General features: G+C 70.8%; 220 protein-coding genes and 2 pseudogenes (2 of these 222 running past the window's edge). 158 read left to right on the top strand and 64 right to left on the bottom strand.

Annotated features, from left to right (window positions below; translation table 11 throughout):
* Both BLT36_RS01930 and BLT36_RS01925 read left to right on the top strand, forming a co-directional pair.
* A protein-coding gene (locus tag BLT36_RS01930; protein WP_092091452.1) for a phytoene desaturase family protein crosses the window boundary here: on the top strand, positions 1-1140 show its 3' portion. The gene continues 306 nt to the left of window position 1, outside the view; 1140 of the gene's 1446 nt are visible here — the last part of the coding sequence; its start codon lies off the left edge, out of view; it ends in the stop codon at positions 1138-1140.
* A gap of 2 nt (positions 1141-1142) precedes the next feature.
* The gene (locus BLT36_RS01925; protein ID WP_092091450.1) at positions 1143-1586 is read left to right on the top strand and encodes an SRPBCC family protein; all 444 of its coding nucleotides are present in this window, start codon (positions 1143-1145) and stop codon (positions 1584-1586) included.
* A 153-nt stretch (positions 1587-1739) separates the two neighbouring features.
* On the opposite strand, the gene BLT36_RS01920 is transcribed toward BLT36_RS01925, so the two are convergent.
* On the bottom strand, positions 1740-2558 hold the full coding sequence (locus BLT36_RS01920) for a shikimate 5-dehydrogenase (RefSeq protein WP_092091449.1): 819 nt from the start codon (positions 2556-2558) through the stop codon (positions 1740-1742).
* 134 nt (positions 2559-2692) lie between these two features.
* Here BLT36_RS01920 and BLT36_RS01915 point away from each other — a divergent pair, with 134 nt between their 5' ends.
* Positions 2693-2887, top strand: coding sequence for a PspC domain-containing protein (locus BLT36_RS01915; protein ID WP_092091447.1), 195 nt, complete (start codon positions 2693-2695; stop codon positions 2885-2887).
* A gap of 79 nt (positions 2888-2966) precedes the next feature.
* Positions 2967-4358, top strand: coding sequence for an L-serine ammonia-lyase (locus tag BLT36_RS01910; protein ID WP_092091445.1), 1392 nt, complete (start codon positions 2967-2969; stop codon positions 4356-4358).
* 73 nt (positions 4359-4431) lie between these two features.
* Here BLT36_RS01910 and BLT36_RS01905 read toward each other — a convergent pair whose 3' ends face one another.
* The 5 genes from BLT36_RS01905 to BLT36_RS01885 are packed head-to-tail and all read right to left on the bottom strand — an operon-like array spanning position 4432 to position 9278.
* Positions 4432-5268: a class II fructose-bisphosphate aldolase gene (locus tag BLT36_RS01905; RefSeq protein WP_092091443.1), complete on the bottom strand. Its 837-nt coding sequence runs from the start codon at positions 5266-5268 to the stop codon at positions 4432-4434.
* Complete coding sequence (locus BLT36_RS01900; protein WP_254787278.1) at positions 5265-6305, bottom strand: 1-phosphofructokinase family hexose kinase; 1041 nt, start codon at positions 6303-6305, stop codon at positions 5265-5267. The genes BLT36_RS01905 and BLT36_RS01900 overlap by 4 nt, the downstream gene beginning before the upstream one ends.
* Positions 6306-6313: 8 nt before the next feature.
* Positions 6314-7468, bottom strand: coding sequence for an N-acetylglucosamine-6-phosphate deacetylase (gene nagA / locus BLT36_RS01895; protein ID WP_092091439.1), 1155 nt, complete (start codon positions 7466-7468; stop codon positions 6314-6316).
* A complete protein-coding gene (locus BLT36_RS01890) occupies positions 7465-8400 on the bottom strand; it encodes an ROK family protein (RefSeq protein ID WP_092091437.1) in 936 nt (311 codons plus the stop codon). The genes nagA and BLT36_RS01890 overlap by 4 nt, the downstream gene beginning before the upstream one ends.
* Positions 8400-9278 carry an SIS domain-containing protein gene (locus tag BLT36_RS01885; protein WP_092091435.1) on the bottom strand — a complete coding sequence of 293 codons (879 nt, stop codon included), beginning with the start codon at positions 9276-9278 and terminating at the stop codon, positions 8400-8402. Before BLT36_RS01885 ends, BLT36_RS01890 begins: the two co-directional genes overlap by 1 nt.
* Positions 9279-9409: 131 nt before the next feature.
* Here BLT36_RS01885 and BLT36_RS01880 point away from each other — a divergent pair, with 131 nt between their 5' ends.
* The 14 genes and pseudogenes from BLT36_RS01880 (at position 9410) to BLT36_RS01815 (ending at position 24307) form a co-directional block, all read left to right on the top strand.
* On the top strand, positions 9410-10198 hold the full coding sequence (locus BLT36_RS01880; RefSeq protein WP_175529438.1) for a DeoR/GlpR family DNA-binding transcription regulator: 789 nt from the start codon (positions 9410-9412) through the stop codon (positions 10196-10198).
* A gap of 175 nt (positions 10199-10373) precedes the next feature.
* Positions 10374-11588: a Gfo/Idh/MocA family protein gene (locus tag BLT36_RS01875; RefSeq protein ID WP_092091431.1), complete on the top strand. Its 1215-nt coding sequence runs from the start codon at positions 10374-10376 to the stop codon at positions 11586-11588.
* Positions 11589-11610: 22 nt separating this feature from the next.
* The gene (locus tag BLT36_RS01870) at positions 11611-12936 is read left to right on the top strand and encodes an ABC transporter substrate-binding protein (RefSeq protein WP_092091429.1); all 1326 of its coding nucleotides are present in this window, start codon (positions 11611-11613) and stop codon (positions 12934-12936) included.
* Between the two features lie 25 nt (positions 12937-12961).
* Entirely contained in the window at positions 12962-13951 is a 990-nt protein-coding gene (locus BLT36_RS01865) for a carbohydrate ABC transporter permease (RefSeq protein ID WP_092091427.1), read from the top strand.
* Positions 13948-14808, top strand: coding sequence for a carbohydrate ABC transporter permease (locus tag BLT36_RS01860; RefSeq protein WP_254787276.1), 861 nt, complete (start codon positions 13948-13950; stop codon positions 14806-14808). The genes BLT36_RS01865 and BLT36_RS01860 overlap by 4 nt, the downstream gene beginning before the upstream one ends.
* Positions 14808-15653: a hypothetical protein gene (locus tag BLT36_RS01855; RefSeq protein ID WP_092091425.1), complete on the top strand. Its 846-nt coding sequence runs from the start codon at positions 14808-14810 to the stop codon at positions 15651-15653. Before BLT36_RS01860 ends, BLT36_RS01855 begins: the two co-directional genes overlap by 1 nt.
* Before the next feature lie 10 nt (positions 15654-15663).
* Positions 15664-15975 (top strand): hypothetical protein, encoded by a 312-nt coding sequence (locus tag BLT36_RS18550; protein WP_175529437.1) that lies wholly within the window; start codon positions 15664-15666, stop codon positions 15973-15975.
* A gap of 91 nt (positions 15976-16066) precedes the next feature.
* Positions 16067-16213: pseudogene (locus tag BLT36_RS01845) on the top strand (YegP family protein); the annotation flags it as partial.
* Positions 16214-16271: 58 nt separating this feature from the next.
* On the top strand, positions 16272-17957 hold the full coding sequence (locus tag BLT36_RS01840; protein ID WP_092091421.1) for a bifunctional 3'-5' exonuclease/DNA polymerase: 1686 nt from the start codon (positions 16272-16274) through the stop codon (positions 17955-17957).
* A gap of 118 nt (positions 17958-18075) precedes the next feature.
* On the top strand, positions 18076-18882 hold the full coding sequence (locus BLT36_RS01835) for a phosphatase PAP2 family protein (protein ID WP_092091419.1): 807 nt from the start codon (positions 18076-18078) through the stop codon (positions 18880-18882).
* A 10-nt stretch (positions 18883-18892) separates the two neighbouring features.
* Positions 18893-20521, top strand: a complete 1629-nt coding sequence (locus tag BLT36_RS01830; protein WP_092091417.1) for a serine/threonine-protein kinase — start codon at positions 18893-18895, stop codon at positions 20519-20521.
* 55 nt (positions 20522-20576) lie between these two features.
* Positions 20577-23777, top strand: a complete 3201-nt coding sequence (locus BLT36_RS01825; RefSeq protein WP_254787274.1) for a GH92 family glycosyl hydrolase — start codon at positions 20577-20579, stop codon at positions 23775-23777.
* Between the two features lie 34 nt (positions 23778-23811).
* Positions 23812-24042, top strand: a complete 231-nt coding sequence (locus tag BLT36_RS01820; RefSeq protein ID WP_092091413.1) for a hypothetical protein — start codon at positions 23812-23814, stop codon at positions 24040-24042.
* 64 nt (positions 24043-24106) lie between these two features.
* Complete coding sequence (locus BLT36_RS01815) at positions 24107-24307, top strand: hypothetical protein (RefSeq protein WP_139166315.1); 201 nt, start codon at positions 24107-24109, stop codon at positions 24305-24307.
* 135 nt (positions 24308-24442) lie between these two features.
* Here BLT36_RS01815 and BLT36_RS01810 read toward each other — a convergent pair whose 3' ends face one another.
* From BLT36_RS01810 to BLT36_RS01800, 4 genes are all read right to left on the bottom strand, one after another.
* Positions 24443-25381 (bottom strand): aldo/keto reductase, encoded by a 939-nt coding sequence (locus BLT36_RS01810; protein ID WP_092094218.1) that lies wholly within the window; start codon positions 25379-25381, stop codon positions 24443-24445.
* A 73-nt stretch (positions 25382-25454) separates the two neighbouring features.
* Positions 25455-26078: a CG0192-related protein gene (locus BLT36_RS01805; protein ID WP_092091410.1), complete on the bottom strand. Its 624-nt coding sequence runs from the start codon at positions 26076-26078 to the stop codon at positions 25455-25457.
* An 18-nt stretch (positions 26079-26096) separates the two neighbouring features.
* Positions 26097-26357, bottom strand: coding sequence for an SDR family oxidoreductase (locus tag BLT36_RS18950; protein WP_254787486.1), 261 nt, complete (start codon positions 26355-26357; stop codon positions 26097-26099).
* Complete coding sequence (locus tag BLT36_RS01800; RefSeq protein ID WP_254787272.1) at positions 26273-26911, bottom strand: SDR family NAD(P)-dependent oxidoreductase; 639 nt, start codon at positions 26909-26911, stop codon at positions 26273-26275. Before BLT36_RS01800 ends, BLT36_RS18950 begins: the two co-directional genes overlap by 85 nt.
* 35 nt (positions 26912-26946) lie before the next feature.
* Here BLT36_RS01800 and BLT36_RS01795 point away from each other — a divergent pair, with 35 nt between their 5' ends.
* Together BLT36_RS01795 and BLT36_RS01790 are read left to right on the top strand one after the other, a co-directional pair.
* On the top strand, positions 26947-27756 hold the full coding sequence (locus BLT36_RS01795; RefSeq protein WP_092091408.1) for a putative RNA methyltransferase: 810 nt from the start codon (positions 26947-26949) through the stop codon (positions 27754-27756).
* 25 nt (positions 27757-27781) lie between these two features.
* Positions 27782-28225: a hypothetical protein gene (locus tag BLT36_RS01790; protein WP_092091407.1), complete on the top strand. Its 444-nt coding sequence runs from the start codon at positions 27782-27784 to the stop codon at positions 28223-28225.
* 106 nt (positions 28226-28331) lie between these two features.
* On the opposite strand, the gene BLT36_RS01785 is transcribed toward BLT36_RS01790, so the two are convergent.
* Positions 28332-28748: a VOC family protein gene (locus BLT36_RS01785; protein WP_092091405.1), complete on the bottom strand. Its 417-nt coding sequence runs from the start codon at positions 28746-28748 to the stop codon at positions 28332-28334.
* Between the two features lie 61 nt (positions 28749-28809).
* Here BLT36_RS01785 and BLT36_RS01780 point away from each other — a divergent pair, with 61 nt between their 5' ends.
* From BLT36_RS01780 to BLT36_RS01750, 7 genes are all read left to right on the top strand, one after another.
* Complete coding sequence (locus BLT36_RS01780) at positions 28810-29754, top strand: helix-turn-helix transcriptional regulator (RefSeq protein WP_092091403.1); 945 nt, start codon at positions 28810-28812, stop codon at positions 29752-29754.
* 228 nt (positions 29755-29982) lie between these two features.
* Positions 29983-30072, top strand: coding sequence for a potassium-transporting ATPase subunit F (locus BLT36_RS01775; protein ID WP_017887940.1), 90 nt, complete (start codon positions 29983-29985; stop codon positions 30070-30072).
* Positions 30072-31754: a potassium-transporting ATPase subunit KdpA gene (kdpA, locus tag BLT36_RS01770; protein ID WP_092091401.1), complete on the top strand. Its 1683-nt coding sequence runs from the start codon at positions 30072-30074 to the stop codon at positions 31752-31754. The genes BLT36_RS01775 and kdpA overlap by 1 nt, the downstream gene beginning before the upstream one ends.
* Complete coding sequence (kdpB, locus tag BLT36_RS01765; RefSeq protein ID WP_092091400.1) at positions 31751-33847, top strand: potassium-transporting ATPase subunit KdpB; 2097 nt, start codon at positions 31751-31753, stop codon at positions 33845-33847. The genes kdpA and kdpB overlap by 4 nt, the downstream gene beginning before the upstream one ends.
* A 2-nt stretch (positions 33848-33849) precedes the next feature.
* Positions 33850-34449 carry a potassium-transporting ATPase subunit KdpC gene (gene kdpC / locus BLT36_RS01760; protein WP_092091398.1) on the top strand — a complete coding sequence of 200 codons (600 nt, stop codon included), beginning with the start codon at positions 33850-33852 and terminating at the stop codon, positions 34447-34449.
* A gap of 145 nt (positions 34450-34594) precedes the next feature.
* Positions 34595-37087, top strand: coding sequence for an ATP-binding protein (locus tag BLT36_RS01755; RefSeq protein ID WP_092091396.1), 2493 nt, complete (start codon positions 34595-34597; stop codon positions 37085-37087).
* The gene (locus BLT36_RS01750) at positions 37084-37782 is read left to right on the top strand and encodes a response regulator (RefSeq protein ID WP_092091395.1); all 699 of its coding nucleotides are present in this window, start codon (positions 37084-37086) and stop codon (positions 37780-37782) included. Before BLT36_RS01755 ends, BLT36_RS01750 begins: the two co-directional genes overlap by 4 nt.
* Here BLT36_RS01750 and BLT36_RS01745 read toward each other — a convergent pair.
* Positions 37766-38629, bottom strand: coding sequence for a helix-turn-helix transcriptional regulator (locus tag BLT36_RS01745; RefSeq protein ID WP_254787270.1), 864 nt, complete (start codon positions 38627-38629; stop codon positions 37766-37768). The two genes, BLT36_RS01750 and BLT36_RS01745, sit on opposite strands and share 17 nt — an antisense overlap.
* Positions 38630-38738: 109 nt before the next feature.
* Here BLT36_RS01745 and hxlB point away from each other — a divergent pair, with 109 nt between their 5' ends.
* From hxlB to BLT36_RS01725, 4 genes are all read left to right on the top strand, one after another.
* Complete coding sequence (hxlB, locus tag BLT36_RS01740) at positions 38739-39299, top strand: 6-phospho-3-hexuloisomerase (protein WP_092091390.1); 561 nt, start codon at positions 38739-38741, stop codon at positions 39297-39299.
* An 11-nt stretch (positions 39300-39310) separates the two neighbouring features.
* Complete coding sequence (gene hxlA, locus BLT36_RS01735; protein WP_092091388.1) at positions 39311-39949, top strand: 3-hexulose-6-phosphate synthase; 639 nt, start codon at positions 39311-39313, stop codon at positions 39947-39949.
* 140 nt (positions 39950-40089) lie between these two features.
* Positions 40090-41202 carry a bifunctional GNAT family N-acetyltransferase/class I SAM-dependent methyltransferase gene (locus BLT36_RS01730; RefSeq protein ID WP_092091386.1) on the top strand — a complete coding sequence of 371 codons (1113 nt, stop codon included), beginning with the start codon at positions 40090-40092 and terminating at the stop codon, positions 41200-41202.
* Positions 41199-41921 carry an alpha/beta hydrolase gene (locus BLT36_RS01725; RefSeq protein ID WP_092091385.1) on the top strand — a complete coding sequence of 241 codons (723 nt, stop codon included), beginning with the start codon at positions 41199-41201 and terminating at the stop codon, positions 41919-41921. The genes BLT36_RS01730 and BLT36_RS01725 overlap by 4 nt, the downstream gene beginning before the upstream one ends.
* Positions 41922-41966: 45 nt before the next feature.
* Here the strand turns inward: BLT36_RS01725 and BLT36_RS01720 are convergent, their stop codons facing one another.
* The 3 genes from BLT36_RS01720 to BLT36_RS01710 form a co-directional block, all read right to left on the bottom strand.
* Positions 41967-43325 (bottom strand): APC family permease, encoded by a 1359-nt coding sequence (locus BLT36_RS01720; protein ID WP_092091383.1) that lies wholly within the window; start codon positions 43323-43325, stop codon positions 41967-41969.
* Positions 43326-43443: 118 nt separating this feature from the next.
* Positions 43444-44118, bottom strand: a complete 675-nt coding sequence (locus BLT36_RS01715; RefSeq protein WP_092091381.1) for an Ig-like domain-containing protein — start codon at positions 44116-44118, stop codon at positions 43444-43446.
* A gap of 36 nt (positions 44119-44154) precedes the next feature.
* Positions 44155-44754 (bottom strand): hypothetical protein, encoded by a 600-nt coding sequence (locus BLT36_RS01710; protein WP_139166314.1) that lies wholly within the window; start codon positions 44752-44754, stop codon positions 44155-44157.
* Between the two features lie 203 nt (positions 44755-44957).
* Between BLT36_RS01710 and BLT36_RS01705 the strand changes: the two genes are divergently transcribed.
* The 3 genes from BLT36_RS01705 (at position 44958) to BLT36_RS01695 (ending at position 49644) form a co-directional block, all read left to right on the top strand.
* Positions 44958-45725 carry an HAD family hydrolase gene (locus BLT36_RS01705; protein WP_092091377.1) on the top strand — a complete coding sequence of 256 codons (768 nt, stop codon included), beginning with the start codon at positions 44958-44960 and terminating at the stop codon, positions 45723-45725.
* Positions 45726-45805: 80 nt separating this feature from the next.
* Positions 45806-48316 (top strand): glycoside hydrolase family 65 protein, encoded by a 2511-nt coding sequence (locus BLT36_RS01700; RefSeq protein ID WP_092091374.1) that lies wholly within the window; start codon positions 45806-45808, stop codon positions 48314-48316.
* A gap of 560 nt (positions 48317-48876) precedes the next feature.
* Positions 48877-49644, top strand: coding sequence for a meso-2,3-butanediol dehydrogenase (locus BLT36_RS01695; RefSeq protein ID WP_092091372.1), 768 nt, complete (start codon positions 48877-48879; stop codon positions 49642-49644).
* A gap of 33 nt (positions 49645-49677) precedes the next feature.
* On the opposite strand, the pseudogene BLT36_RS01690 reads toward BLT36_RS01695, so the two are convergent.
* The 4 genes and pseudogenes from BLT36_RS01690 to BLT36_RS18245 all read right to left on the bottom strand — a co-directional run.
* Positions 49678-49935 (bottom strand): annotated as a pseudogene (locus tag BLT36_RS01690) (glyoxalase); the annotation flags it as partial.
* 125 nt (positions 49936-50060) lie between these two features.
* Positions 50061-50576, bottom strand: a complete 516-nt coding sequence (locus BLT36_RS01685; protein ID WP_092091370.1) for a DUF1697 domain-containing protein — start codon at positions 50574-50576, stop codon at positions 50061-50063.
* A 65-nt stretch (positions 50577-50641) separates the two neighbouring features.
* The gene (locus tag BLT36_RS01680) at positions 50642-51814 is read right to left on the bottom strand and encodes a globin domain-containing protein (protein WP_092091368.1); all 1173 of its coding nucleotides are present in this window, start codon (positions 51812-51814) and stop codon (positions 50642-50644) included.
* A gap of 142 nt (positions 51815-51956) precedes the next feature.
* Positions 51957-52250, bottom strand: coding sequence for a hypothetical protein (locus tag BLT36_RS18245; protein WP_175529436.1), 294 nt, complete (start codon positions 52248-52250; stop codon positions 51957-51959).
* 240 nt (positions 52251-52490) lie between these two features.
* Between BLT36_RS18245 and BLT36_RS01670 the strand changes: the two genes are divergently transcribed.
* Positions 52491-52961 (top strand): hypothetical protein, encoded by a 471-nt coding sequence (locus BLT36_RS01670; protein ID WP_092091364.1) that lies wholly within the window; start codon positions 52491-52493, stop codon positions 52959-52961.
* Between the two features lie 8 nt (positions 52962-52969).
* Here the strand turns inward: BLT36_RS01670 and BLT36_RS01665 are convergent, their stop codons facing one another.
* Positions 52970-54442 carry an NCS2 family permease gene (locus tag BLT36_RS01665; protein WP_092091362.1) on the bottom strand — a complete coding sequence of 491 codons (1473 nt, stop codon included), beginning with the start codon at positions 54440-54442 and terminating at the stop codon, positions 52970-52972.
* Positions 54443-54584: 142 nt separating this feature from the next.
* Between BLT36_RS01665 and folE the strand changes: the two genes are divergently transcribed.
* The 5 genes from folE (at position 54585) to BLT36_RS01640 (ending at position 58309) form a co-directional block, all read left to right on the top strand.
* Positions 54585-55265 carry a GTP cyclohydrolase I gene (gene folE / locus BLT36_RS01660; RefSeq protein WP_368086361.1) on the top strand — a complete coding sequence of 227 codons (681 nt, stop codon included), beginning with the start codon at positions 54585-54587 and terminating at the stop codon, positions 55263-55265.
* Positions 55262-56197: a dihydropteroate synthase gene (gene folP / locus BLT36_RS01655; RefSeq protein ID WP_092091360.1), complete on the top strand. Its 936-nt coding sequence runs from the start codon at positions 55262-55264 to the stop codon at positions 56195-56197. Before folE ends, folP begins: the two co-directional genes overlap by 4 nt.
* Positions 56194-56943, top strand: a complete 750-nt coding sequence (locus BLT36_RS01650; RefSeq protein WP_254787268.1) for a pyrimidine reductase family protein — start codon at positions 56194-56196, stop codon at positions 56941-56943. The genes folP and BLT36_RS01650 overlap by 4 nt, the downstream gene beginning before the upstream one ends.
* A 30-nt stretch (positions 56944-56973) precedes the next feature.
* Positions 56974-57627 carry an HAD-IA family hydrolase gene (locus BLT36_RS01645; protein WP_092091358.1) on the top strand — a complete coding sequence of 218 codons (654 nt, stop codon included), beginning with the start codon at positions 56974-56976 and terminating at the stop codon, positions 57625-57627.
* 139 nt (positions 57628-57766) lie between these two features.
* The gene (locus tag BLT36_RS01640; RefSeq protein ID WP_092091356.1) at positions 57767-58309 is read left to right on the top strand and encodes a type 1 glutamine amidotransferase domain-containing protein; all 543 of its coding nucleotides are present in this window, start codon (positions 57767-57769) and stop codon (positions 58307-58309) included.
* Positions 58310-58328: 19 nt separating this feature from the next.
* Here BLT36_RS01640 and BLT36_RS01635 read toward each other — a convergent pair whose 3' ends face one another.
* Positions 58329-58916, bottom strand: coding sequence for an MOSC domain-containing protein (locus tag BLT36_RS01635; protein ID WP_092091354.1), 588 nt, complete (start codon positions 58914-58916; stop codon positions 58329-58331).
* 89 nt (positions 58917-59005) lie between these two features.
* Here BLT36_RS01635 and BLT36_RS01630 point away from each other — a divergent pair, with 89 nt between their 5' ends.
* The 5 genes from BLT36_RS01630 (at position 59006) to BLT36_RS01610 (ending at position 64648) form a co-directional block, all read left to right on the top strand.
* Positions 59006-60556, top strand: coding sequence for a DNA-3-methyladenine glycosylase 2 family protein (locus BLT36_RS01630; protein WP_092091352.1), 1551 nt, complete (start codon positions 59006-59008; stop codon positions 60554-60556).
* Positions 60553-61065 (top strand): methylated-DNA--[protein]-cysteine S-methyltransferase, encoded by a 513-nt coding sequence (locus BLT36_RS01625; RefSeq protein WP_092091350.1) that lies wholly within the window; start codon positions 60553-60555, stop codon positions 61063-61065. Before BLT36_RS01630 ends, BLT36_RS01625 begins: the two co-directional genes overlap by 4 nt.
* Before the next feature lie 209 nt (positions 61066-61274).
* The gene (locus tag BLT36_RS01620; RefSeq protein WP_092091348.1) at positions 61275-62093 is read left to right on the top strand and encodes an alpha/beta fold hydrolase; all 819 of its coding nucleotides are present in this window, start codon (positions 61275-61277) and stop codon (positions 62091-62093) included.
* Positions 62094-62166: 73 nt separating this feature from the next.
* Positions 62167-63039, top strand: a complete 873-nt coding sequence (locus BLT36_RS01615; protein WP_092094214.1) for a hypothetical protein — start codon at positions 62167-62169, stop codon at positions 63037-63039.
* 133 nt (positions 63040-63172) lie between these two features.
* Positions 63173-64648: an APC family permease gene (locus tag BLT36_RS01610; protein WP_092091346.1), complete on the top strand. Its 1476-nt coding sequence runs from the start codon at positions 63173-63175 to the stop codon at positions 64646-64648.
* Positions 64649-64883: 235 nt separating this feature from the next.
* On the opposite strand, the gene BLT36_RS01605 is transcribed toward BLT36_RS01610, so the two are convergent.
* On the bottom strand, positions 64884-65678 hold the full coding sequence (locus BLT36_RS01605) for a LysE/ArgO family amino acid transporter (protein ID WP_254787267.1): 795 nt from the start codon (positions 65676-65678) through the stop codon (positions 64884-64886).
* A gap of 69 nt (positions 65679-65747) precedes the next feature.
* Here BLT36_RS01605 and BLT36_RS01600 point away from each other — a divergent pair, with 69 nt between their 5' ends.
* Entirely contained in the window at positions 65748-66680 is a 933-nt protein-coding gene (locus BLT36_RS01600; RefSeq protein ID WP_092091342.1) for a LysR family transcriptional regulator ArgP, read from the top strand.
* Here the strand turns inward: BLT36_RS01600 and BLT36_RS01595 are convergent.
* Positions 66662-67207, bottom strand: a complete 546-nt coding sequence (locus tag BLT36_RS01595) for a TetR/AcrR family transcriptional regulator (RefSeq protein ID WP_092091340.1) — start codon at positions 67205-67207, stop codon at positions 66662-66664. The genes BLT36_RS01600 and BLT36_RS01595 overlap by 19 nt on opposite strands.
* A 136-nt stretch (positions 67208-67343) precedes the next feature.
* Between BLT36_RS01595 and BLT36_RS01590 the strand changes: the two genes are divergently transcribed.
* Positions 67344-68378 carry an aldo/keto reductase gene (locus BLT36_RS01590; protein ID WP_092091338.1) on the top strand — a complete coding sequence of 345 codons (1035 nt, stop codon included), beginning with the start codon at positions 67344-67346 and terminating at the stop codon, positions 68376-68378.
* Between the two features lie 72 nt (positions 68379-68450).
* Entirely contained in the window at positions 68451-68948 is a 498-nt protein-coding gene (locus BLT36_RS01585) for a hypothetical protein (protein WP_092091336.1), read from the top strand.
* Between the two features lie 9 nt (positions 68949-68957).
* Here the strand turns inward: BLT36_RS01585 and BLT36_RS01580 are convergent, their stop codons facing one another.
* The 4 genes from BLT36_RS01580 to BLT36_RS01565 form a co-directional block, all read right to left on the bottom strand.
* Positions 68958-69737, bottom strand: coding sequence for an Fpg/Nei family DNA glycosylase (locus BLT36_RS01580; protein WP_092091334.1), 780 nt, complete (start codon positions 69735-69737; stop codon positions 68958-68960).
* A gap of 50 nt (positions 69738-69787) precedes the next feature.
* Complete coding sequence (locus BLT36_RS01575) at positions 69788-74506, bottom strand: ATP-dependent helicase (RefSeq protein WP_092094212.1); 4719 nt, start codon at positions 74504-74506, stop codon at positions 69788-69790.
* A gap of 122 nt (positions 74507-74628) precedes the next feature.
* Positions 74629-75060, bottom strand: coding sequence for a hypothetical protein (locus tag BLT36_RS01570; protein ID WP_092091332.1), 432 nt, complete (start codon positions 75058-75060; stop codon positions 74629-74631).
* 26 nt (positions 75061-75086) lie between these two features.
* Positions 75087-75758: a hypothetical protein gene (locus BLT36_RS01565; protein ID WP_092091320.1), complete on the bottom strand. Its 672-nt coding sequence runs from the start codon at positions 75756-75758 to the stop codon at positions 75087-75089.
* Between the two features lie 198 nt (positions 75759-75956).
* On the opposite strand from BLT36_RS01565, the gene BLT36_RS01560 reads away from it, so the two are divergent.
* Positions 75957-76640: a PadR family transcriptional regulator gene (locus tag BLT36_RS01560; RefSeq protein WP_092091319.1), complete on the top strand. Its 684-nt coding sequence runs from the start codon at positions 75957-75959 to the stop codon at positions 76638-76640.
* Positions 76641-76734: 94 nt separating this feature from the next.
* On the opposite strand, the gene BLT36_RS01555 is transcribed toward BLT36_RS01560, so the two are convergent.
* Positions 76735-77352 (bottom strand): alpha/beta hydrolase, encoded by a 618-nt coding sequence (locus tag BLT36_RS01555; RefSeq protein WP_092091317.1) that lies wholly within the window; start codon positions 77350-77352, stop codon positions 76735-76737.
* 73 nt (positions 77353-77425) lie between these two features.
* Here BLT36_RS01555 and BLT36_RS01550 point away from each other — a divergent pair, with 73 nt between their 5' ends.
* A complete protein-coding gene (locus BLT36_RS01550) occupies positions 77426-77968 on the top strand; it encodes an NUDIX hydrolase family protein (RefSeq protein ID WP_092091315.1) in 543 nt (180 codons plus the stop codon).
* Between the two features lie 86 nt (positions 77969-78054).
* On the opposite strand, the gene BLT36_RS01545 is transcribed toward BLT36_RS01550, so the two are convergent.
* Complete coding sequence (locus BLT36_RS01545) at positions 78055-78258, bottom strand: CsbD family protein (RefSeq protein WP_092091313.1); 204 nt, start codon at positions 78256-78258, stop codon at positions 78055-78057.
* A gap of 249 nt (positions 78259-78507) precedes the next feature.
* Positions 78508-80118, bottom strand: a complete 1611-nt coding sequence (locus tag BLT36_RS01540) for a DEAD/DEAH box helicase (protein ID WP_092091311.1) — start codon at positions 80116-80118, stop codon at positions 78508-78510.
* 270 nt (positions 80119-80388) lie between these two features.
* On the opposite strand from BLT36_RS01540, the gene BLT36_RS01535 reads away from it, so the two are divergent.
* Positions 80389-81225 (top strand): endo alpha-1,4 polygalactosaminidase, encoded by an 837-nt coding sequence (locus BLT36_RS01535; protein WP_092091309.1) that lies wholly within the window; start codon positions 80389-80391, stop codon positions 81223-81225.
* A gap of 28 nt (positions 81226-81253) precedes the next feature.
* On the opposite strand, the gene BLT36_RS01530 is transcribed toward BLT36_RS01535, so the two are convergent.
* From BLT36_RS01530 to BLT36_RS01515, 4 genes are all read right to left on the bottom strand, one after another.
* On the bottom strand, positions 81254-81619 hold the full coding sequence (locus BLT36_RS01530; RefSeq protein ID WP_092094210.1) for a GntR family transcriptional regulator: 366 nt from the start codon (positions 81617-81619) through the stop codon (positions 81254-81256).
* A 10-nt stretch (positions 81620-81629) separates the two neighbouring features.
* On the bottom strand, positions 81630-82199 hold the full coding sequence (locus tag BLT36_RS01525) for a DUF1684 domain-containing protein (RefSeq protein ID WP_092094208.1): 570 nt from the start codon (positions 82197-82199) through the stop codon (positions 81630-81632).
* 200 nt (positions 82200-82399) lie between these two features.
* Complete coding sequence (locus BLT36_RS01520; RefSeq protein WP_092091307.1) at positions 82400-82891, bottom strand: hypothetical protein; 492 nt, start codon at positions 82889-82891, stop codon at positions 82400-82402.
* Positions 82892-82935: 44 nt separating this feature from the next.
* A complete protein-coding gene (locus BLT36_RS01515; protein WP_092091305.1) occupies positions 82936-83568 on the bottom strand; it encodes a GNAT family N-acetyltransferase in 633 nt (210 codons plus the stop codon).
* 96 nt (positions 83569-83664) lie between these two features.
* Between BLT36_RS01515 and BLT36_RS01510 the strand changes: the two genes are divergently transcribed.
* Both BLT36_RS01510 and BLT36_RS01505 read left to right on the top strand, forming a co-directional pair.
* Complete coding sequence (locus BLT36_RS01510) at positions 83665-84273, top strand: 2-phosphosulfolactate phosphatase (RefSeq protein WP_092091303.1); 609 nt, start codon at positions 83665-83667, stop codon at positions 84271-84273.
* A 40-nt stretch (positions 84274-84313) separates the two neighbouring features.
* Positions 84314-84616, top strand: coding sequence for a DUF427 domain-containing protein (locus BLT36_RS01505; RefSeq protein ID WP_070417652.1), 303 nt, complete (start codon positions 84314-84316; stop codon positions 84614-84616).
* Between the two features lie 60 nt (positions 84617-84676).
* Here BLT36_RS01505 and BLT36_RS01500 read toward each other — a convergent pair whose 3' ends face one another.
* From BLT36_RS01500 to BLT36_RS01475, 6 genes are all read right to left on the bottom strand, one after another.
* The gene (locus tag BLT36_RS01500) at positions 84677-85927 is read right to left on the bottom strand and encodes an Nramp family divalent metal transporter (protein ID WP_092091301.1); all 1251 of its coding nucleotides are present in this window, start codon (positions 85925-85927) and stop codon (positions 84677-84679) included.
* Positions 85928-86028: 101 nt separating this feature from the next.
* The gene (locus BLT36_RS01495; protein WP_092091299.1) at positions 86029-86724 is read right to left on the bottom strand and encodes a CGNR zinc finger domain-containing protein; all 696 of its coding nucleotides are present in this window, start codon (positions 86722-86724) and stop codon (positions 86029-86031) included.
* A 17-nt stretch (positions 86725-86741) separates the two neighbouring features.
* Positions 86742-87248, bottom strand: coding sequence for a SprT-like domain-containing protein (locus BLT36_RS01490; RefSeq protein WP_092091297.1), 507 nt, complete (start codon positions 87246-87248; stop codon positions 86742-86744).
* Positions 87245-88087 (bottom strand): hypothetical protein, encoded by an 843-nt coding sequence (locus tag BLT36_RS01485; protein WP_092091295.1) that lies wholly within the window; start codon positions 88085-88087, stop codon positions 87245-87247. Before BLT36_RS01485 ends, BLT36_RS01490 begins: the two co-directional genes overlap by 4 nt.
* 123 nt (positions 88088-88210) lie before the next feature.
* On the bottom strand, positions 88211-89011 hold the full coding sequence (locus BLT36_RS01480; RefSeq protein WP_092091293.1) for a DUF4064 domain-containing protein: 801 nt from the start codon (positions 89009-89011) through the stop codon (positions 88211-88213).
* Between the two features lie 628 nt (positions 89012-89639).
* Entirely contained in the window at positions 89640-90482 is an 843-nt protein-coding gene (locus BLT36_RS01475; RefSeq protein WP_092091291.1) for a spermidine synthase, read from the bottom strand.
* Positions 90483-90626: 144 nt separating this feature from the next.
* Here BLT36_RS01475 and BLT36_RS01470 point away from each other — a divergent pair, with 144 nt between their 5' ends.
* The 6 genes from BLT36_RS01470 (at position 90627) to rpoC (ending at position 101847) form a co-directional block, all read left to right on the top strand.
* Positions 90627-91136: a hypothetical protein gene (locus BLT36_RS01470; protein ID WP_092091289.1), complete on the top strand. Its 510-nt coding sequence runs from the start codon at positions 90627-90629 to the stop codon at positions 91134-91136.
* Entirely contained in the window at positions 91133-92383 is a 1251-nt protein-coding gene (locus tag BLT36_RS01465) for a histidine kinase (RefSeq protein ID WP_092091287.1), read from the top strand. Before BLT36_RS01470 ends, BLT36_RS01465 begins: the two co-directional genes overlap by 4 nt.
* On the top strand, positions 92380-93030 hold the full coding sequence (locus BLT36_RS01460; RefSeq protein WP_092091285.1) for a response regulator transcription factor: 651 nt from the start codon (positions 92380-92382) through the stop codon (positions 93028-93030). Before BLT36_RS01465 ends, BLT36_RS01460 begins: the two co-directional genes overlap by 4 nt.
* 380 nt (positions 93031-93410) lie before the next feature.
* Entirely contained in the window at positions 93411-93947 is a 537-nt protein-coding gene (locus tag BLT36_RS01455) for a hypothetical protein (protein ID WP_092091283.1), read from the top strand.
* A 487-nt stretch (positions 93948-94434) separates the two neighbouring features.
* Positions 94435-97923, top strand: coding sequence for a DNA-directed RNA polymerase subunit beta (rpoB, locus tag BLT36_RS01450; RefSeq protein WP_092091281.1), 3489 nt, complete (start codon positions 94435-94437; stop codon positions 97921-97923).
* A gap of 42 nt (positions 97924-97965) precedes the next feature.
* Positions 97966-101847 (top strand): DNA-directed RNA polymerase subunit beta', encoded by a 3882-nt coding sequence (gene rpoC / locus BLT36_RS01445; protein WP_092091279.1) that lies wholly within the window; start codon positions 97966-97968, stop codon positions 101845-101847.
* Positions 101848-102213: 366 nt separating this feature from the next.
* Here rpoC and BLT36_RS18545 read toward each other — a convergent pair whose 3' ends face one another.
* Positions 102214-102552: a hypothetical protein gene (locus BLT36_RS18545; RefSeq protein WP_092091277.1), complete on the bottom strand. Its 339-nt coding sequence runs from the start codon at positions 102550-102552 to the stop codon at positions 102214-102216.
* A 47-nt stretch (positions 102553-102599) separates the two neighbouring features.
* Between BLT36_RS18545 and BLT36_RS01435 the strand changes: the two genes are divergently transcribed.
* Genes BLT36_RS01435 through BLT36_RS01425 form a run of 3 tightly spaced genes read left to right on the top strand, consistent with a single transcriptional unit; the run spans position 102600 to position 104478 of the window.
* Positions 102600-102854: a hypothetical protein gene (locus BLT36_RS01435; protein ID WP_139166310.1), complete on the top strand. Its 255-nt coding sequence runs from the start codon at positions 102600-102602 to the stop codon at positions 102852-102854.
* Complete coding sequence (locus BLT36_RS01430; RefSeq protein ID WP_092091273.1) at positions 102851-103744, top strand: ABC transporter ATP-binding protein; 894 nt, start codon at positions 102851-102853, stop codon at positions 103742-103744. Before BLT36_RS01435 ends, BLT36_RS01430 begins: the two co-directional genes overlap by 4 nt.
* On the top strand, positions 103741-104478 hold the full coding sequence (locus tag BLT36_RS01425; RefSeq protein WP_092091271.1) for a hypothetical protein: 738 nt from the start codon (positions 103741-103743) through the stop codon (positions 104476-104478). The genes BLT36_RS01430 and BLT36_RS01425 overlap by 4 nt, the downstream gene beginning before the upstream one ends.
* A 3-nt stretch (positions 104479-104481) precedes the next feature.
* Here BLT36_RS01425 and BLT36_RS01420 read toward each other — a convergent pair whose 3' ends face one another.
* Entirely contained in the window at positions 104482-104877 is a 396-nt protein-coding gene (locus BLT36_RS01420) for a VOC family protein (protein WP_092091269.1), read from the bottom strand.
* Between the two features lie 128 nt (positions 104878-105005).
* On the opposite strand from BLT36_RS01420, the gene BLT36_RS01415 reads away from it, so the two are divergent.
* The 46 genes from BLT36_RS01415 to map all read left to right on the top strand — a co-directional run bounded on the left by BLT36_RS01415 (position 105006) and on the right by map (position 150669).
* Positions 105006-106031 carry a GNAT family N-acetyltransferase gene (locus BLT36_RS01415; RefSeq protein WP_139166309.1) on the top strand — a complete coding sequence of 342 codons (1026 nt, stop codon included), beginning with the start codon at positions 105006-105008 and terminating at the stop codon, positions 106029-106031.
* A gap of 184 nt (positions 106032-106215) precedes the next feature.
* A complete protein-coding gene (locus BLT36_RS01410; protein WP_092091265.1) occupies positions 106216-107886 on the top strand; it encodes a GspE/PulE family protein in 1671 nt (556 codons plus the stop codon).
* 16 nt (positions 107887-107902) lie between these two features.
* Positions 107903-109585, top strand: coding sequence for a type IV pilus twitching motility protein PilT (locus BLT36_RS01405; RefSeq protein WP_092091263.1), 1683 nt, complete (start codon positions 107903-107905; stop codon positions 109583-109585).
* Complete coding sequence (locus BLT36_RS01400; protein WP_092091261.1) at positions 109585-110808, top strand: type II secretion system F family protein; 1224 nt, start codon at positions 109585-109587, stop codon at positions 110806-110808. Before BLT36_RS01405 ends, BLT36_RS01400 begins: the two co-directional genes overlap by 1 nt.
* Before the next feature lie 192 nt (positions 110809-111000).
* Positions 111001-111459 carry a type II secretion system protein gene (locus BLT36_RS19095; protein WP_092091259.1) on the top strand — a complete coding sequence of 153 codons (459 nt, stop codon included), beginning with the start codon at positions 111001-111003 and terminating at the stop codon, positions 111457-111459.
* 88 nt (positions 111460-111547) lie between these two features.
* A complete protein-coding gene (locus BLT36_RS01390) occupies positions 111548-112924 on the top strand; it encodes a type IV pilus modification PilV family protein (protein WP_092091257.1) in 1377 nt (458 codons plus the stop codon).
* Complete coding sequence (locus BLT36_RS01385; RefSeq protein WP_092091255.1) at positions 112921-113625, top strand: PulJ/GspJ family protein; 705 nt, start codon at positions 112921-112923, stop codon at positions 113623-113625. The genes BLT36_RS01390 and BLT36_RS01385 overlap by 4 nt, the downstream gene beginning before the upstream one ends.
* Positions 113625-115493, top strand: a complete 1869-nt coding sequence (locus tag BLT36_RS01380; protein WP_092091253.1) for a hypothetical protein — start codon at positions 113625-113627, stop codon at positions 115491-115493. The genes BLT36_RS01385 and BLT36_RS01380 overlap by 1 nt, the downstream gene beginning before the upstream one ends.
* Positions 115490-116329 (top strand): prepilin peptidase, encoded by an 840-nt coding sequence (locus BLT36_RS01375; RefSeq protein ID WP_092091251.1) that lies wholly within the window; start codon positions 115490-115492, stop codon positions 116327-116329. Before BLT36_RS01380 ends, BLT36_RS01375 begins: the two co-directional genes overlap by 4 nt.
* A gap of 50 nt (positions 116330-116379) precedes the next feature.
* Positions 116380-117432: a type IV pilus assembly protein PilM gene (gene pilM / locus BLT36_RS01370; protein ID WP_092091249.1), complete on the top strand. Its 1053-nt coding sequence runs from the start codon at positions 116380-116382 to the stop codon at positions 117430-117432.
* Positions 117429-118187, top strand: coding sequence for a hypothetical protein (locus BLT36_RS01365; protein ID WP_092091247.1), 759 nt, complete (start codon positions 117429-117431; stop codon positions 118185-118187). Before pilM ends, BLT36_RS01365 begins: the two co-directional genes overlap by 4 nt.
* 1 nt (position 118188) lies before the next feature.
* The gene (gene pilO, locus BLT36_RS01360) at positions 118189-118920 is read left to right on the top strand and encodes a type 4a pilus biogenesis protein PilO (protein ID WP_092091245.1); all 732 of its coding nucleotides are present in this window, start codon (positions 118189-118191) and stop codon (positions 118918-118920) included.
* A gap of 200 nt (positions 118921-119120) precedes the next feature.
* On the top strand, positions 119121-119675 hold the full coding sequence (locus tag BLT36_RS01355) for a CBU_0592 family membrane protein (RefSeq protein ID WP_092091243.1): 555 nt from the start codon (positions 119121-119123) through the stop codon (positions 119673-119675).
* A 24-nt stretch (positions 119676-119699) separates the two neighbouring features.
* The gene (locus BLT36_RS01350) at positions 119700-120188 is read left to right on the top strand and encodes a DUF6121 family protein (RefSeq protein WP_092091241.1); all 489 of its coding nucleotides are present in this window, start codon (positions 119700-119702) and stop codon (positions 120186-120188) included.
* Positions 120189-120233: 45 nt separating this feature from the next.
* Positions 120234-121394: a hypothetical protein gene (locus tag BLT36_RS01345; RefSeq protein WP_092091239.1), complete on the top strand. Its 1161-nt coding sequence runs from the start codon at positions 120234-120236 to the stop codon at positions 121392-121394.
* 381 nt (positions 121395-121775) lie between these two features.
* Positions 121776-122144 (top strand): 30S ribosomal protein S12, encoded by a 369-nt coding sequence (gene rpsL / locus BLT36_RS01340; protein ID WP_071292552.1) that lies wholly within the window; start codon positions 121776-121778, stop codon positions 122142-122144.
* A 4-nt stretch (positions 122145-122148) separates the two neighbouring features.
* A complete protein-coding gene (gene rpsG, locus BLT36_RS01335) occupies positions 122149-122619 on the top strand; it encodes a 30S ribosomal protein S7 (RefSeq protein WP_058728452.1) in 471 nt (156 codons plus the stop codon).
* A 100-nt stretch (positions 122620-122719) separates the two neighbouring features.
* Positions 122720-124837, top strand: a complete 2118-nt coding sequence (gene fusA, locus BLT36_RS01330; RefSeq protein ID WP_092091237.1) for an elongation factor G — start codon at positions 122720-122722, stop codon at positions 124835-124837.
* A 146-nt stretch (positions 124838-124983) separates the two neighbouring features.
* Positions 124984-126171 (top strand): elongation factor Tu, encoded by a 1188-nt coding sequence (gene tuf, locus BLT36_RS01325; RefSeq protein ID WP_092091235.1) that lies wholly within the window; start codon positions 124984-124986, stop codon positions 126169-126171.
* Between the two features lie 228 nt (positions 126172-126399).
* On the top strand, positions 126400-126666 hold the full coding sequence (locus BLT36_RS01320) for a hypothetical protein (RefSeq protein ID WP_092091233.1): 267 nt from the start codon (positions 126400-126402) through the stop codon (positions 126664-126666).
* 428 nt (positions 126667-127094) lie between these two features.
* A complete protein-coding gene (locus tag BLT36_RS01315) occupies positions 127095-135659 on the top strand; it encodes an isopeptide-forming domain-containing fimbrial protein (RefSeq protein WP_175529435.1) in 8565 nt (2854 codons plus the stop codon).
* Positions 135660-135754: 95 nt separating this feature from the next.
* Positions 135755-136732 carry a DNA topoisomerase IB gene (locus BLT36_RS01310; protein ID WP_092091229.1) on the top strand — a complete coding sequence of 326 codons (978 nt, stop codon included), beginning with the start codon at positions 135755-135757 and terminating at the stop codon, positions 136730-136732.
* A gap of 81 nt (positions 136733-136813) precedes the next feature.
* A complete protein-coding gene (locus tag BLT36_RS01305) occupies positions 136814-137623 on the top strand; it encodes a DarT ssDNA thymidine ADP-ribosyltransferase family protein (RefSeq protein WP_092091227.1) in 810 nt (269 codons plus the stop codon).
* 520 nt (positions 137624-138143) lie between these two features.
* Positions 138144-138452, top strand: coding sequence for a 30S ribosomal protein S10 (gene rpsJ / locus BLT36_RS01300; RefSeq protein ID WP_022903286.1), 309 nt, complete (start codon positions 138144-138146; stop codon positions 138450-138452).
* Positions 138453-138465: 13 nt separating this feature from the next.
* Positions 138466-139119: a 50S ribosomal protein L3 gene (gene rplC, locus BLT36_RS01295; RefSeq protein ID WP_092091225.1), complete on the top strand. Its 654-nt coding sequence runs from the start codon at positions 138466-138468 to the stop codon at positions 139117-139119.
* Positions 139120-139121: 2 nt separating this feature from the next.
* Positions 139122-139781, top strand: a complete 660-nt coding sequence (gene rplD, locus BLT36_RS01290) for a 50S ribosomal protein L4 (protein WP_092091223.1) — start codon at positions 139122-139124, stop codon at positions 139779-139781.
* On the top strand, positions 139778-140077 hold the full coding sequence (gene rplW, locus BLT36_RS01285; RefSeq protein ID WP_022903283.1) for a 50S ribosomal protein L23: 300 nt from the start codon (positions 139778-139780) through the stop codon (positions 140075-140077). Before rplD ends, rplW begins: the two co-directional genes overlap by 4 nt.
* Before the next feature lie 18 nt (positions 140078-140095).
* Positions 140096-140935, top strand: coding sequence for a 50S ribosomal protein L2 (rplB, locus tag BLT36_RS01280; protein ID WP_092091221.1), 840 nt, complete (start codon positions 140096-140098; stop codon positions 140933-140935).
* Positions 140936-140946: 11 nt separating this feature from the next.
* The gene (gene rpsS, locus BLT36_RS01275; protein ID WP_022906343.1) at positions 140947-141228 is read left to right on the top strand and encodes a 30S ribosomal protein S19; all 282 of its coding nucleotides are present in this window, start codon (positions 140947-140949) and stop codon (positions 141226-141228) included.
* Positions 141229-141253: 25 nt separating this feature from the next.
* The gene (rplV, locus tag BLT36_RS01270; RefSeq protein WP_022906344.1) at positions 141254-141646 is read left to right on the top strand and encodes a 50S ribosomal protein L22; all 393 of its coding nucleotides are present in this window, start codon (positions 141254-141256) and stop codon (positions 141644-141646) included.
* Positions 141646-142446, top strand: coding sequence for a 30S ribosomal protein S3 (rpsC, locus tag BLT36_RS01265; RefSeq protein ID WP_071292543.1), 801 nt, complete (start codon positions 141646-141648; stop codon positions 142444-142446). Before rplV ends, rpsC begins: the two co-directional genes overlap by 1 nt.
* Before the next feature lie 2 nt (positions 142447-142448).
* Positions 142449-142868 carry a 50S ribosomal protein L16 gene (gene rplP / locus BLT36_RS01260; RefSeq protein ID WP_065960031.1) on the top strand — a complete coding sequence of 140 codons (420 nt, stop codon included), beginning with the start codon at positions 142449-142451 and terminating at the stop codon, positions 142866-142868.
* A complete protein-coding gene (rpmC, locus tag BLT36_RS19090) occupies positions 142868-143188 on the top strand; it encodes a 50S ribosomal protein L29 (RefSeq protein WP_022906347.1) in 321 nt (106 codons plus the stop codon). Before rplP ends, rpmC begins: the two co-directional genes overlap by 1 nt.
* Positions 143188-143472 carry a 30S ribosomal protein S17 gene (gene rpsQ / locus BLT36_RS01250; RefSeq protein WP_092091219.1) on the top strand — a complete coding sequence of 95 codons (285 nt, stop codon included), beginning with the start codon at positions 143188-143190 and terminating at the stop codon, positions 143470-143472. Before rpmC ends, rpsQ begins: the two co-directional genes overlap by 1 nt.
* A 31-nt stretch (positions 143473-143503) precedes the next feature.
* A complete protein-coding gene (gene rplN, locus BLT36_RS01245; protein ID WP_017885523.1) occupies positions 143504-143872 on the top strand; it encodes a 50S ribosomal protein L14 in 369 nt (122 codons plus the stop codon).
* Between the two features lie 3 nt (positions 143873-143875).
* Positions 143876-144235, top strand: coding sequence for a 50S ribosomal protein L24 (gene rplX, locus BLT36_RS01240; protein ID WP_092091217.1), 360 nt, complete (start codon positions 143876-143878; stop codon positions 144233-144235).
* The gene (gene rplE / locus BLT36_RS01235) at positions 144235-144825 is read left to right on the top strand and encodes a 50S ribosomal protein L5 (RefSeq protein WP_092091215.1); all 591 of its coding nucleotides are present in this window, start codon (positions 144235-144237) and stop codon (positions 144823-144825) included. The genes rplX and rplE overlap by 1 nt, the downstream gene beginning before the upstream one ends.
* Positions 144826-144978: 153 nt before the next feature.
* Positions 144979-145377 carry a 30S ribosomal protein S8 gene (gene rpsH, locus BLT36_RS01230; protein ID WP_058725384.1) on the top strand — a complete coding sequence of 133 codons (399 nt, stop codon included), beginning with the start codon at positions 144979-144981 and terminating at the stop codon, positions 145375-145377.
* Between the two features lie 6 nt (positions 145378-145383).
* Positions 145384-145920, top strand: a complete 537-nt coding sequence (gene rplF / locus BLT36_RS01225; RefSeq protein WP_092091213.1) for a 50S ribosomal protein L6 — start codon at positions 145384-145386, stop codon at positions 145918-145920.
* Between the two features lie 2 nt (positions 145921-145922).
* The gene (gene rplR, locus BLT36_RS01220) at positions 145923-146294 is read left to right on the top strand and encodes a 50S ribosomal protein L18 (RefSeq protein WP_092094206.1); all 372 of its coding nucleotides are present in this window, start codon (positions 145923-145925) and stop codon (positions 146292-146294) included.
* A 146-nt stretch (positions 146295-146440) separates the two neighbouring features.
* A complete protein-coding gene (gene rpsE, locus BLT36_RS01215) occupies positions 146441-147127 on the top strand; it encodes a 30S ribosomal protein S5 (protein WP_092094204.1) in 687 nt (228 codons plus the stop codon).
* Complete coding sequence (rpmD, locus tag BLT36_RS01210) at positions 147127-147312, top strand: 50S ribosomal protein L30 (protein ID WP_022906355.1); 186 nt, start codon at positions 147127-147129, stop codon at positions 147310-147312. The genes rpsE and rpmD overlap by 1 nt, the downstream gene beginning before the upstream one ends.
* Entirely contained in the window at positions 147309-147773 is a 465-nt protein-coding gene (gene rplO, locus BLT36_RS01205) for a 50S ribosomal protein L15 (RefSeq protein WP_022906356.1), read from the top strand. The genes rpmD and rplO overlap by 4 nt, the downstream gene beginning before the upstream one ends.
* Positions 147774-147920: 147 nt before the next feature.
* Positions 147921-149243, top strand: a complete 1323-nt coding sequence (secY, locus tag BLT36_RS01200) for a preprotein translocase subunit SecY (protein ID WP_071292533.1) — start codon at positions 147921-147923, stop codon at positions 149241-149243.
* Positions 149240-149830, top strand: coding sequence for an adenylate kinase (locus BLT36_RS01195; protein ID WP_092091211.1), 591 nt, complete (start codon positions 149240-149242; stop codon positions 149828-149830). Before secY ends, BLT36_RS01195 begins: the two co-directional genes overlap by 4 nt.
* 5 nt (positions 149831-149835) lie before the next feature.
* Positions 149836-150669 (top strand): type I methionyl aminopeptidase, encoded by an 834-nt coding sequence (gene map / locus BLT36_RS01190; protein WP_092091209.1) that lies wholly within the window; start codon positions 149836-149838, stop codon positions 150667-150669.
* A gap of 201 nt (positions 150670-150870) precedes the next feature.
* On the opposite strand, the gene BLT36_RS01185 is transcribed toward map, so the two are convergent.
* On the bottom strand, positions 150871-152172 hold the full coding sequence (locus BLT36_RS01185) for an LCP family protein (protein WP_092091207.1): 1302 nt from the start codon (positions 152170-152172) through the stop codon (positions 150871-150873).
* Between the two features lie 290 nt (positions 152173-152462).
* On the opposite strand from BLT36_RS01185, the gene infA reads away from it, so the two are divergent.
* The 8 genes from infA to BLT36_RS18540 all read left to right on the top strand — a co-directional run bounded on the left by infA (position 152463) and on the right by BLT36_RS18540 (position 160451).
* A complete protein-coding gene (infA, locus tag BLT36_RS01180; protein WP_017885509.1) occupies positions 152463-152684 on the top strand; it encodes a translation initiation factor IF-1 in 222 nt (73 codons plus the stop codon).
* A gap of 70 nt (positions 152685-152754) precedes the next feature.
* The gene (rpmJ, locus tag BLT36_RS01175; RefSeq protein ID WP_022903266.1) at positions 152755-152871 is read left to right on the top strand and encodes a 50S ribosomal protein L36; all 117 of its coding nucleotides are present in this window, start codon (positions 152755-152757) and stop codon (positions 152869-152871) included.
* 206 nt (positions 152872-153077) lie between these two features.
* Positions 153078-153452, top strand: coding sequence for a 30S ribosomal protein S13 (rpsM, locus tag BLT36_RS01170; protein WP_058728274.1), 375 nt, complete (start codon positions 153078-153080; stop codon positions 153450-153452).
* Positions 153453-153461: 9 nt separating this feature from the next.
* Positions 153462-153860: a 30S ribosomal protein S11 gene (rpsK, locus tag BLT36_RS01165; protein ID WP_017885507.1), complete on the top strand. Its 399-nt coding sequence runs from the start codon at positions 153462-153464 to the stop codon at positions 153858-153860.
* A 223-nt stretch (positions 153861-154083) separates the two neighbouring features.
* On the top strand, positions 154084-155079 hold the full coding sequence (locus tag BLT36_RS01160; protein WP_079237370.1) for a DNA-directed RNA polymerase subunit alpha: 996 nt from the start codon (positions 154084-154086) through the stop codon (positions 155077-155079).
* A 66-nt stretch (positions 155080-155145) separates the two neighbouring features.
* On the top strand, positions 155146-155730 hold the full coding sequence (rplQ, locus tag BLT36_RS01155) for a 50S ribosomal protein L17 (RefSeq protein ID WP_092091205.1): 585 nt from the start codon (positions 155146-155148) through the stop codon (positions 155728-155730).
* A 211-nt stretch (positions 155731-155941) separates the two neighbouring features.
* The gene (locus BLT36_RS01150) at positions 155942-157060 is read left to right on the top strand and encodes an FUSC family protein (RefSeq protein ID WP_092091203.1); all 1119 of its coding nucleotides are present in this window, start codon (positions 155942-155944) and stop codon (positions 157058-157060) included.
* Between the two features lie 109 nt (positions 157061-157169).
* Positions 157170-160451, top strand: a complete 3282-nt coding sequence (locus BLT36_RS18540; protein ID WP_092091201.1) for an AfsR/SARP family transcriptional regulator — start codon at positions 157170-157172, stop codon at positions 160449-160451.
* Here the strand turns inward: BLT36_RS18540 and BLT36_RS01140 are convergent.
* Both BLT36_RS01140 and BLT36_RS01135 read right to left on the bottom strand, forming a co-directional pair.
* Entirely contained in the window at positions 160420-161253 is an 834-nt protein-coding gene (locus tag BLT36_RS01140) for an ABC transporter permease (protein WP_092091198.1), read from the bottom strand. The genes BLT36_RS18540 and BLT36_RS01140 overlap by 32 nt on opposite strands.
* Complete coding sequence (locus BLT36_RS01135) at positions 161250-162236, bottom strand: ATP-binding cassette domain-containing protein (protein WP_092091196.1); 987 nt, start codon at positions 162234-162236, stop codon at positions 161250-161252. Before BLT36_RS01135 ends, BLT36_RS01140 begins: the two co-directional genes overlap by 4 nt.
* Before the next feature lie 172 nt (positions 162237-162408).
* Here BLT36_RS01135 and truA point away from each other — a divergent pair, with 172 nt between their 5' ends.
* The 6 genes from truA (at position 162409) to glmM (ending at position 169495) form a co-directional block, all read left to right on the top strand.
* Positions 162409-163314, top strand: a complete 906-nt coding sequence (truA, locus tag BLT36_RS01130) for a tRNA pseudouridine(38-40) synthase TruA (RefSeq protein ID WP_254787265.1) — start codon at positions 162409-162411, stop codon at positions 163312-163314.
* Entirely contained in the window at positions 163311-164057 is a 747-nt protein-coding gene (locus tag BLT36_RS01125) for an MBL fold metallo-hydrolase (RefSeq protein WP_092091194.1), read from the top strand. Before truA ends, BLT36_RS01125 begins: the two co-directional genes overlap by 4 nt.
* 121 nt (positions 164058-164178) lie before the next feature.
* The gene (locus BLT36_RS01120) at positions 164179-166884 is read left to right on the top strand and encodes an ExeM/NucH family extracellular endonuclease (RefSeq protein ID WP_092091192.1); all 2706 of its coding nucleotides are present in this window, start codon (positions 164179-164181) and stop codon (positions 166882-166884) included.
* Between the two features lie 244 nt (positions 166885-167128).
* Positions 167129-167575, top strand: a complete 447-nt coding sequence (gene rplM, locus BLT36_RS01115; protein WP_071292521.1) for a 50S ribosomal protein L13 — start codon at positions 167129-167131, stop codon at positions 167573-167575.
* A gap of 38 nt (positions 167576-167613) precedes the next feature.
* Positions 167614-168099: a 30S ribosomal protein S9 gene (gene rpsI, locus BLT36_RS01110; protein WP_092091190.1), complete on the top strand. Its 486-nt coding sequence runs from the start codon at positions 167614-167616 to the stop codon at positions 168097-168099.
* 22 nt (positions 168100-168121) lie between these two features.
* Positions 168122-169495 (top strand): phosphoglucosamine mutase, encoded by a 1374-nt coding sequence (gene glmM, locus BLT36_RS01105; RefSeq protein ID WP_092091188.1) that lies wholly within the window; start codon positions 168122-168124, stop codon positions 169493-169495.
* Positions 169496-169639: 144 nt separating this feature from the next.
* On the opposite strand, the gene coaA is transcribed toward glmM, so the two are convergent.
* Both coaA and BLT36_RS01095 read right to left on the bottom strand, forming a co-directional pair.
* Positions 169640-170584 carry a type I pantothenate kinase gene (coaA, locus tag BLT36_RS01100; RefSeq protein WP_092091187.1) on the bottom strand — a complete coding sequence of 315 codons (945 nt, stop codon included), beginning with the start codon at positions 170582-170584 and terminating at the stop codon, positions 169640-169642.
* Positions 170585-170710: 126 nt separating this feature from the next.
* Entirely contained in the window at positions 170711-171196 is a 486-nt protein-coding gene (locus BLT36_RS01095; RefSeq protein ID WP_092091185.1) for a glutathione peroxidase, read from the bottom strand.
* A 70-nt stretch (positions 171197-171266) separates the two neighbouring features.
* Between BLT36_RS01095 and glmS the strand changes: the two genes are divergently transcribed.
* The 5 genes from glmS to tsaE are packed head-to-tail and all read left to right on the top strand — an operon-like array spanning position 171267 to position 176264.
* Positions 171267-173114, top strand: a complete 1848-nt coding sequence (glmS, locus tag BLT36_RS01090) for a glutamine--fructose-6-phosphate transaminase (isomerizing) (RefSeq protein ID WP_092091183.1) — start codon at positions 171267-171269, stop codon at positions 173112-173114.
* Positions 173115-173120: 6 nt separating this feature from the next.
* On the top strand, positions 173121-173495 hold the full coding sequence (locus BLT36_RS01085) for a holo-ACP synthase (protein WP_092091180.1): 375 nt from the start codon (positions 173121-173123) through the stop codon (positions 173493-173495).
* Positions 173492-174595 (top strand): alanine racemase, encoded by a 1104-nt coding sequence (gene alr, locus BLT36_RS01080; protein ID WP_092091178.1) that lies wholly within the window; start codon positions 173492-173494, stop codon positions 174593-174595. Before BLT36_RS01085 ends, alr (BLT36_RS01080) begins: the two co-directional genes overlap by 4 nt.
* Positions 174592-175755 carry an alanine racemase gene (gene alr, locus BLT36_RS01075; protein ID WP_175529434.1) on the top strand — a complete coding sequence of 388 codons (1164 nt, stop codon included), beginning with the start codon at positions 174592-174594 and terminating at the stop codon, positions 175753-175755. The genes alr (BLT36_RS01080) and alr (BLT36_RS01075) overlap by 4 nt, the downstream gene beginning before the upstream one ends.
* Before the next feature lie 50 nt (positions 175756-175805).
* The gene (gene tsaE / locus BLT36_RS01070; protein WP_092094200.1) at positions 175806-176264 is read left to right on the top strand and encodes a tRNA (adenosine(37)-N6)-threonylcarbamoyltransferase complex ATPase subunit type 1 TsaE; all 459 of its coding nucleotides are present in this window, start codon (positions 175806-175808) and stop codon (positions 176262-176264) included.
* Positions 176265-176396: 132 nt separating this feature from the next.
* On the opposite strand, the gene BLT36_RS01060 is transcribed toward tsaE, so the two are convergent.
* Positions 176397-178304: a glycoside hydrolase family 43 protein gene (locus BLT36_RS01060; protein ID WP_139166307.1), complete on the bottom strand. Its 1908-nt coding sequence runs from the start codon at positions 178302-178304 to the stop codon at positions 176397-176399.
* A gap of 188 nt (positions 178305-178492) precedes the next feature.
* Between BLT36_RS01060 and tsaB the strand changes: the two genes are divergently transcribed.
* From tsaB to BLT36_RS01040, 4 genes are all read left to right on the top strand, one after another.
* Complete coding sequence (gene tsaB, locus BLT36_RS01055) at positions 178493-179119, top strand: tRNA (adenosine(37)-N6)-threonylcarbamoyltransferase complex dimerization subunit type 1 TsaB (protein WP_092091171.1); 627 nt, start codon at positions 178493-178495, stop codon at positions 179117-179119.
* Positions 179116-179652 carry a ribosomal protein S18-alanine N-acetyltransferase gene (gene rimI, locus BLT36_RS01050; protein WP_254787263.1) on the top strand — a complete coding sequence of 179 codons (537 nt, stop codon included), beginning with the start codon at positions 179116-179118 and terminating at the stop codon, positions 179650-179652. The genes tsaB and rimI overlap by 4 nt, the downstream gene beginning before the upstream one ends.
* A complete protein-coding gene (gene tsaD / locus BLT36_RS01045; protein ID WP_092091169.1) occupies positions 179639-180694 on the top strand; it encodes a tRNA (adenosine(37)-N6)-threonylcarbamoyltransferase complex transferase subunit TsaD in 1056 nt (351 codons plus the stop codon). Before rimI ends, tsaD begins: the two co-directional genes overlap by 14 nt.
* 96 nt (positions 180695-180790) lie before the next feature.
* Complete coding sequence (locus tag BLT36_RS01040; protein ID WP_175529433.1) at positions 180791-181591, top strand: DUF4190 domain-containing protein; 801 nt, start codon at positions 180791-180793, stop codon at positions 181589-181591.
* A gap of 75 nt (positions 181592-181666) precedes the next feature.
* Here BLT36_RS01040 and BLT36_RS01035 read toward each other — a convergent pair whose 3' ends face one another.
* Entirely contained in the window at positions 181667-182869 is a 1203-nt protein-coding gene (locus BLT36_RS01035; RefSeq protein ID WP_092091166.1) for a class I SAM-dependent methyltransferase, read from the bottom strand.
* Between the two features lie 160 nt (positions 182870-183029).
* Here BLT36_RS01035 and groES point away from each other — a divergent pair, with 160 nt between their 5' ends.
* Both groES and rarD read left to right on the top strand, forming a co-directional pair.
* On the top strand, positions 183030-183326 hold the full coding sequence (gene groES / locus BLT36_RS01030) for a co-chaperone GroES (protein ID WP_022906996.1): 297 nt from the start codon (positions 183030-183032) through the stop codon (positions 183324-183326).
* 172 nt (positions 183327-183498) lie between these two features.
* Complete coding sequence (gene rarD / locus BLT36_RS01025) at positions 183499-184461, top strand: EamA family transporter RarD (protein WP_092091164.1); 963 nt, start codon at positions 183499-183501, stop codon at positions 184459-184461.
* Positions 184462-184644: 183 nt separating this feature from the next.
* On the opposite strand, the gene BLT36_RS01020 is transcribed toward rarD, so the two are convergent.
* Positions 184645-185979, bottom strand: a complete 1335-nt coding sequence (locus tag BLT36_RS01020) for an ABC transporter substrate-binding protein (protein WP_092091162.1) — start codon at positions 185977-185979, stop codon at positions 184645-184647.
* A gap of 195 nt (positions 185980-186174) precedes the next feature.
* Here BLT36_RS01020 and BLT36_RS01015 point away from each other — a divergent pair, with 195 nt between their 5' ends.
* Positions 186175-186975 carry an SDR family oxidoreductase gene (locus BLT36_RS01015; RefSeq protein WP_092091160.1) on the top strand — a complete coding sequence of 267 codons (801 nt, stop codon included), beginning with the start codon at positions 186175-186177 and terminating at the stop codon, positions 186973-186975.
* 56 nt (positions 186976-187031) lie between these two features.
* Here BLT36_RS01015 and guaB read toward each other — a convergent pair whose 3' ends face one another.
* Complete coding sequence (gene guaB / locus BLT36_RS01010) at positions 187032-188534, bottom strand: IMP dehydrogenase (RefSeq protein WP_092091158.1); 1503 nt, start codon at positions 188532-188534, stop codon at positions 187032-187034.
* Between the two features lie 345 nt (positions 188535-188879).
* On the opposite strand from guaB, the gene BLT36_RS01005 reads away from it, so the two are divergent.
* The 7 genes from BLT36_RS01005 to BLT36_RS00975 all read left to right on the top strand — a co-directional run bounded on the left by BLT36_RS01005 (position 188880) and on the right by BLT36_RS00975 (position 196429).
* On the top strand, positions 188880-190220 hold the full coding sequence (locus BLT36_RS01005; protein WP_368086360.1) for a branched-chain amino acid ABC transporter permease: 1341 nt from the start codon (positions 188880-188882) through the stop codon (positions 190218-190220).
* A gap of 11 nt (positions 190221-190231) precedes the next feature.
* Positions 190232-191218, top strand: a complete 987-nt coding sequence (locus BLT36_RS01000) for a branched-chain amino acid ABC transporter permease (protein WP_092091156.1) — start codon at positions 190232-190234, stop codon at positions 191216-191218.
* Positions 191211-192098: an ABC transporter ATP-binding protein gene (locus tag BLT36_RS00995; protein ID WP_092091154.1), complete on the top strand. Its 888-nt coding sequence runs from the start codon at positions 191211-191213 to the stop codon at positions 192096-192098. The genes BLT36_RS01000 and BLT36_RS00995 overlap by 8 nt, the downstream gene beginning before the upstream one ends.
* Positions 192095-192946 (top strand): ABC transporter ATP-binding protein, encoded by an 852-nt coding sequence (locus BLT36_RS00990; protein ID WP_092091152.1) that lies wholly within the window; start codon positions 192095-192097, stop codon positions 192944-192946. The genes BLT36_RS00995 and BLT36_RS00990 overlap by 4 nt, the downstream gene beginning before the upstream one ends.
* Positions 192947-193073: 127 nt before the next feature.
* Complete coding sequence (locus BLT36_RS00985; RefSeq protein WP_092091150.1) at positions 193074-193259, top strand: hypothetical protein; 186 nt, start codon at positions 193074-193076, stop codon at positions 193257-193259.
* Between the two features lie 82 nt (positions 193260-193341).
* On the top strand, positions 193342-194463 hold the full coding sequence (locus BLT36_RS00980; protein ID WP_092091148.1) for a GuaB3 family IMP dehydrogenase-related protein: 1122 nt from the start codon (positions 193342-193344) through the stop codon (positions 194461-194463).
* Positions 194464-194566: 103 nt separating this feature from the next.
* Positions 194567-196429 (top strand): glycerol-3-phosphate dehydrogenase/oxidase, encoded by a 1863-nt coding sequence (locus BLT36_RS00975; RefSeq protein WP_254787481.1) that lies wholly within the window; start codon positions 194567-194569, stop codon positions 196427-196429.
* Between the two features lie 87 nt (positions 196430-196516).
* Here BLT36_RS00975 and BLT36_RS00970 read toward each other — a convergent pair whose 3' ends face one another.
* Complete coding sequence (locus BLT36_RS00970; RefSeq protein WP_139166305.1) at positions 196517-197020, bottom strand: hypothetical protein; 504 nt, start codon at positions 197018-197020, stop codon at positions 196517-196519.
* A gap of 75 nt (positions 197021-197095) precedes the next feature.
* Here BLT36_RS00970 and BLT36_RS00965 point away from each other — a divergent pair, with 75 nt between their 5' ends.
* Genes BLT36_RS00965 through guaA form a run of 5 tightly spaced genes read left to right on the top strand, consistent with a single transcriptional unit; the run spans position 197096 to position 201930 of the window.
* The gene (locus BLT36_RS00965; protein WP_092091142.1) at positions 197096-197626 is read left to right on the top strand and encodes a cation:proton antiporter regulatory subunit; all 531 of its coding nucleotides are present in this window, start codon (positions 197096-197098) and stop codon (positions 197624-197626) included.
* Positions 197627-197629: 3 nt separating this feature from the next.
* Entirely contained in the window at positions 197630-199093 is a 1464-nt protein-coding gene (locus BLT36_RS00960) for a cation:proton antiporter (protein WP_092091140.1), read from the top strand.
* 5 nt (positions 199094-199098) lie between these two features.
* Positions 199099-199878, top strand: coding sequence for an SURF1 family cytochrome oxidase biogenesis protein (locus BLT36_RS00955; RefSeq protein ID WP_092091138.1), 780 nt, complete (start codon positions 199099-199101; stop codon positions 199876-199878).
* A gap of 10 nt (positions 199879-199888) precedes the next feature.
* Entirely contained in the window at positions 199889-200335 is a 447-nt protein-coding gene (locus tag BLT36_RS00950; RefSeq protein WP_254787262.1) for a DUF3817 domain-containing protein, read from the top strand.
* Complete coding sequence (guaA, locus tag BLT36_RS00945; RefSeq protein WP_092091134.1) at positions 200332-201930, top strand: glutamine-hydrolyzing GMP synthase; 1599 nt, start codon at positions 200332-200334, stop codon at positions 201928-201930. The genes BLT36_RS00950 and guaA overlap by 4 nt, the downstream gene beginning before the upstream one ends.
* Before the next feature lie 604 nt (positions 201931-202534).
* On the opposite strand, the gene BLT36_RS00940 is transcribed toward guaA, so the two are convergent.
* Both BLT36_RS00940 and BLT36_RS00935 read right to left on the bottom strand, forming a co-directional pair.
* The gene (locus BLT36_RS00940) at positions 202535-203407 is read right to left on the bottom strand and encodes a Bax inhibitor-1/YccA family protein (RefSeq protein ID WP_092091132.1); all 873 of its coding nucleotides are present in this window, start codon (positions 203405-203407) and stop codon (positions 202535-202537) included.
* Positions 203408-203438: 31 nt separating this feature from the next.
* Positions 203439-204476 carry a DUF817 domain-containing protein gene (locus tag BLT36_RS00935; protein WP_092091130.1) on the bottom strand — a complete coding sequence of 346 codons (1038 nt, stop codon included), beginning with the start codon at positions 204474-204476 and terminating at the stop codon, positions 203439-203441.
* Between the two features lie 106 nt (positions 204477-204582).
* Here BLT36_RS00935 and BLT36_RS00930 point away from each other — a divergent pair, with 106 nt between their 5' ends.
* Both BLT36_RS00930 and BLT36_RS00925 read left to right on the top strand, forming a co-directional pair.
* Positions 204583-205593 carry a glycerophosphodiester phosphodiesterase family protein gene (locus BLT36_RS00930; RefSeq protein ID WP_092091128.1) on the top strand — a complete coding sequence of 337 codons (1011 nt, stop codon included), beginning with the start codon at positions 204583-204585 and terminating at the stop codon, positions 205591-205593.
* Between the two features lie 12 nt (positions 205594-205605).
* Positions 205606-208068 carry an ATP-dependent helicase gene (locus BLT36_RS00925; protein WP_092091126.1) on the top strand — a complete coding sequence of 821 codons (2463 nt, stop codon included), beginning with the start codon at positions 205606-205608 and terminating at the stop codon, positions 208066-208068.
* A 162-nt stretch (positions 208069-208230) separates the two neighbouring features.
* Here the strand turns inward: BLT36_RS00925 and BLT36_RS00920 are convergent, their stop codons facing one another.
* The 8 genes from BLT36_RS00920 to BLT36_RS00890 form a co-directional block, all read right to left on the bottom strand.
* Complete coding sequence (locus tag BLT36_RS00920; RefSeq protein WP_092091124.1) at positions 208231-208866, bottom strand: pyridoxal 5'-phosphate synthase; 636 nt, start codon at positions 208864-208866, stop codon at positions 208231-208233.
* Positions 208867-208884: 18 nt separating this feature from the next.
* On the bottom strand, positions 208885-209538 hold the full coding sequence (locus BLT36_RS00915) for an NUDIX hydrolase (protein WP_092091122.1): 654 nt from the start codon (positions 209536-209538) through the stop codon (positions 208885-208887).
* Positions 209535-211127 (bottom strand): nicotinate phosphoribosyltransferase, encoded by a 1593-nt coding sequence (locus tag BLT36_RS00910; RefSeq protein ID WP_092091120.1) that lies wholly within the window; start codon positions 211125-211127, stop codon positions 209535-209537. The genes BLT36_RS00915 and BLT36_RS00910 overlap by 4 nt, the downstream gene beginning before the upstream one ends.
* A complete protein-coding gene (locus tag BLT36_RS00905) occupies positions 211124-211987 on the bottom strand; it encodes a hypothetical protein (RefSeq protein WP_092091119.1) in 864 nt (287 codons plus the stop codon). Before BLT36_RS00905 ends, BLT36_RS00910 begins: the two co-directional genes overlap by 4 nt.
* Positions 211988-212026: 39 nt before the next feature.
* Positions 212027-212863 carry an oxygenase MpaB family protein gene (locus BLT36_RS00900; RefSeq protein WP_175529432.1) on the bottom strand — a complete coding sequence of 279 codons (837 nt, stop codon included), beginning with the start codon at positions 212861-212863 and terminating at the stop codon, positions 212027-212029.
* Positions 212860-213225, bottom strand: coding sequence for a hypothetical protein (locus BLT36_RS18535; protein ID WP_175529431.1), 366 nt, complete (start codon positions 213223-213225; stop codon positions 212860-212862). The genes BLT36_RS00900 and BLT36_RS18535 overlap by 4 nt, the downstream gene beginning before the upstream one ends.
* Before the next feature lie 38 nt (positions 213226-213263).
* The gene (locus tag BLT36_RS00895; protein WP_092091116.1) at positions 213264-213545 is read right to left on the bottom strand and encodes a hypothetical protein; all 282 of its coding nucleotides are present in this window, start codon (positions 213543-213545) and stop codon (positions 213264-213266) included.
* 204 nt (positions 213546-213749) lie between these two features.
* Entirely contained in the window at positions 213750-215375 is a 1626-nt protein-coding gene (locus BLT36_RS00890; protein WP_092091114.1) for a RecQ family ATP-dependent DNA helicase, read from the bottom strand.
* A 220-nt stretch (positions 215376-215595) separates the two neighbouring features.
* Here BLT36_RS00890 and sucC point away from each other — a divergent pair, with 220 nt between their 5' ends.
* The 9 genes from sucC (at position 215596) to BLT36_RS00845 (ending at position 227064) form a co-directional block, all read left to right on the top strand.
* Positions 215596-216765, top strand: coding sequence for an ADP-forming succinate--CoA ligase subunit beta (gene sucC / locus BLT36_RS00885; protein ID WP_092091112.1), 1170 nt, complete (start codon positions 215596-215598; stop codon positions 216763-216765).
* Positions 216766-216779: 14 nt separating this feature from the next.
* Positions 216780-217667 (top strand): succinate--CoA ligase subunit alpha, encoded by an 888-nt coding sequence (gene sucD, locus BLT36_RS00880; protein ID WP_092091110.1) that lies wholly within the window; start codon positions 216780-216782, stop codon positions 217665-217667.
* Positions 217668-217821: 154 nt separating this feature from the next.
* Positions 217822-219840, top strand: a complete 2019-nt coding sequence (locus tag BLT36_RS00875; protein WP_092091108.1) for a cell division protein PerM — start codon at positions 217822-217824, stop codon at positions 219838-219840.
* A 42-nt stretch (positions 219841-219882) separates the two neighbouring features.
* Entirely contained in the window at positions 219883-220476 is a 594-nt protein-coding gene (purN, locus tag BLT36_RS00870) for a phosphoribosylglycinamide formyltransferase (protein WP_092091106.1), read from the top strand.
* A complete protein-coding gene (purH, locus tag BLT36_RS00865; protein WP_092091104.1) occupies positions 220473-222113 on the top strand; it encodes a bifunctional phosphoribosylaminoimidazolecarboxamide formyltransferase/IMP cyclohydrolase in 1641 nt (546 codons plus the stop codon). The genes purN and purH overlap by 4 nt, the downstream gene beginning before the upstream one ends.
* Before the next feature lie 218 nt (positions 222114-222331).
* Positions 222332-222517, top strand: coding sequence for a hypothetical protein (locus tag BLT36_RS00860; protein ID WP_139166304.1), 186 nt, complete (start codon positions 222332-222334; stop codon positions 222515-222517).
* A gap of 358 nt (positions 222518-222875) precedes the next feature.
* Positions 222876-224699 carry an ABC transporter ATP-binding protein gene (locus tag BLT36_RS00855; protein ID WP_092094194.1) on the top strand — a complete coding sequence of 608 codons (1824 nt, stop codon included), beginning with the start codon at positions 222876-222878 and terminating at the stop codon, positions 224697-224699.
* Positions 224700-224791: 92 nt separating this feature from the next.
* Positions 224792-226600: an ABC transporter ATP-binding protein gene (locus BLT36_RS00850; RefSeq protein ID WP_092094192.1), complete on the top strand. Its 1809-nt coding sequence runs from the start codon at positions 224792-224794 to the stop codon at positions 226598-226600.
* Between the two features lie 38 nt (positions 226601-226638).
* Entirely contained in the window at positions 226639-227064 is a 426-nt protein-coding gene (locus BLT36_RS00845; protein WP_092091100.1) for a DUF805 domain-containing protein, read from the top strand.
* Positions 227065-227128: 64 nt separating this feature from the next.
* Here BLT36_RS00845 and BLT36_RS00840 read toward each other — a convergent pair whose 3' ends face one another.
* Both BLT36_RS00840 and BLT36_RS00835 read right to left on the bottom strand, forming a co-directional pair.
* Positions 227129-227467, bottom strand: a complete 339-nt coding sequence (locus tag BLT36_RS00840) for an MGMT family protein (RefSeq protein ID WP_092091098.1) — start codon at positions 227465-227467, stop codon at positions 227129-227131.
* A 4-nt stretch (positions 227468-227471) separates the two neighbouring features.
* The gene (locus BLT36_RS00835) at positions 227472-227927 is read right to left on the bottom strand and encodes a GNAT family N-acetyltransferase (RefSeq protein WP_092091096.1); all 456 of its coding nucleotides are present in this window, start codon (positions 227925-227927) and stop codon (positions 227472-227474) included.
* A 96-nt stretch (positions 227928-228023) separates the two neighbouring features.
* On the opposite strand from BLT36_RS00835, the gene BLT36_RS00830 reads away from it, so the two are divergent.
* A protein-coding gene (locus tag BLT36_RS00830) for an ROK family transcriptional regulator (protein WP_092091095.1) crosses the window boundary here: on the top strand, positions 228024-228877 show its 5' portion. It continues 496 nt past the right edge of the window; the window shows 854 of its 1350 coding nt (coding positions 1-854); it begins with the start codon at positions 228024-228026; its stop codon lies beyond the right edge, outside the window.

The following is a 228877-nucleotide window of genomic DNA, read 5'->3' as shown; positions in this document are numbered from 1 at the left end:
GCCCGCACCGCCGACGAGCTCGGGATCGACGGCCCCGCCTTCCGGCAGCTGATGCGCCCACTGTCCGCGAACGCCGACCAGGTCGCCGACTTCGCCACCGATGCCCTGTTGCACCTTCCGCGACACCCGTTGACCGTCCTGCGGTTCGGCCTCCGCGCGCTCGAGCAGGGCACGAGCGCCTGGAACCTGCGCTTCCGCGGTGACGTCGCCCCGGCGATGCTGACCGGCGTCGCCGCGCACTCGATCCAGCACGTGCCGTCGCTCGCCACGGCGGCAGCGGCGCTCTCCCTCGGCGCCTACGCGCACGGCCGTGGGTGGCCGGTGCCGATCGGCGGGAGCCAGGCGATCGTCGATGCGCTCGCTGCCGATCTCGTGGCACACGGCGGCCGGATCGAGACCGGACGGGAGATCCGCTCGCTCGCCGACCTCACCCCGGCGAAGGCGGTCCTGTTCGACACGAGCGTGCCCGGGATGCTCCAGATCGCCGGGAAGCAGATCCCCACACCCCGACGCGGAGCCCTCCGGCGCTTCCGGTTCGGCAACGCGGCCTCGAAGGTCGACTTCGCGCTGTCCGATCCGGTGCCGTGGACGAACGAGGCGCTCCGGAAGGCCGGCACCGTGCACATCGGCGGGACGCGGGAGGAGATCGCCGCGGCCGAGGGGGCGGTCGCTCGCGGGCAGCATGCCGAGCGCCCGTACGTCCTCGGGTCCGAGCCGACGGTCGTCGACCCGAGCCGTGCCCCGAAGGGCAAGCACGTCTTCTGGGCGTACGCGCACGTGCCCGCCGGCTCGGACATCGACCAGACCGAGGCCGTCACCCGCCAGATCGAACGGTTCGCACCCGGTTTCCGGGACACGATCCTGCAGTCGAGCAGCCGGACCGCGGTCGAGATGGGCCAGTACAACCCGAACTACGTCGGCGGGGACATCGCCGCGGGGGCCGCGAGCTTCTGGCAGCTCGTGAAGCGTCCCGTGCTGTCCTCGGACCCGTGGCGGATGGGCGGCGGCATGTACCTGTGCTCCGAGGCATCCGCTCCCGGCCCCGGTGTGCACGGCATGGCCGGGTGGCACGCTGCCCGGAGTGCGCTCCGCCACACGTTCGGGCTCCCCGAAGACGTCGAACTCGCACCGGAGGACTGATCATGGCGAAGAACGTCCGCATCCTGCACACCACACCCGAGGCCGTCTTCGACGTGCTCGCCGACGGCTGGCTCTACACGACCTGGGTCGTCGGGGCCTCCCGCATGCGGAAGGAGGAGGCCGGCTGGCCGCAGGTCGGCACGCGCCTGCACCACTCGTTCGGGTCGTGGCCGTTCGTGATCAACGACGTGACCACCTCGCTCGAGTGGGATCCGCCCCGCCGCATGGTGATCCAGCCGAAGGGGTGGCCGATCGGTGAAGCACGCGTCACGCTGACGGTCGAGCCGCATGCGAAGGGCTGCAAGGTCACGATCGTGGAGAACCCCGTCGAGGGCCCGGGCGCGTACGTCCCGAACGTGATCATCCAGCCGATGATCTGGGTCCGGAACCGCGAGACGCTCCGGCGGCTGGGCTGGGTCGCCGCGGGGCGCGCCGCCAACGGCTGACGCCGGATCGGACTGGAGGCGCGTGGCGGGCCCGCCACGCGCCTCCAGTCCGGCGACGGGTCCTGCTCGTCCCGCAGCGCGTCACGCTGCTCGTCTCTCAGCTCGTCACGCCGCTCGTCACTCTGCTCGTCTCTCAGCGCGTCACGCTGCTCGTCACTCTGCTCGGCTGAACTCGCTCGCGCGTCGCACCTGGTCGTCCGTCAGCGCGACGCCCGTGTAACGCTCGAACTGGCGCGCTGCCTGCAGCGCGATCACCTCTGCTCCGGTGACGACCTGCTTGCCCATCGTCCGGCCCGCGCGGACGAGCGGCGTCTCGGAGGGGAAGGCGACCACGTCGAAGACCGTGTCGGCGGCCTCGACCCGCTGCTCGGAGAAGGCGAGGGTGTCCTGCTGGTCACCGCGCATGCCGAGGGGCGTGACGTTGACGACCACGTCGGCCGACGGTGCCTCGTGCTCGTCCGCGACCCACCGGTAGCCGTACTGCCCAGCGAGCGCGGAACCGGTCCGTTCGTTCCGCGCCACGACCGTCAGGTCGTCGAAACCCGCACCCCGGAAGGCCGCGGTGACGGCCTTCGCCATCCCGCCGGAACCGCGCAGCAGGACGCTCGCGCCCGGATCGATCCGGTGCGAGGCGATCAGGGACGCCACGGCCTCGTAGTCGGTGTTCGACGCCGTGAGGACGCCGTCGTCGTTCACGACCGTGTTGATCGACTCGATCGCCGCCGCCGACTCCTCGATGACGTCGACGAGCGGGATGATCGCCTCCTTGAAGGGCATCGAGACCGAGCAGCCCCGGATGCCGAGGGCCCGGATCCCGGTGACCGCACCCGGGAGGTCGTTCGTGGTGAATGCCTTGTACGCGAAGTTCAGCCCGAGTTCGTCGTAGAGGAAGTTGTGGAAACGGGTGCCGATGTTGCTCGGACGGGCAGCGAGGGAGATGCAGACCTGCATGTCCTTGTTGAGGATGGGCATGACCCCAGTCTCCCACCCCTGCGCCGATGGAGCGGTCCACGACAGGGCCTGTGGAGAAGGTGGGGTTGTCCCCACCCCGGATCCGGGTGTCCTCCACCTGTCAGCGCGGCCGGACGGCCCGTACCGTCGAGACCATGAACGCACTCACCCGTCCTCGCAACGGACGCATCCTCGCCGGCGTCTGCGCCGGCATCGCCGACCGCTTCGGCTGGTCCCGCACCTTCGTCCGGATCGCGTGGGTCATCCTGAGCCTCTTCCCCGGGCCGCTCTGGATCGCCTACGTCGTGCTCTGGATCCTCATGCCGAACCAAGGGGGTCGCCGGCGCTGAACCGGTGCGCCCCCGGTCCGGTCCCGTCTCCTCGTCGACACCCCGTTTCCTTCCCGTCCGGACGGGTTAGTGTGGCGGGGTGCCGGTCTCCGTCTTCGATCTGTTCAGCATCGGGATCGGTCCGTCGAGTTCCCACACCGTCGGACCGATGCGTGCCGGATCGCTCTTCGCCTCCCACACGGTCGAAGCGTCGCGGAGTGCCAGCGCTGCGGTCGCCGCGATCGACGTGCACCTCTACGGCTCCCTGGCGTCGACCGGACAGGGCCACGGCACGCTCGGGGCCGTCGTCGCCGGACTCATGGGGGCGGACCCGGAGACGGTCGACCCGGACGAGCTGGCCGAGGCGCTCGACGACCTCGAGGCCAGCGGGATGCTCACGCTCGCCGGCGGCACCACCGTCCCGTTCCGTCTCGCCGACATCGTCCTGCACCCCCTGACGATGCTCCCCCGGCACCCGAACGCCATGCGTCTCCGCGCAGCCGCCGCCTCCGGAGCGACGATCGCCGAGGAGACCTACTACTCGATCGGCGGTGGCTTCATCACGAGTGACACCGAGGGTGACGTCGCCGAGGCCGCCATCCCCGTCGACGACACCGTGCCGCACCCGTTCTCGAGCGGGGCCGAACTGCTCACGGCCTGTGCAGCGACCGGACTGCCCGTCAGCGGCATCGCGCTCGCCAACGAGACGGTCACGCGCACGGCGGACGAGGTCCGTGCCGGCCTCCTCCGCATCCACGACGTCATGGAGTCCTCGGTCGGCCGCAGTGTCGAACGGACGGGGACCCTGCCGGGTGGCCTCGCCGTCCGGCGCCGCGCTGCGAACTGGTACGAGCAGCTCACCCGGGACGACCCCGACCACGACCCGCTGTTCGCGATGGAGTGGGTGAACCTCATGGCGATGGCCGTCAACGAGGAGAACGCCACCGGCGGCCGCGTCGTCACCGCACCGACGAACGGCGCCGCGGGCATCATCCCCGCCGTGCTCTACTACGCCCTCACCTACGTGCCGGCGGTCACCCCCGAGAACCGTGACGACGCCGTCGTCCGGTTCCTCCTCACCGCAGGCGCGATCGGGTCGATCTACAAGGAACGCGCCTCGATCTCCGGGGCCGAGGTGGGGTGCCAGGGCGAGGTCGGATCCGCTGCCTCGATGGCCGCCGCCGGACTCGCCGAGATCCTCGGAGGGACGCCCGAACAGGTCGAGAACGCCGCCGAGATCGCGATGGAGCACAACCTCGGGCTGACCTGCGACCCCATCGGCGGACTCGTGCAGATCCCGTGCATCGAACGGAACGCGATCGCCGCGAACAAGGCGATCAACGCCGCCCGGATGGCGCTGCGCGGAGACGGCGAGCACCACGTGTCGCTCGACCAGGTCGTCGAGACGATGCGGCAGACCGGAGCCGACATGTCGACGAAGTACAAGGAGACCGCGATGGGCGGTCTGGCGGTGAACGTCCCGCTCTGCTGACGCGACCGGCGTCGCTGTGGGCGTCGGTGGCGCTGGCGCTGTTGCTGTTGCTGTTGCTGTCGCCGTCCGCCGGTCAGGCGTGCAGCAGCGTCAAGAGCCTCGCCGTCTCGGATGCGATCGCGTCCCGCCCGGCGGACACGTACTTCCGCGGGTCGACGACGTCGGGCCGCTCGTCGAGCACCTCCCGCAGCGCCCGGGTGAACAGGCCGTTCAGGTGCGTCGAGATGTTGATCTTCGTCATGCCGGCGTGCACGGCGCCCCGGAGCTCCTCGTCGGAGAGCCCGGAGGACCCGTGCAGCACGAGTGGCACCGGGACCGTCTCGCGGAGACGTCCGACGAGCGCTCGGTCCACCGAGGCCTCGCGGGTCTGCATCGCGTGCGAGGTGCCCACAGCGACCGCGAGTGCGTCGACGCCGGTGTCGCCGACGAAGGCAGCGGCGTCGTCCGGGTCGGTGCGCACCCCCGGCGCGTGCACGCCGTCCTTGCCGCCGACCGCTCCGAGCTCGGCTTCGATCGCGATCCCTGACGCATGGCACCGCTCAGCGAGTCGCCGGGTCGCCGCGACGTTGGCGGTGAAGTCCAGGTGCGACCCGTCGTACATGATCGAGTCCACCCCGAGGTCGACGCCGGCGAGCACGAGGTCCGGATCCTCGATGTGGTCGAGGTGCACGAGGACCTCGACCTGGGCGGACCGGGCGATCGCCTGGGTCGCGGTCGTGATGGGGGCGAGGCCACCGTGGTAGCGGACGCAGTTCTCGCTGATCTGCAGGATGACCGGGAGGCCGGCGAGCTCGGCCCCAGCGACGATCGCTTCGGCGTGCTCGAGGAGCACCACGTTGAAGGCACCGACACCCCGTCGGGCCGTGCGTGCAGTGTCGAGCAGGCCGCTCAGGGCGAGGTCGGTGATCATGCTGGGCTCCCGGATCGGTGGTCGTGCGTCAGGTCGAGGTGTGGTGCGCCGGCGACCCCGCCAGCAGGGCTGCCGGCGACCCCGCCAGCGGGGCTGCCGGCGACCCCGCCAGCAGTGCTGCCTTCGGTTCGCAGGAAACGCCGGACGGCATCGAGGTCGACCTCGCCCGCGACGGGCCGGAGGACGGCCGCCGCGCCGAAGGCCGCGGCGGAGCGGAGGGCATCGCGCTCGACCGGCACGGCTGCGCCGCGGTCGGGTCGCCCGAGGAGAGCCGTGACGAGACCAGCGGTCGCAGCGTCTCCGGCACCGGTGGGGTTGCCGGTCACGCCCGCGATCGCCGGGACCTCGAGCACACCCGCGGCGGTGTGCGCGGCGATCCCCTCGGCTCCGCGGGAGACGACCACGGTGCAGGCGCCGCGCTCGAGGAGCCGGAGCGCGCCGGAGCGTTCGTCGTCGCCCGTGATCCCCGTCGCCTCGAGCAGTTCGGCCCGGTTCGGCTTGCAGATCGTCGCACCGGCGCTCGCCGCCGCGAGGAGCGCCGGACCGGAGCAGTCGGCGACACTCAGCAGGCCCTGCCGCCGCGCTGCACGTACCCAGTCGGCCACCAGGGCGGGATCGGTGCCGCTCGGCAACGACCCGGAGACCACGAGTGCGTCCACGTCGCCGGAGTCGAGCAACCGGTCGACGGTCGCGGTGACCGCGGCCCATTCGTCCGGTGACACGAGCGGCCCTGGCTCGCCGAACATCGTCGGGTGTGCGACGTCGTCGACCACCGTGACCGTGGTGCGCGTCTCCCCCGTCACCGCGACGTCGCTGTGCGCCAGTCCGAGCTGGTCGAGCGCGTCGGCCAGCCACCGCCCGGCACCGCCGCCGAGCGGCAGGACCGAGTACGTCGAGCGCCCGGCGTCCTCGAGCACCCGTGCGACGTTGAGTCCCTTGCCACCGGGGCGCCGGGCGACGCCCTGGACCCGCTGCGTCTCGCCGATGCGCTGCTCGGCGACGCGGTACGTCACGTCGACGGCGGGGTTCGGCGTCACGACGAGGATCACGAGGACCGCACCGCTGGTGTCGTGCCGACGCTGACGGCGGCGTCCGCGTCGTCGAGCGGCTTCCAGCGTCCGTCCGCCGTATCGATCACGAGCATCTCCGCCGGCGAACCGACCGCGAGCGGGGCGGGCAGCCCGAGCAGGTGAGCAGGACGCGTCGCAGCAGCGGCGACGACCTCCGTGAGGGGCGTTCCCGTGTCCAGCAGCCTGCGCGCACCGTCCGCGACGGTGATGGTGCTGCCGGCCAGGGACGATCCGTCCGCGAGCATCGCGACGCCTCCGCGGACGGACACCGCAGAACCGGCGATGGTGTGGTCGCCGTCCGGGCAACCGGTGGCCGACATGGCGTCCGAGACGAGCACGATGCGCCCGGGTGCCGCGCGTCGGACGAGGTCGATCGTGACGGGATCGAGGTGGTGCCCGTCGACGATGCACTCGAGCAGGACGCGGGCGTCGGTGAGCGCGACCCCGACCGGGCCCGGCGTTCGGTGGTGCATCGGCGGCATCCCGTTGAAGAGGTGGGTGACGAGGGTCGCACCGGCGTCGATCGCCTGGCGCGTCTGGTCTGCGGTGGCGTCGGTGTGCCCGATCGCGACGACCACGCCGGCGGCCACGAGTCGGCGGACGGCGTCGAGTGCCCCGGGGAGCTCGGGGGCGAGCGTGACGACGCGGAGCCCGCCGTCCGCCGCGGACAGCAGCGACTCGACCTCGGCGGGATCGGGTGCGTGCAACAGGTCGGCCCGGTGGGCGCCTCGACGCGCGGGGGCGAGCCAGGGGCCTTCGAGGTGCAGCCCGGCGAGCGTGCCGTCGCCGACGAGGGGACGCAGGCGTGTCAGTGCCGCAGCGGTCTCCTCGACCGGACCGGTGGCGACGGACGCGATGAGCGCGGAGGTCCCCCGGCCTCGGTGGAACGCCGCGGCGGCACGCGAGTCGTCTGCTGTGCTCAGCGCGAAGTCGTGGCCGAGCGCGCCGTGTGCGTGCAGGTCGACGAGTCCGGGGACGACGGTCCCGGCGATGGTCGTCGCGGTGTCCGTGTGGGGTGGTGTACCGGTCCCGGTGGACTGCACCGCTCCGGAGCGGTCCACGACGAGCCAGCCGTCGCGTAGGTCGTCGGTGGCGGTGACGATGCGCGGCGCACGCACGAGCACGCTCATGCCGACACCGCTGATGACGAGGCCCGTGGGACGAGCAGCCGGCGTGCGAGCAGCTGGCGTGCGAGCAGGCCGGCGCCGATGGCTCCGGCCGCGTCACCGTGTCGGGCCGGCACGAGGGTCGGAACCCGGAGACCCGCGAGCCGGTCGGCGACCGCAGCGCGCAGCGGGTCGAACAGGACGGGGCCAGACTCGGCCAGTCCCCCGCCGACGATGATGGTGTGACACCCGGCGACCGCGGTGGTCCACACCAGTGCGTCCGCGAGCACGGCGACACACTCGTCGAGCGCATCGACGGCCAGCCGGTCGCCGGCCCGGACCCGGAGCACGGCTTCCCGCGCGGAGGCCGCCCCGGAACGACGAGCGACTCCCCCGGCCGAGGCGATCTCCTCGACACGGAGTCCGGCATGCGGCCCGGACGTGATCCGGACCTGGCCGATCTCGCCCGCCCACCCGTCGCCCGGCACCACGGCGCCGTCGACGACGAGCGCGCTCGCCAGACCGGTGCCGACCGGGACGAACGCCACCGATCCACGAGCCAGTGCGGGATCGCCGGACGTCGTCTCGGCGAGCGCGCCGGCCCGGACGTCGTGTCCGAACGCCACCGGCAGGGCGATGCCGCGCCGGTCCAGCTCGGCGCACACGGTGTCGAGCACCGGCACGTCTCGCCAACCGAGGTTCACGGCCAGGAGGACCCGGCCCGACGCCTCGTCGACGACCCCGGGGGTGACCACGCCGAGGGTGTCGAGCGGTGCATGCCGCGACGCGTTCGTCACGAGCTCCGCCACGAGGACGGCGAGCCGTCGGGCATCGTGGTCGTCGCGCGGCGTCGGGACCCGGGTCTCGTCGAGGACGAGTCCGTCGGGGTCGGTCAGCCGGGCCTTGATGCCCGTGCCGCCGACGTCGACCCCGAGCACCGCGCCTGCGCCGGGCATCAGGTGAGGATGACCGAACGGGTGAGCGAGCGGGGGTTGTCCGGGTCGAGCCCGCGGCCCTCGGCCAGGGCGACCGCGAACCGGTGCACGACGACGAGGCCGGCGATCGGATCGAGCGGGTGCTGGACGAACCGGGCACCCGTGGCTGCGACCTCGTCGGCGAGCCCCTCGGGCGCGGCGCCGAGCGACCACACGAGTCGACCCGGCTGCGCGATCGCGATGGGCCCGTGCCGGTAGTCCATCGCCGGGTAGGACTCGGCCCAGAACTGCGCGGCTTCGCGCGTCTTGAGCGCCGCCTCGAAGGTCAGGCCGACGGCAGGACCACGGCCGACGAAGGTGACCTGTTCGGCGTCGAGCAGGTCGTCGATCGGCAGGGCGAGCGCGGCCTCGGCCTGGGCGGCGAGCGAGTCGACGTCGTCGCCGATGGACGCGCGGAGCAGGGCGAGGGTCGTCGTCGCGAACCGGGTCTGCACGACGGAGCGCTCGTCGGCGAACGGCAGTGCGACCACGTCGTCGGCGACGGCGGCCGCGGGGCTGTCCGGGACGGCGGTGACGAGGACGGTCCGGCTGTGCGGGAGTGCCTGCAGCAGGTCGACGATCTCGGTCGTGGTGCCCGAGCGGCTGATGGTCACGACGCGGTCGTACTCGCGACCGAGCGGGTACTCGGATCCGGCGAACGCGTCGGTGACCCCGAGCCCGGCCTGCTCGCGGGCGACGGCGTAGCTCATCGCGATGAACCAGCTCGTCCCGCAGCCGACGACGGCGACCCGTTCGCCGGGCTGGGGGAGTGCGTCGGCGAAGGAGGGCAGGAGCCCCGCGGCGGCGCGCCACGTCTCCGGCTGGGAGGCCAGTTCGGCGCTCACGAAGGTGTCGGTCATGGGTGCCTTCCGGTCCGGTCGATCCGGGTGATCGATGATCAGGAAGCGTAGCGAGCGATCGTGCGCAATGGAAGGGCAAAACGTCATTTCCGATCAGGACCGGCGCGCAGGGACGCCATAGGATGGCCGTCATGACTCCGCAACAGCGGCTCAACGCCCTCCTCGAACTCGTGAGCGAACGCGGCAACCTGTCGATCGCCGAGATCGGGGAGATGCTCGGGATCTCGCCGGCGACTGCCCGACGTGACCTCGCGACGCTCGCGGACCAGCGGCTCGTCACGCGCACGCACGGCGGAGCGGCCGCGCTCGGCACCGGGTACGAGCTCCCGCTCCAGTACAAGATCGCCCGTCAGGCCGAGGCGAAGACGGCGATCGCCCGTGCGGCAGCCCGGATGGTGCACCCCGGCGAGACCGTCGGCCTCAACGGCGGCACCACGACGACCGAGGTCGCCCGCGAACTCGGCAAGAGCGAACGCTTCACCCGTGCCGACGGCGAGTACGGCGTCACCATCGTGACGAACGCCCTGAACATCGGGTACGAGCTCTCCGTGCGTGCCAACGTCAAGATCGTCGTGACGGGCGGTGTGGCGCGGCGACAGTCCTACGAGCTGGTCGGGCCCCTGGTCCGGGACACCCTCGACGAGTTCGCGCTCGACGTCGTGGTGCTCGGTGTGGACGGCCTCAGCGGCCAGTACGGCGCGACCACCGTGCACGAGGGTGAAGCCGAGGTCAGTCGGCACTTCGCCTCCGTCGGACGCCGTGTCATCGTCGTCGCCGACTCGACCAAGATCGAGCGCGCCACCTTCGCGCGGATCTGCCCGCTCGACCGGATCGATGCCCTCGTCACCGATCAGCCCGTCCCCCCGTCGTTCGCTGCGGAACTCGCGAGCGCCGGCGTGGAACTCGTCGTCGCCGACTGAGCGGTCCGCCGACCGAGCGGTCTGCCAACCGGGGGACTCCTCGCCCGGCGCCTGTGGACGAGGTTTCGATCGTGTAAAACCATCCACAGCCTCCCCATGAGCGTTCTCTGAGCGCCTATTGTGCATTCATGATCGATTGGGCATCATGGGCGTCACAATCACGCAAGGAAGCGAGATGAGCATGGGCGACGCGGGAACCAGACGACCACTCCGAGTGGGCATCGTCGGCATGGGACAGCGGGCGGCGATCGCCCGCCACGTGGCAGAGGCGGCGGGTGCCGCATCCGACCTGGAGGCACGGGTCGTCGCCGTCGCGGAGGTCACCGCGCAGGGGCGCGAGCGTGCTCAGGCCGAGTACCCGGACGCCCTCGTGGTCGAGCAGCACGGAGACCTCGCCGGAGCGGTCGACGCGGCGATCGTGACGACGCCCGACTGGACCCACGCCGCGATCGCCATCGACCTGCTCCGGGCGGGCATCGCCGTCTACCTCGAGAAGCCCCTTGCGGTCACCGTCGAGGACGCCGATGCCGTGCTGGCCGCCGCCGCGGAGACCGGCACACCGCTCTACGTCGGCCACAACTTCCGGCACGCGGCGGTCGTGCGGCTCATGCGTGAGGTCATCGCCCGCGGTGAGATCGGCGAGGTGAAGGCCGTGTGGTGCCGGCACTTCGTCGGGAACGGCGGGGACTACTACTTCAAGGACTGGCACGCCGACCGCGCGAAGGTGAACTCCCTGCTCCTGCAGAAGGCCAGCCACGACCTCGACGTGATCCACGCACTCGGCGGCGGCGACACCGCCCGGGTCGTGGGGATGGGGTCCCTGTCGGTGTACGGCGACGTCACGGACCGTCGCGACCGCAGCGGCGAGCTCATGGGGGACTGGTTCTCGCTCGAGAACTGGCCGCCGCTCGCCCAGACCGGCCTCAACCCCGTGGTCGACGTCGAGGACCTCTCGATGGTCATGATGACGCTCGACAACGGTGTGCAGGCGAGCTACGAGCAGTGCCACTTCACGCCGGACTACTGGCGCAACTACACGGTCATCGGGACCGAGGGCCGCCTCGAGAACATCGGGGACACCGGTGGTGGCGTCGTCAAGGTCTGGACGCACCGCCGCGGCTGGGACGTCGCGGGAGACCGCGAGTACCCGATCGACGGGGTCGACTCCGGCCACGCCGACGCCGACCTCGTGACGATGACCGAGTTCCTCCGTCACGTCGCCCTGGGTGAGCCGACGACGCTCTCGCCGATCGCCGCCCGCGCCGCCGTCGCGGCCGGAGCCCTGGCGACCCGGTCGCTCCGCAGCGGCTCGGTCCCCATCGACGTCCCGCCGCTCCCGGCGGCGACGATCGCACACTTCAGTACTCCCACCCCGGCCGTCACCCGCTGACGGACTCGCGAAAGGACACCCGATGCCCGCACCCACCCCCGCGAAGGGCCGTGGCCGTCGCCGCGCGCTCCTCGGCGCCGTCGCCGCGATCGGCGCGGTCGCGCTCCTCGCCGGCTGCAGTACCTCGTCCGGCGCCGCCAGCTCCGGCAGCGACTACGAGAAGGCCTCCAAGGACACCAAGGCGACCCTGACCTACGCCGTCTGGGACGAGAACCAGGTCAAGGCGATCAAGGCGAACCTCACGGGCTTCAACGAGGAGTACCCGGACATCAAGGTGAACGTGGACGTCACGCCGTTCGCCAGCTACTGGACCAAGCTCCAGACGCAGGGCTCCAGCAACACCCTCCCGGACCTGTTCTGGATGAACGGCCCGAACTTCCAGCTGTACGCGGCCAACGGCAAGATCGCGCCGATCACGGGCGAGGTGAAGGCCGGCGCGATCAAGCCGGACGAGTACTCCTCCGCGCTCAACGACCTGTACACGTACGACGGCACCCAGTACGGCGTCCCGAAGGACTTCGACACGATCGGGGTCTGGATGAACAAGGCGCTGTTCGCGAAGGCCGGGGTCGCCATGCCCTCGAAGGACTGGACCTGGGACGACTTCCAGAAGACCGGTGCCGAGCTCTCCGAGAAGCTGCACGCCGACGGCGCCTACGGAGCGGCCGGTGGCATGGACGGCCAGACGACCTACTACGACACGATCTTCCAGGCCGGCGGCAACGTGATCGACAAGTCCGGCAAGACCTCCGAGTACGACTCGGCTGCGGCCGAGAAGGGCTTGCAGTTCTGGACCGACCTGATCAAGTCGGGGGCATCGCCCTCGATCAAGCAGCTCACCGACACCACCGCGGACCAGTGGTTCACGTCGGGCAAGCTCGCGATGTACCAGGGCGGCAGCTGGTTCCGGTCGGCACTGACCGGCACGGACCTCGAGAAGGACGTCGTCGTCTACCCGCTGCCGAAGGGCAAGGAGCAGGCGACGGTCATCCACGGCGTCTCGAACGTCGTCTCCGCGAACTCGAAGAACAAGGTGGCCGCACAGGCGCTGCAGGTCTACCTCGCGAGCAAGCAGGCCCAGCAGCAGCAGGGCGACATGGGTGCGGTGATCCCCGCGTACGAGGGCACGCAGGACGCCTTCACGAAGACGATGCCGGACGCTGACCTCCAGGTCTTCCTCGACGCCGTCGACTACGCCAAGCCGCTGCCGGTCTCGAAGAACACCGCGGCGTGGAACACCCTCGAGACGAACCTCCTGCCGAGTGCCTTCGACGGGTCCACCCCGGTCGACCAGGTGGCGAAGGACCTCGCCACGAAGATGGACACCGCTCTCGGCAAGGAGAAGTGACGCCGGCCGGCGTCCGGGAGCCCTGATGACCATCCACACCGAGCGGAACCCCGCCACGGGCACCCCGGCCCGGACGCAGCGTGCGTCCGGGCCGGGGGCCCCGGGGACCGAGCTGCCCGACGCACCACGGGCCGGACGACCCCCGCGACGAACCGACGGCTTCTGGCCGTGGCTCTTCGTCCTCCCGCTGCTCGTCGGCGTCGCCACGTTCTACATCTGGCCGATCATCCAGACGTTCTGGTACTCGTTCACCTCGTGGGGCGTCTTCGGCGGGGCGACCTTCAGCGGGGTGGCGAACTACGTCCGGTTGCTCTCCGACCCGCAGCTCTACCAGTCGCTGCTCAACACGGTGATCTACACGGTGATCGTCCTGCTCGGCATCCCGATCGCGGTGTGGCTGGCCAGCCTGCTCAACACCACGGGCCTGCGGTTCGCCCAGTTCTACCGGGTGCTGTTCTTCCTGCCGTACGTGGCGATGCCCGCCGCGATCGCCCTGGTCTGGCGGATCATGTTCAACGGCGACTACGGGATCGTGAACTGGTTCCTCGGACGCTTCGGCATCGACGGTCCCTACTGGATCTCGACGCCGGGGTTCGCGCTCCTCGCCGTCTCCCTGGTGGGGCTGTGGTCGTCCCTCGGCTTCTCGATGATCATCCTCGGCGCGGGGCTCAAGGACATCCCGCCGGAGCTGTACGAGGCCGCTGAGCTCGACGGAGCATCGCGGTGGCGCCAGTTCCGCTCGGTCACCGTCCCGTTGCTCAGCCCGAGCATCTTCTTCGTGGTGATCGTCACGACGATCTCGAGCTTCCAGCTGTTCGACCTGCTCTACGCGATCCTCGGCAGCACCAACCCGGTGATCCCGAAGACGATGTCGCTCGTCTTCTACTTCTACAGCGCCGGGTTCATCGACAACGACAAGGGCTTCGCGGCTGCGATCGCGATGGTGATCTTCGTGCTCATCGGCATCGTCACCCTCGTGCAGTTCCGCGTGCAGAAGAGATGGGTGCAGGCATGACCGCGATGACCAGCTCGACGAGGGCAGCCCGGCGTCCGGGCCGGCGGGGCGGCAGCCACTGGTGGATCCACGTGGTCCTCGGGGTCGGCGGCTTCGTGATGGCCTTCCCGTTCCTGTGGCAGATCATCATGTCGCTGTCCACGAACGCGCAGGTGCAGTCGGTCACACCGACGTTCTGGCCGGGGGAGCTGCAGTGGCAGAACTTCGCACAGGTCTTCGAGCGGCTGCCGTTCCTCAGCCAGCTCGGGACCTCGGTGATGGTCACGGTGATCCGGACCATCGCGCAGATCGTCCTGTGCACCCTCGCCGGGTACGCGTTCGCCCGGATGCGGTTCCGGGGTCGGGCGATCCTGCTCGGCATCGTGCTGTCGATCCTGCTGGTGCCGTCGCAGGTGTACCTCATCTCGCAGTACCAGATCGTGCAGAACCTCGGCTGGCTCGACACCCTGATGGGGATCGTGGCCCCCGGCCTGTTCAGCGCCTTCGGCACGTTCCTGATGCGGACCGCGTTCCTCAACCTGCCACCGGAACTCGAGGAGGCAGCGCGGATGGACGGTGCCAACCCGTTCCAGACGTTCTGGCGGATCATGCTGCCGCTCGCCCGGCCGTCGATCAGCGTGCTCGCGATCACCACGGTGCTCTGGTCGTGGAACGAGCTGCTGTGGCCGCTCGTCGTGTCGACCCGGGCCGAGGACATGCCCCTCGCGGCGGGCCTCGCCACCCTGTCGAGCGACCGGACGATCGACTACCCGGTGCTCATGGCCGCCAGCCTCATGGCGATGGCACCCGTCCTGATCATGTTCATCGTGCTCCAGCGGCGCGTGATGGACGGCCTCGCTTCGTCGGGCCTGAAGTAGTGGGAGGACCTCCGACCGCAGTCCCGGACGGTGCTGCAGCGACCACCACCCCCGAGGCGATCCTCCTCGCCGCGGTCGGCACGCTCCCCGACGTCGGCGCGCTGGCGGCGTCCCTCGAGTCCAGCGTCGCGCACCTGTCGGTCCCGCAGCGGGACACCGCCCTGGTCACGGCGATCCGGGCGGTCCGGCCCGTGACCCAGTCCTGGCTGCGCGCGCACGGAGCAACGTCCGAGCAGGCCGCTGACAGCGTGGCCGACGTCGACCGGAAGCTCGGTCGGTACGGACTCCGGGGGACCGGCCTCGACTGGTTCTGCTCGGTCCTCACCGCGCGGGTCGTGGCGGTGGGGCGGCTGCAGTTCGAGATGGGGGTGGTCACGAGCGACGGCCATCCGGCCTGGGGCGTGCACGTCCCCGAGGGCGGCCCGCTCGTCCCCGACGACTGCGACCGATCGTTCGCCGCTGCGCCGGAACTCCTCGCGGAACTCACCCAGAACGCAGACGCAGACCCAGACCCAGACGCGGACACCGACACCGACAAGGACACGGGAACGGTCGCAGAGCGGTGGCAGTGCCGCTCGTGGTTCCTCGACCCGGGGCTCCCGGCGGTCCTCGGACCCCGGTCGAACACGGCCCGGTTCGCCAGCCGGTTCCGCCTCGATCCAGGCGGTCCGGACGACGCCGCCGAGGGAGACGACAGCGTCGCGAAGTTCGTCTTCGGGACGACGCTCGCCGCGGCACGCCGGGCAGTCCCTCGGAACCGCCTCGAGACCGCGGTCCTCGATCGGTGGCGCGCGGGGGAGCACTGGACCGTCCGCACCGGCACCGCACCCGTGGACCCGGCGTAGCGTCGGCGCCATGAACGAGCCCGACCGTGACCACCTCGACGACGGCGTCGACATGTCCTTCGAGGAACGACGCCAGGACACCTTCCGCCGCATGTCCGGCTCCGACGAGCACGACGCCGACCCCCGGGTGGAGGTCTCCCGGGCCGCCGACGGCGACGTCCGCATCGACGTCGCCGACAGCGCCGCGGTCCGGCCCGGTGGCACCCTCCGGAAGGCCACCGACGACGGCCAGGGACGCGGGCAGGGCGCCAGCGAGGCCACCGGCGGGGGCGCCGGCCGGGGTGCCGGGCAGGCCACCGGCGGGGCCACCGACGAGGACTGACTCTTCCGCGCAGCCGGTCGAGGCAGTAGCGTCCGAGATGAGCCGCGTTCTGCGGACAGCGAGCACCATCGGATCGGCGCGAGGAGTCGACATGGCCGGGAAGTTCGAGATCTGGACCGACGCCAAGGGGGAGTACCGCTTCCACCTGAAGGCGGGCAACGGCGAAGTCATCGCCACCTCCGAGGGGTACGCGAGCAAGGCCGGAGCGAAGAACGGCATCGCCTCCGTCCAGAGCAACGCGCCGACCGCGGAGACCGTCGAACTCGACTGACGGTGGGGCACGGCATGATCGTTCCGTGCACCTCGTCCTCCGCCGCGTCGACGGCGGCGTCCTCGCGACGCCCCTGACCGACGCGGGGACCCCGGACGGCGAGCCGATCCGGGTGGACGAGCCGCGCCTCCAGGCCTTCATCGCGTCGCGGGACGCACCGGACGTGCGCTGGGTCTGGGACGACACCGCGCGCTGGTACCCGCCCGTGCTGGCGGCCGGCGGCCGGGTCGGGCGCTGCATCGACCTCCGGCTCTGCCGCCGCATCCTGCGGTCCGCCCTGTCCGCGCGTGGTTCCGCACTCGCTGCGGCTCCCGCTGACGCATGGGACGTCCCTGCCCAGGAGGCCCGGGTCACCCGTCCGACGCAGGCGCAGCTCTTCGACGACGCGCTGTTCCAGGTCGCCCCTCCGGACGACACGCTGGACCCGGTCACGGAACTCCGCGCGCAGCTCGACGCAGTGGCCGGATCGAGCGCACCGAGCGCACTCCGCCTGCTGCTCACCGCCGAGTCCGCCGGTGCACTCGTCGCTGCGGAGATGTTCCACGCTGGTCTGCCGTGGCGCGCGGACGTGCACGAGCGGTTGCTCGAGGACGCGCTCGGCCCGCGCGTGCCGTACGGTGTGCGGCCCCGGCGGCTTGAGGAGATCGCCGTCGTCGTCCGGGAGCGCCTCGGGGACCCGGCGCTGAACCCGGATTCGCCCGCCGACGTCCTGAAGTCGCTGCGCCGGGCCGGGCTCATGGTGACCAGCACGCGGAAGTGGGAGCTGCAGGAGATCGAGCACCCCGTGATCGAGCCGCTCCTCGAGTACAAGCGACTCGCCCGGCTGCTGACGGCGAACGGCTGGACCTGGCTCGACGAGTGGGTGCAGGACGGACGGTTCCACCCGAAGTACCTGGTCGGCGGGGTCGTGACCGGGCGCTGGGCGGCGGACGGCGGGGGAGCGATGCAGCTGCCGAAGCTCGTGCGGCCCGCGGTGGTGGCAGACGACGGGTGGCGGTTCGTCGTGGCGGACGCGGCGCAGCTGGAGCCCCGGGTCCTCGCGGCGATGGCCGGCGACCGGGCGATGGCGACCGCGGGCGACGGGCGGGACCTGTACGACGGGGTCGTGGCCTCCGGGGCGGTCGAGACGCGGCAGCAGGCGAAGGGCGCCATGCTCGGGGCGATGTACGGGGCGACCCAGGGCGAGGGCGGCAGGCTCGTGCCGCGGCTGGCGCGGGCGTTCCCGGACGCGCTCGGGCTGGTCGAGCGCGCGGCACGGGCGGGGGAGCGCGGCGAACCGGTGACGACGCTGCTCGGCCGGACGTCGCCGGTTCCGGACGCCTCCTGGTTCGAGGCGCGCAACCAGGCGTACACCGTCGAGGGGACCCCGGCGATGCAGCGGGCGGTGGAGTCCCGCGCCCGGAGCTGGGGGCGGTTCACCCGGAACTTCATCGTGCAGGGGACCGCGGCCGAGTGGGCGTTGGCGTGGATGGGGTCGCTGCGGTCGCGGCTGGCGGGGCGGTTCCCGGGCCGGGTGACGGACGGCCCGCACCTGGTGTTCTTCGTGCACGACGAGATCGTGGTGCACACCCCGGCCGAGCACGCCGAGTGGGTGGCCGAGCAGGTACGGGCCGCGGCCGCCGATGCCGGGCGTCTGCTCTTCCGGGACTTCCCGGTGGTGTTCCCGCTGTCGGTCTCGATCGTCGACGACTACGGGTCGGCGAAGGACTGACGGCGCGAACCGGACGCGCAGGCGCCCGCGGGGCACCCGCCCGCTCGCGCAGGCGCCCGCGGGGCACTTGCCGCTCACGCATCCGCCACGCACATCAGTCCTCGGGCAGGCTGGTCCGATGCAACCGGAACACTCCGAGGAACCCGACCGCCGTGTCGGTGACGTCGACCTGACCACCTGGCGCACACGCGCCGGTCGAGCCGGCGCCGAGCAGTGGGCGCGCGCCGGGCACCGCTGGGGTGCGCTGCCGCTCCTCGTCGTCACCCTGCTGATCGGCATCGGCGTGGCCGCCACCGCCACCTGGGTCGCGTCCGAGGTGTACGACGCCGTGCGGGAGTCCGACGACGTCGCCGCGCTCGACCGGCCGGTGCTCACCTGGATGCTGACGCTCCGGTCACCCACCCTCGACACCGTCGTCACGTGGTGGACCGACATCGCGGGCACCATCGGGATGCCCATCGTCGCGCTCGGCTTCCTGGTCGGGTTCACCATCCAACGGCGGGCGTGGACACCCCTCGTGCTCCTCGTGTCGGCGAGCGCCGGGTCGCTGCTCATGACGGTCGCGGGCAAGGACCTCATCGGTCGGGCGCGGCCGCCGCTCTCCGATGCCGTGCCGCCGTACGAGCACTCGCCGTCGTTCCCGTCCGGCCACACCCTCAACGCCACCGTGATCGTCGGCACGATCGTGTACCTGCTGATCCTCCGGCAGTCCCGCACCGCGACCCGGGTGTGGACGATCACCGTGGGCACCCTGTTCGTCCTGTCGGTGGGGGCGTCCCGTGTGTTCCTCGGGCACCACTGGCTGACGGACGTGCTGGCGGCGTGGGCGCTCGGGCTGGCGTGGCTGGCGCTGGTGATCACGGCGCACCGGTTGTACCTGACGGCGCTCCGCCGGGGTGCGAGACCCGTCAGGTCGTCCCGGTAGGTTTCCCGGCATGGAAGAACGGGTCTTCGGCGGTCGGTACCGCGTCACCGGCACGCTCGGGCACGGTGGCATGGCCTCGGTGTACCGCGCGGTCGACGAGCAGCTCGGGCGTGAGGTCGCCGTCAAGGTGTTCCGCATCGGGCCGGTCGACCACGGTGAGCGAGCCCGGGCCGAGGCTGAGATCCAGACGCTCGCGGCGCTGCGGAGCCCTGCCCTGGTGACGCTGTACGACGCCGCGCTCGACGACGTCGACGGGGACTCGTACCTGGTGATGGAGCTCGTGCCGGGCAGTGACCTGGCGACGCGGCTGCATGAGGGGCCGCTCGACCCGACGACGACGGCCCGCGTCGGCGCGCAGGTCGCCGAGGGACTCGCAGCGGTCCACGAGCGGGGGATCGTCCACCGCGACGTGAAGCCGGCGAACGTCCTGCTCGAGTCGGATGGTTCGCACGTGAAGCTCGCGGACTTCGGGATCGCCCTGCTCCGTGACTCGGCCCGGGTCACCGGGACCGGCACGGTCATGGGGACCGCCGCGTACCTGGCCCCGGAGCAGGTGCTCGCGCAGGGCATCAGCGGCAAGGCGGACGTGTACGCCCTCGGCCTGGTGCTGCTGGAGTGCCTGACCGGCCGCCGCCCGTTCCCCGGCAGCGCCGTGGAGTCCGCGACCGCGCGTCTCACCCGCGGTCCGGAGATCGACCAGCACCTGCCCACCGCCTGGCGCACGCTGCTCCACGTGATGACGGCCCAGGACCCGGCGGAGCGCCCCACGGCCGAGGAGGCCGCCCAGCGACTCCGTGCGCTGGGACACGACGAGGTCTCGACGGCGACGCAGCTCCTGCCGGCGGGGCCCGGCACGGTGACGCCCGTGGCAGCAGGAGCAGCAGGAGCTGCGGCAGGTCTCGGTGCAGCCGCCGCTGCCGCGCGCGCAGCGTCCGCCGACGAAGCAACGCAGGCCATGCAGGCGCCCGAAGCGACGCAGGCGCTGCCGGCGACCCGGGCGATGCCGCGCCAGAACCCCGCGGACGACGCGACCCGTGTCCTCGGCGCCCAGCAGCCGAACGCCTCCGACGACGTCGCGACCACGGTCCTCGGCGCGCAGCGCGGACCCACCAGCACCGCCGGCAACGCAGGGAACGCCGGCAACGGCGGCCCGCGCGGCCCCGTCGCTGCGCCCACGCCCCTGGCGGACGAGCCGGAGAAGCGTCGCCGCGGCCCGATCATCGCCGCGGTGGTCGTCATCGTCCTGATCCTCATCGGCATCGCGGTGGCCCTGTTCGCCCTGAAGGGGAACGACGGCACGCCGGCCCCCACGGACTCGAGCTCGCCCTCGACCTCGACGGACCAGCAGCAGCCGAGCGAGCCGGAACAGGAGCCGAGCGAACCGGCTCAGCAGCCGAGTCAGCCGCAGCAGCAGCCGAGCGAGCCCGAGCAGCAGCCGAGCGAACCGGAGCAGCAGCCGAGCGAGCCCGAGCAGCAGCCGAGCGAACCGGCCGAGGACCCCTCGGTCGGTCCAGAACCGAGCACCCCGGTCACGAACCCGGTGGAGAACCCGCAGAGTGACACGGGTGCGGCAGCCGACGCCGCGCAGGACAGCGGTCCGGGCAACTCCGAGAACGCGCCGGGGCACAACAAGCCCTGACAGCCGGACACGCCGAAGGGCTTCGTCCAGACGCTGGACCAAATAGGCTTGGTCCGTGCGAGAACTGCAACGGAGCGGTGGCCCGACGACGGCTGTGGCGGCGCGGAACGGTGCCGGGTTCGGGTCGGCTGAGGCGTTCCTCGTCGAGCGACCCGCGGGCGCCGGCATGGAAACCGCGATCGTCCCCGGCTGGAGCGGACGGACCGTCGAGCCGGGGCAGCTGCTCTCCTGGGTGTGGTTCCCCGAACGGACGTTGCCCGAGGGCGCAACCGAGCCGTCCGAGGCCGACCTGCCGCACTTCTGGGACGCCACCGCGTTCGCCCTCGACGTCGTCTTCAGCGACGGCTCCCGCCTGAGCGACCGCGACGGCGTCGGTGATGCACGAGACCAGTACGGCGACCTCCTCACCCCGGCAGCGCAGGACGCAGCCCGCAAGCAGTGGGTCGACCAGTGGAACCGCCGAGCCGTCGACCTCACGCCGTTCGCGGGTCGGGTCGTCGACCGCCTGGAGGCACGGCTCGGCTCCACCCCGCCGGTGCCGGCAGCCGACGGTGCACGCCCGACCACCGACGGCGAGCGTGACGACGGGGAGCGCCCGGCACTCCGCGGCTGGCTCGACGACGTCCGCATCGAGGCCGCACCCCCGACGCCCGCCACACCGCTCGGGCACGTCCGGACGACCCGTGGCACGCAGGCGTCGTCCCGTTTCTCGCGCGGCAACAACGCCCCGCTGGTCGGCCTGCCCCACGGCGGCGTGTTCGGTCTCCCGATGACGGACGCCTCGAGCAACCGCTGGCCGTACGCGTACCAGGAGCACCACCGCGCGACCGACCACCGCCCGGCGATCCAGGCCTTCGCGACGAGCCACATCCCGTCCCCGTGGATGGGGGACCGCGGTGTGTTCCAGGTGATGCCGTCCCCGATCGCCGAGCCGGACGTCGACCGTCAGGCCCGTGCGCTCGGGTTCGACCACGACCACGAGCTCGACGGGCCGCACCGCTACCGGGTCGACCTCGACCAGGGCGTCACAGCGGAGATGACCGCGGGGGAGTTCGCCCTCGGCTTCCGGTTCACCGGAGCCCGCAGCATCGTGCTGGACCACCACGGCCGGGTGCTCGACGCCTCGGTGTCGATCGTCGACGGCACCGCCCTGGTCGACGTGGAGCTCGACGACCGCCCGGGGACGCCGCCGCACTTCGTGCACGTCCGGATCCCCGGCGCGACCGAGGACCACACCACGTTCGACGACGGCCTCCTCCGCGGATGGGTCACGGTCGAGGCGGGCGCAGACGCAGACGCAGACGCAGGCACGGCCGCCACCGACGTCCTCCTCGGCATCTCCACCGTCTCGCCCGCAGACGCCCGCGCGAACCTCGACGCCGCCGGGACGTTCGACACCATGCGCGCCCGCGCCGAGGAGCAGTGGACCGCGAAGCTCGCCACGCTGTCCTTCGAGGGCGCCACCCCCGACCAGCTGACCTCCCTGTACTCCGGCCTGTACCGGCTGTTCCTCTACCCGAACCGCGCTGGCGAGACCGCGCGCACCGGCGTGCCCCGCCACCGCTCCCCGTACGGTTCCGTGCAGGCCGAACCCATCCGTGACGAGCCCGGCCCGGAGATCGTCGAGGGCCCCTTCACCACGACGAACGGGTTCTGGGACACCTACCGGACCGCCTGGCCGCTCCTCGCGCTCCTCACCCCGGAGACGGCGGGCGAACTCGCGCAGGGCTTCGTCGAGCACCACCACGACGGCGGGTGGACGCCCCGGTGGAGTGCTCCCGGCGCCGAGGACTGCATGACCGGCACCACGAGCGACACCGTCTTCGCCGACCTCGCCGCGAAGGGCGTCACCGGCTTCGACCTGCCGGAGGCGTACCGGAGCGCGCTGCGCAACGCGACCGTCCCGCCGCGGGACGAGCGCGTCGGACGGAAGGGGAGCCTCCCGGGCGCCTTCCGCGGCCACGTCGACACCGCGACCCACGAGGGGATGTCCTGGACCCTCGACGCGGCGATCAACGACTGGGGGCTCGCGGTGATGGCGAGCCTGCTCGCGTCACGTGCCCGGACACCCGCCGACCTGGCCCGCTACGAAGCCGAGGCGGAGTGGTTCTCGCGCCGCTCCCTGCAGTACCGGAACGTCTTCGACCCGGAACGCGGCTTCTTCATCGGACGCGACCCCGACGGCTCGTGGCGGATCGGCACCGAGTTCGACCCGCGCGACTGGGGCGACGACTACACCGAGACGAACGCCTGGGGAACCGCGTTCACCGCACCGCACGACGGCGCCGGCGTGGTCGACCTGCACGGCGGGCCGGACCGGTTCGACGCCGCACTCGACGCGTTCTTCGCGACCCCGGAGACGGGCGCGACCACGCGCTCGGGTTCCTACGGCTTCCCGATCCACGAGATGACCGAGGCCCGCGACGTCCGGATGGGCATGCTCGGCCTGTCCAACCAGCCCGCCCACCACATCCCGTTCTTCCCGATGTTCACCGGGCGCCACGACGACGCGCACCGCATCGTCCGCGAGTGCCTCGAGCGGTTGTTCGTCGGCTCCGACCTCGGCCAGGGGTACCCGGGCGACGAGGACAACGGTGAGATGAGCGCCTGGTACGTCTTCGCGACCATCGGCCTGTACCCCTTGGCGCCGTCGACCGGCACCTACGTCCTCGTGCCGCCGTCGGTCCGGCGGACGGTCCTGCAGCAGCCTGGAGGCGCGGCGACCGTCATCGAGGTCGCTGACGGTTCCGCAGGCGCCTACGTCGCGTCGGTGACGGTCGACGGCGAGCCGTGGGAATCGGTCACCATCCCGCACGCGGTGGTCGTCGCGGCGTCACGCATCGAGTTCACGCTGTCGCCGACACCGCTCGGTTGGGCGTCCGAGACCCGGCCGGTGTCCGCGTCCGAGGTGCACGGCTACCGGGACACCCCCGTCGACGTCCTGCCCCCGACGACGTCGCTCACCGACGACGACGGCCGGACCGTGACGACACTCGGAGCCGGCACCTCCGTGTCCTTCGACGTGCCGACCGTCGAGTCCTCGCTGTACACGGTGACCGCGGCCTCGCCCGGCGTCCTCTCGTGGGAGGTCTCGCTGGGGGGCACCCGCGTCGCCGTGCAGGACGCCGTGTTCGACTGGGCCGGTCAGACCCGGGTCTTCCGGCTGCAGGCGACCGGCACGACGTTCACCCTCACCGCGGTGTCCGACCTGGCGCTCACCCAGCTCGAACTCATCGCGGCGGACGGACAGCGTTGACCCGGTGTTCACCCGGGCGGAGCAAGCTCGGCCCATGTCGATGAGCGCACCCTTCGATCCCGAACAGCCCGGCCGATCCGTCCCCGTCGACGGCTCCGACGAGGACGAACTGCAGATCGAGGAGGACCGCGGCGCCGACGTCGGCGAGGACTCCGGCGACCCGAGCGTCTCGCCGGTCAACCACCACGACGAGGACGAAGCCGGCGGTGGCCCGGTGTTCCGCCGTCCGCAGGCCGGCGACCGTCTGCACCCGGACGACCTCTGACCGCATCGCGCGCACACGGGCGGTTCTTGGGGGATCCCCAACCGGACCGGGCATGCTCGACCGCATGTCGATCGCGAACTCGTGGGACCCGTCCGGTGGCCGAGCCATCCCCGAGGACCAGGTGAAGGGGGACGGCCTCGAGCTCGACGAGGACCCGGCGATGCTCGGGATCTCGTTCGACGTGGTCGGTGGCGCGTCCGCCGATCCCGCAGCGGTGTCCCCGGTGGACGTCGGCGTGCCGAGGACCCCGACGTCCGCCGACTGACCTCACCGGCGGCGCGAGCGCTACGACCACGCGTCGGCTCCGTACGACGAAAGTCACCCCGAACCGCGGGATTGCACGGTTCGAGGTGACTTCAGTTGCGCGAAGGGCGACCGCCAGTGCGGCTGCCGCACGGAGTCAGGGAACGGTGTGCCCCGCGGCGGTGAAGATCCGGTACCACTCCTCGCGGGAGAGCTCCACGTCGGAGCCCGCGGCCGAGTCCCGCACACGCTGCGGGTTCGTCGTGCCGAGGACGACCTGGAAGTGCGCGGGGTGCCGGGTGATCCACGCGACGGCGATCCCGGTCGGGGTGACACCGTGTGCTGCGGCGATCTCGTCGAGGAGGTCGTTGAGCTCGGCGTACTGCTCCCGGTCGCCCAGGAACACGCCGTCGAAGAAGCCCTTCTGGAACGGCGACCAGGCCTGCAGCGTCACGTCGTTCAGACGCGAGTAGTTGAGGATGTCGTTGTCGCGGTCGATCGACTGGTCGAGGCCGCCCATGTTCGCCGAGACGCCCTGCGCGATGACGTTCGCGTGGGTGATGCTCAGCTGCACCTGGTTGAAGGCGAGCGGGCGGGTGACGTGCTTCTTGAGGAGCTCGACCTGACCCGGGGTGTGGTTCGAGACGCCGAAGTGGTGCACCTTGCCGGCGGCGTGGAGCTCGTCGAAGGCCTTCGCGACCTCTTCCGGCTCGACCAGGGCGTCGGGGCGGTGCAGGAGCAGCACGTCGATGTAGTCGGTGCGGAGCGCGGTCAGCGACTCCTCGACCGACTCGAGGATGTGCTCGTACGAGAAGTCGAAGTACGCGCCGTACGGCGTGGGCCGGATGCCGACCTTCGTCTGCAGCACGATCTCGGCGCGCTCGGCGGACGAGAGGGCGAGGGCTGACCCGAACCGCTCCTCGCAGCCGTGCCACTCGCCGTAGACCGCGGCGTGGTCGAACATGGTCACGCCCGCGTCCCGCGAGGCGCTGTAGAGCGAGCGGATGTCCTCGTCGCTCATGTCGTTGATCCGCATCAGGCCGACGATGACGTCGGAGGCGGTGAGGTCCGTCTGTGGCAACTCCAGTGTCTTCACGCCCATGATCCTGCCACCGGCGAGCGTGGACAGGCAGGCCCTGCCCGTACCCGTGAGCGCGGACGGCGACGACTCAGGTGCGCAGGACCGCGAGCACGGCGGAGCCGCCGTCCCAGCGACCCGTCAGCGTCTCGCCCGAGGGGTACGGCGTCCCGAGGTCCGACCCCACCACGCGGAGCACCGAGAGCGTCCCGCAGTCGGTGCCGACAAGTGACCGGGTGCCGTCCGAGCGGACCGAGACGGCGCTGATCGTGGGGGAGTCGGCCGCGGATCCGCTGCCCACCGCTGCGCCCTCGCCCTGCCAGGTGCCGGACCCGTCCGCGCGTTCGAGTGCGGCCTCGTGCCCGCCGGTGACGATCGCGCGGCGCAGGACGTCGGCGTAGACCGGGTCGCCGACCGCGTCGTACACCCAGCGGCGGCCGAGCACGGAGTGGTCCATCTCGGTGACGAGGAACGCCTCCGCACCGGGCAGCGGCGCACCGCGGTACGTGAGGGGAGCGTGCAGGATGCGTCCGTCCGGCCGTCGCACGAGGAGCGTCTCGACGCCGACCTCGCCCGCGGGGTCGTCGAAGCGGAACTTCCCGGCGATCTCGAGCGGGTCGCCGGCGGAGACGCCGCTCCACTGCTGGGACGGCAGCCAGGCCGCGAGCGCTTCGTGTTTCGACGGGCGGAGTTCGGCGTGGTGGATGACGGCCATGCGCCGACCGTACCCGGGTCAGTGCACGGAGAACCCGCCGTCCACCGCGATCGCCTGCCCGGTCACGTACGCCGAGCCGGGACCCGCGAGGAAGACGGCTGCGGCGGCGAAGTCGGTCACGAGGCCGTTCCGGCCCACGAGTGTCCGCGCGGAGAGCGCGGACACCGTCGCGGGGTCGGCACTGAGCCGCCGGTTCAGCGGGGTCGGCACGAAACCGGGGACGAGGACGTTGGAGGTGACCCCCTGCGGCGACCAGGCTTCCGCTTGGGACCGGGCCAGCGCCTCTCCCCACCGGCACGGCCGACCCGCCGCTGGCGCGTCGGTCCGGAACCGGCGGCGGGGCCCCGGCCCGCCTTGGAGACCCCGTAGGCGCCGCTGGCCGCGAAGGGGCGGTGGGCCTGCTGCGAGCTGATCGCGATGATGCGGCCGTACCCGCGCTCGGCCATGCCGGGGGCGAGCCGCTGTCCGAGGACGAACGGTGCGTCGAGGTTCACGGCCATCGTGGCGTCCCAGGTGGCCTCGTCGAGGTCCGGCATCGGCGGACGCAGGTTGATCCCGGCGGAGTGCACGAGGACGTCGACCGCTCCGACGGCGTCTGCCAGTCCGTGTGCACCGGCGCGCGTGGAGAGGTCCGCCACGATGCCGTCTGCCGATCCTCCGGCTCCTCGGATGGTGGCGACCGTGTCGTCGATCGGCGCGACGGTGCGGGCGGCGATCACGACGTGCGCGCCGGCATCGGCGAGCGCGACGGCGACCGCCCGGCCGATGCCGGAGCTGCCGCCCGTGACCAGTGCGGTGCGTCCGTCGAGTCCGAAGAGCTGTTGCAGCGACATCCGGTCAGGCTACTGACGGCCCGTACGCTGGTCCCGTGCGCGACGACCTGCTCCCCGTGCTCGCCTGCCCCGTCTGCGCCGAGCCCCTCGGCCGCGTCGACCCCGGTCAGGTCGGCTGCGCGAACGGTCACCGCTTCGACGAGGCGAAGCAGGGACACCTGACGCTGCTGCCGGCGAAGCGTCGGGCACTGACGGCGGACACGCCGGAGATGGTCGACGCCCGCATCCGGTTCCTCGGTCGCGGACACTACGCGCCCGTCGAGCGGGCGCTCGCCGCCGTCGTCGCCGAGGCGACGGCCCCCGGCATCGTCCTCGACGTCGGTTCGGGCCCGGGGACCTACCTCGCGCATGCGCTGCGCGCGGCTGCCGGGAGGCGCGGGGTCGCGTTGGACCTGTCGGCCGTCGCGATCCGGCGGGCGGCTCGCGTCCACGAGCGTGCCGGGGCTGTCGTGGGGGACGTGACCGAGCGCCTCCCGGTCGTCGACGGCGCCGCCGCGGTCCTGCTCGACGTCTTCGCCCCGCGCAACCAGTCGGAGTACGCCCGCGTGCTGCACCCGGACGGCGTCCTCGTCGTGGTGACGCCGCGGACCGGTCACCTGGCGGAGCTGGCCGAGGCGACCATCAGCGTCGACCCCGAGAAGGAACGGCGGCTCCGCGACTCCCTGACGCCGTCGTTCGTGCAGCGGTCGTCGGATGACCTGACCTGGACGATGGACCTCTCCGCCGAGGACGTGCACGACGTGGTGCACATGGGGCCGAGCCACCACCACGTCGCCGCGGACGCCGTGTTCCTGCCCGCCGCCGTGACGGCTGCGGTCACGATCAGTGCGTGGGCTCGCTCCTGAGTCGTCCTCACGGCATGATGGCCCCGTGGCCCGCACACGCTCGCAGCGCATCGCCGCCGTCGTGCTGACGGTCGCCGTGAGCACCGCGCTGACGGGGTGCTCCGCATCGCCGGAGTACGGCCGGGCCGGCTGCGTCCCGCGGTTCACGGTGACGCCGGACACCGCTCGGGCCGGCGAGACCGTGACGTTCTCCACGACGGACGAGTGCGACGTGGATGTGCCCGGTGGCGGGTGGCGGATCGAGGTGAGCGACAGCGAGGGGCACCGCCACGAGGACCGCGCACACTCCGATGAGCGGTTCGACGGCTCGTGGTCGGTGTCCGTTCCCCTCCCGGCTGAGATGCAGCCCGGCGACGGGATGCTCTCGATCGCGAACTGGGATTACTCCTCCTGCCCGGGCGACGCGAGCTGTGCGGGGCCCTTCGGGAACCTGACCGTCACCCGCGCCGCGTCAGTCACCGGTCGCTGACCGCCGCCGGGCGGTGTGGGACCGCGGATTGCGTGGGGAAGTGGCTCGGAAAGCGCCGCACCCCGAGAGTGCGGCCCGGGGAACACCCTCGAGCCGCACCGGAGTCCTACTCGGTCGGTGCGACGTCGAGCGCCCAGATGACCCCGAAGCGGTCCCGCAGCTGGCCGGCGAGCGGGGCCCACGCCGACGGGCCGAGCGGCTGCCGGACCTCGGCTCCCTCGGACAGTGCCGCCCAGTAGCGCTCGATCTCGGCTGCGTCGTCCCCGTGCACGAAGACGTAGAAGGCGTTCGTGCCCTGGTCGTACGGCTGCCCGGGCCAGACGTCGAACGCCATGACCCGGAGCCCGGCGGTCGTGGTCACCTGTCCGAAGACGACCCGGTCAGCCCAGGCCGGGTCGTCCGAGGCGCCCATCTGTCCGTACGTCACGGCGGCGACGTCCCCGCCGAAGACGGCGGCGTAGAAGTCGAGGGCGGCGCGGGCCTGTCCGTCGAAGTTGAGGTGTGTGGTCGTTTCGATGCTCATGGGACGAGCATCGACGGTGATGGGTCAGATCGTGTCCGCTTCTCCGCGGATACTGGTCGACATGGCCGGACCGTCCTCACGCATGCTGACGCTGCTCTCGCTGCTGCAGGTGCACCGGGACTGGCCGGGCGACGAGCTCGCCGGGCGACTCGACGTCAGTCCCCGCACGGTCCGCCGGGACGTCGACCGACTCCGGGAGCTCGGCTACCGGGTCGAGTCGCTGCGCGGACCGGCCGGCGGGTACCGGCTCGAGGCGGGGTCCGACCTGCCGCCGCTGCTCTTCGACGACGACCAGGCGGTCGCGATCGCCCTGGCGCTCGCGGTCGCACCGGCGTCCGGCGCGGACGTCGCCGAGTCGGCGGCACGAGCCCTCGCCACGGTGCGGCAGGTGATGCCCGCGCGGCTCCGCTCGCGGATCGACGCGGTCGAGGCCGTCACCGTGGCAGGGCGCACCCGCACCGACCCGGACGTGCTGGTGGCGGTCACCGAGGCGGTCCACCTGCACGAGGTCCTCCGCTTCGGGTACGGCGAGGACGAGCGGCTGCGCCGGGTCGAGCCGCACGCCGTCGTCGCCCGGAACGGCCGCTGGTACCTGCTCGACTGGGACCTCGACCGCGAGGACTGGCGTACCCACCGGATCGACCGGATCACCCCGCGGATGCGCACCCGGGTCGGCTTCGCCCCGCGGCCGATCCCGGGCGGGGACCCGGCAGCGTTCCTGTCGGCGCGGTTCAAGGGCTCGGCGCGCGACGACGTGTGGCCGTGCGTCGGGACGGCGGTGCTCCGGACGTCGGCGGGCTCGGTGGCGCCGTACCTGCCCGAGGACGCCGAGGTCGACGACCTCGGAGACGGCCGGTGCCGCGTCACGCTCGGCTCCTGGTCGTGGACCGGGCTCGCCGCGACGCTCGCCGGGTTCGCGGTGGACTTCACGGTCACGGAGCCCGACGAGCTCCGGCACGCGACCCTCGCCCTGGCCGATCGGCTGCGGGGAGCGGGCGCGCGTTAGCGGGGCGCATGCGTCGGGCACGGCGGCGTCAGGGAACCGTTAGGACCGGCCTGGAGGCGCGGATGAGGATCCACCATCAGTTCGGCACCACACGTGGTGTCGGTCCGCGTCGCCCGGCGCGGACACCGCAGATCTCCTGGAGTCCCTCGTGTTCGACGTCTTCGTCGTCGCCGGTGTCCTCGCCGTGTTCGGCGTGCTGGCACTCATCGCCAAGGGGGTGGAACGGCTGTGATCGGCATCACCATCGCGGCCGCCGTCCTCGGCATCGCAGCAGTCGTGTACCTCGTCTGGGCGCTCGTGCGTCCTGAGCGCTTCTGATGGGCGCCGCAGACACCTGGGCCGGCATCGTCCAGATCGCCACCGTCGTCCTGCTCCTCGTCGTCGCCTACCGCCCGGTCGGCGACTGGATGGCGCGCGTCTTCACGCCCACGAAGCACAACCGTGTGGAGCGCGGCGTGTACCGGCTCATCGGCGTCGACCCCGACGCTGAGCAGTCGTGGCCCGCGTACCTCCGCGGCGTGCTGCTGTTCAGCATCGTCGGGCTCCTGCTCGTCTACCTGCTCCAGCGGATCCAGGTCGTGCTGCCCGGTGACCTCGGGCTCCCCGCGGTCGGACCGTCGCTCGCGTTCAACACCGCGGCGTCGTTCGTCACGAACACGAACTGGCAGTCCTACTCGCCCGAGGTCACCCTCGGCTACTCCGTGCAGATGGCGGGCCTGGCGGTGCAGAACTTCCTGTCCGCCGCGGTCGGCCTCGCGGTCGCCGTCGCACTCGTCCGCGGGTTCGCCCGCCGTCGTACCGGCACGCTCGGCAACGTCTGGGTGGACGTCGTCCGCGCGACCGGCCGCCTGCTGCTGCCCGGCGCGTTCGTGTTCGCCATCGTCCTCATCGCCGGCGGCGTCATCCAGTCGTGGGGTGGCGGCACCGACGTCGCGACCCTGGCCGGCGGGACGCAGCACATCCCGGACGGGTTCGTCGCCTCGCAGGAGGCGATCAAGGAGCTCGGGACGAACGGCGGCGGGTACTTCAACGTCAACTCGGCGCACCCGTTCGAGAACCCGCAGGCGTGGACGAACCTCCTCGAGGTCTTCCTCATGCTGGTGATCCCGTTCTCGCTCCCGCGCACCTTCGGCCGGCTCGTCGACGACGACCGTCAGGGCTACGCGATCCTCGCCGTGATGGGTGCGATCTTCCTCGTGTCCCTGTCGGTGATGTCCATCGCCGAACTCGGTGCCGGGGGCAGTGCGACCCAGGCCGCCGGAGCCGCGATGGAGGGCAAGGAGGTCCGGTTCGGCATCCTCAGCACGACGCTCTTCGGCACCACCTCGACCGCGACGTCCACGGGCGCCGTGAACGGGATGTTCGACAGCTTCACCCCGATCGGCGGGATGATGGCGCTCGTCAACATGATGCTCGGCGAGATCTCGCCCGGCGGTGTCGGCTCGGGCCTCTACGGGATGCTCGTCCTCGCGGTGATCACCGTCTTCATCGGCGGTCTGCTCGTCGGCCGGACCCCGGAGTACCTCGGCAAGAAGATCCGGGCCCGTGAGATGACCTTCGCGTCGCTCTACGTCCTCGTCACCCCGACCCTGGCGCTCCTCGGCACCGGCCTGTCGCTCCTCATCCCCGGCGTCCGCGAGCAGGTGCTCGGCACCTCGCTCTTCAACCCGGGCAACCACGGCCTGTCCGAGCTCCTGTACGCGTTCACCTCGGGCGCGAACAACAACGGCTCGGCGTTCGGCGGCCTCACCGCGAACACCACGTGGATGAACTCCGCGCTCGGCGTCGTGATGCTGCTGGGCAGGTTCCTGCCGATGGTGTTCGTCCTGGCGCTCGCCGGGTCCCTCGCCACCCAGGACCGGGTGCCCGAGACGGTCGGCACGCTCCCCACGCACCGTCCGCTCTTCATCGTGCTGCTGGGCGGCGTCGCCATCGTCGTCACCGCACTCACCTACTTCCCGGTGCTCGCACTGGGTCCGCTCGCAGAAGGACTGTCATGACCACCGTGACCTCCGAGCACGAGGCGACCACCGCCTCCAGGCCGGCCACCCGCTCGTCCGCATTCGGGCCCCGTCAGCTCGTGGCGGGCCTCCCGGGCGCACTCCGCAAACTCGACCCGCGACTCATGTGGCGGAACCCCGTCATGTTCATCGTCGAGGTCGGCGCCGCCCTGACGACGGCGACCGCCGTCGTCGAACCCTCCGTCTTCACCACCGCGATCGCGGTCTGGCTGTGGCTCACCGTCGTCTTCGCCAACCTCGCGGAGTCCGTCGCCGAGGGCCGCGGCAAGGCGCAGGCCGAGACGCTGCGGAAGACCCGCTCGACGACCAGCGCACGCCGCGTCGTCGGGTACGACGCCGCTGACCCGTCCGCGCTGTCGGCGGCGACCGAGGACATCGCGTCCGTCGACCTGGCCAAGGGCGACGTCGTCGTGGTGGTGGCCGGCGAGGTCGTGCCGGGCGACGGTGACGTCATCGACGGCATCGCCTCGGTGGACGAGTCCGCCGTGACGGGGGAGTCCGCACCCGTCATCCGCGAGTCCGGCGGCGACCGCAGCGCCGTCACCGGTGGCACCCGGGTGCTGTCCGACCGGATCGTCGTCCGCATCACCTCGACCCCGGGCGAGACCTTCATCGACCGGATGATCCGGCTCGTCGAGGGCGCGGCCCGGCAGAAGACGCCGAACGAGATCGCGCTGAACATCCTGCTCGCCTCGCTGTCGATCGTGTTCGTGATCGTCTGCCTGACGATGCAGCCCATCGCGGGACTCGTCGGCGCGACCGTGAGCGTGCCCGTCCTCATCGCCCTCCTCGTCTGCCTCATCCCGACGACCATCGGGGCACTGCTCTCCGCGATCGGCATCGCCGGCATGGACCGCCTCGTGCAGCACAACGTGCTCGCGATGTCCGGCCGTGCGGTCGAGGCCGCCGGGGACATCACGACCCTGCTGCTCGACAAGACCGGGACCATCACGTACGGCAACCGCCGGGCGTCCCACGTGGTGCCGGTGCCCGGGGTCACGGTCGACGCACTGATGGAGGCGGCGGCGCTGTCCTCCGCTGCCGACGGCACCCCGGAGGGCCGCTCGATCGTCGAGCTCGCCGCCGCATCGGACATCGCGCCCGGCCTGCCCTCCGGCGCCGTCGAGGTGCCGTTCACCGCCCAGACCCGGATGTCCGGCGTCGACCTGCTCGACGGCACCGAGGTCCGTAAGGGCGCCGCTGCCGCAGTGCTGGCGTGGGCGGGAACCGCCTCGGCCGGTGTCGCCGGGGCGATCGACGCGACCGTCGCCGAGGTGTCCGACGCCGGTGGGACCCCGCTCGTCGTCGCCCGCCGATCGCCGTCGGGCGAGGCGACCCTGCTCGGTGTCGTGCACCTGAAGGACGTCGTGAAGGACGGCATCGCCGAGCGGTTCGAGTCGCTCCGCGCGATGGGCATCCGCACGGTGATGATCACCGGCGACAACCCCCGCACCGCCGCCGCGATCGCCGCCGAGGCCGGCGTCGACGACTTCCTCGCCGAAGCCACACCGGAGGACAAGCTCGCCCTGATCCGCAAGGAGCAGGAGGGCGGCAACCTCGTCGCGATGACCGGTGACGGCACGAACGACGCCCCGGCGCTCGCCCAGGCGGACGTCGGTGTCGCGATGAACACCGGGACGACCGCGGCGAAGGAAGCCGGCAACATGGTCGACCTCGACTCCGACCCGACGAAGCTCATCGACATCGTCCGGATCGGCAAGCAGCTCCTCATCACCCGCGGTGCCCTGACGACCTTCTCCATCGCGAACGACATCGCCAAGTACTTCGCGATCATCCCCGCGATGTTCCAGGTGGCGTTCCCCGGCCTGGCCGCACTGAACGTCATGGGGCTGCACAGTCCGTCGTCCGCGATCCTCAGCGCCGTCGTCTTCAACGCGCTCGTCATCGTGGCGCTCATCCCGCTCTCGCTGCGCGGCGTCAAGTATCGCGCAGCCTCGGCGTCGTCGATCCTCGGCCGGAACCTGCTCGTCTACGGGCTCGGCGGCGTGATCGTCCCCTTCATCGGCATCAAACTCATCGACCTCGTCGTCGGCCTCATCCCGGGATTCTGATCATGACCGCTCGTTCTTCCCTCCGTTCCGCCGGTGTGGCCGTCCGCCTCACCCTGCTCGCCACCGTGGTGCTCGGCATCGCGTACCCGCTCGCCGTGTGGGGCGTCGGCCAGGCCGCGTTCCACGACCAGGCGAACGGCTCGATGGTGGAGTCGTCCGACGGCACCGTCGTCGGGTCCTCGCTCATCGGGCAGTCCTTCGACGGCGGGCACGCCGACGAGTGGTTCCAGTCACGGCCGAGTGCCGCGGGTGAGAAGGGCTACGACGCCGGTGCGTCGTCCGGCTCGAACCTCGGGCCCACGAACCCCGACCTCCGAAAGGCCGTCGAGGAACGCCGTGCGGCCGTCGCGAAGGCCGACGGGGTGTCGCCCGCCGACGTGCCGGCGGACGCCGTCACCGCCTCGGGTTCCGGGCTCGACCCGGACATCAGCCCGGAGTACGCGCAGCAGCAGATCGCGCGGGTCGCAGCGGCGCGGGGGATGTCGACCGACGCCGTCCGTGCGCTCGTCGACCAGCACACGGAGTCGCGCCAGCTCGGGTTCCTCGGCGAGCCCGTGGTGAACGTGCTCGAGCTGAACCTGGCGCTCGCGAAGGCGTCCTGACCGTGCGGTCACCGGCCGGTGCGTCCGTCGTGACCCCCTCCGCTGAACACCGGTGCTCGTCGGTCGCGCCCTGGGATGTCGCGGTTCGACGCACGAACACCGGTGTTTTGCGGAGACCAGCAGCACCACGCGAGAGGATGAGCACGTGAAGCGCGGGAAGCTGCGGGTCCTGCTCGGTGCGGCGCCCGGTGTCGGCAAGACGTTCACGATGCTCGAAGAGGGGCACCGGCTGCGGCTCGAGGGCCGGGACGTGGTGGTCGCCGTCGTGGAGACCCACGGCCGCGCGGCCACCGCGACGCTCGTCGACGGACTCGAGGTCGTCCCCCGTCGCGTCGTCGAGCACCGCGGGGTCGAGCTCGACGACATGGACCTCGACGCCGTGATCGCCCGGGCGCCCGAGGTGGCCCTGGTGGACGAGCTCGCGCACACGAACGCCCCCGACGGCCCGCACGAGAAGCGCTGGCAGGACGTCGAGGCGCTGCTCGCCGCGGGCATCGACGTGATCTCGACCGTGAACGTCCAGCACATGCAGTCCCTCGGGGACGTCGTCCGCGAGATCACGGGCACCGTGCAGCGCGAGACCGTGCCGGACGCCGTGGTGCGGGCGGCGGACCAGATCGAGGTGGTGGACCTCGCCCCCGCGGCCCTCCGCGAGCGGCTCTCGGACGGGCTGGTGTACCCGGCCACCCGGATCGACGCGGCGCTGTCCAACTACTTCCGGCTCGGGAACCTCACCGCCCTGCGGGAGATCGCGCTGCTCTGGCTCGCCGACGAGGTCGACGACGCACTGAAGGCGTACCGCGCCGAGCACGGCATCGACCACCGCTGGGAGACCCGGGAGCGGGTGCTCGTCGCGCTCACCGGCGGCCCGGAGGGCGAGACGCTCCTCCGCCGTGGTGCCCGGATCGCCGCCCGGAGTGCCGGCGGCGAACTCGCGGCCGTGCACGTCACCACGAACGACGGGCTGCGGGAGCGCCACCCCGGCGCCCTCGGGAAGCAGCGTGCCCTGCTCGAGCAGCTCGGCGGGACCTACCACCAGGTCGTCGGTGACGACGTGCCCACGACCCTGGTGCGGTTCGCGAAGTCGATCGACGCGACGCAGATCGTCATCGGCGTCAGCCGTCGCAGTCGCCTCGCGGCCGCGACGACCGGGCCGGGCATCGGCAACACGGTCATCCGCGAGTCCGGCGACATCGACGTGCACGTGGTCACCCACGAGCGGGCCGGTGGCGGGTTCGCCCTGCCGAAGCTCGGCGGCAGCCTGTCCCGCGGCCGGATCCTCGCGGCGTTCGTGCTCTCGATCGTGGTCGGACCGCTGCTCACCTGGTTGCTCTCGCTCGGCAGCGACCCGGACGCGATCACGGTCGACGTCCTGGCGTACCAGCTGCTCGTGCTCGTCGTGGCGCTCGTCGGTGGGATGTGGCCGGCGGTGTTCGCCGCCGTGCTCTCCGGGCTGAGCCTCGACTTCTTCTTCGTGCAACCCCTCTACATGGTCACCGTCCAGCAGCCCTGGCACCTCGTCGCGCTCGTCATGTACGTCATCAGTGCCGTGCTCGTGAGCTTCGTCGTGGACCGCTCGGCCCGGCGCTCCCGTGCAGCGCGGCGGGCAGCGGCCGAGTCCGGGCTCCTCGTCGGGATCGCCGGCAGCGTGCTGCGGGGCGACGACGCGCTGCAGGCGCTCCTCGACCGGACGCGGGAGGCCTTCGGCTTCGTGGGCGTCCGGATCCGCCAGGGCGACGAGGTGCCGGCGTCGTCGGGGACGTTCGGCGAGACGCCGGACGCGGCCACGCGCCTCCCGTCCGGTGCCGTGCTCGAGTTCGCGGGCGCCCCGGACGACCCGACCCAGCGGCGGCTCCTGCGCGTCGTCGAGCAGCAGCTCGACGCCGCCGTCGAGCACCGCGAACTCACCCGCACCGCGGGGGACGCGGAGCGGATCGCGGCGGCAGACCGTGTCCGCAGCGCGATCCTCGCGGCCGTCGGCCACGACGTCCGACGGCCGATCGCAGCGGCCTCGGCAGCCGTGCAGACGCTGCGTGCGTCCGACATCGAGTTGTCGCAGACGGACCGGGAGGCGCTGCTCGCGACCGCCGACGAGAGCCTCGGTCAGCTGGCGGTGCTGTTGGCGGACCTGCTGGACGTCAGCCGGGTGCAGGCGGGGGTGCTCGCCGTCACGCCGGTCGCGATCGCGCTCGAGACGGTGGTCGCCCCGGCGCTCGACGAACTCGAACTCGGTCCGGACGACGTCGACCTCGACCTGCCCGCAGACCTGCCGCCGGTGCTCGCCGACGCGGTCCTGCTGCAGCGGGTGGTCGTGAACCTGCTCGCCAACGCCTCCCGGTACGCCCCCGAGGGGACCCGCGTGCGCGTCGCCGCGAGTGCGTTCGGCGGCGGGGTCGAACTCCGCGTCGCCGACCACGGCCCCGGTATCCCCGAGGACCGTCGCGGCGAGGTGTTCCAACCCTTCCAACGCCTCGGGGACACCGACAACGACACCGGGCTGGGGCTCGGGCTGGCGCTCGCGCGCGGCTTCACCGAGGGGATGGGCGGGACGATCGAGGTCGACGACACCCCCGGTGGCGGACTGACCGTGGTGGTACGGCTGCCGATCGCGGGGCACCTGGGAGTGGAGATCCGATGAAGGTCCTGATCGCCGACGACGACGCACAGCTCGTCCGGGCGCTCGCGGTGACGCTCGCAGCCCGCGGCTACGACGTCGTCACCGCCCGGGACGGCCGCGCCGCGATCGACTCGGTCATCACCGAACGGCCCGACCTGGTGCTGCTCGACCTCGGTATGCCCCGGCTCGACGGCATCGGGGTGCTCGAGGGCGTCCGGGCGTGGTCGCAGGTGCCGGTGCTCGTGCTGTCCGGCAGGACCGACTCGTCCGACAAGGTCGGCGCCCTCGACGCCGGTGCCGACGACTACGTGACGAAGCCGTTCCAGATGGACGAACTGCTCGCCCGGCTCCGGGCACTCGGGCGTCGCCGGCAGGCCGCGGTGGACGAGGCGCCGACGATCCGCATTGGGCCGCTCGTGGTCGACCTGGTCGCGAAGCAGGTCACACCCGAGGAGGGCCCGGCGATCCGGCTGACCCCGACCGAGTGGCGGCTGCTCGAGGTCCTCGTCACGAACCCGGACCGGCTGATGACCCGCGAGATGCTCCTCACCGAGGTGTGGGGTCCCTCGCACGGCAACGACTCCGGCTACCTCCGCCTGTACATGGCGCAGCTCCGCCGGAAGCTCGAACCCGATGCCGCCCATCCGCGGTACCTCGTGACCGAGTCCGGGATGGGCTACCGGTTCAGCCCGGCGGGGGTCACGCCCGCGAGCTGAACGCCGCGAGCTCGGCGCGGGTGCGGGCGCCGTGCTTCCGGAGCAGGTTCGCCACGTGGTACTTCACCGTGTTCAGGCTGATGCCCAGCCCGTCCGCGATCTCCCGGTTGCCGACACCCGTCGCGACCAACCGGAGCACGTCCTGTTCCCGCGGCGTGAGGTCGGACGCATCGGCAGCGGGCGGGCTGCCCGGCGGCGGGTCGAGGGGGATCGTGATGTCGAGCACGGAACCCCAGCCGGCGGTGGACTCGACGTCCAGCCGTCCGTCGAGCGCCACGACCCGTTCGGCGATCGGCCGCATCACGTCGTCGTGGGCGTCGAGCGTGCCGGCTCCGTCGTCGCGGAGCTGCATGAGGAGGTTCCGGCCGTCGCAGTCCCACTGGATCCGGACCCGGTGCGCGGCCCCTTCGTCGACGAGGGCGAGGACCGCGGTGCGGACGATGGCGCGGGCGCTGTGCGCGACGTCCCCGGGGAGCGCGCGGCCGGTGGCCGGCGGTTCGACGAACTGCACGTCGAGGTCACCGAACCGCACCAGCGGGCGGAGGTCGGCCCGGAGCCGGGAGAACGCGCCGGTGACCGGTTCGAGGAGTGCGCCGCGCTGCCGGTCCGTCACGGTCCGCAGGTCCACCAGGGCGGCCGAAGCGATCTCGACGGCCTCGGCGCGGGCCGCCGCGTCGCCCACCCGCCGTGAGCGGAGGACGGCGAGCACCGACTCGAGGGTGAGTGCGTGCCGGTCCGCCTGCTCGGCGACGGTCCGGGCGTGCTCCGCGACCGCGAGCCGGTCGGCGGGGTCCCCACGGGCCTCCAGGCCGCCGGCGACCCCTGTGTCGTTCGGTTCCTCGCTCACGCCACCACCGTACGACTCCCACCCGAGCGGGTGGGGCCACCCGATCGGGTGGGCACCCTGCCGTGTCGGGTAGCGGCGCCCGCACCAGGCGGCGACCAGGCTCGTCGACATGTCCGCAGTCACCGTCCCCGAAGCCCTCGACCGCATCGTCGGCGAGGCCGCCGACCTCGCCGGGAGCGTCGGCGGCGACACCGACGCGGCGCTCGGGATGCTCGAGCGGGCCTCCCGGGTCTTCGTCCACGGCGCCGGACGGTCGGGCCTCGCACTCCGGATGACGGCCATGCGGCTCATGCACCTCGGACTCGAGGTCCACGTCGTCGGCGAGGTGACCACGCCCGCGATCCGCGAGGGCGACGTGCTCCTCGTCGCGAGCGGTTCCGGCACGACCGCCGGCATCGTCGCCGCCGCACGGACCGCGACCGACGTCGGCGCCGGCGTGCTCGCGGTGTCCACCACCGACGACGCCCCGCTCGCCGAACTCGCCGCGGTGACCCTCGTCGTCCCCGCCGCGACGAAGACCGACCGCTCCGGCACCGCCTCCGTCCAGTACGCCGGCAGCCGCTTCGAGCAGGCCGTCGTCCTGCTCGGCGATGCACTCTTCCACGCCCTGTGGACGCGCAGCGGCCTGTCCGCCGACGACCTGTGGCCGAGCCACGCCAACCTCGAATGAAAGGCACCACCATGCAGCTCCAGTTCGCCATCGACACCCTCTCCACCGACACCGCCCTCGAGCTCGCCGCGCAGGCCGCACCGAGCGTCGACATCCTCGAACTCGGCACCCCGCTCATCAAGAGCGCCGGCGTCTCCGCGATCACCGCGATGAAGGAAGCGCACCCGGACAAGACCGTGTTCGCCGACCTCAAGACCATGGACGCCGGCGAGCTCGAGGCCGACCTGGCCTTCTCCGCCGGTGCCGACCTCGTCACCGTCCTCGGCGTCGCCGGGGACTCCACCATCGTCGGGGCCGTCGCCGCCGCCGAGAAGCACGGCAAGGGCGTCGTCGTCGACCTCATCGGGGTCGCCGACAAGGCCGCCCGTGCCCGCGAGGTCGTCGCGCTCGGCGCCGTCTTCGTCGAGGTGCACGCCGGACTCGACGAGCAGGCGGAGGACGGCTTCACGTTCGGCGACCTGCTCGAGGCCGGGAAGGCCTCCGGCGTCCCGTTCTCGATCGCGGGCGGCGTGAAGGCGTCCTCGATCGGCGACGTGCAGGCGTCCGGCGCGGTCGTCGCCGTGGCCGGCAGCGCGATCTACAGCGCGTCGGACGTCGCCGCTGCGGCTGCCGAGCTGCGTGCGGGGATCAGCGAGGGCGCGGCGGTCTGAGACGCGGCTCGCCCGGGCCGCTCCGGGCGTGCGCGGCAACCGCCGAGTGTCCCCCGCACTCGACGGTTGCTGCGCACTGCGGTGCCCTCGCGACCCGCACTGCGGTGCCCTCGCGACCCGCGCGGCGGTAGCGTCGTCGCGTGACGATCGAGCTGCGCCGCGTGACCGCCGACGACTGGGAGTCCTGGCGACCGGTCCGGCTGGCGGCGCTCGCCGAGGCCCCCGACGCCTTCGGGTCCACTCTCGCCGACTGGCAGGACGCTCCCGAGCACCGGTGGCGGACCCGCCTGTCGATCCCGGGAGCGATCGACCTCGTCGCCGTCGCCGTCGACGGGGCGGTCCCGGTCGGCCTCGCGAGCGGCGTCCCCGATCCCGACGACCCCGAGCGTGCGGAGCTCATCTCGATGTGGGTGGACCCGGCGGCCCGGGGCCAGGGCGTCGCGCGGACGCTCATCACCGCCATCGCCCGGTGGGCTGCTTCCTCGGGCGCGCTGACGCTCACGCTCTCGGTGATGCCGGACAACGACGCCGCGCGTCGCGCCTACGAGCGCACGGGCTTCACGGCGTCGGACACCCCGGGCGATGCCCTGCCCGACGGCCGGCACGAGGTAGTCATGCTCCGCGACCTCACCCCGGAGCGGACCCTCGACGCGTACGAGCGGGCAGCCGATCGCTACACCGAACGCACCGACGACCACCGCGCAGGGTTGGTGGACGACTTCGTCGCCCTCGTCCCGCCGGGCTCGCACGTCCTCGAACTCGGGTCCGGCCCGGGTCGGGACGCACTCGCGCTCGAGGCGGCGGGACTCGTGGTCGACCGGACCGACGGTGCACAGTCCTTCGTCGACGCACTTCGCGAGCAGGGGCACCCCGCCCGGCTCCTCGACGTCCGGTCCGGCGGCTTCGGCGGGCCGTTCGACGCCGTCTTCGCGAACGCCGTCCTGCTCCACGTGCAGCGCACGGCGCTCGGCGGCGTCCTCGCCCGGGCGTTGGCCGCGGTCCGGCCCGGAGGCGTCCTCGCGGCCACGGTGAAGCGGGGCGACGGCGAGGCCTGGACCACCCGGAAGCTCGATCGTGCGCGACACTTCACCTACTGGACCGACGACGCCCTCGCCGAGGTCGTCGCCGGAGCAGGGTGGCACGACGTCGTCGTCCGCGAGACCACAGCAACCGACGCCGACGGGCGTCGAACCGCCGCAGAGCGCTGGCTGACCGTCACGGCCAGACGGCCCGAGGAAGCAGGACGACCATGAACCGAGCACTCCGCTGGACGACCTGGATCGTCGCTGTGATCGTGCTGATCGCCGTGGTGTTCCTCGTCTGGGCGAACATCGTCATGCAGGGCACCCGCAGTGCAGCGCTGCAGGTCTGGCGCGACGACCGGGTGGCCGTCCGCGATGCCGGTGACTCCGTCGTGATGACGCCGACTGGGACCGCGAACGGCAAGGGGATCGTGTTCATCCCCGGCGCGAAGGTGGACCCGTACGCGTACATGGCGACGTTCCGGCAGGTCGTCGCGTCCGGCACGACGGTGGTCATCACGAAGCCGACGCTGCACCTCGCGTTCTTCGACACGCGTCCGCTGTCGACGTTCGAGGCACACGCCCCGTCGATCCGGACCTGGGCCGTCGGCGGCCACTCGCTCGGCGGGGTGCGCGCGTGCCAGCTCGCGCAGGACGCGGACGGTCTGCTCCTGCTCGGCAGCTACTGCGCGAACGACATCAGCCGGTCGTACATCCAGGTGTTGAGCGTGTCGGGTTCGCGTGACGGGCTCTCCACGCCGGCCAAGGTCGACGCGGCCAGGCACCTCCTGCCGTCGACCGCGACGATGACGGAGATCGAGGGGTCGAACCACGCCGAATTCGGCGCGTACGGGGACCAGCCGGGAGACCGGACGGCGACCATCAGCCGCGCTGACGCACGGCAGCAGATCAGCGACGCGATCGAGGAGTGGGTGCGCGGGCTCGGCTGATCGCGTGGTGGGTCCGGACGGGCCTGGAGGCGCGTGGTGTGCTCGTCAGCGGATCACGCCCGCCTCGTGGTCGCGTCCGGAACGACGACCGGTGACGCGTGCGATGAAGTACAGCACCACACCGACGGCGAGGAGCAGCGCCGCGTAGAGCCACACCTGCCCGCTCTGCTGGGTGAGGAGCAGGATGCAGGACGCGACGCCGAGCACCGGCACGAAGGTCCACACCCGGAAGTGGTCGTGCTCGACCTCGTCCCGGCGCAGCACGAGCACGGCGACGTTCGTGCTGATGAACACGAAGAGCAGCAGGAGCACGACCGTCTCGGCGAGGGTGCCGACGTCCCCGACCAGGGTGAGGAGCATCGCCACGACGGTCGTCGCCACGATCGCGGTCCACGGGGTCTTCCGGTTGGGCAGCACCCTGCTGAGGACCGCCGGCAGGAGCCGCTGCTCGGCCATGCCGTAGGTGACGCGGCTCGCCATGATCATCGTGAGGAGGGCCCCGTTCGCCACCGCCACGAGGGCGATCAGGCTGAACACCCAGTCCGGGATCGGGACGCCGCTCGCCGAGACGACGGCGAGCAGCGGCCCGCTCGACTTCGACAGCTCGGACGCGGGGAGTGCGATCGAGCTCGCGAGGGCGACGAGCACGTAGACGACGCCCGCGGTCGCGAGCGCACCGAACAGTGCCTTCGGGTAGACCCGGCGCGGCTCGCGGACCTCCTCCGCGATGTTGGCCGAGGTCTCGAACCCGACGAACGAGTAGTAGGCGACGATGGCGGCGCTGAGGGTGGCGAGCGCCGGGTTCGCCTCGGCCGGGAACGACCCGATGCGGGAGACGTCACCGCCGCCGCCACCGAGCATCACGGCGACGACCACGATGACGATGACGAGACCCGAGACCTCGATGATCGTCATCACGACGTTGCTCTTCAGCGAGTCCGAGATGCCGCGGGCGTTGAGGCACGCGATGAGGGCGAGGAAGACGATCGCGGTCGGCACCGGCGGCAGGTCGACGAACGTGCCGAGGTAGTCGCCGGCGAAGGCGAGCGAGAGCCCGGCGGCGCTGGTGACCCCGGCGGCGAGCATGCTGAACCCGACCAGGAACGAGACGATCGGGGTGCGGTAGGCGCGCTCGGCGAAGACGGCGGCACCGCCCGCCTTCGGGTACTTCGTGACGAGCTCCGCGTACGACCCCGCGGTCAGCAGGGCGAGCAGGAGCGCGAGCACGAGCGGTGCCCAGAGCGCCCCACCGACGTCCTTCGAGAGCGTGCCCATCAGGGCGTAGATGCCGGCGCCGAGGACGTCGCCGAGGATGAACAGGTACAGGAGCGGGCCGGTGATCGCCTGCTTGAGCTTCGAGCCCTCGGCGCGCTGGCTCGTCGCGGCTGCGGTGTCGCTGGTCATGGTGGTGCCTTCCGTCCCGGCCAGCGTGACCGACGGTTCCTCGGCGCCTTCACAGACGCCGGGGACCGTGGGGCGTGCTGCTCGTCGGGACTCCGGCGAGCAGCACGCCCCGTTCCCGTCAGCGGACCGAGATGCGGAACTCGACGCGCTGCCGGTCACCCTGCGTGACGGTGTTGCCACCGTAGGAGCCGGAGCGGTAGACCGACGGGCTCGTCACCGACCACGTGCCGTCGCCACGGACCGAGGTGACGAGTCGTTCGGGCTTCCCGGGCACGGTGACGAGGATCTGCTCGCCGGCCGTCCCCTCACCGCTGAAGACCGGGCGGGTCCCGTTCGCGATGGTGGTCGAGGAGGTCAGGGTGAGCGTGCCCGGAGCGACCGAGTCCTCGTCGTCGGCGTGCGACAGGAGGAGGTTGAACGAGACCCGCTCGCCGTTGCTCTGGTAGACGACGTTCTCGAGGTAGTCGCCCTGCTGGTACGCCTGCGGGCTGGTCACGGACCAGGTGCCGTTGGCTGCGACCCGCGTGTCCAGGAACTCCGGCTTGCCGGGGATGACGATGACGAGGCCCGAGCCGGGCGTCCCGGTCCCGCTGAACACCGGGTGCTCTCCGGAGCGGTACTGGGTGCCCGTCGAGAGCGTCAGTGCCTGCGACTGTGACTGCGATTGCGACTGCGACTGCGACTGTGACTGGTGCACGTCCGCGGTCGGCTCCGCGGACGCGACGGTGGTCGGTAGGACCGCGGCTCCCGCTGCGAGGAGGGTGGCGGTGGCGATGGTGCTGATGAGGGGCATGGGATCTCCGTGGTGTCGTGGAAGGTGGTGTTCGGATCAGCGGAACGAGACCGGACTGGACGTCTGGCCCCACTGCGACTGGGTGATGGTGAAACCGGGCTGCATGCCGACGACGTCGACGAACCAGAACGGGCCGGTGACGGTGGTGGTCCGGACGGCGCCGGCTGCGTCCGTCACGGTCACCGTCGCGCCCGTGGTGCCGCGTCCGCCGAGGCGCCCGTCCGGGGCGTTGTGGACGGTGTCCACCGGAGCGAGGACGGTGTCGTCGGACGCGCCCCAGGTCACCGGCTGCGAGGTCTGGCCGTCGACGGACTGCACGATGCTGAACGCGGGTCGGAGACCCTCGAGCGGCACGAACCAGAGCCCGCTGGCGGCGGCGTGGGTGGTCACGACATCGCCGTCCCGATCGGTGACCGTGACGACGGCCCCAGGGGTCCCGAAGCCGCCGAGCTGCTCGTCCGGGCCCAGGTGGACGGTGATGACGGGGGCGACCGCTGCGTCCGAGACGGTCGTGATCGCCGGGGCCGGGCTCCCGGGCGCCGCTGCGGCGGGAGCGGCGAGGCCGACCGCGAGCGCGGTTGCGCCGGCGAACACGGACGCGGTGATGACGCGTCGGCGAGCAGATGAGGATGACATGGCACTCCATTCACATGTGAAATACGAAACGTCAGTCTGCGTGTCGCTCCCTGTGAGGTGTCCGACCGCGTCCGTCCAGCTCGCGCGGACGTCGCTCGTGTGAACTCTTTCCACACCCCGGGCGGCGCGTCGGAACACGGCCAGTGGGGCGGTCCTAGACTCGTCCGGAAGGAACGCCGAACCCGTCCCCAGGAAGGCTGCACATGACGACGCCTGACCGGCGCACACCCGCGCGACTCGCAGACCAGCGAGCGCTCCTGTTCGACCTCGATGGTGTCCTCACGCCCACCGCTGACGTGCACATGCGCGCGTGGAGCCGGCTCTTCACGCCGTACCTCCAGTCGCACGGCGCGGACCCGTACACGGAGCATGACTACTTCGCGTACATCGACGGCAAGCCCCGCTACGACGGCGTGCGCTCGCTGCTCGAGTCCCGTGGCATCGACCTGCCGCAGGGCACCCCGGACGACGCCCCCGACGCCGACACCGTGTGCGGTCTCGGCAACCGGAAGAACGCCGAGTTCACGGCCGAGCTGACCGAGCACGGCGTCGAGCCGTACCCGGGCTCCCTCCGGTTCCTCGTCACGGCGATCGACGCGGGACTGTCCGTGGCCGTGGTGTCGAGTTCCGCGAACGCCACCCAGGTGCTCCGGACCGCGGGCATCCTCGAGCGCTTCCCGGTCATCGTCGACGGCCTCGTCGCGCGCCAGGACGGTCTCGCCGGCAAGCCTGCTCCGGACACCTACCTCGACGCCGCGTCGCGGTTCGGCCTCACACCGGCCGAGTGCGTCGTGGTCGAGGACGCGACGAGCGGGGTCGAGGCCGGCCGGAACGGCGCCTTCGGCCTCGTCATCGGCGTCGACCGCGGCGCCGGTGCGGACGCGCTCCGCGCGCACGGCGCAGACGTCGTGGTGCGTGACCTCGACGAACTCGTCGACCAGCTGCCGGAGCCCGCCACCACCCGGGCGTAGGCCGGCAGACCGAGGCGATCCGCGCCTCCAGGCCGACACGACGCATCCCCCACACTCTCCCTCCCTTCCCACGGAGCAGCATGAACCCCATCACCTCGGACCCGCTCGACCGCGTCCGCTACCCGATCGACGAGTGGGCGCTCGTCGAGACCGAGTACTCGCCCGACGAACAGGGCGTCGCCGAGACGAACTTCGCCGTCGGCAACGGGTACCTCGGCCTGCGTGGCAACCTCGACGAGGGACGCGGCGGCCTGCACTACGGCACGTACATCAACGGCTTCCACGAGACCTGGCCGATCCGCCACGCCGAGGACGCGTTCGGCTTCGCGAAGACCGGTCAGACGATCATCAACGCCCCCGACGCCAAGGTCATCCGCCTGTACGTCGACGACGAGCCGCTCGTCCTCGCCGAGGCCGACATCCTCCGGCACACCCGGCGGCTCGACTTCCAGGGCGGCTACCTCTTCCGCGAGACCGAGTGGTCGACACCTTCGGGCAAGCGCGTCCTCATCCGTGCGCGGCGGCTGGTGTCGTTCACGGACCGGCACCTCGCCGTCATCGACTACGAGGTCACCGTCCTCGACGCGGATGCCTCGATCCTGCTGTCCAGCCAGATCCTGAACCGTCAGGACGTGCAGGACGAGTACCACGCGGGGATGCGTGCGGCGGCGAACGCGTTCGACCCCCGCAAGGCCGAGGCGTTCACCGAGCGGGTGCTCGAACCGAAACTCAAGCGCAGCACCGGTGGGCGCTCACTGCTCGGCTACCAGGCAGCGAGCTCGGGCATGACGATCTGCGTCGGTGTCGAGCACAACCTCGAGACCGAGAACAGCTGGGACGAGTCGTCCTCCATCGAGGACGACCTCGCCAAGCACGTCTACCGGGTGCAGGCCCGTGCCGGACAGCCCATCCGGCTGACCAAGCACGTGGTCTACCACACGTCCCGCGGCGTGCCCGCGCGTGAACTCGCCGACCGCTGCGACCGCACGCTCGACCGCGCGCACGCCGAGACCGTCGACGAGACCTTCGCGAAGCAGCGCGCGTGGATGGACGACTACTGGGCGCGCTCCGACGTCGAGATCGCGGGACAGCCCGAGCTCCAGCAGGCCGTCCGGTGGAACCTGTTCCAGCTCGCGCAGGCGACGGCACGCACCGACGGCCACGGCATCGCCGCGAAGGGCGTCACCGGCTCCGGGTACGGCGGGCACTACTTCTGGGACATGGAGATCTACGTCCTGCCGTTCCTGTCCTACACGGCGCCGATCGTCGCGCGGAACGCCCTCCGGTTCCGCTACAACATGCTCGACTCCGCGCGGTCCCGTGCCCGGGAGCTCAACCAGCACGGCGCCCTGTTCCCGTGGCGGACGATCAACGGTGAGGAGTCCAGCGCCTACTACGCGGCCGGCACCGCGCAGTACCACATCGACGCGGACATCGCGCATGCGTTGATGCAGTACGTCCGGGCGTCCGACGACCGTGAGTTCCTCAAGCGCGGCGCGATCGACATGCTGGTCGAGACCGCCCGACTGTGGGAGGACCTCGGCTTCTGGCGCTCCAACGGCGACAAGAAGTTCCACATCGACGGCGTCACCGGCCCCGACGAGTACACGACCGTCGTGGACGACAACCTGTACACGAACGTGATGGCACGGGCGAACCTGTGGTTCGCCGTCAACGCCTGCCGCGAGCTCGCCGCCGACGACCCGGAGGAGTACGACCGCATGGTGCGGCGCACCGGGCTGCAGGCGCAGGAGATCACCGACTGGGAGCACGCCGCCGAGTCGATGGAGATCCCCTTCGACCCGCACCGCGGCATCCACCCGCAGGACGCCCAGTTCCTCGACAAGGAACTCTGGGACCTCGAGAACACGCCGGAGAGCAAGCGTCCGCTGCTGCTGCACTACCACCCGCTCGTCATCTACCGGTTCCAGGTGCTCAAGCAGGCCGACGTCGTGCTCGCGCTGTTCCTGCAGGGGCACGAGTTCACCGCCGCCGAGAAGCGCCGGGACTTCGACTACTACGACGCCCTCACCACGGGCGACTCCACCCTGTCGGCGGTCGTGCAGTCGATCATGGCGGCCGAGGTCGGCTACCACGACCTCGCGCTGCAGTACTTCCAGACCGCGCTCTACGTCGACCTCGCCGACCTGCACGGCAACACCTCCGACGGCGTCCACATCGCCTCGACGGGCGGCATCTGGGGCGGGCTCGTGAACGGGTTCGGCGGCATGCGGGACCACGGCGGCCGGATGACGTTCAACCCGCGGCTCCCGAAGGACTGGGAGCGCCTGACCTACCGCCTGACGGTTCGCGGGTCGCGGGTCCGGGTGGACCTGGAGCAGGCGACGATGACCTTCACGGTCGAGACCGGCGAGGGCTTCACGGCGTGGGTGCACAACCAGCAGTGGGACATCACCGCCGGCGAGGCGACCGTCGTGCCGCTGCCGCACCACGGGCCGCGGATGACCGGTCGCGCGCCGACGACGAGCGACATCCAGGGCACGCTCCGCGCCGACGGGTCGGTCGTCACGGCGTCGATCCCGACGATCTCGCTCGACCGCGATCTCGAGCCGGACGAGACGACCGCCTGAGCCGTCTGCTCTCGGGCCCCTGTGCAGCGACGGTTGCGCGGGGGCCCGCTGCTGTGCGTGCGGGGGCAGGTTTTGCGGTGCGCGTGCGTGGGCCGGTTGCTGTGTGCGTGCGTGGGTCGGTTGCTGAGTGCGCGCGAGGGTCGGGTTGCCGTGGGCCGTCGCGGCTCCGGGCCGTGTTGCGCACCGTGCGCTGCTCGTGGGCGGGTGCGGCGTCCGTCGTCCCGTGCGAGGCTGCAGCGTCGCACGGAGTGGGCAACCTCGCACCCCGTGGCGAACCTCGCACCGTGCGCGCTGAGCCGCGGCTGCACGCGTGGCGAACCTCGCACCGTGCGCGCTGAGCCGCGGCTGCACGCGTGGCGAACCTCGCACCGTGCGGACTTGCAAGCACGCCCATGGACTCGTGACCCATCACCGTGCGGTGTCACGCGGCACCGCCTCCGGCAACACGTCCGGCTCCGCCTCCGTCCGTACTCAGCCGGGCCCGGGCATCGTGGCGGGCCGTGTCCCTCGGGCCGATGGCGTCTCCCGCGGGCACGGACCGTGCGACGAGAGGAGACATCATGGGCAACCGGTTCGAGGGCAAGGTGGCGATCGTCACGGGAGCGGGTTCCGGCATCGGCGAGGCGACCGCGCGAGCATTCATCGACGAGGGGGCGTCCGTCGTGCTGACCGACAGCGTCGACGAGAAGGTCCGGGCGGTGGGGGACTCGCTGCCGACCGACCGCACCGTCGTACTGCGGGCCGACGTCGCGAGCCCCGAGGACTGGCAGACGGTCGTCGACGCCGCGGTGGACCGGTTCGACCGGGTCGACGTCCTCGTGAACAACGCGGGCACGTTCAGCTCGGGGGACATCACCGACATCAGCACGGGCGAGTGGCGCCGCGTCATCGAGACCGACCTGTCCGGGGTGTTCTACGGCACCCGGGCGGCGCTGCCCTTCCTCCGCGAGACGAAGGGGTCGATCGTGAACACGTCCTCCGTCTCGGGTGAGGACGCGGACTGGCGGATGAGCCCGTACAACGCGGCGAAGGGCGGCGTGACGAACTTCACGAAGGCCGCGGCGCTCGACAACGGGCAGTTCGGCGTCCGGGTGAACGCCGTGGCTCCGGGGTTGATCTGGACCGACCTGACGCAGGAGCAGGCGGAGGACGAGGAGCTGCAGGCGAAGTTCGCCGAGCGGGTCGCGCTCGGCCGGGGTGGCCGGTCCGAGGAGGTCGCCGCGGCGGTGCTCTTCCTGGCGAGCGATGCGGCGTCGTTCATCACGGGGGCGATCCTGCCCGTCGACGGTGGGACGACCGCGAGCAACGGGCAGCCCGCGCAGTCCTGACGGGCTGCTGTCACGCCGTGAGCCGACCGCCGGTCAGTCCGCGACCAGTTCGACCTTGAACCGCTCCGCGTCCTCGAGGAACGCGGCGTGGTGGTCCGGCCCGCCGGCGTTCGGGTGGCGGTCCTCGTAGAGGCGCCGCCACCCGTGCTCCGTCGCGGCTGCCCAGAGTGCGGCGACCTCCGCGCGGTCCCCCGCGTGGAACGCGAGGTGGCTCAACCCCGGGCGGCGGCGGTCGTTGGCGCCGTCGAGTCGCGCCACTTCGAGGACGACGTACACGTCACCGAGTCGCCAACTCCGGCCGTCGTCCCAGTGCTGGAACGGTTCGTAACCGAGCTCGCCGAGGAGTCAGCCCCACGCCGCGGCTGCGGACTCGAGGTCGGACGTTCGCAGCTCGACGTGGTGCAGCCCGCCGCGGGTCACAGGAGCTTCCGGAGGGTGTTCGCGTTGCGCGTCGTCGTCGTGCGCTTGAACCGCGCGGCACCGGCGCGCTTCGCGAAGGCCGTGTCCGTGCTCGACCCCTTCGGGCAGGACCAGTAGACGACACCGGTACCCGGGGCGACCTGTTCGACGGTGTCGTCCAGCGGGAGGTCCGCGAGCAGGTCGTCGAGCGCGTCCTGGTCGGAGCCGAACAGGACGTAGTCGTGCCGGTCCTCGGCGGAGTCGAACGGGAAGCCGTCGAGGATCGCGGCGAGGGCGTCGTGCGGGACGAGCACGATCCAGGCGTCGTACCCGAAGCGGTCCCGCAGCGCCTGCTCGATCGTCGACTGCAGAGCGGGAAGCGGCCCCTCGGCGGAGAACACCACGTTGCCGGACGCGAGCACCGTCCGCACGTCGTCGTACCCGAGGTCCCGGAACACCCCCGCGAGGTCCGCGCTCCTGATCGTGATCCCGTTGACGTTCACCCCGCGCAGCAGCGCGACCCACCTGGCCATGCCGGAACCGTACCGCGCTGACGCCTATTGCGGTGCACCTCCGAAGCGCCCTCGCGACGCAGCCGTCAGGCGGCCTTCAACCACGAGTCCGGACCGAACACCTCGTAGCGGATCCGCGTGTCGGGCACTCCCGCGCCGAGCGCTTGGCGGCGGACCGCCTGCATGAATCCGAGCGGACCGCACAGCACGACCGTCGCGTCGGCCGGCGGCGGCACTTCGGACAGGTCCATCCGGGGGCGCGTCGGGTCGTCTTCGAACCAGGTGTGCAGCGACGCCCCCGGCAACTTGTCGACGAGCGTTGTGACGGCGTCCGCGAACGCCCAGTCGCCCCGCGATCGATCAGCGTGCAGTACCATCACCCGGCGTGTGCTCGACGTCTGGGCGAGCCCTTCCAGGAAACCGATCGCCGGGGTGCACCCGATGCCGGCCGTCGCCAGGACGAGCGGATTCGTTCGGTCGTCGAGCGTCAGCACGCCGTAGGGGTTCGACAGCTCGACGACGGCGCCCGGTGTCAAGCCGAGGACGACGGGGGACACCTCCCCCAGATCGTCGCGCTTCACACCGACCCGACGGACGCATCCGGGTTCGAGCAACGAGTACTGCCGAGCCTGTCGCACTCCGTCGGGCATGCGCACGCGGAGGCTCACGTACTGGCCGGGCGCTGCACTCGACACCGCCGTGTCGTCCGCCGGCTTGAACTCGAGCTCCCGCACGGACGCCGACCGGGGGGTGGTCGCGATGAGTCGCCAATCGGCCCAGTGCACGGAGTTCGCTTGCGCGCCGGTGAGCGCTCGTTCCCTGGCGATGAGGAGGCCCGCGAACAGCCAGTACACCTCGCTCCACGCGGCGACGACGTCGTCGCTGGCCGCGGCGCCGAGGTCGCCTGCGATCGCCGCGAAGAGGTGCTCGTGTACGACGGCGTACAGCTCCTCGGTGACACCGAGCGCAGCGTGACGGGACGCGATCCGCTCGACGAGGTCGAGAGGATGCTCGCCGTCGAGGATCGCGAGCGCGAAGGCAACCACGCTGCCGGCCAGCGCGGACGACTGGCGGCCGGTGAGCTGGTTCGAGCGACTGAACACGCCGTCGAGCAGCTCGGGGTGCGCGGCGAAGAGTCGTCGGTAGAAGTCGGGGGTGATCTCCGGTAGTCGTGCGGCGATGACGGGCGCGGTCGCTGCAACGACCGACCTAGCGGCGGGGGTCAGGAGGGGAGGCGACGGGGCGATCGAGGGATGCATGGCCTCAGGATAGGCTACAAAAATGCAATATACTTTCGAGGTGTCCCGTGAAAACTCGATGCACGGACCCGGTGAGCGTCGCATCGGCGTCTTTACCGTCCGCCGAGCAGCTCTGCTCATCGACCTCCTGGTGTCCGGCCCGTCAACCGGTCCGGAGATTGCGGGTCGACTCGGAATCCACGTGAACACCATCCGGGAGCACCTCGATCGCTTGCTCGCGGAACGGTTCGTGACCGCGAGCCCGCAGCGCACGGGACGACCCGGTCGCTCCGCCGTCGTCTACGCACTCTGCGACGGTGCGGCTCCGAACGTGCTCGATGCGCACCGGTTGGCGTCTGCCGTCGCGGTCGGGCGGGCGCTGCACGTCGGATTCCGGCAGGACGAGCAGATCGCCCTCGCACGACGTTCGGCGGTCTTCGAACACCTGGAGGGTCACGGGTTCGATCCCGCGGAGCGATCGTCCGCGCCGGGTGAACTGGTCGTCGAGTGCCCGTTGACCGATGCATGGCCTGAGCTCGGGGAGCGCCTGTGCGCGGCCCATGCACGGGTCCTCGAACAGGTCGCAACGCAGGTTGACGGACCTCCTGTCCGAGTGGTGTTGGAGCCGCACGAGCCCCGGGGGACGTGCCGGGTGTTCCTGGTGACGGAGCCAGAGACGGCACGGTAGACGGGTTCAATGACGAACGACGACGCGCAGCGCTCCGACTCCCAGGGACCCGACGACCAGCACCAGGTACCCGAGGGGGTGTCCGAGGCGACGGTCGAAGCCCTCGGCACGCTGTCCGCCGCGGTCGAGGTCATCGAGCACGCGCGCGGCCTGCTCTACGGTTTCCACCGCCTCACCGGGACGGCTGACCTCAACCTCGGCGAAGCGGTCGAGCAGCTGCGGAAGGCGGGCCACACCGAGCTCGCCGACCGGATCGACACCGAGCTGGTGGGGCGGAACGTCATCGCCGGCCGCTGGACCTTCCAGATCGTCGAGGACTACGACGACGGCTACTACGCGCTGGCGAAGGAGCTGGAGCGGACCGCCCGCGACGAACTCGTGCAGGGGCGCCGGCACCTGTTCGAGGCGGGGATGAAGGAAGACCGGCGGACCGCAGGCGAGCGGCACCACGAGGCGACGCCCGCGGACCTCCCGAGCTGACCCGCGGCTCAGCCGACGCCGAGCACGGCCTCCAAGGGTCCGCGAGCGAAGTACAGCAGGAAGCCCGCGGCGACGACGTAGAGCAGCCACGACACCTGGCGCCCGCGGCCGGACAGCAGCTTGATGAGCACCCAGCTGATGAAGCCCGCGCCGATGCCGTTCGCGATCGAGTAGGTCAGCGGCATGATCACGATCGTCAGGAACGCGGGGAGCGCTGCGCCGAAGTCGGTCCAGTCGATGTCCTTCACCTGCGCGACCATGAGCGCACCGACGACGACGAGTCCGGCGGCGGCGACCTCGAGCGGGACGACCTGGGTCAGCGGCGTGAGGAACATCGACGCCAGGAACAGCACGCCGGTGACGACGGACGCCATGCCGGTGCGGGCACCCTCGCCGATGCCCGCGGCGGAGTCGATGAACACCGTGTTCGACGAGACCGACGCGCCGCCACCGGCGATCGCGCCGGCACCCTCGACGACGAGCGCGGACTTCAGGCGGGGGAAGGTGCCGTCGGGGTTCGCGACCCCGGCGGCCTTGGCGAGCCCGGTCATCGTGCCCATGGCGTCGAAGAAGTTCGTGAAGACGAGCGTGAAGACGAGCATCGACGCGGCGATCGGGCCGATCCGGGTGAACGCGCCGAAGACGTCCGCGTGCCCGACGAGCGACAGGTCGGGGACGGCGAAGAGCGCGCTCGGCAGTCCGGGGGCGTTGAGGTTCCAGCCGGTGGGGGAGTCGACCGAGGTCGGCACCTTGAAGATCGCCTGCAGGATGATCGCGATGACGGTGGTCGCGACGATGCCGATGAGCAGGGCGCCCTTGACCTTGCGGGCCATGAGCGTGCCGATGATCACCAGTCCGATGAGGAACACGATGGTCGGCAGCGCGGCGACGGAGCCGTCCTCGCCGAGCTGCAGCGGCGGCGAGGCGTTCTTGGTGGTGCGCACGAAGCCGGAGTCGACGAGACCGATGAACGCGATGAAGAGACCGATGCCGACGGTGATCGCGGCCTTGAGCTGCGCCGGCACCGCGGTGAAGATCATCGTCCGGATGCCGGTCAACGCCAGGATGACGATCACGACGCCGTTGATGACGACGAGGCCCATCGCCTCGGCCCAGGTGACCTGGTGCACGACGCTGACGGCGAGGAACGAGTTGATCCCGAGCCCCGCGGCGATGCCGAACGGCAGGTTCGCGATGAGACCCATCGCGATCGTCATGACACCGGCGACGAGGCCGGTGGCGGCGGCGACCTGGGCGTTCTCGAGCCAGCCGTGCAGGACGTCCTGCGGTGCCTGGTCCTTGCTGAACCCGCCGAGGATGAGCGGGTTGAGGATGACGATGTAGGCCATCGTCACGAAGGAGACGAGTCCGCCGCGGATCTCGCGGGGGATGGTTGACCCGCGGTGCGTGATCGAGAAGAAGCGGTCGAGGCCGGTCGCGAAGCGGTTCCGGGGTGGGGTGTCGGTCTGCGTGGCGCTCACCGAGGAAGTTTAAAGGACGCTGGGTTTCGGGCGTGTCACAGGTCGTCCACAGGCGAGGCACCCGCACAGCCCGCCCCGTCGGGGTACGTCACGCCGAGTGCGCGCTCGCGTTCACGCCCAGGGGCTGGTGTTGGATGGTCGGGTGACGTCACGCATGGACCGTGCCCGCGTCGAGGCCGCTGTGCGCGAGCTCCTGCTGGCCATCGGTGAGGACCCCGACCGCCCGGAGCTCGTTCGCACCCCCTCCCGGGTCGCCGACTCGTACTCCGAGTTCTTCGCCGGGATCGGCACCGATGCGGTGCGGATCGCCCGCGACGGCACGGTGCACGCGGAGGACGGCGAGCGCGGGCAGCTCGTCATCGTGCGGGACGTCCGGTTCCGTTCGATGTGCGAGCACCACCTGCTGCCGTTCACCGGGGTCGCACACCTCGCGTACGCGCCGGGTGACCGCCTCATCGGCCTGGGCACGCTGTCCCGGGTGCTCGACGCGGTGGCGTCCCGTCCGCAGCTGCAGGAGCGGTTGGGGGAACAGGTCGCGGCGACGATCGCCGAGGGGCTCGGCGCGGCGGGGGTCCTGGTGGTCCTCGACGCGCAGCACCAGTGCGTGACGACCCGGGGCGAGCGCCAGTCGGGGTCGACGACCGTGACGGTGGCGGCGACGGGCACGCTGGCGGAGGCCGCCGGTCGCGCCGAGGCGATCGCCCTCATCGGCGCCGGCGTCGGTCTGCTGATCGACGACGTGGACGACGTGGCCGACAGGGACGTGACGGACGAGGACGTGGGCGACGTGGACACCGAAGCCGGCCACGGAGCGGACGCATGACGACCGACGGACGCACGCCGGGCCTCCAGGCCGCCACCGGACCCGGCTGGGTCGTCCCCGACCTGCGCGACCCGGTGCGCACCATCGGTCGCCGCACCTTCGACTTCGACCACCGCATCGCCGTGATGGCGATCGTGAACCGCACACCGGACTCGTTCCACGACAAGGGCGCCACCTTCGCACTCGACCGCGCCGTCGAGGCCGCGGTCCGTGCCGCCGACCTCGGCGCCGACTGGGTGGACATCGGCGGTGTGAAGTTCGCGCCCGGACCGGAGCTGCCGGCGGCCGACGAGATCGACCGCGTCGTCCCGGTCGTCCGGCAGCTCGCCCAGGAGTCCGACGTCACGATCAGCGTGGACACGTTCCGACCCGAGGTCGCCGCAGCGGCGATCGAGGCGGGCGCCAGCGTCGTCAACGACACCACCGGTCTGTCGGACCCGCGGATGGCGGCCGTCGTGGCGGACTCCGACGCGACCATCGTCATCACGCACTCCCTCGCCGAGCCCCGCAGACCGCTGGCCGCTCCGCCGCAGTACGCCGACATCGGCACCGAGGTCGTCGACTTCCTGCGGGAACGGGTGGACCGGGCGCTCGCCGCAGGTATCCCGGACGCGCGGATCATCGTCGACCCGGGGCACGACCTCAACAAGAACACCGTGCACACCCTCGAGTTGACCCGACGGCTGCCCGAGGTCGTCGCGCTCGGCTACCCGGTCCTCACGGCGGTGTCGAACAAGGACTTCGTGGGGGAGTCCCTCGGTCGCCCCCGTGGCGAACGGCTGTCCGGGTCGCTCGCCGTCGCCACCGTGAGCGCGATGCTCGGCGCCCGGATCGTCCGGATGCACGACGTCGCCGAGAGCGTCGACGCCATGCGCATGGTCGAGGCCACCCTCGGCTGGCGCACCCCGGTCGAATCGCGGCACAACACGTGAACGTCCTGCCGCCCTCGGTCGCGGACCTGTCCGACGAGGACCTGCTCGAGCTGTACACCGCGGGCACCGGGGCCCCGTGGCTGCGGGTGAACTTCGTGGCGACGCTCGACGGCTCCGCGTCCGCGGCCGGGGTGTCCGGGTCGCTCGGCGGACCGGACGACCTGCGGGTGTTCGACCTGCTCCGGCGGGTGGCCGACGTCGTCCTGGTCGCCGCGGGCACGGTCCGTGACGAGGGCTACGGGCCGATGGTCCTGCACGACGTCGACGTGGCCTGGCGCCGGTCGCGGGGGATGCCCGACCACCCGGTGTTCGCGATCGTGACGGGGTCGCTCTCCCTCGACCCGGCCTCGCGGGTGTTCACCGAGGCACCGGTCCGGCCGATCGTGCTGACGTCGACCTCTGCGGCGTCGTCGCCCACCGCGGCTGCGCTGCGGGACGTCGCCGAGGTCGTGGCGTGCAGTGCGGACGGTGACGAGGACTCCGTCGACGTCGCGCTCGTCCGGGAGGCCCTGGTCTCCCGCGGCTACGGCACGATCCACTGCGAGGGTGGCCCGACCTTCCTCGGCGCCCTGGTGGCGGCGGACGTCGTCGACGAACTGACCCTGACGATCGATCCGTCCCTCGAGGGCGGCGCCGGACCGCGCATCGCCCGCGGGTCCTCGCCGGAGCTCCGTCGGATGCGCCCGGTGCACGTGCTGCGCGGCGACGGCGACGTGCTGCTCACCCGGTACGTGCGCGCACGCTGACGGTCGGGCTCGTGGGCTAGGGTCGCCAGCGTGATCGACATCGTGGCGTCCGGGGTCCTCTTCGACATGGACGGCACGCTCGTCGACTCGACCGCGGTGGTCGAGGCGACGTGGACGCGCTTCGGGGTGACGCACGGCATCGACCCGGACGAGATCCTCGCGTTCTCGCACGGCCGCCAGGCGATCGACACCGTGCAGCGTTTCCTGCCCGACCTGCCCCACGACGAACAGCTGCGGATCGCCGCGGCACTCGTCGCCGAGGAGAGCGCCAGCACCGAGGGCATCTTCGAGATCCCCGGGGCGGCAGCGTTCGTCGAGCGCCTGGTCGACGTCGAGGTGCCGGTGGCCCTCGTGACGAGTGCGCCGCGCGACCTCGCCTCGGGTCGGATGGCTGCGGCCGGGCTGCGCATGCCGGCGGTGTTCCTGCCCTCCGAGGACGTCGAGCACGGCAAGCCCCACCCGGACGGGTACCTCCGCGCCGCCGCCCTGCTCGGCGTCGAGCCGTCGCACTGCGTCGCGTTCGAGGACGCCCCGGCCGGGCTCGCGTCCGCCATCGCCTCCGGAGCGACCACGGTCGTGGTCGGTGGGCTCGAGGACGACGTCACCGCCGGGCTCTTCCGGATCGACGGGTACGACGGCATCACCGTGGAGCCCGAGGGAACCGCCTTCCGCATCCGCGGCTGAGCCCGGCGGCTGAGCCCGGCGGCTGAGCCCGGCGGCTGCGCCCGGCGGCTGCGCCGTCACGCCCTGACCCCGCACCCAGCCCGCCCCGACGACCCTGGTCGCTGCGACCCGGAACCACCGGGCAGCGGAAGGAGCGATCATGGCAACCCTCGACGGCAAGAACGTCCTCGTCATCTCGACGAACTACGGCGTGGAGCAGGACGAGATCGTCGTCCCGATCGAGCAGCTGCGCCAGCGCGGAGCCGCGGTGACCGTGGCTGCCCAGCAGTCCGACGCGATCCAGACCCTCGTCGGCGACAAGGACCCGGGCAAGACCGTGGACCCCGACACCACGCTGGCGACCGTCTCGGCCGGTGACTTCGACGCACTGGTGGTCCCCGGCGGCACGATCAACGCCGACACCCTCCGCACCGACAAGCGGGCGGTGGAGATCGTCAGCGCGTTCGTCGCCGACGGCAAGCCCGTCGCGGCGATCTGCCACGGCCCGTGGACCCTCGTCGAAGCCGGCGTGCTCTCGGGGAAGACGATCACGTCGTACCCGTCGCTGCAGACCGACATCCGGAACGCCGGCGCCGAGTGGGTCGACCAGGAGGTCCAGGTCGACGGCGGTGTCATCACCTCGCGGAACCCGGGCGACCTGCCGGCCTTCGTCGACGCGATCGAGCACGCGCTGACCGCCTGACCAGCGCCGCGAGCGCGCCCTACCCCGCACCGCCGAGCGCAACGGGCACGGGGCGGGCCGTGCGGAGCACCGCGGGTCCGAGGGTGAGCACCCCGTCGGACTCCGGGTCGCACCGCACCCCGCCTCGCCCGCGCATCGCCCGGAACGCGCCGGGAGCGACCTCGTGGTCCATCCAGGCGCACGGGTTCGCCGGACGGTGGCCGCGGAGCAGGACGGGGGCGTTGCCGCCGCTCTGCAGCGAGAACGGCTCGCCTCGGAGGGCCTCGACGTCGACGCCGCGGAGGAACACGTTCCGCCGGGTCGCCGCGGGGTCGACGTCGACGCCGAGCTCGGCTCCCACCGCCTCGAGTCCCTCGAGCCCGATCACCGTCACCGAGGCGTGCACGTGCGCCCGGGCGGCGAAGTACCGGTCACCGACGATGCCGAGCCCCGCGCGCAGCTCGATGCGGTCCCGCAGGTCGTCCGGCTCGTCCGGCAGTGCGGGCAGCGCACCGTCCGCCGGTCGCCCCTCGTACCGGTGCCGACGCGACGCCAGCAGCAGCGCGATCTCGACGTCCGTCCGGAAGGGGAGGTCGCCGGGACCGGCCACGTCGTCCACGGATGCCATGCGCACCACGCTAGCCGTGCCTCCAGGCCCGGTGCTGCCCTGTCTGATTCCCGCCAGTCGATGTCGGGGACCCGTGTCAGGCTGGACCCGTGTCCACTCCCGGAACCGACCCGCTGCACGCCGAACGGCACCGCGCGGTCGCCTCCCGCGACGCCCGGTTCGACGGCCAGTTCGTCACGGCCGTGCACTCCACCGGGATCTACTGCCGCCCGTCGTGCCCGGCGCGCACCCCGAAGGTGACCGGCGTCACCTTCTACCGGACGAGCGCGGCGGCGCACCTCGCCGGCTTCCGCGCCTGCAAGCGCTGCCTGCCCGAGGCGACGCCCGGCAGCCCGGAGTGGGATCTCCGCGAGGACGTCGCAGGCCGCGCGATGCGCCTCGTCCTCGACGGCGTCGTCGAACGGGACGGTGTCCCCGGCCTCGCGGCACGCGTCGGCTACTCCGAACGACAGCTCAACCGGATCATGACGGCCGAGCTGGGGGCCGGTCCGAAGGCCCTCAGTCGTGCGCACCGTGCGCAGACCGCGCGGACGCTGCTGACCTCGTCGGACCTGCCCGTCGCGGACGTCGCGTTCGCAGCGGGGTTCGCGAGCGTCCGCCAGTTCAACGACACCGTGCGCGAGGTCTTCGCCGTCACCCCGACGGAGCTCCGCGCCCGTCGCGTGCTCCGGCCCGTCGCGGACGGCGCGCTGCACGTGCACCTGCCGGCGCGCGCACCGTTCGACGCGCAGGGACTGCTCGACTGGCACGCGTTGCACGCCCTGCCGGGCGCGGAGCAGGTGGACGTCGACGACGCGGGTCGGGTCACGTCCTACGGACGGGTGCTCGCCCTGCCTGGAGGCGCGGCTCGCTTCACCGCGTCGGCCGGCGTCCCGGACGCGGCCGGGCGGGGCACCGGCATCGACCTGCGGGTGCACGTCACCGACCTCTCCGACCTGCCGACCCTGGTGGCGCGGGTCCGGTCGCTCTTCGACCTCGACGCCGACCCGGTCGCCGTCGACGCCGTCCTCGGAGCGGTGCCCGCGTTGTCCGAGGCCGTCGCACGGGTGCCCGGCATCCGGCTGCCCGGGGCGGTGGACCCGCACGAGATCGTGTTCCGCACCCTCATCGGGCAGCAGGTCTCCGTCGCGGCGGCCCGGACCGCGCAGACCCGACTCGTCGCCGCGCTCGGTGCGCCCGTGCCCGACGCCGTCCTCCCCGGCGGGCGGCTGTTCCCGACCGCGGCGGTGATCGCCGCCCGCGGCCGCGAGGTCCTCCGCGGCCCCGCTGCCCGCGTCGACACGATCATCCGGGTCGCCGAGGCGCTCGCCGACGGGTCACTCGTGGTCGACGGCGCACAGTCCCTCGACGACCTGCGCGCGGGACTCCTCGCGGTGAAGGGCATCGGGCCGTGGACCGCCGACTACGTCGCGCTCCGGGTCCGCCACCACCCGGACGTCTTCCTCCACAGCGACCTCGCCGTGCGGAACGGTGCACAGGAACTCGGACTGCCCGGCGCGGCGCGAGAGCTCTCCCTATGGTCGGAGCAGGTGGCCCCCTGGCGGAGCTACCTGACGATGCACTGCTGGCGACCGGTGATCGACCGCGCGCTCGCGACCGCCGGTGTGTCGCACATGGACCCTCGAAAGGACGAACGATGACCGACGCAACGATCCAGACCCTCGACACCCCGGACGGCCCCTTCACCGTGCTCGAGGACGCCGAACACCGCGTCCTCGCCTCGGGGTGGACGGACGAGGTGGACCGCATCCTCGGCCGCATCGCCGACCGGCACCGGCCGGACCGCATCACGGACGGCAGGGTCGCCTCGGCGGCGGCCGTCGACGCGTTCTACGCGGGCGAGGTCGAGCACGCGATGCAGGTGCCCGTGCACCAGTTCGGCACTGAACTCTTCGCCGAGGGGTGGCGACAGCTCCGGTTGATCCCGGCGGGGGTCGTGCGCACCTACACCGAGTTCGCGGCGGCGATGGGACGGCCCGATGCGGTGCGGGCGGCGGCGAGCGTCTGCGCCCGGAACGCCCCGGCGCTGTTCGTCCCGTGCCACCGAGTGCTCCGCACGGACGGCACCCTCGGCGGCTTCGCGTGGGGGCTCGACGTCAAGCGGGCGCTCCTCGAACGGGAATCGGTGGGCCGGACGGCACTCGTCTGACGAACAAACGGGTCGCAGCCGTGGTGGACGCGGCGCGAGGTGTACCGGGATCCCTGACCCACACGGACCGGCGTTCTCCCCCTGGTTGCGGGTGTCGACGGCAGCGCTGCGTGCTGTCATGCTCGACACAACCGACCCGCCAGGACCGTTCCCGAAGGACCCGACGCAGCCCCGAAGCAGCGCGGTCGCTCCACCACACCGAGGAACCCATGGACCAGCACGTCGACCGCACGGTCGTCTCCGCGGACGGCACGGTGCTCGCCGTGTCCGACGGAGGCACCGGACCGGCCCTCGTCGTCGTGGGCGGAGCGTTCGACCACCACGGCAGTCCGACGGTCGAACGGCTCACCTCGACCCTGCGCGACCGGTACCGCGTCGTCACCTACGACCGACGCGGCCGCGGCGCGAGCAGCGACACCGACCCGTGGGCGATCGAGCGCGAGGTCGAGGACCTCGCGGCCGTCGTCGCCACCGTCGACGGCCCGGTCACCGGACTCGGCATGTGCGTCGGCGCGGGGGTCGTGCTGCACGGCCTCGCCGGAGGCGTCCCCCTCGACGCCGCCGTCCTGTACGAACCGCCGTACCGGGCGACCGTCGACCCGCACGCCGACGACGTGGTGTTCGCCGACGTCCTCGATGAGTACGTCGGTGCGGGCCGCCGGGCCCAGGCGGTCCGCGCGTACCTCGCCCACGTCCTCGGGGTCCCCATGGGCCAGATCACGGCGCTCCGGCTCAAGGGCGCGCTGTGGCGGTCGCTCGTCACCGACGCCGACGTGCTGAGCCGTGACGTCCGCGTGCTCAACGGGCTGGCGATCCCCGAGCGGGTCGCCGCTGCCGTGGGCGTCCCGCTGCTCGTGGCCGCCGGTGGCAACGGGGTCGAGTGGATGCGGCAGGCGGCCCGTGCGGTCGTCGAAGCCGTCCCCGGGTCGGAGTACACCGAGCTGCGCGGGCAGGGGCACGTCCCCGACCCCGAGGCGATCGGCCAGGTGCTCGACCGGTTCACGGCCCGCACGACGACGCAGGGCTGAACGACCCGAGCGCTGCCGCGTGTCGGTGCCGGTCGGCGGCGGCGAACCCCGCCGACTGCGAGAGGATGGTCGCGTGAACGCACCCCGCCTCGGTCTCCTGCTCGACGTCGACGGCCCCATCGCGAGCCCGGTCTCGCGCACCATCGCCATCCCGAGCATCATCGAGGACCTCGTCGCCCTCGCCGCCGAGGGCATCCCCGTCGTCTTCAACACCGGCCGGAGTGACGCCTTCATCCGGCAAGAGGTCGTGGGACCGCTGCTCGCCGGGGGCCTCGCCGCCGGCGGCCGTGTGCACGCCGTCTGCGAGAAGGGTGCCGTGTGGTGCTCGATCGGCCCGCAGTACGAGGGCGGCATGGGTGAGCTCACCGTCGCGGAGGACCTCGCGCTGCCCCGTGACTACGCCGACGAGATGCGTGAACTCGTCCGTGCGGAGTACGCCGACCTGGTCTTCTTCGACGAGACGAAGCGCGCGATGGTCTCGATCGAGCAGCGGGTCGAGGTGCCGAACGCGACGTACCTCGCTCGGCAACCCGAGTTCGACGAGCGGGCGATGGCCGCGCTCGAGCGCCGAGGACTCGGCGTCCGCCGGCTCGACGACGTCCGGCCCGACGCGGACGGTGCGGTCGCGTGGCGCATCGACCCGACGATCATCTCGACCGACGTGGAGTCGGACCGGAGCGGCAAGGACATGGGGGCGGAGCGCTCCCTCGAACTCCTCGCACTCGACGGCGAGCTGCCGCTGGCGTGGCGGACGATGGGCGACTCCCGCAGCGACTACGCGATGGCGGACTGGCTGCACGCGCACGGCCACGACGTCGCACACGTCGACGTCCGGCCGGCCGACGGGGTCCCCGCGACGCCGTACCCGGTCCTCACCGCTCCCGACGGCGTGATCCACGACGAGGCCGGCGCACGGTTCCTGGCGGACTGGCGCCGATCCGCCTGAGCCGACCCGCGCCTCCAGGCCCGCGACGACCACCCGTGCGACCGCGCGCCGTGCATGCCGACTGTTTGCGTGGCGGGGTGGTACACCAGTAACCTCGCGTGGTCCGCCGCCAGTCGATGACGGGAACCACCCCATGGCACCGCAGCTCCGCATCAAGTCCATCGAGGCCTCGTTGGCCGACTCCGAGGAGAAGGGGCGGTCGCTCAAGCGCTCGCTCCGCACCTTCGACATCGCGGCGATGGGCATCGCCGTCGCCGTCGGTGCGGGCATCTTCTCGGTCGGCGCGAACGCCGCCGCGAACTTCGCCGGACCGGGCGTCATCGTCTCGTTCCTCCTCGCCGCCGTCACCTGCGGCCTGGCGATCATGTGCTACGCCGAGTTCGCGTCGACGATCCCCGTCGCCGGTTCCGCGTACACGTTCACCTACGCCACGATGGGTGAGCTCCTCGCGTGGATCGTCGGGTGGGACCTCATCCTCGAGACCCTCACGGCCAGCGCCGTCATCGCGAAGTACTGGGGGATCTACCTCAGCACCGCGTTCGACGTGTTCGGGGTGACCCTGCCGAGCACGATCCAGCTCGGCCCGATCGGGTTCACCTGGGGCCCGGTGCTCATCGTCGGCATCTTCACCGTGCTCCTCGCCTTCGGCACCCGCCTGTCGAGCCGGGTGTCCGCCGTCATCACGATCATCAAGGTCGCGATCGTCGTCTTCGTCATCGTCGCGGGTGCGTTCTTCGTCAAGGCCGCGAACTTCACGCCGTTCATCCCGCCGGCCGAGCCCGCCAAGGGTGCCGAGGGCAGCGTCTGGACCCAGTCGCTCGTGTCCTGGTTCACCGGGTCCGAGCCGGCGCAGTACGGCGTGTTCGGACTGCTCGCCGCGGCGTCCCTCGTGTTCTTCGCCTTCATCGGCTTCGACGTCGTCGCGACCAGCGCGGAAGAGACCGAGAACCCGCAGAAGACCCTGCCCCGCGGCATCTTCATCGGCCTCGGCATCGTGACTCTCCTGTACGTCGGCGTCAGCATCGTCATCACCGGCATGGTGTCCTACCAGCGCTTGGCAGAGGAGAAGGCGCCGTCGCTCGCCTCGGCGTTCGACATCGTCGGGCTGCCCTGGGCCGCCGGGATCATCGCGATCGGCTCGCTGATCGGCCTCACCACGGTCGTCATGGTCCTGCTGCTCGGCCTCTCGCGCATCGTGTTCTCGATGAGCCGCGACGGGCTCCTGCCCCGCTGGTTCTCGCAGACGAACCCGAAGACCCAGACCCCGGTCCGGGTGCAGGTCGTCGCCGGTGTCGTGGTCGCGCTCCTCGCCGGGTTCACGGCGGTCGACAAGCTCGAGGGCATGATCAACATCGGCACGCTGTCCGCGTTCGTCCTGGTGTCGATCGGCATCGTCGTGCTCCGGAAGTCGCGTCCGGATGCCCCGCGGGCGTTCCGGGTGCCGTGGTCGCCGGTGCTGCCGATCGTGTCGGCCGTCCTGTGCTTCTGGCTGATGCTCAACCTCGAGGTCGAGACCTGGCTCCGGTTCGTCATCTGGCTCGTGATCGGTTTCGCGATCTACTTCGGGTACAGCCGCCGGAACAGCCGCGTCGGCCAGTCGATGCGGTAGGGGTCCTGCCGCCGGTTCACCCCCTGCGGAACACCGGTGTTCGTCTGCCGCGCACCCGCGATGCCGCGGTGCGGCCGACGGGCACCGGTGTCCCGCTGTCCGGGCTCGTGGTCGCTCCGCTGTCCGGGCCGTGGTCGCTGCGCCGTCCGGGCCGTGGTCGCTGCGCCGTCCGGGCCGTGGTCGCTGCGCCGTCCGGGCCGTGGTCGCTCCGCTGTCCGGGCCCGTGGTCGCTCCGCTACGCGCCGAGGGCCAGGGCCGCGCCGAACCCGAGCATGACCACGGCGACGAGGCCGTCGAACACTCGCCAGGTCAGCGGCTTCGCGAACAGCGGCCGGAGCAGCCGCCCGCCGAACCCGATCGCGCCGAACCACAGGCAGCTGGCGAGCACGGCACCGGCGGTCCACCACCAGCGGTCGTCGACACCCTGCTGGTTGCCCACCGAGCCGAGGAACACGAGGGTGTCCAGGTAGACGTGCGGGTTCGCCCACGTGAAGACGAGCATGGTCACGACGGCCACGCGCATCGTCACGTCGTGCGCGTCCTGGCGACGGCCTGGAGGCGCGGTGCGCGTCCGCTCGGCGACCCGCGACGGTGCGGTGGTCGCGTCCAGGGCCGTGGGCCTGCCCGGCTCGTGCGCGCCGATCGGTCCGTCCTGGGTGGCTCGTCGGTCGACCGCTGCCTCGTCGACCGCTGCTTCGTCGATCGCTGCTTCGTCGACGCGCAGGGCGTCGCCCGAGGGCCTGAGCGCCCGCCGAGCCGCGAGCACCCCGTACGTCACCAGGAACGCGGCCCCCACGAACCGGATGACCACGAGTGCGACGGGGAACCGCTCGACGACCACCCCGACGCCGAGGACCCCGGCGAGGATGAGCACGGCGTCGGACACCGCGCAGACGACCACCGCCACCGTCACCACCCGGAGCCGGGCGCTCACCGCGAGCCGCAGCAGGTACGTGTTCTGCACGCCGATCGCGACGATCAGCGCGAGCCCGGTGCCGAGGCCGGAGAGCAGGGGGAGGAGTGCGGTCACGGTTCGACCGTAGGGCCGCGCGGTCATGCAGTACAGCTCACGTTCCTGATGCTGCGTAAGCTCAGCTGCATGCCCCGGTTCCAGCGCGAACACCTCGAGACCCTGCTCGCGGCGGTCGACCACGGGACGCTCGACGCCGCAGCCCGTGCACTGTCGATCACCCCGTCAGCGGTCTCCCAACGGATCAAGTCGATGGAGCAGCAGGTCGGTCGGGTGCTGCTCCAACGGACGACGCCGGTCCGTGCGACGTCCGACGGCGAGGTGGTGCTCCGGCACGCGCGGCAGGCACAGCTCCTCGACGAGGAGACCTCCCGGGCGCTCGGCGGCGGCGACTCGGTCGTCCCGTCGATCCCGCTCGCGGTCAACGCCGACTCCCTCGGCACCTGGTTCCTCGACGCCCTCGCCCTGGTCCGCACGGACACCGAGGTGGTGTTCGACCTGCACCGCGAGGACCAGGACCGCACGGCCGAGCTCCTCCGCGCCGGCACGGTGATGGCGGCGGTCACGGCTGAGTCGGAGCCGGTGCAGGGGTGCTCCTCGGTCCCGCTCGGCATCGACCGGTACCGGGCGGTGGCGTCACCGGCCTTCGTCGAGCGGTACCTGGCCGGCATCGACTCCGAGCGCCGGATGCTCGGCCGACTCGACCGGGTCGCGCTCGTCGACTACGACCGCGCCGACGACCTGCAGCAGGGCTACCTCCGTCGGGTGCTCGGGCACGCACCGTCCGGACCGCGGCACTTCGTCCCCACCTCGGCGGACTTCGCGCGGGCGGTGTCGCTCGGCTTCGGGTGGGGGATGCTGCCCGAGGCCCAGTGCCTCGATGCCCTCGACCGTGGCGAACTCGTCGAGCTGACGCCCGGCCGCCGGGCCGACGTCGCCCTGTGGTGGCAGCGATGGAACCTGGCGTCACCGCTCCTCGAGCGGGTGACCGACGCCGTCCGCACCGTCGCGGCCGACCGGCTGCACCCGGCGGGGCGTCCGGGTCAGGCCGTCGCGCGGTAGCGGAGGCCGTCCACGAGCAACCCGACCATGAGCTGACTCTGCTCCGCCGTCGGGGCGCCGTGGCAGAGGTTCGCGACCGCGAGCAGCAGCTGCTCGGCGTCGACGTCGGGCCGGATCGTCCCTGCGGCCGCCGCGGTGTCGAGCAGGCCGTCGAGCGCGCCGCCGAGTTGCTCGGTGAAGTACGCGGGGAGTGCTCCGAACGCGGGGTCGCCCGAGTGGAGTGCTGCCGCGAGTCCCCGCTTCGTCGCGATGAACTCGGTGAACCGCTGCAACCAGCGGGCGAGTGCCTCGTCCGGAGCGTGGGCGCTCACGAGTTCGTCGGCGGCGGCAGCGCAGGCGTCGACCGCGTTCCGGAACACCGCGACGACCAGGTCCGAGCGCTGTGGGAAGTGTCGGTAGAGCGTCCCGACGCCCACTCCGGCGCGGTCCGCGATGACCTTGGCGGGCACGTCGACGCCGTCCGTCGCGAAGACCGCCTTCGCGGCGTCGGTCAGGGCGTCGGCGTTGCGGCGGGCATCGGCGCGCACGGGTTCCTCCTGGGGTCGTTCGGGACATCGGTCTTGCGGAAACGGAAAGCTGTTCCGTATAGTTCCGGAAGGGCGTTCCGCTTCGGTTCACGATACGGCACCGGAGCCGAGGACGCCATCGACAGGAGGAACCGCCATGCAGTACCGCACCCTCGGCCGGACCGGCATCCAGGTCAGCCCCTTCGCGCTCGGCGCCATGATGCTCGGCACCGACGGTCGCATCGGCAACGGTGACGAGCAGGACTCGATCCGCATCGTCCACCGCGCGCTCGACGCGGGCATCAACATCATCGACACGGCCGACCGCTACTCGCAGGGTGGGTCGGAGTCGCTCGTCGGCAAGGCGCTCAAGGGCCGCCGTGACGACGTGGTCATCGCGACGAAGTTCAACGGCCCGATGGGTGACGACCCGAACCGCCGCGGCAACTCCCGCCGCTGGATCACGACCGCGGTCGAGGACTCGCTCCGCCGACTGCAGACCGACCACATCGACCTGTACCAGGCACACCGTCCGGACGACAGCGTCGACCTCGAGGAGACGCTCTCCGCCCTGACCGACCTGATCCGGAGCGGCAAGGTCCGGGCGATCGGGAGCTCGGACTTCCCGGCCTCGATGCAGGTCGAGGCGCAGTGGACGTCCGAGCGCCGCGGGCTCGAGCGCTTCCGCTCCGAGCAGCCGACGTACTCGATCCTCAACCGCGGCATCGAACGCGAGGTCCTGCCGGTCGTGCAGCGCTACGGCATGGGCGCACTCGTGTGGAGCCCACTCGCCGGCGGCATGCTCACCGGACGGTTCCGGAAGGGCCGGGACAGCGACCTCGCCCGCGTCGGCATGTTCGCGCACAACCAGGACGAGCGCCGGATCGACGCCGTCGAGCAGGTCGTCGCCCTGTCGGAGGACACCGGCATCCGGATGACCCACCTCGCGATGGCGTTCGCGATCGCCCACCCCGGCGTCACGAGTGCCCTCATCGGACCGCGCTCGATGGAGCAGCTCGACGACCTGCTCGAGGGCGTCGACGTCGCGCTGTCGGACGAGGTGCTCGACCGCATCGACGCGATCGTCCCGCCCGGCACGGACGTGGGGCGCCTCGACCAGCAGTACAACCCGCCGGCGGTGCTCGACGCCTCGCTCCGCCGTCGCCCGGTTGCCGCCCGCTCCGCGGGCTGACGCGGGCGCGGGGCCCGCGCGCCGCGGATCGTCTGAGACGCCGTCCACCGGGCGCCGCCTACCGTCCCGGCCATGTCCACGCGAGCGAAGACCGCCACGGCGCTGCTCGGCGCCGCCACCATCGCCCTGCTGCTCACCGCCTGCGACCCGGGCGGTGCCCAGAACATCGACCCCGTCGGCAAGGTGCCCGGCTCGGAGGAGAAGTCGCAGTCCGCACAGTGCGACCTCGCCTCGAGCGCCGTGGTCGACGCGATCGACAAGGCCGTGGGCGGTCACGACACGACGGAGTACGCGAACACCCAGAAGGGCGACGGCGGCTGGTACCTCGGCGCGACGATCGTGCCGGAGGACAGCAACGACCCGAACGACGATGACGTGACGATCTGGGCGACCACGGCGGATCCGAAGTCGGACGACTTCGACGGCCCCCTCTACGCCGTGAACCAGCCGGCGAAGGACTCGATCGCGGACGAGTCCACCTCGGCCTCGCCAGCGCCGAGCTCCTTCGACGCGGGATCGAAGGCGGCGGAACAGGTCGAGAGCTGCGTCATCGACGCGTCCGACCGCTGACGCGCTGCCTCAGGTCTGACACCGCGGGCACCAGGAGGTGTCGCGCAGGGTGAGTTCCGATTCGCCGAGTTCGCCGTACCGGATCGGGGTGCCGCACCGCAGGCACGGCTTCCCGGCGCGCCCGTAGACCCAGAAGCGGCGCCCCGGCCGGTCCACCCCGGTGGTCACCCGGGCGCTCCGGTCGCGGTTCGCCAGGACGAGCCGGCTCGCCAGCGCGATCACCCGTGCGGGGTCGTGCACCTCGCCGACCGGCCGCGTCGGCAGGACGCCGCGCAGGAAGCAGAGCTCGTTGCGGTAGACGTTCCCGAGCCCGGCGAGCACCCGCTGGTCGAGGAGCGCCAGCCCGATCGGCCGAGCGGGATCGCGGAGCAGGTTCGCCAGCGCCAGGTCGGCGTCCCAGTCGGGTCCGAGCAGGTCCGGACCCAGGTACCCGACGATCTCGGACTCCTCGTCGCGGGGCACGACCTCGAGCACGCCGAGCGCGAAGCCGACGGTCGACACCCCGTCGGCGTCGAGGATCGCCCGCGCCTGGTGCGCGGGTCGCCGCCAGCGGTCGCCCGGAGCGTAGACGTCCCAGCGCCCCTCCATCTTGAGGTGGGAGTGCACGGTCACGTCGCCGATCCGGTGCAGTAGGTGCTTGCCCCGGGGGAGCACCTCGTCGACGGTGCGGCCGACGAGGTCGACGGTCGCGAACGCGGGTACCCGGAAGTCGCTGCGGGTGAGGACCTTCCCCGCGAGCGCGGTGTGCAGTCGGCGTGCAGCCCGGAAGACGGTGTCGCCCTCAGGCACGGGTCACCTCCGGCGCATCGTCGTGGACGGGCCTGGAGGCGCGGGTCGACTCAGGCACGCAACCGCAGTCCCTGCGGGGTGGCGGTGAAGCCTGCGTCACGCAGCGCCGCCGCGAGCGGCGTCTCGAGGACGAAGTCGCCGTCCACCCGCTCGACGGCCAGCTTGCGGAGGCCGCTCCGGACGGTCGCGGCGATCGACACTGCGGCGGCCCCGAGGTCGGCCGGGTCGTCGGTGAAGGTGAGGACGGACTTCCCGCCGCGTTCGACGTACACCGCGAGCCTGCCGTCGACCGTCGTCACCAGGGCACCGCCCTTCCGTCCGGGGCGGTGGCCACGACCGGTGGTCTTCGGGCTCTCCTCTGACGCTTCGGGGTCGTCGGCGGCGTCTCCGGTCGGCCACGGCAACGAGGCCCCGTACGGGTTGGCCGGGTCGGTCGCTGCGAGCGTCAAGGCCTCGCGCTTCCGGTCCGGGTCCGCGCGCTCGTCCTCGTCGAGGTCACGCGCGTACGTCCGGAGTCGGTCGACCGTGGGGCCGGTGGCGAACTGCGCGGCGCCGAGCCCCTCGACGAAGTACCCGCGTCGTGCACGCCCGGACTCCTCGAAGCGGGAGAGCACGCGGTAGACGCCGGCGAACCCGCCCCGGACCCCTTCGACCTGCACCGCGCCGCGGGTGACGACGCCGTACCGCTCGAGCAGCTGCTCGGCGGTCGCGGCGGCCCGCAGGGTCGCGTCGGACTCGGCGAGGGGCAGGATCGACCACCGCCCGCCGACGGACGGCGGGCCGGACTGCGTCGGCATGGTCGGGCGTCGTCGGCCCCGGTAGGCGCGGGCGCGGGGAGCGCTGGTGCTCTTCGCCTTGCCACCGAGCATCGCCCGGAGCGGCGCGAAGGTGTCGTTGGTGATCTGCCCGGCCCAGACGAGGTCCCACAGCGCCGTCGTGAGCGCCTGGTCGTCCGTGCTGCCCACGGCCTGCCCGAGCTGCCGGAAGAAGTACGCGCCGCCACCGGCCAGGGCGGTGAGCACGTCGCGCTGGAGCTCGGTCGTGTCGTCGCCCGCGGGCTCGGCGAGCGTGGTCGCCGCTGTGTCGGCGAGGTGCAGGCGCACCCATCCGTCGTTGCCGGGCAGGGTCCCGCCGCCGGACCAGAGGACCTCGCCGGTGGCGGTGAGCTCGTCGAGCATGCTCGGTGCGTAGTCGGTGACACGGGCCGGCAGCACGAGGGTCTCCCACGCGCTGGCGGGCAGTGCTACCCCGGCGAGCTGGTCGATGACCTGCAGCACGCCGTCGACACCCCTGAGGCCACCGCGGCTGCCCGTCGTGTGGACGTGCTGCCACGCGGGCAGGAAGCGGGCGAGGGTGTCCGGGGACACCGGCTCGACCTCGTGCCGGAGCGCCGCGAGCGACTTCGTCCGGATCCGGCGGAGCACCTCGGCGTCGCACCACTCCGCACCCTGGCGGTCGGGCCGGAACTCGCCCTCCACCACGCGTCGGTCGGCGACGAGCCGACGCAGGGTGTCCTGGACGACGGCGATCCCGAGGCCCAGGCGTGCGGCGGCGTCCTGGGCGGAGAACGGTCCGTGCGACCGGGCGTACCGGCCGACCAGGTCACCGAGCGGATCGGCGACGGGCTCGACGAACGCGGTCGGCACCCCGATCGGCAGTGGGACCCCGAGGGCATCGCGGAGGCGCGAGGCGTCCTCGATCACGGCCCACCGGGTCGCGCCAGCGTGCGAGAACGACAGCACACGGCGGTCGCGTTCGAGCGTGGTGAGGATGCCCTGGAGGGTCTCGCGGGCCTCGGCACGGTCGTCGGTGTCGGCCGACCAACTGCGATCGACCGCCTCGTCGAGGTCGAGGGCACCGACGAGGCGGAGGACGTCCACCAGCCCCTCGGCGTCACGGGCGCGCCGGTCGGGCGACAGTCGCTGCAGGTCGCGCTCGACGCCTGCGATGACCGCGGGGTCGAGCAGTTCGCGGAGCTCGGCCCGACCGAGCAGCTCGCCGAGCAGGGTCGAGTCCAGTGAGAGCGCCGCTGCCCGCCGTTCGGCGAGCGGGGTGTCGCCCTCGTACATGAAGGCGGCGACGTACCCGAAGAGCAGCGACCTGGCGAAGGGGGAGGGCTGCTCGGTCTCTGTCTCGACGAGCCGGATGCGCCGGCCCGCGATGTCGTCCGCGATGCCGAGCAGGGACGGCACGTCGTACACGTCCTGCAGCACTTCGCGGACGGTCTCGAGCACGATCGGGAACGAGGGGTACTTCTGCGCGACCTCGAGCAGCTGCGACGCACGCTGCCGCTGCTGCCAGAGCGGTGACCGCTGTCCGGGGTTCCGCCGGGGCAGCAGGAGTGCCCGCGCCGCACACTCGCGGAACCGGGCGGCGAACAGTGCCGACGCCCCGACCTCGTCGGTGACCAGTGCCTCGAGGTCGTCCCGCTCGAACACGAACAGGTCGGCACCGGGCGGCTCGGCGTCGGTCTCGGGGATGCGCACCACGATGCCGTCGTCGGCGGCCATGGCGTCGCCGTCGATCCCGTGGCGCTCCCGCAGCCTGGCGGCGACCGCCAGTGCCCACGGCGCGTGCACCTGCATGCCGTACGGCGAGTGCAGGATGAGCCGCCAGTCGCCGAGTTCGTCGCGGAAGCGCTCGACGACGAGGGTCGTGTCGTTCGGCACGTGTCCCGTCGCGGCGCGCTGGTCGCGGAGGAAGGTCAGGAGGTTCGTCACCGCACGCTCGTCGAGCCCGCCGGCGGAGACACGTGCGCGGGCGTCCTCGTCGGAGGCGCCCTCGACCTCGCGCACGAACGCCCCGGTGGCGCGGCCGAGCTCCGCAGGGCGGCCGATGCCGTCGCCCTTCCAGAACGGCACCCGACCGGGCTGCCCGAACGCCGGGCTCACGAGCACCCGGTCGTGCGTGATCTCCTCGATCCGCCAGCTCGTGGCGCCGAGCGCGAAGACGTCGCCGACGCGGGACTCGTAGACCATCTCCTCGTCGAGCTCGCCGACGCGGGAGGCCTTCTCGCCGACCATGAACACGCCGAACATGCCGCGGTCCGGGATGGTCCCGCCGCTGGTCACCGCGAGCCGCTGCGCCCCGGGCCGGCCGGTGAGGGTGCCGTGCACGCGGTCCCAGACCAGGCGCGGCCGGAGCTCGGCGAACTCGTCGCTCGGGTACCGCCCGGTGACGAGGTCGAGCGTCGCCTCGAACGCCGATCGGGGCAGGCCGCTGAACGGGGCGCTGCGCCGGACGAGCTCGAACCAGTGCTCGACGTCGACGGTGTCGATCGCCCCCGCGGCGACGGTGTGCTGCGCGAGGACGTCGAGCGGGTTGGCGGGGACCGAGATCGCCTCGATCTGCCCGGACACCATCCGCTCGACCGTGACGGCGCTGTTCACCAGGTCGGCCCGGTGCTTCGGGAACAGGACGCCACGGGAGATCTCGCCGACCTGGTGTCCGGCACGGCCGACGCGCTGGAGGCCGCTCGCGACCGACGGAGGGGCCTCGACCTGGACGACGAGGTCGACCTCGCCCATGTCGATGCCGAGTTCGAGCGAGCTCGTCGCGACGACGCACCGCAGCCGCCCGGACTTCAGGTCGTCCTCGATGATCGCCCGCTGGTCCTTCGACACCGAGCCGTGGTGGGCGCGCGCGAGCACGGGCACCGCGGCGTCGGAACCGCCACCGCCCGTCTGCCCGGCCCCGCCGATCATCTGGGCCGGAGGGCGATTCGGCTGGGCGACGGGCGCGTGTGCCGAGGCCCGCGCCGGGGACTGCCCCCGTGCGGCGGGCAGACCGTCGTCAGCCGGGGAGACGCCGGCGGGCACGAGCACGCCGTCTCCGGCGGCGGCGAGGACCCGCTCTTCGTGGATCTCGTTGAGCCGTGCCGTCAACCGTTCGGCCAGGCGCCGGGAGTTCGCGAACACGATGGTCGAGCGGTGTTCCTCGACGAGGTCGACCACGCGTTCCTCGACGTGCGGCCAGATCGACCCGTTCGAGGGCGCATCGGACGCGTCGGCCCCGACCGGGGGTGCGCCGAGCTCGGCCATGTCGTCGACGGGAACGACCACGCGCAGGTCGAAGGTCTTCTGGGCCGGCGGCGCGATGATGGTGACGGGCGCCCGGCCGCCGAGGAACCGTGCGACCTCTTCCGCCGGTCGCACCGTCGCGGACAGCCCGATCCGCTGGACCGGCTCGTCGAGCAGGTCGTCGAGGCGTTCGAGCGACACGGCGAGGTGGGCACCGCGCTTGGTGGAGGCGACCGCGTGCACCTCGTCGACGATCACGGTGTCGACGTTCACCAGGGTTTCGCGGGCCTGCGACGTGAGCATCAGGTAGAGCGACTCGGGCGTCGTGATGAGGATGTCCGGCGGCTGGCGGAGCAGGCGCTGCCGGTCGGACGACGGAGTGTCGCCGCTCCGCACCCCGACCGTGACCTCGGGCGGTTCGAGGCCGAGGCGCCGCGCCGTCTGGGTGATGCCGACGAGCGGGCTGCGGAGGTTCCGCTCGACGTCCACGCCGAGCGCCTTGAGCGGCGAGACGTAGAGCACCCGTGTGCGCTGCTTGGCGGGCGGACGATCCCCGGCGCTGATGAGCCGGTCGATCGACCAGAGGAACGAGGCGAGCGTCTTGCCGGACCCGGTCGGGGCGATCACGAGTGCGTGCTGCCCGGTCGAGATCGCGTCCCACGCACCTGCCTGTGCCGCCGTCGGCGAGTCGAACGCGCCACGGAACCACTCGGTGGTGGCGGGGGAGAAGCGCTCGAAGACGTCCGTCATGGTCCGTCCCATCCTGCCCGCGACCACCGACAGCCGCCCGAGTCCGACGGCGGTCCGTGCGACGAAGGACGGCACTCGTCAGTACCGTCCCTCGTCCTCGCCGGGCGGAGGTGGTCTCAGCCTCAGAAGGGGAAGACGAACCCGGCGTACTCGTAGCTGGTGGACGGCGAGCGCTCACCGTCGACGATCTGCGTGGCGCTGATCGTGCGCACGCCACCGCCGAGTTCGCGGCCCGGCAGCTCAGCGGACCAGTACCCGGCGAGGTCGGTGCCGGTGGCCCCCGCGAGGACGCGCGTCGACTCGCCCCGGTAGGTGACCTCGACGGTGGCTCCCGGGCGTGCGGTGCCCACGACGAGCACGGGTTGCCCGATGGTCCCCGGCAGCAGCAGGGTGGCGATGGCGGGGGCGTCCACCGTGGTCGGCGCGGTCGCCGAGACGGTCGCGCTGCCGGCGGCGGTCTGTGGTGCCGCCGACGCGGGTGCCGCACTGAGCGCACCGGTCAGGGCGACGCCGAGGACGAGCGCGCCGGCGGCGGCGGTGGTGATGATCTGCATTCTGACTCCGGTTCGGTGGGTGGTGCTCAGTTGCCGAGGGTGAAGAGCGTCTTGTCGGCACCCTTCGTGTGCGTCTGGTAAGCGGCGAACTCGAACCAGCGGGAGTCGCCGGGGGTGGCCTTCGCGAGCGTGGTCGACCAGTTCCCGTTCGCGTCCGCCGCGGTCACGCTCTGCGCGTAGCCCACACCCCGGACGACGATGACGGCGCCGGGGGTCGCCGTGCCGCGCACCTGGCTCGACGACGCGGAACCGGGAGCGGTCGAGGTCACGGCGACGGGCCGGAACGCCGCCATCGGGTTCGTCGGTTCCGGGTACGTGCCGTACAGCGCGAACGTGGTCTGCGCCGAGCGGCCGTCCGGTGCGACGACCGTGACGGTGTTCCCGCCGAAGTTGCCGCTCAGGGCACGGTCCGGCGTGTACGACCAGCGTCCCTCCGCATCGGAGCGGAGGCGTTCCAGCGGCAGTGCGAGGCCGACCGAGCGGAGGTAGACGTCTGCGTTCGGGGTGGCCGTCCCCGTGATCGTCACCTTCGTGTACGGCAGGTACGTCTCCGGGGTGCTCACCGTGATGTACGGCGCAGCAGCGGTCTGGCTCGCGGCGGGCGAGGAGGGGGCGGCGACGGCGGCGGTCGGGAGCGCGAGTGCTCCACCCGCGATCGCGACGACGAGGGCGACGCTCCCCAGCTTGTGCAGTGGCATGGGATTCCTTTCGTAGGGCTGCGCGGTTGCGCGCACCAGACGGTTCGGGATGCCGGAACCGATCGACTGAAATTCCACCGAGCAGGGATTGACTTGGCGGAGATAGCGATCTATCGTTGACACATCGCGATACGACGAAGACGGATCAGTCAGACCGGTCGCGAGTCAACTTCGAACACCACCAAGGAAGGAGTCATCATGCGCACCCCGTATGACGACACCAGCAACACGCCCCGCCGCGACGACCGAGGCTTCGGCCCGCGTGGCCCCCGCTTCGGCGGCTCGCGGCAGCACCACGGCGCCGGGTTCCCCGGCCGCGACCGCGGTGACCACGACCACGGCGGACGCGGCGGCTTCGGCCCCGGCTTCGGCCCCGGGTTCGGTCGGGGCTTCGGTCCCGGTTTCGGGGGTCCCGGTTTCGGCGGTCCCGGTTTCGGCCGTGAGCGTCGCCGCCGTGGCGACGTCCGCCTCGCGATCCTCGGCCTGCTGGCCGAGGGCCCGCAGAACGGGTACGCCGTGATCAAGACGATCGCCGAGCGCACCGGCGGCGATTGGAAGCCGAGCCCCGGCTCGGTCTACCCGACGCTCCAGCAGCTCGTGGACGAGGACCTCGTGGTCTCCACCGGCGACGGGCGCAAGACCCTCTTCGAGCTCACCGACGCCGGCAGGGCCGAGGCCGAGTCGAAGGCCGACGCGATCGCCGCGACGTGGGAGTCCACGCCGGGCGTCCCGGACTCGCAGCGCGAGTTCTTCGAGGCGCTCCGGAAGACCATGGGCGTCCTGCACATGTACCGGACGAGCGCGACGGAGGAGCAGGCCAAGGCCGCCACGGCCAAGGTCGACCAGCTCCGCAAGGACCTCCTCCAGATCCTCGCCGACTAGGAACACCCGTCACGACGGGACCAGATGACGGACTGGAGGCGCGGTGCCAGCTGGCAGCGCGCCTCCAGTCCGTTCGTCGCTCCGTCGACGGCCGTCAGCCGCCGATGAAGGCGGCCACGTCCGCCAGCTCGGCCGCCGAGACCGCGTGCGGTAGTCCCGCGTACACCCGATCGGTCACGTCGGTGTGCGTCGCCGCCCAGGCCTGCGTCCGGGCGGTCGCCTCGGCCGGGATCACCGGGTCGAGGTCGCCGTGTCCGAGGAACACCCGCGGGCGGACGGCAGCGACGGCCTCGTCCCGCGCATCGGTGACCCCGGGAACGACGAAGCCGGACAGGGACACCGCGAAGGCGAACCCCGTGGGCCGCGCCCGGAGGAGCTGCAGCGCCATCGACCCGCCCTGCGAGAACCCGAGCAGCCCGATGCGCGGGTGGTCGGCAGCCACCGAGTCGATCCAGGCGAGGACGCCGGACGCCGCTGCGTCGACCGGCTCGAGCGCGGGCGAGCCCGGCGTGCCCAGCGGGTACCAGGAGTACCCCTGCCCCCACGGCAGCGGTGCACGGAGCGTCGCCATCGTCCACGCGGGTGGCAGGCCGGGCGCGAGCCCGAGCAGGTCGTGCTCGTCCGACCCCACCCCGTGCAGTGCGACGAGCAGCGGCGTGCCGACCCGTTCGGAGGACGGCCGGGTCCACTGGACGGTGTCCGCATCGATCATGTGGACAACGCTAACCATCCCCGACCCCCGCGCCTTCCGCCGAACTCGCCGGAGTGCCTGGTAGACACGGTGCATGGCCTCGCTGCGCACCCCTGACCCCGACTCCGGCTGGCTGTCCGACGAGGAACTCGCGAACGTGCGTCGTCGGCTGCCGATCTGCTACGTCGAGGCCGTCCCCGTCCGTACTGACGGCCTCGGCGTCGTCACCGAGGTGGGCGTGTTGCTCCGCGTCTCCCCGAGCGGTTCGATCGCCCGCACGCTCGTCTCCGGGCGCGTGATGTTCGGCGAGTCGATCCGGACGGCGCTCTTCCGGCACCTCGAGAAGGACCTCGGCCCGATGGCGTTCCCGCAGCTGCCGTCGAGCCCGACGCCGTTCACCGTCGCCGAGTACTTCCCGCTGCCCGGCGCCTCGGTCTACACCGACGAACGGCAGCACGCGATCTCCCTGGCGTACGTGGTCCCCGTGACGGGCACGTGCGAACCCCGCCAGGACGCCCTCGAGCTCACGTGGATGAGTCCGGCGGAAGCCGCGTCGAACGCCGTCGCCGAGGAGATGGAGGGCGGACGCGGCGCACTGCTGCGGGCCGGTCTCGCCTCGGTCGGCGCCCTGATGTAGCCCGTCGGGGCGAACGAGCACCTGCAACGACGAAGGCCCCGGATCCGATCGGATCCGGGGCCTTCGCAGCGCGGTGCGAGACCGGCTTACTTGTTGTCGTTCTTGAGGCTGTCGGCGACGCCGTGGACGGCGTCCTTCGCATCCGTACCGGCCTGCTTGGTGTCGGCCTTGACCTGATCGGTCTTGCCCTCAGCCTTGAGGCGGTCGTTGTCGGTCACGTTGCCGACGGCTTCCTTGGCCTTGCCTGCTGCCTTGGCAGCGGCGTTCTTGACGTCTTCGATCCCAGCCATAGGCACTCCTCTCAACGACGGACGATTCCCCATCCACCGCTTGCGCGGCGTCCGGTGCAACAGACCGTACGCGTCGCGGTTCGGAGGCTCGCAGGCACCGCCAAGGTTGTCCCCCGGCGGCGTGCGCCCTGCAGCGGGACACCGGTGCCCGTCGGTCGAACCCACTCATGCGGGTGTGCGACCGACGGGCACCGGTGTTCAGCGGGAGTTCCGCGGCGGGGTCAGCCGCGCGGGGTCAGGAGCGCGGGGTCAGCGTGCGGAGCCGGCCGGGCGGGAAGCGCGGCGCGAACCACCGCGACGGTTCCCACCGGACTCGGAGCCGGCACCGCGGCCGGCCGCGTAGCCACCCTCGGACGACCAGACCGGAGCCGAGCCACCGCGGACGGTGTCGCTCGACGCGCGACGGCTGCCGCCCGCACGACGCTGCCCACCGGCACCGCCAGCGGAACGCGCGCCACCGGCGGAGCCGGCCGATGCGCCGGAACCGGCCTCGACGGGGCGACCGCCGCGACGCCCGGCACCGGACGACCCGGAACCCGAGCCGACGCGAGCGGGCTGCGCCGCGCCTCCCGAACGACCGCCGCGACCACGGCGACGACCGCCGCCCGCGCCCTCGGACTCGGCGGTGCGCTGCTTGGGCGCACGCTGCTGCTGGACGGGCTGCTCCACCGCGACGTGGCGGATCGGCGCGACATCGCCGACGAGCTCGGCGACGGCCGGGCTGTTCGACGTGACCTGCTGCGGGGTGACCTTGATCTGCGCGGCACGCATCATCTGCGCGACGTCCCGACGCTCGGCCGGCATCGTCACGGTGACGACGTCGCCCGACGAACCCGCACGGGCCGTGCGACCCGAACGGTGCAGGTACGCCTTGTGCTCGGTCGGCGGGTCGACGTGGACGACGAGCTCGACGTTGTCGACGTGCACGCCACGGGCGGCGACGTCGGTGGCGACGAGGACGAGGGCCTCGCCGGAGGAGAACTTCGCGAGGTTCCGCTCACGGGCGCCCTGCGACAGGTTGCCCTGCAGGTCCACCGCGGGGATGCCCGTGCTGGAGAGCTGCTTCGCGAGGCGCTTCGCGTGGTGCTTCGTGCGCATGAAGAGGATGCGGCGACCGTTGCCGGACGCGAGCGTCCGGACGAGGTCCTTCTTCGCATCGGCGTCGGCGACCTCGAACAGGTGGTGCGTCATCGCCTCGACGGGGCTGCTCTCGTCGTCGACGGAGTGCATGACCGGGTTGTGCAGGAACTTCTTGACGAGCTTGTCCACGCCGTTGTCGAGCGTGGCCGAGAACAGCAGGCGCTGCCCCTGCTCCGGCGTCGCCTGCATGATCTTCGTCACGCCGGGGAGGAAGCCCATGTCGGCCATGTGGTCTGCCTCGTCGAGGACGGTGACCTCGATCGCGTCGAGCTGCACGTGGCCCTGCTGCATGAGGTCGGCGAGGCGACCCGGGCAGGCGACGACCACGTCGACGCCGCCGCGGAGCGCGTCGACCTGACGGCCCTGCGAGACGCCGCCGAAGATCGTCGTGGTGGTGAGGCCCATCGCCTTGGCGAGGGGAGCGAGGGTCGCGTCGATCTGCGTCGCGAGCTCACGGGTCGGGGCGAGCACCAGCGCACGCGGGCGGCCGGCGCGACGCTTGCGGGGGTTCGCGGCGAGGCGGGCGGCGAGCGGGATCGCGAACGCGATCGTCTTGCCGGAGCCGGTACGACCGCGGCCGAGCACGTCCTTGCCCTTGAGGGAGTCCGGGAGCGTGTCCGCCTGGATCGGGAAGGCGTTCTCCTTGCCCTGGCTGACGAGCACGTCGACCATCGGGGTGGGGACGCCGAGGTCGGAGAAGCGGATGTCTTCGTTGGTCATGGGTGACCTTTCCTGCCGGAGCGCTCCGGCAGGGCCGGAGTGGACTGGCACACCGGATGTTCCGGCGGTGGGCGCGCTCTGAGGCAGCGCGCGGGCGGGATGCGCGCCAACGGAGGTGGCTGGCGCAGTCGCCGCAGCAGAGAAGCCTGGGCACCTTCGGGAGGTGCTCGATCATCGACCGCCAGGCGGTCGGGAGTTCGGGGCGTCCGTACGACGCACGAGGCGATCGGCGCCTCGAGTACGTCCATCATAGCGTGCGAGGATTCCGGAGTGCGAGACCGGACACTGCTGCTGACCCTGACGATGGCCGTCGTGGGGGTGTTCGGGCTGGCCGGGTGCGCCACGACGACGGGGAACGCCGGGTCGGGTTCGCCCTCCGCGAACCTGCCGACGTCCGGGATCCCGGACTACCAGCTCGGCGGCGGCTACACCCCGCCGTCCGGCGTGACGATCGTCGAGCGGGACAGCACCGACCACCCCGCCGCCGGGAAGTACGGCATCTGCTACGTCAACGGCTTCCAGACCCAGCCCGAGGACGCCGACGACTGGTTGGACCACCACGGCTCGGCGGTCCTGCGTGACGACGACGGCGACCCGGTGTCCGACCCCGGGTGGCCGGACGAGATGCTCCTCGACACCACCACGGCCGCGAAGCGCACCGAGATCGTCGGCGTCCTGACGAAGTCGATCGCACGCTGCGCCGACCGTGGCTTCGACGCCGTGGAGTTCGACAACCTCGACTCGTGGACACGATCCCACGGGGCGCTCCGGCGTGCGGACAACCTCGCGCTCGCCGCGGCGCTGGTACGGGTCGGACACGAGCACGGCCTGGCCGTGGGGCAGAAGAACACCCCGCAGCTCGGGGCGTCCGGACGGAAGACGACCGGGTTCGACTTCGTCGTCGCCGAGGAGTGCGTGGCGTACCAGGAGTGCTCGGCGTACACGAAGGCGTACGGGAAGCACGTCATCGACGTCGAGTACTCGGACAACACCGACCGGTCGTGGAAGTCGGTGTGCGCGATGGACGACCGGCCGGCGATGACGATCCTCCGCGACCGAGACCTCGTGACGCCGTCGCACCGGGCGTACGTCTTCGAGCACTGCTGACGAAGCGGCCGCGCGCGGGGGTTCGGGCTCAGGCGGGCCAGGCGTCCCGGAGCGCTGCAGCGGCCTGGTCGGCGGACAGCCCCGCGGCCCGCGCCGCAGCCGCCAGGGAACGGGCGGCCTCGCTGACCGGCTCGGGGACGTCCGCCGGACGGATGACCCGCGTGCCGGCACCCCGTGCGGTCTGCACGAGGCCCGCCTCCTCCAGGAGCTGGTACGCCTTCGCGACGGTCCCGGCGGCCAGGCCGAGGTCGTCCGCGAGACCCCGGACACTCGGCAGGCGCTCGCCGTCCACGAGGTAGCCGGCCGCGATCTGCGCGGCGATCTGCGAACGGACCTGCTCGAACGGCGGGACGCGCCCGCCGGCGTCGAGTGCCACGAGGCTCGTCGATGACATGCGGTCCACCCTAGAAGTCGTACTGCTCGCCGACGGGGATCGGCACGGACACGGTGTTGCCCGGAGGCGCGAGGGGGCACGCCCAGGCCGGGTCGTACGCGCACGAGGGGTTGTACGCGAAGTTGAAGTCGAGCACGATCTCGCCGTCGTCCCCGCCGAGGTCGGCGCCCTTGATCGTGTCGAGCAGGTAGCGCCCACCGCCGTAGGTTCCGCGGGCCTTGCCGGCGCTCGCGTCCTTCACCGGGACGAACACACCGCCCGCGTAGCCGCCGTGCGCCCAGACGTCGAGCGACCCGATGCCCGCGAGTGTCACGACGCCCAGGCGGTCGAAGTGCACGATGCCGTCCGTGCCCGTCTCGACGTCCATCGCGATCGGCTCGGCCGGTTCGATGCGGGCCCGGAAACGCCATGCGGGGTCGTAGTCCGGCACCGGCAGGGACTCGAAGTCGCGGGCGTCCTCGTCGAGGAGCGGACTGGCCGGGTGCTCGCCGAACATCGCGTCGCGCGTCTCGCGCCACAACGCGTGCGCGGTCTCCGGATCGGCGGTCGCCCGCACGCGGCGGTACAGGTCGAACGTCATCCGCCGCCAGTCCACGGTCGCGAGCGTGCTGTGCACGCGGTCATCGGTCGCCGGTACTGCCCGCAGTTCGGTCACGCGACGAGGCTACGCCCGCTGCGTCGGCCAGCGCCAGGACATGCCGGGAGGCACGTGGTGCGTCCGCCCGCGCGCACAGTGACGGCGGCGGTCGGGTCCAGTGCGCCGGTGGTTCCGTGAGCAGGTCAGGCGGCGGCCCGGCGGTGGCGGCGCCACTGCGGTGCGAGGACCCGCATCCGCAGGGCACGCCACTGCCAGATGACCCACATGCCGGGCCAGAGCAGGACGCCGAGCGCGGCCGGGCGCATCCGGTAGCTGAGCCGGTCGACGAGGAGCGTGTGGCCGTCGTCGATCCGTTCGACCGCCATCCGGTGCTGCATGGTCATCCGTCCGAACAGGCCGCTGGTGCCGCCGCCGTTGTCGCGCTGCACGGGGACGCCCTCCACCTCGTACAGGTCGAGGTCGACGTGCGTGTCACCGCTCGGGATGACGCCGAAGGCACTCGCCGTGATCGGGTGCGGCTCACCGGGCGCCCAGCGTGCGGGGAACCCCTGCGGGTCGCGGGACCGGTACACCAGGAACGGCTTCGTCACGGCGACCATCACCGCCGGGGAGAGCAGGGCGTCGCGCACGGCCTCGACCGGTGCGTCGAGGGTGATCTTGAGGCCCACGTGCATGGCGCGGACGGTACTCCGTCGTGTTGTGGGCTCGACGGTCCCCGTCAGGCGTGCCGGGCTGCTCGGCGACGGGAGCCCTCGGCCCGGTCGTGCCGACGGAGCCGTTCGGCGAGCCCCAGCCGCACCGTCGGCCACTCCGATGCGATGACGGAGAACACCACGGTGTCCCGCAGCGTGCCGTCGCGCCCGATCGAGTGGTTCCGGAGGACGCCGTCCTGCTTCGCCCCGAGCGCGGCGATCGCGGTGCGGGACTGCAGGTTGTGCCAGTGCGTCCGGAACTCGACCGCTATGCACTGCCACGCCTCGAACGCGTGGGAGAGCATGAGCAGCTTCGCCTCGGTGTTGATGCCCGACCGCTGGGAGGACTTCGCGAGGAAGGTCGACCCGATCTCCGCCCGCCGGTTCGCCGTGTCGAGGTTCATGAAGGTCGTCGCGCCGACGACTCGGCCGGTGGGACGGTCGCGGACGGCGAACGGCACCATCCGGCCGGCGGCGTGCTCGGCCAGTCGCCGCTCGATCTCGTCGTCGACCTGGGCCGGAGCGGGGATCGACGTGTACCAGGTGCGCCAGAGATCACCGTCGGCAACCGCCGCCCGCAGGTCGTCCGCGTGTTCCGGAGCGAGGGGCTCGAGCGTCACACGGTCGCCGGTCAGGGTGGGTACGGGGGCGATCTCCATGACACCCGATCCTATGGTCGGCGACCCGCACGGAGCCCGGGCGGAGGCCCGCCTGTGGAAAAGATCAGGGTCCTCGCGGCGGCTATCGTGGATCGGGTGGCAGCACGCACCCAGCAGCAGTACCAGGTCCGCTTCGCATGGGGGACCGGGGGTGCCGCACGCATCGCCGAGGACGCCCACGTGCTCGTCTGGATCGACGTGCTGCCGGCATCCCCGACCGAGGACGCACGCGAGCGCCAGCGAGCCCTCCGGTCCCTCGCCGCGCAGCTGCCGGAGGGTCCGGAGGTCGTGCTCGGCCACCTCGGCAACGCGAGCGCGATCGCCGGTCGGGTGACGCGCCTCCAGGCCGACCGCGGTGACCGGTGCGTCGTCGCGATCGTCGCCGCCGGACGCCACCACGCACCCGGCGACGACGCTGCCGAGGCGGCGGGCGAAGCCGCCGACGTGCCGGACGCGCCGGACTTCGCGGTCGAGGACTTCCTCGCCGCCGGCGCCGTCGTCGACGCGCTCGCCGAGGTCGGCATCGACCACACCTCACCCGAGGCAGCGGCCGCCTGCGCCGCCCACACCGGACTCCGTCGCGCGGTGAAGCACCTGGTGAGCGCCTCCGAAGCGGCGGCAGCACTGGGCTCCGCTGTCGTGCGCGCCGCGCTCGCCGCGGACACCGATCTGGTCACCCTGCGGGAATCGAACTCGCGCGCGTAGCGTTCCCGACGTCACCCGAAGTCGAGCGAAGGAGCACGCCATGAAAGCAGTCGTCGGAGACACCGTGATCGCTGAGGCCCCGCAGGAGGACCTCATCCAGATCGAGGGCAACTGGTACTTCCCGCCGTCGAGCGTGAAGTCCGAGCTGTTCACCGAGAGCCCCACCCAGTACCACTGCCCCTGGAAGGGCGACACGCAGTACTACACCGTGAACGTCGACGGGCAGGCGCTGCAGGACAACGCCTGGTCGTACCCGACGCCGATCCCGTCGTCGTTCGACCGCGTCGGCAAGGACTACAGCGGCTACGTGGCGTTCTGGAAGGGTGTGCGCGTCGTCGACTGATCCGGTCGGCTTCGGCCAACGGGTCAGCGTCGACTGGCGGGTCCGTGCCGCTGACCTGGGTCAGCCGGCGAGCGTCAGCGCGACGAGCGCCACGTTCAACGCGACGATCACCAACGCGATGACCCCCGCGACGACGCGGGTGGTCATCGCGTTGACGTCTGCGCCCATGATGCTGCGCCGCGACGTGTAGACCACCAGGGGGACGATCGCGAACGCGATCCCGAAGCTCAGCACCACCTGGCTCACCACGAGCAGCATCGTCGCGTCCGCGTTCACCGCGAGGAGCACGATCGCCGGCACCAGCGTGATCATCCGTCGCACGACGAGTGGGATCCGCACGTGCAGCAGCCCGTGCATGATCTCGGCGCCCGCCATGCACCCCACCGAGGTCGAGGCGAGCCCGGACGCGAGCAGCCCCACCGCGAACAGCACCCCCACGACCGGACCGACGTGCTCGGCGATCGCTCGCTGCGCGCCCGGGATCGAATCCGTGTCAGCGACTCCCGGCAGGGTCGCCGCCGCGAGGACGAGCATGCAGATGTTCACCCCACCCGCCACGAGGAGCGCGAGCCCCACGTCCCACCGTGTCGCGACGAGGACGCGGCGCCGCTCCGGGCCCGCGGGCACGTCGCCGTGTCGGTCCCGCGCCAGCGCGGAGTGCAGGTAGACGGCGTGCGGCATCACCGTGGCGCCGAGCATCGAGGCCGCGAGCATCACCGACTCCGACCCCTCGAACCGCGGGACCAGCCCGGCGACGAGGTCACCGGGCGAGACCTGCGCGAACAGCAGCCCGGCGCAGAAGCCGACCGTGAGGATCGCGAGCATCGCGGTGACGACGGTCTCGAACGTGCGGGTCCCACGCCGACTCTGCAGCGTGAGGATCGCCATCGACACCACGCCGGTGATGATCCCGCCCGCGACAAGGGGCAACCCGAACAGCAGGTGCAGGGCGAGCGCGCCGCCGATCACCTCGGCGATGTCCGTCGCCGCCGCCACGATCTCCGCCTGTGCCCAGAACAGCAGCCGCGGGGTGCGCTTCATCCGCAGGCCGAGGTGCTCCGGAAGCGACTTGCCCGTGACCACCCCCAGCTTGGCGGAGAGGTACTGGACCACCACGGCGCTCGCGTTGGCCGCGACGAGGACCCAGAGCAGCAGGTAGCCGTACTTGGCACCCGCAGTCAGGTTCGCGGCGACGTTGCCGGGGTCGACGTACGCGATCGCGGCGACGAACGCGGGGCCGAGCAGGCTGAGGCCGGCAGCGCGCTTCCGCGGCGTGGTCGCCTCGGCAGGGCGGGCGGCGGTGTCGGTCATGCGGACCAGTGTGCCAGAGGATTCGGCGTACCGAATTCAGGTTTTCGGCGACTGGTTGGACTGCACCGCGGCCGTGACGGTCTCGAACCCGCCGGACCTCCTCAGTCCGCTGCGCGCCTGGCCCGGTGCGCCCGCACCTTGGCCCGGTTCCCACACCGCTGCATCGAGCACCAGCGTCGGGTGCCGCCACGGGACGAGTCGTAGAACACCAGGCCGCAGTCCTCGGCCGAGCACCGGCTCAGCCGGGTCGGCTGGCCGTCCGCGGCGATGTCGTCGAAGCCCACCTCGGTGAAGAGGGAGACCGCGTCGCGGGCGACGCTCGACAAAGCCTGTGCGAGCCGGACGCGGTTCGCTCCGGCCCGGCGGCGGCCACCCGGGAGGCTCGGGGGCACGTCCGGCAGGGCGGCGAACAGGTTGACGGTGTCGATGTCGTCGGGCGCGGGGCGCGTGCGGCCCGTCCCGGCACGGAGGCCCGCTGCCACGGCGGTGCGTTCCGCTGCGGTCGACGCGGGGGCGGGAGCCGCGGCCACGGCGAGCCGCGAGATGGCGGCCCGGAGCGCTCGGGCGTCCTGCAATTCGCGTGCGGTGGCACCGACGTCGATCGGTTCGGTGTGGTCGGTCAGCCACTCGTCGAGGTCCGCCGGGGTCGTCAGGAGCTCGCCGAGCTGCGCCCGCGGCCGGCGTCCGTCCGGGTCGTCCGCGAATCCGCCGGTGTGCGCGAAGTCGAGGGCGATCCGCCCGGCGTCGAAGAACCAGGAGGAACCGGCGTCCGTGCGGATGTGCTGCCCCGTGTGCATCCGCCCAGGCTAACGGGTTACCGGCGCGCCTCCGCGTGGTCGCCCGTTCGTGCGGTAGCCCGAGGGTCCTGCTCGTGCCGTCGGTTCCACGTGATGACGTTCCGCGCGTCGAAGCGCCTCGAGCACCGCGCACAGGCGAGCGGACGGGTCGGCGTCCGGTAGCGGAAGTGCTCGTGGCCCGCCGGGCACGAGCCGACCCACGGCGCCAGCTCGCTCGCCACCGGGCCGTCGTAGAGCCGCGAACCGGTGTACCCGAGCGCCGCGGCCGTCCGTCGCCACGTGGGACCGTGGGCAGCGCGGGAGCCGGCGAGTGCGTGCGCGATCTCGTGCAGGAGCACCTGGTCGACGTCGTCCTCGGAGAACCGGACGGCCAGGTGCCGGCTCACCGTGATGCGCTTGCGGGCGAAGTCGCACTGCCCGGCACGGGTCTTCGCGTGGTCGAAGGCGAACGACCAGCCCCTGCCGCCGAGGTGGGCGGTCATGAGCTGCTCGGCGCGGGTCCGGACCGCTTCGAGCGACGTCACTGCAGGTCGTCGTCCGGTTCGTCGCGTGCCGCCTGGCCCTTCTGCGCCGCGCGCGTGGCGATGCGGCCCCAGAGGTCGTCGGCCTCGGTGCGCGCAGCGTCGGGCGCACCGAGCACCCGTCGGCGGATCGGCGGCACCTGCTTCACCGGCTCGGCGACGCGGGTCTTCGGCTCGTCCTCGTCGGCGCGGCGGGCAGCGATCTCCCGGGCCGTGCGCGGACGGTCCTCGTCGGTCTTCGGGTGCGCCACCGAGGCACGGAGGGCGGCCTCGACCGCGGTACGGAGCGCTTCCGTCCGCTCCGACGGGGCCCCCGCCTTCCGGAAGGCCTGGTAGGCGCGGGACAGCGCCGACCGGGCCTCTTCGTAGCGGGCGAGCTCGAACAACGACCACCCCTCGAGTTCGGCGGCGGCGCCCTCGAGCTCCGGCCACTCCTCGGTCCGTGCGGTGTCCCGAGCGAGCGCCGACTCCGTCGCCGCGCGCTCGTACCGGCCGAGGTCGTGCAGCACGTGCGCACGGCGGATGCGGGCGGCGACCTTGTCCGCCCGTTCACCGGTGAACATCGTCAGACGGAAGACCTCCTCCGCGATGACCAGGGACTCGTCGAGCCGACCGAGCAACCGGAGGAGCTCGGCGCGTTCCGCGAGGGCATCGGTGCTGCGGCTCTGGCCGAGGTCGCGCAGACGCTGCTGGATCGCGTCGGCGTCGACCGCGGGGCGCAGGCTGATGGGAGCGAAGGTGCTGCCCGGGCTGACGCCGGCCGTCACCGGGGCCGCATGGCGCGGTTCCCGGGCGCGGTCGATGCGGTCGGGCTGCTGGCGGTCGTCGGGCGGGAGGGACATCGGGTCGAGCGTAACCGCGCTGCGCCGTGAGCGAGCGGTGCCACGCGCACGGGGGGCGCGCGTCGTACCGAGAACGCGGAACGGCCCGCCGTGCGGGGTGCACGACGGGCCGTTCCGGGGAACTCAGGAAGCGCCGCCCATGGCGCTCGCTGCGGCGACGCCGACGTAGGTGCCGAACGTGGCGAGCGTCGCGACGACGGCGAGGATGATCGCGAACACGCCCCAGCCCCGGCCTCGCTTGAGGACGGCGGCGATGATGCCCTGGACGAGCGCCCACAAACCCAGGATGGCTGCGATACCGACCACGGCTGCCCCACCGTAGAACTGAGACTGCACCGCGGGGTCATTGAGGATCTGACCCTGCGCTTGCTCCGGCGTGATCGTGGTGCTTCCGCCCTGCACCAGGTCGTTCAGCGCGCCACTGTTGGCGAGGGCGGAGCCGATGATGTATCCACCGATCACCCCGAGCACGAGGGAGAGGAGGCCGACGACGAACGCCACCACGCCGACGGTCTTCTTCTTGCGCTTCGGTTCCTCGTAGCCCTGCCACGCGGGGGCACCGGCACTCGCCGGAGCGGAGGCAGCAGCGTACGGCTGGTGCGCCTGGTGCTGCTGCTGGTCGCCCCACGAGGGCGTTCCCTGCTGCTGCCCGTACTGGTTCTGCCCGTACTGGTTCTGTTCGCCGTACTGGTTCTGCCCGTACTGGTTCTGCCCGTACTGCTGCTGCTCGCCGGTCTGCGGCGCGTGCTCGCCGTAGCGAGGGGCCTGCTCGCCGTACTGCGGGGCGGAGTCCGGCGTCGGATCGACCCGCTCGCCGTACCGCGGCTCGTCGGCGGCGGGAGCGGGCTGCTGCGGGGCGTCGCCCCAGCTCGGTGCCTGGCCGTCGCCCGTCCGGTCCTCGTTGCTCCGGTCGTCGTTCGTCATCAGGATTCCCATCGCTCGGTCGCGCGGCTGCACGGTCGTTCAGCCCATCCTGGCAGCCGGGCCTCCGCTGTGCCCGACAACGCGCTCGCCGCGTGAGCATGTTCAGACGTCCCACGAGTCGATCGGCGGGTGCGGTGGCGTTCGTTGCGCACGCGGGGTTGCGACACCGTCGCAGTCGTACGACAGCGGTCATGTCGCTGCTGCGCGTCCGCAACCGTTGCGCGCGCGGGGTTGCGACACCGTCGCAGTCGTACGACAGCGGTCATGTCGCTGCTGCGCGTCCGCAACCGTTGCGCGCGCGGGGTTGCGACACCGTCGCAGTCGTACGACAGCGGCATCGTCGTCTCGCGTCGGTGGGCGTGACGGTCTGTCGGCCTGGAGGCGCGGGACAGCGCCGGCACGCGCCTCCAGGCCGTCGGGCGGTTGCGTCTGCAACAGTCGACACGACCGATGTCGTACGACAGCGGTCTTGTCGCTGTTGCGCGTCCGCAACTGTTGCGCGCGCGGGGTTGCGACGGCGTCGATGTCGTACGACTGCGGGGATGTCGTTCGGGGTCGGCACCCGCGATCGCCCGCGCCGCCCGCGCGCCGCCCGCGCCGACCGCCAGCCCGCACCCCGCGCCGGCCCTCAGCCCCCGAACACGCTCCGGTTCGGCTCCGGCGACGCCACCGCCGTCTGGTCGGTCACGATCGGCGCCCCGGCGATGAACGCCCGCAGCTCGGCCCCGTGCACGACCTTCGCCGGCATCGGGTCGGATGAGTACCGCCGCGGCATCTCCGCCACGGGCAGGTCCGTCGGTGACCCGAGCAGCACGATGTTCCCGAACCGTCGGCCCTTCAGCATCCCGGTGTCCGCCACCGCCACCACCGACGGCAGCACCGCCTGCAGGGTGGACGCCTGGCCCCGGGCGAAGGCCAGCCCGGCGCCGTCCGCGACGTTCACCGCGACGACTCCGGCCGGCGACAGGAACTCCGCGACCTCGCGGTAGAACTCGACGCTCGTCACGTGCGCCGGGATCTGCGAGCCGCCGAACACGTCCACCACGGCGAGGTCGACCGTGCCGCGCAGACCGGCGGGCAGCTTCCCGAGGACCTCCCGCGCGTCCCCGTACCGCACCCGGATCGACGCGCCGCGGGGGAAGGGCAGCACCTCGCGCACCTGGTCGACGAGGTCCCGCTCGAGCTCGATCACCTGCTGCCGGGAGCCCGGCCGGGTCACCGCGACGTAGCGGGGGAGCGTGAGGGCGCCGGCGCCGAGGTGCAGCGCCGTGATCGGCCCCTCGGGCAGCAGGTCGATGGCGTGCCCGATCCGCCGGATGTACTCGAAGGCGAGGTGCGTCGGGTCCTCGAGGTCGACGTGCGACTGCGGCGTCCCGTCGACCACGAGCGTGAACGACCCCGGGCGGTGCCGGTCCGGCTCGACGACCGCGTACCCCGCACCGATCCGGAACCCGTCGAACGCATCAGCCATGCCCCCAATGGAACACCACCGGTGGGACCCCGGCGATCACCACCCGCGTCCCCACCCCTGGTTGGTGTGGCCGCCGACGCCCGCGAACGAGGCTGGTGTCACCGGTCGGGAGCAGCCCGCCGGACCTCTCGAAAGGCGTACACCATGTCGGTCCAGCTCGTCGCGAACGTCATCATCGGGCTCGCCCTCGTCGCGTTCCTCGCGTACCGCCAGACGACCTGGCAGTACCTCGACCCGACCCGGATCTGGCGCACCCCGCTCGTCATGGGCGTCGTCGGTGTGGTCGTGCTCGCCCAGACGAAGGCCACCGTCACCACCACCGACGTCGTGTTCCTCGCCGTCGAGGCCCTCATCACCGTCGGTGTCGGCCTGACCATGGGACGGATCACCCGCTTCCGCACCGTCGGCACGCCGGACAGCAAGGGCCGCACCATGCAGTCGCGCACCGGCGGGCTCGGTGCCGCGCTGTGGATCGTCCTCATCGTGGTCCGCGTCGGCCTCGACGTCCTCGGCGGCCACCTCGGCGCGCACCTCCTCACCTCGACCGGCACGATCCTGCTCGTCCTCGCGCTGAACCGGGCGGCCCGGGCGCTCGTCATCGACCAGCGCATCCCCCGCGACGACAGCCGGTCCCGCGGCATGATGGTCCGGTGACCCTGCTGACCGGCCAGGACCCGACCGACCTCCCCGGAGGCCGGTCGCGTTCCGGTGCCGCGTGGGGTCTGAACGCGCTCGGCATCGTCATCGTCGGGTTCTGGTTCGTCCGGAACGGCCTGGCGATCCAGCCGGCGGCCTGGGTCTGGGTGGTCGGGGCGGTGGCGCTCGCCGCGTGGGCCCTCCGGGAGTTCGGCCGTTCGCCCCGCCTGCTCGTCGTCGCCGGCGTCGTCATGATCGCCGCGGGCTCGGTGACGGTGGTGCCGACCGACTCGCTGATGATCGTCCCCGTCATCGTCGGACTCGTCCTGCTCGGTGCGAACCTGCGGCTCCCGGTGTGGACGGCTGCCGTCACGGCGCTGGCAACGATCGTCGTCATCGCCGTCTCGGCCTCGATCGACGGCACGTCCGTCCAGTTCGTCCTCGGCACGAGCGGCGGGCTGCTCCTCGGGGTCCTCATCGGCTTCAGCCGCCGGCAGTTCCGCGTCGCGGCGGACCGCTCGCGCGAGGCCGAGCGGGAGCAGCAGCGGGCCGAGCTCCTCGCCGACCGGTCCCGGGCGGCGCGGGACATCCACGACGTCCTGGCGCACTCCCTCGGCGGGCTGGTGCTGCAGCTGGACGCGGTGGAGGCCCTCCTCGAGGCCGGTCGTGTCGAGGACGCCACGACACGTGCGGGCGAGGCCAGGGCCCTCGCCGCGGACGGGCTGGCCGAGGCGCGGCGTGCGGTGCACGCGCTCCGCGAGGACACCGGACCCGACGGCGATCCGGAGCCGGCCACGCGCCCCGGCGTGACGGATCCCGACCAGGGGATCCGTTCCTCCCGGCCGGTTGCGGACGACGGGACGGGCCTGACGGCCCTCGTCGACGCGCACCGGTCGTTCGGCGGCGAGATCGTGACGCAGGGGGACACGACGTTGACCGTCCTCGATGCGGCCCACCGGGCCGCTGTGGTCCAGGTCGTCCGGGAGGCACTGAGCAACGCCCGCAGGCACGCTCCGGGCCGCCCCGTGTCCCTGTCCGTCATCCGGGACGGCGACGCCGTGGACGTCGTCGTCGCGAACCCGCTGGCCGGCGGCGGGCACGGGCTGCTCGGGATGCGCGAGCGTTTCGCGGAGCTCGGCAGCGGTGCCACGGTCGAAGCGGAGCGGTCCGACGACGAGTTCGTCGTCGCCATGCACCTGCCGGTCGGGGACGCTGCCGACGTCACCGTGGACGCCCCCACGGACCCGGACGGGGCGCGGCCGTGATCCGAGTGCTCGTGGTCGACGACCAGGCCATCGTGCGCGACGGTCTCGTCACCGTGCTGTCGCTGATGCCCGACCTCGAGGTCGTCGGCGAGGCGTCCGACGGCGCCGAGGCGATCGCCGCTGTCGAGCGCGACGTGCCGGACGTGGTGCTCATGGACCTCCGGATGCCGGAGGTCGACGGACCGACGGCCACCGCGCGGATCACGGCGGCGCACCCGGAGGTCGCCGTGCTCGTGCTGACCACCTTCGCGGACGACGAGTCCATCGTGAGCGCCCTGCGGGCAGGTGCTCGTGGCTACCTGACCAAGGACGCCGGACGGTCGGAGATCGCGACGGCGATCCGGGCCGTGGCCTCGGGGCAGTCGACGTTCGACGCGACGGTCGGGGCGCGGCTCGTCGCGCAGCTGGCAGGGGGCGGGGGCAGCGAGCCCGTTGCCGCACCACCCTCGGGCGTCCGTTCACGCTTCCCGGCGCTGACCCCGCGCGAAGCGGACGTCCTCGAGCGCATCGCCGAGGGACGGTCGAACCCGGAGATCGCGGCCGAGCTCTTCCTGACCGTGCCGACCGTGAAGTCGTACGTGAACCAGGTCTTCACGAAGCTCGGCGTGCGCTCCCGTGCGGAGGCCGTGGCGCTCGTCCTGCGCTGAGCGGCCCGCTGCCCGCCTGGTGCGCCCAGCCGCTCGCCCCGTGCTCCCAGCCGTCTCATCGGCTGCAGGTGAATGCGTACACATGAACGGCCAGCGGACGTCAAGGGTCGTCGCCTATCGTTCACGCCGTCGTCACCTCGGTGCGTCGATCCGCGCAGTGCCCCACACCTCGCGGTTCCGCACCCCGTCGTGACCACGGCGTGCCCTCCGGTGACCCCCACTGCCGGACCATCCGGCACGCCGTCGGAGTGCCCCGGGCCGTCCTGCTCTCGCGCGCTCCGCCCGTGAGCCGCCCCTCGCGACGGCCTGGAGAACACTGCGTGCGTCACGTCGAACACTGACGCAGCGCGACGGACCACGATCCGCAGGAGCCCGAACCCATGTCCGACACCATGAGCATCCCCACCGCCCGCCTCGCACCGTCAACCCACTCGGTCGCCGTGCCGAGGACGTCGCGCACCGTCACCGCGCCGGTCCACGACGAGCGCGAGTACGCACCGACGTGGATGCGCGTCGTGGGTGCCGTGCTGCTCGTCGGTGGACTCGGGCTGACCGCGGCGGTCCTCGCCTGGCCCGGTGAGGCACCGGAGATGGCGCTCATCGTCCCCGGGATCGTCGCGGTCGTCGCCGGGTTCCTGCTCCTCGTCGCACGGTCCGGTTTCACCGTGACCGACACGGACGTCGTCCTGCACTTCCGGCCGTTGCCCGCGCGGCACATCGCACGCCGACGGATCACCGACGCGCGCCTCGTCGAGGCGGACGCGTCGACCTACGGCGGGGTCGGCCTGCGGCTCCGCCGGGGGGTGCGCGCCCTGATCCTCACGCCGGGGCTCGGGATCGAGTTCACCGACGACCGCGGGCGCGTGACCTTCGTCCGGACGAGGCGGCCGGAGGCGGCGTTCCGCGCGCTGCGCTGACCCGCCCGCGCTGTGGCCCGCGGCCCGGGCTGCGGGCCGCCGCCCGCGGTGTGGCCCGCCGCCCGCGGTGTGGCCCGCCGCCCGCGGTGTGGCCCGCCGCCCGGGCGGTGGCCCGCCGCCCGGGAATACTGGGTCTGTCCACGGGCTTATACACGCCAGTGCCGAATCCGGTCAAGCCAGGACTGGACAGGGCCCGCGAACGCGACCTATGATGACAGTTCGCGCTCCCTGGCATCAGTGTCGTCATATTGCGGTCGACGCAGCGTTCACCCCGACTCGTTCATCAGAACGCGTCCTGAACGTGCCCCGGTGGTGCCGGTCCCGTATATGTCGGCGGGACCCGCTCACCCAGATCATCGCACACGTGCACAGCCCACCAGCCGTCGCGTGATCGCGTGTCTTCATGGGGTGCGCCGAGCGATCAATCCACTCACCTACGTGCTGCTCGTCAGTACCGGCCCGACGGGGCCTACCGGAGGTCACACCCTTGGCTGCTGCGCCCAACGCATCCACCAACCCCAAGAACGGTCGCAACCACTCGCGACTCTCGTTCGCCAAGATCACGGACACCCTCACGGTTCCTGATCTGCTCGCACTCCAGACGGAGAGCTTCGACTGGCTCGTCGGCAACGACGTCTGGAAGGCCCGCCTCGCCGAAGGCCAGGAGCAGGGTCGCACCGACCTCGCACTGCACTCCGGCCTCGAGGAGATCTTCGAGGAGATCTCCCCGATCGAGGACCTCGGCGAGACCATGCAGCTCGGCTTCACGTCGCCCGAGCTCGAGGACCCGAAGTACTCCATCGACGAGTGCAAGGAGCGTGGCAAGACCTACGCTGCCCCGCTCTACGTCAACGCCGAGTTCATGAACCACATGACCGGTGAGATCAAGACGCAGACCGTCTTCATGGGCGACTTCCCGCTCATGACCGAGCGCGGCACGTTCATCATCAACGGCACCGAGCGTGTCGTCGTCTCGCAGCTCGTCCGCTCGCCGGGCGTGTACTTCGAGCGTCAGCAGGAGAAGACGTCCGACAAGGACATCTACTCCGCTCGTGTGATCCCGTCGCGCGGTGCGTGGCTCGAGTTCGAGATCGACAAGCGCGACCAGGTGGGCGTGCGCATCGACCGCAAGCGCAAGCAGTCGGTCACGGTCTTCCTCAAGGCGCTCGGCATGACGAGCGAAGAGATCACGGAGGAGTTCCAGGGCTTCGCCTCGATCGAGTCGACGCTCGAGAAGGACGCCATCCTCACCAAGGAAGAGGCGCTCAAGGACATCTACCGGAAGCTCCGTCCGGGCGAGCAGGTCGCTGCCGAGGCCGCGCGTGCGCTCCTCGACAACTTCTACTTCAACCCGAAGCGCTACGACCTCGCGAAGGTCGGCCGCTACAAGGTCAACCGCAAGCTCGGCATCGACGCGCCGCTCAGCGACTCGGTCCTGACCGTGCAGGACATCGTCCGCACGATCAAGTACCTCGTCTCGCTGCACGCCGAGAAGACGACGCTCGACGGTGTCCGTGACGGCCAGCCGGTGCAGCTCCGCCTCGACGTGGACGACATCGACCACTTCGGCAACCGTCGCATCCGCGCCGTCGGCGAGCTCATCCAGAACCAGGTCCGCACGGGTCTGTCCCGCATGGAGCGCGTCGTCCGCGAGCGCATGACCACGCAGGACATCGAAGCGATCACCCCGCAGACGCTCATCAACGTGCGTCCGGTCGTCGCTGCGATCAAGGAGTTCTTCGGGACGTCCCAGCTGTCGCAGTTCATGGACCAGAACAACCCGCTCGCGGGTCTGACGCACAAGCGTCGCCTGTCGGCCCTCGGCCCGGGTGGTCTGTCCCGTGAGCGTGCCGGCGTCGAGGTCCGTGACGTCCACCCGTCGCACTACGGCCGCATGTGCCCGATCGAGACCCCGGAAGGCCCGAACATCGGCCTGATCGGCTCGCTCGCGTCGTTCGGTCGGATCAACTCCTTCGGCTTCATCGAGACGCCGTACCGCCGCGTCGTGAACGGTCAGGTCACCACGACCATCGACTACCTCACGGCTTCGGAGGAAGACGAGTTCGTCGTCGCCCAGGCCAACGCGCCCCTCACCGACTCCTTCCACTTCCAGGACGACAAGGTCCTCGTGCGGAAGAAGGGCGGCGAGGTCGAGCTCGTCGGCAAGGACGAGGTCGACTACATGGACGTCTCGCCGCGCCAGATGGTGTCGGTCGCGACCTCGCTCATCCCGTTCCTCGAGCACGACGACGCGAACCGCGCCCTCATGGGTGCGAACATGCAGCGCCAGGCCGTGCCGCTCCTCCGCTCCGAGTCGCCGCTCGTCGGCACCGGCATGGAGGGCTACACCGCCATCGACGCCGGTGACGTCGTCACCGCCGACAAGGCCGGCGTCGTCTCCGAGGTCTCGGCCGACGCCGTGACCCTGCAGCTCGACGAGGGTGGCACGCAGACCTTCTACCTGCGCAAGTTCGACCGCTCCAACCAGGGCACGAGCTACAACCACCGCGTGGTCGTCTCGGCCGGCGAGCGTGTGGAGCAGGGCGAGGTCATCGCCGACGGCCCCGCGACGGAGAACGGCGAGCTCGCGCTCGGCAAGAACCTCCTCGTCGCGTTCATGCCGTGGGAGGGCTACAACTACGAGGACGCGATGATCCTGTCGCAGAACCTCGTGAAGGACGACACGCTCTCCTCGATCCACATCGAGGAGTACGAGGTCGACGCCCGCGACACCAAGCTCGGCAAGGAAGAGATCACCCGCGACCTTCCGAACGTCAGCCCGGACCTCCTGGCCGACCTCGACGAGCGCGGCATCATCCGGATCGGTGCCGAGGTCCGCCCCGGCGACATCCTGGTCGGCAAGGTCACGCCGAAGGGCGAGACCGAGCTCTCCGCCGAGGAGCGCCTCCTCCGTGCCATCTTCAACGAGAAGTCGCGCGAAGTCCGCGACACCTCGCTCAAGGTGCCCCACGGTGAAGAGGGCACGATCATCGGCGTCAAGGTGTTCGACTCGCAGGACGGTGACGACGAGCTCGGCTCGGGCGTCAACCAGCGCGTGGTCGTCTACATCGCCCAGAAGCGCAAGATCACCGCGGGTGACAAGCTCGCCGGTCGTCACGGCAACAAGGGCGTCATCTCGACGATCCTGCCGGTCGAGGACATGCCGTTCCTGGCGGACGGTACCCCGGTCGACATCGTGCTCAACCCGCTCGGCGTCCCCGGCCGCATGAACTTCGGCCAGGTCCTCGAGATCCACCTCGGGTGGCTCGCGAAGCAGGGCTGGAACGTCGAGGGCATCCAGGAGTGGGCTTCGGCGCTGCCGGAAGCCGCGCACAGCGCGGCCCCGGGCACGAAGGTCGCGACCCCGGTGTTCGACGGTGCGTACGAGCGTGAGATCGAGGGCCTCCTCGACTCCACCCTCCCGAACCGCGACGGCGAGCGTCTGATCGGTTCGTCCGGCAAGGCGCAGCTCTTCGACGGCCGCTCCGGCGAGCCGTTCCCGGAGCCCGTGTCGGTCGGCTACATGTACATCCTCAAGCTGCACCACCTGGTCGACGACAAGATCCACGCTCGTTCGACCGGTCCGTACTCGATGATCACGCAGCAGCCGCTGGGTGGTAAGGCGCAGTTCGGTGGACAGCGCTTCGGTGAGATGGAGGTGTGGGCGCTCGAGGCGTACGGCGCCGCCTATGCCCTCCAGGAGCTCCTGACGATCAAGTCCGACGACATCCTCGGCCGCGTGAAGGTCTACGAGGCGATCGTCAAGGGCGAGAACATCCAGGAGCCGGGTATCCCGGAGTCGTTCAAGGTCCTCATGAAGGAGATGCAGTCGCTCTGCCTGAACGTCGAGGTCCTCTCGGCCGACGGCCAGGCGGTCAGCCTCCGCGACACGGACGACGAGGTCTTCCGTGCCGCTGAAGAGCTCGGCATCAACATCTCCTCGCGGTTCGAGTCGTCGTCCGTCGACGACATCTGATCCCGCCCGTACTCGTAACGAATCCAGCTAGAGAGAAGAACATTGCTCGAAGCAACTTCATTTGACGCACTGCGGATCGGTCTCGCCACGGCCGAGGACATCCGCCAGTGGTCGTACGGCGAGGTCAAGAAGCCGGAGACCATCAACTACCGCACCCTCAAGCCCGAGAAGGACGGTCTGTTCGGCGAGCAGATCTTCGGTCCGTCCCGCGACTGGGAGTGCGCCTGCGGGAAGTACAAGCGTGTCCGGTTCAAGGGCATCGTCTGCGAGCGCTGCGGCGTCGAGGTCACCAAGTCCTCGGTCCGCCGTGAGCGCATGGGCCACATCGAGCTCGCCGCGCCCGTCACGCACATCTGGTACTTCAAGGGTGTGCCGTCGCGTCTCGGCTACCTCCTCGACATGGCGCCGAAGGACCTCGAGAAGGTCATCTACTTCGCGGCGTACATGATCATCGACATCGATGAAGAGGGCCGCCACGCGGACATGCCGGGTCTCGAGAACGAGATGCGCCTCGAGATCAAGAACCTCGAGGGTCAGCGCGACTCGATCATCGCCGACCGCCTCAAGAAGCTCGAGGACGACCTCGCAGCGCTCGAGGAAGAGGGCGCCAAGGCCGACGTCAAGCGCCGTACCAAGGACACCGCCGAGAAGGAGATGTCCCAGGTCCGCAAGTCGTTCGACGAGGACATCACCCGTCTCGAGCGTGTGTGGGAGGACTTCCGCAACCTCAAGGTGGGCGACCTCAAGCCCGAGGACGCCGTCTTCCACGAGCTCCAGGACCGCTTCGGGATCTACTTCGACGCCTACATGGGCGCCGAGGCGATCAAGCTGCGGCTCGAGGCGTTCGACCTGGCCGCCGAGGCCGAGGCGCTGCGCCTGCAGATCGCCGAGGGCAAGGGCCAGAAGAAGATCCGCGCGATCAAGCGTCTGCGCGTCGTCAGCTCCTTCCTCGCCACCGGCAACTCGCCGGCAGCGATGGTGCTCGACGTCGTGCCGGTCATCCCGCCGGAGCTCCGTCCGATGGTGCAGCTCGACGGTGGCCGTTTCGCCACGTCGGACCTCAACGACCTCTACCGTCGTGTGATCAACCGCAACAACCGTCTCCGCCGCCTGCTCGACCTCGGTGCCCCCGAGATCATCGTGAACAACGAGAAGCGCATGCTGCAGGAGGCCGTGGACGCCCTCTTCGACAACGGTCGTCGTGGTCGTCCGGTCACGGGTACCGGCAACCGTGCCCTGAAGTCCCTGAGCGACATGCTCAAGGGCAAGCAGGGTCGTTTCCGCCAGAACCTGCTCGGCAAGCGCGTCGACTACTCGGGCCGTTCGGTCATCATCGTCGGCCCGCAGCTGAAGCTGCACCAGTGCGGTCTGCCCAAGCAGATGGCGCTGGAGCTCTTCAAGCCGTTCGTGATCAAGCGCCTGATCGACCTGTCGCACGCGCAGAACATCAAGTCGGCCAAGCGCATGGTCGAGCGTTCACGTCCGCAGGTGTGGGACGTGCTCGAGGAGATCATCCGCGAGCGCCCCGTGCTGCTGAACCGTGCGCCGACGCTGCACCGTCTGGGCATCCAGGCGTTCGAGCCGCAGCTCGTCGAGGGCAAGGCCATCCAGCTCCACCCGCTCGTGTGTGCTGCGTTCAACGCGGACTTCGACGGTGACCAGATGGCCGTGCACCTGCCGCTGTCGGTCGAGGCCCAGGCCGAGGCCCGCATCCTGATGCTCGCCTCGAACAACATCCTGAAGCCGTCCGACGGCCGCCCGGTGACCCTGCCCGCACAGGACATGATCATCGGTCTGCACCACCTCACGACCGTCCGCGAGGGCGCCGTGGGTGAGGGTCGTGCGTTCTCCTCCGTCGCCGAGGCCATCCTCGCGAAGGACCAGAACACGCTGCACCTGAACGCGCTCGTCAAGATCCGCATGTCCGACGTGTGGTTCGCCGAGGGCGAGGCTCCTGAGGGCTACGTGCAGGGCGAGCCGGTCCTGCTCGAGACGACCCTCGGCCGTGCGCTCTTCAACGAGACCCTCCCGGCGAACTACCCGTTCGTCCAGAAGGTGACCGACAAGGGCGTGCTCTCCGCGATCGTCAACGACCTCGCTGAGCGGTACTCCAAGACCGAGACGGCCGCTGCGCTGGACCGGATCAAGGACGCCGGCTTCTACTGGGGCACGCGCTCCGGTGTGACCGTCGCGCTCTCCGACGTCGTGACGCCTCCTCGCAAGAAGGAGATCATCGCGGGCTACGAGATCCAGGCCGCCAAGGTGCAGGGCGAGTTCGACAAGGGTCTGATCACCGACGCGGAACGTCGCGCCGACCTGATCAAGATCTGGACCGAGGCCACGAACGAGATCGCGCAGGAGATGCGCGACAACTTCCCGGTCGACAACACCATCAACCGCATGGTGTCGTCGGGTGCTCGTGGTAACTGGCTGCAGGTGCGCAACATCGCCGGTATGCGTGGTCTGGTGAACAACCCGAAGGGTGAGATCATCGCCCGCCCGATCATCAACTCGTACCGCGAGGGCCTGACCGTGGCGGAGTACTTCATCGCCACGCACGGTGCTCGTAAGGGTCTGGCCGACACGGCGCTCCGTACGGCTGACTCGGGCTACCTGACCCGTCGTCTCGTCGACGTCTCCCAGGACGTCATCATCCGCGAGGACGACTGCGGCACGAGCCGGGGCCTCGAGCTCCCGATCGCGACCGTGGGCGCCGACGGCAAGCTGGTCCGCGACCCGCGCGTCGAGAACACCGTGTACTCCCGCACCCTGGCCACCGAGGCCGTGGACGCGAAGGGCACGGTCGTCGCCGAGGCCCGCGAGGACGTCGGTGACGTGCTGATCGACAAGCTGCTCGCTGCCGGTGTCGAGAGCATCAAGGTGCGCTCGGTCCTGACCTGCGAGTCGGCCATCGGTGTCTGCGCGAAGTGCTACGGCCGTTCGCTCGCCACGGGCAACCTCGTCGACATCGGCGAGGCGGTCGGTATCATCGCCGCCCAGTCCATCGGTGAGCCCGGTACCCAGCTGACGATGCGTACCTTCCACACGGGTGGTTCGGCTTCGGCTGACGACATCACCCAGGGTCTGCCGCGTGTCACCGAGCTGTTCGAGGCGCGTACCCCGAAGGGCGCGTCCCCGATCGCCGAGGCCCCCGGCCGCGCCACGATCGAGGACACCGACAAGGGTCGTCGCATCATCCTCACGCCGGACAACGGCGACGAGCCGTTCATCTACCCGGTGCTCAAGCGTGCGACCCTCCTCATCGAGGACGGCCAGCACGTCGAGCTCGGCGAGCAGTTCATCGCCGGCACCGTCGACCCGAAGGAAGTCCTTCGCGTCAAGGGTGTCCGTGAGGTCCAGAAGCACCTCGTCAACGGTGTGCAGGACGTGTACGGCTCGCAGGGCGTGCCGATCCACGACAAGCACATCGAGGTCATCGTGCGTCAGATGCTCCGCAAGGTCACCGTCGTCGACCACGGCGACACCGACCTGCTCCCGGGTGAGCTCGTCGACCGTTCGCGGTACAACATGCTCAACCGTGCGGCGCTGCAGGAGGGTCGCAAGACCGCTTCCGCTCGCCAGGAGGTCATGGGCATCACCAAGGCGTCCCTCGCGACCGAGTCGTGGCTGTCCGCCGCGTCCTTCCAGGAGACCACCCGCGTCCTGACGCAGGCGGCCATGGAGGGCAAGCAGGACCACCTCGTCGGCCTCAAGGAGAACGTCATCATCGGTAAGCTCATCCCTGCCGGGACGGGCCTCAGCCGGTACCGTGACGTGGACGTGAACGCGACGGAAGAGGCGAAGGCGGAGCGGTACCCCAACCGCATCTTCGCTGACGACTCGTCGTTCTCGGACGCCGACCTGAGCTTCGTCGACTTCGACAGCTTCTCGTCGGACGACTTCACGCCGGGTACCTACAACTGAGCCTGAGTTGACCACGAACGGCCCCCGCATCCTCGGATGCGGGGGCCGTTCTGCGTTCCGGGTTCGCGACGCGGGTCGCGTGCACGAGACGCAAGCGGTGACGGCCTGGAGGCACGGGGCGGGGCCGCCACGCGCCTCCCGTCCGATGAACAGACACAGAACCGTCCGTACACACGTGATATGTTGGCACTCCATCGAAAAGGGGCGTCGGACCTGGCCCGGTCCGACGCCCGAAGATCGCCTAGGAGCAATCATGACGAAGTGTAAGCAGCGAAGCTGGACGGCGGCTACCGTCCTCGTGGCGTGCCTCACCGCGGGGTCGGTCCTCGGAACGGGAGTCTCGGCTCAGGCGGCGATCCCGACGGCTCAGACGTCGACATCGCTCGCAGGGGCGGCTCCGGCGCGATCGAGCACAGCAGCGCCGAATGACACCCAAGGGATCGCGTCCTCCCGGACGAGCGGGCCGAGTTCGACCACTTCGCCTGCCACTGGTCGGGTTGAGACGCGGAGCTGGGCGGCACTGATCCGGACCGCGATCAACGCACTGAAGAAGGTGCCCGCGCTGTGGAAGAAGGTGGTGGACGGAGCCAAGAAGTCGCTTGCCTCGTTCAAAGCGAACGTCTGGCCCGCGATCAAGGCAACAGTGAACCTGGTCAGCGCGCTGTTGACTGCGCAGGAGATCTGGAAGTTCTTCAACTGACGCACGGGGAGGCGGCAGTGTGTCGCCTCCCCGCTTCTCCGAGGAGTGGACCATGGAGCGAACGAGCGCCGGGTGGCGCAGACGGATTGCGGATCTGATCGCGGTCGTCGCCGTGATCGTGTCCTTGTGGGCGCCGGCGGCGGTGGTCCTCGACGGCCCGCTCGCGGTCGGGGCAGGCGCCGCGGCTGTGACGCTCAGCACGCTTGCCGGCATGATCGATCGCGAGAACGGGCGCGCACCAGCGGCCTTCCTCGTCGTGCTCGGGGTCATCGCCGTCGCGCTGATCCTGAACTGGACGATGAGGTGACTGTCGAACTCTCCCTCCGCGGAGTCGAGAAACGGTACGGCCGAACACAGGTCCTCTCTGATGTGTCGTTCACCTGCCCGCCGGGAAACATCACGGCGTTCTGCGGCCCGAACGGCGCGGGTAAGTCGACGGCGCTCCGCATCTTGACGGGCATCACGCGCGCTGATCACGGGGGAGCGTTGGTCAACGAACGGTCGCTCCTGTCCGTGCGCGAGCCGGCACGGCTGGTGGGCGTGCTCCTCGACGCTTCCGCTTTCCACCCGGGTCGCACGGTCCGAGAAACGCTTCGATTGAGTGCGTTCACGATCGGCGAGCCGAAGCAGCGTGCGGACGCCTGTGCCGAACTCGTGGGACTGAACAGCGTCGCGCATCGCCGCGTCGGGCAGCTTTCCCTCGGTATGCGTCAGCGCCTCGGCATCGCGCACGCCCTCCTCGGGCGCCCCAAGGCGCTGGTGCTCGACGAGCCGTCGAACGGGCTCGACCCGAACGGCATCGTGTGGCTGGACCGCCTTCTCCGTCGGTTCGCGGATGACGGCGGCACTGTGTTGATCTCGACGCACCACATCGCCGCGGTCGAGCGGACAGCGGACCGCCTGGTCGCGATCTCGCGAGGGAGGATCGTCGCGGACACGTCGATCGCCGACGTCCGCGGGACCCGGACCACGGTCGCGTCGAACGACGAGCGATTGAGGACGGTACTGGTCCGAGCCGGCCACAGGGTCGTCCCGGCTCAGGGGCGCTACCGGGTAGACCTCTCCGCGCCCGAAGTCGGGCGTCTCGCGATGGAACACGGGATTCCGCTCACCGAGCTGCGTCCCGACGACAACTGTCTCGATGAGTTCCTGGCCGAGGTCACCGACCACGAGTTCGCAGGGGTGAGCCCGCGATGACTCCCCTCACTCGGCAGACCATCACCGAACTCCGGCGAGCGGTGGACACGCGGGGACCGCAGTGGGCATTCGGGATCGCCATCGCTGGCGGGCTCGTGCTCAGCCTCGTCGTACCCGGCGGAACATCAGGCACGTTCGACCACTTCGTGTCCGGGGTCTCGATCGGGCTCCCTTTCCTGGCCGGCCTCCTGGCGGTGATGGCCTTCACCGCCGACTGGACGACGCGCGCGGCGCTCACCACTTTCGTGCTGACGACATCTCGACCGCGCGTCCTGGTGGCCCGTTACCTGGCCGTGCTCTGCCTCACGGTCGGATCGCTCATCGCGATCCATCTCATCGGCGCGCTGGTGTTCGTGATGCTCCGTCCGGATTCTGCCAGCTCGGTCTTCACTGCCGAGACCGTGCGACAGTTCGGGGCGATGGCGGCGACGACCGTGGCTTCCGCACTCACTGCGATGGCGGTCGGCGGCCTCGTCCTCCGGACTGCACCGGCGATCGTCGTGGCGGTGTTCGCTCCACTGCTCCTCACGATCGGTCTTGCGTTCGCTCCCACGGTGCTCGAGTGGGCAAACCCGTACGGGTTCGCGGGGTGGTTGGCATCGCCCAACTGGAACTGGACGGTGCCGCAGGAAGAATCCGTGGGTCTCGGTCCCGCGCTCACGTCCTTCACGATCTGGACCGCGGTGCCAGTGGTGCTCGGGTGGTTCCGACAGATGCGTGCGGAACCCCGATGAGGATCAGACCGCGCGGTCCGCGCCGTTGTCGCGGCCGGAACCGCGGCCGGTCTCGTCGACGAGCGAGAAGAGGCTGAGGACGTTGCCGTCGGGGTCGCGGACGTCGAACCAGTCGACGGCTCCGTCGACGCACTCGACCGGGCCGATGTCGATGCCGAGGGCGCCGATGCGGGCGTGCTGGGCGGCGACGTCGTCGACGCCGAAGCGGACGCTGACCGGGTTCTCCTCGGCGTTCTCGTCCTCGTAGAGCTGGATCCAGATGCCGCCGACCTCGTACTCGGCGATGCCGTCGTCGGGCTCGAGGTCCGGTTCGGTGCGTTCGAACACCGCGCCGTACCAGAGGCAGGACGCCTCGATGTCGGTGACGGGCAGCCCCACGGTCACGCTCGTGATGTCCATGACTCATCATGTCCCGGGTGGTGCCCGCACGTCGAGGGGTTTCCGCGCGGGCCGCGCTGTCCGGCGCGACCGGGCAGTCGAGGTGGCCGGGTGTCCGTCGCGTCGGTGCGGTCTGGCAGGCTGGTCCGATGGCGACGCTGCGCGAACGGATCACTGCACCGGCCCACCTCGAGCTGCCGACGGCGGTCGGCGGGTTGACGTTCCGGGCGGCGTCCCGCGACGACCTCGACGCCGTGCACGGGGTTGCGGTGGCCTCGGCGGCGGTGGACGACCCGCACGGTCGTCCCTCCACAGCGGACTTCGAGCGGACGTTGTCCACCGAAGGGCTCGACGTCGCCCGGGACACCGTCGTCGGGCTGGATGCTGAGGGACATGTGCAGGCCTACGGCATCGTCATCGACGTCCCCTCCCGGGTCACCGCCGCCCGGGTGGTCCTCGACGGAGCGGTGCACCCCGATCTCCGTGGGCAGGGGATCGGGCGCCGGATCATGGCGTGGCAGGTCGGACGCGCGCGGCAGCGCCTGGCGACGCTCGACCTCGACGTGCCGGCCACCATCGAGGTCGGTGCCCCCGAGGGATCCCCGACGCTGCGGCTCGCGGCGCACTTCGGGATGGCGCCGACGCGGAACTGGATCGACATGCAGGTGGTGTTCGGGGATGAGCGTGGCGACCCGGCCCTGCCGCCCCTGCCCGACGGTTTCTCCGTGCGCCCGGCGACCTCCGGCGACATCGAGCCGCTCCGCACGGCCAAGAACGACGCCTTCCGCGACCACTGGGGATCGCAGCCCATGGTCGAGTCGGACTGGCGGGGGTTCCTCACCGCGACGAAGAGCCGTTTGGACCTCTCCCGGGTCGTGCTCGGGCCGGACGGGGACATCGCGGCGTTCGCCATCGTCGAGGTCGACACGGACGGGTTCGCCGCCCGTGGCCGGTCGTACGCGTACGTGCACTGGGTCGGCGTCGTCCGTGCTGCACGCGGCCTCGGCCTCGCACCGATCGTCACCGACGCCGCGCTGCAGGCCATCCGAGGCGAGGGGCTGTCCGCCGCGGTGCTCCACGTGGACGCCGAGAACCCGAGCGGTGCGGGCCGAATCTACGAGCGGCTCGGGTTCGTCGCCGGCGAGGTGCACGTCACCGCGTCGACGCCCCTCTGACGAGGGACCGCGGGCACGCCGATACCGACGGGTACCCCTGCACTGGGGGCACCGGAGACCCCCTCGCCCCCTCGTTGTGGGACTGCGGTGGCAAAAGGGCTCGGACGTAGCGTGGTCGGGCGTCGAATCCCTGCGGCGCTCGTCCCGACGACCCGCGCGCAACCCGAAGGAGGCTCCGGGGCACATGGCCACGCTGTCCGAGATCCTCATCCTCAACGGAGCCCTGCCGATCGAGCACCTCGACTCGATGACCGGCGACGAGGAGATCGACGATCGTTCGATCCGATCGCTCGTCGACCAGGGCATCGTCAGCGAGGCGCAGTACATCACTGCTCGCGCCGCGTCGCACAACTCCAAGACCGTCCCGCTCACCGACTACCCGGTGGACGGCACCGCGGTCTCGATGCTGCCCGCCGCACTCTGCCGACGGCACGGCGTGCTCGGCATCGGGTTCGAGGGCGAGACCCTCGTGCTCGCGATGGTGAACCCCACGAACGTCCTCGCGATCGACGACGCGCGCACCGCCTCCGGCCGGTCCGTGAAGCCGCTGCAGGTCGAGGAGCGAGACCTCGCGTCCGCGTTCGACCGGTACCTGCGCGCCGATGACGAGCTCAACGACCTCACGTCCTCGCTCGAGGAAGAGGCGTCGTCGCAGGCGCAGCAGCAGGTCGACCTGACCGAGGGATCGCTCGACGACGTCCCGATCGTGCGGTTCGTGAACCTGCTCGTCTCGCAGGCCATCCAGGACCACGCGTCCGACATCCACATCGAGCCGGGCGAGCACGAGGTCCGTGTCCGCTACCGCATCGACGGCGTGCTGCACGAGATGGCCCCGGCGCCGAAGAACATCCAGAACGGCGTCATCAGTCGCCTCAAGATCATGAGCGACATCGACATCGCCGAGCGTCGGAAGCCGCAGGACGGCCGCATGTCCGTCCGCCACGGCGGTCGCCAGATCGACCTCCGTGTCGCGACCCTGCCCACCGTGTGGGGCGAGAAGGTCGTCATGCGGATCCTCGACAACACGAACACGTCGATGTCCCTCAAGGACCTCAACCTGCTCGAGCAGAACTTCCAGGCGTACCAGCGCTCCTACTCGAAGCCGTACGGCATGATCCTCGTCACCGGACCGACCGGCTCCGGCAAGTCGACGACGCTGTACACGACCCTCAACGCGGTCGCGAAGCCCGAGATCAACGTCATCACGGTCGAGGACCCGGTCGAGTACCGCATGGCCGGCATCAACCAGGTGCAGGTCAACCCGAAGGCCGGGCTGACGTTCGCCTCGGCGCTGCGGTCGATCCTGCGCTCGGACCCCGACGTCGTCCTGCTCGGTGAGATCCGCGACCACGAGACCGCCCAGATCGCGATCGAGGCGTCGCTCACCGGCCACCTGGTGCTCTCGACCCTGCACACCAACGACGCCCCCTCGGCGATCACGCGTCTGACCGAGATGGACATCGAACCGTTCCTGGTCGGGTCCGCGCTCGACTCGGTGGTCGCCCAGCGTCTCGCCCGACGGCTCTGCGACCGGTGCAAGGCGCCCGCCGTCTACGAGCCGTCGCAGCTCGCCGCTCTCGGGTTCATCGACGGTGCCGGCAGCGACGTCCCGGAGTTCTTCGCCCCGATCGGCTGCGCGGTCTGCTCGAACACCGGCTACCGCGGCCGCATCGCCCTGCACGAGGTCATGACCGTGTCCGAGGAGATCGAGCGGCTCGCCGTCGCCCGCGCCTCGAGCGCCGAGATCAGCCGCGTCGCGCAGGAACAGGGCATGCTCACCCTCCGTCAGGACGGGTGGGAGAAGGTCAAGCTCGGCCTGACGAGCATCGACGAGATCCTGCGCGTGGTCGCGTAGGCGTGGGAGTGGAACGATGACTGACTCCGTCTACGACATCTCCGCCGAGGGCGACGAGCCCGTCGCCGGATGGCACCCGGGTCGGCCCGGCAACGAGGTCGGTGGCCGCCGCGCGGCACGCCTCGCGGCCGCCGCTGCGCAGCAACCCACATCGCCCCACCCGGAGGCGCGGTTCACCCCGCACACGTCGGCTCCCGTCCACGACCTGTCGACTGGGACCGCCGCATGGCCGGCCCCGGCCGCGGCTCCGGCTCCGGCCGCGGCGCAGCCGGCCAGCGGCTGGCCCGCGTCGCAGTCCACCGGCAGCTGGCCCGCGCCCTCCGGGGACCCGGTCGCCGTGCCCGTCGCGCAGCCGCACACCGCGCCCGCGACGCCGCCCGCAGCCGTCCCGCCGTCGACCGCGTCCTACGGGTACGCCGACGCCGCGACCCAGCACCTGCCGGTCGTGCCCGCGGAACCGACCACGAGCCTCCAGGCCGTCCACGCCCCCACGTACGCGCCCGCACCCGACGGCCAGTCCGAGATCAACTTCACGCGCCACGCGCGTGAGGTTGCCGACCCCGACCTCATCACCGCGCTCGCGCAGGTGGTCTACCAGGGTGCCTCCGACCTCCACCTCACCGCCGACGCCGCCCCGACCGTGCGCGTCGACGGGTCCCTGCGTCCCGCCGTGCCCGGTGGCCCCTGGGCCCGCAACAAGGTCATCGCCGCGCTGAAGACCCTGCTGAGCGTCGAACAGGCCGGTCAGTTCGACCACGAGCAGGAACTCGACTTCGCGTACTCGCTGTCGCCCGAGTACCGCTTCCGCGTGAACTACTACCAGCAGCGCGGCAACTGGGGAGCGGCGTTCCGCATCATCCCCACGAAGATCAAGACGCTGAAGCAGCTCGGCATCCCCGACCACGTCGGCGAGTTCGCCAAGCTCCCCCGCGGGCTCGTCCTCGTCACCGGCCCCACCGGCTCCGGCAAGTCGACCACCCTCGCCGCCCTCATCGACCTCGTCAACGAGACCCGTGCCGACCACATCGTCACCGTCGAGGACCCGATCGAGTTCATGCACGACCACAAGAAGGCGATCATCAACCAGCGCGAGGTGGGTGCCGACACGCACTCCTTCGCCGCCGCACTCAAGCACGTGCTGCGCCAGGACCCCGACGTCATCCTCATCGGTGAGCTCCGCGACCTCGAGACCATCTCCGTCGCCCTCACCGCCGCCGAGACCGGCCACCTCGTGTTCGCGACGCTGCACACGCAGAGCGCACCCGGCACCATCGACCGTGTCATCGACGTCTTCCCGCCGCACCAGCAGGGACAGATCCGGACGCAGCTCGCCTCCACGCTCGAGGGCGTCGTCTGCCAGACCCTCGTGCCGAAGGCCAACGGTGCCGGCCGCGTCGTCGCCACCGAGATCATGAAGACCACCCCGGCCATCGGGAACCTCGTGCGCGAGGGCAAGACCTACCAGATCACCTCCGCCATGCAGGCCGGGCGTGACATGGGCATGCACACGATGGACCAGGACCTCGCCGAACTCGTCAACGTCGGCACCATCACGCGGAAGGCCGCGATGGAGAAGGTGCACGACCTCGAGGGCTTCGACCGGCTCGTCCAGCGTGTGGAGTCCCCGTCCGACTCCTCCGCCGCCGCCATCGCCGCCTCCGAGATCGACTTCGGCGACAAGTACTCAGGAGGCCACTGATGTCCCTCGCCTACGACTACCGCGGCCGCGACGGCGCCGGCAAGCTCGTCAAGGGACGGCTCGACGCGTCCTCCGAAGGTGCCGTCGTCCAGCGACTCCGCGGGATGGGCGTCTCGCCGATCGCCATCACCGAGGCCAAGGCCGGCACCGGGCTGCAGACCGAGATCAAGATCCCCGGGTTCGAGAAGGGCGTCGGCCTCAAGGACCTGGCGATCATGGCGCGGCAGGCCTCCACGATGCTGTCGTCCGGGCTCTCCCTGCTCCGGGCACTGTCGATCCTCGCCGACCAGACCGACAACAAGAAGCTCAAGGACATCCTCGGGAAGGTCCGAGACGACGTCGAACGTGGCGTCTCGTTCTCGGACGCCGTGGCGAAGTACCCGGTGGACTTCCCGCCGATCATGATCAACATGATCCGGGCGGGGGAGACCGGCGGCTTCCTCGACCAGGCCATGGACTCGATCGCGACGAACTTCGAGAAAGAGCACAAGCTCCGGTCGACGATCAAGTCGGCGATGACGTACCCGGTGGTCGTGCTGTGCATGTCACTGCTCGCGGTCGTGATCATGCTCATCTTCATCGTGCCGATCTTCCAGAACATGTTCGCGTCCCTCGGTGGGCAGCTTCCGCTGCCGACGATGATGCTCGTGTGGTTGTCCCACGCCATGGTCTACGTCGGACCAGTGCTCGCAGTCGCCATCGTCGTGGGCTGGTTCTGGTGGCGCGCGAACAAGAACACCGACCGAGTCCGCGGCGCCCTCGACCCACTCAAGCTCCGACTGCCCGTATTCGGGCAGCTGAACCGCAAGATCGTCATGGCACGGTTCGCTCGGAACCTCTCGAACATGATCGGGGCCGGTGTGCCCATCCTCGAGGCGCTGCAGATCGCAGGACAGGTATCGAACAACATCGTTGTCGAGCGCGCACTCCAGCGTGTTTCGGAATCGGTTCGAAAAGGTGAATCAATCGCCGCCCCGCTTGAGCGGGAAAATGTATTCCCGACCATGGTCGCGCAAATGATTGCAGTCGGCGAAGACGCTGGTTCGATGGAATTGATGCTCGAGCGGATCGCAGTCTTCTACGACAATGAGGTAGAGGCGTCGACCGAGGCCCTGACATCCCTCATCGAGCCGCTCCTCATCGGGTTCCTCGGCGTCGTGGTGGGCGGCATGATCGTCGCCCTCTACCTGCCGATCTTCCAGATCTCCTCGCTCGTCAAGTAGCACGGCGCTATTCCTGACCCTCAAGCGGGGGCGAATTCTGAGATGCCACCCCCGGTAGTGGGGGTATTTCGCTCCCCGATTGACCCCCGTTCTCGGGATTATGCCCGGAAAACGCTCTGAATACGCTTGTCACCGGCGGCGGAGCAGTCCCCGGCACAATCCCCATTGCATCCCAGAAGAATGGAAACCACCATGTACTTCGCTCTCATGGGCAAGCTCGACGCTCGCCGCAAGGGCCTCCTCGAGGACAAGGAGAAGGGCTTCACGCTCATCGAGCTCCTGGTCGTCGTGATCATCATCGGCATCCTCGCCGCGATCGCCATCCCGGTGTACCTCGGCGTGCAGAACAACGCCAAGGACTCCAGCGCGAAGTCCGACGTGTCGAACTTCAAGACCGCGGTCGTCGCGATCCAGTCGTCGACTGGTTCCCTTCCGGTCTCTGGTACCTACGGCACCGGCACCGGAGCTACGGCTCTGACGACGGACCTTAAGAGCGCCGGTGCAAGCCTCAGCGGCAACACGACCACCATCGCCTACACCACGGGTGGCACCACGGCTGCGCCGACTTTCTGCATCCAGGGGACCAGCGCGACGACCAAGAACTTCAAGGCGACCGACACTGCCGGCGTCACCGAGGGCACCTGCCCGTAATAGTGCTTCTTCAGACGACGGGCCGTGACGTGCGTCACGGCCCGTCGTTGCACCGCCCTTATCCGCGCGCGCCCGAGAGAGGCTGAACATGCTGCTGCGCATCGTCGACCGCCTCCGTGCGGCCCGCGAGTCCGAAGCGGGCTTCTCGATCATCGAGGTGATGGTCGCGATGACCGTCTTCGCGATGATCGCCGCCGGAGTCGCCGCGGGCATCGTCGCGACGATGTACCTCACGCAGGACAACCGCTCTCGTGAGGCAGCACTGAACCTGGCGAACCAGGCACTCGACGCGGCGCGCAGCACGAAGGACGTCTTCACGCTCGACGACGACACGTCGTCGCAGAAGGTCGGCAACCAGGCCTACACGATCACGCAGACCACCAACTGGATCAACTCCGACGGCTCGGACAACTCCTGCGGTGCCGGATCAGGGGTCCTCGCGTACAAGCGGGTCTCGATCTCGGTCTCGTGGACGAGCGGTACCTCGCCGCAGCAGAAGAACGTCGTCCTCGACTCCCTGATCGCACCGCCGTCCGCAGTCTCGAGCGCCTCCGCTTCGACGATCGTCGTCGGTGTGCGGACGGCCAACGGCGGCCCGAACACCGGCGTCGCCGTCACCATCACCCCGATCTCGGGGGGTGCGACGAGTCTCTCGAACCCTCCGGCCACGACGGACGCGAACGGCTGCAGCTACGCCGTGGGTGTGACGCCCGGAACGTACCGGGTCGCGATCGGCAAGTCCGGGAACATCGATCCGGACGGGACCGCTGCTCCGTTCGTCAACGTCACGACGTCTCCCGGCGGCGTTGGGAACAAGACGTTCCTCTACGACCAGGCGCTGACGGTCACGTCGGGCAGCCCGCTCAACCTGAAGGACGGTGGGGCGGCCAAGCTCCCGACCTCCCTCCCCATGACGTACGTCTACAACGACACGGTCAAGACGTTCACGACGACGACGGCCACGCTGTTCCCGTACGCATGGACGGCCCTCGCCGGCACCTACTCGCCGACGACGTGCCCGAACGTCAACCCCAACAAGTGGCCGACCGCGAACAACCTCGCCGTGTCGCCGAACATCTTCTACGCGGTGGACGGAACGACCCCGGGCTTCAACCCGATCACGGCGACCACCGCGACTGCCAGAGCTCCGATGGGGATCTTCAACGTCAAGATGACCGGCTCGGACACCACGCTCGTCGCGACGGTGAAGAACACCACCGCGGTACCGAACGGCGACCCGGGGTGCGCCGCCACGACGTACACGTTCACCGGTCTGAGCTCCGCGGCGACGACCGCCATCGCCCTGCCCTTCGGCACGTGGACCCTCAACAGCACCACCAGCGGTGGCGGCCAGTCCACCGGTAGGTCACCGGTGGTTAGCGCGAGCCCGAACGCGACGAACCTCCTGTTCACGTCCTCCGGCAACGTGGTGACCCTGGACCCCCGAACGGTGCCTACCTCGTGATCATCGCGATGAAGCAGCTCGCCGCGCGTGCGCATCGCGAGGAGCGCGGGCTCACCCTGGTCGAGCTCCTGGTGGCGATGACGCTCTCGTTGATCGTCCTGACCGTCGCCGGTTCGTTCCTCGTCTCGTCGCAGAAGGCGTCGGTCACCGCCAGCTCGGTGAGCCAGAACACCCGGATCGCTTCGGTCGCGATGAACGAGATGGGGCGCGTACTCCGCGCTGCGACGGACAACCCGGTCCCCACTGGCGACGACTCCCAGTACGCGTTCCAGTACGCCAGTGCCACCTCGATCCGGTTCTTCGCCTACGTGAACCTCGAGTCGACGCTCTCCCAGCCGGTCGAGGTGCAGCTGACACTCGATCCGGTTGCCAAGACGATCACCGAGACGAAGTGGGTCGGGACCGCGGTCTCCGGTAACTCCGCCTACTACTCCTTCCCGCTCGCCACCGGTGCGACCCTCACCTCGACGCCGACTTCGAAGCGGATCCTGGCCTCGACCGTCGCGAGTACGACGGCGTTCACGTTCTCGGACTCGGACGGGGACCCGCTCGGCGCGTCCGGGGCGGTCGCTCCGTCTGACCTGCCGAACATCCGCTCGGTCGGGGTGTTCGTGGCCATCGGCTCGAGCGCGACCGACCCCAACCGTGTGACGCTGACGAACACCGCCAGCCTGCCCAACATCGTGATGGGAGCCTCGTGATGATCCGCCTGTTGCGGTCCCGACTGTCCGTCGCTGCCCGTGTACGCGATGACGAGCGCGGGTTCGCCCTCGTGGCCGTCGTCGGGATCGGGACGGTCGTGATGCTGCTCGTCGCGACGATGGTGGCCATCGCGACCTCGGGTGCCCGTGTGACATCGACCGACCGTGCGTGGAACCGGGCGATCGCGGCGGCCTACGCGGGAGTCGCGGACTACCAGGCCCGGCTCAACGCCGACAACACCTACGGCAACTACGGACAGTCGAGCGCCCCGTTCAGCGCGGCGTCGGGCAGCACCTTCACGAAGGGAGTCGGTGGGAATCCCGCGTTCAACTACCAGTCCGGCCAATCGTGGGTGACCGTGCCGACAGGCGACGGCACCGGGAGCGACTCGTCGTACCGGTACGCAGTCGACAACAGCAAGCTGTCCTCGCAGGGTGTCATCCGCCTCCAGTCCACCGGACGGTCGGGGACGACGACGAGGACGGTCATCGCCAACGTCCGCCCCGACGGGTTCTCGAACTACCTGTACTTCACGAACTACGAGTCCGGTGACCCCACGGTGACGAACGAGAAGGCCTCCACCGCGCTCGGCGCTCCGGCCTGCACGACGGCGTACCGCACGTCCGCGACGAGTTCGACGTGCGACCAGATCCAGTTCGGATCGAACGACGTCCTCGAGGGGCCGGTCAGGTCGAACGACCAGATCAAGGTGTGTGGCGCGCAGTTCAAGAGCACCGTCCAGAGTGCGCTGGGCGTCACGAGCAGCGGGTGCGCGGTGGGGCGCTACGCCTCGAACCCGACGACCTCGTCCACGCTCGTCCCTCCTGCCACGATCGGCAACCTCCGTGACTCGACACGGACCGACCTCCCGGCCACCACGGGCACGGTCGAGGGCGCCGGCTGCCTGTACACGGGGCCGACGAAGATCACGTTCAACGGCAATGGCACGATGACGGTTCGATCCCCGATGACGATCACGACACAGGTCACCGGGGCGACACCGACAGCGGGAGCGCAGATCACCGGGAGCGGGGACCCTTCGGCCGCTGCGACCAAGTGCGGCGCAGTGACGGCCCTCCGAAGCGCGACGGGTGCGACCATTCCGATCCCGAAGAACAACATCGTCTACGTGCAGAACGAGCCGTCGGCGCGTCCCACCGGGACCACACCGGATCCGAACTCGTGGAACGACTCGACGATGAAGAGCACGCCCACGGCCTGCTCCGGCACGGCGCCATCCATGGGGTCGAACAGCGCGACCTCGCTCAAGTCCAACGGAGTGGGGTTCCCCTACGTTGGTAGCACGACCGCCACGTCGGAAACGGACCCGACCGCGGGCGCCGGCACTGCCGTCACCAACCCGTACGGGTGCGACCGCGGTGATGCCTTCGTCCAGGGCACGGTGGACAAAGCCGTCACGATCGCGGCCGAGAACTACCTTTACGTCACGGGTGACATCAGGTACCCGACCACTCGTTCGGCGTCCACGGTGCTCGGGCTCATCGGGCAGCGCGCGGTCTGGGTGTGGAACCCGATCAACCCGAACAACGGTGCCATCCTCCCGAGTGATCGTGAGATCGACGCGGCCATCCTGTCCAACACCGGGACGTTCGTGGTGCAGAACTGGACGCGTGGGTCCACCGCCGGGCGCGGCACGCTCACCGTGAACGGGTCCATCGCGCAGAACTTCCGCGGCGCCGTCGGTCTCGCCAGCGGGCAGGGCTACGACAAGGGCTACCGCTTCGACTCGAGCCTGTCGACGTACACGCCGCCGAAGTTCCCGCAGCCCACCGTCACCACCTACCGGGTTGCGTCCCAGGTCGAGTCGAAGACCGCGTACGACGCGAACGGAGCTCCTGTCTCATGACGAGTTCCCTGACCCAGCTCTGGCCGGTCCTCGCGGGCTTCGGCGCAGTGTTCGGCCTCGCCATCGGATCGTTCCTCAACGTCGTCGTCCACCGTGTCCCAGCCGGGCTGTCTGTCGTCAGCCCGCCGTCGGCATGCCCCAAGTGCGACCGCCCCATCCGTGGCGCCGACAACGTCCCGGTGCTGTCGTGGTTCAGGCTCCGCGGGCGGTGCCGTGACTGCGCGCTGCCGATCTCGGTCCGGTACCCGGTCGTCGAGGCGGCGACCGGTCTGTTGTTCCTGGCGGTCGTCCTCCGGTTCCTCCCCTCTGCGGCAACTGGCGCGGCGGTCATCGGTCACTCGCTCGTCCTCATCGCGCTGCTCTACCTGATGGCGGTGAGCGTCGCGCTCACCCTCATCGACCTCGACACGCACACGCTGCCCAACCGCATCGTCCTGCCGATGTACCCCGTCCTGGCCGTCCTGCTCCTGGTTTCGAGTGCGCTCACCGGCGACTGGGCGGCAGCGCTGCGGGGCCTCGGCGGCCTGGCGCTCCTCGGCGGTGTGTACCTCGCGCTGGCGGTCGCAGTGCCCCGCGGGATGGGCTTCGGTGACGTGAAGCTCGCCGGAGCGCTGGGGCTCGTGCTGGCGTACCTCGGATGGGGACCCCTCGCTGTGGGTGCTTTCGGCGCGTTCCTCCTCGGAGGTACCTTCGGCATCGTCCTCCTCGCGATCCGCCGGGCCGGTCGGTCGACCGGGATCCCGTTCGGCCCGTGGATGCTCCTCGGCGCGTGGGTGGGCGCGTTCGCAGGCGCCCCGATCTGGGACGCCTACCTCCGTCTCCTCGGCCTCGTTTGACAGCCCGGCTACTCCTCCCCACCCCAAGCACCATTCGGAAGGCACACGACATGGCGAAGCACATCGTCGGCATCGACATCGGCGCGGAGACCATCCGTGCGGTCGAGGTCGCCGACGCGGGCAAGGCGCAGCCGGCGATCCTCCGGGTCGCCGAGGTCCCGGTGCCGACCGGTGCGACGAAGCACGGTGAGGTCCTCGAAGCCAACACCGTCGCGGGTGCGCTCCGGCAGCTCTGGTCGCTCGGTCGATTCAAGACCAAGGACGTCGTGCTCGGCATGGGCAACCAGCGAGTGCTGTCACGGGACCTGACCGTCCCCAGTGCTCCCCTGGCCCAGATCCGGGAGTCGTTGCCCTTCCAGGTGCAGGACATGCTCCCGGTGCCCGTCGGTGATGCGATCCTCGACTTCTACCCGACCGGAGAGGGCTTCGACGAGAACGGCCCCGTCGTGCACGGCCTCCTGGTGGCAGCGATCAAGGACGCTGTCCTCGCGAACGTCCGTGCCGCCGAGCTCGCCGGTCTGAAGCCCGTCGGAGTCGACCTCATCCCGTTCGCCCTGACGCGGGTCCTTGCGCCGCGGGTCGCCGGCTCGGGGACGGTCGCGATCGTCGACTGCGGCGGCAACACGACGTCGGTGGTGGTCGCCCACGAGGGTGTCCCGAAGTTTGTGCGCATCATCCCGACCGGGGGAGACGACATTACGAAGACCATCGCGGCGCGGCTCGACATCGCAGTGCCGGAGGCCGAGGTCGTCAAACGGCACTTCGGGCTCGTCGGGCAGACGCGCACTCCCGATGACGCGCGCGCCGTGGCGGTCATCCGCGAGACTGTCTCTGAACTCCTGACCAGCATCCGCAACACGGTCAGCTACTACGTCAACACGCGACCTGAGGAACCCGTCCTCAGCATCGTTCTCGTGGGCGGCGGTTCCGCCCTTCCCGGGCTCGCCGAAGGACTCGGAGCGGTCGCTGGCATCCCGGTGTCGCTCGGGGATCCCTTCGCCTCGGCGCGGACCGGGCGCGCGATCACCCCGGAGGTCCTGCGCGAGCACGGCGCCTCGATCTCGGTCGCATGGAGTCTGGCCGTGGGAGGTCGAGCGGCATGACCAAGGTCATCGAGAGCGGCAGCCGACGCGCTCCGGGCGTCAAGGCCAAGCGACGCCCTGCGCCTGAGTCTCAGGTCCTGCAGGACGCGGTCCAGCGGAGCAAGGGTGCTCGGACGCTCGTCATCGGCGGTCCGCCGCGCGTGGACTTGCTCCCGACCGAAGTGCACACGAGCCGTCGGGACAGGGCGGTGGTCCGGCGTGCGTGGGCTGGGGTCGTCGTGGTCGCCGTCGGCGTCGCCGTCGTCACCGGCTGGGCAGCGACATCCCGGATGGCGGCCGAGCAGGACCTGACCGCCGCACAGGGCGAGACGTCGGCGCTCCTCCAGCAGCAACTGCAGTTCAGGGACGTCCGCTCGACCGAGAGTGCCACCTCGCTGCTCAAGGCTGCGCAGCAGGTGGGCGGCTCGACGGAGGTCGATTGGTCGGACACGCTGCAGTCCGTGCAGTCGAAGCTCCCCGGCGGTGTGCAGATCACGGGCGTGACGATCGATTCGGCGTCAGCGACCGAGGCGTACGCCCAGTCGGACGACCCGTTGCAGGGACAGCGCATCGCGACGCTGACCTTCGACGCGAAGAGTGCGACGCTCCCCTCGATCCCCGCGTGGCTCACCGCGGTCGGCGGGGTCAAGGGATTCGTCGACGCGAACGCGAACTCGGTCGCACGCGCGGACGACGGAAGCGGCTTTTCCGTCAACATGACGATCCACCTGAACGAGAAGTCGTTCGACGCCGTGTACTCCGCGAAGAAGGGCTGACATGTCTCGGAACCGGATGAGTCTCATCCTCGCGCTCCTCGCGATGGCGGCCGTCGCCGTCGGGGGGTTCTTCCTCGCCGTGCAGCCGCAGCTCACACAGGCCGCCGTCGCGCGGACACAGACCGAGACGGTCAACCAGTCGAACGACGCGAACCGCACCGAACTCGCGCGACTCAAGACGCAGGCGGCAAAACTGCCGGCGATGAAGCAGGAACTGTCCTCGCTGACCGCGTCGGTGCCAGCGGACGCCGACGTGCCGGCCTTCATCAACGAACTGGACTCGGTCGCGGCAGCCTCCGGGATGCAGGTCTCATCGTTCACTTCCGGCGACGCAACCGCCTACGCGCCGGCGGCAGCCGCGACCAACGGGTCGGCCGCGGCCGGTTCGACGGCGGCGCCGAGCGCCAGCGCGGAACCCTCCGCTTCGGCGACCGCGGCGGCTCCTGCGGCCCCGACAGCACCGTCGGTCGTCACGAACGCTGCGATCACCGGTCAGAACTTCTCGATCATCCCGGTCACCGTGGCGGTCGACGGGTCCTTCGACCAGGCCCTCTCGTTCGTGAAGGGCGTCCAGAACGGTCAGCGACTGTTCCTCATCACGACGATCGCCTCTGCCGAGAAGAGTGGCGATGACGGCGGGACGACCTCCTCGTCGACATGGACCTTCGGTGGCTTCATCTACGTTCTCGACACGACACCGACCCCAGCGGCGGCGACCTCCACCAACGGCTGATCCGCCGCTCGAGACCACCGCTCCACCCGCCCCACCAACTGGGGCCCACCGCGCCACGCCGAGCCCACTTCCGCGACGCCTGTCGCTGTGCTTACGATGCTCCTGACGCCGCACTCGCGGCTGCTCACCCCCTTCTCGAACGGTCGGCTCGAACCGGCCGTTCCTCGTCGTGCCCGGAGTCGCGCGTGTTGTCTGGAATCGTGGAATTCCTCGGCTGGTTCGGAGCCGTAACCGTCCTTGCTGGTTACATTCTCTTCTCGACGGGCAAGCTGCCGAACGGCCCCGTCTACCAACTCTTCAACCTCGTCGGTGGTCTCGCCGTCGCAGTCAACGTCGCCGCCCACCACGCCATCCCGTCGACGATCGTGAACGGCATCTGGGCCGTCGTCGCGGTGGTCGTCCTCATCAAGATGGCGAACGCCCGACGAGCCGCCGCGCAGAGCGACGGCCAGTCCGAGCAGGACGAGCAACCAGTCCTGCACACCGAGCCGGCGGCGACGACGGCGGTCCTCCCCATCATCGGTCCGGCGCTCCGCGACCACGAGCCGGAGGCGACGGGCGACGCGGACGCCACCACGGGCCTCCAGGCAGCAGCGCAGCCCGCCCCGACTGCCGCCGCCCCGATGACGGAGTCCATCCCGGTCATCACGGCGACGATCGCCCTCGCGCTCGTCGCAGCAGCCCAGGAGCAGCACGCACAGCAGGAGCAGCAGGAGCAGCACCAGCCGCACCACGCGGACCCGACCCACGCCTGACCCTCCCAGCGATACGATCGCCGCATGTCCCGGTGGTTGATCGCGACGATGACGTCGGTGCTCTTCATCGCGCTCGTCATCGCGGTGACGGGCTTCGAAGCGCTGCTCGCCGACGTCGAGGTCATCTCGCAGCCGGACGCGACCCCGTACCTTGGCCCCGCGATGGTGCTCGGCGGCGCCGTGGTGGTCTTCCTCGCGACCGGGGTCGGCGCGCGCGAGGGCAACCCGGGCGTCACGGGCCTCGTGGCCGCGGCGACGTCCTACCTCGTCATGCTCGGTGTCGGCGCGGTCGGCTACGCGCTGATCCGAGACGACGTCACCGAGCTGCTGGTGTTCCCCGCCGGGTACGCGCTCGGCCCGTTCGTCGTCGGCTCGGTCGTCGTCGCGCTGGTGAGCGTCGTGGGCGGTGTCGCGATGGCCCGGCACCAGGCGCGAGAGTCGCAACCGCAGGCGCCGGAGGTCGACTCTCCGCGGGTCTCGCCCGGCCCGGGCGATGACGGTGCGCGCCGGTAGTCTTCAGGCAGGAACACGCGCCAGCACCAGCACGACGGGGGACCGATGACCGACCAGCAGCAGGCCGACGGATGGGGATCCGTCCCGAGCGTCGACTCGATCTCGGGCACGCGCGGAGCGCCCATCCCGATCGCGGCGTCGGCACCGGGTGCACCCCTGCAGCCTCCCGCGCCCCGTCCGCGACGGAAGCTCCGCCGCGGCACACTCGTCGGCATCATCGCCGGCGGCGCGGCGGTCGTCCTGATCCTGGTGGCCGGTGTGGTCGGTTACTCGGTCGGCACGGCCTCGCACTCGGCCGACCGTCCGGTGCGCGCCTTCCTCGACGACCTCACGGCGGGCAAGGTCGACGCAGCGCTCAGCGATGCGGGCATCGACCACGACAAGAGCGACGTGCTGCTGACCGACGCCGCGTACAAGAAGGCGACGGGCCGCGTCACCGGGTACCGCATCGCCGCGACCCGCGACGACGGCGACACCGCGACGGTGACGGCCTACCTGCGGCAGGCCGGGCGCGACGTCTCCTCGACCTTCACGCTCGACAAGACGGGGACCGAGTGGGGGGTCTTCCCGGTGTGGGAGCTCCAGGCCCCGAAGCTCGGCTCGGTGTCCGTGCGCGTGGACGGACCGTCCGGTGCGAAGCTCCTGGTGGCTGGCCAGTCGGTCACCACCTCGAAGGACGGCACTGCGTCCCTGACGGCACTGCCCGGCGCGTACGACGTCGCGCTCGACGGCGGCAAGTGGTACTCGGCCGGCGCCACGACGGCGACGGTGGCGGGCTTCGGCGCGGCCGGGTCGACGCCGGTGTCGATGACGACGAAGCTGACGGCGGCAGGGGAGCAGTCGGCCAAGGCCGCCGTGGACGCCTGGGTCGACGGGTGCATCGCCTCGACCGACGCGGCGCCGAAGGGCTGCAGCTTCTACGCCTACGGCGAGGACTCCGCGTACACGTACACGAACCAGAAGTGGACGCTCGACACCCGTCCGACGGTCGCGATCGGCGGGTGGCTCTCCAGCGGCTGGCTCGTCTCGACGACGACGTTCGGCCGTGCGACGTTCACGGCGGACATCGCGGGCGCCGGCGGGGTCGGAACGGCCTCGGCGGGCCCGATGAACGTCAACGCCAGCGGGTACATCACGGGCTTCACCGACAAGGGCGCGACGTTCCGGTCGGCCATCGGCAACGGATCCTCCGACACCGGGTCCTGACGCGGCGGCAGCCCGTCGGGCCGGCACCGAGCGACGGGCCTGGAGGCGCGGCGCAGCTCCGCCGGGCACGCGCGCCGGTGCGTGTGGCCGGTTCCGGCGTCGCGCCCCGCGCGCCGGGCGACCAGGGCGCCGGACGGGTGTTCGCCCAGGGCGGTCCCCACGGGCCTCCAGGGCGACGCGCCCGGATTGATTTCGGGAGGGTGCGCAGGTAGTCTCTTCTGGGTGTGCGCCCTAAGGCGCGCCCGAAAAACTCCGGTCTGACCGACGGTCGACCGGACTCCGTCCCCCTCTCGTCGTCCGCCGTCAGGCGGTGATCAGCGTGGGACGAGGAAGCCGGCGGTCCGCGTCGGCCAGAGAACACGAGCAGGACCAGGAGAACAGTTGCCTACTATTCAGCAGCTCGTTCGCAAGGGTCGTTCGCCGAAGGTCACCAAGACCAAGGCGCCCGCCCTGAAGGCGAACCCCCAGCAGCGTGGTGTGTGCACCCGCGTCTACACGACCACCCCGAAGAAGCCGAACTCCGCCCTGCGCAAGGTCGCTCGTGTGAAGCTCTCCAACGGCACCGAGGTCACGGCCTACATCCCCGGTGAGGGCCACAACCTCCAGGAGCACTCGATGGTGCTCGTCCGTGGCGGTCGTGTGAAGGACCTCCCCGGTGTCCGCTACAAGATCATCCGCGGCGCGCTCGACACGCAGGCCGTGAAGAACCGTAAGCAGGCTCGTAGCCGCTACGGCGCGAAGAAGGGTTGAGCCAATGCCTCGTAAGGGTCCCGCCCCCAAGCGTCCCGTCGTCGCAGACCCGGTCTACGGCGCACCGATCGTCAGCCAGCTCGTGAACAAGATCCTGCTGGACGGCAAGAAGGGTCTCGCCGAGCGCATCGTCTACGACGCACTCGAAGGCGTTTCCGCCAAGAACCAGCAGGACGCCGTCGCGACGCTCAAGAAGGCGCTCGACAACGTCCGTCCGACCCTCGAGGTCCGCAGCCGCCGCGTCGGTGGCTCGACCTACCAGGTGCCGGTCGAGGTCAAGCCGCACCGCGCGAACACCCTCGCGCTCCGCTGGCTCACCTCGTACGCCAAGGCCCGTCGCGAGAAGACGATGACCGAGCGTCTCATGAACGAGATCCTCGACGCGTCGAACGGTCTCGGTGCCGCGGTCAAGCGCCGTGAGGACACGCACAAGATGGCCGAATCGAACAAGGCCTTCGCCCACTACCGCTGGTAAGTCCGGCCGGTAGTCCCGGTACCGTCCGGGCGTCGGTGGTCAAGAACCCCGGCGCCCGGACGGACGCCAACCTCTCCTACAACTCTTCCGGAGGAACCCTGTGGCACAGGACGTGCTCACCGACCTGAACAAGGTCCGCAACATCGGCATCATGGCGCACATCGATGCCGGCAAGACCACGACGACCGAGCGCATCCTGTTCTACACGGGCATCACGCACAAGATCGGTGAGGTCCACGACGGCGCCGCGACGATGGACTGGATGGCGCAGGAGCAGGAGCGCGGCATCACGATCACGTCGGCCGCGACGACCTGCTTCTGGGACAACAACCAGATCAACATCATCGACACCCCCGGTCACGTCGACTTCACGGTCGAGGTGGAGCGTTCGCTCCGCGTCCTCGACGGTGCCGTTGCCGTCTTCGACGGCAAGGAGGGCGTCGAGCCCCAGTCCGAGACCGTCTGGCGTCAGGCCGACAAGTACGACGTCCCGCGCATCTGCTTCGTCAACAAGATGGACAAGCTGGGCGCCGACTTCTACTACACCGTCGACACCATCGTGAACCGCCTCGGTGCGGAGCCCCTCGTGCTCCAGCTCCCGATCGGTTCCGAGAGCTCCTTCGAGGGCGTCGTCGACCTCGTCCAGATGCGTGCACTGACCTGGCGCGGCGACGCCAAGGGTGACGTCGAGATGGGTGCGAAGTACACCATCGAGGAGATCCCGGCCGACCTCGCCGACCGTGCCGCCGAGTACCGCGAGAAGCTCATCGAGCGCGTGGCCGAGGCGAACGACGAGCTCATGGAGCGCTACCTCGACGGCGACACGGACTTCTCCGTCGCCGAGATCAAGGCCGCGATCCGTGCCCTCACGGTGAGCAGCACGCTCTACCCGGTCCTCTGCGGTTCTGCGTTCAAGAACCGCGGTGTCCAGCCGATGCTCGACGCCGTGATCGACTACCTCCCGTCCCCGCTCGACGTGCCGCCGATGATCGGCCACGACGTCAAGGACGAGGAGAAGGAGATCATCCGCAAGCCCGACGCGTCGGAGCCGTTCTCGGCCCTGGCGTTCAAGGTCGCGGTGCACCCCTTCTTCGGTCGCCTCACCTACGTCCGCGTGTACTCCGGCTCGATCGAGTCCGGCGCCCAGGTCATCAACTCGACCAAGGGCAAGAAGGAGCGCATCGGGAAGATCTTCCAGATGCACTCCAACAAGGAGAACCCGGTCGGCAACGTGACCGCCGGGCACATCTACGCGGTCATCGGCCTCAAGGACACCACCACCGGTGACACCCTGTGCGACCCGACCAACCAGGTCGTCCTCGAGTCGATGACGTTCCCGGAGCCGGTCATCGAGGTCGCCATCGAGCCGAACACGAAGGCCGACCAGGAGAAGCTCTCCACGGCCATCCAGAAGCTCGCCGAAGAGGACCCGACGTTCCGCGTCGAGCTCAACGCCGAGACCGGTCAGACGACGATCAAGGGCATGGGCGAGCTCCACCTCGACATCCTCGTCGACCGCATGAAGCGTGAGTTCCACGTCGAGGCCAGCGTCGGCAAGCCCCAGGTGGCCTACCGCGAGACGCTGACCAAGGTCGTCGAGCGCTACGACTACACCCACAAGAAGCAGACCGGTGGCTCCGGTCAGTTCGCGAAGGTGCAGATCGCGCTCGAGCCGATGGAGGTCACGAGCGAGAAGGTCTACGAGTTCGTCAACGCGACCTCCGGTGGCCGTGTCCCGCGCGAGTACATCCCCTCGGTCGACGCCGGTATCCAGGACGCCATGCAGGTCGGCATCCTCGCCGGGTACCCGACCGTCGGCGTGAAGGCGACCCTCAAGGACGGCGCGGCGCACGACGTCGACTCGTCCGAGATGGCGTTCAAGATCGCCGGTTCGATCGCCTACAAGGAAGCGGCCCGCAAGGCCGGTCCGGCGATCCTCGAGCCGATCATGGCCGTCGAGGTCCGTACTCCGGAGGAGTACATGGGCGACGTCATCGGTGACCTGAACTCCCGTCGTGGCCAGATCGCCTCGATGGAGGACGCCTCGGGCGTCAAGGTGGTCCGCGCGAGCGTGCCGCTGTCCGAGATGTTCGGCTACGTCGGCGACCTGCGGTCGAAGACCTCTGGTCGTGCCGTCTACTCGATGACCTTCGAGACCTACAGCCAGGTCCCGGCCAAGGTCGCCGAGGAGATCATCGCGAAGAACGCGGGGGAGTAACGCTCCAGCGTTTCTCCACAGGCGGGGGAGCCCGGCGACGGGCCCCTCGCCACCAAGTAAAGTAAAGACACACACCGCGCACCAACGATGCCGAGCCCGTACGGGCCGGCCGGGGGTGTCGCTTCCGAGTCCTGAGGAGGACCCCAGTGGCCAAGGCCAAGTTCGAGCGCACCAAGCCGCACGTCAACATCGGAACCATCGGTCACGTCGACCACGGCAAGACGACGCTCACGGCGGCGATCACCAAGGTTCTGCACGACCAGTACCCGGACCTCAACGAGGCCCGTGACTTCGCGCAGATCGACAGCGCTCCCGAGGAGCGCGACCGCGGTATCACGATCAACATCTCGCACGTCGAGTACCAGACCGAGAAGCGCCACTACGCGCACGTCGACGCTCCGGGTCACGCTGACTACGTGAAGAACATGATCACGGGTGCGGCGCAGATGGACGGCGCGATCCTCGTGGTCGCCGCCACCGACGGCCCGATGCCCCAGACGCGTGAGCACGTGCTGCTCGCCCGTCAGGTCGGCGTCCCCTACATCGTCGTCGCGCTGAACAAGTCCGACATGGTGGACGACGAGGAGATCCTGGAGCTCGTCGAGCTCGAGGTCCGCGAGCTGCTCGGCTCGCAGGAGTTCGACGAGGACGCTCCCGTCGTGCAGGTCTCGGCGCTCAAGGCGCTCGAGGGCGACGAGAAGTGGGTCAAGTCCGTCCAGGACCTGATGGCCGCCGTCGACGAGTCGGTTCCGGACCCGGTGCGCGCCACCGACCAGCCGTTCCTGATGCCGATCGAGGACGTCTTCACGATCACCGGTCGTGGCACCGTCGTCACCGGTCGTGTCGAGCGTGGCACGCTCGACCTCAACTCCGAGGTCGAGATCGTCGGCATCCGCCCGACGCAGAAGACCACGGTCACGGGCATCGAGATGTTCCGCAAGCTGCTCGACAAGGCCGAGGCTGGTGACAACACCGGTCTGCTCATCCGTGGCCTCAAGCGCGAGGACGTGGAGCGCGGCCAGGTCGTCGTGAAGCCGGGTTCGGTCACGCCGCACACCGAGTTCAAGGCGAACGCGTACATCCTGACCAAGGAAGAGGGCGGGCGTCACAACCCGTTCTACGCGAACTACCGTCCGCAGTTCTACTTCCGCACCACGGACGTCACCGGCGTCATCACGCTGCCCGAGGGCACCGAGATGGTCATGCCCGGCGACACCGTCGCGATGTCGGTCGAGCTGATCCAGCCGATCGCCATGGAGTCGGGCCTCCGTTTCGCCATCCGTGAGGGTGGTCGTACGGTCGGCGCCGGTACGGTCGAGGAGATCGTCAAGTAACTCCGGTTACCTGCGTGCAAGCGGGGTCGGACCTTCGGGTCCGGCCCCGCTTTCCCGTTGTCCGGAGTCGTCGTTCCCGCCCGCCCCGGCTGTCGTCCGCCGGGGTGTTCCCCGACAGTTCGCCCGCGCTCTGCGGACAGGAGCCGGATACGGGAGCACGATGTGGCCAAGCGGTCGGGACGTCCGGCCATCGATCGGCCGGTTCGCCCGGCCGGGCAGGGAGGCACCATGGCCGGCTTCGACGACATCCAGAAGAACGTGTCCCAGAAGGCCCAGGAAGTGACGGACAAGGCGAAGGCGTTCGTCGACGAGAACCGCGACAAGATCGAGGAGGCCGTCAAGAGCGACAAGGCCGAAGAGGTCTCGGACAAGATCATCCACGGGCTCGCGGACGGCATCAAGAAGGTCACCGGGGGCAGGTTCGACGACCAGATCGACAAGACGGCGAAGGACCTCGACGACAAGATCGGCAACGACGGCAGCACGTCGGTCTGATCGCCGCAGCCGCAGCCGCAGCCGCAGCCGCAGCCGCAGCCGCAGTCGCAGTCGCGGCCGCAGACGTCACCGCAGACGTCACCGCAGGCGCACCCGTCCGGCCTCTCGCCGGGCGGGTGCGCTCGCGTTCCGGGAGCGCTCCGTCAGCGTGTGGCCCACTCGGCGGACGTCCACGCAAAGGGGGTCAGCCGTGTACCCCGCACTGGGTGCAGCGGTGCGCTCGTGCGGGTGGATACCGTGGAGTCGCGAGGTTGAACCAACCTCCCGTGGTGACCCGAACACCGCCGCAGTACGCACCGAGGGACCCTGCCCGACGGTGACGTCGTGCTGTGTTGCGCTCGGCGTCGCCCGACGACGACCCGAGAGCACACCCGATGCGTCCTGCCCTGTTCCCTGCCCGTCCGCGCGCCCTGGCGATGACCGTGGTGGTGAGTCTGCTCGCAGCGTTGCTCTCCGTGTTCGCGGTGGTCTCCCCGACGAGCGCGGCGACGTCGCTGGTGTCCGTGTCCGTCAAGGCAGACGACTCGGTGCTCAACGGTGCACCCGCTGGTGTGACGATCACGGCGAAGAACACCACGGCGGCGGGCAGCGGTACCGGCGTCTACAACCTCGGCTACTCCTACCGGCTGCCGGTCGGCGTCTCCTACGTCGCGGCGTCTGCAGGGAAGCAGACGGGCGAACCGACGATCACGACGGTGCCGACGGCCCAGGGTGGGGGAACACTCCTCGTCTGGTCGAACGTCTCAGACCTGGTCGCCGGGGACCAGAAGTCGATCGCCTTCAGCGTGCAGTCAACGGACGCCGCGTTCCCCGTGGGCACGGCGTTCGCAGGCACCGCGCAGGTCGCGGCGAGCACGGACGCACGGACGTTGCCGGCGTTCGGAGCCACCGGCACCCCGACCGCGGGGACGACCATCAGCGCCGCGTCCGGGCAGTCGAACACGACGACGGTCTCTGCCTTGAGCATCGCGAAGGCTGAGCAGAGCCCCGAGAACGAGCTGGTCCGTGGTGTGCACGACCACCCCACCGTGTACACGCTCACGGTGAAGAACACCGCGCAGGCACCGACCAACGGTGTCGTGGTCACCGATCTGCTCCCGGCCGGCCTCGAGTTCCTGCAGTGCGGCTCGATCGACAACACCACCTCGGGCGCGGAGTACCCGGGTGCGCCCTCGCTCACGGCGACGACGCCGTCGAAGGCGACGGGATCGTGGGACGCCGCAGCGTGCGCGACGCCGCAGAGCATCGACACGGTGAACACCGTCGCAGGCCAGGGCTCGTCGGTGTTCACGAAGGTGGTGTGGAACCTCGGGAACCTGGCGAAGGGTGCCAGCGTCACCATCGAGTACCTCGCCGCTGTGCCGCTGCGGGAGAACACGATGTCCTTCGCCGGGCAGCCCGGCCAGCCGTCGACCAGCAGCACCGTCCCCGCAGCGGCGTCCCTGCAGCAGGCAGCTGACCTCGACAACAACAACGGACCGTCGACGCGTCAGGACACCGCCGACGCGGCCTCGAACGGCCGCGGTCAGACCAACCTCGTCGACGCACAGGGCACGTACACGGGCTTGGTCGGCGGCGGAGCATCGACCGCGCAGAAGGCCAACGCGCAGCTGACGGTCGAGGCGATGGACCTCGCGGTGGCGAAGAGCGTCGCACCGACCACCTTCGCGGCGAACAAGCTCGCGGCCTACTCCCTGCTCATCCGGACGAGCGAGTACGAGTCGTCCGCCGGGATCGCCCTGACGGACACCCTCCCGGACGGCCTCTGCCCGGCCTTCCCCGCCGGGACGCCGACGAGCGGCGCGATCCCCGCCGACTGCGACCCCACGAAGGACGCGCGGCTCGACCAGCAGATGACGGGTGCGCAGATCGACTCGGTCGCGTACGCGGCAGCTGACGGCACCTTCACGGTCCGGTTCCACACCGCGGACCAGGCGACGAACGCGGCGGCGACCGTGACGTACAAGGCGCTCATGCGTCAGAGCTACTCCGTGACGGGCAGTGCCGGGCCGACGGCCGCGGGTGACGACTTCACGAACAAGGTCGCAATCGCCGGGACCTCCACCGGCGTGCACGGTGACACCGGGACGCAGAAGGTCGTCGACGACTCGAAGGCGACCATCACGTCGACCGACCCGCAGATCACGAAGTCGGTGCTCCCGCGCAGCACGACGTCGCCCGTGACCAGCGCCGCGGACTGTGCTGCGGCGACCGGCCCCTACTCGTCGACCACGCCCACCGACCCGTTCACGATCGGCGACGTCGTGTGCTTCCGCCTGCAGGTCGCGTTCCCCGCCGGCGTGCAGAGCCGCAACGCGACGGTGACCGACATGCTCCCGACAGGGACCACCGCCTCAGCCGCGCAGTGGGTCGAGGGAACCGACTGGTCGTACGGTGCCGAGAGCACGGTCCCGGCTGCCCAGGTGAAGATGACGGGCTCGAGCACCTCGATGGCGTCGTTCTCGGTCGGCTCCTCGGCTGCCGGCGCCACGTACGTCGACGGGGACACCGCGGGCGCGACCGTCGTGCTCTACGTCGCTGCCCGGATCACCAAGTCCGGTTCGAGTACCACGGTGCCGGCGATCACCGCGAACCTGATGAAGTTCGCGCAGCAGAACACGGCCGGTTCGGTGACGAGCCTCCGATCGTCGGCGAACTACAGGGTCGCCGGGCCGGCGTCTGCCAGCCTGACGAAGAGCATCGTGCAGACCGGCAAGGACATCGGCAGCCTCAGCGCGAACGTGAACCCGACGAACACGACCGAGGGCCAGGTCCTGCAGTACAAGGTCAGCGTCACGAACCCGTCCGGCACCGGTGGCGCGTACCCGATCAGCAACGTCTCGGTGTGGGACGCGCTGCCCGCAGGGATCGTCTGCGCAGCCGTCGACGTCTCCGCGAGCGGCGGCACGTGCACGAACACCCCGCCGACCGGAGCGTCCTCGACGTTCTCGGGCCGCTCGTTCATCGTGTGGGCCGGCGTCGGCCCGATCGCGTCGGGTGCGAGCAAGGACCTCCTGTACACGATGCAGGTCCCGGCGCAGTCGTTCGCCGGCACCAGGTACGACAACTCAGCGTCCGTCGTGCGGTTCGACACGACGGCGGACACCGGCGCCGCACAGACCTGGGTCCCGACCCCCGTCGCCGGGACGAGCACCCACGTGTCCGGAGCGACCGGCTCGCAGCTCGTCGCCGTCACCGCGGACGCGCAGCGCCCGGTGACGATCACACCCGTCGTCGTCACCAAGACCGGCGGTACCGACGGCGGTGCGACGAACCGGTCCGGCCTGGACGCCGTGCCGGGGCAGCCGCTCGAGTACACCTACTCCGTGACGGTGAAGGCCGGCACGAGCGTCGGATCCGCGTCGCTGGTGGACCCACTGGCGAAGGTCACCGGGCTGAAGACCACGAGCGCCACCACGTGGACGCTGGGCCTGCCCGGGACCGCGAACGCGGCGACGCGCGGCATGACCGACGGTGACACGACCGTCACCTACGGCGGCCAGGACTTCACGTTCACCGGCGGTGCCACGACCAACACCGACGGGGGCGGCGCGCTCGTCTTCCCGAGCGTGTTCGACAACACCACCACGGCTGACGTGACCTTCACCGTCACGGTCGCCGGGCTCGCGGTCTCCGCCGGCACCGGCGCGTACCCGAAGCCCGACGGCACGACGTTCGCTCCGTCGACGGTGACGAACACCGCGACCTTCCGCAGCACCGACCCGGTGACCGGGACGACGGTCGCGCCGACGTCGCAGGTCAAGGTGGCGGTGACCGCACCGAACGTGGTGATCACGAAGACCGATGACCGGAACGGCGCCGTCGTCTCCGGCCAGGACGTCGTGACGTGGACGCTCACCGCGGCCAACAAGTCGACCACGACCGATGCGCGCAGCGTCCTCGTCGCAGATTGCTTCCCGTCGTCGCTGCAGTTCACGGGCTCGTCGCGAACGGAGGTGACCCCGACCCCGGCGCAACGCGATGCGCTCGGCACGTGCGGCACCGACCGCACCCTGCACGCGTGGGACGTCGGCACGCTGGCTCCCGGTGCCTCGACCACCATCACGGTGACCGGCACCCTCGCCGACGAGGCCCCTGCGGGCACGAGCTACGCGAACACCGCGAAGGTCGTCGGCTCGAGCCTCGACACCGACTACGCGACGGCCGGCGCGACCTTCGTCCAGACCGCCAGCGCCGACGACACCATCACGGTGGCGTCCCCGTCCGTGTCGAAGCAGCTCACCGCGCCGACCTGGTCGAACGCCGACGGTTCCGCCGGCGCTCCGGCCACGACGAACCCGGCGAACGGCACGGCGCTCCCTGTGCGCCCTGGTGACGCGGCGACCTACCAGGTGACGGCGACGATCCCCGCGAACGTGGCGGTCTTCGACGCCCGGCTCACGGACTCGTTGCCCGCCGGTCTGACCGTCGACGGCACCCTGACCGCGACCACGTCCGACAGCACGGTCACCGCGACGGGCACCGTGGATGCGTCGACGCGCGCCGTGACCGTGTCCGTCAGCGACATCGCGACGGGCCGACCGCAGGCGGTGGTCGTGGTCGTGTCGATCCCGGTCCGCGTGTCCACCAGCGCCACGGCGGGCACGGCCCTGTCGAACACCGCGACCTTCGCGTGGAACAAGACCGCGAAGGGGACGACCCCGACCGACGGCTCGGCGACCTCGAACCAGGCGAACGCCTCGGTCGTGGCACCGTCACTGTCGATCGGCAAGACCGCGACGGTGCTCGGGACCACGAGCAACGACCTCGACGTCGAGCCCGGCCAGTCCGTGCGGTACACCGTCACGGTGACGAACGCCAGGGGCGCGTCGCCGGCGTACGGCGCCGTCGTGACCGACTGCGTGCCCGCGGGCATCGTCGTCGACGGCACGTCGATCTCCGACGGCGGGATCCTCACCGCGGCGGCAGACGGGGCTGCGAAGTGCGGCGGCGGCGTGATCACCTGGCCGTCGACCACCGTCGGCGGCGCGGGCGCCACCGTGCAGCACACCTACTCCGCGGTGCTCGCGGACGACGTCTCGCTGACCGGCGGGCCGCTCACGAACACCGCCTCGACCGGTGACTACCGCAGCCTGCCGACGGGCGGCGCGAGCTACGACGCCGTCACGGCCACCGCGACCGTCACCCCGGCCTTCCCCGACGTCGCCGTCGCGAAGTCGAACGACACCCTCGGCGGACTGTCCTACGTCGGCGTCGCGTCGGACTTCTCCGTGAGGTTCACCAACACCGGCAGCGCCGCGACGAACGTCGCCGTGAAGGACGTCCTGCCCCCGAACTGGCAGTTCGTCTCCGGCAGCGCCACGCTCGTCCGTGACGGCGGAGCCGCAGTCTCGGTGGCCGACCCCACGACGGCCGGCAGCACCATCACCTGGTCGGGCCTCGGCCAGCTCGGGGCGAACGCCACGATGACCCTGCACTACCGGGCGACCCCGACCGCCGACGCAGCCACGACGCCCGGCGCCGGCACGGGCATCGCGCACACCAACCACGTCACGGCGACCGTCACGGACGCCTCCGGCGGCACCGGGTACGACGGCGGCGACGGCTCGTTCGTCTCCTACCCCGGTGGGCGTGCCGACGCGACGGCCACGGCGCGGATCGCCGCGGCCGACCTCGCCCTGACGAAGACGGCCACGACCGCGAAGGTCGTCGCCGGTGCGACCACCGCGAAGGCCTGGACCATCACGGTGACCAACACGGGCGACGACGACGCCCACGGCACCACCGTGGTCGACGCGCCGACGGGTCTGCCCACCGGGGCCACGCTGGCCTTCACGGGCACCGGTTGGACCTGCACGCCGACCGACGGCACGTGGAGCTGTGTCAACGGTGCCACCGTCGCGAAGGGCGTCTCGTTCCCCGAGCTCGACGTCGCGCTGACCCTGCCGGCGAACGCCCCGCTCGCGGCGATCCGCAACACCGCGACGATCCACCAGGGCACGGGCCAGACCTTCGACCCGAAGGCCGGGAACGACAGCGACTCCGCGGACCTCACACCGGTCGCGATCGCCGACCTCGCGATCACCAAGACCGGCCCGTCCGAGCAGGCCCAGGCCGGACGGACGATCTCGTGGAACCTGTCCGTGCAGAACCGCGACGACGCGGCCGTGCAGAGTGTCTCGGACGCACGCGGCACGGTGACCGTCACGGACACGCTGCCCGACACCGTGACGCTCGTCAGCGCCACCTCGACCGACACCGCGTGGACCTGCGACACGGACGACAACACCGTGACGTGCACCCGCGACGGCCTCGCGAACGGCACAACCGCCGGTGCGATCACCGTCACCGGGACCGTGCACGCGGACGTCACCGCAGCACAGTCGATCGTGAACACCGCTGCCGTGTCGGTCGACTCCGCGAAGACGACCGATCCCACGTCGTCGAACGACGACTCGAAGGCGACCACCGCGGTGGACGACAGGACGTCGCTGACCATCGACAAGGCCTTCCGGTCCGCGGCGCTGGTCGCCGGTGACCCGGCGGACTGGACCGTCACGGTGACGAACACCGGGACGGCCGACGCCCGCTCGGTCCGGGTGACGGACACGCTCGAGTCGGGCACGCGCCTCCGGTCGGAGGCCCCCGTCGACAAGGGGACCGACACCATCACCCAGACCGTCGGCCCCTGGACGTGCACGGCCCCCGCGGCCGACGGCACCGACGTCACCTGTGTGCTCGACGGCACGCTCGCCGCCGGGAAGAGCACGACGTTCACCATCACGGTGACGACCCCGTCGTCCATCACCGGCACCCTGGTGAACACCGCCGTGGTGACCGCGGACAACGCCGCGACCCAGCAGGACCAGGCCCGCAGCGACGCCTCGCAGACCGCCGGACTGTCCGTGACGAAGACCGCGGACGTCGAGACGGTCGACGCGGGGAAGGACGTCACGTACACGATCACGGTGGCGAACCCGACGGGACCGTCCGACCTGCCCGCCGGCGACGACGCCACGCCGAGCGTCCGGGTGCAGGACACCCTGCCCGCCGGCGTGGAGTTCCGAGGACTCTCCCCGGAGACCGAGCAGCACTGGACGCTCGAGTCGAACGAGGACGGCGTCCTGACGCTCTCGAGTGCCGCTGGCATCGCCGCGGGCGCGACCGACTCGGACACGATCGTGCTGACCGTGCACGTGCCGGCGTCCTTCCGCGGTTCGTCGATCGTGAACACCGCGACGGCCTCGCCGATCACGGCGTCCGGTCCCGTGGCGCACGACGACGCGACGGTCGACGTCACCGCCCACGCCGACCTGTCGATCACGAAGCAGCGCACCAGCACCCCGAGCGCCGATGCCGGCACGGACGTCACCTACGACGTCACCGTGACGAACGACGGTCCCTCGGATGCGCGGGACGCGACCTGGACGGACACCCCGCCCACGGGCATGACGGTGACGGAGGTCGCGACGGACGACACCGCGTGGAAGCACGGCGACGACGTCTCCACCTGGTCGACCGGCACGTTCCCGTCCGGTGCGGTCGCGGTGTTCCACGTGACCGCCTCCATCGCGTCGGGCACCCCGGCCGGCACGCTCCGCAACACCGTGGCGGTCGCGAGCGCGACGCCGGACACCGACCCGTCGAACGACACCTCCGGTGACGACGTCACGGTGACGACCCACGCGGCACTCACACTGACGAAGACCCCGGTGGTGAAGGTCGGCTCGACGACGGCCGCCAAGCGGGTCACCGCGGGTGCTGAGCAGGTCTGGCTCCTCCAGGTCCGCAACGAGGGACCGTCCGACGAGCAGCCCACCACGGTCGTCACCGACCAGCTGCCCGCGGGCCTGACGTTCACGGGCGCCTCGAGCGACGGCGCCGTGTGGACCTGCGACGGCGCCACCGACCCGACCCTCGTCACGTGCTCGCTCCCGACGACGATCGTCGCCGGGACGGACGCCCCCGGTCTGTGGATCACCACGAAGGTCGCCTCTGGCTACACGGCCGGGACGATCGAGAACCGCGCGGTCATCACCGGGCAGGGCACCAATCCGCCCGTCGGCACGAACGACCAGCCGGTGACGAGCCCGCTCGACGTCGACGAGGTGGCGAACGTCGCGATCACGATCGGCCACCAGGGCACAGCCGTCATCGGCAGTGACTTGCCGGAGACGATCCAGGTGCGGAACGCCGGACTGTCCGACGCCGCCGGCGTCACGGCGACGTACACGCTGCCGAAGGGCCTGACGTACGTGTCGACCGAGGTCGACCCCGCGTGGACGGTCACCGGTGTGGAACGGAACGCAGACGGCTCGACCACGGTGTCGTTCGCCCTGGCGGGGACGCTGCCGGCGGGGTCGCTCGCCCCGGTCATCACGGTGCACCAGACGCCGACGGCCGCCGCGTACCCGGGCGTGCAGCCGACCGCGACCGTCGCGACGACCACGACCGAGACGACGGTCGTCGACAACGCCGACGCCGACGCGCTCGCCGTGGACCCCGCCTCGAGCCTGTCGATCACGAAGACGCACACCGGGAAGCTGGTGCGCGGGAAGACGGTGGGCTACACGATCACGGTCCGCAACGACGGTCTCACCGAGGACCCGGGCCCCGTGGTGGTCACCGACCGTCTGCCGGCCGGCCTCACCCTGGTGAGCGTGAACGACGCGAAAGCCGCGACCTGCACCACCGGGCAGACCGTCACCTGCACCCTCACGGGTCCGCTCGCGGTCGACGGCCAGGTCGCGTTCCAGGTCACGGCGAAGGTCGCGACCGACGCCCCTGACCGCATCACGAACGTCGCCACGGTCGAATCACCGACGACGCAGGTGGTGCCGATCGCCGGCTCCGCCAGCCCGACGGACCCGATGCGCGCCAGCGACCCGGCCCCGGTGCGCGACGCACCGAAGCCCGCGGGCGAACTCGCCTTCACCGGCGCGGCCGGACTCGGGATCGGCGCGCTCCTCGCGCTCCTCGCGATGACCGTGGGCGGGGTCCTGCTGGTCGCGCGTCGACGCCGCCTGGCGTGACCGGCTGACGGACTGGAGGCCCGTGGCGGACCCGCCACGGGCCTCCAGTCCGTTGCCGGGTCCCGTCACAGGCGGTCGCGAGTTGCATCGGGGACGTGACACGCCTCCGCCGTTCCGCGACCAACGGTCGCGGGTACCACCGCGTCCGCAGCGGCCGCGGCTTCACGTACCGCGACCCCGACGGCCAGACGGTCACCGACCCCGAGGTGCGGCAGCGCCTGGAGGACTTCGTGATCCCGCCGGCGTGGGACGACGTCTGGATCTCGCCGTACGAGAACGGCCACATCATCGCGACCGGCATCGACGGCGCCGGACGTCGGCAGTACATGTACCACCCGTCGTGGCGGCAGCGGATGGACCGCATCAAGTACGACCGTGCCCTGGCCCTCGCCGAGTCCCTTCCGGCGGCACGGCGGATGGTGACGCAGGACCTGCGGCGCCCGGAGCCGGACCGACAGCGCGCGCTGGCGGCGGCGTTCCGGATGCTCGACCAGGGATCGTTGCGGGTCGGGTCGGAACGGTACGCCTCCGAGCACGGCAGCCGCGGCCTGTCGACGCTGCTCTGTGCGCACGCCCACGTGTCGGGGGACGACATCGAGCTGGACTTCCCGGGCAAGAGCGGCCAGGAGTGGTCGTCGTCGATCCACGACCCCGACCTCGCACCCGTCATCGTCGGCATGAAGCGGCGCGGACCGAACGCGCGACTGCTCTCGTTCCGGGAGCGCCGCGGAGCCGAGTGGGAACCGCTCACCGCCGAGGACATCAACGCCTACGTGAAGGAGCGGGCCGGTGACGAGTTCACCGCCAAGGACTTCCGCACGCTGCACGGTACGGTCGCAGCAGCGGTCGACCTGGCGACGACGGGTCCGCAGTCGTCGCAGGCGAAGCGCAAGAAGGCCGTCTCGCACGCGGTGAAGGCGGCGAGCGAGGTCCTCGGCAACACCCCGACGGTGTGCCGGCAGAGCTACATCGACCCGCGGTTGCTCGACGCCTACGACCACGGTGAGACGATCGACCAGAGCCGCCTGCACGCCGCGGAGTCCGAGGTCCGGGCCCTGCTCTACCGACAGTGACCACGAGGGGGCCGGGATGACGTACCGTTGGACCTCGTGCCCGACCATCCCCACACGGGCACGGAAGGACCCCCACCAGTCGTGACTGACGAGTGCATCCACGGATTCCCCACCGAACTCTGCGACATCTGCGCCCCGCGCCAGCGTGACGCGTCGGAGATCCCGACGCCGACCCCCCGCCGCACCCGGATCACCACCTCGCTCCGGACCGTCCCCGGCCAGGCCGCCGCTCCCGCGTCCTCGTTGCGGTCCCCGGTGCCCGACCTGCCCGAGGCGCGCGACTTCGCGTCGCTCCGAGCCCACCACGTGACCCACGTGGACAACCTCGACGACATCGTCGGGTCCGGCGCGATCCTCGCCTCCGACGCCGTCACCCCGGTCGTCGACGTGGCGTCCGCCGCCGCCCGCGCCGCCCGTGCCGAGGCCACCGCGCCCGACGGGTCCCCGGTCGCCGCGCACGTGCCGTTCACGCTCTCGCCGGACGCCACCCGCTGGGACGAGCTCCGCAGCGGCGCCGAGGGCGAGCGCTGGTCCGACGCCGCACGCCGGACGCGGGCGACGGAGTACATCATGCTCGTGGTGCCGGTGTCGGCCTTCGGTGAATCCGTGATCGTCGCCGACCAGGACGCCGAAGCAGCGGACGTCCGTTTCGCCGTCGGTCGTGAGGCCGCGACGAACCTCATCCGGCGCACCGACTTCACCGACCCGGAGATGCTCGGCCTCGAGCTCCTCGCGGGGCCGAGCGTGCCGTTCTCCGCCGTCGCGGTGATCGGCGTGCCGAACGACCGCGTCCGTCAGACCGTCAAGGCGGTGCTGCAGGACCACGGTGGACACGCTCCCCGGGTCGCCGTCTTCCCGCCGTGGTTCGTGCCGCCGGTGGTGGCCGAGTAGGACCTCCGCACACACGACGACATGCCCTCCGGACCGTCTCCGGAGGGCATGCTGCGTGTCGGGGCCGGCCCGTGCCGCCAGGCCCGCCGATCCCCGTGGATCCGGGGAAGTGCGGCGATCCCGACACGCCGCGAAATCGCGACACGCCCGGGTTGCACGGATGGCGCGCCTATGCGAGACTTGTCCGGTTCCGAATTCCGCGTGCGTTCGCGTGCGCAGGATCACTGCTCTGGCAGTGCACAACCCCTCTGTTCAGCAGGGCTGGGTTGGGCCGCAGGCAGCAGAACGAGATCGACTCCCTCGAATGCGCCCGGCCACAGCTGTGTCCGGACGCGGGGGTGACGACATGCCCACGCTGGACGGCCCCGGTCGCCCCGCGCGGTTGACAGGAGAACAGCGGTCATCCCACAGCGGATGCGGCCGGTTGGTTCAGGAAAACAGCCAAGCCGTGCAGGAATGCACGGTGGCGGCGGCGTCAGGCGGCCCGAGGGTGCGCGGCGCAGAGAGGACAAAGAGACACATGGCGGGACAGAAGATCCGCATCCGGCTCAAGTCGTACGACCACGAGGTCATCGACACGTCGGCCCGGAAGATCGTCGACACGGTGACCCGTGCCGGTGCGACCGTGGTCGGCCCGGTGCCGCTCCCCACCGAGAAGAACGTGGTCACCGTGATCCGTTCTCCTCACAAGTACAAGGACTCGCGCGAGCACTTCGAGAAGCGCACGCACAAGCGGGTCATCGACATCGTCGACCCGACGCCGAAGGCCGTCGACTCGCTCATGCGACTCGACCTCCCGGCAGACGTCAACATCGAGATCAAGCTGTAAGGGGGCTGGACTGATGGCGAATTCAACCAAGTCCGTCAAGGGCCTCCTCGGCAAGAAGCTCGGGATGACCCAGGTGTGGGACGAGAACAACAAGTTCATCCCCGTCACCGTGATCGAGGTCGGCCCGAACGTGGTCACCCAGATCCGCAACGTCGAGCGCGACGGCTACGAGGCGATCCAGATCGCCGCCGGCGCCATCGACCCGCGCAAGGTCAACAAGCCTGCCGCTGGTCACTTCGAGGCCGCCGGGGTCACCCCGCGCCGCACCCTCACGGAGATCCGCACCAACGACACCGCTGAGTACTCGCTCGGCCAGGAGCTCACCGTCGACACGTTCGAGGCGGGCCAGAAGGTCGACGTCGTCGGCACGTCGAAGGGCAAGGGCTTCGCTGGTGTCATGAAGCGCCACGGCTTCGCCGGCGTCTCCGCTTCGCACGGTTCGCACCGCAACCACCGCAAGCCCGGCTCGATCGGTGCTTCCTCGACCCCGTCGCGTGTCTTCAAGGGCATGCGGATGGCTGGTCGCATGGGTGGCGAGCGCGTGACCGTCCTCAACCTCACGGTGCACGCCGTCGACGCCGAGAAGGGTCTGCTGCTCGTCAAGGGCGCCGTCCCCGGTGCTCGCGGTCGCTCCGTCTTCGTCCGCACCGCCGTGAAGGGTAAGTGATCATGGCCACCACGACCGCAACCACGATCGACGTCCTCGACGCATCGGGTGTCAAGTCCGGCACCGTCGAGCTCCCCGCTGAGCTCTTCGACGTCGAGACCAACGTCCCGCTGATCCACCAGGTCGTCACCGCGCAGCTCGCAGCCGCGCGTCAGGGCACCCACAAGACCAAGAACCGCGGCGAAGTCCGCGGTGCCGGTCGCAAGCCGTTCAAGCAGAAGGGCACCGGCCGCTCCCGTCAGGGTTCGGTCCGCGCTCCGGAGCACACCGGCGGTGGCGTCGTCCACGGACCGACCCCGCGCGACTACTCGCAGCGCACCCCGAAGAAGATGATCGCCGCGGCTCTGCTCGGCTCGCTCTCGGACCGCGCCCGCGGTGGCCGCATCGCCGCTGTCGAGGGCTTCGTCGCCGCTGAGGTGCCGTCGACCAAGACCGCGCGCACGCTCCTCGAGAAGGTCGCGCCCGTCAAGAACGTGCTCGTCGTGCTCGAGTCGGACGACGAGCTCACGCTCAAGTCGATCCGCAACCTGCCGAACGTCCACGCGCTCTCGTACGGCCAGCTCAACGCCTACGACGTGCTCCGTGCCGACGCACTCGTCTTCAGCAAGAGCGCACTCGACGCCTTCATCGCGTCGAAGACCGCGAAGGAGATCTCCGCATGAGCGGCTTCAACAAGGACCCGCGCGACATCATCATCTCGCCGGTCGTCTCGGAGAAGAGCTACGGCCTGATCGACCAGGGCAAGTACACGTTCATCGTGGACCCCCGTTCGAACAAGACCGAGATCAAGCTCGCGATCGAGAAGATCTTCGACGTCAAGGTCGCCAGCATCAACACGCTGAACCGCCCGGGCAAGACCCGTCGCACGCGTTTCGGCATGGGCAAGCGCAAGGACACCAAGCGCGCCATCGTGACGCTCAAGTCCGGTTCGATCGACATCTTCACGGCTGTCGGCTGAGGACCAGAGGGATAAATCATGGCTATTCGTAACTACAAGCCGACGACCCCCGGTCGTCGCGGCTCGTCGGTCGCCGACTTCGCTGAGATCACCCGTTCGACGCCGGAGAAGTCGCTGCTTCGTCCGCTGCCGAAGACCGGTGGCCGCAACAGCTCGGGCCGCATCACCACCCGTCACATCGGTGGTGGCCACAAGCGCCAGTACCGCGTGATCGACTTCCGTCGTCACGACAAGGACGGCGTGGACGCCAAGGTCGCGCACATCGAGTACGACCCGAACCGCACTGCGCGCATCGCGCTCCTGCACTACGTGGACGGCACGAAGCGCTACATCATCGCGCCGAACAAGCTCAAGCAGGGCGACGTCATCGAGCAGGGCGCCGGCGCGGACATCAAGCCGGGCAACAACCTGCCGCTCCGCAACATCCCCGTCGGTACCGTCGTGCACGCGATCGAGCTCCGCCCCGGTGGCGGCGCCAAGCTCGCGCGTTCGGCCGGCGCCTCGGTGCGTCTCGTCGCCAAGGACGGCCCCTACGCGCAGCTCCGTCTGCCGTCGGGCGAGGTCCGCAACGTCGATGCCCGCTGCCGCGCCACGATCGGCGAGGTCGGCAACGCCGAGCAGTCGAACATCAACTGGGGCAAGGCCGGCCGCATGCGCTGGAAGGGCGTCCGCCCGACCGTCCGTGGTGTCGCGATGAACCCGGTCGACCACCCGCACGGTGGTGGCGAGGGCAAGACCTCCGGTGGCCGTCACCCGGTCAGCCCGTGGGGTCAGGCCGAGGGTCGCACGCGCAAGCCGAACAAGCCGAGCGACAAGCTCATCGTCCGTCGCCGTAACGCCGGCAAGAAGCGCAAGTAGGAGTTCAGAAGATGCCACGCAGTCTGAAGAAGGGCCCCTTCGTCGACGAGCACCTGCTCCGCAAGGTCGTCACGCAGAACGAGGCCAACACCAAGAACGTGATCCGTACCTGGTCGCGTCGCTCGATGATCATCCCGAACATGCTCGGGCACACGATCGCCGTGCACGACGGCCGCAAGCACATCCCGGTGTTCGTCACCGAGTCGATGGTCGGTCACAAGCTCGGCGAGTTCGCGCCGACCCGCACCTTCCGTGGTCACGTGAAGGACGACAAGAAGGGCCGTCGCCGCTAAGGCGGCGACGCAGAGGAGGAACGAAATGGTGGAGTCGATCGCACGCGTGCGACACATCCGCGTCACGCCTCAGAAGGCCCGTCGCGTCATCGAGCTGATCCGCGGCAAGCAGGCCCACGAGGCGCTCGCCATCCTGAAGTTCGCCCCCCAGGGCGCTTCGGAGCCCGTGTACAAGCTGGTCGCCTCGGCGATCGCGAACGCCCGGGTGAAGGCTGACTCGACGAACAGCTTCCTCGATGAGCGCGACCTCTACGTGAGCCGCGTCTTCGTCGACGAGGGCACGACCCTGAAGCGGTTCCAGCCGCGTGCCCAGGGCCGCGCCTTCCGCATCAACAAGCGCACCTCCCACATCACGGTCGTCCTCGCGACGCCGGATGAGGTCGAGGCTGCGGCGACGAGCAAGAAGGCGAGCAAGTAATGGGCCAGAAGGTCAACCCGTACGGCTTCCGTCTCGGGATCACGACGGACCACGTCTCGCACTGGTTCACCGACAGCACGAAGCCGGGTCAGCGCTACGCCGACTACGTGGCCGAGGACATCAAGGTGCGCGAGTACCTGAAGAAGACCCTCGACCGCGCCGGCGTCGCACGCATCGAGCTCGAGCGCACCCGTGACCGCGTCCGCGTAGACATCCACACCGCGCGTCCGGGCATCGTCATCGGTCGCCGTGGCGCCGAGGCGGAGCGTGTCCGTGGCGAGCTCGAGAAGCTCACCAAGAAGCAGATCCAGCTGAACATCCTCGAGGTCAAGAACCCCGAGACCGAGGCCCAGCTCGTCGCGCAGGGCATCGCCGAGCAGCTCTCGGCTCGTGTCGCGTTCCGTCGCGCCATGCGCAAGGGCCTGCAGGGTGCACAGCGCGCCGGCGCCAAGGGTGTCCGCATCCAGGTGTCGGGCCGTCTCGGCGGCGCCGAGATGTCGCGCTCGGAGTTCTACCGCGAGGGCCGCGTGCCCCTGCACACGCTCCGCGCGAACATCGACTACGGCTTCTACGAGGCCCGGACCACGTTCGGTCGCATCGGTGTGAAGGTCTGGATCTACAAGGGCGACATCACCAACAAGGAGCTCGCTCGCGAGCAGGCGAACCAGCGTTCGTCGCGCCCCGAGCGTCGTGGTGGCCCCCGTGGTGGCGAGCGCGGCGACCGCCGTGGCGGCGACCGCGGTGGACGCCAGCAGCAGGCCCCGCAGGACGCGCCGGCCGGCGCAGGAGTTGAGGCGTAACAATGCTTATTCCCCGTCGAGTCAAGCACCGTAAGCAGCACCACCCGAAGCGTTCGGGCCAGGCCACCGGTGGCACCAAGGTGTCGTTCGGTGACTACGGCATCCAGGCGCTGACCCCCGCTTACGTGACCAACCGTCAGATCGAGTCCGCTCGTATCGCCATGACGCGTCACATCAAGCGTGGCGGCAAGGTGTGGATCAACATCTACCCGGACCGTCCGCTCACCAAGAAGCCGGCTGAGACCCGCATGGGTTCCGGTAAGGGCTCGCCCGAGTGGTGGGTCGCCAACGTCAAGCCGGGTCGCGTGCTCTTCGAGCTCTCCGGCGTCAGCGAGGACATCGCCCGTGAGGCGCTGACTCGTGCAATCCACAAGCTGCCCCTCAAGGCACGCATCATCAAGCGCGAGGAGGGCGACGCATAATGGCGATCGGTTCCAAGGAGCTCCGTCCGACGGAGCTCGACACGTTCGAGAACGAGCGTCTTGCTGACGAGCTGAAGAAGGCCAAGGAGGAGCTCTTCAACCTCCGCTTCCAGTCGGCCACCGGCCAGCTGGAGAGCCACGGCCGTCTCCGTGCCGTCAAGCGCGACATCGCCCGTATCTACACCGTCCTCCGCGAGCGCGAGCTCGGCATCCGTGCCACCCCCGCGCCCGTCGAGACCGCCCCCAAGGCCAAGAAGACGACCAAGAAGGCTGAGAAGCCGGCTGAGTCGGCCGAGGCCGAGACCGCCGAGGAGAAGTAATGGCGAACGAAGAGAAGACCTCCGCCGCCTCCACTCGCGGCTACCGCAAGACGCGTCGTGGCTACGTCACGAGCGACAAGATGGACAAGACCATCGTGGTCGAGGTCGAGGACCGCGTGAAGCACGCGCTCTACGGCAAGATCATCCGTCGCACGTCCAAGGTGAAGGCCCACGACGAGCTCGGCACCGCTGGTGTCGGCGACCTCGTCGTGATCAGCGAGACCCGTCCCCTCAGCGCTTCCAAGCGCTGGCGCCTGGTCGAGATCCTCGAGAAGGCCAAGTAGGCCTCGGCCTGCTTCGGAATAGGAGACAGCAGTGATTCAGCAGGAATCCCGCCTCAAGGTCGCCGACAACACGGGTGCCAAGGAGATCTTGACCATCCGCGTGCTCGGTGGCTCGGGTCGTCGCTACGCCGGTCTCGGTGACGTCATCGTCGCCACGGTGAAGGACGCCATCCCCGGCGGCAACGTGAAGAAGGGTGACGTCGTCAAGGCGGTCATCGTTCGCACCAAGAAGGAGACCCGTCGTCAGGACGGCTCCTACATCAAGTTCGACGAGAACGCGGCAGTGATCCTCAAGGCCGACGGCGACCCGCGCGGTACGCGCATCTTCGGTCCGGTCGGTCGCGAGCTCCGTGACAAGAAGTTCATGAAGATCATCTCGCTCGCGCCGGAGGTGCTGTAAGCCATGGCGAACATCAAGAAGGGTGACCTCGTCGAGGTCATCGCGGGTGCTACGCAGGAGCGTGGCGGCGACCGCGGCAAGCAGGGCAAGGTCATCGAGGTGCTCCGTGACAAGGAGCGCGTCGTCGTCGAGGGCGTGAACTTCGTCACGAAGCACGTCCGCGTCGGCCAGACCCAGCGCGGCTCGAAGACCGGCGGCATCGAGCAGCACGAGGCTCCGATCCACGTGTCGAACGTCGCCCTCGTCGACCCGAAGACCAAGAAGCCGACCCGCGTCGGCTTCCGCAACGAAGAGGTGGAGAAGGACGGCGTCAAGAAGACCGTCCGCGTCCGCTACGCCAAGAAGTCGGGTGAGAAGCTCTGATGACCGACACGACTGCCGCGCCGGCGACCAAGGTCGACCCGCGCCTCAAGCAGAAGTACAAGAACGAGATCAAGGCTGCCCTCACCGAGCAGTTCGGTTACGCGAACGTCAACCAGGTCCCCGGCCTGGTCAAGGTCGTCGTGAACACCGGCGTCGGCGAGGCCGCTCGCGACTCGAAGATCATCGAGGGGGCCATCAAGGACCTCACGGCGATCACGGGTCAGAAGCCCCAGGTCACGAAGGCCCGCAAGTCCATCGCGCAGTTCAAGCTGCGTGAGGGCCAGGCCATCGGCGCGCACGTCACCCTCCGCGGTGACCGCGCGTGGGAGTTCCTCGACCGGCTCGTCACCCTCGCACTGCCCCGCATCCGCGACTTCCGCGGCCTCAGCGACAAGCAGTTCGACGGCAACGGCAACTACACGTTCGGTCTCACGGAGCAGTCCGTGTTCCACGAGATCGACCAGGACCGCATCGACCGCGTGCGTGGCTTCGACATCACCGTCGTGACCACCGCGAAGACGGACGACGAAGGACGCGCGCTGCTCCGCCAGCTCGGGTTCCCGTTCCGTTCCAACGAGCAGACGGTCTAAGCTACTTCGGGCGGTGCGGGCCGGAGGATTCACGTCCTCCGGCCCGCACGCACGAACACACCGATCCAGGGGAACCGCCCCGGGATCACCCGATCGCTCAGGTCGGCATTCGTGGAACGGGTGTCGAAACCAGGCGAAGAATGGACGACCATCATGACGATGACCGATCCGGTCGCAGACATGCTGACCAGATTGCGGAACGCGAACTCGGCGCACCACGACGCCGTCTCGCTTCCCAGCTCCAAGCTGAAGAAGAACATCGCTGAGATCCTCAAGCGCGAGGGTTACATCAGCGAGTGGAAGATCGAGGACGCCCGCGTCGGGCAGACCCTCACGATCGACCTGAAGTACGGCCCCGAGCGTGAGCGTTCGATCGCCGGCATCAAGCGCGTCTCGAAGCCCGGTCTCCGGGTGTACGCGAAGTCGACGGAGATCCCCCAGGTCCTCGGTGGCCTCGGCGTGGCGATCCTCTCGACCTCCTCGGGACTGCTCACCGACCGTGAAGCCGAGCAGAAGGGCGTGGGTGGGGAAGTCCTCGCCTACGTGTGGTGATCGACAATGTCTCGTATCGGACGTCTTCCCATTGACATCCCCGCCGGCGTGACCGTCTCCATCGACGGCCAGAACGTGGCGGTCAAGGGCCCGAAGGGCGAGCTCGCGCTCGTCGTCGCCGAGCCCATCCAGGCCAAGGTCGAGGAGAACCAGGTCCTCGTCACCCGTCCGGACGACGAGCGCAGCTCGCGTGCGCTGCACGGCCTGACCCGCACCCTCATCGCGAACAACATCGTCGGCGTGACCCAGGGCTACTCCAAGGGCCTCGAGGTCGTCGGCACCGGTTACCGCGTGCAGGCGAAGGGCAACAACGTCGAGTTCGCGCTCGGGTACTCCCACCCGATCACGGTCGAGCCGCCCGCGGGCATCAGCTTCACCGTCGAGGGCAACAACAAGCTCACCGTCATCGGCATCGACAAGCAGTCGGTCGGCGAGGTCGCTGCAAACATCCGCAAGCTGCGCAAGCCCGAGCCCTACAAGGGCAAGGGTGTCCGCTACGCGGGCGAGATCGTGCGCCGCAAGGCCGGAAAGTCAGGTAAGTGATCATGGCCATCGGAATCCGAGGCAAGAGCAAGTCGGCCGCCAAGGCGCGCCGTCACAACCGTCTCCGCAAGAAGATCACCGGCACCGAGTCGCGTCCGCGTCTCGCCGTCACCCGCTCGTCGCGTCACGTGTTCGTGCAGGTCATCGACGACGCCAAGGGTCACACCCTCGCCAGCGCGTCGACGATGGAGGCCGACCTCCGTTCGTTCGACGGCGACAAGACGGCCAAGGCCCGTCGCGTCGGCGAGCTCCTCGCCGAGCGCGCGAAGGCAGCCGGCGTCGAGGCCGTGGTCTTCGACCGCGGTGGTAGCAAGTACGCCGGTCGCGTCGCCGCGATCGCCGATGGTGCCCGTGAAGGAGGGCTGAACCTGTGAGCGACATCGCGAACACCAACGAAGACGCCAACGTCGAAGCGACCGAGGCCGCCGAGACCACGGCGCCCGTCGAGGCGACTGAGTCGACCGAGGCAACCGAGGCCGAGTCCACGAGCGCCAAGGCCCCCGCGGCCAAGGAGCCCGAGGTGCCGGTCGTCGAGCGTCCCGTCGAGACCGCCGCGGGTTCGGCATCGAACAACCGCGACTCCGCCGACAACCGTGGCCGCCGTGGTGGCGGACGCGACCGTCAGCAGGGTGGCGGCCGTGGCAACGACCGCAACGGGCGGGGTGGCGACAGCCAGTTCCTCGAGCGCGTCGTGACCATCAACCGTGTCTCCAAGGTCGTCAAGGGTGGTCGTCGCTTCAGCTTCACCGCGCTCGTCGTCGTCGGTGACGGCAACGGTCTCGTGGGCGTCGGCTACGGCAAGGCCCGCGAGGTCCCGACCGCCATCTCGAAGGGTGTCGAGGAAGCGAAGAAGAACTTCTTCCGCGTCCCCCGCGTCGGCAACACCATCCCGCACCCCGTGCAGGGTGAGGCCGCTGCCGGTGTCGTGCTCCTCCGTCCGGCCGCTGCCGGTACCGGTGTCATCGCCGGTGGTCCGGTCCGCGCCGTGCTCGAGTGCGCCGGCATCCACGACGTCCTGAGCAAGTCGCTCGGTTCGTCGAACACGATCAACATCGTGCACGCGACCGTCACGGCGCTGCAGCAGCTCGAGGAGCCCCGTGCGGTCGCAAGCCGCCGCGGTCTCCCCGTCGACCGGGTCGTCCCGGACCGTCTGCTCCAGGCCGAGGCCGCTGCTCTGCGTGCCGCGTCCGAGAAGGCAGGTGCGTGATGGCGATGCTGAAGATCACGCAGACGAAGTCCGTTATCAGCGAGAAGCAGTACCAGCGCGACACGCTCCGCAGCCTGGGTCTCAAGCGCATCGGCCGTACGGTCCTGCGTGAGGACAACGCCCAGAACCGCGGGTACGTCGCGACGGTCGCGCACCTCGTGAAGGTCGAGGAGGTCGACGCATGAGCGACGAGAAGAACGAGCGCGTGCAGGTGCTGAAGCTGCACCACCTCCGCCCCGCCGAGGGTGCCAAGAAGGCACGCACCCGCGTCGGTCGTGGTGAGGGCTCCAAGGGCAAGACCGCCGGCCGTGGTACCAAGGGTCAGAAGGCTCGCTACCAGGTCAAGGTCGGCTTCGAGGGTGGGCAGATGCCGCTGCACATGCGCACCCCGAAGCTCCGCGGGTTCAAGAACCCGTTCCGCGTCGAGTACCAGGTCGTGAACCTGGACAAGATCGCGGAGCTCTACCCCAACGGTGGCGACGTCACCGTCGCGGACCTGGTCGCCAAGGGCGCCGTCCGCAAGAACGAGAAGGTCAAGGTTCTCGGTCAGGGTGACATCAGCGTGAAGCTCACGGTCTCGGTCGACAAGGTCTCGGCGTCCGCCGCCGAGAAGATCGCGGCTGCTGGCGGCACCGTCTCCCAGTAACCCCCGTCGGCGGCCCGTGCGTTTGCGCACGGGCCGCCGTTACGGTTTCCTTGACAGTGGCCGGCATCCGCCGGTCAGGTCGGCGCTGCCGACCACACCGGTGACGGCCCTCGTCCGGGTCGCCGGTCCCAGAAGTTCGGAGTCCTCGTGTTCAGAGCGGTCGCGCGCATCATGCGCACCCCAGATCTTCGCAAGAAGATCGGCTTCACCCTCGCGATCATCGCGCTGTTCCGGCTCGGGTCGTACATCCCGGCACCGTTCGTCGACTACTCCGCCGTGCAGACCTGTCTCGCGAGCGCTTCGTCGTCGGGTGGTCTCTACGACCTGATCAACCTGTTCTCCGGCGGCGCGCTGCTGAAGCTCTCGGTCTTCGCGCTCGGCATCATGCCGTACATCACGTCGTCGATCATCGTGCAGCTCCTGCGCGTGGTCATCCCGCACTTCGACGCCCTCTACAAGGAGGGGCAGTCCGGCCAGGCGAAGCTGACGCAGTACACGCGCTACCTCACCATCGCGCTCGGCGTGCTGCAGTCCACCACCCTGATCACCGTCGCCCGCTCGGGTGCACTCTTCGGCACGAACGCGTCGTCCTCCTGCTCGTCGATCATCTCGAACGACAGCTGGTACGCGATCATGCTCATGGTCGTCACCCTGACCGCGGGCACCGGCCTCATCATGTGGATGGGTGAGCTCGTCACCGAGCGCGGCATCGGCAACGGCATGTCGCTCCTCATCTTCACGTCCATCGCAGCGCAGTTCCCGTCGGCGCTCTGGGCGATCGAGCAGTCGCAGTCCTTCGAGCTGTTCCTCTTCGTGATCCTCGTCGGCCTGGTCATCATGATGGCCGTCGTCTTCGTCGAGCAGTCGCAGCGCCGCATCCCCGTCCAGTACGCCAAGCGCATGGTCGGTCGACGCACCTACGGCGGCAACAACACGTACATCCCGATCAAGGTGAACATGGCCGGCGTCGTGCCCGTCATCTTCGCGTCGTCGCTGCTGTACCTGCCGGCCCTGGTCGCGCAGTTCAACCAGCCCTCCGACGGCACCGAGCCGGCCGCGTGGGTGACCTGGATCCAGAGCAACCTGACCTCGGGTGACAACTGGTTCTACATGGTCCTGTACTTCCTGCTCATCGTCGGCTTCACGTACTTCTACGTCGCGATCACCTTCAACCCCGAAGAGGTCGCCGACAACATGAAGAAGTACGGCGGCTTCATCCCGGGCATCCGGGCCGGCCGTCCGACGGCTGAGTACCTCGACTACGTCCTGACCCGGGTGACGCTGCCCGGCTCGCTCTACCTCGGTCTCATCGCGCTCATCCCGCTGGCAGCACTGGCGCTGTTCGGCGCGAACCAGAACTTCCCGTTCGGTGGCGCGAGCATCCTCATCATCGTGGGTGTCGGTCTCGAGACCGTGAAGCAGATCGACTCGCAGCTGCAGCAACGTCACTACGAAGGGCTTCTCCGTTGAGCGCACGTCTCATCATCGTCGGACCTCCCGGAGCCGGGAAGGGCACCCAGGCCGGCCGCATCGCCGAGTCCTTCGGGATCCCCGCCGTCTCGACGGGCGACATCTTCCGCAAGAACGTGGCAGAGGGCACGCCGCTCGGTGTGCAGGCGAAGGCGATCATGGACGCGGGCGACTACGTCCCGGACTCCCTCACGAACGAGCTCGTGAAGTCTCGCCTGCAGGAGGCGGACGCGCAGGACGGCTTCCTCCTCGACGGGTACCCCCGCACGGTCGGGCAGGTCGAGTACCTCGACGCGCTGCTCGCCGAGCAGGGCACCGGGATCGACGCGGTCATCCAGCTCGTGGCCGACCAGGACGCCCTCGTCGGCCGTCTCCTGAAGCGCGCTGAGGACCAGGGTCGCAGCGACGACAACGAGGAGACCATCCGTCGTCGTCAGCAGGTCTACGCGGAGCAGACCGCTCCGATCGTGGGCGCGTACAGCGAGCGGGGCCTCGTGGTCGACGTCGACGGGCTCGGCGCCATCGACGAGGTCGGCGACCGCATCCAGGCGGCGCTGTCCTCGCGTGGGCTGACCGCGAGCGTCTGAGACCGGTGGTCCGGCTCCGCAAGCCCTCGATCTACAAGACGCCGGAAGAGCTCCGCGCGATGGTCCGGCCCGGTCTCCTGACCGAGGCGGCGCTCACGGCCGTTCGTCAGGCGGTGCGGCCCGGGGTCACCACCGGTGAGCTCGACGCGATCGCCGAGGCCGTCATCCGTGACCGCGGTGGCATCCCGAACTTCCAGCTGGTCCCGGGCTACCGGCACACGCTGTGCGTCTCGGTGAACGACGAGATCGTGCACGGCATCCCCGGTGACCGCGTGCTGCAGCCCGGCGACATCGTGTCGGTGGACGCGGGCGCCGAGGTGGACGGCTGGAACGGCGACAGCGCGTTCACGATGATCGTCCCCGGTGGGGACGCGGCGCTGGCCGAGGCACGACAGACGCTCTGCGACACCACGGAGAACGCGCTGTGGCACGGCATCGCCGCGCTGGCACACGCGAAGAACCTGCACGAGGTCGGTGCCGTCATCGAGGACGCCATCGACGAGACGGGCGCCTGGGGCATCGTGGAGGACTTCACGGGCCACGGCATCGGCCGGTCCATGCACGAGGACCCGCCGGTGTTCAACTACCGGGTCCGCGGAGCGGGTCCGGCGGTCAAGCCAGGTCTCGTGGTCGCGATCGAGCCGATGGTCACCGCCGGCACGATCGACAGCTCGACGGACGACGACGACTGGACCGTGCGCACGTTGGACGGTTCCGACGCGGCGCACTGGGAGCACAGCATCGCCGTCCACGCGGACGGCATCTGGGTGCTCACCGCCGCCGACGGCGGCGCTCGGGGCCTGGCCCCCCTGGGTGTGACGCCCGTCCCGATCGCGTAGGTCGCGCCTCCAGGCGGCCTGCTGCACTTCCTGCGGGCCTGGAGGCGCGTGGCGCGCCCGCCACGTCGGCTCCGTGCTCGGGTGTCCGTTCCAGGGCAGCGGCCGAGTCTCGGTGTGAGCGACACTCCTCGCGCCCGAGCGCGCGAGGAGTGTCGCTCACCCCGAGTCTCGTGTCGCGCGACGACGCTGGCGGGCCCGGCGTCAGTTGCCGACGGAGCAGGTCTCCTCGGACGCGCTCTGCCCGGTGATCGACGAGGGGAGCGGTGTCGAGCTCGGGCTGGCCGCGCTGCTCGAGGCCGAACCGGATGCTGTGCCGGACGCCGCGCCGGACGCGGTGCCGGACGCCGTGCCACTCGATGCCGTGCCGCTGCCACTCGAGCTGCCGGCCGCCGGTGCCGAGGTCGCGGTGCCGCTCGTGGTCGGGGACTCCTCCGATGCACGCCCCGTCGTCGAGTCGCTCAGTGAGGTCTTCTGGTCGTTCTGCAGAGCCACGTTGAGCGTGTGCGCCGCGTCCTGGTCGACGATCACGCGCGCGCTGTTCGCCGGGTCGTCTGCGACGGGGTACTGCACGAAGAGCATGTTCGCGGTGCTCATGCCGCGCAGGGCTCCCGCGAGACCCACCAGCGTGCGCGCCTGGGCGAGCCCGTCGGAGAGCGTCATGTTCGACAGCGCTGCGCCGGCGAGCTTGTACAGCGTGATCGGGTTCGAGAGCGTCCCGTCCGCGGTGACCTTGCGGAGCAGTGCCGAGAGGAACACCTGCTGCGAGCTGATCCGCGCGAGGTCGCTGCCGTCGCCGACACCGTGCCGGGTGCGGAGGAAGGCGAGGGCGTCGGAGCCCTCGAGGTTGTGCGAGCCGGCGGTGAGGTGCAGCCCGGTGAACGTGTCGTTGATCGGCTCCGCCACGCAGACGTCGACGCCGCCGAGCGCGTTCGACATCTCGATGACACCGTCGAAGGTGATGAGGCCGGCGTAGGGGATGCTCAGCCCGGTCAGGTTCTCGACGGTGTCGACCACGCACGAGACGCCGCCGTTGCCGAGTGCCGTGTTGAACTGCGCGGAACTCGCAGCGGGGTAGGTCGTGCCGGTCTCGGGGTTGGAGCACGCCGGGATCGGGACCATCAGGTCGCGCGGGAAGCTGACCGCGGTGAGCTGCTGGTGGTCCTGGGAGATGTGGATGAGCATCGTGACGTCGTTGCGGGCTCCCTCGACGTCGTCGGCGGAATCGAACTGCCCGACGCGGGTGTCGCTGCCGATGAGGAGGATGTTCGCCCCGCCCTTGATCGCGGTGATGTCGGCGGTCTGCGCGGTGCTCTGGTCGTCCGTGCTCAGCTGCACGGTCTTCGGCGCCGTGGCGAGTTGCGCGCCCGCGATGGCCGCCACGCTCGTGCCGCTCACCAGGACCACGGCGAGGGCGGACGCGACGATCGACGCCAGGGTCGTCCATCCGCGGCGGCGGGGGAGCCGTCCGTGGCGGGCGAGCGGGCGGCGGGGGGCGTCGGGCACGTGGTCTCCGTTCGGTGGTCCGGCGCGGTCGGGGTGCGCTGGACGAGGCTGCGGGGTCACGCTAGGGTCCGGTGACTGGTGACGGCCCGGAACGTGCCGTCAAACCACTGTGGAACGTTCAGACAGCTCTGAGAAGCCCCAAACGAGGGGACTTCGGCGCCTCCGCTTGGCAATCCCGGGTCTATCACATAAGATCGATCTTTGGTGTGCCATGCCTTCTTGGCGTGGCGCCCGACCCGCAGACCGGCTCGGGGATCACACCGGTAATCCAATCAAGCGACAGTGAGGCTATGGCCAAGAAAGACGGCGTCATCGAGATCGAAGGCTCGGTGCTCGAAGCTCTGCCCAACGCGATGTTCCGCGTTGAGCTGACCAACGGACACAAGGTCCTCGCGCACATCTCCGGGAAGATGCGCCAGCACTACATCCGCATCCTCCCCGAGGACCGCGTGATCGTGGAGCTGAGCCCGTACGACCTGACCCGCGGCCGGATCGTCTACCGCTACAAGTGATCCGCGAGCTGGAAAGGAACGGCTCGGCAATCCTGCCGGGCACGAAGCCAGCGAGCACGAGGAAACAACAATGAAGGTCAACCCCAGCGTCAAGCCCATCTGCGAGCACTGCCGAGTGATCCGCCGCAAGGGCCGCGTCATGGTGATCTGCAAGAGCAACCCGCGTCACAAGCAGCGCCAGGGCTAGACCCACGGTGCTGGTCCCGTAGGGGCCGGCTGGCTGCCTGACTCGGATCGCCCTCGGGCGGCCCGCGCAGGAACCACAACTCAACATCGAACACGCAGTACCAGAACCCTGGTCCGGCTCCGGCCGAAGCGGGGGGACACCTCGGGGCGGAGGCCCGAGCACCGGTACTGCGCCACACCTCCATCGACAACAGGAGCAGCCATCACATGGCACGTCTAGCAGGCGTCGACATCCCGCGCGAGAAGCGCGTGGAGATCGCACTCACGTACATCTACGGCGTCGGCCGTACCCGCGCGGTCCAGGCACTCGCCGAGACCGGTATCTCCGGTGACATCCGCGTCAAGGACCTGACCGACGACCAGCTCGTCGCCCTCCGTGACTTCATCGAGGGCAACTTCAAGGTGGAGGGTGACCTCCGCCGTGAGGTCGCAGCCGACATCCGCCGCAAGGTCGAGATCGGTAGCTACGAGGGTCTTCGCCACCGTCGTGGTCTCCCGGTGCGCGGTCAGCGCACCAAGACCAACGCGCGTACCCGCAAGGGACCGAAGCGCACCGTGGCAGGCAAGAAGAAGGCTCGATAGGAGACCCCGATGGCTACCCCCAAGACTGCCGCGCGCAAGCCGCGCCGCAAGGAGAAGAAGAACGTCGCTGTGGGCCAGGCCCACATCAAGAGCACGTTCAACAACACGATCGTCAGCATCACCGACCCGTCGGGTGCCGTCCTCAGCTGGGCGTCCTCGGGTGCCGTGGGCTTCAAGGGTTCGCGCAAGTCGACGCCGTTCGCGGCGCAGCTCGCCGCCGAGTCCGCTGCGCGTCAGGCGCAGGAGCACGGCGTCAAGAAGGTCGACGTCTTCGTGAAGGGCCCGGGTTCGGGCCGCGAGACCGCGATCCGGTCCCTCCAGGCCGCTGGCCTCGAGGTCGGTTCGATCAACGACGTCACGCCGCAGGCGCACAACGGGTGCCGCCCGCCCAAGCGCCGTCGCGTCTGACGCGAGGAGCAACCGGCCGCGCCCTGCTCGTCCCTGACCGGATCCGTCCGGTCTGACCGGATCCGTCCGGTCGGGGTCGGGCAGGGCCCGCGGCCATTCCTGGTCGTTCGATCGCGCACGTCAGTGCGCGTGATCACAACTCAACAGACCCGTCGGGGCCCGGTCGGCCCCGTCGTACCGCCAAGTGTCATATAGCGGACACTTCGCCGAAAGGAATCCCACAGTGCTCATTGCACAGCGCCCCACCCTGACCGAGGAATCGATCTCCGAGTTCCGCTCGCGCTTCGTCATCGAGCCGCTCGAGCCGGGCTTCGGTTACACCCTCGGCAACTCGCTGCGCCGCACGCTCCTCTCCTCGATCCCCGGCGCGGCTGTCACCAGCATCCGCATCGACGGCGTCCTCCACGAGTTCAGCACCGTTCCCGGTGTCAAGGAAGACGTCACCGAGATCATCCTCAACATCAAGAGCCTGGTCGTCTCCAGCGAGCACGACGAGCCGATCACCGCCTACCTGCGCAAGCAGGGTGCCGGTCAGGTCACCGCTGCGGACATCTCCGCACCGGCCGGCGTCGAGATCCACAACCCGGACCTCGTCATCGCGACCCTGAACGACACCGCGCGCTTCGAGCTCGAGCTGACCATCGAGCGTGGCCGTGGCTACGTCTCGGCGACCCAGAACCGCTCGGAGTTCAGCGAAGCCGGTCAGATCCCGATCGACTCGATCTACTCCCCGGTCCTCAAGGTCACCTACCGCGTCGAGGCGACGCGTGCCGGTGAGCGCACGGACTTCGACCGCCTGGTCGTCGACGTCGAGTCGAAGCCGGCCATCACGCCGCGCGACGCCATCGCGTCGGCCGGCCGGACGCTCGTCGAGCTGTTCGGGCTCGCCCGTGAGCTCAACACGGCGGCCGAGGGCATCGAGATCGGCCCCGCGCCGGTCGACGCGGTGCTCTCGAACGAGCTGCAGACCCCGATCGAGGACCTCGACCTGTCGGTCCGCAGCTACAACTGCCTCAAGCGGGAGGGCATCAACACGGTGTCCGAGCTCGTCGCCCTGTCGGAGACGCAGCTCATGAACATCCGCAACTTCGGTCAGAAGTCGGTGGACGAGGTCAAGGACAAGCTCACCGAGCTCGGCCTGTCCCTCAAGGACACCGTCCCCGGATTCGACGGCGCCCACTTCTACAGCGGGTACGACGAGGACGAGTCCAACAACTGACCTCGCGCTGACGCGCACGCGCGCCGCTGACGCAGCGCGCACCACCATCACCACTGGAGAACTGACATGCCGAAGCCCACCAAGGGCCCCCGCCTCGGTGGCGGCCCCGCCCACGAGCGCCTGCTCCTGAGCAACCTCGCCAACGCCCTGTTCACGCACGGCCGCATCACCACCACCGAGACGAAGGCCAAGCGCCTCCGCCCCGTCGCCGAGCGTCTCATCACGTTCGCGAAGCGTGGCGACCTGCACGCGCGTCGTCGCGTGATCGGCATCCTGCGCGACAAGTCCGTCGTGCACACGCTGTTCACCGAGATCGCCCCGCAGGTCGAGGACCGTCAGGGCGGCTACACCCGCATCACGAAGCTCGGTTTCCGCAAGGGCGACAACGCTCCCCTCGCGTCGATCGAGCTCGTCCTCGAGCCGGTGTCGAGCACGCCGGCCCCGGTGACGCGCAAGTCGGCTCCGGCCGCTGCCGCCCCCGTCGAGGAGCCGGTTGCCGACGAGACCACCGAGGAGGCCCCGGTCGAGACGGTGCCTGTTGAGGACAGCGAGACGACCGAGGAGTCCGCTCCGGTCGAGGCTGAGACCGAGACCGAGGCTGCCGCCGAGGTCGAGGACGACGCCGCCGAGAAGGCCGACGACGCCAAGTAGTCGAAGCACCACCACGAGGAAGCCCCCGCGACGCACGTCGCGGGGGCTTCCTCGCGTTCGCGGGGTGACCGACGGGCGGCCTGGAGGCGCGGGGCGGGTCCGCCACGCGCCTCCAGGCCGCCGTCGTGCCCGTCATCCGGGGAACGCGAGTCCGTCCACCCTGTCAGCGCCCGGGCCGTATCGTGACCGGCCGACACGATGGAAGGAACCGATGCCGTTCGAGCACGTCGCGGGGGTGGGCACCCGGATCTGGCGGTGGAGCCGCACCTCCGGGACGCAGCCGCGCCTGCTGCACGCCGCGAAGGCCGCTGCTGCTGCTGTCCTCGCCTGGTTCCTCGCCCGCCACGTCCCGGGCGTCGCCGCCGAGTACCCGTACTACGCGCCGCTCGGCGCGGTGGTGGCCATGCAGACGACGGTCTTCGCGGGGATCCGCAGTGGCGTGCAGACGCTCATCGGCATCGGACTCGGCATCCTCGTCGCCGGGTTCACGATGTGGGTGGGGGATCCGGGGTTCCTCGCGGTCGCGCTGGCCGTCGGGATCGGGGTGCTCATCGGCGGGTTCCGGGTGCTCGGCGAAGGGAGCTCGTGGGTGTCCACCGCGGCGCTGTTCGTCCTGCTCGTCGGGGGCGCCCACGCCGAGGGCTACTCGCTCGGGTACCTCGTGCAGATGGCGGTCGGGGTGGCGGTCGGACTGCTCGTGAACTTCCTGGTGTTCCCGCCGCTGCACTTCTGGGACGCCGAGCACCGCATCGACGCGGTCAACGGGGTCCTCGCCGACCACCTCGACGGACTCGCGGACGTGCTGGAGCGGGGCGAGCGCGACGAGAGGGCCTGGGACCGGCAGCAGGACCGGCTCGACCGGGCGATCGCGGACGTCCGCTCCCGGGTGTCGATCGCGCACGAGAGCCGCCGGCTCAACCCGCGCGGTGCACTCCGGGGGTCACGGGCGCGGCTGCAGGCGGACGGCGCACGCTTCCGCGCCCTCGAGCGGGTCGCCTGGTACACGACGGACCTCACGGAGCTGGTCGCGCGCTCCGGGCCGGTGTCGGCGGGGCTCGGCCGACCGGACCCGGCGTTCGCGGAACCGCTGGCCAAGGCGATGCGGCAGCTGTCCTGCGTCATCCGCGGGGACTGCCCGCAGGAGGCCGGGGACGACGCGATCGCCGAGGTCGAACGGGCGCTGGACGCGTCGCGCGAGAACCCGTCGCACGTGGCGGTGACGTCAGCGGCGCTCGTCGCGCTGCGGGGCGTCCTGGAGTCGGAGCGCCGGGCGACCGACGACCTCGACACCCGGACCGGCCCGTCGGCGTTCGGCCAGCCCCGCACCTGATCAGTCGGCGCGGGAGGCCACGACCCACCGTTCGATCGCGGATCGGCGGTGCGCCGGGGTGCGCCGCGGTCCGCCGGAGAACGAGCGCCGCCGTCCGTAGACTCGGACCGTGCCCGAGCAGCCCCGCATCGCCGTCCTCGGACCCGTGACGGTCGTCGGACCCACGGGTGTGCCGACGGCCGTGCCCGGCGCACTGGCGCGGTCGTTCCTCACCGCCCTGGTGCTGGCCCGCGGGCACGCGGTGACGACCGAGGCGCTCATCGACGAGCTCTGGCCGGCCGACCAGCCCCGCGGTGCCCGTGCAGCCCTGCAGACCCTGGTGTCCCGGCTCCGTCGCAGCCTGGCGGACGGCGTCGTCGTGTCCACGAGCACCGGGTACGCGCTCGGCTGCGCGCCGGACGACGTCGACCTCGTGCGGGCGGAACGCGTGGCAGGGGACGACGCCGACCCGGAGCGCGTCCGCGCCGTGCTCGACCTCTGGCGCGGGACTCCGGGAGCCGACGTCGACGGTGCCCTGGGCGAGGCGCTGGCCGAGCGCGCAGCAGCCGCCCGACGCGGACTCCGCCGGTCCCTCGGCACCGCGCTGCTCGACGCCGGGCACGCCGACGAGGCCGTCGGGGTGTGGACCGCCGAGGCGCAGGCGAACCCCTTCGACGAGGTCGCCGTCGCCGGGTGCATGCGCGCGCTGGTCGCTGCGGGACGGACGGCCGAGGCGCTCGCCGTGTTCGCGGCGCACCGCGACCGGCTCGCCGACGAGCTCGGCGCCGACCCCTCCGCCGACCTGGTGCGGCTCAACGCCGACCTGCTCCGCCGCTCGACGGCGGACACCGGCCGTGCCCGCCGCATCGGCCTGCGGGCAGCGCCGACCACGCTCGTCGGCCGGGAGGCGGACCTCGCCACCGTCTCGGACCTCCTGTCCCGCAACCGGCTGGTGACGATCCTCGGTGCGGGTGGGCTGGGGAAGACCCGCCTCGCGCAGGCGGTCGCCGCCGAGGTACCGCCCACCTGCGGGGTGGTGGTCTTCGAGCTCGCGCCCCTCACCACCGCCGAGGACATCGTGCCCGCGCTCGGCGCCCTGCTCGGCGTGGCCGAGTTCCGGTCCGCCCGGTCGCTGCGGGACGTCGTCGTCGCCGACCTCGCGGGACGCGTCACCCGGGCGTTCGCCGACGGCCCCACCGTGCTCGTGCTCGACAACTGCGAGCACCTCGTCGCCGAGGTCGCCCGGTTCGCCGCCGACCTGCTCGGCGCTGCCCCCGAGCTCCGGATCCTCACCACGTCGCGGGCACCGCTCGCCATCGCCGGCGAGGTCGTCGCACCCCTCGCACCCCTGCCGGTCGAGGCCGACGGTGCCGCGGTCCGGCTGTTCACCGAGCGCGCCCGCGCCGCCCGCCCCGGAGCTGTCCTGCCCGTGGACACCGTCCGCCGCATCTGCACGCGGCTCGACGGGTCCCCGCTGGCGATCGAGCTCGCCGCCGCCCGGATCCGCGGCATGGCGATCGACGACATCGAGCGCCGGCTCGACGACCGGTTCGCGCTGCTCCGCGGTGGGGACCGCAGTGCCCCGGAGCGGCACCGCACCCTCCTCGCCGTCATCGAGTGGAGTTGGCGGCTGCTCGACGAGGGCGCGCAGGACCTCCTCACCCGGCTGGCGCTGTTCCCGGACGGCCTCGTCGTCGACGCCGTCGAGGCCGTCGCCGCACCCGACCGCCGCGACGAGGCACTCGACGACCTGGCCGAGCTCGTCGAGCAGTCCCTCGTGCAGCTCGTCGAGCGAGAGGGCGACCCCGTCCGTTACCGCCTGCTCGAGACCGTCCGCGAGTTCGGCGCTGCCCGCCTCGACGAACGCGGCGCCACCGAGACCGTCCGCGCGGCGATGATCGCGTGGGGCCGCGCGTTCTCCGCCGACCGCAACCTCCTCACCCTGACCGGGTCGGTCCAGCTCGAACGGTTCCGCGAGGTCGGTCGCGAGGCCGACAACCTGGTGACCCTGCTCCGCTGGGCGCTCGGAGCGGAGAACCCCTCAGCCGTCGCACACCTGTTCGCCGTCCTCGGTGGCTTCTGGTCGCTGCGGGGCGCCCACGGCGAGGTCGTCGCGATCGCCCCGGAGATCGTGCCCGTGCTCCGCGGGATGCTCCCGGTACCGGACGAGGACCGCGCCGCCGTGGTGCTCGGCCTCGTCGTCACGGGGGCGTCGGCGTCGTTCACGGACCGGCGGACGGCGGCGGTCGCCGTGTCGACCCTGCGCCGGGCGATGCGCGCCGGGACCACCGGGTTCGCCGTCCTCGATGCCCAGGCGGCGCTGCTCCTGACGCTCGGGCGGCCCGCCGACGGCCAGGCGCTGCTCGCCCGGTACCGGGACGACGCCGACCCCGGCGTCGCGTGCCTGGCCAACATGCTCAGTGCGCCGCTCGCCGAGAACGACGGCGACTTCGAGGACGCCCTCCGGTACGCCGAGCGGGCCGCGGTGCTCGCCCGGGTCGCCGACGACGCCTGGACGACCGGCTCGGGAGCGGTCACGATGACGCAGCTCCTGGCGCAGACCGGCCAGCACGCCGCGGCGCTGCAGGCAGCCGAGGTCGCCCGCACCCAGCTCGAACGGTTCGGCGCCGACGACGACCTCTACGAGATCAGCTGGACGATCGGTCTCTGCGCGGCGACCACCGGGGACGTCGCGCGCGCCCGGGCGATCGCCGTCGACCTGCAGCACCGGCCGGTCCAGGCCCGGGGCGGGTTCGACGACGACCGGGCGCAGATCGGGGTGCTCGCCGTGGCGATCGCTGCCGAGTGCGCCCGCGCCGAGGGGGACACCCAGGCGGCGGCGGCCGGGTACGCGCGGGCGTGGGACGTCGTGCTCCCGTACCGGAAGCAGACGCCGCACTGGACCCTGATGGCGGGCGCGGCGCGACTCGCGGCGGAGGACGAGGCGGCGGTGGCCGCCAGCGCCGGAGCGGACCCGCGCCTCCAGGCCGTGGCGGCGGACACCGACGAGGGCCGCACTGACGCGAGCCGCACCGCCGCGGACCGCTTCGCCATCGCACGCCGCCTCCGCGTGGGGGCCCTGGTGATGCTCCGCCTCCACCCGTGGTGGCTCGACCTGCCCGTCATCGGGACCGCCTTCCTGGGCCTGGCGATCGCGACGGCCCGGACCGGGCGCCCCGAGCAGGCCGCACGGTGCTGGGCACTCGCCGCGCGGCTCGGCTCCCGGCAGGACTTCGGCGTGCTGCTCCACTCGCACGTCCGTCCGGTGCTGGCCGATGTCGTCGGTGCCACGGCGCTCGCCGACGCCGAGACGGCCTCGACCGGGTGGGACCGGGCCGAGGCCGTCGCAGCGGCGAGGCTCCTGCTCGAGGAGCTCCGCTTCACGCCTTCCGCATGTACGCCCGGACGGTGAGCGGAGCGAACACGGCGACGATCACCGCGGCACCGAGCAGGCTGATCCACAGGTCGCCGGTGACCGCGCCGTGGTTGATGAGGTCACGCACCGCGGTGATGAGGTGCGAGATCGGGTTGACCTCGGAGAACCAGCGGAGCCAGTCCGGCAGCGTGTCCGCGGGGACGAACGCGTTCGACAGGAACGTCAGCGGGAACAGCACCATGTTCGAGATGCCGGAGACGCTCGACGCGGTGCGCGCGATCACGCCGAAGTAGGCGAAGATCCAGCTGACCGCCCACGCCACCACGACGACCAGGAGCCCGGCGAGCACGACCGAACCGAAGCCGCCCTCGGGACGGAGGCCCATCGCGAAGCCGGTGGCGAAGGTGATCGTCGTCGCGATCGCGTAGCGGACGGTGTCGGCGAGCAGTGCGCCGGCGAGCGGTGCGATGCGGGCGATGGGCAGCGACTTGAACCGGTCGAACACGCCCTTGTCCATGTCCTCGCGGAGCTGGACGCCGGTGACGATCGACGACGTGATGTTCGTCTGCACCAGGATGCCCGGGATGATGATCGGCAGGTAGCTGCCGATGTCGCCGGCGATCGCGCCACCGAAGATGTACGTGAACATCACGGTGAAGATGATCGGCATCAGCGTGACGTCGAACAGCTGCTCGGGCGTCCGCCGGACCTTCACCAGGCCGCGGTACGCCATCGTGAAGGACTGCCGGACGGTGGCGCCGAGGCCGGAGCCGCCGATGCCCGGACGCGGCGTGACTCGGGGTGCAGTGGTGCCCGTGGTCGGGGTGATGGTGGTCATGCGATGCTCTCCTCGAGGTCGGCGGCGGACTCGTCCGCGGACGCCCGTGCGCCGGTGATGGTCAGGAAGACCTCGTCGAGCGTCGGCTTCTGCACGCTCATCTCGGCGAGGGAGATGCCCGCCTCGCGGAACGACACCAGCAGGTCGGTCACGCGGTCGGGGTCGGACATCGGTGCGGTGAGACGGGAGCCCTCGGGGCTCGCCACCGCGTCGACGCCGAGGGTGTTGCGGACGATCGCCCGCGCGGCGTCGAGGCGGAGGCCGTCGGTGAGGCGGAGCTGCAGCGACGCGGAGCCGATGGAGGCCTTCAGCTCGTCACTCGTGCCCTCGGCCACGACCCGGCCGTGGTCGATCACGGCGATGCGGTCGGCGAGCTGGTCGGCTTCGTCGAGGTACTGCGTGGTCAGGAGCACGGTCGAGCCGGTCGCGACGAGTTCGCGGATGGTGTCCCACATCTGCGAACGGGTGCGGGGGTCGAGGCCGGTGGTCGGCTCGTCGAGGAAGATCAGCGGCGGCTGCGCGATGAGGCTCGCCGCCAGGTCCAGCCGACGACGCATGCCGCCGGAGAAGTTCTTCAACGGACGCGCCGAGGCCTCGGTCAGCCCGAAGCGCTCGAGCAGCTCGACGGCCTTGCGCTTCGACTCGGCTCGGCTCAGTCCGAGCAGGCGCGCGAAGATCACGAGGTTCTCGGTCGCGCTGAGGGTCTCGTCGACGCTCGCGTACTGCCCGGTCACGCCGATCAGGGAGCGGACGAGCTGCGCCTCGCGCCGGACGTCGTGCCCGAAGACGCGGGCCTCGCCGGCGTCGGCCTTGAGGAGCGTCGCGAGCATCGAGATGGTGGTGGTCTTGCCGGCGCCGTTCGGGCCGAGCACGCCGTAGACCGTGCCGGCCTCCACGCGGAGGTCGACACCGTCCACTGCGCGGTTCGTCCCGAAGGTCTTCACGAGGCCGATCGCCTCGACCGCGAGCGGTGTGGTGGTCATGCGCCCAGGTCCTTTCGTGTGACTCGACGCGGTTCGTCGAGGTCGAGGACGATGCTGCCGCCGAGCGCTCACACGGCACTGACGTGTCGCTGACACCGGTGGACGGCGCGCGTCAGGCCGGTGCTGTGGAGGACTGCCTGGAGGCGCGCACCGGCCCCGGTACGGTGGTCGCGTGGACGAGACGGGCGGGATCGACGGCGGTGCGACCGGCGGCGGGGTGCGGCTGCGGCTCGACATCGCCTACGACGGGGCCGCGTTCTCCGGGTGGGCCCGGCAGCCCGGGCTCCGCACCGTGCAGGGCGCGCTCGAGACCGCGTTCGGCACCGTCTTCACCCGCTGGGGCGAACCGCCGCTCATCACCGTCGCCGGGCGCACCGACGCCGGGGTCCACGCCACCGGACAGGTCGCCCACGTCGACCTGTCCGCATCGCAGTGGGAGGCCCTCGGCACCAAGCGTTCGCCACTCGAGTCCCTGGTGCGACGGCTCAACGGTCTGGCCGGTCCCGACGGGGACGTCGTCGTCACCCGGGCATCGGTCGCGCCGGACGGCTTCGACGCACGGTTCTCCCCGCTCTGGCGGCGCTACTCGTACCGGATCGCGGACGCCGACGCCCCGCGCGACCCACGTCGGCGCGGGCACACCGTCTGGCACCCGACGCGACTGGACCCGGCGGCGATGGAGCGCGGTGCGCTGCGGTTGCTGGGGCTGCACGACTTCGCGACCTTCTGCAAGCCGCGCGAGGGCGCCACCACGATCCGGACGCTGCAGGAGTTCCGCTGGGACCGCGAGCCGGACGGCGTGCTGGTGGCGCGCCTCCAGGCCGATGCCTTCTGCCACTCCATGGTGCGTGCGATGGTCGGGGCGACCATCGCGGTCGGTGAGGGCCGGTTCGGGGCCGACCGTCTCGAGGAACTCCGCGTCGCCGAGACCCGGACCAGCGAGTTCAAGGTCGCACCCGCGAAGGGCCTGACGCTGACCGAGGTCGGGTACCCGGCCGACGAGGAGCTCGCCGCGCGGGCGACGCAGACCCGGGCCCGGCGCGTGGCAGAAGAACCCTCCGCTACCGTCGAGGGATGAGTTCCCGCGAACCCCGCTCCATCGTGTCCGTCGCACCCGGAGTGGTCTTCGTCGAGGGGCCCGTGTCGAACTGGGTCGTCCTGGCCGAGGAGGACGGGGTCGCCCTGATCGACGCCGGCTACCCGGCCGACACCGACCTCGTGCTCGACACCGTCCGCTACGCCGGGCACGACGTGGACGACCTGCGCCGGGTCTACGTCACCCACGGCCACGTCGACCACGTCGGTGGCATCCCCGGCATCCTGTCGCGGTACCCCGGGGTCGAGGTGCTCGCGCACGCCGACGAGCTCGACAACGTGCGCGGACCCGTGCGGCAGCAGGTGACCCCCGCGGAGATCGGTGGGCGGCTCGCAGCACCCCGGGTGCTCCGGTGGCTCGCACGCGCCGTCCGGTCCGAGGCGCTCCGTCCGACCACCGTGCCGTCCGCGCGGGCGTTCACCGGTGCGGACTTCGACGGGCGGGCGATCACCCCGTTCCCGGCGGTCGGTCACACCGACGGGTCCACCGCGTACCTGCTGCCCGCGGCGAACGCCATCGTCACCGGCGACGCCGTGGTGTCCCGGCACGACACCCAGCCGGCGTCGTGGGCGCCGCGGCCGCGGATGATCACGCCGTTCTTCACCGCCGACCAGGAGCGGGCGGTGGAGTCCGCCAGGGCGCTGCCGATGCCGGAGATCCTGCTGCCCGGGCACGGTCCGGCGGTGCACCGCGTCGGCGGGGAGTGGCTGCCGGTCGTCGCCTGACGCGGGCGGGCGACGCGACAGGCAGGCGAACCGGCCGCGTCCCGCGCCCCCGATGTGGGGTGGAACGGATCGTTCACCCGCCGGAAACCTGAGGGGCCCCGCAGCTCGGTAGCGTGCGCTCATGCACAGATCCGTCGGGCGCACTCTGCTGTGCGCCACCGCCGCGGCCGCGCTCCTCGCAGCGCCGCTCGTCTCCGTCTCCGCAGCCTCCGCGAACCCGGCCGGCACCGGCCTGGTCATCGCCGAGGCGTACCTCAAGGGCGGCAGCGCGAACCAGCCGTTCACCAACAAGTTCGTCGAGCTCGGCAACCCGACCGACAGCGCGGTCAGTGTCGACGGCTGGTCGGTGCAGTACCGCGCCGCCACCAGCACGGGTGCGCTCGCGGTCGGGAAGCTCAGCGGTTCCGTGCCCGCGCACGGCACCTACCTGGTGCAGATGGGCTCGAACGGCGCGAACGGCGAGGCCCTGCCCGAGGCGGACGCCGTCACCGGTCTGAACCCCTCCGGCTCGACGGGCACGCTCGTGTTGGCCGACCAGGCGACCCCGCTGACCCTGCCCGCGGGGTCGGTCGCCGCCGGGACGCCCGGGGTCGTCGACGCGCTCGGCTACGGCACGTCGAACACGTTCGAGACCGCGGTCGCGAAGGCCGGCACGGCGAACTCGGTGCCCGACGGGCTCACCCGCGCCGGGACGACCGACACCGACTCGAACGCTGCCGACTTCTCGGTCGAGACGACGATCACGCCGGAGAACGCGGCCGGCGAGACCGGCCAGCCGACAGACCCGACCGACCCGACCGACCCGACGGACCCGACGGACCCGACGGACCCGGGCACGCCGGCCGAGCAGGTCACCATCGCGCAGCTCCAGGGCACCGGTGACACCTCGCCGTACGCGGGCAAGGCCGTCACCACCGACGGCGTCGTCACCGCGGTCTACGCCACCGGCGGCTTCAACGGCTACACGATCCAGACCGCCGGCACCGGCGGAGCGCTCGACCTCGCCACGCACACCGCGTCCGACGCGGTCTTCGTCTACTCGTCGGCGACGGCCGGGAGCGTCTCGATCGGCGACGCCGTGCGGCTGACCGGCACCGTGTCCGAGTTCAACGGCCTCACCGAGCTGACCGTTCCGACCGCCGCGGGGCTCACGGAGCTCCCGGCCGCGGGTGTCGTGCAGCCCGTCCCGGCCACGCTCACGTTCCCCCGCACGGACGCGCAGCGCGAGTCGCTGGAGAGCATGCTCGTCGCCCCGCAGGGTGCCTACACCGTCGCCGACAACTACACGACGAACCAGTACGGCGAGGTCGTCCTGGCCTCGGGCACGAAGCGGCTGCTGCAGCCCACCGAGGTCGCCCGTCCGGGCAGCGCCGAGGCGGCAGCGGTGACCGCCGACAACGCGGCGCGCAAGGTCGTGCTCGACGACGGTGCGAGCACGAACTTCCTCAGCGCCGCGAACCAGTCGATCCCGGTGTCCTGGCTGACCCAGGGCCCCGTCACGGTCGGTGCCGCAGCCACGTTCGCGAAGCCGGTCGTCCTCGACTACCGGAACGACGCGTGGAAGTTCCAGCCGACGACGCCGATCACCGGCGCGACCCCGGCGGCGGACCTGCCCGCGGCGTTCTCGAACGTGCGCACCACCGCCCCGGAGAACGTCGGCGGTGACATCCGGCTCGCGGGCTTCAACGTCCTGAACTACTTCCCCACGACGGGCGACCAGCTCACCGGCTGCACCTACTACACCGACCGCGACGGCGACCCCGTCACGGTGCGCGATGGCTGCGACGCCCGCGGTGCGGCGAACGCCGACGACCTGGCACGCCAGCAGGTGAAGATCGTCAAGGCGATCAACGGCCTCGGTGCCGACGTCGTCTCCCTCGAGGAGATCGAGAACTCGGCTCGCTTCGGTCAGGACCGCGACGCCGCCGTGGCGACGCTCGTCGCCGCGCTCAACACGGCCACCGGCAAGGACACCTGGGCGTACGCGAAGTCGCCGGCGAAGACCCCGGCGAGCGAGGACGTCATCCGCCTCGCGCTCATCTACAAGAAGGACCGCGTCCAGCCGGTCGGCGCCTCGACGATCCTGACCGACTCCGCGGCGTTCGCCAACGCACGGCAGCCGCTCGCGCAGGCGTTCGCGCCGGTGACGACGAAGCCGGGCAAGGGCAAGGGCAAGGGCAAGGCGCCGAAGCCGTCGGCGAAGGACACCTTCCTGGTGATCGCGAACCACTTCAAGTCGAAGGGTTCGGGCACCGGGGCGGACGCCGACCAGGGCGACGGTCAGGGCGCGTCGAACAACTCCCGGGTGGAGCAGTCGAAGGCACTCGTCGCGTTCTCGACCGCCATGCAGCGCCAGGCCGGCACCGACAAGGTGTTCATGCTCGGCGACTTCAACGCCTACAGCCAGGAGGACCCGGTCACCGTCCTCGACCAGGCCGGCTACACGGACCTCGGCCCGACCCGCGACGCGTCCGAGTGGTCGTACGTGTTCGGTGGGCTGAGCGGCTCGCTCGACCACGTGTTCGCCTCCCCGGCCGCACTGCAGACCGTCACGGGGGTGGACATCTGGAACATCAACTCGGTCGAGTCGGTCGGCCTGGAGTACAGCCGCTACGACTACAACGTCACGGACCTCTACAAGGACGACGTCTACCGGGCGAGCGACCACGACCCGATCCTGGTCGGCATCGACCTGCCCGGCGTCGGCGCCCCGGGAGGGAGCGACCCCGGACACGGCGGCGGCCCGGGCCACGGCGGCGGTCCGATCGCGGACGCGCTCGCCGCGATCGCGGCGCTGATCGCCTGGTTGCGGAGCCTGTTCGGCTGACGGGCGTGACGACCTGACGGCCTGGAGGCGCGGTGCCGGCTGGCACCGCGCCTCCAGGCCGTCGCTGTCCTGGTTTGACCACCGTGACCCGCGTCCGGTAGGCTCTCACCTTGGTCTGCGTGCCCCGCGCGCAAGACAGTCAGATGAGCCCTCCACCCGGGTGTTCCACCGGCTTCTGCCGCACGGAACCCCGACCGGAGCGGGATTCACGGACTCCTCACCTCGACACGAAAGCAGCACTCCTGTGACTCGCACGTTCTCACCGAAGCCGGCAGACGTCCAGCACGACTGGATCGTCATCGACGCGACCGACGTCGTCCTCGGCCGTCTCGCCTCGCACGTCGCCGCCCTCCTCCGCGGCAAGCACAAGGCCACCTTCGCCCAGCACATGGACATGGGTGACTACGTCATCATCGTGAACGCGGACAAGGTCGCCCTGACCGGTTCCAAGCTCGCCAAGAAGGTCTACTACCGCCACTCGGGCTACCCGGGCGGCCTCACGGCGACCTCCTACCCGGAGATGCTCGAGAAGCACCCCACCCGCGCCGTCGAGAAGGCGATCCGCGGCATGCTCCCGAAGAACACGCTGGGCCGTGAGCAGCTCAAGAAGCTGAAGGTGTACGCGGGTGCCGAGCACCCCCACGCCGCGCAGCAGCCCAAGACGTACACCTTCGACCAGGTCTCGCAGTAACAGCGGCCACGACGACTTCCAAGGACTAGAGAAAACTCATGGCTCAGATCGCTGACTCCCTCGACCAGACCCCGGAGAGCTTCACCACGGAGAGCGCACCCGCCGCTGCCGAGGCTGCTCCCCGTCAGATCCTCAACGTCTCCGGCGGTGCCGTCGGGCGCCGCAAGGAGGCCATCGCGCGTGTCCGTCTCGTGCCGGGCTCCGGTGCGTTCACGGTGAACGGCCGCACGCTCGAGGACTACTTCCCGAACAAGCTGCACCAGCAGCTCATCAACGACCCGTTCAAGGTGCTCGAGCTCCTCGGCTCGTACGACGTCGTCGCCCGCATCACCGGTGGCGGCCCCTCGGGTCAGGCCGGGGCGCTCCGCCTCGCCATCGCCCGCACCCTGAACGAGATCGACCGCGAGAACAACCGCGCGACCCTCAAGAAGGCCGGCTTCCTCACCCGTGACGCTCGCGTCATCGAGCGCAAGAAGGCCGGTCTCAAGAAGGCCCGCAAGGCGTCGCAGTTCTCGAAGCGCTAGTCGCCACCGGCTGAAGATCGCCATGCCGCGTCTGTTCGGTACCGACGGGGTTCGTGGTCTCGCCAACGGCGAGCTGACGGCCGCGCTCGCACTGGGTCTTGCCCAGGCGAGCGCGGCCGTCCTCACACACGGACACCACGCCGACGCCCGCCGGGCGTCCGGCCGCCCGCGCCCCCGCGCGGTCCTGGCGCGCGATCCGCGCGTCTCCGGCGAGTTCCTCGGTGCCGCGGTCGCGGCCGGGCTCGCCTCCGCCGGCGTCGACGTGCTCGACGCCGGGGTCATCCCGACCCCCGCTGCGGCCTTCCTCGTCGCGGACATCGACGCCGACTTCGGCGTGATGATCTCCGCGTCGCACAACCCCGCACCCGACAACGGGATCAAGTTCTTCGCCACGGGCGGCCGGAAGCTCCCGGACGAGGTCGAGGACCGCATCGAAGCGGCCATGCACGACCACTCCGCCCCGACGCCCACCGGTGTCGACGTCGGCCGGATCACCCGGTTCGCCGACGCCGAGGACCGCTACGTCGTCCACCTGCTCGGCACGCTGCCGAACCGGCTCGACGGCATCCACGTCGTGCTCGACTGCGCGAACGGCGCCGCAGCCGGGGTCTCGCCCGAGGTGTTCGTCAACGCCGGCGCGAAGGTCACCCTCATCGGTGCCGAGCCGGACGGCATGAACATCAACGACGGCGTCGGCTCGACCCACATCGACAACCTGGCCCGCGCGGTCCTCGCGCACGGGGCCGACGTGGGGATCGCGCACGACGGCGACGCCGACCGGTGCCTCGCGGTGGACGCCGCCGGCAACGCGATCGACGGCGACCAGATCATGGCGATCCTCGCGCTGTCGCTGCAGGAGCGCGGCCACCTGAAGGACGACACCCTCGTCGCGACGGTCATGTCGAACCTCGGGCTCAAGCGGGCGATGGCCGACGCGGGCATCACCGTGATCGAGGCCGGCGTGGGCGACCGCTACGTCCTCGAGAAGATGAACGAGGGCGACTTCTCGCTCGGCGGCGAACAGTCCGGCCACATCATCTTCAACGAGTACGCCACCACGGGCGACGGCATCCTCACCGGGCTGCACCTCGTCGCCGAGATGGCGCGCACGGGTCGGTCGCTGCACGAGCTCGCCTCGTGCATGACGGTCTTCCCGCAGGTGCTCGTGAACGTCCGCGGTGTCGACCGGCACGGGCTCGCCGACCAGGGCGTGCAGGACGCGATCGCCGCGGCCACGACGGACCTCGGTGACACCGGGCGGGTGCTGCTGCGTCCGTCGGGCACCGAGCCCGTCGTCCGCGTGATGGTCGAGGCCGCCTCACAGGAGGACGCGCAGCGCATCGCCGACGAGCTCTCCGCCGTGGTGCAGGAGCGCCTGGCGCTCGACGCCGCGTAGGGCTGCCCTCCGCTCCGGCCGCGCTGGACGTGCCGTGCTCTGCAAAACACCGGTGTTCGTCTGCTGAACCCCCGCATGTCGGGGTTCGGCGCACGAACACCGGTGTTTTGCGTGCCCGCCATCGCTCGCCGCAGCCGGCGCCCGTCAGATCTTGCGGAGCAGCACCGAGTTCACCTTGTGGTTCGCGCCCTTCTTCAGCACGAGGGTCGCCCGGGAGCGGGTGGGCAGCACGTTCTCGAGCAGGTTCGGCTCGTTGATCGCCCGCCAGACCTCGGTCGCGGTGCGGACGGCGTCCTCACGGGAGAGCGACGCGAAGCGGTGGAAGAACGAGTCCGGGCTCGAGAACGCCTCTTCCTGCAGGGCCAGGAACCGGTCGACGTACCAGGACTCGATGTCCTTCGTCTTCGCGTCGACGTAGATGGTGAAGTCGAACAGGTCCGACAGCGCCAGACGGCCGTGCACCGGCGGCGCGAGCACGTTGAGCCCCTCGACGATGAGGACGTCCGGCTGCCGCACCACGATCTCGGCGTCGGGCACGATGTCGTAGACGAGGTGCGAGTAGTACGGCGCGCGAACCTCGGCAGCGCCGCTCTTGACCTGGCTCACGAAGCGCAGCAGGGAGCGGCGGTCGTACGACTCCGGGAAGCCCTTGCGGTCCATGATCCCGCGTCGTTCCAGTTCGGCGTTCGGGTACAGGAACCCGTCCGTCGTCACGAGCTCGACCCGCGGGGTGTCCGGCCACCGCTTCGTCAGTTCGCGGAGCAGTCGGGCGACGGTGGACTTCCCGACGGCGACGGAGCCGGCGACACCGATCACGAACGGCGTGCGTCCGGCGCGTTCGCCGAGGAACCGGCTCGTCTCGGCGTGCAGGTTCCGCGCCCCGGCGGCGTACAGCGTGAGCAGACGGGAGAGGGGCAGGTAGACCTCTTGCACCTCCTGCATGTCCAGTCGGTCGCCGAGTCCGCGCAGCTGCACGATCTCGGTCTCGGTGAGCGAGAGGTGCTCCTTGGGGGCCAGTTGCGACCACTCGCCGCGCGGGATCTCCACGAACGGAGTGGGGTGCGCGACGGTCGTCTCCGGGATCGGCATGGGATCGAGCGTACCCAGGTGGTGGCGGTGCGGACTGGAGGCGCGGATCACGTGCGCGGGTCCGCTCACGCGATCCGCGCCTCCAGTCCGACAGTCGTGTGTGCGATCGGACCGCAGCCCACGTCGTCAGGCGGGGAGGGCGGCCTCGATCGCTGCGATGACCTGCGGCGCATCCGGCTTGGTGGTGGGACGGAAGCGGGAGACCGTGCCGTCCGGCGCGATGAGGAACTTCTCGAAGTTCCAGGTGACACGACCGGCCTTGCCCTCGGCGTCCGGGGTCTCCTTGAGGGCCTTGTAGAGCGGGTGCGCGCCCTTGCCGTTGACCTTGACCTTCTCCGACATCGGGAAGGTGACGCCCCACGTGGTGGAGCAGTACTCGTCGATGGCCTCGGAGGAGCCGAGCTCCTGCAGGAACTGGTTGCTCGGGAAGCCGAGGACCGTGAAGCCGCGCGGGCCGTACTCCTTCTGGAGTGCCTCGAGCTGTTCGTACTGCGGGGCGAGGCCGCAGCGCGAGGCCACGTTCACCACGAGCACCGCCTTGTCCGCGTAGGCGGCGAACGTGGTGTCCTCGCCGTGCAGTGTCGTGATCGCGATGTCGTCGAACCGTCCCATGTGCCAAACGTTATCCCCAGCCCTGCCCGTTCGCAGGGTGGGCGCCCAGGCAGACCGTAGGATCGATGCCATGTGTGGAATCGTCGGCTACGTCGGCAGCAACAGCAGCCAGGACGTGCTCCTCGGTGGTCTTCGTCGTCTCGAGTACCGCGGCTACGACTCGGCGGGCATCGCCGTGGTCGACGGCTCGCAGGAACTCGCCTCCGCGAAGAAGGCGGGCAAGCTCCAGGCCCTCGTCGACGAGCTCGAGGCGCATCCGATCGCCGACGGTGGCACGGGCATCGGCCACACCCGCTGGGCGACCCACGGCGGCCCGACCGACGGCAACGCGCACCCGCACCTGGCGGACGGCGGCAAGCTCGCCCTCATCCACAACGGCATCATCGAGAACTTCTCCGAGCTCCGCGCCGAGCTCCAGGCCGAGGGTGTCGAGTTCCTCAGCGAGACCGACTCCGAGGTCGCGGCGCACCTCGTCGCGCGGGCCTTCCGCGACACCCACGACCTGACGAGCGCGATGCAGCAGGCCGTGCAGCGCCTCGACGGTGCCTTCACGCTCCTCGTCGTGCACGCCGACCAGCCCGGTGTCGTCGTCGGTGCCCGCCGCAACTCCCCGCTGGTCGTGGGGCTCGGCGACGGCGAGAACTTCATGGGCTCCGACGTCGCGGCGTTCGTCGCCTACACGCAGCGCGCCCTGTCGATCGGTCAGGACGAGATCGCCACGATCCGCCCCGACGGCGTCGACGTCATCCACTTCGACGGCACCCCGGCCACGCCGAGCGAGTTCGAGGTGAACTGGGACGCGTCCGCCGCCGACAAGGGCGGCTGGACGTCCTTCATGGCGAAGGAGATCAGCGAGGAGCCCGAGGCCGTCGCGAAGACGATCCTCGGCCGCGTGCACGACGGCGCCGTCACCCTGACCGACCTCGACCCGATCGCCGAGCGGCTCGCCTCGGTCGACCGCGTCATCGTGATCGCCTGCGGCACGGCTGCCTACGCCGGCATCCTCGGCAAGTACGCCATCGAGCAGTGGGCCCGCGTGCCGGTCGAGGTCGAGCTCGCGCACGAGTTCCGCTACCGCGACCCGGTGCTCGACGAGCGCACCCTCGTGGTCTCGATCAGCCAGTCCGGCGAGACCATGGACACGCTCATGGCGGTCAAGTACGCCCGCGAGCGGGGCGCCCAGGTGCTCTCGATCTGCAACACCCAGGGTGCGACGATCCCGCGCGAGTCCGACGCGGTGATCTACACGCACGCCGGGCCCGAGGTCGCGGTCGCGTCGACGAAGGCGTTCATCGCGCAGGGCGTCGCGCTGTACCTGCTCGGACTGCACCTGGCGACCCTGCGGGGGACGCTCACGTCCGAGCAGATCGCCGAGCAGGTCGCCGAGCTCGAGGGCCTCGCCCCGAAGCTGCAGCAGACCATCGACGACGCGTCCGGCATCAAGGACCTCGCCCGGTGGATGGCGGACACGCGCAGCGTCCTGTTCCTCGGCCGCCACGTCGGGTACCCGATCGCGCTCGAGGGTGCGCTGAAGCTCAAGGAGCTCGCGTACATCCACGCCGAGGGCTTCGCCGCCGGTGAGCTCAAGCACGGGCCGATCGCTCTCATCGAGCCCGGCCAGATCGTCTTCGTGATCGTGCCGTCGCCGCGTGACCCGCGGTCGCTGCACCCGAAGGTCGTCTCGAACATCCAGGAGATCCGCGCCCGCGGCGCCCGGGTCATCGCCATCGCGGAAGAGGGCGACGCCGCCGTGCTGCCCTTCGCCGACGAGGTGCTCCGCATCCCGCTCGCGACGCCGCTGTTCGAGCCGCTGCTCGCCGTGGCCCCGCTGCACATGTTCGGCATGGAGCTCGCCGCGGCCAAGGGCCTCGACGTCGACCAGCCGCGCAACCTCGCGAAGTCGGTCACCGTCGAGTAGTCGGCGATGATCATCGGCATCGGGGTCGACGTGGTCGACCTGGAGCGGTTCGAGCTGGTGCTCGACCGCACTCCGGCGATGCGTGCACGACTGTTCACGCCGTCGGAGCTCCTCCGCGACGGGGAGCCTCGTCCGATCGCGTCCCTCGCGGCGCGGTTCGCCGCGAAGGAAGCGCTGATCAAGGCATTCGGGTCGAGTGCGGGGTTGAGCTGGCAAGATCTCGAGGTCGTCTCCGACGACCAGCGGAACCCGTCGCTGACGCTCCGTCGGTCCGCGCAGGACGTCGCGTCGGCGCGCGGCGTGGCGAGCGTGCACCTCTCGCTGTCGCACGACGGCGGGATCGCGACGGCGTTCGTGGTGTTGGAAGGAATGGTTCAGTGAGCGCGTTCACCGGGATCACGGTCGACCGGGAGGCCCTGATCGCCAACTACGCGACGGTCGCCGAGCGGGTGGCCCCGTCCGGCGTCATCGCGGTCGTCAAGGCGAACGCGTACGGCCACGGCGCAGCGGATGCTGCACAGGCGTTCGTCGACGCCGGCGCGGAGTGGCTCGGCGTCGCGGACATCGACGAGGCGATCGCGCTCCGCGAGGCCGGCATCGACGAGGGGGTCCGCATCCTCGCCTGGCTGCACGCGCCGGACGAGGACTTCCGCCGCGCAGCCCGTCACGGTGTCACCCCCGCGGTCTCGAGCGTCTCGCAGCTGGCCGCTGCCGCAGACTCCGAGGTGCCGGCGGTGCACATCTGCGTCGACACGGGCCTCAGTCGCAACGGCGCGGTCGAGTCCGAGTGGGACGAGCTCTTCCGGACCGCCGGTCGACTTGCCCGCAGTGGCAGCCGGACGCGCGTCGAGGGGCTCATGTCGCACCTGTCGAACGCCTCCCGCACGGACGACCTCGACCAGGACGCCGCACTCCAGCGGGCGCTCGACGGCCTGGCTGCGAACGGCATCGTGCCGGACATGGTGCACCTCGCCGCCAGCGCCGCGAGCATCGCCGTCCCGGAGACCCGCCACGACCTCGCCCGCGTCGGACTGGCGCTGTACGGACTGAGCCCCTTCCCGGACCGGACCTCGGCGGACCTCGGCCTCCGTCCCGCGATGCGTGTGACCGCGGCGGTGCTCCGCACGGTTCCGGTCCGGGCCGGCGAGGGGGTCAGTTACGGCTACACCTGGCGCGCCGAGACGGACACCCGGCTGGCGGTCATCGGCCTCGGGTACGCCGACGGCTTCGACCGCGACTTCGGGAACCGGGTGTCGGTGCGGATCGGTGACCGGACGTTCCCGGTGGTCGGACGTGTGGCGATGAACGCGATGCACGTCGACATCGGCGACGCAGACGTGCGGGTCGGCGACGAAGCCGTGCTGTGGGGCGACCCGGCGAACGGCGACCCGGCGGTCGAGGACTGGGCGGCGGCCGTCGGCACGATCAACTACGAAGTGGTCGCACGGGTCGGCCGGAGCGTGGAACGGAGGACGACGTGAACGCGCCGCTGCGCCGGGCTGAGATCGACCTCGACGCCTACCGCGCCAACCTCGACCTGGTCCGTGAGTGGATGGACCCCGTCGAGCTGATGGCGATCATGAAGGCCGACGCCTACGGGCACGGTCTCGAACCGATCGCCCTCGCCGCGGTCGACGCCGGCATCCGCTGGATCGGGGTCCTGACGGTCCCCGCGGCCCTCCGACTCCGGTCGATCGGCGTGGGCGAGGACGTGCACCTCTTCACGTGGCAGCACGACCCGGCGCTCGACTTCCGCGACGCGATCGACTCGGCGGTCGACCTGGGCGTCTCGAACGTCGCCGAGCTGCAGCGCGTGGTCGACGCGGTGGACCAGCGTCCGGCGCGGGTGCACCTGGGTGTCGACTCCGGCCTGCACCGCGACGGGGCCACTCCGGAGGCCTGGCCGGAGCTCGTCTCGATGGCGGTGGACGCCCAGCGTGCCGGCCGGATCGAGGTCGTCGCCGCCTACACGCACCTGGCCGAGTCGTCCGACGCCGAGGACGCCTCCGCGGTCGCGGTGTTCGACGCGGCGGTGGAGCAGGCCGAGGACCTCGGGCTCGACGTGCCGATGGAGCACGTCGCCGCCTCGCTCGCCGGGCTGGAGCGCAAGGAGTTCCGGAAGGACATGGTCCGGATGGGCGCCAACCTGTTCGGCATCCCCGGTGCCGACGGCGTCTCGGCCGCCGACCTCGGGCTCGAACCCGTGATGACGTTGACCGCCTCGGTGGCGAAGACCAAGCGGGTGCCCGTCGACACGGGCGTCTCCTACGACTACACGTACCGGACCACGGCGGAGACGACCCTCGCGCTCGTGCCTGTCGGCTACGCGGACGGTGTGCCGCGCCTCGCGCAGGGCCGGGTCGAGGTCGCGATCGGCGGGAAGCGCTACCCGATCGCGGGCCGTGTCGCGATGGACCAGTTCCTGGTGGACGTCGGCGACGACGACGTGCAGGTCGGCGACACCGTCGTGCTGTTCGGCACCGGCGAGCACGACGAGATGACCGTCCTCGAGTGGGGCGAGGCGCTCGGCACCATCGGCGAGGAGATCGTCTGCCGGATCGGCACCCGCGTGCCCCGGTTCTACGAGGGGCACCGCGTGGAAGGGCACGTGGCCGAGTACCTGCGGGGAGAGCGGCCGTGACCGAGCAGCCGCGGGTGCTGTTCGACGCCACGGTCGCGACGACCGAGGCCATGGCGGAGCTCGGAGCCCGGCTGGCGGCCGTCCTCCGCGCCGGGGACCTGGTCGTGCTCACGGGACCGCTCGGTGCCGGCAAGACGACCATGACCCGCGGCCTCGGTGCCGCCCTCGGTGCCCGGGGCCAGGTGTCCAGCCCGACGTTCGTGCTCGCTCGCACCCACCCGACGACCGCCGGCCCGGACCTCGTGCACGTGGACGCCTACCGGCTGTCCGACCCGCTGGAGCTCGACGACCTCGACCTCGACTGGGACGCCGCGATCGTCGTGGTCGAGTGGGGCCGCGGGTTCGTCGACGGCATCTCGGACAGCGTCCTCGACGTGGAGATCATCCGTGCGACCGGTGCGGACTCGGTGGCTCCGGACGAGGACGCCGACCCGGACGACGTGCCGGATGAACCGCGGCGCGTGGTCGTGACCGCCACCGGACCGCGCTGGGCCGACACCACGCTGTAGCGCGAGCGCGAGCGCGAGCGCGAGCGCGAGCGCGAGCGCGAGCCTGAGCCCGAGCCCGAGCCCGCGCCCGACCCCGAGCGCGGGTGCGGGTGCGCGGCGCCGACCGGCACCGCGCACCCTGCCCGCCCGGTCTCAGCCCTTCGACACCATGATCCAGCTCACCTGGATCCCGTACTTCGTCGCCGGCGAGATGCGGAGGTCCACGATGCCGTCCGACCCGACCTTCGTGCTCGTCGACAGCGTGCGGTACGTGCCGTCGATGGGCTGCGCGGACGCGACGGTGGTCCCGTCGACGCTGACCGCTGCCGCCCGACCGGGGGCGCTCTTCGTCCAGGGGTCCCAGAACCCGACGTCGACGCGGTACTTCCCCTTGTCGAGGCCGCCGAGCGCGTACTCCAGGTCGGTGGCGTCGGCCTGCCACCGGACGGTGCTCGTCACGGTGCCGCCGCTCGTGCCCGAGGTGCCGCCGGTGGTGCCGAAGTACCCCCAGTGCGCACGGCTGCCCGGGTCGACGGCGAAGCGCTGGTCGGCGACGGTGTTCACGAGGCGATCACCGCGGTGCTTCGCGAACGCCAGGTCGGCGGCGTAGTCGGCCGTGCCCTGACCGCCGGCGTCGACGAAGTAGGACAGGCGCTTCGGCAAGACGGTGACCGGCCGGGTGAAGGTCCGACCGTCGTCGAGCGTCCCGGTGACCGTCTGCTCACCGGGGGTGTCGAGGGCGTCCTTCGCCCAGCGCACGGTGTGGGTGCGCTTCGCGCCGTCCTCCTGCACGGCGACCCGCTTCGGGAGCGCCTTCGTGTCGCCGAGGGTGGCCTGCCCGGGCATCGGCGTGGTCACCGTCCAGATGGTGGACGGCTGCAGGTCGGAAAGCGTCCACGAGGTGGTGTCGCAGGAGAACGACATTGCGCCGCCTTCGCCGAACGTCACGGGCAGCCAGACGGACGGTGCGGTCTTCAGGTCGGTGGCGTTGTTCCACCGGTCGCCGATGTACACGACCCGTCCATCGCCGAGGTTCAGGAGTGACGTGCTCTGCGAGTTGCACGTGGTGTCCGCGCCGGTGCCCGTCGCCGGGTTGCCGTGCGCGGTCCAGGTGCCGAGCAGGTCGGTGGCCGTGGCGTAGGCGGCGGCGTTGGGCGCCCAGCCCGTCGCGCCGGAGGTCACGAGGTAGTACGTCCCGCCGACCTTGGTGAGTGCCGGTGCCTCACGCTGCCCGCCGATCCACGGCTGTGGGCGCCGGAAGTCGACGCCCTCCACGGCCTTCGACGGGTCGGCCGACAGGTTGGTGTAGTCGGCGTCGAGCTTCGAGATGTAGAGGGTGAGGTTCTCCTCGGACGCGTAGACGATGTACGCGGTCCCGTCGTCGTCCACGAACAGGTTCATGTCACGGGCCATGCCGGGGGAGTCCGGCTGGTGGTTCGTCGGGTCGTCGGCCGCCACCCGGTCCAGCCGGTACGAGTCGATGTACCGGAACGGTCCCGTGGGGGAGTCGGACACGGCGACGCCCGCGGTGGCCTTGGCGTACTGCGCGTTCGACGTGTCGGTCGGGCCGTCGGCGTGCACCCACATCACCCACTTCCCGGTGCGGGCGTTGTGGATGACCTTGGGTCGTTCGAGGATCGCACCGGGGCGGTCGGCGCTCGGCGCGGTGACGCCGAGGTCGCGGTAGACGGCGTCCTGCTGGACGGTGTCGTACCCGCCGTAGAGCGCGGAGAAGTACGGGTCGGTGAAGTCCGACCGGCTCGTCATGGTGCGGAGCGCGAGCCCCTGGTCTTTCCAGTTGTAGAGGTCGTACGACGAGTACACGTGCACGCCCCGGGTGTCGGTGTACCCGTTCACCCGGTCCTCGCCGTACCAGTAGTAGATCGTCTTCCCGGCTGCGTCCGCCGCGGTGACGACCTGGCCGCCGTGGCCCTGGATCGGCTGGCCGGTGTCGTCGTTCCACTGCTCTCCCGGCGTGAACGACGTGCGGGCGCTGTCCGCGACGGCGGGCGCTGCGGTGAGCCCTCCGATCGCGAGTGCGGCGGCCGCGATGCCGGCCACCACTCTCCATCGCCGTCTGCTCGGCGTCGTCGTCCGGTCTGATCGTCGAATCCCCATCGATTCGGCCCCTTCGGCTCGTGCTGCCCCCTATGGCAACGTCAACATCCTGCGACCGACGCGCGTCTGACGCAAGAGCGTGCCGCAATCCGGCGCGGGAGGACCGTCACCGAGCCGCCTACGATGGACGGGTGCTGCTCGCGATCGACACCTCAGCCGGGACCTCCGTCGCCGTCGTCGACCCCACGACCGGGCAGGCGCTCGCCACCCGGAGCACCGAGGACAGCCGCCGGCACGCCGAGGTGATCGGTCCCTTCCTCGCCGACACCCTCGCCGAAGCCGGCATCACCGGCGCAGAGGTCACGGGCGTCGTCGCCGGCATGGGTCCCGGCCCCTTCACCGGCCTCCGCGTCGGCATCGCCGCCGCCCGCACCTTCGCCGCGGCACGCGGCGTCCCCGTCCTGCCCCTGGTCAGTCACGACGCGGTCGCGGCCGACCAGCCGCAGAGCGGCCCGTTCGTCGTCCTCACGGACGCGCGCCGACGCGAGGTCTACTGGAGCGCCTACGACGCCGACGGCGTCCGCGTCGCTGGCCCCGGACTCGCGAAGCCCGCCGATCTCGACGAGGCGATCCGTGCCTCCAGGCCCGATGCTGTGGGCTGGGACCGCGTGACCGTCGCGTCCATCCCTGCCTGGAGGCTCGGGGCGCTCGCCGCCGACCGGCTCGCGTCCGGTGCGCCCTTCGCCGACGACACCCCCCTCTACCTGCGAGACCCCGACGTCACCGTGCCGGGTGCGCCCAAGCGGGTGAAGCAGTGAGCCTGCCCGACGGGCTGCGCCTGCGGCGCGCCCACCCGCAGGACCTCGACGACGTGATGTGGCTCGAGCACGCCTCGTTCCCCACCGACGCGTGGTCCGCGTCGCAGATGTCCGGCGAGCTGTACTCGCCGCACGGGTACTACATCGTCGTGGAGACCACCGAGGGCGGTGCGCCGACGATCGTCGGGTACGCCGGACTCTCGTCCCTCGCGGGCAACCCCGTCGCCGACGTGCAGACGATCGCCGTCGCGGCCGACCGGCGGGGCACGGGCATCGGCCGGGTGCTGTTCACCGAGCTCCTCGACGAGGCCCGGCGACGGGGTGTGCGCGAGGTCTTCCTCGAGGTCCGCGCCGACAACCCCGTCGCCCAGGCGATGTACACGGGGTTCGGCTTCGAGCGGATCGCGGTCCGGCCCCGCTACTACCAGCCGGACGGCGTCGACGCGTGGGTGATGCGTGCGGAGCTGTCGCCAGCGGCGCCGACGCCCGGAGTCGGCCCGATCGGACAGGAGACCCTCGATGAGCGCGACTGAACCCCTGGTGCTCGGCATCGAGACCAGCTGCGACGAGACCGGCGTCGGCATCGTGCGCGGGACGACCCTGCTCGCGAACGTCATCGCGTCGAGCATGGAGGAGCACGCGCGCTACGGCGGCGTCGTTCCCGAGGTCGCCGCGCGCGCCCACCTCGAGGCGATGACCCCGACACTCACCGCCGCGCTCGAGCAGGCCGGCGTCACGCTCGACGAACTCGACGCCGTCGCGGTCACGGCCGGACCCGGGCTGGCCGGTGCCCTGATGGTCGGGGTGGGCGCGGCGAAGGCGCTCGCCGTGGCCACGGGCAAACCGCTCTACGGCGTGAACCACCTGGTCGGGCACGTCGGCGCGGACGTCCTCCGTGCCGACGGCAGCGCGATCGAGCTGCCGACCGTGGCGCTCCTCGTCTCCGGCGGGCACACCTCCCTGCTGCTCGTCCGCGACCTGGTCGGCGACGTCGAACTGCTCGGCGAGACCATCGACGACGCGGCGGGCGAGGCCTTCGACAAAGTCGCCCGCCTGCTCGGCCTGCCGTACCCGGGCGGCCCCCAGATCGACCGCGCCGCAGCCGAGGGCGACCCGACCGCGATCCGGTTCCCCCGCGGGCTGACGCTGCCGAAGGACATGGCCGCGCACCGCTACGACTTCTCGTTCTCCGGGCTGAAGACCGCCGTCGCGCGATGGGTCGAGCGCTGCCGCGACGAAGGACGCGAGGTCCCCGTGGCGGACGTCGCCGCCAGCTTCCGTGAAGCCGTGGTCGACGTGCTCCTCACCAAGGCACTCAACGCCTGCCGTGACACCGGGGTGGACCGACTGCTCCTCGGCGGTGGCGTCGTGGCGAACGCCCGGTTGCGCCAGGTCGCCGAGGAACGGTGCCGCGCAGCGGGGGTCGCGCTCCGCATCCCGCCGTTCGACCTCTGCACCGACAACGGCGCGATGATCGCCGCGGTCGGGGCACGGCTCGTCGCCGAGGGGCACGCGCCGAGCGACCTCGGCATCGCGGCCGACTCGACGCTGCCGGTGACGACCGTCCAGGTCTGACCCCGGCCCCAGTCCACGGGGCGTCCGGCACCGCCCGGGGGCCCGTGTGGGAGGATTCACAGGGCACGCCGAACGGGGTGCCGAAAGGGGTGGACGGTGTCCGATCAGAACCAGTGGCCGAAGCCGGGCGAGACGACGCCGGAGCGCGGCGACCAGCCGAACGGGCAGCAGCCCGGGCAGCCGCAGCAGTACGGGGCGTCCGCGCCCGAGGCTCCCGGGTCCGCCCCCGCCGCCCCCACCGACCCGTGGGCACAGTCCGGCCAGGGCGCCGCTGCCCAGGGCGTCTCGGACGGGCACACCGCGCCGCAGAACCCGTACGGGGCTTCGGGTCAGCCGAATCCGTACGCCGGTCCCGGGCAGTCGAACCCGTACGCCGCCCCGGGCCAGCCGAACCAGGGCGGTCAGCCGAACCAGGGCGGTCAGCCGGGCTACGGCGCACCGCAGAACCCGTACGCCGCCCCCGGCCAGCAGCAGAACCCCTACGCCGCGCCTGGGCAGCAGCAGAACCCGTACGCCCAGCAGCAGAACCAGTACGGCCAGCAGAACCCGTACGCCGCCCCGGCCTACGCCCCCGCCGGGTACCAGCCGTACGCGCAGCGCCCGAAGACGAACACCCTCGCGATCCTGTCGATCGTCTTCGCCTTCGGCGGCATCATCATCTGGCCGCTCGTCATCCTGACCAGCCCGGCCGGCGCGATCATGGGCCACATCGCCCTCGGCAAGATCAAGCAGTCCGGCGAGGGCGGTCGGGGTCTCGCGCTCGCCGGCGTCATCGGCGGGTGGATCATGACCGGTCTGTTCATCCTGATCGTCGGGCTCTTCATCATCATCGGAGTGGCCGCTGGCTCGTCGGGCAGCTACGACTACAACTACGACTCGGGCGCCTTCGTCCTCTGACGCGGGACACGAACGGCACGTGGCCGGGCAGCGCGGTGCGCTCCCCGGCCACTGCCACGTCGACAGCGCGGTGCGCTACCCGGCCACGTCGGTGAGCCGTTCGCACAGGATCGCGGTGTGGCGTCCCTCCAGGCGGGTGAGCACGAGTGTGACACGACCGCTCCCGCGCAACCGCAGCCGCTTCCGGAACTGTGCCGGGTCGACGTCGACGCCGCGCTTCTTGATCTCGACCGTGCCGATGCCGTCCGCAGCGAGGCGTGCGGCGAGCTTCTTCACGTCGAGCGCCATCGTGTCGAGCACCCGGAAGCCCTGGGCGAACGGTGTCGTCACGGGCCGGTCGGACGTGACGTACGCGATGCCCTCGGAGAGCATCCGTCCGTCGATCGACCGGGCGAGGTCCCCGATGAGCCGTGCCCGGATGACGGCGCCGTCGGGCTCGTAGAGGTACGTGCCGAGCGGCCCCACCTCGGCGTCGTCGGAGTCGGCAGCGCCGGTGAGCTCCGCGATGCCGTGGGACCCGATGACGGTCGCGGCGCGGCGGATGCCCGGCCTGGCGAGCGGTCCGAACCACAGGGCGAGCTCGACCACCTCGCGGTCGACGGAGGTCCACTGGGCCTCGGCGGTGTCGGGGATGAGGTCGCGGTCGACGCCCGGGCCGAGCTTCACACCGGTCGGGGTGGTCGTGGCCGCGGCGAACACGGTGTCGAGCGACGGTGACCAGTCGTCGGGGTCGGCCAGCCGTCGCGTGTCCGAGTGCCCCGCGGTCCGCCGTGCCGGGTCCATCCACACGCCGTCCACCGACGCCAGGTCGAACGTGGCGGCGTCACCGAGCTCCACGCGGGCGTTCGGCCACAGCGAGAGGTTGTGGGTGGCGACTGCTGCGGTGACCTCGTCGCGGTCGACCGCGGTCACGTCGAGGTCGAGCGCTGCCATCGCCATGGCGTCGCCGCCGATCCCGCAGCCGAGGTCCGCCACGCGGGTGATCCCCGCCGCCCGGAACCGACCGGCGTGCTGGGCGGCGACCTGCAGCCGGGTGGCCTGCTCGAGTCCTGCCTCGGTGAAGAGCATGCGGGCCGCGAAGTCGCCGAACTTGCCGCGGGCCCTCTGCCGGAGCTTCGCCTGCGTCAGGACCGCTGCGACGAGCCCGGGGTCGTGCCCTTCGGAGCGCAACCGCGAGACGACCCGCACGATCTCACCGCCGTCCGAGACGGCCGGGGTACGGTCGAGCAGGGCCATCCCCGCGGGGGTGAGCAACTGGGCGAGGTCGGCGGCTTCCACCCGTCGATCCTCCCAGGTCGCCGAGAGCCCGGACCTGGGTTGGCACTCGGATTGACCGAGTGCCAACGACCTCCTAGAGTTGGCGTTGGCACTCTCCTGTGCGTAGTGCCAACCCGGTTTTCATCAGTACCGAGTCTCTACCGAGAAAGAAGAGGTCATCGTGGCCGTCAGCATCAAGCCGCTCGAGGATCGCATCGTCATCCGCCAGGTCGAGGCGGAGCAGACCACCGCTTCCGGTCTGGTCATCCCGGACACCGCGAAGGAGAAGCCCCAGGAGGGCGAGGTCGTCGCAGTCGGACCGGGTCGCATCGACGACAACGGCAACCGCGTCCCGCTCGACGTCGCCGTGGGTGACAAGGTCATCTACTCGAAGTACGGCGGCACCGAGGTCAAGTACTCGGGCGAGGACCTCCTCGTCCTCTCGGCCCGCGACGTCCTCGCGGTCATCGTGCGCTGAGTCCAGTATTCACGGCGAACGCCCCTCCGGCTCCGGCCGGCGGGGCGTTCGTGCGTCCGGGCCGGTCGCGTCGGTCGGGTGGGGCGTGTCGCGTCCGTCGTGCGCTCGCGGTCGTCGGCCTGGAGGCACGGTGCGACCCCGGCACGTCGGTGCGCCTTCCTAGGATGGATCCGTGAGTGAACCGACCCCGGCGCGTCCGGCCCGCAGCGAGGCATCCGTCGGCGTCGTCCAGGGCATCGTCGCGTACGGCCTCTGGGGACTCATGCCGCTGCTCTTCGCGGCGATGGCCCCCGCCGGCGCGTTCGAGATCGTCGCGTGGCGGATCGTCTTCGGCCTGGTGTTCTGCGCCGTCGCGATCGCGGTGACCCGGTCGTGGCTCCGGACCCGCACCCTCATGGCGCAGCGGCGGGTGATGCTCGTGATGGGGCTGGCCGCGGTCCTCATCCTGGTGAACTGGACCGTGTACGTCGCGGCGACCACCACGGGTCACACGGTCGAGGCGGCGCTCGGCTACTTCATCAACCCGCTCGTCACGATCGCGCTCGGCGTCCTGGTGCTCCGTGAACGCCTGCGGCCGGCGCAGTGGACCGCGGTCGGGATCAGCGTCGTGGCGGTCGTCGTGATCGCGGTCGGCTACGGCCGGATGCCGTGGATCTCCCTGGCGCTAGCGTTCTCGTTCGGCCTGTACGGACTGGTCAAGAAGCGCGTCGGCGGCACCGTGGACGCCCTGAGCGGCCTGACGATCGAGACGGTCTGGCTGTTGCCGATCGCGGTGGTCGCGCTCGTCGTCCTCGGCGTGACCGGCATCGGCGGCGGGGTGACGTTCACGAGCGAGGGCTGGCTCCACGTCCTCGTCACGCTGCTGACCGGGCCGGCGACCGCGGTGCCGCTCCTGCTCTTCGCGTCGTCGGCACGGCGGGTGAGCCTGTCCACGCTCGGGCTGACGCAGTACCTCGCGCCGATCATGCAGCTGCTCGTCGGCGTCGTCGTCCAGCACGAGCCGATGTCCGCGTCGCGCTGGTTCGGCTTCGGGATCGTCTGGGTGGCGCTGGTCATCCTGACGGTGGACTCCTTCGCGGCCGCCCGTGCCACGAGGCGCCGAGCGCTCGCACCCACCGCGGCCGAGCCGGTCTGACGGGCGGGCACCGCGCCTCCAGGCCGCCGCCCGCCGGGCCCGCCGGACCAGCCCGCGCCCGCCGGGCCGAGTCTCGCGCTCACCGACGTTTCTCGCGCCGCCGACCCCGAGAAACGTCGCTGGGCCCGAGTCTCGGCGTCGTGCAGCCGAGACTCGGGCCCAGTTCGGGACCGGTGGTGCTGGTTACTTCTTGACGGCGCCCTGGATCGCGCTCTGGTAGACGGGCTTGTTGTCGCCGTCGAACTTGTAGATGCCGATGTAGGCGCTCGACGGGTCGTTGTTGTCGTCGAACGGACCGATGCCCGACGGACCCGTGTAGTGGATGTCCTCACCCTTGTCGAGCAGGTCCTTGCAGGCTGTGAACGTCGAGCACTCGGTGCCGCCGTCCGCGCCGGAGACCGCGGCCATGTTCGCCTGGATCGTGCCCGAGTCGGTGCCCTTGCCCTTCACCGCTGCGAGGGCGGCGAGGACGGTGGCGTCGTAGGACTCCGCCGCGTACGAGTAGTCGGCGAGGTCCTTGCCGGACGACTTCTTGTAGAAGGCGGCGAGCTGCTTCTTGAAGTCGTCCTTCGGGGATGCGCCGGGGATCGTGCCCTGCGCACCCGTCAGCGTGCCCTTGTCGAAGTCCTTCGAGTAGTCCGCCGTGTTGCCGTCGGACATGTACACCGTCGACAGGTTCGCGTCCTGCGACTTCAGCTCGGGGATGATCGACTTCGTCTCGTCGAACGCCAGGACCACGATCGCGTCGGGCTTCGTGGCGAGCGCCGCGGTGACCTCGGACGAGAACGTCGTCTGGCCGGGCGGGAACTCCTGGCCCTTGCCCTTGCCGCCGTAGACGACCGATCCGCCGGAGTCCTCGATGGCCTTCTGGACGGTGTTGCGGAGGCCGGTGCCGTACGTGTCGTTGAAGACGAGGAACGCGACCTTGGCGTTGCCGTCGCCCGTGACGAGCTGGCCGAGCGCCGAACCCTGCACCGAGTCCGGCGGAGCGGTCCGGTAGTAGTACGACGAGTAACCGGAGAGGTCCGACGCGGTGTTCGCGGGGGAGATCTCGACGATGCAGTTGCTCGTCAGCTGGTCGATGACGTTGAGCGTGACGCTGGAGGACTCCGCGCCGATCGCGACCGGCACCTTCGCGTTCACGAGCTTCGTCGCGGCCGAGCTCGACACGGTCATGTCGTTGCTGTCACCCGAGTCGGTGGCCGGCGAGATCGTGACGTCCTTGTCGAGCACACCACCCGCGGCGTTGATGTCCGACACCGCGAGCCCGACACCGGACTCGGCGGGCGGGTTGAGGTACGCGAGCGACCCCGTCAGCGGGAGGATCGTGCCGATCTTCAGCGCCTCCGTGCCGGGGGTGTCGGGGGCCTTGCAGCTGGCGGCCGGGTCCTTCTTCGCGCCGCCGGACGCGGAGGAGGACGGTGAGGAGCCGCCGCTCGTGGTGGAACAGGCGGCGAGGAGGAGCGCCGCCGCTCCCGCCACTGCCAGTGCCGTTGTGGCACGGGTGGTTCTGATCATCCGTGGAGCCCTTTCTCTGCGCGGAACCTCAGGTCCCGCTGGGGATGTGAGAGAACGTATGGGCGGGGTGTTTCAGCCGTGTGACGGGGTGGTACGCAAAGTGTTTCGTTACCCAGCCGTGACGCGACGACGTCCTCGTGCGTCCTGTGGATCGTCTGGAGGGCCGCTCTGGTGCGGCCGCCTAGCTTCCGGCCCATGAGCGACTTCGAACCCACCAGAGCCATCGTCACCGGTTCCGAATCCGGCATCGGCCGCGCGACCGCCGTCGCACTCGCCACCGCCGGGATGGACGTCGGCATCACGTACCTGTCCGAGCCGGAGCGCGCGGAGGAGACCGCCAGCGAGGTCCGCGCCCTCGGACGTCGGGCGTTCGTCGAGCAGATCGACGTCACCGACCTCGCTTCGGCAGCACGGGTCGTCGACCGGCTCGCCGAGCAGCTCGGCGGCGTCGACGTCTTCGTCGCCGACGCCGGGACCGGCGACAACGCACCCTTCCTCGAGATGACCCTCGACCAGTGGCGGCACACCGTGTCGACCGACCTGGACGGGGCGTTCGTCACGATCCAGGCGGCGGCGAAGCACATGGTGTCGCAGGGCAGCGGCGGACGGATCATCGGGATCACGAGCGTGCACGAGCACCAGCCGCGGTACGGCTCCAGCGCGTACGACGCCGCGAAGCACGGGCTCGGCGGACTGCTGAAGACCATCGCCATCGAGCTCGCGCAGTACGGCATCACCGCGAACGCCGTCGCCCCGGGTGAGATCGCGACGCGGATGACCGGCGCGGAGGACGAGGACCCGCACACCATCGACCGCCCGGGTGTCCCCCTCGGCCGTCCCGGCAACGCGTGGGAGATCGCGGCCGCGGTGGCGTTCCTGGCCTCCCGCTCGTCGTCGTACATCACGGGCGTGTCCCTGCCCGTCGACGGCGGGATGCTGCAGATGGGCCCGCACGGTGGCTCGCACATCACCTCGAACGGCTGGCGCAGCGCCTAGTCAGACGACGAGACGCCCCGCTCCTGACGGAACGGGGCGTCTCGTGGTGCCGGGGGTCAGCGGCTGTAGTTCGGCGCCTCGACGACCATCTGCACGTCGTGCGGGTGCGACTCCTTCAGCCCCGCAGCCGTGATGCGGACGAACTTGCCGCGGGCCTTGAGCTCCGGCACGGTCCGGCCACCGACGTAGAACATCGACTGCCGCAGGCCGCCGACCAGCTGGTAGACGACGTTCGCCACCGAGCCACGGTAGGGAACCTGGCCCTCGATGCCCTCGGGGATGAGCTTGTCGTCGGACGGGACGTCGGCCTGGAAGTAGCGGTCCTTCGAGTACGAGGTCTTCTTGCCGCGGGTCTGCAGCGCTCCGAGGGAGCCCATCCCGCGGTACGCCTTGAACTGCTTGCCGTTCACGAAGACCAGGTCGCCCGGGGACTCGTCGGTGCCGGCGAGCAGCGACCCGAGCATGACGGTGTCCGCTCCGGCGACCAGGGCCTTGGCGATGTCGCCCGAGTACTGCAGACCACCGTCGGCGATGATCGGGATGCCGGCTTCGCGTGCGGCGAGGGAGGCCTCGTACACGGCGGTCACCTGCGGCACGCCGACACCCGCGACGACGCGCGTGGTGCAGATCGAGCCCGGACCGACGCCGACCTTGACGGCGTCCACGCCCGCGTCGATGAGCGCCTGGGCGCCCGCACGGGTCGCGACGTTGCCGCCGATGACGTCGACACCGGCGAACGCCGGGTCGGCCTTGATGCGGCGCACCATGTCGAGCACGCCTTCGCTCTCGCCGTTGGCGGTGTCGACGACGAGCACGTCCACGCCGGCCTCGAGCAGGGCGGTGGCACGCTGCCAGGCGTCGCCGAAGAAGCCGATCGCGGCACCGACACGCAGTCGGCCGCCCTCGTCCTTGGTGGCGTCGGGGTACTGCTCGCTCTTGTCGAAGTCCTTGACGGTGATGAGGCCCTTGAGCCGGCCCGCCTCGTCGACGAGCGGGAGCTTCTCGATCTTGTGCTCGGCGAAGATCGCGACGGCGTCGTCCGGGTCGATGCCGACCGGGGCGGTGACGAGCGGGGTCTTCGTCATGACGTCGCGCACGAGCGTGGTCTGCTGCTCGAACGGTGCCACGAAGCGCATGTCGCGGTTGGTGATGATGCCGACGAGCGTGCCGTCACCCTCGACCACCGGCAGGCCGGAGACGCGGAACTGGCCGCAGAGCGCGTCCACCTCGGCCACGGTGGCGTCCGGGGTGGTGGTGACCGGGTTGGTGATCATGCCCGACTCGGACCGCTTCACCTTGTCGACCGCGGCCGCCTGGTCGGCGATCGACATGTTGCGGTGCAGGATGCCGATGCCACCCTGGCGGGCCATCGCGATGGCCATGCGGGCCTCGGTCACGGTGTCCATCGCCGCGGAGAGCAGCGGGACGTGGACCTCGATGCGCTTGGTGAGCCGGGACGTCGTGGACGCCTCGCTCGGGATGACGTCGGTGTGCCCGGGCAGGAGCATGACGTCGTCGTACGTGAGTCCGATGAATCCGAACGGATCCGGCTGGTCCATGGGTCCCCTTCGTGGGCGAGTGAAGTGGTCGAGACACCGGGAACGCAGCGACGGGTTCCGGATAGACCATGGTAACGCGCACGACCTCTTCCGCATTCCGGCGGTCGGCATCCGTGGACGGCCTGGAGGCGCGGGTCGGCCCCGGCGTGTCCGCCCTTCCTCCACAGGGTCACAGTTCCGGCACGAATCACACAGGGAACGTGATGGAAACACGGGTGACACACAATCCCCATAGCGTCACTCGACATCCGAACGAGAGGCTCTTCCGTGGGATCCATCACTCCTCCGGGACCGGTGCTGCTGCGCCGGTTCCGCCTCCGCCCGGGACGCTGGCGAACGGTCACCATGGCCGTGCTCGTCGCCGCGTTCCTGGCGACCTTCCTCATCGACTGGGCGGTGACGCTGCCGGCGGTCGGCGCCACCCCGGCCCCGACCAGCAGCGCGTCGAGCGCACCCGCCAGCACCCAGCCCTGCACGGTGAGCCCGACGAACGGCTGCATCCAGGGCACGATCACCGACTCCGACCGGAAGCCGGTCGAGGGCGTCGCCGTCGACGTCACGGGTCCGGGCGGGTTCGCGCAGACCGCGACGACGCAGGACACCGGTCGCTGGTCGGTCCGGGTCGAGACCCCGGGCGCCTACACGGTCGCCGTCGACCAGGACACGCTGCCGAAGGGGCAGTACCTGACGAACGCCGCGGACGCCGAGCGGAAGGTGACGGCGAGCCTCAACGCCAACGTCGGGCAGATCTTCCAGCTCTCCGACCAGAAGGGTGCGACCACGACCGACGCGGCGACGAGCGTCACCGCCGCGCGTGCCTGGCAGCAGTTCGCGTCCGGCATCCGGCTCGGGCTCCTCATCGCGCTCGCGTCGGTGGGCCTGTCGCTCATCTACGGCACGACGGGGCTGTCGAGCTTCTCGCACGGTGAGCAGGTCACCCTCGGTGGGCTCCTGGCCTACCTGTTCGCGAACCAGCTCGGCTGGAACATCTGGCTGACGGGCATCGTCGTCACGCTGCTCTGCGCGGCCACGGGGTGGCTGCAGGACGCCGGGATCTGGCGGCCGCTGCGGAGGAAGCGGATCAGCCTGACGCAGCTCATGATCGTGACGATCGGCCTCTCGATCGCCGCCCAGTACGCGTTCCAGTACTTCTTCGGCGCCTCGACCGTCCGGATCCAGCAGGGCAACCCGGAGACGGTGGCGTTCGCGGGCGTCACGCTGACGGTGCAGTCGTACGTGGCGATGGCGATCGCGCTCGTCGTGCTCGTGGCCACCGGGCTGTTCCTCGCGAAGACCCGGTTCGGCCGCGCCACCCGGGCGGTCTCGGACAACCCGGCGCTGGCCAGCGCGTCCGGCATCGACGTCGACCGGGTGATCCGGTTCGTCTGGACGCTCGCCGCGGGCCTCGCCGGCCTGTCCGGCGTGATGCTCGGCCTCGTCCTGAACGGCGTGAACTGGCAGACCGGTCTCCAGCTGCTCCTGCTCATGTTCGCCTCGGTCACGCTCGGCGGCCTCGGCACCGCGTACGGCGCCCTCGTCGGGTCGATGATCATCGGCATCGTCGTCGAGCTGACGAACCTCGTGCTCCCCGGTGACTTCAAGTACGCCACCGCCCTCGTGATCCTCATCCTCATCCTGCTGTTCCGGCCGCAGGGCATCTTCGGTCGCGCCGAGCGGATCGGCTAAGGAGCGCCGCCATGGACTACATCCTCACCCTGCTCTCCTCGCTCACGCAGGAGGCCCTCGCCCCGACCACGGCCGCGTTCGCGCTCGCCGCGATCGGCCTCAACGTCCACTTCGGACTCACCGGCCTGGTCAACATGGGCCAGGCGGCGTTCCTGCTGCTCGGCGCGTACGGCTTCGCGATCTCGATCACCAACGGCCTGCCGTTCGTGATGGCGGTCCTGGTCGCCCTGCTCGTGGCCATCGTGTTCGCGATCATCCTCGGCATCCCGACCCTGCGGCTCCGCGGCGACTACCTGGCGATCGTCACGATCTCCGGCGCCGAGATCATCCGCATGGTGGGACGCTCGAGTCTCCTCACCACGACGACCGGCGGCTCGAACGGCATCACCGGGTCGAGCTACCGCGACCCGTTCAACGCGCTCAGCCCCCTGCCCGACGGCACCACCACGATCCTGTGGTTCACGTACTCGAACAACGGTGTCAACGGCTGGTGGATCCGCATCGCGGCGTGGGGCCTCGTCGCCCTCTTCACCCTCGTGCTGTTCCTGCTCATGCGCAGCCCCTGGGGTCGTGTCGTGAAGGCCATCCGCGAGGACGAGGACGCCGTCCGCTCCCTCGGCAAGAACGTCTACTCGTACAAGATGCAGGCGCTCGTGTTCGGTGGCGCGCTCGGCGCCCTCGCCGGCATCATCTACGTCCTGCCGAGCTCGGTGCAGCCGGACGCGATGGGCCGCTCGATGACGTTCTTCATCTGGACCGCGCTCATCCTCGGCGGTGCGGCGACGGTGTTCGGCCCGGTGCTCGGCTCGGTGCTGTTCTTCGTCCTCCGGCTGTTCATCCGCACCATCGCGGGCGACTTCATCCCGAACTCGATCATGAACGCGCAGCAGGCGGAGCAGTTCTCCTACGTGCTCGTCGGCGTCGCGCTCATGCTCCTCATCGTGTTCCGTCCGCAGGGGTTGCTCGGCAACAAGAAGGAGCTGACGTTCAGTGTCTGAGACGTACGCCCACACCAAGTCCGACCCGATCCTGGTCGTCGACGACGTCACCCGCCGCTTCGGTGGCATGACCGCCGTCGACGTCGACCACCTCGAGGTCCAGCGCGGCACGATCACGGCCCTCATCGGTCCGAACGGCGCCGGCAAGACGACGTTCTTCAACCTGCTCACCGGGTTCGACAAGCCGAGCGCCGGTGCGACCACCCGCTTCGACGGCACCACGCTGCAGAAGACGAGTGCGACCCACATCGCCAACAAGGGCATGGTCCGGACGTTCCAGCTCACGAAGGCGCTGAGCCGCCTCACCGTGATGCAGAACATGCTGCTCGGCGCCCGCGACCAGCCCGGCGAGAACTTCTTCGCCGCCCTCGTCAAGCCCGTGTGGGCGAAGCGCGAGCGGGAGATCACCGCGAAGGCCGAGGACCTCCTCGCCCGGTTCAAGCTCCTCGAGAAGCGGGACGACTACGCGGGTTCCCTGTCCGGTGGCCAGCGGAAGCTCCTCGAGATGGCCCGGGCGCTCATGTCCGACCCGACGATGATCATGCTCGACGAACCGATGGCCGGCGTGAACCCGGCGCTGACCCAGTCGCTCCTCGGGCACATCCAGTCCCTCCGCGACGACGGCATGACCGTGCTGTTCGTCGAGCACGACATGCACATGGTCCGGCACATCTCGGACTGGGTGGTCGTGATGGCCGAGGGCAAGGTCGTCGCCGAGGGGCCGGCCGACACGGTGATGGACGACCGTGCGGTCATCGACGCGTACCTCGGTGCGCACCACGACACCGACCTCGGTGACGACTCGCTCCTGACCGAGGAGACCTACGAGGAGCTGGCCGAGGAAGTAGCGGAAGAAGACGAGCAGGAGGCGACCCGATGACCGACGCAAGCGAGCCGACCAGGGCGAGCAGCGCCTCCAGTCCGGAAGAAGCGGCCACGACGCCGGCGGCGACGCCGGCGGCGACGCCGGCCGGGACGGCCACGCTGGAACGCGAGCCCGTGCTGAGCGCCAAGAACCTCGTGGCCGGCTACCTGCCGGGGGTGAACATCCTGAACGGCTGCGACCTCGACTGCTACCCGGGCGAGCTCATCGGCATCATCGGCCCGAACGGTGCCGGCAAGTCGACGCTCCTCAAGGCGCTGTTCGGCCTCGTGTCCATCCGTGAGGGCTCGGTGACCCTGCAGGGCGAGGACATCACGAACCTCAAGGCGAACAAGCTCGTGCAGGCCGGCGTCGGCTTCGTCCCGCAGACGAACAACGTCTTCCCGTCGCTCTCCATCGAGGAGAACCTGCAGATGGGCCTGTACCTGCGGCCGCGGAAGTTCGCCGAACGCCTCGAGGTCATCTACGACCTGTTCCCCGTCCTCGGTCAGCGCAAGGGCCAGCGTGCCGGGTCGCTGTCGGGCGGCGAGCGGCAGTCCGTGGCGATGGCGCGGGCGCTGATGATGGACCCGAAGGTGCTGCTGCTCGACGAACCGTCCGCCGGACTGTCGCCCGTGCGGCAGGACGAGACCTTCATCCGGACCCGCCGGATCAACAAGGCCGGTGTGTCGATCGTCATGGTGGAGCAGAACGCGCGACGCTGTCTGCAGATCTGCGATCGTGGGTACGTGCTCGACCAGGGGAGGAACGCGTACTCGGGCACCGGGAAGGAGCTCGCCGACGACCCGAAGGTCATCGAGCTGTACCTGGGAACGCTCGCCAAGGACGTCGACTCCGCTCGCTGAGCGAGTGGTGTCGACCGCGGGTGCCGCTGTGGGGGCGACATCCGCACCGAGTGGGGTCGTGCGTGGACGCTCAGCGCCGCACGGCCCCGCTCCTCGACGCGGAGCACCGCCCGGTATCGTTCCGGACGTGCGGAGGTTCTCGACGGTCGCTGCGGACGCCCTCGTCTGGGTGGTCTTCGCCGTGCTCTTCATCGGGGCCGCGCTGCTCGTGAAGGTCGCCGCGGCACTCCTCGGAGTGCTCGTCGTGCTCGCGCTCCTGCTCGGACTCGTGTTGCGGACGCTCCGGAAGCGCCGCGCCCGGCCGCGGCGCTGACGGCCCCGCCGGCGGCGCGCTGCACCGGCTGCTGTACCGGCCGCCCGTGTCACCCGGGGGACACGACCGATAGGCTTGCCCGGTGAGTGAAGTCGAGATCGGTGCTGGCAAGCGCGGACGTCGGGCGTACGCGTTCGACGACATCGCGGTGGTCCCTTCGCGTCGGACGCGCGACCCGCGCGACGTCAGCGTGCAGTGGTCGATCGACGCGTTCACGTTCGAGTCGCCGATCCTCTCGGCCCCGATGGACTCCGTCGCCTCGCCGGCCACGGTCATCCAGATGGGCAAGCTCGGCATGCTCGGCGTGCTCGACCTCGAAGGGCTCTGGACCCGCTACGAGGACCCGACCCCGTACTACGACGAGATCAAGACGCTCACCGACGGCAACGTCACGAAGCGCATGCAGGAGATCTACTCCGAGCCGGTCAAGGCCGAGCTGATCACCTCGCGCCTCGCCGAGATCCGTGCCGCCGGGGTCCCCGTCGCCGGGTCGCTCAGCCCGCAGCGTACGCAGGAGTTCTCGCAGACCGTCGTCGACGCCGGTGTCGACCTGTTCGTGATCCGCGGCACCACGGTCTCCGCTGAGCACGTCTCGCAGAACACCGAGCCGCTCAACCTCAAGAAGTTCATCTACGAGCTCGACGTCCCCGTGATCGTCGGCGGTGCCTCCACCTACACGGCGGCGCTGCACCTCATGCGCACCGGCGCCGCGGGGGTCCTCGTCGGCTTCGGCGGCGGCGCTGCGTCGACCACCCGGGCCGCCCTCGGCATCCACGCCCCGATGGCCACCGCCGTCGCGGACATCGCCGGCGCTCGCCGCGACTACATGGACGAGTCCGGCGGCCGATACGTGCACGTCATCGCTGACGGCGGGCTCGACACCGCGGGCGACGTCGTGAAGGCGATCGCGATGGGCGCCGACGCCGTGATGCTCGGCACCGTCCTGGCCCGTGCGGCCGAGGCGCCGGGCGGCGGGTTCCACTGGGGCGCCGAGGCGCACCACCCGGAGCTGCCCCGCGGTCGCCGGGTCGAGGTGGGCACGATCGGCCCGCTCGAGAACGTCCTGAACGGTCCGACCCCGACGTGGGACGGCCGCGCGAACATCGTCGGCGCACTGCGTCGGTCGATGGCGACGACCGGATACTCCGACGTCAAGGAGTTCCAGCGAGTAGAAGTGGTCGTGGCGCCGTACCACCAGCAGTGACGGTGGCACCCGTGCAGCGTCGCGGGTGACACCTCGGCGCCGTCCCGGCACGGAGGCGACGATGGCGAAGACGACCAGCAGCACCACGAGCACGACGAGCGCGATGCGGCCCGCGCGGGCGGAGAGCGCCGCACCGGGGGTGGGGTTCGACCCGGCCGCGAAGCTCGGCCCCGACGAACGCGCGGCCGCGATCGAGGTCATGAAGACCAAGGAGCTCGACGTCCTGGTCATCGGCGGCGGCATCGTCGGTGGGGGCAGTGCGCTCGACGCCGTCACGCGCGGCCTGAGCGTCGGGATCGTCGAAGCCCGCGACTGGGGTTCGGGGACGTCGAGCCGTTCGTCGAAGCTCGTGCACGGCGGCATCCGCTACCTCGAGCAGCTCAACTTCGCGCTCGTCAGGGAGGCCCTCATCGAACGCGGGCTCCTGCTGCAGCGGATCGCACCGCACCTGGTGAAGCCCGTCCGCTTCCTCTACCCGCTCAACCACCACGTGTGGGAGCGCTTCTACATCGGCATCGGCATGGCGATGTACGACGTCTTCAGCTGGTCCGGCGGCCGTCCCCCCGGCGTCCCGCACCACCGGCACCTCAGCCGGAAGCAGGTCCTCCGGAACATGCCGGGCCTGAAGAAGGACGCCTTCGTCGGCGGCATGACCTACTACGACGCGCAGGTCGACGACGCCCGGTACGTCGCCTCGCTCGTCCGCACGGCCGCGTCGTACGGTGCCCACGCCGCAGCGCGCGTCCGCATCGAGGGGTTCATCAAGGTCGGGGAACGCGTCGTCGGTGCCCACGCGCACGACATCCAGACAGGCGAGAAGTTCGACATCCGGGCGAAGCAGGTCGTCAACGCGACCGGCGTCTGGACCGACGACACCCAGGCGATGATCGGCACCCGCGGGCAGTTCAAGGTCCGGGCGTCGAAGGGCGTGCACCTCGTCATCCCCCGCGACCGGTTCCAGTCGAACACGGGCATGATCCTCCGCACCGAGAAGAGCGTGCTCTTCGTCATCCCGTGGGGCCGGCACTGGCTCGTCGGCACGACGGACACCGACTGGTACCTCGACAAGGCGCACCCGGCGGCGACCGCGGCGGACATCGACTACATCCTCGAGCACGTCAACAAGGTGCTCGCCGTCCCGCTCACCCGCGAGGACGTCGAGGGTGTCTACGCCGGACTCCGGCCGCTCCTCGCCGGCGAGTCCGACCAGACGTCGAAGCTCAGCCGCGAGCACGTCGTGGCGCACACGGTCCCGGGGCTCGTCGTCGTCGCCGGCGGCAAGTGGACGACCTACCGTGTGATGGGCAAGGACGCCATCGACGAGGCGGTCGCGGCGATGGACGGCAAGATCCCCGCGTCGACGACCCAGGACATCCCGCTGCTCGGCGCCGAGGGATACCCCGCCGCGTGGAACCGTCGCGGTCGCACCGCCCGCTCGTTCGGCGTCCACAAGGTCCGGATCGAGCACCTCCTCAACCGCTACGGGACCCTCGCGACCGAGGTCCTGCAGCTGGTGAAGCAGGACCCGTCCCTGGCCGAACCCCTGCCCGGGGCCGACGACTACATCGGTGCCGAGGTGGTCTACGCCGCCTCCCACGAGGGGGCGCTCCACCTGGAGGACGTCCTCGCCCGCCGCACCCGCATCTCCATCGAGGCCTGGGACCGTGGCGAGTCCGCCGCGCCCGTCGCCGCGAAGCTCATGGCGGACGTCCTCGGCTGGGACCAGGAGACCACCGAGAACGAGGTGTCGAACTACCTGAAGCGGGTCGCTGCCGAGCGCGAGTCGCAGCTGCAGCCCGACGACGAGTCGGCGGACCGCGTCCGTCTCGAGGCGCCGGACATCGCGTTCGGCTTCGACGAGGACGACGTGAAGGTCGACGGCGCGCCGACCGGCGGCGGGTCCGCGGAGGGCGCGAAGGCGTCCGACGAACAGGTGATCGGCGAGAAGACCACCGAACCGAACTGAACCGGACCCGGGTCGGACGCGGGTGGCGTCGACGACGGGTGTCGCGCCTCCAGGCTGTCGACTGCCTGGAGGCGCGACCCGCCCCCGTCAGCCGACCTGCGTCTCCGACGCGGTCCGGAGGGCACGGCGGCGCTCGCCGAACACGATCACCACCGGGATCGCGACCAGTGCGATCCCACTGGTGCCGTAGAGGACACCGGCCCAGGCGGTGTGCGCGCCGCCGCTGACGCCGTACCCGTCCGCGACGTCCATGCCGAGCTGGAAGCCGGCGAGGAAGAACGGGACCGCGCCCGCCGCGACGATCCCGAGCATCCAGGCGACGACGAAGTGCGGTTCCACGCGCCGCCACAGCGTGAGGATCGCGACCGTGATCGCCAGGGCGACGCCGATCGACGCGGTGACGAGGACGGCGACCACGTCACCGCGGACGTCGAACCCCTGCCGCTCGAGGTGCGCGTGGATCGCGCCGAGCGAGGAGCCCGGCACCGCCGCGAGCGGATCCAGCACGAGTTGCTGCACCGCGAGCAGCGCTGCGTACAGCGTCACGACCAGGACCCCGACGACCGCCACGACGATCCGTGTTCTCCCCATCCACAGAACTGTAGTGAGCGGAATGCGCGGACGCCCCCGGTGGTTATCATCGGGGTACTCGAAAAGGGAGCCATCATGGTCGACGTCCATCGCGTCAAACTCCCCGGAGTCGGCGTGCTGCACAGCTTCTACACCGACGACGGTGGCAAGTGCGGTGTCATCACGCACCGGTCGGGTCACTCCGACCTCATCTCCTTCGCGGACGTCTCGGACGGCGCGGACAAGTCGGAGAAGGTCTCGCTGCGCCTCAGCGAGGACGAAGCACACACGCTCGCCGAACTGCTCGGCGGCACCCGCATCACCGAGGGCCTCGACAAGCTCGACGAGATCCCGGGCCTCTCCATCGACTGGTTCTCCGTCGACTACGACGACGCCATCGCGGGCAAGCCCCTCGGGGACCTGCACGACTCCGGCTTCATCGGCCTGACCGTCGTCGCCGTGGTCCGTGGCGACAGCGCCAACCCGGCCCCGTCGTCCGACTTCGTCGTGTTCCCGGGCGACACCATCGTGGTCGCCGGTGCGCCCGAGAAGGTCGCCAAGGCGTTCTCCTTCTACCGCAGCGGACAGCTCGCGTCGGCGGCTGCCGAGGCGCCGCCCCGGAGCTAGCCGGTGCACCTGGGTGGTGAGCTGCTCACCATCGGCATCCTGTTCCTCATCGCCTACGTCCTCGGACGCCTCGGCAAGACGATCGGGTTGCCCGCGATCCCGATCTACATGGTCGTCGGGCTCATCGCGAGCCCGCACACCCCGTGGATCGGGCTGAACGTCGAGTCCCACACGATCGAGCTCATCGCGACCTTCGGGCTCATCCTGCTCCTGTTCAACCTCGGGTTGGAGTTCGACCAAGAGGAGTTCTACGGCAACGCCGGCAAGCTCCTGGTGTCCGGGGGCACCTACGTCGCCATCAACATGGGCGTGGGCTTCGCCTTCGGGTTCTCGCTCGGCTGGGGCACCCGAGAAGCCCTGATCATCGCGGGGATGACGGCGACCTCGTCGAGCGCGATCGTCACGAAGCTCCTCATCGAGCTGCGGCGACTGGCGAACGACGAGACGCCGATGATCCTCGGTGTCACCGTGATCGAGGACGTCTTCATCGCGATCTACCTCGCGATCGTCTCCGTGGTGCTGTCCGGCGACACGAACGCCTGGGCGGTGGTCGGCAAGCTCGCACTGGCGTTCGGGTTCCTGATCGTCATGTTCACCCTCGCCCGGTTCGCCGGCAAGTGGGTGTCGAAGCTCTTCGCGACCCGTGACGACGAACTGTTCACGGTGCTGTTCTTCGGCCTCGCCGTGATGTTCGGCGGCATCGGCGACCTGCTCGGCGTCACCGACGCGATCGGCGCGTTCGTCATCGGACTGCTCTGCGGGGCTACCCGGTACCGCGACCGCATCGAGCAGCTCGCCCTGCCGATGCGCGACGTGTTCGCGGCGTTCTTCTTCGTCAACTTCGGCCTCGGACTCGACCTGTCGACGTTCGGCGAGGTCCTCTGGCCGGTGCTCGGCGCCATCGGGATGACCGTCGCGCTCAACGCGATCGCCGGGCAGCTCGTCGCGCGGATGAACGGCTTCAACGTCCAGCAGGGCATCAACACCGCCGTCATCCTGGTGAACCGCGGCGAGTTCGCGCTGATCCTGGCGACACTCTCGGCGGCCGCGGGGCTCGAGGCACGGATCACCGCGTTCGCGGGCCTCTACGTCCTCGTGATGGCGATCCTCGGGCCGCTCCTCGCCGTCAACTCCGACCGCATCGGGCGCCTCGTGATCCGGCCCGCCCGGCTCGTCCGGCTGCGCTCGCGCCTCGGTGGCCGTCGCGCCGTCGCCGCTGCCGCCGCTGCCGAGGCCACCGAAGCGGCAGAGGCCGATGCCGCCGATGCCGCTGCGCTCCGCCGGGCCGAGCGGGACCGACAGTTCGCGGAGGAGTTCGCCCTCGTGGAGGCAGCGGGCAGGGAAGAGCGGGACAATGGGTCCCCGGAGGCATCCGATGCGTCGACGTCCGAACCCGTGACGTCCCCGGTCGAGATCCCCGCCGAGCGCCCTGAACGCCCGGTCCGACAGCGCGATCCGGAGTACTGATACGAATGTGGGCCGTTGCCCGACGACCGAGGTGGATCGCGCTGCTGCTGCTGGCGCTCGTGCTCGCGGCGGTGTTCGCGGGGCTGGGCAAGTGGCAGCTCGAGCGCAGCATCGCCAACGGCAAGCCACTGCCGGCGACCACCGAGACCCGCAAGACGCTCGACGCGGTGACGGGGCCCATGAAACCCGCGACCGAGTCGCTCGCGGGGCAGAAGGTCACCGTCACGGGCACGTTCGTCGCCGGTGACACCACCGTCCTGACCGGGCGGAGCGGCGGTGGGACGTACCAGACCGTCGGGCACCTCGTGGACTCCGGCAACGGCGGGAGCATCCCCGTGGTCATCGGCTGGTCGGACCAGCGGAAGGACGCCGTCGCCGGTGGGGACCGGCTGGCGGACGGCGCTGAGGTCACCGTCGAGGGCCGGTACTACCCCGCCGAGTCGCCCGACCAGGACACCTACGACAAGGGCGAGTACTCCGCGGTCGCCCCGGCACGGTTCGTGAACACGTGGAAGGCGTTCGATGACCGGATGTACCTCGGGTACGTCGTCGCCGACGGCACCACTGCCAAGGCGGCGGGCCTCGGCACCATCGCCGACCGCGCCCCCACGAGAGAGGTCCAGTTCGACTGGCTCAACCTCTTCTACGCGATCGAGTGGGTCGTCTTCGCCGGGTTCGCCGTGTTCCTCTGGTACCGGTTCGTGAAGGACGCGTGGGAGCGCGAGCAGGAAGAGGCCCGCGAAGCCGCCGAGCTCGCCGCCGAAGCCGCTGCGCTCCGACGGTAGGATGGCCGATATGGCTCTGACCGTCCGAACCCGCGACATCCCGAAGATCCCGGGTGCGGTGAAGTGGTACCGCGTCTCCGCGTACATCACCGGTGTGCTGCTGCTCGCCCTGGTGCTCGAGATGCTCATCAAGTACACGCCGCTGCACCTCGAGATGCAGCTCGGCGGTGGTGCGTTCTTCGTGCCGGAGGGCACCGCGGGCAAGGACCCGGGCACCTTCAACCTGTCGATCGGCATCCTCATCGCCCACGGCTGGCTCTACGTGCTGTACCTCTTCACGGACTTCCGTCTGTGGAGCATCATGCGCTGGAAGCCGATCCGCTTCCTGCTCATCGCCCTCGGGGGCATCATCCCGTTCATGTCGTTCGTGGTCGAGCACCGCATGCAGGAGATCGCCATGGACACCTACCACGAGCTGACCGCTGCACAGCAGCGTGAGAAGGAGGCCGCTCGGTGAGCGAGACCGAACAGCGTCCCGTCCTCGTCGTCGACTTCGGGGCCCAGTACGCGCAACTCATCGCGCGACGGGTCCGTGAAGCGAACGTCTACAGCGAGATCGTCCCGCACTCGATGACGGCGGACGAGATCCGCGCGAAGGACCCCGCGGCCATCGTGCTGTCCGGCGGTCCGTCGTCCGTCTACGAGACCGGAGCCCCGACTCTCGACGGCGGCATCCTCGAGCTCGGCGTCCCCGTGCTCGGCATCTGCTACGGCTTCCAGGCGATGGCGACCGCGCTCGGTGGCGAAGTCGCGAACACCGGTCTGCGCGAGTACGGCTCCACGGCAGTCGACGTCAACGGCACGGGCACCGGCAGCGTGCTGCTCGGTGGCCAGCCCGAGTCCCAGGTGACCTGGATGTCGCACGGCGACTCCGTCGCGAAGGCGCCCGAGGGCTTCGAGGTCCTCGCGTCGAGCCCGTCCACACCCGTCGCCGCGTTCGCCTCCGACGAGCGCAAGCTCTACGGCGTGCAGTGGCACCCCGAGGTGAAGCACTCCGTGTACGGCCAGGCCGTGCTCGAGAACTTCCTGCACCGGGCCGCCGGGCTCCCCGGCGACTGGAACTCCGCGAACGTCATCGAGGAGCAGGTCGCCCGCATCAAGGAGCAGGTCGGGTCCGCGCGGGTCATCGCCGGGCTCTCCGGTGGAGTCGACTCCGCCGTCGCCGCTGCACTGGTGCACAAGGCCATCGGTGACCAGCTGACCTGCGTGTTCGTCGACCACGGGCTCCTCCGCGCCGACGAGCGCAAGCAGGTGGAAGAGGACTACGTCGCCTCCACCGGTGTGCGCCTCATCACGATCGACGCCGAGCAGCAGTTCCTCGACGCCCTCGCCGGCGTCAGCGACCCGGAGCAGAAGCGCAAGATCATCGGGCGCGAGTTCATCCGCACGTTCGAGGGCGCGGCCGAGGCACTCGTGCTCGAGGCCCGCGCCGAGTCGGCCGAGGGGTCGGACGCCGGCGAGGTCGAGTTCCTCGTGCAGGGCACCCTCTACCCCGACGTCGTGGAGTCCGGCGGTGGCGCCGGTACGGCGAACATCAAGTCGCACCACAACGTCGGCGGCCTCCCCGACGACATGACGTTCGCGCTCGTCGAGCCGTTGCGCACCCTGTTCAAGGACGAGGTCCGTGCGGTCGGCCGCGAACTCGGGCTGCCCGAGGTCATCGTCGGCCGCCAGCCGTTCCCCGGCCCGGGGCTCGGCATCCGCATCGTCGGCGAGGTCACCAAGGACCGGCTCGAACTGCTCCGCGCCGCGGACAAGATCGCGCGCCAGGAACTCACCGCGGCCGGCCTCGACGAGGAGATCTGGCAGTGCCCGGTCGTCCTGCTCGCCGACGTCCGCTCCGTCGGTGTCCAGGGAGACGGCCGCACGTACGGGCACCCCATCGTGCTCCGTCCGGTCTCCTCCGAGGACGCCATGACGGCCGACTGGACCCGCCTGCCGTACGACACCCTCGCGAAGATCTCGAACCGCATCACGAACGAGGTGCCCGACGTGAACCGGGTCGTGCTCGACGTCACGTCGAAGCCGCCGGGGACGATCGAGTGGGAGTAGTCCTCCCACGGTGAAGGGGCCCGGCACGCGTCACGCGTGCCGGGCCCCTTCGCGTTCCCGCCCGGGCGTTCGCGTTCCTGGCGTCGCCGAGATCGCACTTGGTGACGCATTGCCGCGCGCATTCCCCGTCGAAGTGCGATCTCACGGCCGGGGTCAGCCGGCAGCCGCCCGCCGCCGCCGCCGCCCCCCGCGGTCGGCCGTCAGCCGTCCGCCGTCCGCGGTCGGCCGCCCGTCGCCCGCCGCCGCGAGCGGGCAGGACGCGCCGCTCGCGCGATGCCGAGCGGGCGCGACGTGCCGCCGGGCGACGGCGAGCGTGACGAACTTGGCCCGCTCGCCGCTCGCCGCCCGCCGCCGGCCGCCAGCCACCAGCTGCCAGCCGCCCGCCGCCGTCCCCCCGCGAGCGGGCAGGACCCGCCGCTCGCGCGATGCCGAGCGGGCGCGACGCGCCGCCGGGCGACGGCGAGCGTGACGAATTCGGCCCGCTCGGCGCCCGCCCCGCCCGCCCGCCCGCGCCGCGCCCGCCGCCCCGGCACCGCGGGGACGACGAAGGGCCCCGGCGTGTTCGCCGGGGCCCTTCGGGTCGAAGCCGTTCTTGCGCTGGCCGCTAGTTGCGCTGGCTGCTCGCGATGATGGCGAGGATGCGCAGGATCTCGAGGTAGAGCCACACGAGGGTGACGATGAGCCCGAAGGCCGCCGTCCACGCGTAGATCTTCGGAGCGCCGCGCTGGACGCCCGTCTTGATCTGGTCGAAGTCGAGGATCAGCGAGTACGCCGCCATGACCACGACGAAGATGCCGATGAGGACGCCGAGCGGGATGCCGAAGAGCGTCATGCCCATGAGACCGAATGCGGACTGCGTGACGCCGGTCCACATCAGGACGAGGTTGACGAGCGAGAACGCCATGTACCCGACGATCGCCACGAGGAAGAACCGGGTTGCCTTGGGGGTGGCACGGACCTTGCCCGACAGGAACAGCAGCAGCGTCACCGCGAACACCCCGAGCGTGCCGAACACCGCCTGCGCGACGATCCCGCCCGTCTCGGTGAAGTTGTACTCGAAGAAGTTCGAGATGCCGCCGACGAAGAGGCCCTCGAAGAAGGCGTACGTCAGGATGAGGCCCGGCGACGGCTTCTTCTTGAAGGTGTTGACGAGCGCCAGGACGAACCCGACGACCGCGCCGATGATCCAGACGATCGGGGGCAGGTTCCAGCCGGCGACCGCGCCGACGATCAGCACGCCGAAGGCGAGCAGCGTCTTGACGATCGTGTCTTCGTACGACATGCGGTCGGTGTCGACCGTGCTGGCTGCCGGACGGTCGTACATGTACTGCAGCTGCTCGGGCGTCATGCCGCCCTGTGCCTGCTGCGGGGTCTGTCCCCAGCCGGCCTGCTGCTGACCAGCGCCGCGCCCGCCCCAGGTGTTGGGCCCCTGGTTGTTGAAGGCGGGGGACTGGTCGAAACCGGGCTTGAAGGCCATGGTGTCCTCTTCCTTGGAGATTCGAGTCCTCTCAGCCTAGGGGCGCTCGGTCGCGGAAGGCTGAGGATTCGCGGCGAGCGGAAGCGGTCCCGGAGGACCTCGACGCAGCGAGCCTATGGGGATCCGCTGCGCGCCCGCCCCGAAGTCGTCGAGAACCAGCCGACCGTGCGCCAGCCGTCTGACGGACGCGTGCGGCGGGACAGCGGCGATCCGCGCCTCCAGGCCCGATCGCCGGGTACACCCACGTGACCAGCGCGACGGAGATCACCATCAGGAGCAGCCAGGCCACGATCTTCGTGGGCGCGACCGGGTGCCACGCCGCGGCCTGTGCCGGGTACGACCACACGCCCGCCCACGTCGCCACGTTCTCGGCGAACCAGATGAACAGCGCGACGAGCCCCATCGCGACGAGCACCGGCATCCGCAGTACCGTCCGGTGGATCCGCACGTGCATCATGGTCCGGGCGAAGAGCAGCGCGACCGCTCCGAGCAGCACGTACCGGGCATCCCAGACGAAGTGGTGCCCGAAGAAGTTCAGGTACACCAGGGCTGCGACGACGGCGAGGATCCACTGACGCGGGTAGCGCTCGAAGCGCAGGTCGAACAGCCGGTACACCCGGACCATGTACGAACCGACCGCGCCGTACATGAACCCGGAGAACAGGGGGACGCCGAGGACGACCAGGACTCCCGACGGCTCGTACGTCCACGAGCCCACGTGGGTCTTGAAGACCTCCATCGCGGTGCCGACCAGGTGGAAGAGCAGGACGACGCGGAGCTCCCGGACGGTCTCGAGCCCGAAGACGAGCATCGCGACCTGCAGCAGCACCGCGGTGACGGTGAGCACGTCGTTGCGGGCGCCGACGGGCACGGTCAGGTGCGCGATCGCCATCGCGGCGAGCAGCAGCGCCCCGAAGGTGCACGCCCAGGCCTGCTTCGCGCCGAAGACGAGGAACTCGGTGACGACCAGGCGGACGGGGCGGTGCGGCTGGTGGCCGGCGTCGAGCATGCGCCTCGCCGCGAGGTCGATCCGGTGTTCGACGGCGGTCGAGAGGGAGCGGACGGTCATGGGGCGATGTTCACCGGCGACGCCGAGGAGCGGGGCCTGCGAAGACCCGCATGTGTCCCTCGGCACATCGCGCCCGTCGGTCACGCACGGCCAGTAGGGTGCGGCCATGACCCAGGTGATCGCCCACCGCGGCGCGTCCGGCTACCGCCCCGAGCACTCGCGGAGCGCGTACGAGCTCGCGATCGAGCTCGGCGCCGACGCGATCGAGCCGGACCTGGTGCCGACGAAGGACGGCGTGCTCGTGCTCCGCCACGAGAACGAGGTCTCCGGAACCACGGACGTCGCGGACCACCCCGAGTTCCGGCACCTCCGGACGACGAAGACCGTCGACGGGCACGCGGTGACGGGCTGGTTCACCGAGGACTTCACGTGGGCCGAGCTGCAGACCCTGCGGACCCGCGAGCGGCTGCCGGCGCTCCGGCCCGACTCGGCCGCGCACGACGGCGAGGAGCCGATCCTGCGCCTCGAGGACCTGCTCGCCATCCTCGACGCGGCACCACGACCGGTCGGGCTGGTCGCCGAGGTGAAGCACGCCGCGTTCTTCGACCGCGCCGGCTTCCCGATGGGCGAGCTCCTCGACCGGGCGCTGCGGGACGCCGGGTGGCGCGGCGACGAGCGGCTCACGATCGAGTGCTTCGAGAAGGGCGTGCTCCGCGATCTCCGCGCGCGCGGCACGGGTGGCCGGCTGGTGTACCTCCAGGAGGCGCGGGGCAGCGCCGCGGACGAGGTCGCGTCCCACGGGTCGCTGGCGCCCACGTACGCAGCGGAACGGTCCGACGACGCGCTGGCGGCGTTCGCACGCGAGTTCCACGGGATCAGCGTCGACCTCCCGACGCTGATGGCCGGGGTGGACAGCGTGGCCCTCGAGGACCCGGCACCCGTCCGGAGCGCGATCGTCGACCGGGCGCACGACGCCGGGCTCGCCGTCTACACGTGGACGCTGCGGCCGGAGAACCGCTTCCTGCCGGCACCCCTCCGCCGCGGTGGCGAGGTCGCGGGCTTCGGGGACTGGGAGCGCTGGTTCACCTCGGTGATCCGGACGGGGGTCGACGGGGTGTTCGCGGACCACACCGACCTCGCGGTGCTCGCCCGATCGGCTGTCGGAGGCCCGGCCTAGACTGTCCCGGTCATGACGATCGTGCTGGACCCCTTCGACTCCGCGCCCGACCAGGGTGCGGGCTCCCGCGCCTACGAGGACCCGTTCACCGCCGGTCTGAACCCCCAGCAGAAGGAAGCCGTCGAGTACCGCGGCGAGTCCCTGCTGATCGTGGCAGGAGCAGGCTCCGGCAAGACGAGCGTGCTCACGCGCCGCATCGCCCTGCTGCTGGCGAACCGTGAAGCCTGGCCGTCGCAGATCCTCGCGATCACGTTCACGAACAAGGCCGCCGCCGAGATGCGCGAGCGGGTCCGGGCACTGGTCGGGCAGGAGTCCGACGGCATGTGGATCTCCACGTTCCACTCGGCGTGCGTGCGGATCCTCCGGCGCGAGGCCGAGCGGTTCGGGTTCCCGCAGTCGTTCACGATCTACGACTCCGCCGACTCCCGGGCGCTGCTGAAGCGAATCATCAAGGAGCTCGAGGCGGACTCGCTCGGGCTGACGGTCGGTGCTGCGGCGTCGAAGATCTCGAAGCTCAAGAACGAGCTGCAGGACATCGACTCCTACGCCCGCAACATCAACGTGAACGACCCGCAAGAGGTCATGTTCACCGAGGTGTTCCGGCGGTACACGAACGAGCTGCGCCGGGCGAACGCGTTCGACTTCGACGACCTGATCGGGCAGACGGTGTTCCTGTTCCGGGCCTTCCCGGACGTCGCCGCGCTCTACCAGCGCCGCTTCCGCTTCATCCTGGTCGACGAGTACCAGGACACCAACCACGCCCAGTACGCCCTCATCCGCGAGCTCACGCGTCCGGTGCCCGTCGAACAGGTCGACAAGCTCGAGGACGCCGGCCAGCACGTCGCCCGCATGCGCGAGGCGGACGGGTCGATCGCCCCGGCGTCCCTGACCGTCGTCGGTGACTCCGACCAGTCGATCTACGCGTTCCGCGGGGCCGACATCCGCAACATCGTCGAGTTCGAGCGGGACTTCCCGAACTCGAAGGTGATCCTGCTCGAGCAGAACTACCGCTCGACGCAGAACATCCTCGACGCGGCGAACGCCGTCATCGCGAACAACTTCGACCGTCAGGCGAAGAACCTGTTCACCGACGTCGGCGCGGGCGACAAGATCGTCGGCTTCACCGGGTACACCGGCCACGACGAGGCCCAGTTCGTCGCGGACGAGGTCCAGCGCCTGCACGAGGAAGGCATGTCGTACCGCGACATGGCAGTCTTCTACCGGACGAACTCGCAGACCCGTGCGCTGGAGGAGATCTTCATCCGCGCGGCGATCCCGTACCGGGTGCTCGGCGGCACGAAGTTCTACGAGCGTGCCGAGATCAAGGACGCCATGGCGTACCTGATCACCGTCGCCAACCCTGCCGACCCGATGGCGCTCCGGCGGATCCTCAACGTGCCGAAGCGCGGCATCGGCGCCGTCACCGAGACGACCCTGCAGCGCTACGCCGACGAGCACGAGACGACGATGCGCGACGCTCTGCGGCACGCGGACGAGCTCGGGTTCGGCCCGAAGGTGCGGAACGCGATCACGTCGTTCGCAGCGCTGCTCGACGACGTCTCGTCGCGTGCCACCACGCAGCCGGTCGTCGACACCCTGACGCAGCTGCTCGACGGCTCCGGGCTGCTCGAGAACCTGCGCAAGTCGCCGGACGCGCAGGACGCCGCTCGTGCGGACAACATCGACGAGCTCGTGGCGGTCACGCGCGAGTTCCAGAAGAACAACCCCGAGGGCACGCTGTCCGACTTCCTGACCGAGGTGTCCCTCGTCGCCGCGGCGGACGAGCTCGACGACTCCTCCGGCACGGTGTCGCTGATGACGCTGCACACGGCGAAGGGCCTCGAGTACGACGCGGTGTTCCTCACCGGTGTCGAAGAGGACCTCCTGCCGCACCGGATGTCGGCGAACGAGCCGGGCGGCCCCTCGGAAGAGCGCCGGCTGTTCTACGTGGGCATCACGCGGGCGAAGAAGTCGCTGTTCCTGTCACTCGCGATGACCCGTGCGCAGTTCGGCGACGTGAACGTGGCGATGCCCTCCCGCTTCCTGCAGGAGATCCCCGAGGGGCTCATCGAGTGGAAGCAGTCGCCGGGCATGGCGAACAGCCGTGGCGGTACCGAACCGCGTGCGCTCAACGCGCGCCGCGGCGGCCCCGGTGGCGCGGGTGGCTCCGGCGGAGGCGGCGGTGGTGGCGGCTACCGCGGCGGTGGTGGCTGGGGCGGCGGCTCGTACGACCGTGCGGCGGCGGCGTCGAAGACCCGGCCGAAGACCGAGTGGGCGAACCGCGTCTCCGGGCAGGTCCGCGACAACGGCGACATGGAGCTCGTGGCGGGCGACCGGATCAAGCACGTCGACTTCGGCGAGGGCACGGTCTCGGCGGTGACCGGCCAGGGCGCCAAGCGCATCGCGGAGATCGCGTTCGACTCCGCGGGCCGCAAGAAGCTGCTCATCAAGATCGCGCCGATCGAGAAGCTCTAGCGCCGCTGCCGTCGCGGCCCGGTCTTGCGGCGCTGTCTGGCCGCGCTGTCGAGCTCGCAAAACACCGGTGTTCGTCGGTCAAACCGCCACATGACGCGGTTCAGCGGACGAACACCGGTGTTTTGCGGGAGGGGCACCGGCACCGGGACGGGACGGAACGGCTCAGGGCTGCAGCCGCGCGGTCGACCAAGTGCCGTCCGTGCGCACGTACTGCAGGCGCCGGTGCATCCGGTCGCGGCTGCCGTGCCAGAACTCGACGAGGTCGGGCTCGAGTCGCCAGGCGACCCACCCGGCAGGCCTCGGCACGTCGTCGTCCGACTCGGTGAGCAGCGCGTTCGCGTCGTCGATGAGGTCCTGGAGCGTCCGCGGAGCGAGCACGGCGGACTGGTCGGCGACGGCGGTCGCAGCGCGGGACTTCGGTGACCGGTCGGCGAAGAGCGCGTCGGACTCGGCGTCGGAGAGCTGCACCGCCCGCCCCTCGAACCGGAGCTGCTGCATCGTCTCGCGCCAGTACACCTGCAGGGCGGCGTGCGGGTTCTCGGCGAGTTGCCGTCCCTTCGGGCTCGCGGTCGAGGTCCCGAACACGAGTCCGCGGTCGTCGAGCCGCTTCACGTCGACGGTGCGTGCGCTCACCCGGCCGTCCGCCCCTGCCGTCGCGAGCGTCATCGACAGCGGCTCCGAGACGTCGCGGTCCGCGGCGCCGTCGAGCCACTGCCGGGCGAGGTCGAGCGGCGCGGCCGGGGGAGCGTCGAACTCGGGGAGGTGCAGGGAGTCGTCACCGGAGAGGGAAGCGGACATTCCCCCACCCAACCGCGCTCAGTCGCGCCACGTCCAGGTGGCCGGGGGACGTCCGGTGCGGCCGTCGGGAGCCGGGACCGCGGCGGTCCGTTCGAGCGCCGTGTTCGTGCGGAGCGCCCGGTTGAGGTTGCCGGGGTCCGATGGTGCGCCGTGCAGTGCGGTGTGCAGGTGCGCCGCGTCGGTGGTCGTGAACACCTCGCCGAGCAGTGCACGGGTGAGCGGCAGGTCACGCCAGAGCCGCGTCCGCACCTGGTCGAGCGCGGTCCGGATGATGGTGTCGTGGTCGAACGGGAGGCGCGGCTCGTCCCCGGCGGTCGTGCGCCACACCGTGGGTCCAGCGTCGGGCAGCGGGGCCACGACCGCCAGGAACGCGATGCTGATCGCGGCGTCGCGCGGGTCGCGTTCCGGCCCGTCGAACGCGCCGATCTGCGCGAGGTGCCGGACCGCCGCCGCGTCGATCCCGGTCTTGGTCCGGAGCGCGCGCTGCGCACCGTCGTCGAGGCGTTCCGCACCGTCCAGGAGCACGCCGGGGAGTGCCTCCAGGCCGGCGTACGGGTCGTACTGCCGACGCGCGGTCGCGACCCGCAACCCGCTGCCCGTCGTGAACGACACCGGGACGACGTCGATCGCGATGAGCGGCTGGTCGCGGGCCGCCGTGGCCGCGTCGGTCACGCCCGATCGCGCCGGGCTGCGCGGTCGGCGCGCTCCCGACGGAGCGTGTCGCGGACGTCGGCGAACGACTGGAGGCGCGTGAAGCGTCCGTCGACCCACACCGGCTGGAGCAGGCTGGTCGCCTCGTCGTCGGCGGTCGCCTGGTCGGTCTGCCGGATCTCGCCCGACTCGTCGCGGTGCAGGGCGATGCGGCCCTTGGCGCTCTTCTTGCCGCTGCCGGTCTTCGGGTCCTTCTGGATGTCGACGGGCTCGCCGTCGACCAGTGCCCAGGTGGCCTTCACGGCGCTGCCGAGGTTGTCCCGCGTCATGTACTGGTACGTGTACGACCCGATGCCGAGCACGATGTTGTCGCTCGAGTAGCCCTTCGCGGCGAGGCGCTCGTAGATCCGGCGGGCACGGTCGAGGGTGATGCTGTCGCCGTAGATGACGCCGATGTGCTGGTCGAGCACCTTGAAGCCCTGGTCGTTGACCGTGTGGCCGAAGAGCTCGTCGAGGAGTTCGACGACGCCCTTCTCCTCGTGGCTGCGACCGGGCGCGGTGAGCTCGGCCTCGGGGACGCCGTGCACGGTGCCGGTGACGATGTCGACCGGGTCGCCCGAGTCCGGACGGATGACGAGCTTGCCGTCGCGGGCGGTGATGCGGTCCTTGAGCTGCGGGAGCGTCTCGGTGAGGACCTTGAACAGGTCGAAGCCGTCGCTCACCGCCGAGACGATGCCCGTCGGGTACACGTCGAGGATCTGCGCGAAGGTCTCCAGCTCGCCGTCGGCGCCGCGGACGCACATGACGCTGTGCTCGGTCGCGGGGACGCTCGCCGCCACCCAGCCGTTGTCGCCGGGGTAGTAGCGGTCGATGAAGTCGAGGGAGGGCATCGAGTCGGTGCCGAGGAACGAGAGCAGGTGTCCGGCACCGCCCGCCGCGGCCGACTCGATGCTCGACTGCCCGCGGAACGAGAAGTCGTGGGCGGCGAAGTCGATGCTCGCGGGATCTGCACCGGTGCGGGCGGCCCAGTCCTCCATGAGGTCGCGGTACTCGAGCGCCTTCGTAGCGACCGTCGAGGGGTGCCAGATCGACGCAGACAGTGCGGTCTCGATGTAGTTCGGCAGCCAGAAGAACTCGTCGACGGTGTTCTCGACCGTCAGGGTGGCGACGCCGATCGGAGCGAGGGTGCCCTCGGGCAGCGCGCGGATCTCGAGCGGCAGGTAGCCCAGGCGGTGCAGGGCGCGGACGTGGTCGGTGCCGATGTGGTTCGGGCCGAAGTAGCCCTGGAGCGCCTGCTCGAACAGGCCGGCGACCTCGTCCTCGTCGGCGGCGAAGAACGGCGCCCACGCCTCGACGAGGGAGCGCTGGATGAACGCCTGCAGGCCGAAGACCACCGCGTGGGTCGACTCGGGCATGTGCGCGTTCGACCGGTTCGTCCAGTTGATCAGGATCCGGGTGGTGCCGGCCGGGTAGACCTGCCGGTGCGAGTGCTTGTAGCCGTCTACCGCCAGGAGCGGCGCGATCGGGCTGGCGGTGGTGATGCGGGGTTCGAGGCCGGCGGCGGTCGTGGCGGGGGTGGTGGTGCTCGTGGTGCTCGTGGTCTGCGTCATCGGATCTGCTCCGTCAGGTAGGGGGTGAGTGCGATCGTGCGCAGGCCCTCGATGGTGTTCTGCGCGGGGTACGAGTCGGTGGTGACGATCTCGCCGAAGTGGTCGGCGAGCTGTGCGGCCCGGCCGGAGAAGACGCCGTGCGAGACCCAGAGGCCCAGGCGCTCCTTCGGCAGGCCGGTGCAGCCCGCGAGGCCCATGAAGGTGCCACCGCCGTCGCAGATGTCGTCGACGACGAGGAACCGGCCGGTGTCCGGCAGGGGTTCGCACGAGAACGAGTCGAGCTTGCCGGTGTCCGGGTTGCGGTGTTTCTCGGCCCGGTAGACGGGGAGGCCGCTCGCCTCGGCCACAGCGGTGGCACGGGCGACCGCGCCCTTGTCCGGCGCGATGATGCCCTGGTACTGCTGCGCGCCCTTGCGCTCGCCCTTGCGCTCGCCGTGGTGCACGACCTGGTCGCGGACGACCTGCTCGCTCGTGACGACGGTGAGGTTGTCGACGAGCTCGACGATCACCGGCGAGTGCGGGTCGAAGGCGATCACCTGGTCGAGGTGGAAGCCGTTGACGACGTCCGCGTAGACCTTCGCGCCGAAGGGGATGCCGCGGTCCGCTCGGGCGCCGGGCAGGTACGGGATGAGCGCGACCGCCTTCGAGCCGCGCTGCTTGACCGCGTCCGCCCACATGCCGAGCATGAGGAGGTCGTTGCCGTCCGTGCCGCGCAGGGTCGCGATCTCGGTGAGGTCCCCCGGCGCGGCATCGTCGTGCTCGACCTTGACGTGGGCTTCACCCGCGGGGAACCGCATTGTGGAGAACGTCGGTGTCGTCGGGGTGCCCTGTGCGTCCCAGGTGCTGAGTTCGACTGCCATGGCTCGACCGTACCACGGTATTTGTCGCAATGACAAGAATCAGGTTCGGATGTGTCGCGCAGCCGTTCGGTGCATCGCCCGCAGCAGCAGCGGCCCGGGCAGGCGCAGCAGCCACCCCGGCACGAGCGACCGGACCCGGCGCACCCGGCGGACGGTCAGCCGGAAACGCCGCTGCTCGCGCGGCCCCCAGGCGAACCCGTACTGCTCGCGCACCGCATCCGGCAGCATCCCGACGGTGACGACGCGCACGAGGGGCATCGCCGCGCGCACCCAGACCGGCGCGAACCGCGGGTGCAGCAGGTCACGGACGACCCCGCGGGCATCGTCCGTCACCTCGAGCCGGTCCAGCGTGTCCGCCCAGTACCGGTCGAAGGCGTCGACGGAGTCCGGCCAGCGGCCGACCGGGACGCGGAGGGCGGTGCCGATCGGCGCGTACGCGCGGAGGACGGCCTCGGCGCGGACCGCGTCGACAGGGTCGCCGAACAGTTCGTGGGCCCGCCGCGCGGAGTCGAACAGCGTGGCGGCGACCCAGAGCTGCCGGTCCACCTCGTCGGCGCCGGTGACCGTCCGGTGGGCGCGGTGCACGAACGAGGTCGCGACGGCAGCGTCCGCGTCGGTGCCGATCACGACCGCGTACACGAACATCAGGGTGTGGGCCAGCCGCTGCTGCGGTCGACGCGCGAAGTCCGAGTGCCGCCGGACCCCCGCTCCGACGACGGGGTCGGCGATCTGCAGGAGGATGGCGCGGCCGCCCGCGGCCACCGGCGTGCTGTCGGCGAGGAACCGACGCAGGTCACGGTCCTGGACGCGACCGGTGGACGGCCTGGAGGCGCGGTGGCGGTCGTGCCCCGCACCTCCAGGCCGGCTGCTGGTCACGGACGCACCCCGCGTCGTCGCCGCCGCAGGGTCGGCTGGACGTCGACGGCGATCGCCGCGACGAGCGCGACGCCCCCGGCGACCAGGGAGACCGCCAGTGTCACGCCGTCGACGGGGACCCCCGTCGTCGTGACGAGGAGGGTGGCGACGAGCCAGATGGCCGGCAACGGCCAGAGGTGGGCCGGGGCTCCGGCGACGACGGCTCCGACGACCGCGACCACGAGCAGGAGGACCCACTCGACGACCGGACCCGACCGCACCGCGACGTTGCCCGCGGCGGCGGTGAGCAGCAGCGCGGCGAGCGAGATGAGCCGGACGGCGCCGGGCATGCGACGGACGCTGGCACGGACACGACGGAGCACGGCCCGATCGTACGGGGCCGTGCTCCGGGCAGGCCGTGTCAGAGGGGCTTGGTGCCGAGGTCGCCGCCCAGGTCGGGCAGTTCCTCGTCCTGCTCCCACAGGTCCGGCGATCCCTCTCGTGGGGCGCCGCCGGTGGGGCCGTCGTCGGTACCGTCGCCGGGCTGCGGCTCGACGGTCTCGCCGGCGACCGCGTCGTTCGTGACGGTCTCGAGGGACTCCTCGCGGAAGTCCTCCTCGTACGGGCCGGTGTGTTCGGTGTCCACGTCGTCGTCGCGGAACTCGTCGGTTCCGTCGTCGGGCGTGATGCCGGGGTCGCTCACTGCGCGCTCCTCTCGGTTCGGGGACTCCTGTCTACGCCGCCGGGCTGCGGAGGCGTCCGGTTCGCGGGGTGGACATCGTTCACCCGGCGGACACCTGCGGGTCACACCGGCGAGGCACACTCGCCGTGCTCGGGGGAGTGGAGCGCGGTCGCCGACGGGTGGTCGAGCGACCGCGCCTTCCCCCGCCCACTCGCCGCTCGTGGTTCAGACCCGTTCGAGCAGCTGCCGCTCCTCGACGTCGGCGAGGGCGAGCGTCCGGTACCCGGCGGACTCGAAGAACACCGTCAGCCGGTCGTCCTCCGTGCTCATGACCGTGCCGCGACCCCACTCGGCGTGCTCGACCGCGGCGTCGGTCGGCCAGCTGTCGTCGGAGGACCCGTTCGCTGCGTGCGACTCGGCTGCGGACCCGGACGAGCAGCTGTCGCAGTTGCCGCAGGGCTCCGGCAGCTCGTCGCCGAAGTACCCGAGGAGGAACTGCCGGCGGCACTCGTCGGTCTCGGCGTACCGGCGGATCATCGCGATCCGGGACTCCTCGATGCGCTCCCGGTCGGCAGCACGCTCCGAGGCGGCACGAGCCGCGTCGTCCGCGTGCTCCGGGCCGCCGGGGACACGCACGAGGCCGTCCCGCTCGTCGGACAGGGCACCCGCGTCGACCAGGGCGTTGGCGGCCCGTCCGGCCGTCCGCGCCGAGAGCCCGCTCGCGGCCGCGAGGTCCGAGCGCGCGAGCGGTCCGTCCGCCGGGACCGCGTCGAACACCGCGCGGAGCGAGGCGGGGCGGGGGCTGCCCGAGGCGAAGAAGCGCCGGAGCCCGAGGTCCTCCGCGCGGTAGTGCATCGTGGCGAGGGCGGGTTCGCCGTCGCGGCCCGCGCGTCCGACCTCCTGGTAGTAGGCGTCGACCGACTCCGGCACGTCGGCGTGCACGACGAAACGGACGTCGGGCTTGTCGATGCCCATGCCGAAGGCGCTCGTCGCGACGACCACGTCCACGTCCCCGTCGCGGAAGGCGTGGTGCACGGCCTCGCGGTCCCGCACCCGGAGACCCGCGTGGTACGGCTTCGCCCGACGACCGGCCTCGACCAGCTCGTCGGCGTACACGAGCGTCTCGGCCCGGGTCGCAACGTAGACGATCCCGTCGCCCTCGAGCCCCGCGACCTGCTCGACGAGCGCGTCCCGCTTGGCGTCGGCGTCGCTGTGCCGGACGACCTCGAGCCGGAGCTCGGGACGGTCGAACCCGGTGGCGAGCACGAGCGGGTCCCGCATCCCGAGCCGCTCGACGACCTCGGCGCGCACCGGTGAGGAACCGGTCGCCGTCATCGCCAGCACCGGCGGGCGTCCGAGTCGCTCGACGACCTCGCCGAGCACGAGGTAGTCGGGGCGGAAGTCGTGGCCCCAGGACGAGACGCAGTGCGCCTCGTCGACCGTCACCAGGGCGACCCCGGCAGCACGGAGCCGATCGACCACGTCGTCCTTCGCGAGCTGCTCCGGCGCGAGGAAGACGTAGCGAGCACCACCCGCCTCGACCGCGCCCCACGCCTCGTCGAGGTCGCGGCGGGCCCGGGTCGCGTTGATCGTGACCGCGCGCGGCGCCTCCGGGTGGTCCTCCAGCCCCACGACCTGGTCCTCCTGCAGCGCGACGAGGGGCGACACGACCACGATGGGGCCGTCGAGGGCGAGCCCGGCGACCTGGTAGATCGCGGACTTGCCGGATCCGGTCGGCATCACCGCGAGGGCGTCGCGGCCGGACAGCACGGCGTCGACCACCGTCTCCTGCTCGGGGCGGAGGTCCCACCCGAAGACGTCGGCGGCGCGGGAGCGGAGTGCGGTGTCCATCTGTTCGACGGTGCCGAGCGGTCGCTGTGGTCCCGTTCGGCGATGCGCGCACCGGACGGCGGGGCCGCGCAGAACGGATGCCGCATCCTGGCACCGGACGTCCACCCACCAGCGCTAGGCTCTGGGTCGGCCGTTGTCTCGACATCGAGCGACCCTCGATGTGGAGGCGCGACCGGGAAACCGATGCCGATCGCACGAACCGTGCGGGAAGAAGAACAGCGTGGATCTTTTCGAGTACCAGGCCAGGGACCTCTTCGAGTCCTACGGCGTCCCCGTCCTCCAGGGGATCATCGCCGACACCCCGGACGAGGCGAGGGCGGCGGCCGAGAAGATCGGTGGTGTCGTCGTCGTCAAGGCCCAGGTGAAGGTCGGCGGTCGCGGCAAGGCCGGCGGCGTCAAGGTCGCGAAGACCCCGGACGAGGCCTTCGAGCACGCCCAGGCGATCCTCGGCCTCGACATCAAGGGCCACACGGTCAAGCGCGTGATGATCGCCCAGGGCGCCGACATCGCCGAGGAGTTCTACTTCTCGGTGCTGCTCGACCGAGCCAACCGCTCCTACCTCTCCCTCACCAGCGTCGAGGGCGGCATGGAGATCGAGCAGCTCGCGGTCGAGAAGCCCGAGGCCCTCGCCCGCGTCGAGGTGAACCCCCTCACCGGCATCAACCAGGAGGCCGGCGAGGCGATCGCGCGCCAGGCCGGGTTCCCCGAGGAACTCGTCGAGCAGGTCGCGGGCGTCTTCGCCAAGCTCTACGACGTCTACGCCGGCGAGGACGCCACCCTCGTCGAGGTGAACCCCCTCGTCCGCACCGGCGACGGCCAGATCCTCGCCCTCGACGGCAAGGTCTCCCTCGACGAGAACGCCGACTTCCGCCACGAGGCCCACCAGGCGCTCGAGGACACCGCCAGCGAGGACCCGCTCGAGGCCAAGGCGAAGGCGCACGGCCTCAACTACGTCAAGCTCGACGGCCAGGTCGGCGTGATCGGGAACGGTGCCGGGCTCGTCATGTCGACGCTCGACGTCGTCGCCTACGCCGGTGAGCGCCACGGCGGCGTGAAGCCCGCGAACTTCCTCGACATCGGCGGCGGCGCCTCGGCGGAGGTCATGGCCAACGGCCTCGACGTCATCCTCGGCGACCCGCAGGTGAAGAGCGTCTTCGTCAACGTGTTCGGCGGCATCACCGCCTGCGACGCGGTCGCGAACGGCATCGTCGCAGCGCTCGGCATCCTCGGCGACGCGGCCACCAAGCCGCTCGTCGTCCGCCTGGACGGCAACAACGTGGACGAGGGTCGCCGGATCCTGCGCGAGGCGGCACACCCCCTCGTGACGATCGCCGCGACCATGGACGATGCGGCCGAGCAGGCCGCCGAGCTCGCCGCGGCCGCGGCGTAAGGAGCCTCAGAACAATGTCGATCTTCCTCAACAAGGACTCCAAGGTCATCGTCCAGGGCATCACCGGCGGCGAGGGCACGAAGCACACCGCGCTCATGCTCAAGGCCGGCACCCAGGTCGTCGGCGGCGTGAACGCCCGCAAGGCCGGCACGACCGTCACCCACGGCGACGTCACCCTGCCGGTGTTCGGCTCGGTGCGCGAGGCCATCGACACCACCGGTGCCGACGTCTCGATCGTCTTCGTCCCGCCGGCGTTCGCGAAGGACGCCGTGATGGAGGCCATCGACGCCGAGATCCACCTCGTCGTCGTCATCACCGAGGGCATCCCCGTGCAGGACTCCGCGGAGTTCTGGGCGCACGCGAAGGCCCTCGGCGGCAAGACCCGCATCATCGGCCCGAACTGCCCCGGCATCATCACGCCCGGTGAGTCCCTCGTCGGCATCACGCCGGCGACCATCACCGGCAAGGGCCCGATCGGCCTCGTGTCGAAGTCGGGCACGCTGACCTACCAGATGATGTACGAGCTCCGCGACCTCGGCTTCTCGACCGCCATCGGCATCGGCGGCGACCCGGTCATCGGCACGACGCACATCGACGCGCTCGCCGCGTTCGAGGCCGACCCCGAGACCGAGGCGATCGTGATGATCGGTGAGATCGGTGGCGACGCCGAGGAGCGCGCGGCCGACTACATCAAGGCGCACGTCACGAAGCCGGTCGTCGGCTACGTCGCGGGCTTCACCGCCCCCGAGGGCAAGACGATGGGGCACGCAGGCGCGATCGTGTCCGGTTCCGCCGGCACCGCCGAGGCGAAGAAGCAGGCGCTCGAAGCGGCCGGCGTGCGCGTCGGCAAGACGCCGTCCGAGACCGCTGCGCTGCTGCGCGAGGTGGTCGCCTCCCGCTAGGCCCTGCTCGCGAGAGCGCCGGCAAAACACCGGTGTTCGTCGGTCGAACCGCCTCATGTGCGGGTTCGGCTGACGAGCACCGGTGTTTTGCGGAGGCCGCCGCGCGCCGCGCGGCTCCCCGGGGAAGGGGGGTCGGGCACGTATCCTCGCTGCGATGAACCGCCTGGGAACCGCACTGCTCGCCGCGATCGAGGCGGTCGTGACGGTCGGCGTCGGCCTCGGGATCGCCCTGGTCCCGCTCACCCTGCTCTGGGGCTTCGAGTACGGGCTGCAGATCGACTGGGACGTCTTCTGGAAGGCCACGGGGAGCGTCTGGCTCGTCGGACACGGCGTCGACGTGTCGTTCCTGCTCGGTTCGGCGCTCGCCAAGTCCTCGGGCGTCAGCGGCGCCACCGACCCGATCCACGTCACGCTCGCGGCACTCGGCTTCGCGATCGTCACGGCCTGGCTCGCCGCACGTGCCGGACGTCGGTTCGCCGAGACCGAGCACCGCAGCACGGGCCTGCTGGTCGGCACGGCCGTCGTCGCGGTCCTCGGGCTCGCCGTCGCGCTGTCGACCCGGTCCGCTGCCACCGACCCCACCACGTGGCAGGCGATCGTCCTCCCCGCGCTCTGGTTCGGGATCCCCGCCTACGCCGCGTCCGAGCTCTGCCGACACCGGCGCGGACTCCCCGCCGACCCGGTGACCCAGCGGGTGCTCGACCTGGCCGGTCGCGTGCCGGCCGACTGGCGCGCCGTCGCGGCCTTCGGCCTCCGCGCGGGGACGGCCGCCACCGCAGCGGTGGTCGCCGTCGCGGGCGTCGTGGTCGCCTTCCTGCTCTTCACGTCGTTCGCCGAGGTCATCTCCCTGTACGAACGGTCGCACGCGGGCGTCATCGGGGGCATCGCGCTCACCGTCGGTCAGCTCGCGTTCCTGCCGGACTTCGTCGGGTGGGCAACCTCGTGGCTCGTCGGCCCGGGCTTCGCGATCGGCACCGGCTCGAGCGTCTCCCCGATCGGCACGACGCTCGGCCCCATCCCCGGTCTGCCGGTGTTCGGCGCCCTCCCCGCGTCGGGTCACACGTTCGGGCTCGTCTGGGTGCTCGTGCCCGTGATCGCCGGGTTCGCGGTCGGCGGACTCCTCCGCCCGCGGCTCGTCGATGCGCTCGGCAGCGCGAACTCGGCGCTGCGCCGAGCCCTCGGCGGGATCGCGGCGGGCATCGTGGCGGGTGTGCTCACCGGGCTCGTCGCCTGGGTCTCGTCGGGGTCGTTCGGCCCCGGACGGCTGGCCGACGTCGGCCCGCACGCCCTGGTGGTCGGGGCGTTCGCAGCGCTGGAGGTCGGTGTGCCGGCGGCCGTGGCGCTCGCCGCGGGCAGCGACCTCATCCGGATGCCCGAGCGCGGCTGGACCGGCGACCGCTGGCACGAGACCGTCGACACGGCCGCCGAGGACGAGGCGGCCGAGCGCGAGGGTTCGCTGCTCGCGGCGCTCGACCAGGCCGGAGCGGGACGCACCACCGACGTGCACCGCTTCGTCGTCGAGGAGCCGCACGCCGGTTCCGTGCCCACGCGGGCCGACCAGCCGACCGAGCCGATCCACGACGCGGACGCGCGCGACGCGGATGCGCGCGACGCGGACGCGCGCGACGCGGACGACGAGGCGCACGACGACGCCCAGGGAGCCGGCCACGCGGCGGAGGCTGCCGGCGGTGCCGAGCCGCACCGCGCCTCCAGGCCAGCCGACACCGACACCGAGGCCGACGTCGAGCTCCCCGAGTGGGCCCGCACCGACGTCGTCGCGGCGGACCGCGTGACCGACGCACGCCGCCCCGCCGCCCGCGGTGGCGTCGGTGCCGTCCGGGACCGCCTCCGCGGTGCTGCCGACACCGTCCGCGGACGCGCCGGCGAACTCCGCGACCGGGTGACGGGCTCCGACGTCGACCGCGACCAGCGTGCCTCCGACGGAGGTCGAGCACCGGCCGCCGCACCCCTGCCCACCGCGCCCGGCACCGAGGCCCAGCCCGCGTTCCCGTGGAGCACCGAGGAGTTCGTCGCCGGCCGCGACGACGCCGAGGACGACGTGCCGGAACAGCAGCCGGCGACGCCGCTGAAGCCGGCGTCGCGGTGGGACGCGACCGACCAGATCCCCGAGGACGAGCTGCCGTGGTGGCGTCGACCGAAGGACGACCGCTAGCTGCCCGCGTCGCACGGCGGCACGCCCGGTAGGGTTGATCCCGTGCTCGAACTGGTCGTCCTGATCTCCGGTGCCGGCTCGAACCTCCGAGCCCTCCTCGACGCGACCCTCGATGCGGAGTACCCCGCGCGGGTCGTGGCCATCGGTGCCGACCGCGACGCCGAGGGCCTCGGTCTGGGCGAGGAGTACTCCATCCCGACCTTCACGGTGCCGTTCACGCGGTTCGACTCGCGTGCCGAGTGGGGCCGCGAACTCGCCGCGCAGATCCGGCCGTGGTCGCCCGACCTGCTCGTGCTGTCCGGCTTGATGCGCCTGCTGCCGCCGGCCGTGGTGTCCGAGTTCGGCCCCGCGATCATCAACACGCACCCCGCGTACCTCCCCGAGTTCCCCGGCGCGCACGGCGTGCGGGACGCCCTCGCGGCGGGCGTCACCGAGACCGGCGCGAGCGTCATCAAGGTCGACGACGGGGTCGACAGCGGCCCGATCCTCGCCCAGGAGCGCGTCCCGGTCCTGCCCGGCGACTCCGAGTCGACGCTGCACGACCGCATCAAGCCGGTCGAGCGCCGCCTCCTCATCCAGACCATCCTCGACATCGCCAACGGCACCACCGACCTGAAGGGCACCCCGAGCGCATGAGCGTGCACGCAGCCGACCCCAGCCTGTACCGCGACCGGGACCTCGTCCCCGTGCGGCGGGCGCTCATCTCGGTGAGCGACAAGTCCGGCCTGCTCGAGCTCGCCGGTGCCCTCGCCGACGCCGGCGTCGAGATCGTGTCGACCGGTTCGACGGCGCAGACCATCCGTGACGCCGGGTACGCCGTCACCGACGTCTCCAGCGTCACCGGCTTCCCGGAGTCGCTCGACGGCCGCGTGAAGACGCTGCACCCGTCGGTGCACGCGGGCCTCCTCGCCGACCTCCGCCTCGAGTCGCACGAGCAGCAGCTCGGCGAGCTCGGCATCGAGCCGTTCCAGCTCGTGGTCGTCAACCTGTACCCGTTCGTCGAGACCGTGGCCTCGGGCGCCGACACCGCGACCGTGGTCGAGAACGTCGACATCGGCGGCCCCGCGATGGTCCGCGCGTCGGCGAAGAACCACCCGAACGTCGCGATCGTCGTCTCGCCGGCCTCCTACGCCGAGGTCGTCGAGGCCGTCCGTGCCGGCGGCACCACGCTCGAGCTGCGGAAGCGCCTCGCCGCGCAGGCCTTCGCGCACACCGCGGCCTACGACACCGCGGTCGCCTCGTACTTCGCGAGCGACGTCGTCACGACGGGCACAGCTGCAGCGCCGACCACCGACGGCGACATCGAGACGCCGGGTGCCTTCGACGAGTCGCTCGCGTTCGAGGCCACGCTCGGGTCGACCCTCCGCTACGGCGAGAACGCCCACCAGGCCGCCGCGCTGTACACGACCGAGGGCGGCACCGGCATCGCCCAGGCCACGCAGCTGCACGGCAAGGAGATGTCCTACAACAACTACGTCGACGCCGACGCCGCCGTCCGTGCCGCGTACGACTTCGCCGAGCCCGCCGTCGCGATCATCAAGCACGCCAACCCGTGCGGCATCGCGATCGCCCCGGCGGACGCCGCTGACCCGATCGCCGCCGCGCACGCCGCCGCGCACGCCTGCGACCCGCTGTCGGCGTTCGGTGGGGTCATCGCCGCGAACCGCCCCGTCACGGTCGCGATGGCGGAGACGGTCAAGGACATCTTCACCGAGGTCGTCATCGCCCCGGCGTTCGACCCCGAGGCGATCGAGATCCTCTCCCGCAAGAAGAACATCCGCCTGCTCACGCTGCCCGTCGACTTCGCCCTCGCCCCGCGCGAGGTCAAGCAGATCTCCGGCGGCTTCCTCGTGCAGGACGCCGACCGCTTCACCGCCTTCGACCAGGCCACCTGGAACCTCGTCGCGGGGGAGCCCGCCGACGAGCAGACGCTCGCCGACCTGGCCTTCGCGTGGAAGGCGAGCCGTGCGGTGAAGTCCAACGCGATCCTGCTGGCGAACCAGGGCGCGAGCGTCGGCGTCGGCATGGGGCAGGTCAACCGGGTGGACTCGTGCCACCTCGCGGTGACCCGTGCCGGCGAGCGTGCCTCGGGCAGCGTCGCCGCCTCGGACGCGTTCTTCCCGTTCGCCGACGGCCTGCAGGTGCTCCTCGACGCGGGTGTCCGCGCGGTGGCGCAGCCCGGCGGCAGCGTCCGCGACGACGAGGTCATCGCCGCCGCGAAGGCCGCGGGCGTGACGATGTACTTCACGGGCGAGCGGCACTTCTTCCACTGACGCGCCGGACGGCGCGACGGACGGCGCGCCGGTCGAGAAGCCAGACGGCGCGCCGGCCGGTCCGCATCGACGGAACGGGAATGTCCGGAACCCTATTGCGCGCTGAGAGTCACTGAGAATAGTCTGTAAGGCTCCGCGACAGGCACGCCGACGACCCAGCACCACGGGTCGGCGGCACCGCGGACACAACGGTGACGAAGACGACGACTGGAGTGACGATGAACACGACGACCGGAATCGTGGCGACGGATGCCCGTGCGGATGTCGTGTCCCTCGTGGGGACCGCTCCCGACGCACGACCGCAGGACCGAGCGCGCGCAGCACGACCGCGCCTCGCCCCCGCAGCCGTCGCGCCGCACCCGTACCAGGGTGCGCCCGCCGTCACGGCACCGCTGTCCGCGTAGGGCTGTCTCCCACAGCCAGCGACGAGCCGTCGGCTCCGACCGACGACGACGAGCACGCGACGAGCGGCCGCGACACCAGCGGCGGCGACGAGCACGGGCCCGCGCGAGCCCACGCCTGAACCCGGGGGACGACTGTCTCCCGGTGCACTCCGACCGAACCGACGCCGCTCGACGAGCGGCGGCGGGCGACCGTGTCCCGACCGGCGCGCACCTCACCAGGGTGCGTGCGGACCGAGACCGGACCGACCGCTCGGCCGACGACCACCACGCAACGGACACCGAGCCTCCAGACCGGACCTGCCGCGACAGCGGCTCCCGGCCCCGAGGCCCCGGCACGACGCACGAGGACGCGAACCCCATGTCCAAGACGCCAAACCAGGCGCGCCCGTCCACCGACCGACCCTCGACCTTCCGCGCCATCGCGCGGATCTACCCGTACGTGAAGCCCTACCAGGGCCGCCTCATCGCCGGCATGGCAGCCGCGATGGGTGCCTCCCTGGTGGCGCTCGCGATCCCCTACGTGCTGCAGTGGCTCGTCGACGGCCCGCTGTCGTCGCGCGACTCGGCACAGATCTGGCCCGCCGGCCTCGGCGTCCTCGCCCTCGGTGTGCTCGAGGCGTTCTTCATCGCCTCGCGCCGCCGGATGGTGATGCGCCCGTCGACCCGCATCGAGACGAGCATGCGGAACGCGCTGTACGCGAAGCTGCAGGACCTGCCGGTGGCGTTCCACGACCGCTGGGAGTCCGGACAGCTGCTGTCGCGTTCGGTCTCCGACCTGTCGCTCATCCGTCGCTGGCTGGCCTTCGGCGTCGTGCTGCTCGTCGTCAACATCGTGACGATCGTCGTCGGCTTCGTCGTGCTGTTCACCTTCGGGTGGCTGCTCGGGCTGATCTTCCTCATCGCGTCGATCCCGCTGTGGATCAACGGCCTGCTGTTCGAACGCCGGTACTCCGTGGTCGCGCGCCGCAGCCAGGACCAGGTCGGCGACCTCGCCACGAGCGTCGAGCAGTCGGTGCACGGCATCCGCGTGCTCAAGGCGTTCGGCCGTGGCCGGTACAAGCTCGACGAGTTCAGCGAGCAGGCCGAGGCGCTGCGCGGCACCGAGATCGAGAAGGCCAAGGCGATCGCGAGCATCTGGCTGTGGCTGCTGCTCGTGCCCGACGTCGCCTTCGCGCTGTGCCTGCTCGCGGGCGTCTACCTGGCCAGCCAGGGGCAGCTGTCCGTGGGGCAGCTGTTCGCGTTCTTCGCGACCGCGACGGTGCTGCGGTTCCCGATCGAGTCGATCGGCTTCCTGCTCTCGATGACGTTCGACACCCGCACCGCGGTCGACCGGTTCTTCGAGGTCATGGACTCCGAGAACACGATCACGGACCCGGAGTCGCCGAAGACGATCGCGGAGCCGCACGGTGCGCTCTCGTTCAACAACGTGCACTTCCGGTACCAGGACTCGCCCCCGCAGTTCCCCGACCTCGTCAACGGGGTCGAACTGCAGCTCCGGCCGGGCGAGACCATGGCGCTCGTCGGCCTGACCGGCTGCGGCAAGACCACGCTGCTGTCGCTCGTCCCGCGGCTGTACGACGTGACCGGTGGTTCGGTGACGATCGACGGGGTCGACATCCGCGACCTCACCCGCGAGGAGCTGCGGCGTCACGTCGGCGTCGCGTTCGAGGACGCCACCCTGTTCTCGACGACGGTGCGGCAGAACGTGCTGCTCGGTCGCCCGGACATCGAGGGCGAGGAGGCCGAGGCGCTCATGCGCGAGGCGCTCGACATCGCCCAGGCGTCCTTCGTGGACGACCTGCCGGACGGCGTCGACACCCGTGTCGGCGAGGAGGGCCTGTCCCTCTCCGGCGGTCAGCGGCAGCGACTCGCCCTCGCCCGCGCCATCGCGGCGCGGCCGTCGGTGCTCGTCCTCGACGACCCGCTGTCCGCGCTCGACGTGGACACCGAGGCGCGGGTCGAGGCGGGCCTCCGTCGCGTCCTCGCCGAGACGACGTCGCTCATCGTGGCGCACCGTCCGTCGACGGTGACGCTCGCGGACCGCGTCGCCCTGATGGAGAACGGCGTCGTCACCGCCGTCGGCACCCACTCGGAGCTGATGGCCACCAACGACCACTACCGCTACGTCATCTCGTCGCTCGACGAGGACGACGCCACCGCACGAGAGGAGGCGATGGCATGAGCCAGCAGACCGACCAGAACCTGCCTGGAGGCACGGCGTCCGTCGACGAGACGGCCGAAGGGGTGCAGACTGCCGCACCCGTCACCGCGTCGATCACCACCCTGGGCGTGCGCGGCGAGGAGCGTGAGGACTTCACGAAGGCCGAGAGCAAGCGCCTGCGGCGCCGGTCCCTCGCCCTGCTCGGGTCGCTCGCGGCCCCGCTGAAGATGCGCCTCGTCCTGCTCGGCATCGTCGTGGTGGTCTCCACCGCGGGGACCGTCGCCGGGCCGGCGCTCATCGCGTGGGGCATCGACAACGCCCTGCCGGCGGTGCTCGACCAGAACGACTGGGTACCGGCGTTCGCGGTCGTCGCGACGTACATCGTCGTGGCGGTCCTCGGTGCCGTGCTGACCGCCTGGTACACCGTGCTCGCTGCACGCATCAGCCAGGCGATCCTGTTCGACCTGCGCAAGCGGGTGTTCCTGCACACGCAGCGGCTGTCGCTCGAGTTCCACGAGACCTACACGTCCGGCCGGATCATCTCCCGCCAGACGAGTGACCTCGACTCCATCCGGGAACTCCTCGACTCCGGGTTGAACCAGCTCATCCAGGGTGTGCTCTACATGGTGTTCACGGCGATCGCGCTCGTGGCGCTCGACCCGACCTCCGGGCTCGTGCTCGCCGTGTCGCTCGTGCCGCTGTGGTTCCTGATCCGCTGGTTCCAGACGAACTCGCAGACGCTGTTCCGCGCCACCCGTGTCACCTCGGCGCGCGTGATCGTGCACTTCGTCGAGACGATGACCGGCATCCGCGCGGTGCAGGCCTTCCGCAAGGAGTCCCGCAACCGTGACGAGTACGGCGGCTTCGTCGAGGACTACCGGGTGGCGAACACGAAGGTGTTCAACCTGTTCGGGACCTTCGACCCGGTGCTCGTGCTCATCGGGAACGCCACGCTCGCGGCGGTCGTCATCGTGGGCGGCTTCCGCATCGTGGACGGCTCGCTCGAGGTCGGTGCGCTGCTCGCGGTCGCGCTGTACGCCAAGCGGTTCTTCGACCCGGCGCAGGAACTCGCGATGTTCTACAACGGGTACCAGTCCGCGTCCGCGGCGATGGAGAAGATCTCCGGCGTGCTCGAGGAGCGGCCGAGCGTGCCAGACCCCGCGAAGCCGGTGAAGCTGCCGGACGCCACCGGGAAGATGGACTTCGACGACGTCGTGTTCGCCTACAACAAGGGCAAGGTCGTGCTCCCCGAGTTCGACCTGCACATCCCGGCGGGGCAGACCATCGCGCTCGTCGGATCCACCGGTGCCGGCAAGTCGACGCTCGCCAAGCTGATGGCGCGCTTCTACGACCCGTCACAGGGGTCCGTGCAGCTCGACGGCGTGGACCTCCGCGACATCGACCCGAAGGACATGCGCCGCGCGATCGTCATGGTCACGCAGGAGGCGTACCTGTTCTCCGGCACCGTCGCGGACAACATCGCCCTCGGCAAGCCCGGGGCGTCGCGGTCCGAGATCGAGTCGGCGGCCAAGGCGGTCGGCGCGCACGAGTTCATCATGGCGCTGCCCGACGGGTACGACACCGACGTGAACAAGCGCGGTGGCCGGGTGTCGGCCGGGCAGCGACAGCTCCTGTCGTTCGCCCGGGCGTTCATCGCGGACCCGAAGGTGCTCATCCTCGACGAGGCCACGGCATCGCTCGACATCCCGTCCGAGCGGCTCGTGCAGGAGGGGTTGGAGACCCTGCTCGCGGACCGCACGGCCGTGATCATCGCGCACCGTCTGTCCACCGTCGCGATCGCCCACCGGGTGCTCGTGATGGAGTACGGCCGGATCGTCGAGGACGGCACGCCGGACGACCTCATCGCCGGCACGGGCCGGTTCGCCCAGCTGCACGCGGCCTGGCGCGACTCGCTCGTGTGACGCACGCTGGCGGGCTGCACGCGTGGTTGGCTTGCTCCATGAGCAACGACAGCGTGCAGCCCGGCGGCGTCGCCCTGCGCGACCCCTTCTACGGGGCACCCTTCACCGAGGCCGTCCGCCGGTTCTGGCGGAAGTACACGGTCTTCACCGGACGGGCCTCGCGGTCCGAGTTCTGGTGGTGGTGGATCACCTCGCTCGCGATCGGCCTCGTGCTGCAGCTCGTGCCGCAGGTGTTCACCCCGAACAGCCCGATGCTCGAGAACCCGATCGGCTCGTACCTGTTCGTGCTCTGGGCCCTGGCGACGCTCGTCGGTTCGCTCGCACTCGGCGCCCGACGCCTGCACGACGCGAACCTGTCCGGCTTCTGGCAGTTCCTGCACGTCCTGGTCGGCATCGGCTCGCTCGTGCTGTTCGTGATGTTCCTGCTCCCCTCGAACAGTCGCGGCGCGCGCTTCGACCTGTGAGCGGGGACGCTGCTGCGCCGCCGGGGCGCGCGCTACGACGGCTGAGCTGGCCGCGGCCGGCCGGTCAGAACGGGTCGTCCGCGTCCGTCGACGGTGACCAGCGCGCCCGACGCATGTCGATCCTCCAGGTCGTGGTCCCCTGCACGAGCGGCGTCCCCTCGGCACGGTAGTGCTCGTGCGCGCGGGCCTCGTGGTGGACGGGAGGCAGTCCGCCGGAGCGGACCACGCGCCACCAGGGCAGGTCGGCGCCCTCGTGGGCCATCACCTTGCCGACGGCGCGGGACGCCCGGGAGCCGAGGGCAGCGGCGACGTCGCCGTACGTCATCACGTGACCCGAGGGGATGAGCCGCACTACCTCGGCGACCGCTGCGCCGAAGTCGTCGGCTGCGCGCTCGTCGGGCACCGCGTCAGAGGGTCAGGACCGCGAAGTGGTCGCCGTACTGCGTCTCGCGAACGACCTCGAACCCGACCGCGCGGAAGAAGGCCTCGGGGCTGTCGTCGCCGCCCGGCTCGTACACGACGGTGAGCCGCTCCATGCCCCGGCTGCGTGCCTCGTCCGCGAGACCGTGCACGGCGAACCGGCCGACGCCGCGTCCCTGCGCCGTCGCGGACACGTTCACGCGCCAGATCGCGCTGCGGAGCTCTTCCTCGGAGTTGTCCTCGTCGAAGGTGCCGATGATCATCCCGACCACCTCGTCACCGTCGAGGACGACGCGGGTCCACGCCGAACTCGGCTTCACGTCGGACTCTGCGACGCCGTAGGTCGTCGGTTGGACGAACTGCTCCTGACCGGGCTTGAGCGTCAGGGAGTTGGCCGCCGCAGCGGTCGACGCGGAGAGTTCTTCGAGGCGGAGGTCCGTCATGCCGCTCAGGCTAACGGTGCGACCCGTGTGGGGGCCAGTGGGACGGGAGTTCGATACCGCACCGTTGTGCGGCGGACCGCGCGGTATGGTCGCGGCATGGCAGAACATCGGCGCGGAGCGAACCTCCCGTCGATCGGCGGGTTCAACCGCACCGTCGTGCTCGACGCGGTGCGCCGCTCGCCCGACGGACTGAGCCGCGTCGAACTGGCGTCGCGGACGGGCCTCAGCGCCCAGACGGTGTCGAACGTCACCAGGTTCCTCATCGAGGCGGGGATGATCGCGGAGTCCGGCACGGTCGTGTCCGGTCGCGGCAAGCCCCGCACGATCCTGCGGCTCGAGGCCGGCAGCCGCTACGCCGTCGGGGTGCACGTCGACCCCGCCGTCGTCACGTACGTGCTGCTCGACCTCGCCGGCACGGTCATCGCCGCGACCACCACCTCGACGCCGACCGCCGACGACCCGTCCGAGGTCGTCCGGACCATCGCCGACGCGGTCGACGGGCTCGTCAGCGAGGCGGACGTCGACGTGGACGCGGTCCTCGGGGTCGGCATCGCCAGCCCCGGACCGATCGACGTCGACGCCGGCGTGGTGCTCGACCCGCCGTTCCTGCCACGGTGGCGGGACGTCCCGCTGCGGGACGCCCTCGCCGACGCGACCGGCTACCCGGTGCTCCTCGAGAAGGACGTCACCGCCGCGGTGGTCGGCGAGATGTTCCTGGCGGGGGAGTCGTCGGCGCGGAACTTCGCCTTCGTGTACTTCGGCACCGGCTTCGGCGTGGGGCTCGCCGTCGACCACGAACCGGTGCGCGGCGTGGGGTCGAACGCGGGGGACGCGGGCCACATCATGGTCGACCAGGGTGCCCTCGCGGGGACACCGGACGGCTCCGGGACGCGGGGCGAGGTCGGGGCCGCGGTGGCGCCGGACCGTCTCGTGCAGATCGCCCGGTCGCG

Origin of the sequence: Curtobacterium sp. UNCCL20 (assembly GCF_900101675.1) — a bacterium.
In the GTDB taxonomy this organism is placed as follows: domain Bacteria; phylum Actinomycetota; class Actinomycetes; order Actinomycetales; family Microbacteriaceae; genus Curtobacterium.
Note: the sequence above shows the minus strand (reverse complement) of the source record. Positions and strands in the feature narration are given on the sequence as shown.

Excerpts from the sequence above, each read along its gene's own strand:
- BLT36_RS00835 (WP_092091096.1), bottom strand. The coding sequence starts at position 227,927 with ATGACGGACCTCCGCCTCGAAGAACTCTCCGCGTCGACCGCTGCGGCG.
- BLT36_RS01670 (WP_092091364.1), top strand. The coding sequence starts at position 52,491 with ATGACGAACGACGACGCGCAGCGCTCCGACTCCCAGGGACCCGACGAC.
- BLT36_RS01685 (WP_092091370.1), bottom strand. The coding sequence starts at position 50,576 with ATGGCCAGGTGGGTCGCGCTGCTGCGCGGGGTGAACGTCAACGGGATC.
- BLT36_RS01555 (WP_092091317.1), bottom strand. The coding sequence starts at position 77,352 with ATGATCGATGCGGACACCGTCCAGTGGACCCGGCCGTCCTCCGAACGG.
- hxlA (WP_092091388.1), top strand. The coding sequence starts at position 39,311 with ATGCAGCTCCAGTTCGCCATCGACACCCTCTCCACCGACACCGCCCTC.
- rpsC (WP_071292543.1), top strand. The coding sequence starts at position 141,646 with ATGGGCCAGAAGGTCAACCCGTACGGCTTCCGTCTCGGGATCACGACG.
- BLT36_RS00845 (WP_092091100.1), top strand. The coding sequence starts at position 226,639 with ATGAGCAACGACAGCGTGCAGCCCGGCGGCGTCGCCCTGCGCGACCCC.
- rplD (WP_092091223.1), top strand. The coding sequence starts at position 139,122 with ATGGCCACCACGACCGCAACCACGATCGACGTCCTCGACGCATCGGGT.
- BLT36_RS01705 (WP_092091377.1), top strand. The coding sequence starts at position 44,958 with ATGACGACGCCTGACCGGCGCACACCCGCGCGACTCGCAGACCAGCGA.
- rplR (WP_092094206.1), top strand. The coding sequence starts at position 145,923 with ATGGCCATCGGAATCCGAGGCAAGAGCAAGTCGGCCGCCAAGGCGCGC.
- guaB (WP_092091158.1), bottom strand. The coding sequence starts at position 188,534 with ATGGACCAGCCGGATCCGTTCGGATTCATCGGACTCACGTACGACGAC.
- BLT36_RS01495 (WP_092091299.1), bottom strand. The coding sequence starts at position 86,724 with ATGCACACGGGGCAGCACATCCGCACGGACGCCGGTTCCTCCTGGTTC.
- BLT36_RS01925 (WP_092091450.1), top strand. The coding sequence starts at position 1,143 with ATGGCGAAGAACGTCCGCATCCTGCACACCACACCCGAGGCCGTCTTC.
- BLT36_RS01680 (WP_092091368.1), bottom strand. The coding sequence starts at position 51,814 with ATGCATCCCTCGATCGCCCCGTCGCCTCCCCTCCTGACCCCCGCCGCT.
- BLT36_RS01920 (WP_092091449.1), bottom strand. The coding sequence starts at position 2,558 with ATGCCCATCCTCAACAAGGACATGCAGGTCTGCATCTCCCTCGCTGCC.
- BLT36_RS00890 (WP_092091114.1), bottom strand. The coding sequence starts at position 215,375 with ATGGACACCGCACTCCGCTCCCGCGCCGCCGACGTCTTCGGGTGGGAC.
- rplQ (WP_092091205.1), top strand. The coding sequence starts at position 155,146 with ATGCCGAAGCCCACCAAGGGCCCCCGCCTCGGTGGCGGCCCCGCCCAC.
- rpmJ (WP_022903266.1), top strand. The coding sequence starts at position 152,755 with ATGAAGGTCAACCCCAGCGTCAAGCCCATCTGCGAGCACTGCCGAGTG.
- BLT36_RS01590 (WP_092091338.1), top strand. The coding sequence starts at position 67,344 with ATGCAGTACCGCACCCTCGGCCGGACCGGCATCCAGGTCAGCCCCTTC.
- BLT36_RS01380 (WP_092091253.1), top strand. The coding sequence starts at position 113,625 with ATGATCCGCCTGTTGCGGTCCCGACTGTCCGTCGCTGCCCGTGTACGC.
- BLT36_RS01815 (WP_139166315.1), top strand. The coding sequence starts at position 24,107 with ATGTCGATCGCGAACTCGTGGGACCCGTCCGGTGGCCGAGCCATCCCC.
- BLT36_RS19095 (WP_092091259.1), top strand. The coding sequence starts at position 111,001 with ATGTACTTCGCTCTCATGGGCAAGCTCGACGCTCGCCGCAAGGGCCTC.
- tsaD (WP_092091169.1), top strand. The coding sequence starts at position 179,639 with ATGAGCGCGACTGAACCCCTGGTGCTCGGCATCGAGACCAGCTGCGAC.
- BLT36_RS01520 (WP_092091307.1), bottom strand. The coding sequence starts at position 82,891 with ATGCACGTGGGCCTCAAGATCACCCTCGACGCACCGGTCGAGGCCGTG.
- coaA (WP_092091187.1), bottom strand. The coding sequence starts at position 170,584 with ATGCCGATCCCGGAGACGACCGTCGCGCACCCCACTCCGTTCGTGGAG.
- BLT36_RS00860 (WP_139166304.1), top strand. The coding sequence starts at position 222,332 with ATGAACACGACGACCGGAATCGTGGCGACGGATGCCCGTGCGGATGTC.
- BLT36_RS01600 (WP_092091342.1), top strand. The coding sequence starts at position 65,748 with ATGCCCCGGTTCCAGCGCGAACACCTCGAGACCCTGCTCGCGGCGGTC.
- BLT36_RS00965 (WP_092091142.1), top strand. The coding sequence starts at position 197,096 with ATGGTCGACGTCCATCGCGTCAAACTCCCCGGAGTCGGCGTGCTGCAC.
- BLT36_RS01420 (WP_092091269.1), bottom strand. The coding sequence starts at position 104,877 with ATGGACATCACGAGCGTGACCGTGGGGCTGCCCGTCACCGACATCGAG.
- BLT36_RS00975 (WP_254787481.1), top strand. The coding sequence starts at position 194,567 with ATGCGGCCCGCGCGGGCGGAGAGCGCCGCACCGGGGGTGGGGTTCGAC.
- infA (WP_017885509.1), top strand. The coding sequence starts at position 152,463 with ATGGCCAAGAAAGACGGCGTCATCGAGATCGAAGGCTCGGTGCTCGAA.
- pilO (WP_092091245.1), top strand. The coding sequence starts at position 118,189 with ATGTCTCGGAACCGGATGAGTCTCATCCTCGCGCTCCTCGCGATGGCG.
- glmM (WP_092091188.1), top strand. The coding sequence starts at position 168,122 with ATGCCGCGTCTGTTCGGTACCGACGGGGTTCGTGGTCTCGCCAACGGC.
- BLT36_RS01715 (WP_092091381.1), bottom strand. The coding sequence starts at position 44,118 with ATGCCCCTCATCAGCACCATCGCCACCGCCACCCTCCTCGCAGCGGGA.
- BLT36_RS01015 (WP_092091160.1), top strand. The coding sequence starts at position 186,175 with ATGAGCGACTTCGAACCCACCAGAGCCATCGTCACCGGTTCCGAATCC.
- BLT36_RS01885 (WP_092091435.1), bottom strand. The coding sequence starts at position 9,278 with ATGACCGACACCTTCGTGAGCGCCGAACTGGCCTCCCAGCCGGAGACG.
- BLT36_RS00955 (WP_092091138.1), top strand. The coding sequence starts at position 199,099 with ATGTGGGCCGTTGCCCGACGACCGAGGTGGATCGCGCTGCTGCTGCTG.
- BLT36_RS01720 (WP_092091383.1), bottom strand. The coding sequence starts at position 43,325 with ATGACCAGCGACACCGCAGCCGCGACGAGCCAGCGCGCCGAGGGCTCG.
- BLT36_RS18550 (WP_175529437.1), top strand. The coding sequence starts at position 15,664 with ATGAACGAGCCCGACCGTGACCACCTCGACGACGGCGTCGACATGTCC.
- BLT36_RS01865 (WP_092091427.1), top strand. The coding sequence starts at position 12,962 with ATGACCATCCACACCGAGCGGAACCCCGCCACGGGCACCCCGGCCCGG.
- BLT36_RS01540 (WP_092091311.1), bottom strand. The coding sequence starts at position 80,118 with ATGACCAACGAAGACATCCGCTTCTCCGACCTCGGCGTCCCCACCCCG.
- BLT36_RS01750 (WP_092091395.1), top strand. The coding sequence starts at position 37,084 with ATGAAGGTCCTGATCGCCGACGACGACGCACAGCTCGTCCGGGCGCTC.
- rpsG (WP_058728452.1), top strand. The coding sequence starts at position 122,149 with ATGCCTCGTAAGGGTCCCGCCCCCAAGCGTCCCGTCGTCGCAGACCCG.
- rpsS (WP_022906343.1), top strand. The coding sequence starts at position 140,947 with ATGCCACGCAGTCTGAAGAAGGGCCCCTTCGTCGACGAGCACCTGCTC.
- BLT36_RS01875 (WP_092091431.1), top strand. The coding sequence starts at position 10,374 with ATGAGCATGGGCGACGCGGGAACCAGACGACCACTCCGAGTGGGCATC.
- pilM (WP_092091249.1), top strand. The coding sequence starts at position 116,380 with ATGGCGAAGCACATCGTCGGCATCGACATCGGCGCGGAGACCATCCGT.
- BLT36_RS01640 (WP_092091356.1), top strand. The coding sequence starts at position 57,767 with ATGGCAACCCTCGACGGCAAGAACGTCCTCGTCATCTCGACGAACTAC.
- BLT36_RS01000 (WP_092091156.1), top strand. The coding sequence starts at position 190,232 with ATGGACTACATCCTCACCCTGCTCTCCTCGCTCACGCAGGAGGCCCTC.
- BLT36_RS01710 (WP_139166314.1), bottom strand. The coding sequence starts at position 44,754 with ATGTCATCCTCATCTGCTCGCCGACGCGTCATCACCGCGTCCGTGTTC.
- BLT36_RS01435 (WP_139166310.1), top strand. The coding sequence starts at position 102,600 with ATGGAGCGAACGAGCGCCGGGTGGCGCAGACGGATTGCGGATCTGATC.
- BLT36_RS01780 (WP_092091403.1), top strand. The coding sequence starts at position 28,810 with ATGGCCGGACCGTCCTCACGCATGCTGACGCTGCTCTCGCTGCTGCAG.
- BLT36_RS01805 (WP_092091410.1), bottom strand. The coding sequence starts at position 26,078 with ATGGCCGTCATCCACCACGCCGAACTCCGCCCGTCGAAACACGAAGCG.
- BLT36_RS01095 (WP_092091185.1), bottom strand. The coding sequence starts at position 171,196 with ATGGGACGGTTCGACGACATCGCGATCACGACACTGCACGGCGAGGAC.
- kdpA (WP_092091401.1), top strand. The coding sequence starts at position 30,072 with ATGGGCGCCGCAGACACCTGGGCCGGCATCGTCCAGATCGCCACCGTC.
- BLT36_RS01410 (WP_092091265.1), top strand. The coding sequence starts at position 106,216 with ATGGCCACGCTGTCCGAGATCCTCATCCTCAACGGAGCCCTGCCGATC.
- glmS (WP_092091183.1), top strand. The coding sequence starts at position 171,267 with ATGTGTGGAATCGTCGGCTACGTCGGCAGCAACAGCAGCCAGGACGTG.
- rpmD (WP_022906355.1), top strand. The coding sequence starts at position 147,127 with ATGGCGATGCTGAAGATCACGCAGACGAAGTCCGTTATCAGCGAGAAG.
- BLT36_RS01530 (WP_092094210.1), bottom strand. The coding sequence starts at position 81,619 with ATGTCATCGACGAGCCTCGTGGCACTCGACGCCGGCGGGCGCGTCCCG.
- BLT36_RS01405 (WP_092091263.1), top strand. The coding sequence starts at position 107,903 with ATGACTGACTCCGTCTACGACATCTCCGCCGAGGGCGACGAGCCCGTC.
- BLT36_RS01830 (WP_092091417.1), top strand. The coding sequence starts at position 18,893 with ATGGAAGAACGGGTCTTCGGCGGTCGGTACCGCGTCACCGGCACGCTC.
- BLT36_RS01425 (WP_092091271.1), top strand. The coding sequence starts at position 103,741 with ATGACTCCCCTCACTCGGCAGACCATCACCGAACTCCGGCGAGCGGTG.
- rpsM (WP_058728274.1), top strand. The coding sequence starts at position 153,078 with ATGGCACGTCTAGCAGGCGTCGACATCCCGCGCGAGAAGCGCGTGGAG.
- rplC (WP_092091225.1), top strand. The coding sequence starts at position 138,466 with ATGGCGAATTCAACCAAGTCCGTCAAGGGCCTCCTCGGCAAGAAGCTC.
- BLT36_RS00855 (WP_092094194.1), top strand. The coding sequence starts at position 222,876 with ATGTCCAAGACGCCAAACCAGGCGCGCCCGTCCACCGACCGACCCTCG.
- BLT36_RS01860 (WP_254787276.1), top strand. The coding sequence starts at position 13,948 with ATGACCGCGATGACCAGCTCGACGAGGGCAGCCCGGCGTCCGGGCCGG.
- rplB (WP_092091221.1), top strand. The coding sequence starts at position 140,096 with ATGGCTATTCGTAACTACAAGCCGACGACCCCCGGTCGTCGCGGCTCG.
- BLT36_RS01610 (WP_092091346.1), top strand. The coding sequence starts at position 63,173 with ATGGCACCGCAGCTCCGCATCAAGTCCATCGAGGCCTCGTTGGCCGAC.
- BLT36_RS01135 (WP_092091196.1), bottom strand. The coding sequence starts at position 162,236 with ATGACCACCACACCGCTCGCGGTCGAGGCGATCGGCCTCGTGAAGACC.
- BLT36_RS01585 (WP_092091336.1), top strand. The coding sequence starts at position 68,451 with ATGTCCACGCGAGCGAAGACCGCCACGGCGCTGCTCGGCGCCGCCACC.
- BLT36_RS01515 (WP_092091305.1), bottom strand. The coding sequence starts at position 83,568 with ATGGAGATCGCCCCCGTACCCACCCTGACCGGCGACCGTGTGACGCTC.
- rplP (WP_065960031.1), top strand. The coding sequence starts at position 142,449 with ATGCTTATTCCCCGTCGAGTCAAGCACCGTAAGCAGCACCACCCGAAG.
- BLT36_RS00925 (WP_092091126.1), top strand. The coding sequence starts at position 205,606 with ATGACGATCGTGCTGGACCCCTTCGACTCCGCGCCCGACCAGGGTGCG.
- rplX (WP_092091217.1), top strand. The coding sequence starts at position 143,876 with ATGGCGAACATCAAGAAGGGTGACCTCGTCGAGGTCATCGCGGGTGCT.
- BLT36_RS00930 (WP_092091128.1), top strand. The coding sequence starts at position 204,583 with ATGACCCAGGTGATCGCCCACCGCGGCGCGTCCGGCTACCGCCCCGAG.
- BLT36_RS01120 (WP_092091192.1), top strand. The coding sequence starts at position 164,179 with ATGCACAGATCCGTCGGGCGCACTCTGCTGTGCGCCACCGCCGCGGCC.
- BLT36_RS00920 (WP_092091124.1), bottom strand. The coding sequence starts at position 208,866 with ATGTCCGCTTCCCTCTCCGGTGACGACTCCCTGCACCTCCCCGAGTTC.
- BLT36_RS01700 (WP_092091374.1), top strand. The coding sequence starts at position 45,806 with ATGAACCCCATCACCTCGGACCCGCTCGACCGCGTCCGCTACCCGATC.
- rpsK (WP_017885507.1), top strand. The coding sequence starts at position 153,462 with ATGGCTACCCCCAAGACTGCCGCGCGCAAGCCGCGCCGCAAGGAGAAG.
- rpsQ (WP_092091219.1), top strand. The coding sequence starts at position 143,188 with ATGGCGAACGAAGAGAAGACCTCCGCCGCCTCCACTCGCGGCTACCGC.
- BLT36_RS00950 (WP_254787262.1), top strand. The coding sequence starts at position 199,889 with ATGGCTCTGACCGTCCGAACCCGCGACATCCCGAAGATCCCGGGTGCG.
- BLT36_RS01365 (WP_092091247.1), top strand. The coding sequence starts at position 117,429 with ATGACCAAGGTCATCGAGAGCGGCAGCCGACGCGCTCCGGGCGTCAAG.
- BLT36_RS01870 (WP_092091429.1), top strand. The coding sequence starts at position 11,611 with ATGCCCGCACCCACCCCCGCGAAGGGCCGTGGCCGTCGCCGCGCGCTC.
- BLT36_RS01375 (WP_092091251.1), top strand. The coding sequence starts at position 115,490 with ATGACGAGTTCCCTGACCCAGCTCTGGCCGGTCCTCGCGGGCTTCGGC.
- tsaE (WP_092094200.1), top strand. The coding sequence starts at position 175,806 with ATGGCGGAGCTCGGAGCCCGGCTGGCGGCCGTCCTCCGCGCCGGGGAC.
- BLT36_RS01550 (WP_092091315.1), top strand. The coding sequence starts at position 77,426 with ATGGCCTCGCTGCGCACCCCTGACCCCGACTCCGGCTGGCTGTCCGAC.
- kdpC (WP_092091398.1), top strand. The coding sequence starts at position 33,850 with ATGACCGCTCGTTCTTCCCTCCGTTCCGCCGGTGTGGCCGTCCGCCTC.
- BLT36_RS01485 (WP_092091295.1), bottom strand. The coding sequence starts at position 88,087 with ATGTCCCTCCCGCCCGACGACCGCCAGCAGCCCGACCGCATCGACCGC.
- BLT36_RS01150 (WP_092091203.1), top strand. The coding sequence starts at position 155,942 with ATGCCGTTCGAGCACGTCGCGGGGGTGGGCACCCGGATCTGGCGGTGG.
- BLT36_RS01560 (WP_092091319.1), top strand. The coding sequence starts at position 75,957 with ATGCGCACCCCGTATGACGACACCAGCAACACGCCCCGCCGCGACGAC.
- BLT36_RS01020 (WP_092091162.1), bottom strand. The coding sequence starts at position 185,979 with ATGATCAGAACCACCCGTGCCACAACGGCACTGGCAGTGGCGGGAGCG.
- BLT36_RS00875 (WP_092091108.1), top strand. The coding sequence starts at position 217,822 with ATGAACCGCCTGGGAACCGCACTGCTCGCCGCGATCGAGGCGGTCGTG.
- BLT36_RS01545 (WP_092091313.1), bottom strand. The coding sequence starts at position 78,258 with ATGGCTGGGATCGAAGACGTCAAGAACGCCGCTGCCAAGGCAGCAGGC.
- BLT36_RS01345 (WP_092091239.1), top strand. The coding sequence starts at position 120,234 with ATGACCGACCAGCAGCAGGCCGACGGATGGGGATCCGTCCCGAGCGTC.
- BLT36_RS01500 (WP_092091301.1), bottom strand. The coding sequence starts at position 85,927 with ATGACCGACACCGCCGCCCGCCCTGCCGAGGCGACCACGCCGCGGAAG.
- kdpB (WP_092091400.1), top strand. The coding sequence starts at position 31,751 with ATGACCACCGTGACCTCCGAGCACGAGGCGACCACCGCCTCCAGGCCG.
- BLT36_RS00910 (WP_092091120.1), bottom strand. The coding sequence starts at position 211,127 with ATGACGCAGACCACGAGCACCACGAGCACCACCACCCCCGCCACGACC.
- BLT36_RS01800 (WP_254787272.1), bottom strand. The coding sequence starts at position 26,911 with ATGTCGCTGCAACAGCTCTTCGGACTCGACGGACGCACCGCACTGGTC.
- BLT36_RS01835 (WP_092091419.1), top strand. The coding sequence starts at position 18,076 with ATGCAACCGGAACACTCCGAGGAACCCGACCGCCGTGTCGGTGACGTC.
- BLT36_RS01625 (WP_092091350.1), top strand. The coding sequence starts at position 60,553 with ATGACCGACGCAACGATCCAGACCCTCGACACCCCGGACGGCCCCTTC.
- BLT36_RS01390 (WP_092091257.1), top strand. The coding sequence starts at position 111,548 with ATGCTGCTGCGCATCGTCGACCGCCTCCGTGCGGCCCGCGAGTCCGAA.
- BLT36_RS01505 (WP_070417652.1), top strand. The coding sequence starts at position 84,314 with ATGAAAGCAGTCGTCGGAGACACCGTGATCGCTGAGGCCCCGCAGGAG.
- BLT36_RS01725 (WP_092091385.1), top strand. The coding sequence starts at position 41,199 with ATGAACCGAGCACTCCGCTGGACGACCTGGATCGTCGCTGTGATCGTG.
- rplE (WP_092091215.1), top strand. The coding sequence starts at position 144,235 with ATGACCGACACGACTGCCGCGCCGGCGACCAAGGTCGACCCGCGCCTC.
- rplO (WP_022906356.1), top strand. The coding sequence starts at position 147,309 with ATGAGCGACGAGAAGAACGAGCGCGTGCAGGTGCTGAAGCTGCACCAC.
- BLT36_RS01085 (WP_092091180.1), top strand. The coding sequence starts at position 173,121 with ATGATCATCGGCATCGGGGTCGACGTGGTCGACCTGGAGCGGTTCGAG.
- sucD (WP_092091110.1), top strand. The coding sequence starts at position 216,780 with ATGTCGATCTTCCTCAACAAGGACTCCAAGGTCATCGTCCAGGGCATC.
- rpsJ (WP_022903286.1), top strand. The coding sequence starts at position 138,144 with ATGGCGGGACAGAAGATCCGCATCCGGCTCAAGTCGTACGACCACGAG.
- BLT36_RS01905 (WP_092091443.1), bottom strand. The coding sequence starts at position 5,268 with ATGATCACCGACCTCGCCCTGAGCGGCCTGCTCGACACTGCACGCACG.
- BLT36_RS01415 (WP_139166309.1), top strand. The coding sequence starts at position 105,006 with ATGGCGACGCTGCGCGAACGGATCACTGCACCGGCCCACCTCGAGCTG.
- rpsH (WP_058725384.1), top strand. The coding sequence starts at position 144,979 with ATGACGATGACCGATCCGGTCGCAGACATGCTGACCAGATTGCGGAAC.
- BLT36_RS01820 (WP_092091413.1), top strand. The coding sequence starts at position 23,812 with ATGTCGATGAGCGCACCCTTCGATCCCGAACAGCCCGGCCGATCCGTC.
- BLT36_RS00990 (WP_092091152.1), top strand. The coding sequence starts at position 192,095 with ATGACCGACGCAAGCGAGCCGACCAGGGCGAGCAGCGCCTCCAGTCCG.
- BLT36_RS00940 (WP_092091132.1), bottom strand. The coding sequence starts at position 203,407 with ATGGCCTTCAAGCCCGGTTTCGACCAGTCCCCCGCCTTCAACAACCAG.
- BLT36_RS01140 (WP_092091198.1), bottom strand. The coding sequence starts at position 161,253 with ATGACCACCATCACCCCGACCACGGGCACCACTGCACCCCGAGTCACG.
- BLT36_RS01575 (WP_092094212.1), bottom strand. The coding sequence starts at position 74,506 with ATGACGGACGTCTTCGAGCGCTTCTCCCCCGCCACCACCGAGTGGTTC.
- BLT36_RS01475 (WP_092091291.1), bottom strand. The coding sequence starts at position 90,482 with ATGGCTGATGCGTTCGACGGGTTCCGGATCGGTGCGGGGTACGCGGTC.
- BLT36_RS01350 (WP_092091241.1), top strand. The coding sequence starts at position 119,700 with ATGTCCCGGTGGTTGATCGCGACGATGACGTCGGTGCTCTTCATCGCG.
- rplF (WP_092091213.1), top strand. The coding sequence starts at position 145,384 with ATGTCTCGTATCGGACGTCTTCCCATTGACATCCCCGCCGGCGTGACC.
- folP (WP_092091360.1), top strand. The coding sequence starts at position 55,262 with ATGACGACCGACGGACGCACGCCGGGCCTCCAGGCCGCCACCGGACCC.
- BLT36_RS01890 (WP_092091437.1), bottom strand. The coding sequence starts at position 8,400 with ATGCCCGGCGCAGGCGCGGTGCTCGGGGTCGACGTCGGCGGCACGGGC.
- BLT36_RS01005 (WP_368086360.1), top strand. The coding sequence starts at position 188,880 with ATGGCCGTGCTCGTCGCCGCGTTCCTGGCGACCTTCCTCATCGACTGG.
- BLT36_RS01470 (WP_092091289.1), top strand. The coding sequence starts at position 90,627 with ATGTCGGTCCAGCTCGTCGCGAACGTCATCATCGGGCTCGCCCTCGTC.
- BLT36_RS00905 (WP_092091119.1), bottom strand. The coding sequence starts at position 211,987 with ATGGCAGTCGAACTCAGCACCTGGGACGCACAGGGCACCCCGACGACA.
- BLT36_RS01880 (WP_175529438.1), top strand. The coding sequence starts at position 9,410 with ATGACTCCGCAACAGCGGCTCAACGCCCTCCTCGAACTCGTGAGCGAA.
- BLT36_RS01565 (WP_092091320.1), bottom strand. The coding sequence starts at position 75,758 with ATGCCACTGCACAAGCTGGGGAGCGTCGCCCTCGTCGTCGCGATCGCG.
- BLT36_RS00935 (WP_092091130.1), bottom strand. The coding sequence starts at position 204,476 with ATGACCGTCCGCTCCCTCTCGACCGCCGTCGAACACCGGATCGACCTC.
- BLT36_RS01125 (WP_092091194.1), top strand. The coding sequence starts at position 163,311 with ATGAGTTCCCGCGAACCCCGCTCCATCGTGTCCGTCGCACCCGGAGTG.
- BLT36_RS01480 (WP_092091293.1), bottom strand. The coding sequence starts at position 89,011 with ATGACGAACGACGACCGGAGCAACGAGGACCGGACGGGCGACGGCCAG.
- nagA (WP_092091439.1), bottom strand. The coding sequence starts at position 7,468 with ATGAGCGTGCTCGTGCGTGCGCCGCGCATCGTCACCGCCACCGACGAC.
- rplV (WP_022906344.1), top strand. The coding sequence starts at position 141,254 with ATGGTGGAGTCGATCGCACGCGTGCGACACATCCGCGTCACGCCTCAG.
- BLT36_RS01915 (WP_092091447.1), top strand. The coding sequence starts at position 2,693 with ATGAACGCACTCACCCGTCCTCGCAACGGACGCATCCTCGCCGGCGTC.
- BLT36_RS01635 (WP_092091354.1), bottom strand. The coding sequence starts at position 58,916 with ATGGCATCCGTGGACGACGTGGCCGGTCCCGGCGACCTCCCCTTCCGG.
- rpmC (WP_022906347.1), top strand. The coding sequence starts at position 142,868 with ATGGCGATCGGTTCCAAGGAGCTCCGTCCGACGGAGCTCGACACGTTC.
- BLT36_RS00970 (WP_139166305.1), bottom strand. The coding sequence starts at position 197,020 with ATGGGGAGAACACGGATCGTCGTGGCGGTCGTCGGGGTCCTGGTCGTG.
- BLT36_RS01320 (WP_092091233.1), top strand. The coding sequence starts at position 126,400 with ATGGCCGGCTTCGACGACATCCAGAAGAACGTGTCCCAGAAGGCCCAG.
- BLT36_RS01400 (WP_092091261.1), top strand. The coding sequence starts at position 109,585 with ATGTCCCTCGCCTACGACTACCGCGGCCGCGACGGCGCCGGCAAGCTC.
- BLT36_RS01695 (WP_092091372.1), top strand. The coding sequence starts at position 48,877 with ATGGGCAACCGGTTCGAGGGCAAGGTGGCGATCGTCACGGGAGCGGGT.
- BLT36_RS01620 (WP_092091348.1), top strand. The coding sequence starts at position 61,275 with ATGGACCAGCACGTCGACCGCACGGTCGTCTCCGCGGACGGCACGGTG.
- BLT36_RS01455 (WP_092091283.1), top strand. The coding sequence starts at position 93,411 with ATGTCCGACACCATGAGCATCCCCACCGCCCGCCTCGCACCGTCAACC.
- rpsI (WP_092091190.1), top strand. The coding sequence starts at position 167,614 with ATGGCTCAGATCGCTGACTCCCTCGACCAGACCCCGGAGAGCTTCACC.
- hxlB (WP_092091390.1), top strand. The coding sequence starts at position 38,739 with ATGTCCGCAGTCACCGTCCCCGAAGCCCTCGACCGCATCGTCGGCGAG.
- rplW (WP_022903283.1), top strand. The coding sequence starts at position 139,778 with ATGAGCGGCTTCAACAAGGACCCGCGCGACATCATCATCTCGCCGGTC.
- BLT36_RS01525 (WP_092094208.1), bottom strand. The coding sequence starts at position 82,199 with ATGACGTTCGACCTGTACCGCCGCGTGCGGGCGACCGCCGATCCGGAG.
- BLT36_RS01570 (WP_092091332.1), bottom strand. The coding sequence starts at position 75,060 with ATGCAGATCATCACCACCGCCGCCGCCGGCGCGCTCGTCCTCGGCGTC.
- purH (WP_092091104.1), top strand. The coding sequence starts at position 220,473 with ATGAGCGTGCACGCAGCCGACCCCAGCCTGTACCGCGACCGGGACCTC.
- BLT36_RS01785 (WP_092091405.1), bottom strand. The coding sequence starts at position 28,748 with ATGAGCATCGAAACGACCACACACCTCAACTTCGACGGACAGGCCCGC.